Source organism: Bordetella sp. 2513F2, from assembly GCF_054642735.1.
In genome coordinates, this window is record NZ_CM137755.1 from 1,888,885 (window position 1) to 2,114,766 (window position 225,882).

Here is a 225,882-nt window from a genome sequence, read left to right on the forward strand (position 1 = left end):
CAGCAGGCCGCACATGGCCAGCAGCTTGGGGATGAACGACAGCGTCATCTCGTTGATCTGGGTGGCGGCCTGGAAGATGCTGATCACCAGGCCCACGATCAGCGTTACCACCAGCAGCGGGCCGGCCATGGCCAGCGTGATCTTCATGGCCTGGTAGGTCATGGTCATGACGGTGTCTGCGGTCATGGCGTGTTCCCGGCTATTGGTAGAAGCTCTGGGCCAGCGAGCCGATGAGCAGGTTCCAGCCATCGGCCAGCACGAACAGCATCAGCTTGAACGGCAGCGCCACCGTGACCGGCGGGACCATCATCATGCCCAGCGCCATCAGCGTGCTGGCCACGACCATGTCGATGATCAGGAAGGGAATGAAGATGGTGAAGCCGATCTGGAAGGCCGTCTTGAGCTCGCTGGTGATGAAGGCCGGCACCAGGATGCGCATGGGCACCTGCGAGGGGTCTTCCATGGCCGGCTGGTTGGCCATGTCGGCGAACAGCGCCAGGTCGGTTTCGCGCGTCTGGTTCAGCATGAAGGTGTGCAGCGGCCCGGCCGCCCGCTCGATGGCCGTCTCGAAGCTGATGTCGCCGGCGCTCAGCGGCTGGTAGGCCTCGGCATAGATGCGGTCGAACACCGGCGACATGGTGTAGAAAGTGAGGAACAGCGCCAGTCCGATCAGCACATGGTTGGGCGGCGACATCGCGGTGCCGAGGGCGCTGCGCAGCAGGCCCAGCACGATGATGATGCGGGTGAAGCCCGTCATCATCAGCAGCGCAGCCGGCAGGAACGACAGCGAGGTCATCAGCAGCAGCGTCTGCATGCTGAGCGAATACGTTTCCGAACCGCCGGGACCCGGCGTTGCGGTGAGGGCAGGCAGCGTGGCCTGGGCCAGCGTGCTGCCGGGCCAGAGGCAGAACAGCGCCAGGGCGGCGAACAGGGCGCAGGGCCAGCCGCGCCGGGACAGGAAGGCCGGTGCGCGGCGCTGGGAATGATGCATGTCGCGGCGTTTCAGTGGGATCACGGGCGCCGGACGGCCTTGCCCAGGCGCTGGGCAAGCGTGGCGGCGAAGGCGGGGAGCGGGGTGCCGGCATCCGGGGCGGGCACGGTGCCGGCCGGCAGCGTATGCAGGGCCGTCATGCCGCCCGGCGTGAGGCCGACCACCAGCCAGGTATCCTGCACCTGTATCACCGCGATGCGCTGCCGGGGCCCGAGCGCGAGGCTGCCCACCATGCGCAGCACGCTGCCGTCCTGGCGCTGCATCAGGCCGGACCGCCTGGCCAGCCACGCCGCCATCAGGATGGCGGCGACCACCAGCACCAGGCCGGCCACGACGCGCAGGACGGCAGCTTCGGTCATGGTTTCAGCGGCGGTTGTTCAGGCGGTTGATCCGTTCCGACGGCGTGATGATGTCGGTGAGGCGGATGCCGTATTTGTCTTCGACGACGACCACCTCGCCCTGGGCGATGAGGTAGCCGTTGACGAAGATGTCCATCGGCTCGCCGGCCAGGCCGTCGAGTTCGACCACCGAGCCCTGGCCGAGCTGCAGCAGGTTCTTGATGGTCAGGCGCGTGCGGCCCAGTTCGACGGTGAGCTGGACCGGCACGTCCATGATCAGGTCGATGTCGGTGCCCGCAACGCCTTCCTTGTTGCTCAGCGGCTTGAACACGGATTGGCCGGCGGCCTTGGCCGCAGGCGGCGGCGTGGCGGCGGCAGGCGCGGTCGATCCACCGGCTGCGGCGGGCGCCGCGGCCTGCTCGGCCATGGCGTCGGCCCAGGGATCCTGCGCCTTCAGGCCGTCGGCCTGGGTCGGCGGCACGGTGCGGGATTGTTCGGCGAGCGCATCGGCCCAGTCGTCGGCCGCCGAAGCGGGTGCGCTGGCGCCGGTCTGGTCAGGCCGCTCGTTCGTGTCAGTCATGGTCGGGGGCCTCGTTGGAATCGGAATCGGGTTGGATCATGTTTTGCACGCGCAGCGCGTACTGGCCGTTGAATACGCCGTAGCCGCACTCCATGAGCGGCACGCCGTTGACTTGGGCGACGACGGTGTCGGGGACCTCGAGCGGGAGAATGTCGCCGACCCGCATGCGCAGCAGCTGCCCCACGGTGGAGCGCACCTGGGCGAATTCCGCCACCAGCTCCACGTCTGCGCTGCGCACCTGGCGCGACAGCTGCTGGGTCCAGCGCTGGTCGACCTCCTCGAGGGCGGTATCCTGCAGCGGGCGGGTGAGCAGGTCGCGCACCGGCTCGATCATGGAATAGGGCAGGCAGATGTTGAGCTCGCCGCCCGTGGCGCCGAACTCGATGTGGAAGGGCGTGACCACCACGATCTCGTTGCTGCCGGTGACGCTGGCGAACTTGGTGTGCATCTCGGAACGCACGTACTCGAACTCGATCGGATAGACCGGGTCCCAGGAGCGGCCGTAGCTCTCCAGCGTGAGATTGAGCAGGCGCCGGATGATGCGCTGCTCGGTGGTGGTGAAGTCGCGGCCTTCGACCCGGGTGTGGTAGCGGCCATCTCCGCCGAACAGGCTGTCGATGACCAGGAAGACCAGGTTCGGGTCGTAGCTGAACAGGGCAGTGCCGCGCAGCGGCTTCATCTGCACCATGTTGAGGTTGCTCGGGACCGGCAGGTTGCGCTCGAATTCCGAGTACTTCTGGATGCGGATGGAGCCTACGGTGATGTCGGCGCTGCGCCGCATGAAATTGAACAGCACGCTGCGCATGTTGCGGGCGAAGCGCTCGTTGATGAGCTCCAGCGTCTGCATGCGCCGGCGCACGACGCGGTCGGGGGAGCTCAGGTCGTAGGTTCGCGGCCCGGCGGTGTCCTCGCTGGCCTTGCCCGCCTCGTCGCTCTCGCCGTTGACCCCGGCGAGCAGCGCATCGACCTCGTCCTGTGAAAGAAACGCCTCATAGGCCATGCTTATTGCACCACGAATTCCGTGAAGAGCACGTCAGTGACGTACTGGCCGTCGGGCAGGGGCGAGAACGGCTTGTTGACCTCCCGCGCGACGGCTTCGGCGATGGCGTTGCGGCCTTCGGCGGTACGCAGCGACTCGGGCGTCTGGGCAGACAGCAGCATGAGGATGCGGCTGCGCACTTCGGGCATGTATTTCTCGATGCGAATGCGCGATTGCTCCTCGCCCACGCGCAGCGTGATGCCGGCGTGCAGCACGCGCTCGGATTGCGCGCCCTCGACGGTGACGGTGAAGGGTTCCAGTGCGATGAAGATGGGCGAGGGCACGGCTGCCGGCGCGGCGGGCGCCTCGGTGAACGATGCCGTGACCGGCTGCCTCGATGGCTGGCCCACGCCGAGCTGCACGGGATTGGTGTCGCGGCTCTGCTTCCAGTTCATGAAGAACCAGGTGCCTGCGACGCTGGCGGCGGCGACGATCGTGAGCAGCAGCAGGCCGAGCAGGGGACGGAACGTCCGCTGGACCGCGATGCCGCGGGACGAGGGAAGCTTGCCCGGGAGGGGGGAGTTCTTGATTGTCGCCATCTGGTCTGAGTTGCTGGTTGTACGGCTGAATCCGCAAGCGATATCCAGGGGGTGCGGGCATTCTGCCAAAAAGAGGCCTGGGCCACGTACGCGAAAAACAGGACGAAAGGCGGGTAGCTCAGGCTATTGCGTGCGCGGTGCCCGCCGTGCGTCCTAGGCGTAGGTGTCGACCAGGGCGTTGAGGTCGCGCGGCACCGGCGCAGAGGTGCCGGCCACGATCGTGTGCGCGGCGCCTTGCTGCCCGTTGCCGGATTGCCCGCCGCCCTGGCCGGCATTGCCCTGCGCGGATTGCTGCCCGGATTGCGCGCCGGCGCTCTGGTCGTGCACGCTGCTCTGCCCCAGCGACAGGCCGGCCTGGGCCAGCGCCTGGTGCAGCTGCGGCAGCGCCGATTCCAGCGCCTGGCGTACGGCCGCGTGCGCCGAGACGAACGAGGCCGTGGCCACGCCGTCGGTCACGCTCAGCGTCACGCGCAGCGGGCCGAGGTCGGGCGGATCCAGGCGCAGCTCGGCGGTATGCTGGCCGCGCTGCGCGTCGTGGCTCAGCAAGACGACCTGCCGGCCCAGCTCGCTGCCCCAGTGCGTGGATCCCACGGGGCTGGCAATGTCGGCCGACTGTGCCGCAGCGGCGATGGTGAGGCCGCCCGTGGCGGACGCGCCGTGAGTGGCCGTGCCGGCGGCCGGCGTCCATGCGCGCTGCGCCGCGGCAGCCCACAGGTTGAGTTCGGGCCGTGCGGCAGGCTCGGCCTGGGCCGGGGCGGGCGACGCCGCGGCCGGTTCCGCCGATGCCGCCGGCGTCGACGGCGGCGTTGCGTCGGTCGCTGCCATGGCGGGGCGCGCGGCGCGCGCGGCCATGGGCTCGGGCATGCGCGCCGAGGATCCGGTGTCCGGTGTGCGAGGCGCCTGTGCAACGGCTGCGGCAGGCGCGGGCACCGCCGGCAGCGGCTGCGCCGCAGTGGCGTTTGCCGGGTCCCGCGATGCTGCGGCCTGCGCAGCGACGACGGCGCCTTCCAGCGCGGCGCCGGCTGGCGTCGGGGCGGCGGCCTGGCCTGCGCCGGCAGGCAGCGGTGACGCTGCGACGGCCGCCGCCGCTGCCGTATCGCCATCCGCGGTACGCAGGGATTGCGCCTGTACCGCAGCAGCCTGCGTGGCGATCTCCAGCGCCTGCTGCGGCAAGCCGGCCGCGGCCTGAGGCTGCGCCGCCGTGCCGGCGGCAGCCGCATGGATGGCAGCGTCCACGCCGGCGGCCTGTGCGGCGGCGGCGGCATCCTGCGGCGCGGCCTCGTCCTGCGGGCCGGGGCGGCGCGACGGCTTGCCACCGGCCTGCGCCGGCGCGGACTCGGCAGGCGGGGACTGGCTGGCCAGCACCTCGGAAAAACTCGATCCTTGCCGCGCATCGGCCTGCGCCGGTTCGCGCGGCGCGGAAGCCGGGGCAGCCGACGGCGCGGCAGGCAGCGGGGCGAGGAGGGTGGCGGGAGTGGTCATGGCGGGGTCCTGTGATCGCTCAATAGGGGTGCTGCGTGCGGCGGGCCAGCCGCGCGCCGTGCTCGTCGGCCAGGCGCTGCTCGCGGCGGCCCGCAGCCACCTGCTGAGCGCGCACCTGGCGCTGTGCCAGGGCGTCGAATGAATTCAGCCTGCGCTTTTCCTGCTGCCATTGCTGCCGGCCGCGCGCCAGGTGGTCGTCGGCCTGGTGCAGGGCCGTGGTCTGCTGCCCTATGGCCTCGTCCAGCGTGGCGATGAAGCGCTGGAAATTGTGGCAGTCGGCAGCCGACATGCCGGCCCGCATGGCCTGCTGCATGCGCGCCAGGTAGTCCTGGCGATAGCTTTCGAGCATGGCGAGCTGTTGCTGGGCATGGTGGCGTTCGGCCTGCAGGCGCCCGAGCACGCGGGCCGTCTGGTCGGTTCTTTCCTGGGCCAGGCCGATCAGGGTGTCGAGCGGAAGTTGGCTAGGCATGGAATTCCCTCACGTCGATCGCGCCGCGCAGTTGCGCGACGGCTTCCTCATAGGAGACATTGATGCCGATGTCCTGCTGCAGGTAGGCTTCCAGGCGCGGATACCGGGCGATGGCCTCGTCGAGCTGGGGGTCGTGGCCGGCGGCGTAGGCGCCTACCGCGATCAGGTCGCGGTTGCGCTGGTAGCGCGAGAATGCCTGCTTGAAGCGCCGCACCAGCCCGAATTGTTCCGGGGAGATGAGGGACGTCATGGCGCGGGAGATCGATGCCTCGATATCGATGGCGGGATAGTGCCCGGCCTCGGCCAGGTGGCGCGAGAGCACCACGTGGCCGTCGAGGATGGCGCGCGCCGCGTCCGCGATGGGATCCTGCTGGTCGTCGCCTTCGGCCAGCACGGTATAGAAGGCGGTGATGGAGCCCGCCTTGCCATCCGGGCCGGGCGCGCCCATGCCGGTGCGCTCCACCAGCGCCGGCAGGCGGGCGAACACGGAGGGCGGATAGCCCTTGGTGGCCGGGGGTTCGCCGATGGCCAGGGCGATCTCGCGCTGCGCCATGGCATAGCGCGTCAGCGAGTCCATGATGAGCAGCACGTCGCGGCCCTGGTCGCGGAAGTATTCGGCAAGCCGCGTGGCATAGCTGGCGCCCTGCAGCCGCAGCAATGGCGAGACATCGGCCGGCGCCGCCACCACCACCGAGCGGGCAAGCCCCTCGGCGCCGAGGTTGTGCTCGATGAATTCCTTCACTTCGCGGCCGCGCTCGCCGATGAGCCCCACCACGATGACGTCGGCGCGGGTATAGCGCGCCATCATGCCGAGCAGCACGCTCTTGCCCACCCCTGAGCCGGCGAACAGGCCCATGCGCTGGCCGCGGCCCACCGTGAGCATGCCGTTGATGGCGCGCACGCCCACGTCCAGCACGGTGTCGATGGGCGCGCGCGACAGCGGATTGATCGGCAGGGCGCTCAGCGGCGCCTGTTCGGCGCCGGCCAGCGGCCCCAGTCCGTCCAGCGGGCGGCCGGCGCCGTCGACGACGCGGCCCAGCAGCGCATCGCCTACCGGCAGGTGCCGGCCCAGCTGCGGCTTGGCATTGCCATTGAGCTCGGCCTTGCGGGGCAGCGGCACGGGCCGCTGGACAGCCGGCTCGCCCGGCACCACGCGGGCGCCGGGCGGCAGGCCCGAAATATCGGATTGCGGCATGAGGTACAGCATGTTGCCGTCGAACCCCACCACCTCGGCATCGGCCCAGTGATCGTGGCCGCGCGCGAGTTCGATGCGGCAGGCCGCGCCCACCGGCAGGCGCAGGCCGGTTGCATGCAGCACCAGCCCGGTGGCGCGCACGATGCGTCCGCCCACGCCGAACGGGTCGGTGGCGCTGCTGCGGATCCCGCCGATCTGCAACTGGGTCTTCCAGCGTTCGGTCAGCGGCACCGGCTCGGCGTCCGGCGCCGGCGCCGGCGACAGCGGCATGGCCGTGCGTGCGTTCACGGCTGGGCGTCCCAGTCGAGGTCGCGGCCCAGCGAGGCGGCGACGCGCCGCCAGCGGGTCTGCAACGTGGCGTCGACGTCGCCGTAGGGCGTCTCGACGCGGCAGCCGCCGCGGGTGATGGACTCGTCGGCCAGGACGCGCCAGTCGCCCTGCCGCAGTTCGTCGGCGAGGTGCAGCCTGACGAGCTCCTGGTCTTCGGGATGGACCCACAGCCGCATCACGCCCTGGGGCGACGGATTGACGCGCAAGGCCTCGCGCACCGCGTCCAGCATGGCCGGCGGATGCGCGGCCAGCCGCGTGCGCAGCACCTGGCCGGCCACGTCGAGCGCCAGCGTGATCAGGCCCTGGCCGATCTCTTCCTCGATGCTGCGCAGCGTAGCCGCGCATTGCTGCATCAGCGCGTGCAGGCGTTCGGCTTCTTCCCTGCCTTGCGCCCGCGCCTGCGCCAGGCCTTCGGCATAGCCGGCTTCGCGTCCGGCAGCCAGGCCCTCCGCATGGCCGGCTTCGCGGCCTGCCGCCAGGCCTTGCGCATGGCCTGCCGCGTAGCCTTCGTCCCTGCCGCGCGCACGGGCTTCTTCCAGGGCCTGCTGCAGCAGCACCTGCGGGTCGGGACCCGGATCGGGCTCCGGCTCCGGCAGCTCGGCCGGCGCCTCCGCCTGCGGCTCGTCGAACGACGCCATCTGCCAGCGGCGCCAGGCGGCGTGGCGCGACAGGGGCAGCGGCTCGACGGGATGCCGCTCAGACATAGGCGTCGTCCCCCTGGGTGCCCAGGACGATCTGTCCGCTCTCGGCCAGGCGGCGCGCGATCTGCAGGATCTTCTTCTGCTCCGCCTCGACCTTGGACATGCGCACCGGGCCCTGGGCCTCCAGGTCCTCGCGCAGCATTTCCGCCGCACGGCTGGACATGTTGCGCAGGAACTTGTTGCGCAGGTCCTCGGGCGCGCCCTTGAGCGCAATCATGAGCATGTCGTTGTCGATTTCCTTGAGGATGAGCTGGATGCCGCGGTCCTCGACGTCGAGCAGGTTCTCGAACACGAACATCTCGTCCACGATCTTCTGGGCCAGGTCGGCGTCGCGCTCGCGCAGGCTGTTGACCACCGCCTCTTCCTGGGCCGAGTTCATCATGTTGAGGATCTCGGCCGCCGTGCGCACGCCGCCCATCTTGCTGCGCTTGGCGCCCTGGCCGGACAGCAGCGAGTTCAGCACGTCGGTGAGTTCCGACAGAGCCGCCGGCTGCACGCCGCCGAACGTGGCGATGCGCAGCATCACGTCGTTGCGCAGGCGCTCGGTGAGCAGCGTGAGCACGCTCGCGGCGCGGTCGCGCTCCAGGTGGACCAGGATGGTGGCGATGATCTGCGGATGCTCGTTGCCGATGAGCTCGGCCACCGTGGTGGGGTCGAGCCAGTTGAGGGCGTCGATGCCGCTGCCGCCTTCGCTGGCCTCGAGGATGTCCTCGATCAGGCTGGCCGCGCGGTCGCTGCCCAGGGCCTTGGTGAGCACCGAACGGATGTAGTCGTCGGAGCCCAGGGTCACGGCCATGAACTGGTCGGCTTCCTGGCGGAACTCTTCCAGCACGCCGGCGACGTCGCCGCGGGTGACCTGCTTGAGGGTGGCCATGGCGGCGCCCACCTGCTGGACTTCGCGCGGGGTGAGGTAGCGGAACACTTCCGCGGCGGCGTCCTCGCCCAGCGACATGAGCAGGACGGCGCTACGGGTGATGCCGTCTATGGCTTTGCCTTCACTTTTCATCTTTGTTCATCCAGGCGCGCAGCACCATCGCGACGGCGCGCGGATCCTTGCTGGCCATCTCGCGCGCGCGGTCCAGGTTGTCTTGGTAGCGGTCGACTTCGCGGGCGCGGGCGGCCTCCTGCGCCTCGCGCTCGGCCTGCTGGCGCTGCAGGGCCTCGACCTCGGGATCGGCCTGCGGGAAGAAGTAGTTCGACACCACCGGGCGGATCTTGCGGTACAGCCACAGCAGCACCACCGCGAGCAGCAGCCAGCCCAGCACGGTCTTGGCCAGCTCGACCATTCCGGGGTCGCGCCACACCGGCAGTTCGGGTTCCGCATCGTTGAACTGGCTGTTGACCACGTTCACCGAATCGCCCCGCGCCTCGGAGTAGCCCATGGCCTCGCGCACCAGGTCGGTCAGCTTGTTGAGTTCCTCGGGCGGCAGGGGCTGCGGCTCGCCATCCTTGTTGGGCAGGTAGTTCACCACCACGGCGACCGACAGCCGCTTGACCGAGCCCACCGGCTGCTTGGTATGGCTGATGGTGCGGTCGACCTCGTAGTTGATCGTGGCGTCCTGGCGAGACTGGGTGGGCACCGGCGGCACCTGCTGCGTCGTTGCGCCATTGGCCTGGCCGGGCTGGCCGCCTTGCGCCCCTTGCGCGGCGGCATTCCCCTGTGCGGTCTGGGGCGGATTGACCAGCGGCGCCTGGGCCGCCGCGGGCGGCTGGTTGCTCAATGCGCCGGGCACGCCCTGTGCAGGGTTGATGCCGGTCTGCGTGGAGTCGCTGGTCTGCTTGCTGCGTACGGCAGCCTGGCTGGGGTCCTGGTTGGGTCGGTAGATCTCGGCGGTTTCCTCGCGCTGCGCGAAGTCCAGTTCGGCGCTGGCCTGGGCATGCACGTTGCCGGGGCCGACCAGCGGGTTCAGGATGGTGAGGATGCGTTCCACCGTGCGCTGCTCGACCTCGCGGACATAGCGCAGCTGGTCGGCGTCCATGCCGCGGCCTTCGCCCAGCGGCGCCGACAGCAGGCGGCCGTTCTGGTCGACGATGGAGACGTTGTCGGCATTGAGCTCCGGGACGCTGGAGGCCACCAGCCACGAGATCGCGGCGACCTGCGCGCTGCTCAGGCTGCGTCCGGGATACAGATTGAGCAGCACCGAGGCGGTGGGCGCCTGGCGCTCGCGCACGAAGAGCGACTGGCGCGGGATGGCCAGGTGCACGCGCGCGCGCTGCACGGTGTTCATGGCCTCGATGGAGCGCGCCAGCTCGCCTTCCAGGCCGCGCTGGTAGTTGATCTGCTCGGAGAACTGGCTGGCACCGAAGCGGGTGTTGTCCAGCAGCTCGAAACCTACCGAGCCGCCGCGCGGCAGGCCCTGGCTGGCCAGCTGCATGCGGGTGTCGTAGACCTTGTCGGAAGGCACCAGCAGCGCCGCGCCGTTGTCGCTGAAGCGATAGGGCACGTTCATCTGGCCCAGCGCCGCCACGATGGCGCCCCCGTCGCGGTCGTCCAGATTGGAGAACAGCACCTTGTAGTCCGGCTCGCGGCTCCACATCGCCACCGCGGCGATGATCGCCACCAGTGCGGCGGCGGCGCCGATCAGCAGGGGTTTGGGCAGCGCCCGCAGTTTCTCGAGCGCGGGATACTTGGCCAGTATCGACGTACCGAGGGCAGCCTGTTGATTCATCGGCGGCTCCCGCAGGCTTCGCGGTGCAGAGTATCGGACGGCATGGGAGAGGAAGGCAGGTTACGCATGCAACGTGCTTTAGGTCGGGGAGCGTGGATTATGGCGGCGGGGTCCGCAATCCCAATCGCGGAAAACGACGGACTTTTCCGCGTTATTTGTCCCCTATACGAACGCCATCTGCGCGGGGCGCGTCGCGCACCCGGCGTCGGCCGGAAATGGCGGGAGTTTTGGCGGCTTTTGGGCCTTATGCGGATCCGTTGCGGGCGCTACCATGGCGGCCATTTCATCGATTCGACGTTCGAGGAATCCCATGGCGGTATCCGGTCTTTCCGGCATCGAAAGCATGCTCCAGCAGATGCGCGCAGTCGTGAGCGCGGCACAGAACGGCGCGGTCGACCCGGCCGAGCTCTCGCCGCGTCCGGACGGTTTCGCCGCCGAACTGCAGCGCTCGATCCGCCGGGTCTCGGCAGCCCAGACCGCGGCCTCCGACCAGGCCAAGGCCTACGAGCTCGGCACGCCCGGCATCTCCCTCAACGACGTGATGATCGACCTGCAGAAGGCCAGCCTGGGCTTCCAGACCGCGGTGCAGGTGCGCAACCGCCTGGTGGCGGCCTACAAGGAAATCTCCTCCATGTCGGTCTGATCCGACGGGCATGGAGTTGGCGCGGGGCGGGCTTCAATAGCCGGTGTCGCCCAGGATCTCCGTGGGGAAGGGCGAGATCATCAGGACGCTGCCGTCCGGGAAACTCACGCTGTGCTGCAGGATGGCGTCGAACCGCACCCAGGCCCCGCCGTGCGTGATGCCGTTCCAGGCCAGCGGCTCCGCGCCTGCCGTGGCCGCCATGGCCTCGCGGGCTCGCGCGTACAGCGGCCCGTCCGGGCGCCAGAAAAGCATCCGGCTCTGGTATTCCAGCCCGAGTACGCGCACCTGCCACTGGCGGGATGCCCGGTCGCGCACCCAGACCATGCTCCCCCGGTGCGCCAGTTGCGCGAGCACGTCCCGCAGCAGCGCGCGGTCGCGCGGCGCGCGGGGGTGCGACCCGTCGTTGCCCGTCACCGTGTGCCTGCTCCTTCATCGTCTCGCGCGGGGCCGCGCAGCACGCTGCTGCGGGGATCGGCCGGATCCTGCGCCTCCAGGCGATAGAGCCAGGCCAGCAGCTCGGCGACCGCCGCGTACAGCTGCGGGGGGATGTGCGCGTCCAGGTCCACCTGCATCAGCAGGCCGACCAGTTCGGAGGATTCGTGCACGTACAGGCCATGTTCCCGGGCCGTGCGCACGATGGTGTCGGCCAGCTTGCCGTATCCCTTGGCAACCACCCTGGGCGCGCTGTCGTGCTCGTCGTACGCGAGGGCGACGGCGGCGCTGCGGCCGGCGGATTCGCCAGCGCCGGCAGGATCGGCGGGGTTGGCCGTTCCGCTCATGCGGGCTCCCATTCCTGCGGCGGGCTTGGCGGCACCGCCGCCACGTCGAGCTGGCTGAGCGTGAGGCCGGCCGTGAGCATGCCCTGGCGCAGCGCGTCGGCGTGCCGGCCCAGTTCGGCGGCGCTGAGCGGCGCGAGCACCTGCATGACCAATTGGTTGCCGGCCAGCGTGAGGCGCGCCTCGACCAGCCCCAGGCGTGGCAGCTCCAGCCGGATGCGCGTGGCCCAGTGCTCCGGGGCGTCGGGCGTGTCGAGCGCAGGATCGCGCCGCACCTCCCATTCCATTTCGGCGCCCGGCCAGGGCTGGCCTTGCCAGGCCAGTGCCTGGTTGGCGAGTGCGTCGAGCTGCTGGCGCACCAGCAAGGTTGCGTCGGGGTGGATGCCCGAGAGCGGGCTGCCGCCGCTGCTCGTCCCGCCCGGGGCAGGCCCGGCAGGGCCGGAGGGGGCGCCGGCGTCCTCGCCGGCCGGGAGGGGGCGCGGGCTCGCTCCGCCCGGGGCGGAGGCATTCTGGGCCTGTGCGTCCGGAAGGGCCCCCAGCCGGGCCTGCGGTTCGGCGGCGAGCTGGTCGGGCGTCAGGCGGCCGAAGGCAAGCTGGCTCAGGTGCGATTCGTAGAAGAGTCCGCTGTGCTGGAGTGCCAGGCGCAATGCCTGGGCAAGCAGGGCGGGCGGCGGCGCGTTGCCGGAAGCCCGCGCGGCTGCGGCCGGCGCCGCATCGTCGGCGGGGGAAGCCACGGCTGGGGCCGGCCTGCCGGATGCGCCGGCGCGGGCGCTGTCCGGCGCGGCGGGCGCGGCAGCCGGGGGTGCAGCCGGCTGTGTGCCGGGTTGTCGTGCGCCCGGTTGTGCGCCGGCGGCCGGTGGGGCGGGCGGCTGCCAGAGCGGTTGCCGGCCGGTCACGGGCGGCGCAGGGTCGGGATACCGGGCGAGCAGGGCGAGGATGGTGCGGGCCGTCTGGCCCAGGGTGGTGGGCGCGGACGCGGTGCTGGCATCGCTGGTGACCAGGCCGCGCGCAGCCAGGGCCAGCGCAGCGGCCGTCTTTGCGTCGGCCACCGAGCGCTGTCCGCCGGCGCGCCCCTGCGCCGGGTCCACGGCCTGGCGCGGCTCGCGGGTGGCGCTTTCCGGGCGGGCCGGCGGCGCCGCTTCGCCGGGCTGGGACACCGCATCGGGGCGGGCGCCGCTGACGAGCGTAGGATGCGACGCCATGGTGGTGCCCAGCACCGCATCCAGGCGCTGGACCAGGACGTTGCCGAGCGCGGGCGGCCCGATGCTCATCCGCCGGGCCCTCTGCCATAGGCGGCCAGCAGCTGCTGCTGCCGCTTCATGCGGCCCAGCAGGTCGCCCAGGCGCATCAGCTGCGGCATCGCCAGATCGCGCACCGCTGCATCGTTTTCCAGGATGCGCACCAGCAGGGCGTGTTTGCGGGCGCGGCCGGCCTCGTCCATCGGCGCGGCGGATTCGAGTTCCCGCAGCCGCTCGACTTCGTCGCAATAGCGGCGGCCGAGCCGCGCGACCGCGTCCCAGTCTTCCTCCTGGGCGGCTGCCAGCATCGCTCCGGTGATATCGACGAGGGCCTGGTACAGACCCAGGACGGGGGCGTGCTGCATGACGGGCATCGTTGGGTTCTCGCGGAACTTGCGGGCAGGGCTGCGGGACAGCGGGGCAGCGCCTGTTCAGGCGGTGCCGGCAGTGGGCTGGGGGTCGACGGATTGTCGCCAGGCGTCCGCCAGGTCGGCGAGGAGCCGGTCGGCGAGGTCCAGTTGTTCTGGCTGGACCTTGAGGTTCGCGGTAAGCAATGCCCGGATGATGTAGTCGTACAGGCCCGCCAGGTTGGCGGCGAGTTCGCCGCCTGCCTGGGGGTCCAGCCCGGTCTTGAGGCCTTCGTCGACGATGCGTATGGCCTTGGAGATCGCCGCGCCGCGCTCGGCCACCCGGCCGGCCTCCATGTGCAGCCGGGCCTGGGCGATGGCGGCGCGCGCGCCGTTGAACAGCAGGGTGATCAAGCGCTCGGGCGTCGCACTGAGGACCTGGGTTTCCAGGCCGATGTCGGCATAGGATCGAACCGAGTAGGACCCGGTGGGACGGCGCGAGGCATAAGTCATATTACATGCGTCTTACTTGTTGTTCGACGAGGAGAGGTTCGCGAACTGCTGGGTCAGGTATTCGCTGGTCTGGGTCATCTGCGCGACCAGTACGTCCAGCTGGGTGAACTGCTGGCGGTAGATCTCCATGGTGGCCTCGATCGAGGCCTCGGTGCGCTCGTAGCGCGCCTCGAGGGAATCCACGGTGAGCTGCAGGCCGTCGGTGCGCGCCTTGATGGTGCCGTTGTCGCCCAGCGCGGCGGAGGTGGCGGCCTGCATCGATTCCGCCAGTCCGCCGGTGCCAGCCAGCAGGCGCACCACATCGGCCGGATTCTCGGCCAGGGCTTCGTCCAGCGCGGTCTGGTCCAGCTGCAGCTGGCCGTTGGTCGGATTCGTGGTGATGCCGAGCTGGCTCAGCGTGCGCAGCGAACCTTCCGAGGTGGTGATGCGCAGCGCGCCGGCGAGGGAGTTCTGGATGCTGCGCGTCGTGCTGTCGCCGGTGAGCGCGCTCTGGGTTTCTTTCTCGACGTCGAAGGCCGTGAGATTGCCGATGGTGGTCTGCAGCGCGTTGTAGGCCGTGACGAAGCTCTGGACGGCCTTGGAGGCGGCGCTCGGGTCGCGGCTGACGGTGACCGTGGACGGCGTGCCATCGGCGGGCGTGACCGCGCTCAGCGTGAGCGTGACGTTGTCGATCACCCCGGATACCACGTTGGAGGCGCTGGTGACTTCGATGCCGTTCACCGTGAGCTTGGCGTCCTGGGCAGGCTGCTGCACCGTGAAGGTGCCGCCGCTGGCGGCGTCGTACGACAGCACGGCGCCGAGTTCATCATTGCCCGTTACCGTGATGCCCTGGACGGCCGCCTGCTCGCCTTCCGACTTGCTGGTGAGCATGAGGTAGGAATTGCCGCTGCCGTCGCTGACCACGGTGGCGTGCACGCCGGCGTCGTCCGTGCCGTTGATCGCCTTGACCACGCCGTCGAGCGAGGTGTCGCCGCCCAGTTCGATGGTCTTGGTGCTGCCGTCGGCCAGCGTGATCTCGATGGTGCCGCCGCTGCCGATCTGCGCGGCGCGGTCGGTGAAGGCTGCGGACTGCAGGCGCTGCGCGGTGGCCAGCTGCTCGACCGAGATCTGGTAGGAGCCCGGGATGGCGCCGGCCTCGGTGGTGACCGTGACGGCCTCGCCGGTTACGGTTCCCTTGACCGCCGAGATGGTTTCCGCCTTGCCCAGCGCCGCGGCAGCCGTCTGCACGGCCTCGAGTGCGCTCTGGATCTGGCTGTAGGCGGAAATGCGGGCTTTGTAGCTCGCCTGCTGAGTGCTGATCTGCGTGAGCTTGGTTTGCTCGGCCGCCTGGAGGTCGTCCAGCAGGGAGGCGAGGTCCAGATTCGATCCGACACCGATAGCGCTAACGCCGGCCATAGGGATACTCCTTCCTAGTAGTGTGATTCTGACAGCGACTGGAACGCCTGATACGCCGGGCAAGGGCACAAGGGCGGGCTAGTTCGTGCGTTTCCATTCGCATGCACTGAAATGGTGCGTGAGTTGGGCGGATTGGGACGTAACGGATATGTGCGCCGGGGCGGTCAGACGGCCGTGTGCACGGCGTTGCCCTGCAGCTTCACGATCATCTTGGCCAGCCGTATGACGGTGTCCGAAGGGATGGTGCGCAGCACCTCGCCGGTCTGCGAGTCGAGTACGGAGATGATGACGCGGTTGACGTCCGGGTCGACCTCGAACTGCAGCTGGGTCGACCATGCCTTCATCTGGCTGTTGATGTCGTCGAGCGCCTTCTCCAGCGGCAGGCGGGCGTAGGCGTTCGGATCGGCCAGGGCGTCGCCGGCGCTGCCGCTGTCCGTGCCCGCTGCGGCGGGGGTCACGGCGACGGCGGGCTCTGCCGGAGACGCCGGCACCTGGGGCGCAACCGGCAGGCCGGCGGCAGCAGCGGAGGATAGGGGAGTCACAGCCATGTTCGCTCCAACGTGGCGTCCTTGACGACGCGGCGGGTTTTACCAATGCTCGGCTACCATAACGGCACCGCGGGTTGGAACTTTAGGCATCATCCGGCGGCCCGATCCTCCACTTTCCCAGGCCATGAGCGTCAAGACGGCACTCCGAGTCATCGACATCATCGAAACCTTTGCCCGCGAGCGGCGGGCTCTGGCCCTGTCGGAGCTGGCCCGGCTGCTGGGCGTGCCGGTCTCGAGCTGCCTGGCGCTGATCCGTACGCTGTCCGACCAGGGCTATCTGTACGAAACCGGCCGGCGCCAGGGCTACTACCCCACCGGCCGGCTGCTGGCCATGGCGCAGCGCATCGCCCGTGCCGATCCGGTGCTGGACCGGGTCTACCCCAGCCTCCTGGAATTGCGCGACGCCACCCGGGAAACCGTGGTGTTCGCGAAGCTCGATGCGGAAGGGCGGGTGGTCTACCTGGATGTGCTGGATTCGCCGCATACCATCCGCTATGCCCCGGTGGCGGGCGAATTCCGCGACGTGCACGCCAATTCGCTGGGCAAGGCGCTGATCTCCGCAATGGACGCCGGGGCCCGCGCCGCGCTGCTGGCCAGCCGGCCTCTCGCGCGCTACAACGAACGCACGCTGGCCACGCCCGAGGCCGTGGAGGCCGACCTGGAGGCGGCGCGCCAGCGCGGCTGGTTCCGCAACCTGGGCGAATCGATTCCGGACGTCTGCGCCATCGCCTGGCCGGTGAGCCTGTCCGGCGAGACCTACGCCATCTCGGTCGGGGGGCCGCTGTACCGCATCGAGCCCCGGCAACAGGAATACGCCCGCATCCTGCGTGCGGCGTGCACGGCGCTGGAGCAGCGCGGCTGAGCCGGGCCGGGGCGCAATACGAGACTCAGTACGACTTCGGCAGGCCCAGCACCTTCTCGGCGATGAAGCACATGATGAGCTGGGGGCTCACCGGCGCGATGCGCGGGATGTAGCTTTCGCGCAGCAGCCGCTCCACGTGGTACTCCTTGGCGTAGCCCATGCCGCCCAGTGTGAGCACGGCCGTCTGGCAGGCATTGTGGCCGGCTTCGGCGGCCAGGTACTTGGCCGTGTTGGCGTAGGGGCCGCAAGGCAGGCCGGCATCGTACAGGCTGGCGGCCTTGAACACCATCAGATTGGCGGCCTCGAGCTGCATCCAGGCCTGCGCCAGCGGATGCTGGATGCCCTGGTTCTGCCCGATGGGGCGGCCGAAGACCACGCGCTCGCCGGCGTACTGCACGGCGCGGTCCAGCGCCGCGCGGCCCATGCCCACGGCTTCCGCGGCGATCAGGATGCGTTCCGGGTTGAGGCCATGGAGGATGTATTCGAAGCCGCGGCCCTCCTCGCCGATGCGGTCCGCCGCGGGGATGCGCAGCCCGTCGATGAACAGCATGTTGGAGTCGACCGCCTTGCGGCCCATCTTCTCGATCTCCCGCACTTCGACGCGCCCGCGGTCGAGCTCGGTGTAGAACAGCGACAGCCCCTGGGTGGGCTTGGCCACCTCGGCCAGGGGCGTGGTGCGGGCCAGCAGCAGCATCTTGTCGGCCACCTGGGCGGTGGAGATCCAGATCTTGCGGCCATGGACCACGTATTCGTCGCCATGCCGCTCGGCACGGGTGGAGAGCTTGGTCGTGTCCAGCCCCGCGTCGGGTTCGGTGACGGCGAAGCAGGCCTTCTCGCGGCCCGCGATGAGCGGCTCCAGCCAGCGGCGGCGCTGCTCGTCGGTGCCGAACACCACCACGGGATTGAGCCCGAAGATGTTCATGTGCACCGCGGAGGCGCCGGCGAAACCGGCTCCCGAGGCGGCGATGGTCTGCATCATCAGGGCTGCCTCGGTCATGCCCAGGCCGGCGCCGCCGAATGCCTGCGGCATGGCGATGCCCAGCCAGCCGTCGCGCGCCAGGTCGGCGTGGAAGTCGTGCGGGAAGCCGCCGTCGCGATCGCGCTCCAGCCAGTAGTCGTCGGGATAGCGTGCGCACACGCGGGCGACGGCGTCGCGCAGGGCCAGCTGGTCGGACGAGAATTCAAAATCCATCAGGGTGCTCCTTCCTGGGTGGCGCGCGCAGCGATCAGGGCATCGATCTCGGCGTCGGTGCAGCCCGCTTCGCGCAGGATTTCCCGGCTGTGCTCGCCCAGGCGCGGGGCCGGCCGGCGGATTGCCGTGGGCGTGCCGGCATAGCGGCCCAGCGGGGCCGGCGTGCGCAGGCGTCCTTCCGTCGGATGATCCACGGTACGGACGAAGCCGGAGGCCTGCAGGTGCTCGTCCTCGAGCAGGTCGTCCACGGAATACAGGCGGGCCGCCGGGATGTCGGCCTGCGCCAGGTCGGCCAGCCAGGCGGCGCTGGTGCGGGTGCGCATGACCTCGGCCACGAAGGCATAGGCCTCGTCGATGTGCCGGGCGCGCGCGCCATGGCTGCAGAAGCGCGGGTCCTGCTCCAGGTCGGCCCGGCCTATCAGGGCAAAGAAATTGCGCCAGTGCTTGTCGTTGTAGATCAGCAGGCACAGGAAACCGTCAGACGTGGCGTAGGGCCGCCGGTGGGCCGCGAGCAGGCGGGCATAGCCCGTGGGGCCCAGCGGCGGATCGAAGCTGGCTCCGCCGAGGTGGTCTCCCAGCACCATGTGCGCCATGCCCTCGAACATGGGGATCTCCACCTGTTGTCCGCGGCCATGGGCGCGCGCGTGCAGCACCGCCGACACCAGCGCCACGGCCACGTGCAGGCCCACTGCGCGGTCGGCCAGCGTCAGCGGCGCATAGCGCGGCACGTCGCCGCTCTGCCGGCCGTACAGCGCGGCAATGCCGGTCTGCCCCTGGATCAGGTCGTCGTATGCAGGCCGGCCGGCGTAGGGACCGGCTTCGCCGAATCCATAGGCCCCCACATACACCAGGCGCGGGTTGCGCGCCGCCACCGCCTCGTACGACAGGCCCAGGCGCGCCATGGCCTGCGGGCGGATGTTGTAGAGCAGCGCGTCGCAGCCTTCGGCGAGCCGCAGGCAGGCCTCGCGCCCGCCCGGCGTCTTCAGGTCGAGCACGATGGACCGCTTGTTGCGGTTCAGGTGCAGGTAGAGATGGCCCATGCCGGCATTGCGCATCGGGCCCACCGCGCGCATGTTGTCGCCGGCGAACGGCTCGACCTTGATGACGTCCGCGCCCAGGTCGCCCAGCACCTGCGTGGCGTACGGGCCCATGACGACCGAGCTGAGGTCGAGGATGCGCACGCCGGCGAGCGGCCCGGCGTTCTCGTCGGAAGGATTCATTGTGGCTGGATTCCCGCGTCCTTGATCAGTTTTCCCCATAGTTCGCGCTGCTCGCCGACGAAGCGGGCGAAGCTTTCCGGCGTGCCGCTGAATGCGTCAAAGCCCAGCGCGGCGAGGCGCTTGCGCACCTCCGGGTCCGCAACGATCTGGTTGATGGCGGCATTGAGCCGGGCCACGATCTCGGGCGGCAGTCCCGCGGGGCCGAAATAGCCGTTCCAGGAGTTCAGGTCGAAGTCGGCCACGCCCGCCTCGCGCATCGAGGGCAGGTCGGGCACGATGCTGCTGCGTTCTGCGGTGGATACCGCAAGCGCGCGCAGCTGCCCCGATTGCACGAAGGGCAGGCCGGATGCGAGGTCGGTGAACATGAAGTCCACCTGGCCCCCGACCAAGTCGGTGAGGGCCTGGGGCGTGCCCTTGTAGGGCACGTGCAGCAGCTCCACGCCGGCCCGGTGCGCGAGCGTGGCGCCCGCCACGATGCCGGTGCTGTTGCCGCTGGCGTAGGTCACGCGGCCCGGGTTCCGGCGCGCGTGGTCGATCAGCTCCTGCACGGTCCGGTAGGGCCGCGCGGGATTGACCACCAGGATGAACGGCAGGTTGCCGCCGCGCGCGATGGGCGTGAAGTCCTGCACCGGGTCGTACGGCACGTTCTTCATCAGCCAGGGGGCGGCCGAGTGCGAGGTGTTGGTGGTGACGAACAAGGTATAGCCGTCCGGCTTGGCCCGCGCCACGTAGGCGGCCGCGATGGTGGCGTTGGCGCCGGGCTTGTTCTCCACGACCACTTGCTGGCCCAGGATCTTGCCCAGCTCGGCCGCGAAGATGCGGCCGACTGCGTCGGTGCCCGAGCCCGCCGGGAACGGCACGACCAGGCTGACGGGCTTGTCGGGATAGCCGGCCGCGCACGCGGCGGCCGTGGCCAGTGCGGCGCCGGCCATGGCGAGGGCGCGCAGGATGTGCAGGAACATGGTGGTGTCTCCGTCTATGTGGGATGCGGCGGCGTCTGGCGTCCGCCTGTTCGGATGGCAGGCGGAAGGCTCAGGCGCCTGCCGGGAAATCGTGGATGACGCGGTCGGGCGACTCTTCGTACGGGGGCGAGTAGATGACCAGCAGCCGTGCGGGCTCTGCGCTGGTGACCGTGAAGACATGGGGCACGTCGGGCGGGAAATAGCAGCAGTCGCCGGGCTGCATGTCGGCGACTTCGTCCGCCACCTGGGCGCGGGCGGTGCCCGCCAGCAGATAGCAGACCTGCTCGATGCCGGGATGCGCATGGGGCAGGGCGCCCTGGCCCTTTTCGATCACCCCCAGCAGCACTTCGACGTGGCGGGCGCCCACGGTATCGGCGCCGATCAGGCGACGGTTGAGCGTGCCCGTGTGGTTGGCGGGGTGGTAGCCGGGCACTGCCGCCTCACGAACCAGCCAGCGGGGCGCGTCGGTCATGTGGGTCTCCTTATTTTCTATATGTGAAATTATTTTCACAGGCAGGAAAAATTTTGGCAACGGGAATTTCCCGCGAGCCCTGTGGTGGCTTCGCCGGCCGGCGCCGGCCTGGCTGCTACACTGCGCCCTCCTGTCTTCTTTCCGTATCTGCATGCCTGCCCCCCGTCTCGATGCCGCCACCCCGTTGCCGCAGTGGCTGGAATATCTCGAGTCCATCCACGCCAAGCCCATAGACCTCGGCCTGGATCGGGTCAGGCAGGTGGCGGATCGCCTGGCCCTGCGCCTCGACGCCATCAAGTTCGTGGTGGGCGGCACCAACGGCAAGGGTTCCACCTGCGCAATGCTGGAGGCCATCCTGCTGGCCGCGGGCTACAAGGTGGGGCTGTACACCTCGCCGCACCTCATCGACTTCAACGAGCGCGCGCGCGTCAATGGCGAGATCGCCTCCGATGCCGCGCTGGCGGCGCAGTTCGCCGCGGTGGAAGCGGCGCGCGGCGACGTCTCCCTGACGTATTTCGAGTTCACCACGCTGGCCATCCTCAGGCTGTTCTCCGAGTCGGCGCTGGATGCCGTGGTGCTGGAAGTCGGGCTGGGCGGCCGGCTCGATGCGGTCAACATCGTCGACGCCGATTGCGCCATCGTCACCAGCGTGGACCTGGACCACATGGATTACCTCGGGGACACGCGCGAACAGATCGGCTACGAGAAGGCGCACATCTTCCGCCCCGGCACGCCGGCCATCTGCAGCGATCCGGTCCCGCCGCAATCGCTGCTCGACCACGCGCAGTCCATCGGCGCCGACCTCTGGCTGTTCGGCCGCGACTTCAATTATTCCGGCGATCGCCAGCAATGGGCCTATGGCGGGCGCAGCCAGCGCCGGCCGGCGCTGGCCTATCCGGCATTGCGCGGCGCCAACCAGCTGCTCAACGCCTCCGCGGCGCTGGCTGCGCTGGAATCCGTCCGGAACCGCCTGCCGGTGCCGCAGCAGGCGGTGCGCGTGGGCCTGCTGCAGGCTTCGCTGCCGGGCCGTTTCCAGATCCTGCCGGGGCAGCCGCTGGTGATCCTCGACGTGGCGCACAATCCGCATGCCGCGGCCGTGCTTGCCCAGAATCTCGACAACATGGGATTCCATCCCTACACGTATGCCGTGTTCGGCATGTTGTCCGACAAGGATGTGGCGGCGGTGGTGGGCAAGCTCGCCGGCCGTATCGACCACTGGTTCTGCGCCGGCCTGCCGGGCCCGCGGGGGCGCTCGCCGCACGAGATGGCGCAGGCCGTGCAGGGCGCGCTGCCGGCCGCGCCGGCAGGCGGCGAGGCGCCTGGCGTGCAGGCCTGCGCAGACCCGGCCGCCGCCTTTGCCGCGGCCCGGGAGCGGGCAGGCGAGGGTGATAGAATCGTGGTGTTCGGGTCTTTTCTCACCGTAGCGGCCGTGTTGCAGGCTCTCGGCCGCAAGGGCTGAGGCCGAGCGGGTCGCAGACTGAGGCGGGGCAGCCCACCCGGCCGCTAGGAATCGAGTTCCATGGGATTGTTCACACGCAAGGATCCTGCCGCTTCGGGCGGCTCGTCTCGTCCGCGTCCTTCCGTATCCAGCGAGGCCCAGGCGGCGGAATTGCGGGCCAAGGCCCGACGGCGCCTGGCCGGCGCCGTGGCCTTGGTTTTGGCGGCCGTCATCGTGCTGCCCATGATCCTGGATTCCGAGCCCGTGCCCGTGGCCGACGACATCCCCATCCGCATCCCGGGCCGCGACACGCCCTACCAGCCGCAGGTGTCGCCGCCGCAGGTGGCCAGCGTCACGCCCGAACCCGCTCCGGCGCCGCAGGCGCCGGCCGGCACGCCCGAACCACCCGCGGGTGCTCCCGACGCCCCGCCTCCGGACGCGCCCACGATCGAGCCCGAGCCGGCGCCCCCGGTGCCGCCCGTGCCGCCCAAGCCTGAACCGGCGCCGCAGCCCAAGCCCGAACCCAAGCCGGCCGCGCCCCAGCAGCGCAGCGACGACGGTTCGCGCGCGCTGGCGCTGCTGGAAGGGCGTACCCCGCCCGCGCCGGCGCCCGCCAAGCCGCAGACCGCCGGCAACTACGTGCTGCAGGTCGCGTCGTATTCGTCCCAATCCGATGCCCAGGGCCGGCGCAGCAAGCTGCACCAGGCCGGCATCACCAATGCGTTCGTCGAGCAGGCCAGCGTCAACGGCAAGCAGCAGTACCGCCTGCGCGTGGGCCCGTTCCCTTCGCGCGAGGCGGCGCAGGCGGCCCAGGCTCGGCTGCGCACGCTGGGTTATGACAACGGCTTCATCGCGGCACAGTGACCGGCTTCGATTTCGTCGCGCTGGCGATCCTCGCCGTCTCCGGCGTGCTGGGGCTGGTGCGCGGGCTGCTCAAGGAGCTGCTGTCGCTGGTTGCCTACCTGCTGGCCTTCGTGGCGGCGATCTGGTGGGGGCCCACGGTGCATGGCTGGCTGCAGCCCTACATCGAGACCGCCCTGCTCCGCATGGGCGTGTCGTACGCGGCGGTATTCATCGTGGTGCTGCTGGGCGTGGGGCTGGTCAACATGACGCTGTCCGCGCTGATACGCACCACCGGGCTGGGGCCGGCCGACCACGGCCTGGGCGGCCTGTTCGGGCTGGCACGCGGCCTGCTGATCATCCTCATCCTGGTGGCGCTCGCGGGATACACGCCGCTGCCCCAGGAGCCCTGGTGGCGCGACGCGATGTTCTCGCCTTCGGCCGTCGGGGCGGTAAAACACATCAAGACGTGGCTGCCGCCGTCGCTGGCGGAATGGCTGCCGTATTGATTCGACTCATTTCTACAGGGAATCACCATGTGCGGAATCGTTGGCGTCATCGGACGCGGGCCGGTAAACCAGCTCCTCTATGACAGCCTGCTGCTGCTGCAGCACCGCGGTCAGGATGCGGCGGGCATCGCCACGTCGCAGGGCAACCAGTTCAACATGTTCAAGGCGCATGGCCTCGTGCGCGACGTGTTCCGCACCCGCAACATGCGCGCGCTGCCGGGCAGCAGCGGCATCGGCCAGGTGCGTTATCCCACCGCCGGTTCCAGCGCCAGCGAGGAGGAAGCCCAGCCGTTCTACGTGAATGCGCCGTTCGGCATCATGTTCGCGCACAACGGCAACCTCACCAACTGGCGCGAGCTGCGCGAATCGCTCTACCGCGTCGACCGGCGCCACATCAATACCAATTCCGATTCCGAAGTGCTGCTCAACGTGCTGGCCCACGAGCTGCAGTCGGCCGCCAACGGCGTGTCGCTGGATGACGACGCGATCTTCCGTGCGGTGGCCGCGGTGCACAAGCGCGTGCGCGGGGCCTACGCCGTGGTGGCGCAGATCTCGGGCTACGGCCTGCTGGCCTTCCGCGATCCCTACGGCATCCGGCCGCTGTGCATCGGCCGCCAGGAAACCGACGAAGGCGTCGAGTGGATGGTGGCCTCCGAGTCGGTGGCCCTGGAGGGCAGCGGCTTTGCCTTCGTGCGCGACGTCGCGCCGGGGGAGGCGGTATTCGTGGACCTGGACGGCAGGCTGGTCAGCCGCCAGTGCGCCGAGAATGCCCAGCTGGTGCCCTGCATCTTCGAATACGTGTACTTCGCAAGGCCGGATTCGCTGATCGACGGCGTGTCGGTGTACGGCGCCCGCCTGCGCATGGGCGAATACCTGGCCGACAAGGTTGCCCGCAGCATGCGCCTGGGCGACATCGACGTGGTGATGCCGATTCCCGATTCCTCGCGCCCGGCGGCCATGCAGCTGGCCTCGCGACTGAACCTCGATTATCGCGAGGGCCTGATCAAGAACCGCTATGTGGGCCGCACCTTCATCATGCCCGGCCAGGCCGTGCGCAAGAAATCGGTGCGCCAGAAGCTCAATGCCATCGGCGTGGAGTTCAAGGGCAAGAACGTGCTGCTGGTCGACGATTCGATCGTGCGCGGCACCACCAGCCGCGAGATCGTCGAGATGGCGCGGGCAGCCGGCGCCAACAAGGTGTATTTCGCCTCCGCCGCGCCCCCGGTGCGCTATCCCAATGTGTACGGCATCGACATGCCCACGCAGAAGGAGCTCATCGCCACCGGCCGCAGCGACGAAGAGATCGCCCGCACCATAGGCGCCGATGCCCTGATCTACCAGGACCTGAACGACATGCAGCAGTCGGTGCGCGACATCAATCCCGCGCTCACCCGTTTCGAGGCCTCCTGCTTCGATGGCGACTACATCACGGGCGACATCACCCCGGAGTACCTGGCGCGCCTGGGCCAGTCGCGCGGCGACGACAGCCAGGAAGCAGGCGCCGGCGGCCTGCAGTTCAACATGGGCTACGCCGCCAACGACGTCTGACGGCCCCGCTGGCGGCGGGACGCAACGAGCCGGACACCCGTGTCCGGCTTTTTTTCGCGTGCGTCTTCAGGCCGGCCGGGTCGGGCGCAGCGCCGCCCAGGCGGCCAGCAGCGCCAGCACGGCGAAGAGCAGCAGGCTCCATAGCGCATACTCGAGCCCGAACACCTCGACCGCGGCGTCCATGCAGGTGGCATAGATGCCGAACAGCCAGGGCAGGGCGGCGTCCAGCCCGCTTGCGCTCATGAAGCGGTCGGCGAAGGTCAGGTCGCAGGAGAGCATCTGCGAGGCCACGGTGTACTGGTACCAGGCGGCCATCGCGCCGCCCAGGCCGAGCAGCGCCGCGCCGCCGGCGGCGACGCGCGACGCCGGCGGAGGAGCCAGGGCGCCCAGCAGGGCCGCCACGCCGAGCGCCAGATAGATCAGGCGCTGGAACACGCACCACGCGCAGGGCGGCATGTCGTAGAGATGCTGGGAGATCATCGCCACCGTCACTGCGCCGAAGCACAGGACGGCGATGAGCAGGAGCAGGCGCTTGCGGCAGGTTCGGGACATGATTGGTACGGTCTGGCGTGATGTCAGGCGGCCTGCAGGCCCGCCGCGTCGCCGGCCAGCGCCTCCAGCACGCCGCGCTCGAACTGCATCTGCGAGCGCGGGCGCTCCAGCGCCGATCCGGAAATGATGAATACGTCTTCGACGCGGTCGCCCAGCGTCATGATCTTGGCCATGATGAGGCTGACGCCATGCTCGGCGAACACCCGGGCGATGGCGTGCAGCAGGCCGGGCCGGTCGGTGGCCGTGACCGACAGGCGCCAGGACTGGCTGCGCTCGTCGGGCTGCAGCTCGGCCTGGGGCATCACCGGGAACACGCGCGAGATGCGCGACTGCCGGCTGCGCCCATGGCGGGTTGCGCGGGCGGCTTCGCGCGCCTCCGAGGCGGGCAGCCGCAGCCGCTCCGCGAGCTCGTGCTCGACCAGCGTGGCCAGGGCGCGCAGGTCGTGCTGGCCCTCGGGCGGCAGCACGATGTAGCTGTCCAGCGCCCAGCCGTGCCGCGTGGTGTGCACGCGGGCGTCCTGCACGCTCAGCGACTGGGCGTCGAAATAGGCGCAGGTGCTCATGAAGAGGTCGGGCACGTCGCGCGTGTAGACCATGATCTGCAGGCCGCCGCCCTCTTCGGTGGGGCGGGCGCGCACCACCGGGCGGTCTGGCGCCACCTGGTGGTACAGGTGGCGGGTGTGCCAGGCGATCTCGGAGGCGTCGTGGCGCAGGAAATAGGCGATGTCGAGCTCTTTCCAGAACGCTTCGCGGGCGTCGTCGCGCAGGCCCGCCAGCCGCGTCAGGCGCGCGGCCTCCTCCCTGCGCTGGGTGAGCACGGTGTGCGCATCCGGATGCGAGCCGCCCAGGGCGGCCAGCGTGAGCCGGTAGAGGTCTTCCAGCAGCTTGCCTTTCCAGGCGTTCCACACCTTCGGGCTGGTGCCGCGGATGTCGGCCACCGTGAGCAGGTAAAGGGCGGTGAGGTGGCGTTCGTCGCGGACGCGCGCGGCGAAGTCCCGGATGACGCCCGGGTCGGAGAGGTCGCGCTTCTGGGCGACCGTGGACATCAGCAGGTGATGGCGCACCAGGAACTCGACGAGCTCGGCGTCGTCAGGGTCCAGGCCGTGATCGTGGGCGAAGCGCCGCACCTCGCGGGCGCCCAGCTCGGAATGGTCGCCGCCGCGGCCCTTGGCGATGTCGTGGTAGAGCGCGGCCACGTACAGCAGCCAGTGGCGGTCCAGGCCGGCGATCAGCTGGCTGGCCAGCGGATACTCCTGGGCGTGCTCGGGCATGGTGAAGCGGCGCAGGTTGCGCACCACCGCCAGCGTGTGCTGGTCCACCGTATAGACGTGGAACAGGTCGTGCTGCATCTGCCCGACGATGCGGCGGAAAACCGGCAGGTAGCGGGGCAGCACGTTCAGCATGGTCATGCGCCGCAGCTCATGGACGATGCCGCGCGGCTGCTGCAGGATCTGCAGGAACAGCTTGCGATTGACGGGGTTGCTGCGGAACTGCGCGTCGATGCGATGGCGCGAATGCCAGATCGCGCGCAGCGTGCGCGCCGACATGCCGTGGAGTTCGGGATGCTGCTGCATGGCCAGGAAGGCGCGCAGCAGCAGCGTGGGATTGCGCTCGAAACAGTCGTCGCGGAGGATGTCCAGGCGGTCGTGCAGGTTGCGGAAGTCGTCGTCGATCTGGCGCGCGTCGTCGTCGGGCCGGGGAAAGAGGCGCTCCTCGATGTTCTGCACCAGGATCGCATTGAGCTGGGAAACCAGCCGGGCCGCCCAGTAGTAGCGCTGCATCAGCAGTTCGCTGGCGCGCCGCGTGGCCGTGGCGGCGATCCCGTATACCTCCGCCAGGCCGGGCTGCAGGTCGAACAGCACGCGGTCTTCGCGCCGGCCTGTGAGCAGGTGCAGCTCGATGCGCAGGCGCTTGAAGGCTTGCTCGGCGCGGCGCAGGTCGCGCGCCTCGGACGAGGTGAGCAGGCCGGCCTGGGCCACCTCCTTCCAGGTGTGCCCGAAGCCCGCGGCGCGCGCCATCCAGAGGATCACCTGCAGGTCGCGCAGCCCCCCCGGCGATTCCTTGCAGTTGGGTTCCAGCGCATAGGGCGTGTCCTGGTGGCGGGCATGGCGCTGCTGCATCTCGACGCGCTTGGCCAGGAAGAAGGCGGGGGCGTCGAGCCGGGCATGCATGGCCGCCTCGAAGCGCTTCATCAGCGTGCGGCTGCCGGCCAGCCAGCGCGATTCCAGCAGGGCGGTTTCCACGGTGATGTCGGCCTCGGCCTCTTCCTCGCACTGTGCGATGGTGCGCACGCTGTGGCCCGGCTCCAGGCCGAGGTCCCAGAGTGCCGCCACCAGCCGCTGGATGGCCGATTCCTCGTCCGGGCCGGGCGGCTCGGGCAGCAGGATCAGCAGGTCCACGTCGGAGTGCGGATAGAGCTCGCCTCGGCCGTAACCGCCCACGGCAGCCAGCGCGGCGCCCGCGGGCAGGGGGGACAGCTTGATCAGGTCGCGCAATGCCTGGTCGACGATGCGGCGCAGCTCGCCCAGCAGGGTGTCGGGCCGCTGGTGTTCGCGGAACTGCGCGATCGCGGCTGCCCGGGCGGCCTGCATGCGCGTCTTGAGGGAGGACAGGTCGACGGGGGTCATGCGGGCGGGAATGGCCGGTTCGCAGGCAGCAGGTCAGGCTGCGGGAATGGACAGCGGCTCGGTGATGAAGGCGGGCGGAGCCTGGACGCCCGGCGAGACGCTGAGCACTTCATAGCCGGTGTCGGTGACGCGGACCGTGTGTTCCCATTGCGCCGACAGGCTGTGATCGCGCGTGACGACGGTCCAGCCGTCGGCCAGCTGGCGGATCTCGCGGCGGCCGGCGTTGATCATGGGCTCGATGGTGAACACCATGCCGGGCACGAGCTTGATGCCGGTGCCGGGCCGGCCGTAGTGCAGGACCTGCGGGTCTTCGTGGAAGCTGCGGCCGATGCCGTGGCCGCAGTATTCGCGCACCACCGAGAAGCCCTGCGCCTCGGCGTGTTTCTGGATGACGCTGCCGATGTCGCCCAGCGTGGCGCCGGGGCGCACCTGCTGGATGCCTTTCCACATGCATTCGAAGGTGATGTCGGTGAGGCGGCGCGAGAGGATGGAGGGCTCGCCCACGTGGTACATCCGGCTGGTGTCGCCGAACCAGCCGTCCTTGATGATGGTGACGTCGATATTGAGCGCGTCGCCGTTCTTCAGGACCTTGTCGCCGGGAATGCCGTGGCACACCTGGTGGTTCACCGAGGTGCAGATGGCGCCGGGGAAGGGCGGGTAGCCGGGCGGCGCATAGCCCACCGTGGCGGACTTCACCTTGAGCTCGTCGGTGAGGTACTCGAGGCAGAGGCGGTCGAGTTCGCCGGTGGTGACGCCGGGTTTGATGTACGGCGTGACGAAGTCGAGGATCTTGGCGGCCGCCTGGCAGGCTGCGCGCATGCCGGCGATATCGGCCGGATCGGTGATGATGCCCATGGAGGTAGACTTAGGTTCTGGACGGCCCGGCTTGAGCAGGCCCGTCGAAAAATAGTAGAATTATAGGCTTTCTCGCGAAATCCCTTGCGACAAACCGCTAGGTTATCACCAGTGGCGTATCGGCGAGGCGCCGGGATATATCGGATTTCCGAGCGGCAGTGCAGGCTGGGTCGTGGGGGATCGGCATTAAGTTCGCGTGGGGGATGGCCCCGGCGCCGAACTGCCGCCGGTCCTGATGCGGGCCGGGCCGGATGCCGCCGCCAACGAGATCCGTCATTGAAGCTTCACCGTCTGGTGTTTTCGTCTGGGTCCGTCGCGCAGCGAACGGGGCGCCGGATCGGTGGAAACGACACCTTCGAAAGAAGGAAACTACCCCTTCGAAAGAAGGAAATCGCGTGTCATGCCACCCAGGGTGTCGGACGAGGTCCGATGCAGGCATGGCGCAAGAACCAACCCTTGGAGCAAGTTATGTCACTCATGCGTGAAATGCTGGAAGCCGGCGTCCACTTCGGCCACCAGACCCGTTACTGGAACCCGAAGATGGCCCCCTACATCTTCGGCCATCGCAACAAGATCCACATCGTCAACCTCGAAAAGACGGTCGAGAAGTACGAAGAGGCCGTCAAGTTCGTCAAGCAGCTGGCCGCCCGTGGCGGCAACATCCTGTTCGTGGGCACCAAGCGCGCTGCCCGTGAGCTGGTTGCGGCCGAAGCCGCCCGCTGCGGCATGCCCTACGTCGACGCCCGCTGGCTCGGCGGCATGCTGACCAACTTCAAGACGGTCAAGACCTCGATCAAGCGCCTCAAGGACATGGAAGCCGTCGTCGCCGAGGGCGGCGCCGAGCGCATGATCAAGAAGGAAGGCCTGCTGTTCCAGCGCGAGCTGGACAAGCTGAACAAGTCGATCGGCGGCATCAAGGACATGAACGGCCTGCCCGACGCCCTGTTCGTCATCGACGTCGGCTATCACAAGATCGCCGTTGCCGAAGCCAAGACGCTCGGCATCCCGGTCGTGGCCGTGGTGGATACCAACCACTCGCCCGAAGGCATCGACTACGTGATCCCCGGCAACGACGACTCGGCCAAGGCCATCGCGCTGTATGCCAAGGGCATCGCCGACGCCGTCCTGGCCGGTCGCGAGCAGAACCTGAATGGCCTGGTCGAGGAACTCGGCGAAGGCCAGGAAGAGTTCGTCGAGGTGCAGGACAGCCAGGCCTGAGTCCGGCTGCGCCCGCGGCATGGCGCAGCGGCACGCGACGTGCTGCGTTGCGCCGCCGCGCCGGCCGCGCCGGTGTGCCGCGGGCTGACACATGCCCCGTGTATCCTCCCGCCCGCGGGAGGGTGTCCGCGTCCCGAAACGTCCATACACCATGTGCCCCGGCCTGCCGGGGCATGTCTTAGCGAAATCTGGAGCAATCATGGCTGAAATTACCGCCGCCCTGGTCAAGGAACTGCGCGAGAAGACCGACGCCCCGATGATGGAGTGCAAGAAGGCGCTCACCGAGGCTGAAGGCGATCTGGCCCGCGCCGAGGAAATCCTGCGCGTGAAACTGGGCAACAAGGCCAGCAAGGCTGCCGCCCGCGTCACCGCCGAAGGCCTGATCGGTCTGTACATCGCCGAAGGCGCCAAGCTGGGCGCCGTCATCGAAGTCAACTGCGAAACCGACTTCGTGGCCAAGAACGACGACTTCGTCGCCTTCGTCAACGGCCTGGCCAAGCTGGTCGCCGAGCAGAATCCGGCCACCGTCGAAGCCCTGTCGGCGCTGCCCTACGGCGAAGGCACGGTCGAGACGACCCGTGCCGCCCTGGTCGGCAAGATCGGCGAGAACATGAGCATCCGCCGTTTCCGCCGCATCGAGACTCCGAACGCGCTGGCCAGCTACGTGCACGGCGGCCGCATCGGCGTGCTGGTCGAGTACGCCGGCGCCGAGGAAGTGGGCAAGGACCTGGCCATGCACATCGCGGCCACCAAGCCCAAGGCCCTGAATGCCGATGGCGTGCCGGCCGAGGACATCGCCACCGAGCGCTCGGTGGCCGAGCAGAAGGCTGCCGAATCGGGCAAGCCGGCCGAGATCGTCGCCAAGATGGTCGAGGGCTCGGTGCAGAAGTTCCTGAAGGAAGTCACGCTGCTGTCGCAGCCCTTCGTCAAGAACGACAAGCAGACCGTCGAGCAGATGCTCAAGGAAAAGGGCGCCTCGATCAGCCAGTTCGTGCTGTTCGTGGTGGGCGAGGGCATCGAGAAGAAGGTGACCGACTTCGCCGCCGAAGTCGCCGCCGCTGCCGCCGGCCAGGCCTGATTCCAGCAGTACCCTGGGCCGGAGCCGAGCCAGGTGATGGCGCGGCTCCGGCCCGATTCTTGTCATACACTCTTTCGTCGGACTGGTCCTCGGGATATCGCCTATGAGCAGCAGATCATATAAACGGGTTCTACTCAAACTTTCCGGCGAGGCGCTGATGGGCGATGATGCATTCGGCATCAACCGCAGCACCATCGTGCGGATGACGGATGAGATCGCCGAGGTGGCCGCCCTCGGCGTGGAACTCGCCATCGTCATCGGCGGCGGCAACATCTTCCGCGGCGTCGCCCCGGGGGCGCAGGGCATGGATCGCGCCACGGCCGACTACATGGGCATGATGGCCACCATCATGAACGCCCTGGCGCTGCAGGACGCCCTCAAGCACCGCGGCGTCGACACCCGGGTGCAGTCCGCGCTCACGATCGAGCAGGTGGTGGAGCCCTACATCCGCCCCAAGGCATTGCGCTACCTCGAGGAAGGCAAGGTGGTGATCTTCGCCGCCGGCACGGGCAACCCGTTCTTCACCACCGATACGGCGGCCGCCCTGCGCGGCGCCGAGATCGGCGCGGAAGTCGTGCTCAAGGCCACCAAGGTCGACGGCATCTACAGCGCCGATCCCAACAAGGACCCGACGGCCACGCGCTACACGCGCATCAGCTTCGACGAGGCCATCGTGCGGCGGCTGGAGGTCATGGATGCCACGGCCTTCGCCCTGTGCCGCGACCAGAAGCTGCCCATCAAGGTGTTTTCGATCAACAAGTCCGGGGCGCTCAAGCGCGTCATCGGGGGCGAGGACGAAGGCACGCTGGTACACGTTTAAGTAAAAGGAAGACCCCATGAGCGTCGCAGATATCCGTAAATCCGCTGAAACCAGGATGGCCAAGTCGCTTGAAACGCTCAAGGCCGACCTGGCGAAGATCCGCACGGGCCGGGCCCACACCGGCATTCTCGACCACGTCCAGGTCGAGTACTACGGCTCTCCCGTGCCCATCAGCCAGGTGGCCAACGTCAGCCTGGTCGATGCGCGCACCATCAGCGTGCAGCCCTACGAGAAATCCATGGCCGGCCCCATCGAGAAGGCCATCCGCGAATCCGACCTGGGGCTCAATCCGGTGTCGCTGGGCGAGACCATCCGCGTGCCGATGCCGCCGCTCACCGAAGAGCGCCGCCGCGACCTCACCAAGGTGGTCAAGTCCGAGGGCGAGGATGCCAAGGTGGCGGTGCGCAACCTGCGCCGCGAGGCCAACGAAGGGCTCAAGAAGCTGGTCAAGGACAAGACGATCTCCGAAGACGACGAGCGCCGGGCCCAGGACGACATCCAGAAGCTCACCGACCGCTACGTGGCCGACATCGACAAGCTGGTCGTCCAGAAAGAAGCCGAGATCATGAAGGTCTGAGCCCTGCCTCATGGTCATCAGCTCCACCCTGGCAGTGCCGCAGACGCACGCCGTTCCGCAGCATGTCGCCATCATCATGGATGGCAACGGCCGCTGGGCCACGCAGCGGCACCTGCCGCGCACGGCCGGGCACGCCAAGGGCGTGCAGGCCGTGCGCCGCGTGGTCGAGGCCTGCGGCCGCCGCGGGGTGCGCTACCTGACCCTGTTCGCCTTCAGCTCCGAGAACTGGCGCCGCCCCACGGAAGAGGTCTCGCTGCTGATGCGGCTGTTCGTGCAGGCGCTGGAGCGCGAGGTGGACAAGCTCGACGAGCAGGGCGTGTCGCTGCGCGTGGTGGGCGACCTCGCGGCTTTCGAGCCCCGCCTGCGCGAGCTCATCGAGGCTGCGCAGGCGCGCACGGCCGGCAACGAACGCATGTTCCTCACCATCGCGGCCAACTACGGCGGCCGCTGGGACGTGCTGCAGGCCACGCGCGCCATGCTGCGCGCCCATCCGGAGCTGGCCGCCGATCCCGACCGCATCGACGAAGCCCTGCTGTCGTCGCACCTGTCGATGGCCTGGGCGCCCGAGCCCGACCTCTTCATCCGCACGGGCGGCGAGCAGCGCGTCTCCAATTTCCTGATATGGCAGCTGGCCTACACTGAGCTGTATTTCACCGAGCAATACTGGCCGGACTTCGACGCGCAGGCGCTGGAAGCCGCCTTCGAGTGGTATCGCACCCGAGAGCGTCGCTTCGGACGCACCAGCGCCCAGCTGCGCGAGAACGCGCCGCGCTAGCAACAGGAGACTCCCATGCTGGGCCAGCGCATCATCACCGCCGTCATACTCCTGGCCATCGTGGCCGCCACGCTGGCCACCGGGCAGCCCCTGTGGTTCCTGGCGCTGCTGGCGCTGGCCGCGGCCTGCGCGGCCTGGGAATGGCTGCGCCTCACCCTCCCGCCCTGCCTGCCGCCGGCCACGCCGGCCGCCGTGGCGGTGGGCGCCTTCGGGGCGATGATCGCGCTGGCGGCCGCCTGGGCAGTCGGGGCGGGCGGGATGCTGCACGCGGCGGTCGGGCAGGTGCTTGCGCCGCTGGTGGCCCTGGTGTGGCTGCTCGCGGCCACGACTGCGGTGGTGCGCGGCCGGGCCGACGCGCCGGCGGGCAGCCCCGCCTGGACGCTGTTCGCGGTGCCCGCCATCTTCACGGCGTGGGCCGTGCTGGCACGCATGTTCCTGGAGCACGGCGGCCTTTACGTGGTGTCGCTGCTGGCGCTGGTGTGGGTGGCCGACATCGCCGCGTATTTCGTCGGCCGGGCGATCGGCCGCCACAAGCTCGCGCCGCGCGTGAGCCCCGGCAAGACCATCGAAGGCGCCGCTGCCGGCGTGCTGGGCGCGGCGCTGTGGATCGCCCTGAGCGCGCAATGGGAGGGCACCTACGGCCACATGCTGGCCCAGCGCTGGTCGCTCTGGGGCGCAGTGCCGCTGGCCATGCTGCTGGGCGTGCTGTCCATCGTGGGCGACCTGTTCGAATCCCTGCTGAAGCGGCGCGCGGGTCGCAAGGACTCCAGCGCGCTGCTGCCCGGCCACGGCGGCGTCTATGACCGCATCGACGCCATCGTGCCGGTGGCGCCGGTGGCGTTCCTCATGTCCGGAGTCCTGTTTTGACTGCAATGCAACGCGTGGTCGTGCTCGGCTCGACCGGTTCCATCGGCGAGAGCACGCTGGACGTGATCTCGCGCCACCCCGACCGTCTTTCCGTGCATGCCCTGTCGGCGCACAGCCGCATCGAGCGGCTGGCGGAACAGGCCGCCGCCTCCGGCGCCGCGGTGGTGGTGGTGCCCGACGACGCCGCGCGCCAGCGCTTCCTCGCCTGCTGGACCGGCCGCGGGCCCATGCCCGAAGTGCGGGTGGGGCCCGACGCCCTGGCGGCCACCGCGGCCGATCCTGCCTGCGACACCGTCATGGCCGCCATCGTGGGCGCCGCGGGCCTGCCGGCCGCGCTGGCCGCCGCCCAGGCCGGCAAGCGCATCCTGCTGGCCAACAAGGAAGCCCTCGTGGCCGCCGGCCAGGTCTTCATGCAGGCGGTGCGTGCAAGCGGCGCCGAGCTGCTGCCCATCGACAGCGAGCACAACGCGATTTTCCAGTGCCTGCCGCATGACGGCCGGGCCGGGGCATGCGCCCGGCCCGCAGCCGGCGTGCGCCGGCTGCTGCTCACCGCCTCGGGCGGCCCGTTCCGGCAGGCCGACCCGCGCGACCTCGACGACGTCACGCCCGAGCAGGCCTGTGCCCACCCGAACTGGAGCATGGGCCGCAAGATCTCCGTGGATTCGGCCACCATGCTGAACAAGGGGCTGGAGGTCATCGAGGCCCACTGGCTGTTCGCCATGCCGGCCGACCGCATCGAGGTGCTGGTGCATCCGCAGAGCGTGGTGCATTCCATGGTCGAGTACGACGACGGCTCGGTGCTCGCCCAGCTCGGCCAGCCCGACATGCGCACGCCCATCGCCTATGGCCTCGGTTTTCCCGAGAGGCTGGCCAGCGGGGTAGGGCTGCTGGACCTGGCGCGCATGGGCCGGCTCGATTTCGAAGCCCCCGACTTCGAGCGCTTTCCCTGTCTGCGCCTGGCCTTCGAGGCCTTGCGCGCCGGCCAGCCCGCCTGCGTGACCCTGAACGCGGCCAACGAGGTGGCGGTGCAGGCCTTCCTGGAGGGGCGGCTGCCCTACACCTGGATCGCCCGCGTGCTGGAAGCCTCGCTTGAGTGGCAGGCGGGGCGATCATCTGTTACGCTCGACTCGCTCGGCGAGGTGCTCGCGCTCGACGCCGACGTCCGGGCCTACGCAGGCAACCTCGGTCTGGCCTGACCCCGGCGCGGGACGCTCCCGGGGCGCCTCCGGCGTTCCAGGTACTCCCGGGATCCCGGCGCCCCCGGTACGCACCCGGGGCCCGTCGGGGCAGCCCGGGGCCGCATCCCGGGCCCCTGGCACCCGGCCGTTTCACCGCAGTTCCGGAATTTCCCCGATATGTTCTTCACGCTGTTGGCCTTCGTCGTCGCGCTGGGCATCCTGATCACCATCCATGAGCTGGGCCATTATGGCGTGGCGCGCCTGTGCGGGGTACGCGTGCTGCGCTTCTCCGTGGGCTTCGGCAAGGTGGTGCTGCGCCGCCAGGACCGCCACGGCACCGAATGGGCCGTCTCGGCGCTGCCGCTGGGCGGCTACGTCAAGATGCAGGACGATCCGCCCGCCGGGGCGTCGGCGGCCGAGGCCGCGCGCGCCTTCAACCGCCAGTCCGTGGGCCGGCGGTTCGCCATCGTGGCGGCCGGGCCGGTGGCCAACCTGCTGCTCGCCATCCTGCTGTATGCCGGCCTGAACCTGGCCGGCACCGACGTGCCCGCGCCCATCCTGGGGCAGCCCGCCGCCGGCACGCCGGCCGCCCAGGCCGGCTTCCAGGCGGGCGACCGCATCCTGGCGGTGCAGGGCAAGGAAGTCGAATCCTGGAACGATGCGCGCTGGCACCTGCTGGACGTGCTGGCTTCGGGCGGACAGGCCGCCATCGAGGTGCAGCCCGCCGACGGCGGCCCGCGCATCCGCACCCTGGCCGTGGGCGATGCCCGCCGCATGGATCCCTCGCGCGGCGATCCCCTGGCCGAGACCGGCCTGGCCCTGGCCCGGCCCAAGCCCGTGGTGCGCGAAGTGATGCCCGGCACCCCGGGCGAGGCCGCCGGCCTGCTGGCGGGCGACCACATCGTCTCGGTGGACGGGGCCGATCCGCTCGACGCGGGCGCCTTCGTCGAGCGGGTGCAGCAGCACGCCGGCCAGCCGCTGGCGCTCACCGTGCAGCGCAACGGCGTGCCCGTCGAACTCACCGTGGTGCCGCGGGCCGAGACCGTCGACGGCCGCACGATAGGGCGCATCGGCGTGCAGCTGGGCGGCGACGTGCCGATGGTCACGGTGCGTTACGGATTATTGGAAAGCCTGCAGCGCGGCGCCGCCCGCACCTGGGACACCGCCTGGCTGTCGCTGCGCATGATGGCGCGCATGGTCGTGGGCGACGTTTCCCTGCGGAACATCAGCGGCCCGGTCACGATCGCCGACTACGCCGGCCAGACTGCCCGCATCGGGCTGGAGGCGTACGTGGGCTTCCTGGCGCTCATCAGCATCAGCCTGGGCGTACTCAACCTGTTGCCCATTCCGATGCTGGACGGCGGCCATCTGCTGTACTATCTGCTCGAAATCGTGCGCGGCCGCCCGGTCCCCGAACGCTGGATGGAGGTCGGGCAGCGCGCCGGAATCGGTCTGCTGGCCTGCCTCATGGGCCTGGCCCTTTTCAACGATTTTGCGCGCCTGTTCACCTAGGCACGGATCGAATAAAATCCCCCGCCATTTGCACCACCGAGGATACGCAAGGATGTCTTTTCGCCGGATGTTTCAGCTAAAGAGGGGCGTACTGCCGGGTCTGATTGCGGCGCTCCTTGTGCCGGCGCTGGCCCATGCGTTCGAGCCCTTCGTGGTTCGCGACATCCGCGTCGAGGGCATCCAGCGCATCGATCCGGGCACCGTGTTCGGCTACCTGCCCGTCAAGGTGGGCGAGCAGTTCACCGAAGAAGCCGCCACCGAGGCGGTGCGCCGCCTGTACGGCACCGGCTTCTTCAGCGACGTCCAGATCCAGACCGACAACAACGTCGTGGTCGTGGCCGTGCAGGAGCGTCCCACCATCGCATCCATCAATTTCAGCGGGATGCGCGAGTTCGACTCCAAGGCCATCATCACCTCGCTCAACCAGGTGGGCTTCGGCGAGGGCCGCATCTTCGACCAGTCCATGCTCGAGCGCGCCGAATACGAGCTCAAGGAACAATACCTGGGCAAGGGCAAGTACGGCGTCGAGGTCACGTCCACCATCACGCCGCTGCCGCGCAACCGCGTGGGCGTGAACTTCGACGTGTTCGAGGGCGACGTCGCCAAGATCCGCGAGATCCGCATCGTGGGCAACAAGGCGTTCTCCGAGGGCGAACTGCTCGACCAGCTCGACCTCACCACGCCGGGCTGGCTCACCTGGTACACCAACACCGACAAATACTCGCGCGAGAAGCTCGAGGGCGACATCGAGCGCCTGCGCTCGTTCTACCTCGACCAGGGCTATCTCGAGTTCTCCATCGAGCCGCCGCAGGTCACGATCTCGCCCGACCGGAAAGACATCCACATCACGCTCACGCTGCACGAGGGCGAGCCCTACAAGGTGCGCGACGTGAAGCTGGCCGGCAACCTGATGGGCCTGGACACCGAGATCAACAACCTGGTGCAGGTGAAGCCCGGCGAAGTGTTCTCGGCCGCCAAGGCCAACGATTCGGCCAAGGCCATCACCGACTACCTCGGCGAACTGGGCTACGCCTTCGCCAACGTCAACCCGAACCCGCAGCTGGATCGCGAGAAGCACGAGGCCGACGTCACGTTCTACGTCGACCCGAGCCGCCGCGTGTACGTGCGCCGCATCCAGATGGGCGGCAACACCCGCACCCGCGACGAGGTCATCCGCCGCGAGATGCGCCAGCAGGAGGCCGCCTGGTACGACGCCGGCGACATCCGCGTCTCGCGCGACCGCATCGACCGCCTGGGCTACTTCAACGAGGTCAACGTCAGCACCGAGCCGGTGCCGGGTTCGCCCGACCAGGTCGACGTGAACGTCGACGTGAAGGAAAAGCCCACCGGCATGATCAATCTGGGCGTGGGCTACGGCTCGTCCGAGAAGGCCATCCTGTCGGCCGGCATCAGCGAAGACAACGTCTTCGGCAGCGGCACCAACCTCACGTTCCAGGTCAACACCAGCAGCACCAACCGTGCCGCGGTGCTCTCGCACACCGATCCGTACTTCACCAAGGACGGCATCAGCCGCACCACCTCGGTGTACTACCGGGTCACCGAGCCCTGGAACAACAACGACGGCGACTACCGCGTGAAGGCCATGGGCCTGGGCCTGAACTTCGGGGTGCCCATCTCCGAGTACGACCGCATCTTCCTGGGCGCCAACATCGAGCGCAACCAGATCGATCTGTACGACGACTCGCCGCAGGCCTATCGCGACTTCGTCGACCAGTACGGCGACGCCACCAACGCGGTGATCTTCACGGCCGGCTGGTCCAAGGACACCCGCGACAGCGCCCTGGCGCCCACCAAGGGGTCGTATACCCGACTCAAGGGCGACTTCTCCACGATGGACCTCAAGTACTACATGCTGACGGCGCAGCAGCAGTACTACGTGCCGCTGGGCCGCGCCTACACGCTGGCCTTCAACGGCATGGTCGACTACGGCCGCAGCTACGGCGGCAACGACTACCCCGTCATCAAGAACGTGTACGCCGGCGGCATCGGCACGGTGCGCGGCTACGACGGCGCCTCGCTCGGCCCGCGCGACACGCTCACCGGCGACTACCTCGGCGGTTCGCGCCGCATCATCGGCAACGTGCAGCTGTATCTGCCGTTCCCCGGCGCCTCGCGCGACCGCACGCTGCGCTGGTTCCTGTTCGCCGATGCCGGCCAGGTGTCGGCGGGCAGCGGCATGTCGTGCTCGGCCGGCGAAGCCGGCAGCGAGATCGAGGATCCGTGCGGCTGGCGCTACTCGGCGGGCGTGGGCCTGTCGTGGCAATCGCCCCTGGGCCCGCTGCAGCTCTCGTATGCCCGGCCGCTCAACGCCAAGCCCGGCGACGACAAGCAGTCGTTCCAGTTCCAGATCGGTACCGGTTTCTAACGTTACGCATGAAAACAAGGGTAAGCGGGTGCAGGTCGGCTCGCTTTCCGTTTAGTGGCACAATAACGTCTTTGCTTTACCTCCTCGGAAGGTGAGATTTTCATGATGGCTGATTTTGCACTCAACACCTCGGGCTGCGCGCAGCTCAAACGTCGGGCCGGCAAGCTGGGTACCGCGCTGGCTTTGGTGGGAGCGCTGGCATTCGGGCCCGCGGCCGTCGGTTTGGCCCAGGCGCAGGCCCAGGGCACCAAGATCGGCTTCGTGAACACGGAGCGCATCCTGCGTGAGTCGGCGCCCGCCAAGGCGGCGCAGAGCAAGATCGAATCCGAGTTCAAGCGCCGCGACGACGAACTCCAGCGCCTGAGCTCCAACCTGCGCGCCCAGGCCGAGAAGTTCGACAAGGACGCGCCCGTGCTGTCGGATTCCGAGCGCGTCAAGCGTCAGCGCGAGCTCTCCAACCTCGACATGGACCTGCAGCGCAAGCGCCGCGAATTCCAGGAAGACTTCAACCGCCGCCGCAACGAAGAGTTCTCTTCCATCGTCACCAAGGCCAACGACGCCATCAAGCGCATCGCCGAGCAGGAGAACTACGACCTGATCGTCCAGGACGCCGTCACGGTCAATCCGCGCGTCGACATCACCGACAAGGTGATCCAGAGCCTGGGTCGCTGATTTCCGCGTCATGCCGGTTCTGCTGGACCTCGACCATGCGCCGACGCTCGATGTCCTGTTGGCCAGCGTCAATACCCAAGGGCTGGACTGCCGCATCGAGGCCGACGCGGCCGCTCTGCCCCGGATCTGCGGCATCGGCACGCTGACCTCCGCCGGCGGGCAGGAAATCAGTTTCCTTTCCAACCGGCGCTACCAGGCGCAGCTCTCCGCCACCCAGGCCGGCGCCGTCATCGTGCCGCCCGAGGCGGCCGAGGCCCTGCAGGCCATGCCCGAGCCGCCACGGTTCGTGCGGGTGGTCTGCGCCCATCCCTACCTGCTGTATGCCCGCCTGGCACAGTGGTTCGAGGCTGCGGCCCGGCCTGCGCTGCCGCCCGGCGTGCATCCCAGCGCCGTGGTGGCCGATGACGCCGAGCTCGAGCCCGACGTCCATGTAGGGCCGCATTGCGTGGTGGAGTCCGGCGTGCGCATCGGGCGCGGCACGGTGCTGGGCCCCGGCTGCATCATCGGCCGCGGCAGCAGCCTGGGGCCCCATTGCCGGCTCCATGCGCGCGTCACGCTCTACCACGGCGTGCACGTGGGCGCGCGCGCCATCATCCACAGCGGTGCCGTGCTGGGCGCCGACGGCTTCGGTTTCGCGCCGGACCCCACGCTGGGCAAGGGCGCCTGGGGCAAGATCTCGCAACTGGGCGGCGTGCGGGTCGGCGACGACGTGGAAATCGGGGCCAATACCACCATAGACCGCGGCGCGCTCGACGACACCACGCTGGGCGACGGCGTCAAGCTCGACAACCAGATCATGGTGGCGCACAACGTACGCATCGGCGCGCATACGGCCATGGCCGCCTGCGTGGGCGTGGCCGGCTCCACCGTGATCGGCGAGCGCTGCACCATAGGCGGGGCCTCCATGCTGTCGGGCCACCTCACGCTGGCCGACGACGTCCATATCTCCGGGGGGACGGCCGTCACTTCCAACATCGGCAAGCCGGGTCAATATACTGGCGTGTATCCTTATGCCGAGCACGGCGAATGGCAGCGCAATGCAGCCGTGATACAGCAGCTGGCCCAGCTGCGCCGCCGCGTGCGGGCGCTGGAAAAAGACCAGGCATAAACACTACGGTTGCCCGTTTTAAGCAGGCGGGCGCTTTTGCGCCCGCTTCCATTATCGACATTGCAGGAACGCGAAACTCATGGAACTCGACATCAAGGGGATTATGGACCGGCTGCCGCATCGCTATCCGATGCTGCTCATCGACCGGGTGCTGGAGATGGTGCCGGGCAAGTCCATCGTCGCGATCAAGAACGTGTCGATCAATGAACCGTTCTTCGAAGGCCATTTCCCGCATCATCCGGTCATGCCGGGCGTGCTGATCGTCGAGGCCATGGCCCAGGCCTCGGCCCTGTTCTCGTTCACCGACGAGAACGGCGGGCTGAAGTGCGACGGCGCCAAGACGGCCTATTACCTGGTGGGCATCGATGCCGCGCGTTTCCGCCGGCCCGTGGTGCCGGGCGACCAGCTGCGCCTGGAAGTGGAGGCCGAGCGCCTGAGCCGCACCATCTGCAAGTACCAGGGGCGCGCGCTGGTCGACGGCCAGCTCGTGGCCGAAGCCAAGCTCATGTGTGCCATCCGCAGCCTGGAAGAATAAATGTCAGCCAACATCCATCCTACCGCCCTGGTCGATCCCGCGGCCAGGATCGATCCCACGGCGCGCATCGGGCCGTACTGCGTGATCGGGCCCGGCGTCACCATCGGCGCGGGCACGGAGATCGGCCCGCACTGCGTGATCGACGGCGTGACCCGCATCGGCCGCGACAACCGCTTCTACCGCTTCTGCTCCATCGGCGGCATGCCGCAGGACAAGAAGTACGCGGGCGAGCCCACCCAGCTCGTGATCGGCGACCGCAACACGGTGCGCGAGTTCACCACCTTCAATACGGGCACCGTGCAGGACGGCGGGGTCACCACGCTGGGCAACGACAACTGGATCATGGCGTACGTGCACATCGCGCACGATTGCCACGTGGGCAACAACACCATCCTGGCCAACTCGGTGCAGCTCGGCGGCCACGTGCATGTCGGCGACTGGGCGATCATCGGCGGCCTCACCGGCGTGCACCAGTTCTGCAAGATCGGCGCGCACAGCATGACGGGCGGCAACAGCTCGCTCATGCAGGACACCCCGCCGTTCGTGCTGGGCGCGGGAAACCCGTGCCGCCCGGTGGGGATCAACGTCGAGGGCCTGAAGCGGCGCGGCTTCAAGCCGGGCGTGATCTCGGCGCTGCGCGACGCCTACAAATCCATCTATCGCCGCGGCCTCTCGCTGGACGAGGCCCGGGCGGAGCTGCGGGCCCGCCAGCAGGCCGACGCCGATTCCGCGCCGCACCTGCAGCTGCTGCTCGATTTCCTGGACGCTTCCACGCGCGGCATCATCCGGCCATGAACACGCGCATCGGCATGGTCGCCGGCGAGCCCTCCGGGGATCTGCTGGCCGGTCGCATCATTGCCGGGCTGCGGCAGCGCGAGCCGGCAGTCGCCTGCGAAGGGATCGGCGGGCCGCAGATGGCCGCCCAGGGCCTGGATGCCTGGCATCCCATGCACGCGCTGTCGGTCTTCGGCTATGTGGACGCCCTCAAGCGCCTGCCCGGCCTGCTGGCCACCTATCGCGACGTGCAGCGCCGCTGGCTGGCCGAGCCGCCGGCAGTATTCGTGGGCATCGACGCGCCGGACTTCAACCTGAGGCTGGAGCAGCGCCTGCGCGCCGCCGGCACGCCCACGGTGCACTTCGTCGGGCCCTCGATCTGGGCCTGGCGCTACGACCGCATCCACAAGATCCGCGAGGCGGTGTCGCACATGCTGGTGCTGTTCCCGTTCGAGGAAGAGATCTACCGCAAGGAAGGCGTGCCCGTCACCTATGTGGGCCACCCGCTGGCCGGGGCGATTCCCATGGTGCCCGACCGCGCGGCTGCCCGCGCCACGCTGGGCCTCGATGCCACGGCGCGCGTGCTGGCCATCCTGCCCGGCAGCCGGGCCTCCGAGATCCGGCTGATGGCGCCGCGCTTCCTGCAGGCGGCCCAGGGCCTGGTGCGGCGCGATCCGGCGCTGCAATGCATCGTTCCCATGGTCAATGCGCAGCGGCGCGCCGAGTTCGAGGCGGTGCTGGCGCAGTACCCCGTGCCCGGCCTGCGCTGCATCATGGCCGGGGAGGGCGACGACGGCACGCCCGTGGCCTGGCGCGCCATGGAGGCGGCCAACGCCGTCCTGGTGGCCAGCGGCACAGCCACGCTGGAGACGGCGCTGTACAAGCGGCCCATGGTCATCTCCTACGTGCTGTCGCCCTGGATGCGGCGCATCATGGCCTGGAAATCGGGCCAGCAGCGGCCCTACCTGCCCTGGGTGGGGCTGCCCAACGTGCTGCTGCGCGATTTCGCCGTCCCCGAACTGCTGCAGGACGACGCCACCCCCGCCGGGCTCGAGCAGGCCACCTGGGCCGCGCTCACCGACGACGCGCAGGCGGCGCGCATCGAGGCGCGCTTCACGGCCCTGCACCAGGAACTGCTGCGCGACACGCCCGCGCTTGCCGCCAATGCCATTCTCGAGGTTGCGCATGGGGCAGCCTGACCTCTTCGGCGGGCTGGCTCCGCTGCCGTCCATCATTGCCGGCGTCGACGAGGCCGGCCGCGGCCCGCTGGCCGGTTCGGTGTATGCGGCGGCGGTCATCCTGGATCCGGCGCGGCCCATAGCCGGGCTGGCGGACTCCAAGATCCTGCCGGAGGCCCGGCGCGACGAGCTCGCCGCGCTCGTCAAGGAGCGGGCGCTGGCCTGGGCGGTGGCCTACGCCACCGTGCAGGAGATCGACACGCTCAACATCCTGCGCGCCACGCTGCTGGCCATGCAGCGGGCGGTGCAGGGCCTGGCCATGCGGCCCGAGCTGGCGCTGATTGACGGCAACCAGGCGCCGCGGCTGGGCGGCTGCGCGGTGCGCACCGTGATCAAGGGCGACGCCACCGAGCCGGCCATCTCCGCCGCCTCCATCCTGGCCAAGACGGCGCGCGACGCCGACCTGCTGCAACTGCATGCGGCCTATCCCCAGTACGGCTTCGACCGCCACAAGGGCTACGGCACGCCGCAGCACCTCGAGTCGCTGCGCCTGCACGGGCCGTGTCCGGCGCATCGCCGCAGCTTCGCGCCCATCCGGGACTTCGGTCAGTGAAGCACATCACGTCGCGCGACAATCCCGCGGTCAAGGCGCTGCACCGCCTGGCCGCGGGCGGCGGGCACCGCGGCGGGCAGGTGCTGCTCGACGGCGTCCATCTGTGCGAGGCCTGGCTGGCCCATCACGGCGAGCCCGAGCAGGCCATCTTCGATGCCGAGCGGCTCGACCGCCCGGCGCTGCGCAGCCTGGCCGAAAGGCTGCCCGAGCGCCTGTGCCTGGCCCTGGAGCCGCGGCTGGTGCGCGACCTGGCCGGCGTGGAGCATGGCCAAGGCGTGCTGTTCGTGGTGCGTGCCCCGCAACCCGAGGCGCCCGGCCGCATCGCCGAGAACTGCGCGCTCTTCGACCGCATCCAGGATCCGGGCAACGTGGGCACGCTGCTGCGCACCTGCGCAGCCGCCGGCATCCGCCGCGTGTTCCTCTCGGCCGGCACGGCGGCGGCCTGGTCTCCCAAGGTGGTGCGCAGCGGGCAGGGCGCGCATTTCGCGCTGGACATCCACGAACACCAGGACCTCGCGGCCCTGCTGCCGCGCCTGGACGTGCCGCTGGTGGCCACTGCGCTGGAAGGGGCCAGCCTGTTCCGGCAGGCGCTGCCGGCGCGCTGCGCCTGGATATTCGGGCATGAGGGCCAGGGCGTGCATCCGGCGCTGCTGGCGGCCGCGGACCTGCGCGTGCACATACCGCACGACGCCGCCGCGGTGGAGTCGCTGAACGTCGGGGCGGCTGCGGCCATCTGCCTGTTCGAGCAGCGGCGCCAGCACCCGCCGGAAGACCGGCCCTAGTGCCCGGCCCGTAAGTTTGCCCGCGTGCCCCGCGCGTCTTCGGGCCCGGCCGGGCGGGCCGCAGTTGCTTCAGCCGCAGTCGCTTCAGCTGCAGTGCTTCAGCCACAGTTGCTTCAACTGTAGTCGCTCACTGCGCCGATCTGCCGGGCGAACTGCGACCAGCGCTCGATCTCGGCTCGGTTCACCGCCGCGAACGCCTCGGGCCCGAGTATGCTGGGATCCAGTCCGGCCGAGACGAGCTTGGCGCGATTCGCGTCGGTGGCGAGCGCGGCGGGCAGGTCGCGGCCCAGCTGGTCGAGTATGGCCTGCGGCGTGCCGTGGGTGCCGTACAACCCCAGCCAGCTGCTCACGTTGTAGTCGGGTACGCCCGATTCTTCCATCGTGGGCACCTCGGGCAGCAGGGCGGAGCGCTGCCTGCTGGTCACGGCCAGGGCGCGCACGCGGCCGCTGCGCAGCATGGCCAGGCTGGCCGGCACGCTGCTGATGCCCACGTCCAGCTGCCCGCCCACCAGGTGGACCACGATCTCGTTCTGCCCGCGGTAGGGCACGCTGGTGACCTGCGAGCGGGTGCGGTCGGCGAACAGCATGGCCGCCATGTGCGCCGAGCTGCCCACGTCGCCGGCGCCGACGGTGAGATGGCCGGGCGGGTTCCTGCCCATGTAGGCCACGACGTCGGCGATCGACGCGAAGGCGGAGTCGGCGCGCACGATGAATACGTTGGCGAATTCCGCCACCTGGGCGATGGGCACGAGGACCTGGGCGATGTCGATGGGCAGGTTGCGCAGGGTGGCGATGGGCAGCACGTTGCCCAGGCCGCCTCCGACCAGGGTGTAGCCGTCGGCGGGCTGCTCGCTGGCATGGCGGATGCCGATGATGCCCTTGGCGCCGGGCCGGTTGTCGACCACGAAGCTCTGCTTGTAGCGTTCGCTCAGCGCTTCGCCGGCCAGCCGGGCCACCAGGTCCACGGCATTGCCGGCGGGGAAGGGCACGACGATCTTCACCGGCCGGGCCGGATAGGCTTGCGGCTGCGCGCGCAGCAGCGGCGCGGCGCCGAGCACGGGCAGGGCGGCCAGGGTCTTGAGTACACAGCGACGATGCATTTGCAACTCCTGAGGGATACGGCAGTTTCACTGCAACGCAGCCTGCGATACGGCCCGGCCGCCGGGATGGTCAGAAGAACGTGGTGAGCGCCTTGGCCCCGAGCACGTTCTGGTTGAGGTAGATCGTCCTGCGCCGGATCTTCCACTGGCCCTCCACGCGCCAGAGCTCGTCCTCGCGGCGGCCCACGAACAGCGCGGTCTCGGTCTGCAGGCGGTTCTGGTACACGATGAACCGGCTGGTGGCGCGGACGCGGTCTGGCGATTGCGCACCGGCTGGCTGCGCGTCGGCCGGCACGAAGACGCGCACGTTGGTGACCAGGTGCGAGATGCGCGATGCCGGCTCCTCGGCCCAGTGGATGCCGGTATTGATCTGCGCCACCCGCTGGCTCAGCGTCTGCAGGCCTTCGTCGAACCAGGCGGTTTCGCCGGGGCGGGTGAATTCGCGGTCCATCTGGTCGCGGCGCACGTTGCGCGCCAGCGGCATGCGGTATTCGACCTCGGGATGCAGCAGGGCCAGCCAGTCGTTGAACTTGCGCGTGTCGAGCAGGTCGGCCTCGGCGTAGAGGAAGTCCTGGATCTCCCACCACAGCTCGCGCGTGGCGGGCGCGTAGGGCGTATCGGTCGGGGCGGTGGCGGTGTCGCTCATGCTGTGGGCTCCAAGGTTCGGGGCATCGGGGTCAGGGCCTCCCAGTCGGGGGCCGTCATGAATTGCGCCCAGCGCCGGTAGAAGCCGCGGGCGTTCTCTTCGGTGTAGTCGCTGGTATGGCCGCCGCGCAGGTTCTCCACCGGCGTGGCGTGGCCCATACCCATCTGGTAGTTGAAATACATCTGCTGCGAGATCGCGCCCTTGCAGGCGTCGGTGGCCTCCGACCAGTTCTCCATGTCGTCGGATTCCGTCAGGCCGCCCGGGCCGGAGTAGCGCAGGTAATAGTGGCGCGCGGCTTCCTTGACCTCCTCGGGCGCGTCGGCGTCGATGAGGTACATGCGCCACATCTCCATCTCGGTGGCGCTGATGGGCTGGAACACAGCCAGCGAGCGCGGCTGGTGGGCGTGGAACGACATGTTGGGAAAGATCGTGCCCACGGCATGCGGCGTGACGCGCTGGCTGTCGCCGAGATTGCGCACGCGCTTGTCGTAGACCTCGCGGAAGTACTGCTCCGCGGCGGGGTGTTCGGAGAACTGGCTGCGGTAGGGCGGCTCGTCGTAGGCGGGCAGGCGGCCGATCGTGCCGTGCCCGTAGTCGGGGAAGGCCACGCAGACGCGGTTCTCGGTGAAGTCGCGGCGTCCCTTGCCGCCGCTGGGCCCGATGCCCACGAGGTCCACCGAACGGTGGCTGATGTCGTGGTGGCGATCGCCGATGAAATTCTCGGGCGCGAACTTCCAGTTGCAGGGCACGCGCCATTTCTGCACCCCGCCGATGACGACGGAGCCGCCGGGGCTGCCGTCGCGATGGTCGAGGGCGCAGTCCAGGTAGTACTTCATGTCGCCCAGGTAATCGAGGAACGGGATCGCGTTCTCGTCCCAGGTGGCCCAGATGGCGCCTTTGTAGTTGCAGACCTGGGCCACCGATTTCAGGCCCCACTGCTTCTTGTCGAGCTCCGATTTGTAGTGCGTGGCGTACCCCGGCACGCCGACCAGTTCGCCGGGGCGCTCGACCAGGTTGCCGTCGGTGGAGAAGCTCCAGCCGTGGTACGGACAGGTGAAGGTGCGGTTGTTGCCGTGGTCGTAGCGGCACAGCTTCATGCCGCGGTGCGTGCAGCTGTTGAGCAGCACCTGGATCTGGCCTTGCCTGTCGCGCGTGAGGATCACCGAGTCGGTGCCCATGCGCGACAGGAAGTAGTCGTCCGGGTTGGGCACCAGGCTCTCGTGCCCCACGAACAGCCATGCACGCGAAAAGATCCGCTTGATCTCCGCCTGGAAGATTTCCTCGTCGGCAAACAGCGCGCGGTTCACCAGGCTGCCTTCCGCCTTCACCAGTTCGTCTATGGGTCTCATGGGGGTCACCCGGGGTAAGGGTTGAATGGATGGCGCCCGGGTTCAGGCCTGCCGGCTGCCCCAGACATCGGGGTTCACCATGGCCACGGGCTGCCTGCCCGAAAGGGCGTCCATCATGTTGCGGGCCGCCAGGTCTATCATGGCCCGGCGGGTCTCGACCGTGGCGCTGCCGATGTGGGCCTGCAGCACCACGTTGGGCAGGGCGCACAGCGGGCTGGACGGCGGCAGGGGTTCGGTTTCCATCACGTCCAGGCCCGCGCCGGCAATCTGGCCCGACTTCAGCGCCTCGACCAGGGCGGCCTCGTCGATCACCGCGCCGCGCGCCGTGTTGATGAGATAGGCCGTGGGCTTCATCAGGCCGAACTCGCGCGCGCCGATGCCGTGGCGGGTTTCCGCGCTGAGCGGGATGTGCACGCTGAGGAAGTCGGATTCGGCGAACAGCTGGTCGCGCTCGCGGTATTGCGCCAGCCCTTCGGACTCCGCCGCCTGGTCACGGTTGCGGTTGTGGTAGATGACGTTCATGTCGAAGGCCTGCGCCGTGCGCGCCACCACCTGGCCGATGCGGCCCATGCCCAGCAGGCCGAGCGTCTTGCCGCGGATGTCGCGGGCCAGCGGGAAGGCGCCCTTGGTCCAGGCGCCGCTGCGCACGAACGCGTCGCCGGCCACCAGGTTGCGCGCCACGCACAGGATCAGGCCGATGGTGAGGTCGGCCACGGCGCCGTCGAGCACCTTGGGCGTGTTGCACACCAGGACGCGGTGCGCGGTGGCGGCGGGCACGTCGACGTTGTCGAAGCCCACGGCGAAGTTCGACACGACCCGCACCGCCGGCATGGCCGACAGCAGGGCTTCGTCGATCCGGGTGCGCACGGTGCACAGGATGCCTTGCACCTGGCTTGCCCGCTCGGCGCCGATGGCGTCCACGATGGGCTGGCCTGTCGGCACGTCGACGATCTCGCAATCGGCCGCGACCAGCGCGCGCAGATCCTCGGGCAGCGGTGCGGAGACGACGACTAGGGGCTTGGACATGAATGAAACTCCTTTGAAGAAAAATCCGGAACGGGAATCGCGGTATGCGTCAGACGACGCTTTCGATGTCGGTGGCGAAGATCGGTTGTTCCTTGCCATCGACGAGTTCGGGCGAGGCGGGGTGTTCGATATAGCGGCAGATCAGCCAGGTGCCGTCCTGGGGGTTTTCGACGATCTCGGCAATGGCGCCGTCGGCGGTGCGGATGCGCATGCCCGGCGTCAGGGAGGTCAGGTTCACGGTCTTGAAGTCGGACATGGGGTGGCTCCTTGGTATGTGGCGCGGACTACATGCTCAGCTGCTCGTCGGGGATGCGCACGCGCATGCCGGCCAGCTCTTCGGTGACGATGACCTGGCAGGACAGCCGGCTCGTCTCGCACGATTGCGGGACGATCTCCAGCAGCGCGGCCTCGGTGAAGTCGGGGGCGGGCAGGCGGGCGTAGCATTCCGGCTCTACCTGCACGTGGCAGGTGCCGCAGATGGCGCCGCCGCCGCATTCGGCGACGATGCCTTCTATGCCGTCGCGGCGCGCCGCTTCCATGAGCGACCAGCCGACCGGAACGTCGAGGCTCTGTTCGGTGCCGTCGGGAAGCTCGAAAATCACTTGGGGCATGTCGGTACCGCTCCTTCAGGTTGCAAGACTTTCACTGGGTACATCGCGCGGCGCGCCGATACGCTTGGTGGCGCGCATGAATTCCACGGGGCTGTCCACGGACTCGACCACGGCCAGCCGGCCGGCCTGGTAGCGCTCCACCAGCCAGCCCTTGGCGGTGTCGGTGGCGACGTCGTCCACGGGCAGGGCGGGATCGAGCAGGCCAGCCATCTGCAGCCTGCGCCCCTGCTGTTCCGACCAGAAGGTGGGCACGCGCGGCGCAGGCAGCTGTGCGCCGGCGATGTCGGCGGCGGCGATGCGCGCCTGTTCCAGCGCGTTCTGCACGCTTTCGATCCGGCACCATTGCCCGGATTCGGGCCGGGCGCGGCTGGCGCAGTCGCCGATGGCATAGATGCCCGGGGCGGAGCTGCGACAGGCGGCGTCGACCTGGATGCCGTTGGCGCAGCGCAGGCCGGCCTGCTCGGCCAGTTCCACGTTGGGCACGGCGCCCACGCTCACGAGCAGCGCATCGGCCGTCATGCTGCCGCCGTCGGCCAGCCGGACATGCCACTGGCCGCCGGCGTGCTCCCAGCCGGCCACGGCCGTGCTGCGCAGGATCCGGATCCCGGCCTGGGCATGCAGCGCCTCCAGGCGGGCCGACGATTCCGGCGAGACCTTGCCCGCCATCAGGCTGGCGGACTGCTCGATCACCGTTACGTGCGCGCCCAGCTTGGCGGCGGTGGAGGCCGCCTCCAGGCCCAGGTAGCCGCCGCCCACCACCAGCAGCCTGGGGGCCTGCGCAAGGCGTTCGCGCAGGGCCAGCGCATCCGCGAGGTTGCGGATGAGGAACACGTCGGGTCCCTGCAGCCCGGGCAGCGTCCTGGCCCGAGCGCCGGTGGCGATGACGCAGCGCTCGAACCGTATCTGCGTGCCCGCCTGCGTGCGAACGATGCGCGCGGCCGCGTCGAGATGCTGCACCTCGTGTCCGCCGGCGTATTCGATCTGCTGCCGGGCACAGGCGTCGGCGGAGAGCAGCGCCAGGCGCTCGGCGTCGGTGGCGCCGGCCAGCATGGCCTTCGAGAGCGGCGGACGCTGGTAGGGCGTGTGCGCTTCGCCGTCGAGCAGCAGCACGCGGCCGGCATGGCCGGCGGCGCGCAGCGCCGTGGCGCATTCCACGCCGGCGTGGCTGGCGCCGATGATGAGCACGTCGGTCTGCTCCGTGTCGCGCAGCAGCGTATGCATAGGATTCCCCCTGGACTTGTTCTAGGCGTCTTGGCGTGGCCGTCGGGCGGCGCGCTAGGAAATGGTGTCGGGTTCGGTCGACTCCGCCTGGGAAAGCAGCTGGTTGTGGATGCGCAGGCGCGCCTCGGTGTTCTCGATGTGCGCGCGCGCATGGCTGCGCGCGAGTTCGGCGTTGCCGTCGGCGATGGCCTGGTACAGCGTTTCGTGCTCGCGCTGGGCGCTGGTGCCGCGCCGGGCGCGCGCCGAGCGGGTGCGCGATACGCGCAGGTTGCGGTCGAGCAGGCCGCTGAGGAAATTGAAGAAATCGGTGTAGTAGCTGTTGTGCGTGGCTTCGGCGATGGCGCGGTGGAAGTACAGGTCGGCCTCCACGCCGGCCACGATGTCGTCGGATTCGATGGCCTGGGCCATGCCATGGAGCGCCGCCCGCATGGCGGCGAGGTCGTTCGGCGTGCGCCGCATGGCGGCCAGCGATGCGGCCTCGATCTCGAAGCCGCGGCGCAGTTCCACGATGCGCAGGATCTGCTCGATGTCGTCGTGGGAGGCGCCCTGCATGCGCAGCACGAAGGGCCGTTCGGTGGCGGTGATGGTGAGCCCGCGGCCCTGCTTGCTGGCCACCAGGCCGTCTGCCTTGAGGCGCGAGACCGCCTCGCGCAATACGGTGCGCGAGACGCCGAGCCGCTCGGCGATGACCTGCTCGGGCGGCAGGATCTCCCCGGGCTTGTACTGGCCGCTGGTGATCTCGCGCACCAGCATCTCGGCAACGCGATCGGTGAGGTTGGGCTCCGGGCGCGCGGCGAGGTCGCGTTGTCTCTTGAGCAGGGCCATGGCTGGGTTTCCATTCGGTTTATGTGTTTATACGATAAATAGGAAACGGCGCCAACATGCATTAAATCAGGGTATCTACCTACGATATGGTCTCTTGTTTCAAGATTGATCAGGTCGTAGGATTAATAAATATGATTATCCAGGATGGCGCGCGTGGCCTGCCCATCGCCGCAACGTAGGGGGAATGCATGAAGCCGATAGACGAACTGGTGCGTGCCGACGAAGGGCTGGTGAGCCGCGCGCTGTTTGCCGACGAGGAGATCTTCCAGGCGGAGATCAAGCGGATCTTCTCGCGTGCATGGCTGTTCGTGGGGCACGAGAGCCTGGTGCCCAACCCGGACGACTACTTCCTGTCGCGCATGGGCACCGACTCGGTGATCCTCACGCGCGACAGGCAAGGCCAGATCCAGGTGCTGCTCAACAGCTGCACGCACCGCGGCATGAAGCTGTGCCGCTACGACCACGGCAACAACCGCACCTTCACCTGTCCGTACCACGGCTGGAGCTTCTCCACCGACGGCAACCTGGTCGAGCGCCCCGGCGAACTGGTCGGCGTGCCGGGGTACGCCACGCACTACAAATCGGAGCTCGACAAGAAGCAGTGGGGCCTGAAGTCGGTGGCCCAGGTCTGCAACTACAAGGGCACCATCTGGGCTACCTGGGACGAAAACGCCGTGCCGTTCCTCGATTACCTGGGCGACATGAAGTACTACCTCGACTCCGCGCTCGACCATCGCGATGGCCGCCCGGGCGGCTCGGAGGTCATCGGCGGGGTGCAGAAATGGCGCGTGCCCTGCAATTGGAAAATGCCGGCCGAGAACTTCATCGGCGATCTCTACCACGACATCAGCCACCGTTCGGTGGACATCGTGGGCATCGGGCCCAGCGGCGGCAAGGGCCGGCGCGATGCCATGAAGGGGCGCGTGGCCATCGCGTTCAAGGACCTCGGCCATGGCCTGCTGGGCAACCTGCCGCACTTCGCCGAGCCGGAATACTCGCCCATGTACCAGCAGTACCCCGAGATCGAGCGGTACTACCGGGAAGTCCATGAAAAGCGCGTGCAGAACCTGGGCGACAGCATGCGCGTCAAGCACCGCGTGGGCACGATATTCCCGAACATGTCGTTCCACGGCTGGCAGCCGCGCACGATCACGGTGTATCACCCCGTCAGCGCCACCGAGATGGAGATGTGGCGCATGTACCTGGTCGACGCCGACGCCCCGGAAGAGGTCAAGGAGGCATCGCGCCATTATTTCCTGCGCTACTCCGGCCCGGGCGGCATGACCGAATCCGACGACATGGAGAACTGGACCTGCGCCACCGAGGCCAGCACGGGCGCCGTGGCGCAGGGCATGTTCTACAACTACCAGATGGGGCTGGGGCATGCGCAGCCGGTGCCCGAGCTGCGCGGGGCCGTCGTGAGCAACGAATTCACCGAAGAGAACGCCCGGGCCTACTACCGGCGCTGGGCGCAGTTCATGGCCGGCCTGGATTGGCAGGCGCTCACGCCCACGTACTGAGCGCCGCGGCCGTCACAAGAAACGGCGCCGGCCCGCATCGGCATGCGGGCCGGCGCTCACGATAAGCACATCGAGCCGGGGAAAACATGGAACGACGTACCGTATTGAAATCGCTGGGGGCGGTCGCCGCGCTGTCCTGGAGCCTGCCGGGCGTGTCGCATGCGCAGCGTGCGGCGTATGGGCTGCGGCCCATCAAGATGGTGGTGCCGTATCCGCCGGGCGGCGTCACCGACATCGCCGGGCGCATGATGGGCGAAGTGCTGGCAGCCCGATACGGCCAGAGCGTGGTGGTGGAGAACCGGCCCGGCGCCAACGGGATGATCGGGCTGCAGGCGGTTGCCGCCACGCCGCCCGACGGCTACACCCTGGTCACGGGCGGCCTGGGCAGCAATGTGATCCCGCCCGCGGTCACCAAGGGCATGCCGCTCGACGTGGTGCGGGCCTTCGCGCCCATCGCGCAGGCAGCCGAGTTCGTCAACGTGCTGGTGGTGCGCCAGGATGCCCCCCATGATTCCGTGCAGGCCCTGGTGAAGGCGGCCAAGGCGGCGCCCGCGGAGGCGTATTCCTATGGCTCCAACGGCATCGGCACGTCGGTGCACCTCACCAGCGAATTCTTCGCCCAGACCCAGGGCCTGAAGTTCATGCACGTGCCCTACAAGGGCAGCAACGAGATCATGGTGGACCTCGTCAACGGCAACCTGGACTTCTGTTTCAACAACCTGCCCAGCGTCCTGCCCATGATGCAGGCCGGCAAGGTGCGCGCCCTGGCCGTGACCAGCCCTTATCGCACCAGGCGCCTGCCCGACGTGCCCACCATGCAGGAGCAGGGCGTGCAGGACTTCAGCGTGACGAGCTGGCTGGGCGCGTATGGCCCGGCGGGCATGGACCCGGCCCTGGTCCGGGAACTGGGCGACGTCATTGCCCAGGGCCTGGCCACGCCGGAGAACCGGGCGCGGCTCGAGGCGGCGGGCTTCGAGCCCCGGCCCGGCAACGCCGCCCAGTTTGCCGAATTGAACCGCAAGGAATTCGCGCTGTGGAGCGAGATCGCCCGCCGCGCGGGCATTTCGCTGGATTTCGGGCGGGGCTGACCAGCCGGCGGGCCGATATCGCCGGTTTCCGCCGAAAGGCGGTCTCACTTCAGGGGAAAACAATGAAACGCCGTACCGTATTGAAGCTGCTGGGCGCCGGGGCCGGCGCCATCGCCATGCCCGCATTGCAGCCGGCCCGCGCCGCCGGCGCCTATCCCTCGCGGCAGATCACCATGATGGTGGGCTCCACGCCGGGCAGCGCCACCGACCTGGCGGCCCGGATGGCGGCGCAGGTCCTGCAGGATACCCTCAAGCAGAGCGTGGTGGTGGAGAACCGCGCCGGGGCGGGCGGCGTCATCTGCATGCAGGCCGTGGCGGCGGCAGCCCCCGACGGCCATGTGCTGCAGCTCGGCGGCCTGGGCCACAACGTGATCCCGGCGGTAACCCGCACCGGCATGCCGCTCGACATACCCAAGCGCATCATGCCCATCATGCAGGCCGCCGAATTCCTCAATGTGCTGGTGGTGAGCGGCTCGCATCCGGCCGACTCGCTGCAGGCCTTCATCGAGCACCAGAAAAAGAGCGGCAAGCCGCTGCTCTATGGCAGCAACGGAGTGGGCAGCTCGTCGCATCTCACCAGCGAGCTCTTCGGCCTGCGCACCGGGTTGAAAGTGCAGCACGTGCCCTACAAGGCGGCCAGCGACGCACTGGCCGGCGCCGCCATGGGCGACCTGGACCTGCTCTTCATGAACCTGCCGCCCAGCCTTCCCATCATCCAGTCCGGCCGGCTCAAGGCGCTGGCCGTGACCAGCGCCTACCGCGCCCGGCAGCTGCCCGATGTGCCCACCATGCAGGAGCAGGGCATGCAGGACTTCGACGTCACCAGCTGGCTGGGCCTGTACGGCCCCACGGGCCTGCCGCCGGAAGTCGTGCAGCTGCTGTCCGACACGCTGATCAAGGGCTTCGACACGCCGGAATACCGGGCCAAGTTCGTGGCCGCCGGCTTCGAGCCCAAGCTGCGCAATGCCGCCGAATTCACGGCCTTCAACCAGGCGGAACTGGCGCGCTGGGGCGAGGTGGCCCGCCACGCCGGGGTCGTCATGCCGTACGGCTCGGCCTGACGGGCCGCCCGGGGGGCGCCGTCTCAGCGCTCCAGCCCCACTTCCTGCAGCACCGTGGTGGCGATTTCCTCGATGGACTTGGTGGTGGTCGACAGCCACGGTATGCCTTCGCGGCGCATCATGCGCTCGGCCTCCGCCACCTCGTAGCGGCACTGTTCCAGCCTGGCATAGACGCTGTTGGGGCGGCGTTCGTTGCGCACCTCGGCCAGGCGCTCGGGCTGGATCGTCAGGCCGAACAGCTTGTGGCGGTGCTGCACGATGGTCTTGGGCAGGGTGCCGCGCTCGAAATCGTCGGGCGTGAGCGGGAAGTTGGCGGCCTTCACCGCGTACTGCATGGCCAGGTACAGGCTGGTCGGGGTCTTGCCGCAGCGCGACACGCCCACCAGGATCACGTCGGCCTGGTCCAGCTGGTTGATGAACTGGCCGTCGTCGTGGGCCAGGCTGAAATTGATGGCGTCGATGCGGTTGCGGTACTGTTCCGAATCGGCCGCCATGTGCGAGCGCCCGATGGAATGGCTGGACTTCAGGCCCAGCGTCTGTTCGATGTGGCTGACGAAGGTGCCGAAGAGGTCCAGGAAGATGCCGTTGGCCTGGCGTACGCGGGCCTGGATTTCCGGGTCGACCAGCGTGCTGAATATGATGGGCTGCATGCCGGTTTCCTCGGCATTACGGTTGATCCGGGCCGCCACTTCCTCGGCCTTGGCCACGGTGTCGATGAACGGCACCCGCACGGGGCGGAACTGCACCTGCTCGAACTGCGCGAGCACCGAGTGGCTGAAGGTCTCGGCCGTGATGCCGGTACTGTCTGAAACAATATATACAGTGCGTAGGGGCGAAGTGTCGGGCATGTGTAAAAATTCCAGGCGGGCTGAGAGGCGGAGGGACCCTACCGGGTACAATCAGCCCCCAATAAGTCACCCCAAGGGCGATCCAAGGCCAGTTTGGTCAGCGCAGGCTGCGTGCCCTGACCAAACTCGCTTTCTTTCCATTGTAAAAGGTGACTTCCATGTCGTATGTCATTTCGTTCGAGCAGCTCCGCATGGCGGACGTGGACTCGGTAGGAGGCAAGAACGCATCACTCGGTGAAATGATCAGCCAGCTGTCCGGCGCGGGCGTGCGCGTGCCGGGCGGCTTTGCCACCACCGCCCAGGCGTTCCGCGATTTCCTCAAGGCTTCCGGCCTGGATGCGCGCATCGCCGAGCGGCTGTCGTCGCTGAATCCCGAAGACGTGCGCGAACTGGCCGCGGCCGGCGCCGAGATCCGCCAGTGGATCGTCGAGGCCCCGTTCTCGCCCGAGTTCGAACAGGCCATCCGCGAGGCCTTCGCCAAGCTCGACGCCGACGGCAAGGGTTCGTTCGCCGTGCGCTCCTCCGCCACCGCCGAAGACCTGCCCGACGCCTCCTTCGCCGGCCAGCAGGAAACCTTCCTCAACGTCGTCGGCATCGACGACGTGCTCGACAAGATCCGCCACGTCTTCGCCTCGCTGTACAACGACCGCGCCATCTCGTATCGCGTGCACAAGGGCTACGCCCACGCCGAGGTCGCCCTGTCGGCCGGCGTGCAGCGCATGGTGCGCTCCGACAAGGGCAGCGCCGGCGTGATGTTCACCATCGACACCGAATCGGGCTTCAAGGACGTGGTCTTCATCACGTCTTCGTACGGCCTGGGCGAGACCGTGGTGCAGGGCGCCGTGAACCCGGACGAGTTCTACGTGTTCAAGCCCGCGCTCGAGAAGGGCAACTATCCCATCGTCACGCGCCGCATCGGCTCCAAGCTGATCAAGATGGAGTTCAACCCCGAGCGCAAGCCGGGCGAGTCGGCCGTGCGCACGGTGGACGTGCCGGTGTCCGAGCGCAACCGCTATTCGCTCACCGACGACGAGGTGATCGAGCTGGCCCGCTATGCCGTCATCATCGAGAAGCACTACGGCCGCCCCATGGACATCGAATGGGGCCGCGACGGCGTGGACGGCAAGATCTACATCCTGCAGGCCCGCCCGGAAACCGTGAAGTCGCAGCAGACCGGCGCCGACGTGCAGCAGCGCTACCGCCTCAAGGCCACCGGCCAGGTGCTGATCACCGGCCGCGCGATCGGCCAGAAGATCGGCTCGGGCCCCGTGCGCATCGTGGCCGACGTGTCCGAAATGGACAAGGTGCAGGCCGGCGACGTGCTGGTCACCGACATGACCGATCCCAACTGGGAACCGGTGATGAAGCGCGCCTCGGCCATCGTCACCAACCGTGGCGGCCGTACCTGCCATGCGGCCATCATCGCCCGCGAGCTGGGCATCCCGGCCGTGGTGGGCTGCGGCGAGGCCACCAGCGTGCTCAAGGAGGGCCAGTCGGTCACCGTGTCGTGCGCCGAGGGCGACGAGGGCCGCATCTACGACGGCCTGATCGAGACCGAGGTCGAGGAAGTGCGCCGCGGCGAGATGCCGCCCATCGACGTCAAGATCATGATGAACGTGGGCAACCCCCAGCTGGCGTTCGACTTCGCCCAGATCCCGAACGAGGGCGTGGGCCTGGCCCGCCTGGAATTCATCATCAACAACAACATCGGCATCCACCCCAAGGCCGTGCTCGACTATCCCAACGTGGACGGCGAGCTCAAGAAGGCGGTGGAATCGGCCGCCCGCGGCCATGCCAGCCCGCGCGCCTTCTTCGTCGAGAAGCTGGCCGAAGGCATCGCCACCATCGGCGCCGCATTCTGGCCCAAGTCGGTCATCGTGCGCCTGTCCGACTTCAAGTCCAACGAATACCGCAAGCTGGTGGGCGGCTCGCGCTACGAGCCCGAGGAAGAGAACCCCATGCTGGGCTTCCGCGGCGCGTCGCGCTACGTGGCCGACGATTTCGCCGAGTGCTTCCGCATGGAATGCGAGGCGCTCAGGAAAGTGCGCGACGAAATGGGCCTCACCAACGTTGAGATCATGGTGCCGTTCGTGCGCACCCTGGGCCAGGCCGAACGCGTGGTCGATCTCCTGGCCACCCACGGCCTGAAGCGCGGCGAGAACGGCCTGCGCCTCATCATGATGTGCGAAGTTCCGTCCAACGCCATCCTGGCCGAGCAGTTCCTGGAGTACTTCGACGGCTTCTCGATCGGCTCGAACGACATGACCCAGCTCACCCTGGGCCTGGACCGCGATTCCGGCATGGAACTGCTCGCCGCCGACTTCGACGAACGCGACGAGGCCGTCAAGTTCATGCTGCAGCGGGCCATCCAGGCGTGCCTGAAGGCAGGCAAGTACGTCGGCATCTGCGGCCAGGGCCCCAGCGACCACCCCGACTTCGCCCAGTGGCTGAAAGACGAAGGCATCCTCTCGATGTCCCTCAACCCCGACACCGTCGTCGACACCTGGCAGAAGCTGGCGGGCAAGTAAGGCGCGGTGCGTGCGCCGGGGCCTGCACGGCCCCGGCGCACGCACGGTTTACTTCGTCGTGTACCCGCCGTTGATCAGGATGGTCTGCCCGGTGATCCACCAGCCATCGCTGACCAGGTGGCGAATGAAAGGCACCACGTCCTCGATGTGGGTCAGGCCGGTCCTGGAGAACGGCGACAGCGCGGCGGCCGTCTTGTGGTATGCCACGGCGTCGGCGCCTTCGGCCGGATAGAAAAAAGGCGTATCCATCGGGCCGGGGCCTACGGCAGTCACCGAGATGCCGCGCGCGCCGAATTCCTTGGCTGCCGCGCGGGTGTAGTGCTCCACCGGCGCCTTGGCGCCCGCGTAGGCCGCGTAGAAGGGCGTGAAGGCGCCCAACAGCGAGGTCACCAGGGTGCAGATCTTGCCGTTGTCGTTGACGTGCCTGCCGGCTTCTTTCAGAAAGAAAAAGGCCGACTTGCTGTTGACCGCGGCCATCTCGTCGTACTCGGCCTCACTGATTTCCACGATCGGCTTCTTCAGCACCTTGCCCACGGTATTGATGGCGATATCGGGCCGGCCGACGGCGGCCACGGCATCGGCGAAGAACTGCTCCATGGCTGCGGCCGTCGTCAGGTCGGCCTGCAGCGCGACGGCCTGGACGCCGGCCTGCCGGATGGCCGCCAGGGTTTCTTCCGCATCGGATTGACTGGCGGCGCTGTTGTAGTGGATGGCGATGGCCTTGGCGCCATGCGCGGCCAGGTCGCGTGCGATCAGGCCGCCGAGATTCTTCGCGCCGCCGGCGATCAGCGCGACCTTGCCTTGGATGCTATGCGGTGACATGAGTAACACTCCAATGTGAGGGGAGGGGTTTATGACTCTATTAGAAGTAATTCAGCGCATAAATCCGTAATCCTTGTCTAAACTGTCCAGGATCCATTACCAATCAGGCGCCATGGACCGGATAGAGCAGTTCCGCATTTTCATCCGCGTCGCACACAGCGGCGGCTTCACCCTGGCCGCGCACCAGCTGGGACTGCCGCGGCCCACGGTCTCGCTGGCGATCCAGCAACTGGAAACCCGGCTGGGCACCCGGCTGTTCAATCGCACCACCCGGCGTGTGCGCCTGACCCAGGATGGCGAAGCCCTGCTGGAGCGCGCCATCGCGCTGGTCGCCGATGCCGAGGACCTGGAGCAGCAATTCCGTCCGCCCGCCCAGGCCTTGCAGGGCCGCCTGCGCGTGGACTTGCCCAGCCGCATCGCCCGGCGCCTGGTGGCGCCGGCCTTGCCGTCCTTTTTCGAGCGCCATCCGGACATCGAACTGGACCTGGGCTCCAGCGACCGTGCCGTCGACCTCGTGCACGAAGGCATCGACTGCGCCCTGCGCGTGGGCGAGATGTCGTCCAGCAGCCTGGTGGTCCGGCCGCTGGGCATGTTGCGGCTGATCAACTGCGCCAGCCCGAGCTACCTGGCGCGGAACGGCGTACCGCGCAGCCCCGCCGATCTGCCGCGGCACCTGGCGGTGAATTACGCGTCGTCGGGCAGCGGCCGGGTCGCGCCCTGGCAATGGGACGATAACGGCCAGGCGCGGATCCTGGCCATGCGGGCACGGGTGTCGGCCAACAACGCCGAGGTCTATATCGCCTGCTGCCTGGCGGGGGCGGGACTGATCCAGATTCCCGCGTTCGACGTGCGCAACCACCTGCAGGCGGGCGAACTGGTCGAGGTGTTGCACGACTGGCCGGCCCCCGCGATGCCGGTGCAGATCGTGTATCCGCACCGGCGGCACCTCGCGCGCCGCGTGCAGGCCTTCAGCGGCTGGCTGGCGGACCTCATGGCGCCGTGCCTGGACGGCTGCACGCCGGGCTAGGGCCCGCCGCCGCGTTCAGGCCGCCGCGCAGTCCTGCAGGAAGCGGCGCACCAGCGTGGCGGCCTGCGGCGTGGCGCGGGCCGTCTGCTGCAACGCGGCGGCGTCGATGGCTTCGCGCGCCAAGGGTTCGGCATACAGCCCCAGCAAGTCGCGGATGAAGGCGGGGGTGAACTCGGGGTGAAACTGGGTGCTGTAACAGGTGGGCGTCCAGGCGACCATCTGGTGGGGGTCTTTGCTGGATCGGGCCAGCACGCGCGCACCCGGGGGCAGGGCCAGCACGGTCTGCAAGTGGATCGTCTGCGCGGGGAAGACAGCCGGCATGTGCTGCAGGAGGGCGTCGGCGCGTCCGGCCGGCGTCAGCGAGATTTCCTGCGTGCCCACTTCGCGCCCCGCGGGGTTGTTGCCGACTTCGCCGCCCAGCGCATGGGCGAGCAACTGGTGGCCGTAGCAGATGCCGAACACGGGCAGCCCGCCGGCGACGGCCGCGCGCAGCCATTGCGCCGTGTCTTCGCTCCAGGGGGCGCGATCGGTGACCATGGCCGGCGAGCCGGTGATCAGGGCGGCCCGATAGGCACCGGGCGCCTGCGGCCGCTCGCCGCGCCAGACGGCGACGATGGCGGTATCGGCGTCGGGCAGGCCCGCCGCATGCTGCAGCATCTGCGCATATGAGCCATGGTTGGCCGCGAGGGCGTCGTCGGGATCGCCGGTATGCAGGATGAGCACCGGGCGGGTATCAGCGGGATCGGAGGGCATCTGGGCGTGAACAGAAAGGCACGCTGCCACGCGGCAGGGTGCGAAGACCGTACAATCCGGGAAGTATATCGAGAACGGCGGGGGCAAAAGCATGTGGATCTGGTTCGGCCTGGCGGCCTTGGCGCTGATCGGCGAGGTGCTCACCGGCACGTTCTATCTGCTGCTGGTGGCGCTGGGGCTGGCCGCCGGCGGCATCGGGGCGGCGCTGCATGCGGGGCTGCCCTGGCAACTGGTGATCTGCGCGGTGGTGGCGCTGGCCGGCCTGCTGGTGCTGCGCCGCACGGGCGTGCTGAAGAAGCGCGAGATCGACGCGCGCCGCAACGCCGATGTGAACCTCGACATCGGCCAGCAGGTGGAGGTCGAGGCCTGGTCCGAGGCCGGCACGGCGCGCGTCTGGTATCGCGGCGCCCACTGGCAGGCCGAGCTCTCGCCAGGCCAGCCGCGCGTCGCGGGGCCGCATCGCATCGCGGAGATCCGCGGTTCGCGCCTCGTGGTGGTGCCGCTGGCCTCCATGAACGCCCCGGCGCCGGATACCCATCACGCCCACTGAGGCCGGCCAACCCCGGTCCCGCTCCCCGTTTCCTGAGAAGAGGTTCCCCATGATGTTCGACACTTCCAACGTGGTCCTGATCGTGCTGGTGGTACTGGCGCTGCTGATCATCATCAAGGCCATCGCCATCGTGCCCCAGCAGCATGCCTGGGTGGTGGAGCGCCTGGGCAAGTTCGACCGCGTGCTGTCGCCGGGCGCGGGTTTCGTCATCCCGTTCATCGAGCGCGTGTCGTACAAGCATTCCCTGAAGGAAATCCCGCTGGACGTGCCCAGCCAGATCTGCATCACGCGCGACAACACCCAGCTGCAGGTCGACGGCGTGCTGTATTTCCAGGTCACCGATCCGATGCGCGCGTCGTACGGCTCGTCGAACTACATCTCGGCCATCACGCAGCTGTCGCAGACCACGCTGCGCTCGGTGATCGGCAAGATGGAGCTGGACCGCACCTTCGAAGAACGCGAGTTCATCAACAGCACGATCGTGGCCTCGCTCGACGAGGCGGCGCTGAACTGGGGCGTGAAGGTGCTGCGCTACGAGATCAAGGACCTCACCCCGCCCAACGAGATCCTGCGCGCCATGCAGGCGCAGATCACCGCCGAGCGCGAGAAGCGCGCGCTGATCGCCGCGTCCGAAGGCCGGCGCCAGGAGCAGATCAACATCGCCACCGGTGAGCGCGAGGCGTTCATTGCGCGCTCCGAGGGCGAGAAGCAGGCGCAGATCAACCAGGCCCAGGGCGAGGCCGCGGCGGTGCTGGCGATTGCGGAAGCCACCGCGCGCGCCATCACCCAGGTGGGCGAGGCCGTGCGCCAGCCGGGCGGCATGGAGGCGGTGAACCTGCGGGTGGCCGAGCAGTATGTGGAGGCGTTCGCCAAGGTGGCCAAGGAAGGCAATACGCTGATCCTGCCCTCCAACCTGGCCGACGTGGGCGGGCTGATCGCCTCGGCCATGAGCGTGGTCAAGGCCAACCGCGGCGCCTGACGCCGCCGCCCCGCGCCCGCCGCGTCGCGAGCCCGCCGCAGTCAGTCGCGGCGGTTCTGGCGGGTGTCGTGCTTCATCACGCGCTCTTTCTCGCGCTGCCAGTCTTTCTCGCGGGCCGTGTCGCGCTTGTCGAAGAGCTTCTTGCCGCGGCCCAGTGCGAAATCCAGCTTGATCCGGCCGTTCTTGTAGTGCAGGTTCAGGGGCACCAGCGTGTAGCCGCGCTGCTCCACCTTGCCGATGAGCTTGCTGATTTCCTCGGCCTTGAGCAGCAGCTTGCGCGTGCGCATGGCGTCGGGGTGGATGTGGGTGGACGCCGTGGGCAGGGGGCTGACGTGCATGCCGAGCAGGTAGAGTTCGCCCTCGCGTACGATGACGTAGCTTTCCTTCAGCTGCACCCGGCCGGCGCGTATGGCCTTGACCTCCCAGCCCTGCAGGGAAATGCCGGCCTCGTAGCGGTCTTCGATGAAATACTCATGCGAGGCCTTGCGATTGTCGATGATGCTCATATCTGGGGGATTAGGGGTGTACCGATGGCGTGCCGGTAAAATCTTTCCATTCTACTAGCGACTAGCGATAGGCGATGCATACAGTCCAACGATCCGTCCTCGTGCCGTACTCGGCAGGCCAGATGTTCGACCTGGTGGCCGACGTGGAGAAATACCCGGAGTTCATGCCCTGGTGCGGGGGGGCGGAGGTGCAGTCGCGCGACGAGCGCGGCATGCAGGCGTCCATCCAGATCAGTTTCGCCGGCATCAAGCAGCGTTTTACCACGCGCAACACCCACGACTATCCCAACCGCATCGAGCTCGAACTGGTCGACGGCCCCTTCTCCAAGCTGGTGGGGCACTGGGAATTCCAGCCCCTGGCCGAAGACGCATGCAAGGTGCTGTTCACGATGGACTACGCGTTCTCGAACCGTGCCCTCGAAATGGTGGTGGGCCCGGTGTTCAACCGCATCGCCACCAGCTTCATCGACTCTTTCACCAAGCGGGCGCAGGCCAAGTATGGAGAATGACGTGCCCGGCATGCTGCGGGTGGAAGTGGCGTATGCCGCGCCCGAAGGCCCCTGGCTGCGTTCCCTGAGCCTGCCCGCAGGCGCCACGCTGGCGCAGGCCCTGGAGGCAAGCGGCCTGGCCCAGGCCTTTCCGGGCCTGGATCCCTACGCGCATGGCGTGGGCATATATGGGCGGCTGTGCCCGGCCGGCCAGGCGCTGGCCGACGGCGACCGTGTCGAAGTGTATCGCCCGCTGCGATTCGATCCCAAGGAATCGCGGCGCCGGCGCGCCGAACACCGGCGCGCCCGGGCCGCGGCACAGGGGCGCAATCGCCCGCCCGGCCTGCTCTGACGCCCGGCCCCGCCGGCTTTATTCGCTACGCCGCAGCACCGCAGCGGCGGCCAGCCTGAGGCGGTCGCGTTCCGTGGCGTCTTGCGCCAGCCGGCACAGGGTGTCGGCCCACAGCTGCGGATCGTTCGACAGCAGCAGGCCGTTCTCCGCATGGGAGATCACCGCATCGTAGGGCCCGCCGGCCGAATACACGCCGGCCGCGCCGCAGCGGGCGATGTCGTAGGCCTTGGTATGGGAGCGTCCGGCATTGAAGGGCGAGGGCAGCAGCGGCGCCAGGCCGATGTCGGCGTCGAAGGCCCGGCAATGGCTCTGGTAATTGCCCCAGGACATCGGATGCAGGATGCGCGTGCGGGGCAGGTCGCGATAGCGCTGGTTGACGTCGTGGTTGCCCATGATCTCGAAGTGCACGCGCTCGCAGCGCTGCAGCACCTGGGCGACCACGGGGCGCAGCCATTCGATTTCCGTGTGGTGGGCAGCCGTGCCATGGTAGAAGAGCCACACCGGGCCTGTGCGGCCCGTGGCCGGCCGAGGGCGCTGCCAGTCGGCAGCCATCGGCTGCGGCGCAACCACCTGCACATCGCCGAGCTGGCGGTAGCGGTTTTGCAGCGTGGCGGTTGACACCCAGTAGGACGACGCCAGCTGGCGGATATCGGCCAGGTAGGGGCGGCAATACGCATTGAGCTTCTTGATGTAGGCCCTGGGCAGCCCCACCCAGCGCTCGGGCTGCAGCAGGTCGTCGTCCATGAAGTACACCACTTCGCTGAGCCGGGCGCGGTGCGCCCGCAGCGCCTTGGCCCAGGCGGCGTTCAGGTAGCGCACGATCACCACCCCCGTGCCGGATTCCAGGTCCTGGATCCGGGGCGCGTCGCGTTCGATATCCCGATATTGCACCTGCACGCCGTCGCGCTCGAGATAAGGGCGCACGTAATAATCAGTAGAGGGATTATTGTTTTGTTGCAAAATAATCCAGCGCCGTACTTCGGGCCGCGGCCATTCCTTTTGCGCCGCGCGGGCGCTCCAGAAGCGGGTCAGTTTCATAAATAACGGGGGCATGATGTCGAAGGCGGCGGGCTGCGTGCAAATTCAATATTGATAATGTAGAGTATGCCGCAGTGCGGAAAGGCCCCGGGCCATTCCCGTAATAATCGGCAACCACTGAATCAATATAAAGCGAATGACACTAATCGTTACTGGCGGTGCGGGATTCATCGGGGGCAATTTCGTTCTCGACTGGTTTACCCAGTCGGACGAGAAAATCGTCAATCTCGATAAACTCACGTATGCGGGAAATCCCGATACGCTGTCGTCCCTGAAAAACGATCCCCGGCACGTATTCGTGCAGGGCGACATCGGCGACAGAGACCTGGTAGGGCGGTTGCTGGCCGAGCACAAGCCGCGCGCCATCGTGAATTTCGCGGCCGAATCCCACGTAGACCGCTCCATCCATGGCCCCGCGGATTTCATCCACACCAACGTGCTGGGGGTTTTCAACCTGCTGGAATCGGCGCGCGAGTATTATGGCTCGCTGCCTGCCGCACAGCAGCAGGATTTCCGCTTCCTGCACGTTTCCACCGACGAAGTCTACGGCACGCTCTCCAAGGACGACCCGCCGTTTTCCGAGTCGAACCGCTACGAGCCCAACAGCCCGTATTCGGCTTCCAAGGCCGCGTCCGATCACCTGGTGAGAGCCTGGCATCATACCTACGGTCTGCCGGTGCTCACCACCAATTGCTCCAACAACTACGGCCCCTACCATTTCCCCGAGAAGCTGATCCCGCTGGTGATCCTCAATGCGCTGGATGGCAAGCCGCTGCCGATCTACGGCGACGGCCAGCAGGTGCGCGACTGGCTCTACGTGAAAGACCACTGCAGCGCCATCCGCCGCGTGCTCGAGGCCGGCAAGCTGGGCGAAACGTACAACGTCGGCGGCTGGAACGAGAAGGCCAACCTGGAAGTGGTGCAGACGCTGTGCGCGCTGCTCGACGAGCTGCGGCCGCGCGCCGACGGACGCTCGTATGCCGAGCAGATCACCTACGTCACCGACCGCCCGGGCCACGACAGGCGCTACGCCATCGATGCCCGCAAGCTCGAGCGCGAGCTGGGCTGGAAGCCGGCCGAGACCTTCGAATCGGGCATACGCAAGACGGTGGAGTGGTACCTGGCCAATCCCGAATGGGTGCGCGGCGTGACCAGCGGCAGCTATCGCGACTGGGTCAGCAAGCAGTACGGCACCTGAGGCGACGCGGCATGAAGATACTCATCACCGGCAAGAACGGCCAGCTGGGCTTCGAACTGCAGCGCAGCATGGCCGTGGTGGGCGAGGTGGTGGCCGCAGACCGCAGCCGCTGCGACCTGGCCGACCCCGGCAGCATCCGCGCCTGCGTGCGCGCCGAGCGCCCCGACGTCATCCTGAACGCCGCCGCCTACACGGCGGTGGACAAGGCCGAGACGGAAACCGACCTGGCCATGCGCGTCAACGGCGAAGGGCCGGGGGTGCTGGCCCAGGAAGCGGCGGAACTCGGCGCGCTGCTGGTGCACTATTCCACGGATTATGTGTACGACGGCGCCAAGCCCGCCCCCTACGTCGAAGACGACCCCACCGGCCCGCAAAGCGCCTACGGCCGCACCAAGCTGGCCGGCGAAGAGGCCATACGCGCGGCCTACGCCCGGCACCTGATCCTGCGCACCAGCTGGGTGTTCGGCGCGCACGGCGCGAATTTCCTCAAGACCATCCTGCGGCTGGTGCGCCAGCGCGACAGCCTGGGCATCGTGGCCGACCAGTCCGGCGCGCCCACCGGCGCCGCGCTGATTGCCGATGTCACGGCCCATCTGGTGGCGCGCCATGCGCAGGCCACGGCCGGCGGCCAGGCCGATTTCCCGTACGGCACCTACCACTTGGCGGCGGGCGGCGAGGCCACGTGGCATCAATACGCCTGCCTGGTGGCCAGCCTCGCTGCGCAGGCCGGCATCGCCATCAAGGCCACCCCGGAAAACATCCGGCCCATCGCGACCTCGGAGTATCCGCTGCCGGCGCCCCGGCCGGCCAACTCGCGGCTGGACACCGGCAAGCTGCGGGCCACGTTCGGCCTGGCCCTGCCCGACTGGCAGGCCGGAGTGCGACAGGCCATGCAGTTGATCACGGAACCCATCCAGAACTGAGGAAGCACGCATGAAAAAGCGCAAGGGCATCATATTGGCCGGAGGGTCGGGCACGCGCCTGTATCCCGCCACGCTGGCCGTGTCGAAGCAGCTGCTGCCCGTCTACGACAAGCCCATGATCTACTACCCGCTCAGCGCCCTCATGCTGGCGGGCATCCAGGACGTCCTGATCATCTCCACCCCCCAGGACACGCCGCGCTTCGAGCAGCTGCTGGGCGACGGCAGCCGCTGGGGCATCAACCTGCAGTATGCCGTGCAGCCCAGCCCCGACGGCCTGGCCCAGGCCTTCCTGATCGGCGAGCAGTTCCTCGACGGCGCGCCGGCCGCCCTGGTGCTGGGCGACAACATCTTCCACGGCCATGATTTCGCCAAGCTGCTGGAAGACGCGGCTGCGCGCCAGAGCGGCGCCACCGTGTTCGCCTACCACGTGAAGGATCCGGAACGCTATGGCGTGGTGGAGTTCGACGAGAAGGGCAACGCGTTGAGCCTGCAGGAAAAGCCCAAGTGTCCGCGGTCGAGCTATGCGGTCACAGGCCTGTACTTCTACGACGACCAGGTGGTGGACATCGCCAAGTCCATCAAGCCCTCGCCGCGCGGCGAGCTCGAGATCACCGACGTGAATCTCACCTACCTCGAGCGCCGGCAGCTGGACGTGGTGACGATGGGCCGGGGCTACGCCTGGCTGGATACGGGCACCCACGATTCCATGCTGGAAGCCGGGCAGTTCATCGCCACCATCGAGGCCCGCCAGGGCCTGAAGGTGGCCTGCCCCGAGGAGATCGCGTATCGCCTGGGCTACATCGATGCCGCCCAACTGGCCAAGCTGGCCGACCCCCTCAAGAAAAACGGATATGGCCAGTACCTGTTGAGCGTGCTGGCGGAGGTATAGAGCATGCAGGTACTGGATACGGCCATTCCCGACGTGAAGATCTTCGAGCCCAGCGTCTTCGGCGACGCGCGCGGCTTCTTCTTCGAGAGCTTCAACCAGCGCAAGTTCGAAGACGCCATCGGACGCAAGGTGGACTTCGTGCAGGACAACCATTCGCGCTCCGCGCGCGGCGTGCTGCGCGGGCTGCACTACCAGATGCCGCCGCATGCGCAGGGCAAGCTGGTGCGCGTGGTGGTGGGCGAGGTCTACGACGTGGCGGTCGACATCCGCCGCAGCTCGCCCACCTTCGGCAAATGGGTGGGCGTGCACCTCAGCGCCGAGAACAAGCGGCAGTTCTGGATTCCCGAGGGCTTCGCGCACGCGTTCATGGTGCTCTCGGAAACCGCCGACTTCCTCTACAAGACCACCGACTACTGGGCCAAGGACGCCGAGCGCAGCATCATCTGGTCCGATCCCCAGCTGGCCATAGACTGGCCCTCGGACGTGACTCCCATCCTGTCGGACAAGGACCAGCAGGCCGGCACCCTGGCCGAAGCCGACCTGTTCGATTGAGCGCGGCACCCGGCGCGCGCCCGCGGCCTGCTGCGGGCAGCGCTTATACTGCGCCAGCATGACGCGCCCACGCCTGATCGTCTCTTCCGCCGGTATGCGTCGCATCGCGGCGCTGCCGGCGCTGCTCGACGACTACGAACTCGTCTTCAAGCCGCCGGCGCGGCCGGCGCCCGGCGACTGCGTGCTGGCCTGGGGCCAGCGCCCCAGCGCCGTGCGCGCGGCGCGCTACGCGGCCCAGCACGGGCTGCGCGTGATGCATATCGAAGACGGCTTCCTGCGCTCGGTGGGCCTGGGCCAGCAGGATCCGCCGCTGGCGGTGATCCTGGACGACAGCGGGCTGTATCTCGACGCAGACCGGCCGTCGCGGCTGGAGTCGCTGATCCGCGAGCCGCTGCAGGATGCCGAGCGGGATCGCGCCAGGGCGCTGATGGCGGCATGGCGGGCAGGGCGCGTCTCCAAATACAACCATGCGCGCGACGACGCCGGCGGGCTCCCCGCCACGTATGTGCTGGTGGTGGACCAGACGCTGGGCGACGCCTCGATCACCTGCGGGCGGGCCGATCCGGCCAGTTTCGAGCGCATGCTGGCCGCCGCGCTGCACGAGCATCCCGACCACACCCTATTGCTCAAGGTGCATCCGGACGTGGTCTCGGGCCGCAAGAAGGGCCATTTCGACCTGCGCCGCGTGCGCGCGATGCCGCGGGTGCAGGTGCTGGACTACGACGTGCATCCGGCCGGCCTGCTGGAGCGCGCCGCAGCGGTGTATGCCGTGACGTCGCAAGTGGGCTTCGAGGCCCTGCTGTGGGGGCGGCCCGTGAGGCTGTTCGGCATGCCGTTCTACGGCGGCTGGGGCCTCACGCACGACGAGCAGGCGGCGCCCGAGCGCCGCGCGCCCGTCACGCTGGAGCAGCTGGTGCATGCCGCGCTGGTACGCTACAGCCGCTACGTGGATCCCGAAACCGGGGCGCGCTGCGAAGTGGAAACCGTGCTGGCCTGGCTGGCCCTGCAGCGCCGCATGCGCCAGCGCTTTGCGCCGGGCCTCACGGCCATCGGCTTCTCGAACTGGAAGAAGCCCTTCGTGCGCGAGTTCTTCGACGGCAGCCGCGTGCATTTCGCGCGCCGGCCTCCGGCCAAGGAGCCGGCGGCCACGCTGGCGGTGTGGGGCCGCAAGCACGACCACCTGCTGGCGGCCGCCAGCCCGGGCAAGGCCCGCGTGGTGCGCCTGGAAGACGGCTTCCTGCGTTCGGTGGGGCTGGGCGCGGACCTGATCCGGCCGCTGTCCTGGGTGCAGGACGACGTGGGCATCTACTACGACGCCACGGCGCCCTCGAAGCTGGAGCGGCTGCTGGCCGAGGCCGCGTTCAATGCGGAGCTGGTGCAGCGGGCCGCGGCGCTGCGCCGGGCCATCCTCGAGGCCGGCATCACCAAATACAACCTGGCGGGCGAGGCCTGGCAGCGGCCCGCCGACGGCCGGCGCGTGGTGCTGGTGCCCGGCCAGGTCGAGACCGACGCCTCGATCCGCTACGGCGCCTCGGGCGTGGCGCGCAACATCGACCTGCTGAAAGCCGTGCGGCTGGCCGAGCCCGACGCCTACGTGCTCTACAAGCCCCATCCCGACGTGATGGCCGGACTGCGCCTGTCGGGCGAAGGCGAGGGCGAGGCCGCCAACTGGTGCGACGAGATCATCGAAGAGGCGGCGTTCGACCAGCTGCTCGGGCAGGTGGACGCCGTGCACGTGCTGACCTCGCTGGCGGGGTTCGAGGCCCTGATGCGCGGCGTGCCCGTGGTGACCTACGGCCAGCCGTTCTATGCCGGCTGGGGCCTCACGCGCGACATGGCGCTCACGCCCGCCGTGCAGGCCCGGCGCCATCGCACGCTTGCGCTGGACGAGCTGGTGGCCGGCACGCTGATCCTGTATCCCACCTACGTGAGCCGCGTCACCCGCCGCTACACCACGCCGGAAAACGCCTTGCGCGAGCTGGTGGCGTGGCGCGCGGCCGGCATGGGCCGGCGCACGCCGCGCTGGCGCCGGTGGCTGGCGCGCCTTACGCGCAAGCCTTGAGCCGGGCCGCCTGCGCGGCGGCGCGTTTCATCAGGCCTTGCCGGCAAACTCCCGGATCCAGTGCGCGGTGGAGGGGTCGCGCCGCGCGCCGGCCGCGGCATCGCCGGCACGGATGCCGTGGGCCAGCTTCTTGCCGAACTCCACGCCCCATTGATCGAAGGGGTTGATGCCCCACACCAGCGCCTGCACGAACACCTTGTGCTCGTACAGCGCGATCAGCGCGCCCAGCGCGGCAGGCGTGAGGCGCGGCAGCACGATCAGGCTGGACGGCCGCCCGCCCGGGTGCACCTTGTGGCGGGCCAGCCACTGGCGGCGCCCGGCGTCGTCGTCGCGCGTTTCGGCCAGGGCGTCTTCGTAGGGCTTGCCGCGTAGCAGCGCCTCGCGCTGCGCCAGGCAGTGCGCCAGCAGTTGCTGGTGGTGGTCGTCCCAGGGGTGGTCGGCCTGCTTGCAGACGATGAAGTCCACCGGGGCGCCGTCGGTGCCCTGGTGCAGCCATTGGAAGAACGTGTGCTGGGCATCGGTGCCCGGCATGCCCCAGACCACCGGCCCCGTGGCCACGCCCACCGGCCGGCCGGCCACGTCGGTGGACTTGCCCAGCGATTCCATTTCCAGCTGCTGGATATACGGCACGAGGCAGGGCAGGCGGGAGTCGTACACCGCCACATTGTGGGTGGCATACCCCAGCGCATTGCGGTTGACGATGCCGGCCAGGGCCATCTGCACCGGCGCATTCTCGGCGATGGGGGCCTGCAGGAAGTGCTCGTCCATCGCGGCGGCGCCGGCCAGCATGTCTTCGACCACCTGCGTGCCCACCGCCAGGGCGGTGCCCATGCACACGGACGACCACAGCGAGAAGCGCCCGCCCACCCAGTCCCAGATCGGGAAGATCTGCGAATCGGGAATGCCGAACTCGCGCGCGGCATCGGGACGGCTGGTGATGGCCACCATGCGTTCGGTGGGCCGCTCGATGCCCGCCGAAGCCAGCCATTCCAGCGCGCGGCGCGCGTTCTCCTGGGTTTCCGTGGTGGTGAACGACTTGGACGTCACCGTGACCAGCGTGTCGGCCGGGTCCAGCCCGGCGATGCCCTGGGCGAAAGCATGGCCGTCGATATTGGAAACGAAGCGCACCTCGCGGGCCGTGCTGCCGTAGCCGAAGGCGGCCGACATGAGGCGGTTGCCCCAGTCGCTGCCGCCGATGCCGATGTGCAATACGTTGCGCCAGCGTCCGGCGGCGTCGGCATCGCGCACGAAGGCCAGCATCCGGGCCCGTTCGTGTGCCACCTGGGGGATGGGCGAGCGGGCGCGCAGCATGGTGTGCCAGGCCGCCCGGCCTTCGGTGGGGTTCACGCAACCGCCCTCGAACAGGGCAGCGCGGGCCGCGGCCAGGTTGCGGGCTTGCAGCAGCGCCTGGCCAGCCTCCAGCAGTTGCGGGCTGTTGGCCTGGGCGCTGAGGTCGAGGTGCAGGCCTGCGGCCGGGAGGATGCGAAGCGCCGTGCCGGCGATGGGCGCACGCCTGGCCGCCTCGATAAATCCGGCCCATTCAGGCATGTCACCCAGCGGGGCCGGGGAGGAATAGCCGGTTTCCAATATTTCTGCTCCTTGTGTGACCACAAAATCAAATGCCGTGCCGCAATTTACGGCCCGGCTGCATGAGTATGCTGTGCTGCAGCAACATCCCCGGTGAATCCCGATGAGTATTTGTTACGAGCCGCTACGGGTATGCCGCCGTGCGCATATATGCAAATACTGCGAACTCCACAGAGCAGCGGCAACTGCGGGTGAGGATATTCTTACATTTAAAATCGTATCGTAATAAAAAGCAGGTCAAGCCGATACAGTCCGCACCCTAAACTGACGTTGCAGCGCAGCGTGGCTCATATTCTTATCAGACGGGGTGATATATTATCCAGCGCTTCTCGGAGCTGTGGCCGTACTCGCGGATGCCAGCGGAAAAATCCTCGTATCGACAACACCATAATATGTTGCGCAGCGTGCCTAGCGTAGTCAGCCGCCCACTGCCCCTGAAGAAGTCGGTGGCCAAGGTGCCAGTACACGCCAGGTCGTTTGCGTTCCTGCAGGGTGTCTGTTCGCCGTTTTTCGATCGCCTCGGGGCGCACCTGCGCGAGGCGGGGGCCAGCCTTTGCAAAGTCAATTTCAATGCGGGTGACGAGGCGTTCTGGTCGCGCAAGTCCGAGTACGTGGCCTACCAGGGCGACTGCACCCGCCTGCGGCCCTTCTACGAAGAGCTCTACGGCGAGCACGGCGTCACCGACGTGGTGCTGTTCGGCGACAGCCGCCCCGTGCACCGCGTGGCCATCGAGGTGGCGCGGGAGCAGGGCCGGCGCGTGCACGTGTTCGAGGAAGGCTACTTCCGCCCCTACTGGCTTACCCTGGAGCGCGATGGCGTCAACGCCAACTCGCTGCTGCCGCGCGATCCCGACTGGTACCGGGAAGCCGGCAAGCTGGTGCCGCGCTATGGCAACGGCCAGGCCTTCAGGTCTTCATTCGCGGCACGCGCGTGGCACGACGTGCTCTACCACGCCCACGGCCTGCGCAACCGCTGGGCCTATCCCACCTACCAGCATCATGCCCCACACTCGGCATGGGCCGAGTACGCCGGGTATGTGAAGCGCGCCGTCAAGCTGCGCAACCGCAAGCGCCGCGAAGCCCAGCAGATCAACCGGCTGGTGCGGCAAGACAGCCGCTTCTACCTGCTTGCGCTGCAGCTCAACAGTGACGTACAGATCCGCCAGCATTCCGAGTTCGGCGACATGGCGGGCGTGATACGACGCGTGATGCCGTCGTTCGCCCAACACGCGCCCGATGACGCCTTGCTCGTCATCAAGAACCACCCCCTGGACCCCGGGCTCGACGACCACGAAGGCCTGGTGCTGGCGCTGGCCCGCGAGCTGGGCATCCAGGATCGCGTGATCTTCTTCGAAAGCGGCCACCTGCCCACGCTGCTCAGCCATGCATCCGGGGTGGTCATCGTGAACAGCACCGTGGGCGGATCCGCGCTGGTGCACGCGCGGCCCACGATTGCGCTGGGCAACGCCTTCTACGGCTTGCCCGGGCTCACCTTCCAGGGTTCGCTGGACGCCTTCTGGCGCGACGCCGAGCCGCCCGACATGCGGCTGTTCGGCCGGTTTCGCAACACAGTGATTCACACCACGCAGGTCAATGGCGGCTTCTACACGGGCGCCGGCATACGCATGGGCGCGGAGCAGGCCGTGAGCCGGCTGGTGGCGGAATACTCCCCGCTGGAGGCGCTGATGCGGCAGGTCGGCGAGCCTGATTCCGCCCGCCTCCAGGCGGCGCGGCATCGCAACGTTCAGCAATAAAAGAGTCCAACCTTGTGACGTTGTCGTCAGGATCAGGTTGGTACCCTTTCCGGATCGAACTTCGAGCGTGAGTACCTATGACAATGCTGCGACGTTTTTACCTATCGCTCCCTGCTTGGCTATTGGCAGGGTTTCTTGCCACCAGCACGGCCGCCACGGTAAGCGACGAGGCGTGGCTGGGCCGCGTTGCGTACAGCGCAACGCCGGAAGCGTTACAGGAGGTAAAGCAACAGGGCCGCGAAGCCTACCTCGAGAAGCAGTTGAATCCGCCTGAGTCGGACGATTTGCCTGCGCCAGTTGCGGCTTATGTGGAGAAGCTTGAGCGAACTACTGAACCCCCGCTTGATAGCTTGGTTCGCGCGAGGGAGCTCGTTCAAAAAATGAAAGATGTATCCCCTCCAGAAGCTGCCAAATTACGGACAACTCGAGCAAAAGAGCTCCAGCAATATCGCAAGGAAGCTAGTGAGCGTTCGGTTTTGCGGGCAACATTTTCTCCGTGGCAACTGCGGGAGCAGTTGACTTGGTTCTGGTTCAATCATTTCAATGTGTTCATGTCTAAAGGAAGCGTCGGTTATGCGCTAGCCGATTACGAAGACACATTGCGTAAGAACGCGCTCGGCAATTTTCGCGACATACTGGAGGCATCGTTAAAGCACCCAGCTATGCTTATATACTTGGACAACAACGTTAGTACCAAGGAAAAGCCGAACGAAAACTACGCACGTGAACTAATGGAATTGCACACTCTCGGTGTAGATGGTGGCTATAGCCAGGAAGACGTTCAGGCGTTAGCTCGGATTCTGACGGGCGTTCGGGTTATGTCGAACAAGACGGCTCCTAAAATGCCAAAAAAGCTGCAGGGCCAGTTGATTCAAGAAGGTGCGTTTGTATTTGATCCCAGGCATCATGATTTTTCGGATAAGAAATTCCTGGGGAAAACCATTAAAGGCCAGGGTTGGGCGGAAGTGGACCAAGTGTTGGATATCCTTGCTACCCATCCTTCCACTGCTAAGCATGTTGCGCGCCGATTGGCGATTTACCTGGTGTCTGATAATCCGCCCGACGCTGTGGTAGAGCAGGCGGCCAAAACGTTCGCGGAAACAAAAGGGGATATTAAGGCGACTGTAAAGTCCATTGTCGAGTCGGATACGTTCGCGGAAGCTGCCGGCAAACAGTTCAAATCTCCCATGCAATACGCGATTTCATCTGTACAAGCGGCTGGTATTAAAAATCCAGACCGGGTGGTGAAAGTAGTGCGGCAGGCGCTTTCGCAGATGGGCCAGCCGTTGTATGGGCGGCTCACGCCTGATGGCTATCCGCTCGAGGGAGAAAGCTGGATAAGTACAGGGCAACTGGCTAATCGTATGGCCATTGCGGAAAACGTCGCCGGCATAAGGGGCGGTGGCGGCACAGCACCGGGTCAAGCAAAGGCTGCTGGCCAAAAAGTCAGCATGCAGACTGAGGGCAATATGCGTACTTCCGAGGAGTCGAAGGCACAGTCTACGAAAGACAGTGCTTCGCCGCGTCAGAAGCAGTTGTTCATGCAACTGGCAGGACCAAGTTTCATGTATCGATGAGAAGGGACATGATGGATCGACGTACTTTTCTCCATGCCAGTGCAGCGTTGCTAGGGAGCACGTTGACGACTCGGCTATATGCTGCTCCCGGCACCGACTCCAAACTGCTATTCGTATTTCTCAGAGGCGCATACGATTCGGCTAATACGCTGGTCCCCATCTCGAGTGATTTGTATTACGAGAGCCGTCCCACCATTGCGATCCCACGTCCCGGGGAGAGTAAGGGTAAAGATCAGGGAGCCTATGAGCTTAACGCCGATTGGGGACTGCACCCTGAGGTGGCCAAGGGCTTGGAACCTCTGTTGAAGCAGAAACAGGTCGCTTTTGTCCCATTCGTTGGTATTCCGGGTGTATCGCGCAGCCATTTTGAGGCTCAAGAGTGGCTAGAGATGGGGGCTGCCGAGCTTGAGGCGGGTGAGCGTCTTCCAAAAGAAGGCATGCTGTATCGCTTGGCGCATGCCGTAGGTGGTGTCGAAGCGGTGGCTTTCACTGACACTCTGCCCAGTACATTTAAAGGCAAGGATGATATCGCTAATGTGGGTTTGGATAGGCGACCGAGTCTTGGCAACAATAAAGCTCTGCGCGAAGAGTTGCTTAAGACCTATAGCGGGCATCCTCTAGAAGCCGCCCTGCGTGAGGGGCTAGACCTTCAGCGGGAAGTGACAGAGGTGTTCGATGAGGAGAAGCTTGAGGCCGATCGCGGTGCTAATAGTGCCAAGGGTTTTGAGCAGGAAATCGGTAGAGTTGCCTCGTTGATGCGTGAGAAGTTCAACCTCGCCTTTATTGACGTGGGGGGATGGGATACTCATGTATCGCAGGGTGGAGCGACAGGTACCCTTGCATCCCGTTTGCAGAGCTTGAGTACAGGTTTGGCTACCTACGCCAAAAATATGGGACCTGATTGGCAGCGAACGGTTGTCGTTGTTGTGTCTGAGTTCGGGCGAACGATGAAGGAAAATGGCGGCAAGGGGACTGATCACGGTTACGGAACTGCTTATTGGTTGCTCGGTGGAAACGTGCCTGGAAATAGATTCCTGTTAGGTGAGCAGGCTGGTTTGAGTAAAGTTTCGGATTTGAATCAAGAGCGCGACATTCCGGTCCTTAATGATTACCGGGCGGTATTGGGAGGGGTGTTTCGCGATGTATATGGACTGAGTGAGGACAAGATTCGAGGGGTGTTTGGCGATGGCAGTCCCAAGCCGGTCAGTTTGATTAAGCCGCTCGCCTGATGGATGCTCTGATACCGAAACGTGTCTTTTCTCTTACCTGCTCAGTCGTCTTTCGGCTGACAATTCCTACATAAATGGTTGCTGGCGTTATCGGGCAGCTTTTCAAGCTGCGCAGGGAGATATCCCGCCTGCGCAGCTCAACTTTTGTTGATTCGGGACCATGACATCGCTCAATCTATTTAAAAAGAAAATCCTTTTCACTTGGGTGGTTGTGATCCCCATGGTGTTGGCGATTATTTATTACGCCATTTTTGCTATGGATCGCTATGTAAGCACAGCCCAGATAGTGGTGCGCCAGCCTGGGCAGGACTCGCAGATGCTCGATATCCCGAGCCTCGCGCTTCTTATGGGAAGCCTTAATCCTACCTCGCGCGAGGAAACGCTTTACTTGCGCGAGTACATCATATCGATGGATATGCTCAATGTGCTGGAGAAGGAGCTCAACTGGCATGAGCACTATGCCAGCCAATGGCGCGACCCGCTGTACTGGCTCGAGAGCGGCGTTAATCGGGAGGACATGCTCAAGTACTACAACCGAGTGGTGCAGGTGTACTTCGATGAAACGACGGGCTTGCTGAATGTAGAGGTGCAGGCTTTCGATCCTGAATTCGCACAGCGGGTGTTACAAGTCATCCTCACGAAGAGCGAAGCTTTCGTCAATGAGATTTCTCATAGGATGGCGCGTGATCAACTCAAGTTCGCGGAAAACGAGCTTCAATTGGCCCGCAAGAAGTACGAAGACGAAAAGCAGGTCATGCTCGAGTTCCAGAACAAAAGCGAGCATCTGGACGCCCAGGCAGCAGCACAGTCACGTGCAGAGATCATAGCCACGCTCGAAGCCGAGCTGACGACTCAGCGGGCCAACCTCAAAGGCTTGCTGGCGGCGCTCAGCCCCAACACGCCTCAGGTACGTCAACAACGCGCGCGCATCGGCGCGTTGGAGCAGCAGCTAGCTGCAGAGAAGCAGACTCTGCTGTCCAACGGGCAAGGAGACAAGCTGAATGTAGTGGCAGCGCGCTATCGCGATCTCATCATCGATGTAGGCATTGCCGAAGAGGCTTACAAGGCCAGCATCGTTGCTGTCGAGAACGCACGCATCGAGATCAGTAAGAAGATTCGCAGTCTGGTAACGGTTGTGAGCCCCAATCTGGCACAGTCGGCCATTTATCCGGAACGGCTCTACAACCTGTTTACTCTTTTCATTGGGCTTCTGTTGCTGTACGGCGTGGCGCGTTTCGTCATTGCCACCATCGAAGACCATCGCGATTGACCTTTCCGAATTAGAAAAATCATGCCTGCTATCTCTGTTGACCCGCGTGGCCGTTTCATGTTCAGTCCACAACTTGAGTTGGGCGCGCGCACGCGCCGTTTGAGCCGAGCCGGTGCTGTGTTGGCCATAGCAGCTGCGCTGGCGGGGTGTGGCAGCACTTTCTCGGGTGCCGGCCCGTACAAGGGCTCCATTACCTCGATGGCCGAAGGTGATACGCCGCCCTATACGCTGATCCAGTTGGGGCCCCAGACCATTGCACCTTACATGCGGCCACCGGCGCCTGTGCTGAAGAGTTCGGTATCCGACATGCCGGTCCCGAGTGTTCGCCTGGTGCCGGGCGATGTCATGCGTATCGTGATATCGGATAGTGCGGTCGAGGGTGCGCTGTTTGCCCCGTTGTCGGCCGGGGGAACGGTTTTCGATTCAGTCAGGGTGAGCGGCTCAGGAAAGATATCGCTTCCCTACGTAAACGAGATCAAGGTTTCAGGGCTTACGTTGTCCCAGGTCGAGGCCAACATCCGCAAGCGGCTGGCTGGGGTTGCAGCGGATCCTCAGGTACATGTGGCGCTTGTCGGTGATATGTCAGGTTCGGTGCTGGTGGCCGGTGCCGTTAAGGCACCGGGACGATTTTCTGCGCTGCAAGGGCCTTTGACGCTTCTTGATGCTATCAATCAGGCCGGTGGCCCCACGTTGGAGCCGCATCTGGTTACCGTAGTAATGCGCACCGGGAAAGCGGTGCAGCAGTTCAGCTACGAAGATCTGTTGGCGGGACGCAATATGCCGGTGCCGCCGCATTCGGAAATCGTGCTGGAACGTGCACGTAAGCGCTTTGTGGCTATGGGTGCGGTCAATGCCCCCGGACTGCATGACTTGCCGTCGCAATCACCCAGTTTGCTCGAGGTACTGGGCACTGTGGGCGGATTGAATGAGCGGAGTGCTGACCCACGCGGGGTGTTCGTCTTCCGCTTGAACGAGGCGGCGAAACCCGGGGAGCCGGCAGCACAGGTGTTCCAGTTGGACATGCGCGATCCTACGGCGATGTTCCTTGCGCGGCAGTTCCTGGTGCAACCCGAGGATGCTGTATACGTGACCAATGCCGCGATCTACGAGGCTCAGAAGATCATTTCGCCTATCGTGCAAGTGCTTGTGCTGGGGCGCACGCTGGACCGCGGCTTGTAGGAGCGTACGGATGCGTTCCTTTGACAGAGCATGGCTGAGGCTGCAAGAGGCCTGGGCCGGCTGGCGGCGTGTCTGGACGGGGGGGATGTTGCGCCCCGCGGCACAGGTGGCCGCCAATCTAGCAGAGCCGGGTTTCGTGTCACTGGGCGAAGACCCCCAGTTTCGTTTACCCGGAAGAATACCGCCGGGTTGGTATTGGCTTGCCGTCCGGTTGAGGCTTCCTGCTGCCCGGGCTGTGGCAACGATCTACCTGGACACTGGCCATGGCGAGAATGAGCGGGAAGCGTTTTCGTTGCCCTTGAAGTCGGGTCGACCGGGCTATCGCTTGCTGTTTTTGCCAAAGCCGGCGCGCGTGCGCTTCGATCCGCTTACCAGCAGCGGACCGTTCGATATCGAGCACTTCAAGCTCAAGCGCGTTTTCAGGAGTACGGCGCGCAAGCGGATGCAGCGGAAGCTGCTGAATGTACATCCACGATATAAATCGAGGGAAGGGGACGGCATAGAGAATGGGGCCGAACTGCCAGCTACGCTGGAGGCCCTGTGGGAAGACTACCGCCGGTTGTTCGAAATAAGCCAGTCGGTACTCGTTCCATACCATGACTGGATCTCCAGTGTTGAGCAGCCGCGGGTACAGGAGTACATCAGGTCTGCTCCCTATGGGCTTGAGTCGAAACGTGAAGAAGACACCAGCTGGCCGCTAATCTCGGTGTTGGTGCCCGTCTACAACACACCGCTAGAGTATCTGCAGGCCTGCGTCGAATCGGTGCTACGCCAGACATACCCGAAATGGGAGTTGTGCATAGCCGACGATGCGTCCTCTGATGCGGCCACCGTTGATTTCCTACGGACGTGCCTGGAGCGTGATACACGCATCAAGGTCGCATTCCGCAGTCAGAACGGTGGTATCGCCAAGGCAAGCAATACTGCGTTGGCGTTGGCGCATGGCGACTTCATTGCTTTGCTGGATCATGACGACGAGCTGGCCGTGCATGCTCTGCAAGCCGTTGCCGAAGCGATAAGAAATCGTCCTACCGTACAACTCATTTACTCAGACGAAGACAAGCTGAATCAGGAGGGCGAACGCTGCGATCCCTATTTCAAGCCCGGATTCTCGCCCGATCTGCTTCTATCGCAGAATTATTTTTCGCATCTGGGCGTTTATAGGCGGGAACTGGTGCAGGCTGTGGGAGGGTTCCGAGCTGGATACGACGGCAGCCAGGACTACGATCTGGTCTTGCGGTGCATGGCCAACGTCCGCAATACAGCCGATATCGTGCATGTTCCGGAAGTTCTCTATCACTGGCGCATTGTGGAGGGATCAACAGCGTTGAACCATGGGCAGAAAAGCTATGCCCACACGGCGGCGCAGAAGGCATTGCAAGACTACCTGGATCACAATTGCCCGGGAGCGGTCGTGAGCAGTGTGGCGCCGGGCTTGTACCGGCAACACTGGCCATTGCCGCAGCCCCTGCCGCTCGTGAGCTTGATAGTTCCAACGCGGGATGGGTACGAAGTATTGCGTACGTGTATCGATTCCATCCTGGCACGCACGACCTATCCAGAATACGAAATCCTGATCGTCGACAATCAGTCGCAGTGCCCGCAAACATTGCGCTATTTGCAGGAAATCGAATACCAGCGCAAGGCAACCGTCCGTGTGCTGCGCTACAACCATGCGTTCAACTATTCCGCAATCAATAATTTTGCGGAGAAGAGGGCGCGCGGGGCCGTGATCGGCCTGATCAACAACGACATCGAAGTGATCAGTCCCGATTGGCTTACCGAAATGGTGGCCCAGGTTATGCGGCCCGAAATAGGTTGCGTCGGGGCAAAGCTGTATTACCCGGATGGCACGCTGCAACATGGAGGCGTGATTCTTGGCATAGGTGGTGTGGCGGGCCATGCCCACAAGTACTTTCCGAAAGAAGCGCCGGGATACTTCAGCCGCCTGCAGATTGCACACAACGTGAGCGCCGTTACTGGTGCGGTACTGCTTGTTCGGCGTGAAGTTTACGACGAAGTCGGCGGTCTGGACGAGGAAGGCCTCAAAGTGGCATTTAACGACGTTGATTTTTGTCTGCGCGTCATGAAGGCAGGGTATCGCAATGTATGGACGCCATACGCGGAGCTGTACCACCATGAGTCGAAGACCCGCGGCACGAACGACACGCCGGAGAAGCAGGCTCGGTTCCAGGCAGAGTGCCGTGCCATGCAGGAACGCTGGGGAAAGCTGCTGCTGAACGATCCTCATTACAACCCGAATTTGAGTTTGCAACGGGAAGATTATTCCCTTTGCATGCGCTGATCAAAGAGAAGTGACGATGGAAGAGCGAAGCCCTTTGAAGATTACCCGGGCGGTGGTTTTTGCACTGGTGCTACGGGAAATGTTGACCCGTTTCGGGGCGCGCCGCATGGGGGCATTCTGGATGCTTTTCGAGCCCATTGCCCACGTTCTCCTGATCATGGTGATTTTTGGCGTAATTCGCGACCGGGAAGTTCCTGGCATGGATTTCCCGGTTTATCTGGCGACCGGGTTGATTCCATTCTTTTTGATGAGGAATATCGCGCTGCGCCTAATGGACGGCATAAGTGCAAATCAGGCGTTGTTTGCCTATCAGCAAATAAAGCCGATGGATACTTTGGTGGCTCGCACCATCGTGGAATTCTCCCTGTCTGCTTGCGTTTATACAGTCGTGATCTTGGGCATGGGTTTCTGGTTCGGGTATGACATTTCAATGGCGGATCCGCTGCGATGGTTCGTGGCGCTTGCAACGGGCGTAGCCTTGTCGTTTGCGCTGGGAATAATTTTCTGCATTTATACCCAGTTTTTTCCTGGGGCAAAAACTTTCATACGTTTGTCGTTCTTTTTCCTTTATCTTATGTCTTGCGTGATCTTCCCCATATGGGCGATTCCCACCCAGTATTTGGAATGGGTAATGTGGAATCCTTACCTGCATATCATCGATGTGTTGCGGTCGTCGGTATTCGAGCATTATCCGATTGTTCATGGGATCGATTTGTTCTACGCAATGAAGGTTGCGCTGGTATTGCTATTTCTTGCGATGGCTCTGTATCGGATGCGACGACAGGAGATGCTGGCACTATGATCGAACTACGCAATATCACCAAGTCGTATCTCACCATCAAGGGCCGCAAGTATGTTTTTCGCGACCTTTCATTCACCGTGCCGCCGGGGCGCAATATTGCGTTGATCGGACGTAACGGTGCGGGCAAGTCCACCTTGATGCGCCTGCTTTGCGGGCTGGATATGCCCGACAGCGGGAAGATCATCACCGACAAGAAGATCTCCTGGCCGGTAGGGCTGTCAGGCGGTTTTCAGGGGTCGCTGACCGGCCGGCAGAACGTCAAGTTCGTGTGTCGGGTCCAAGGGGTCAGTGGCGAAGCCATGCGCGAGTGCGTTCGCAGCGTGCAGGAATTTGCCGAGATCGGTTCCGCTTTTGACGAACCAGTAAAAACATACTCGTCCGGCATGCGTGCCCGCGTGGCATTCGGCCTTAGCCTGGCATTTGATTTCGATTACTACCTGATCGACGAGGCCATTTCAGTGGGGGATGCCCACTTCCGCGACAAGGCAACTGCAGCATTCCAGGACAAGGTAGGAAAGGCCAACGTAATTCTGGTTACGCACGGCATGGGACAGGTGCGCAAGATGTGCGACATGGTGCTCTTGCTGGAGAACGGGCAAGTCACGAGCTTCGAGGATATCGACGAGGGTATCAAGGCCTACCAGCAGGTGCCGGGCAGCGGGGCCGGGCATGGCCTCGTCGCGGCGGCTTGAAGAATCTTCATCAACTTAGGGATATGGACGCAATGAGGGATCGAACAAACACCGGAGGTCAGCCCATTCTTGTATTGGGCGGTGCAGGCTACATCGGCTCGCACATGGTAAAGATGCTGCGCGAGGCCGGCCATACGCCGGTCGTCGTGGACGACCTCAGCAGCGGCCACGCCGATGCCGTGCAGGATGCCGAGCTTCGCATCGGCAGTTTTGGCGATGCCGCCTTCATCGACCAGGTCATCAAGGATGTGCGCCCCGCGGCTGCCATGCATTTCGCCAGCTTCATCCAGGTTGGCGAATCCACCAGCGATCCCGGCAAGTACTACCAGAACAATTTCAACGCCACGCATACCTTGTTGGACGCGATGCGCAACAACGGCGTGATGCGCTTCATTTTCTCTTCCACCGCGGCCATCTTCGGCAATCCGGTCAAGCCCTTTATTGACGAGTCTCATCCCAAGGCGCCGATCAATCCGTATGGCCGCACCAAGCTGTTCGTGGAAGAGATGCTGCAGGACTACGACGCGGCCTACGGCCTGAAGTCCATCTGCCTGCGCTATTTCAATGCCGCTGGCGCCGATCCAGAGGGCATGCTGGGCGAACGCCACGAACCCGAAACGCACCTGATCCCGCTGGTGCTGCGGGCGGCTTCGGGCAAGCTGCCGCACATCACGGTGTTCGGCAACGACTATCCCACGCCCGACGGCACCTGCATCCGCGACTACATACACGTGCATGACCTGTGCCAGGCACACCTGCTGGCGCTGGACAAGCTGCTGGGCGGCGAGGGCAGCGCACGTTACAACCTGGGCAACGGCAACGGCTTTTCCGTGAACCAGGTCATCGAGGTGGCCGGCAAGGTTACGGGGCTGCAGATTCCCGTGCAGTACGGCGAGCGCCGCGCCGGCGATCCGGCAACGCTGGTGGCCGATGCCACCGCGGCGCGTACGCAGCTGGGCTGGGAGCCCAGGTATTCCAGCCTCGAGGAAATCGTGTGGCACGCCTGGGCCTGGGAATGCAAGCATCAAGCAGTGACACAAGCTTGAGCCGGCGAGGAGACAGCGCCCGGTGTCATGGGGCAGCAGCAGGCTTAGCGGCAATTCCGAATATTGAATCCATTGACCAGTCTATCGAGGCATGTGATGTTAATTTCACCTAGCAAGAGCAAAGGTGCCGAGCCCGAAGCCAAGGGCGTGGCCACCCAGGGGCCCCCAGGCGAGGTCGAGTCTACCGTCCAGATCCAGCCCATCAGCATCTTCGACGAGGAAGTCGGCAACGCCATCCAGCTGAAAGTGGACGCGGCGGTACGCAGCCAGGGCCTGATCATCGTTGCGGGCTGGACCACGGGGCGGCACGATTTCGCGCTGCGCGTAGACCGCCGCGTGATCCCGTTCTACAAGATGGCAACGCGCCGCGTCGACGTGGCCGAGCATCTCAGCCTGCCGGATGGCGAGGGCCTGGGCTTCGTGCTGGCCGCCCGGCACGAAGGCAAGGAAACCATCGAGCTGTGTTGGAAGTCGGCCAACGGCGAGATCGTGTCGGTGCATCCGTTGAAGTTCACCGATGAAGCCGATACGGAAGCGCACGCCTCCGACCTGTTCAAGGCCGCAAGCGGCATGGTGGCCGTGGCGAGCCGCCCCTTCACCAAGAGCTGGCGAGAGCTGATCCGCAAGGTGCCCCTGGCCGGTGCCCCCAGCAAGAGCGCCAAGGGTTACCTCGAAGCCGGGGCCGCATCCGACATCAGCGGCGACAGCGTGGTCGTGGGCTGGGAGGTGCATACGCCGGGTACTCCCGTATGGCTGGAAGACCAGTCCGGCAGTATTTTCTCCCTGAAGAACGCCTATCGGCGTTTCCGGCAAGACGTACACGACGTGGTCGACAAGGAATTCGGCCAGGCCAATCGCGATTCCGGGTTCATCGTGCGGATCAAGGGCGGCAAGACCGGGCAGCGCGTCTACCTGAAAACCGTTTCCGAGCTCGGTGTGCACATCCTGGCAGAAACCGTACTCAGCGCCTTGCCGGCCTCGCCGGTGGCCGCGGCGCACTGGCTGTTCGGCATCGCCACGCCCATCAGCGAAGCCGCGCGGCGGGCGTCGCTGGTGGACAAGGGCGTGCTCGAGCGCCTGATCGCCTACCGCCAGGAGGCCTGGGCCGACCTGCCCGTGCGGCACAAGTTCCTCGGGCGGTCCCTGGCGATGCCCAAGGTCAGCGTCATCGTTCCGCTGTATGGCCGCACCGATTTCGTGGAGCACCAGCTCATCGAATTTGCCGCGGACCCCTGGTTCCTGGAGAACGCCGAACTGATCTATGTGGTGGACGATCCGCAGATCGCCGAGCGGTTCCTGCAGGAGGCCGAGGCGCTGCACCGCATCTACCAGGTGCCCATGAGCTGGATCTGGGGCAGCGTGAACCGGGGCTTCTCCGGCGCCAACAACCTGGGCGCCAGCGTGGCTTCGGGCAAGTACCTGCTGTTCCTGAACAGCGATGCGTTCCCGCGGGGCCCGGGCTGGATCCAGCCGCTGCTGCATGTGCTGGAAACCCGGCCGGACATCGGCGCGGTGGGCCCGCGCCTGCTTTTTGCGGATGGCTCGCTGCAGCATGCCGGCATGGAGTTCCGGCGCCGCGACGAACTCGGCATCTGGGTGAACCACCATCCCTACATGGGCCTCGATCCGTCGCTGGATCCCCATCCCGAATTGTCGATACTGCCTGCCATCACCGGGGCATGCATGGCCCTCCGGCGTGAAGACTTCGACAGCCTGGGCGGCTGGGACACCGGCTACCTCATCGGCGACTTCGAAGACTCCGACCTGTGCCTGAAGCTGCGCAATGCCGGCTTCAAGATTGCCTATCTGCCTTCGGTGGAACTGACTCACCTGGAGCGCCAGTCGTTCAAGCTGCTCGGCGAGAGCGATTTCCGCACCAAGGTGGTGATCTACAACGCGGTACGTCATCAGGAACGATGGAAAAAGCTTATCGAAACCCCGTTCGAGCCCTCTTCGAAAGACCTCCAAAGGAGCGTCGCATGAACCTGTTTGCTGCGCGCAAAGAGCGCATGGAGCGAACGCTGGTCGATCCGCGCCGCGAGCGTATCCTGGTTACGGCGCACGGCCACCCGGACTTCAGCCTGGGAGGAGGGGAGATCGCGGCCTACAACCTGTACAAGGCCTATCGAGAGCTGCCACAGGTGGAAGAGGCCTGGTACCTGGGCCGCGCCGATCGCGGGCGCGGGCCCTCGGGCGCCATCAGCATGCGGCGTGCCAACGAATACCTGTGGGAACAGGCCATCCATGACTGGGACAGGATGAAGGCCGTGAACCAGGAGTCGTTGACGACCTGGTTTGCCGACCTCATCCGCGCGCTGAAGCCCACCATCGTCCACAGCCACCACTATGCGCACATGGGGCTGGAACATCTGCGCATCATCAAGCAGGTGGACCCCAACATCCGCATCTTCATGACCCTGCACGAGTACATGGCGATCTGCCAGAACAATGGCCAGATGGTGAAGGCGGGGTCGCTGAAGCTCTGCAGCCGTGAATCCTTCGACGAGTGCAGGATGTGCTTCCCGCACAAGACGGCCGAGGATTTCTGGCTGCGCAAGCACTACTTCCAGAGCTACTTCAAGCTGATCGACGGCTTCGTCGCGCCCAGCGAGTTCCTGCGCCAGCGCTACATCGATTGGGGCCTGCGCCCCGACCAGATCGTCGTGATCGAGAACGGCCAGGCCGACGAACCGCCGCTGCCCCCGCGCGCCGCGGCCGAAGGCGAGCCGCGCAATCGTTTCGCGTATTTCGGGCAGGTGAACCCCTACAAGGGCATCGACGTGGTGCTGGAAGCCTTGACGCAGCTGCCCAAGGCCGACCGCAAGAAGATCGTACTGGAGATCCACGGCGCCAACCTCGACCACCAGCCGGCCGAGTACAAGGAAAAGATCATGCGCATACGCGAGCCGCTGGAACAGCAAGGCGTGCTGCGCTGGGTGGGGCCGTACCAGCCGCATGAAATGCGCTCGCGCATGGCCAATGTGGACTGGGTGCTGGTGCCTTCCATCTGGTGGGAGAACTCGCCCATGGTGATCCAGGAAGCCTATGTATGCGGACGCCCGCTGCTGTGCTCGGATATCGGCGGCATGGCCGAAAAGATCCAGGATGGCGTAACCGGCCTGCACGTGAGCACCGGCAACGTGATGGACTGGGGCGCCAAGCTGCTCAAGGCCACGGACCCCATCCTCTGGGAAACCTGCAAAAGCAACATCAAGCGCCCGTTGAACTATAGAGAATGCGCAGAAGCGCACCTGAGCCTTTTCTGAAATGCGGCAGCTGAAATTCAAACAAATCGCATATCTCAACACATACTTTTATCGAGCATGCAATGGAAGCTAGGAAAAAGGTAAAACTGTTTTTGCACGTCGGGGCCGGCAAGACTGGAACTACTTCCATTCAGGAGATGCTGAAATCCGGGCAGGAAGTGCTCAAGAAGAATGGCGTTTGGTATCTGGGGATGATGCTGGAGAACGCCAACCACTATTATTCGTGGCAGCGGCCAACTACTGTCAACCAAGATTTCCATGCGCTGGATCATCAGATGGCCGTGGACCAGGTTGTGTCCGTGATGCGCTCCGTCATTGCCGAGGCCCGGTCACGCAAGATCGATACGCTGATATGGAGCAACGAATCTTTCTTCGACCGCAGCACGCAGGTACTCGAGGCCTTGTCTCAACTAAAGGACTCGCTCGAGGTGGTTGTAGTGGTCTATGTGCGCCGCCATGATGGCTGGGCCCAATCTGCCTATATGCAGTGGGGGCTGAAGCACAAAACGTACGCAGGGCCTGTTCGGTCTTTCCGGGAATGGGTGGCCACCGGCATCCCGAAGTTTGCGGACCGGCTGAAGACTTTCACGCGGCTCGACGAGGCAAAACTGGTCGTGCGGAATCTGGACGTGGTCAAGGACTCCGTGGAGGACTTCAAGAAAATCTGCGGAATCGAAAAGCTGGATCTTTCTGCGCAACGCCTTAATGAAAGAATGGAAGGCGTCGAGATATTTCTCCGGGCTCTACTGAATAACAACTACCGTCCTCCTGTTCTCCCGGCGGTATTTGATCGCGTACTCGGTAGAGGGGCACTGCAAGATGGCAATCCCGATGGCTTCCTAAAAGGGCTCATGCCTACAGAGGACGACTTAGATTATGTGCGCACGGCATGCGCGGATGACCGGGATGCATTGAATAAAATTTTGAAGGAACATGGTCAACCACCTCTGAGTGAAAACCCCCTTCCGGTAAATACCTCCAAAGTAGATCAAGAAAAACTGCTGTACATCCTTTCGCGTCTTATCATTTCTCAAGCAATACGTCTGGAGAAACTTGAGCATGCCGTCGATGCTATGGCTAAACAAAACGTCGAGGCACCACATCAGCCTCTCAAGAAGAATGCGTAATCAATCTTATCAGTTGGCATGTCATTCGAAACGCTGGAGAGGCTGAGATGGCTCAAGAAGTAACTTGGATTTATACCGGGCCCGGTGGCGGTCAAAAAATAGTTCCTCGTAATATTCAGGAGTTTCACCGTCTTTACACCGGGAACACCGGAAATCTACTTTACTATTTCGCGACTCAGTGCGCGATTCAGTTCAAAGCGGGCCCTCACGGGGCGGAAACTATAGCAAAGAGGTTTAATCGTCCAGGGTTTGGTGTTGTGCTTTCTATGGCTAATCATTTGGGGAAGCACACCGATCTTTCGGTTAACGGTTGGCCTCTTAGTGGGTTGGATATACCAGTAATTGCACTAGGGCTCGGAGCTCAAGTTAAAAATATGACCAATGACCTCAGCTTCATCCCTGAGGGAACAATTTCCTGGCTTCGCGAATTGGCAGCTCGGGCGCCGTCAAACGGGCCTAATATCACCGTTCGTGGCGAGTATACGCTAGAAATAATGCGAGAGCTAGGTTTTGGTGATCGTGTTGTTTCCATAGGCTGCCAGACAAATTTTATTAATCCTCAAAGAGATCTTGGTCGGTTGATAGGGCGAGTCATTAGAGAAAAGCCGTTGGAGAAAATAACGGTAGCTGCCGGAAATCCGTTTGAACAAGATCATCGGAAGTTAGAAGCCTCCTTGCTGGCTTTGGCTATGGAAACTAGTGGGGACTATGTTGTTCAACACCCACTGTCCATGGTCCAACTGGTAGCAAACTATTCGGATGAAGAATTCGACGACGCATGGACGAAAGTCTATCCGGCGTATCGAGATTATGGTTTCAACGAGCCTGACTTTCGCCGGGCTGTCCGTAATACGTTCAAAGTCTATAGTGACATATCCCAATGGATGCGTAGCCATCGACAAAGCGATCTGGTCGTAGGGACACGCATTCATGGCGTTCAGTCGGCCCTACAGGCTGGCGTGCCAGCCATCTGCCTATTTATTGATTCGCGGACTGAAGAGCTTTGCCGGCGGATGAAAATTCCCCACGCATCTGCTCGAGAATATAAGAATGGCATAAAGAAGGAACAACTCAATCGTATTTTGATGGATTGGGACTATGAAGAATATGATCGTAATCGTCTGGAATTGGCTAAAAAATTCGGCGATTTTTTGACGCGCAATGGCGTAGGTATGTCTCCAGCTATGAAGCAGCTGGCCGGATTGTAATAGCCGGGCTGGCTGATTCTTAATAGGACTGACGAATCCATGTCTAGAAAGGTAAATGCATCCACGCGCACAGATCAGGGAGCGGTAGTCGTATGTACTGGTTTTCATCGGAGTGCGACTTCGCTTACTGCGCAGTTGATGCATGCTGGCGGCATGAACATGGGGCGTCGACTGGTTTCTCCTCATTTGTCAAACCCAGATGGACACTTTGAAGACATCGATGTCGTAGCCATTAATGACAATTTACTCGCCAAAGTGGGTAGCGATTGGCGGTTCCATGATGAAACTACGCTGCCCCGTCCTGAGACGTCTTTACGTGCGATACAAGGTTATGTAGATAGGCGAGATGGTACCCACGGTCAGACAGGATGGGGGGTTAAAGATCCACGTATTTCGCTTTTCCTTGCGGCATGGAATTGCGTGCTCGGCCCTCGAGGCCGCTTTCTCCTGGTAGTACGTCATTGGGCTGGCTCGATTCAGTCGTTGTTGAATCGACACAGTAGGGTTCTCGTTGAACAGGGTATTTCTGCCGGCCAAGATTCACGTGATGAGCATTTGTCATTTTGGCTTAGACCTGGATTGGCTGCTCGGATGTGGGTCGCCTATAGTCGCCGCATTTTGGAGTTTGCAAAGCAGAACGAAGATCGCGTTCTGATATTGCCTCAGCCTGTGCTGGTTAACGGCTTTGACCTTATTGAATGGATGAATCTCAATTGGAGAGTGGGGTTAAAGCAGTCCACTGGAGTGGTGAAGCCGAATCTGCTAACAGACAAGCTCGAAACAGTAATTTCAGATCTAGTGACTCCCACTCTACGGAGTCAAATGGGTGATATTTGGGCGCAGTTACTGGAGATGGGATGTCAGAAGCTCAATCTAAAATCAGACTCGACATTCTTGTTGCCAAATTGGATAGACAGCAAGCCTGACCCCTTGCTTCAGTCCACCATAGAAAAAATTTCGCGTTTGGCTGTGGGGTCTTCTGCTTCCTCGAGTGCGGAGCCCGAAGAGGACTATACGCACATAGGTGAGACTCGGAAAGTCGAGAGCGTCCGGATTCTATTGCGGAGAAACGCTACTTTAACGCCGAATCTCTTGGGTGAATTGTTTTCCTGGCTGGAGACCCATGCACCTGAAGACCCTATGTTATGGCAGGAGTACGGAGTAAGGGCCCTGAAGGAGGGCTCACTAGAACAGGCGGAACAGGCTTTTATGCGGTCTGCATCCACCGGACGTGCTCCAGCATCCCTTTGGTTATATTTCGGTCAGCTATACGAGCGAACGCAAAATTTCTCGAAAGCTGAATATCATTATCGTGAGTCAATACGCCGAAACAAGAAGAATACTTTTTTTGTAATTACTTTGGCTAAGCTATTGGTTGAGTTAGCTCGCATCGATGAGGCACTCTCCCTGTTGGACGAACATATTGTGGTTTCTGGTCATCCCGCCCTAGTAATTCTATGGATGCAGTTGATGACAGAGCTGAACCACTATGACCAAGCACGCCACCGTATTGCAACGCTGCGGACCCGATTTCCGGAGCACGACGATGAGTGGCGTAGACTTTTGGCACTATTGGAATTACCTCTTGATGCCTTGACTGCAAGAAAGTCGCTTAATGAAGTCATTCGTAGACGGACGAAAGCAGAAGACTTGCCAAGAATTTTGATGCAAGTATTAACGCATGTTGATTCCAATATTGCATTCCAGGACTTGGCTGCACGATTTCTGAGTCACTGGCGCGGAATCTTCTCATCTGAAGACTTGGTGACCGCACTTTCACGTTAGTTAAGGGGTGGTCAAGGATGAGGTGAGAACTGGGATCGATAAAAGTTTTTTTGAATCCACTCTAGCGTTTGATGTCTTTTGTTTGTCTAACTAATGTGTGATTTTTTACTGGCAGGGGTTCCCCTGGCGGCTCCAGTTTTGGATTCCAAGTTATAAATTTCTCTGGATTACTAGAAATATATATCAAGCAACAGATTTGCCTATTTGGTATGTCTGGTTTATACGGGAAAAATATGCGGCTGATTCTCCATATCGGTACTGAAAAAACTGGTACTACTACCTTTCAGAAATTTTGCCACGCCAATCGTGCTCTGCTACGTCGCCAAGGTGTTCTTTATCCGCAGTTCGACGGAGGGGGAGTAAATCATCGTTTTTTAGCGATGTGCGCACTTCCCATTAAGGGTGCGGACAAAGGGATACGACGCCTGGGATTTAAATCGCAGAAAGAAATGAACTGCTTTTATGATGCGGTTGAATCACAGCTTATAGAGCAGGTGGCAGAGGCTTCTGATTGCCATACGTGCATTATATCGAGTGAGCACTTTCATTCTCGACTGAAAACCGTAGAGCAGGTGTACAAAATCAAGGAGATATTGAGCCCCTTGTATGAAACCATAGATGTATATGTACATCTCCGTCCACAAGTGGATGTCGTAGTATCGCTCGCCTCCACCCAAGCCCGCGTCGGGGATCCCGTACGGCAAGCCTTTTTTGATGGTGTGATGGCCGATAAACCCTACTATAACTACGATATGTTGGTCTCGTTGTGGGAAACGGTATTTGGGAAAGCTAGCGTAAGGTGCATTCCGTTTAAATCCTCTCCTGACTTCATTGGTGCTCTGGGCAAGTACGTCCAATGGGACCTTGAAGGCATGCCCGTGCCAAAACGCGCAAATGAAGCAATGGACGTGCGGGTTATGGCTATGGTGAATGCCCTTGTAGATAGCGGCTCCAGTCAACGAATCGACATCGGCGTGTTAAACCGATTGCCCACGCAGCAAAAGCTGACATTGGATATTGCGACGGCGCGTGCTATCCAGAAAAGGTTCGAAGAGAGCAACGCATCCTTGATCTCAAGGAGAAGCGATCTTCTAGACGGCGAATTGGAGCCGGACTGGTCCCGTTATCCGGAGAAGGGTAATTTGCATATATTGGAACAAGAATGTTGTTTCGCTGAGCCATTTGCTAGGCTGGTTGGATACTACAATTCGGAAATAAACCGGCTGAGGCAGATGGCTTTAACCGGTGCTGCAGAATCTCCTCGATAAAAGTTACTTATATTAGCTTCCTTTCTTGCTGACCGTTCATTCTATCGCTGGATCGGAGAGGGATAGAACTAGCAAGTCGATTACGTCGATGAGATGTGCGTACTGCAGATGGTGATGCAACTTCAAGGAATGATCGCTTGCCGTTCAATAAGGTAATTCTTATGACCCCAGTGAATGCGGAACGCCCTGTTCGCCCAGCGTGGTTGGAAGAAGTCCATCAGTGCCTGCAGGCAGGCCAGCCACTCCACGCTAAGAAGCTACTAGAAAGTAGCTTGAGTGTATTCGGTTCCACGGATGCTCGGGTCCACATCTGGTATGTCCGAGTACTGCGTCGTCTGAAGAATTGGGAGTTGGCCGATAAGCACATCCAGGAAGCTATTCGCCTATTTTCCAGCGATGTCTCACTCCAAATTGAAGCTGCGCTGATAGCCGCTGACCAGCAGAAGGGAGAGCTCGCAGTAGAGCGTCTACTTCAGATAAAGGAGAGGTTCCCACAGTCGAAAGCCGTATACGAGCGCCTAATAAGAGTCCTTGTAAAAGAGCGTAGATTCTCTGACGCCGAAGATCTGTTACGCCAAATGCAAATACAGTTTGGTGATGGCGACCTATATTCCGAGCTGGCCGAATTAATAAAAATAGAAGAGGCGGTTTTAGTTCAAGTTTATATAAAGATTATCGGTGAGCCTGACAGTCGATTCTTTCTGCATGACAAGAAGGTACAGAAGCGAGTTGTAGAACTGGAAAAGCTATCCTTCCAGATTTATTCTTCCGAGCTTTTCCCTGCCGAATCCTTTGTTGTGCGACGTAGGGGTGGCAAAATTTCGAGCGTTGACTGTTCCATTGAAAGGGACAGGGAGAATGGCTACGTCTACAAATTTATATTAAATAATGTGCAGGACTCGGATTCGATAGGCGTGCGTCAAGGGGATGCCATCAAGTGGCTGTGCATGCTGGCAATTAGCCGCGTGCAGCAAATTATTGAGGGAAGAGACGGGTGGCTTTTTTTGGCAAATGATAGCAACAGTAGTGTTGATCAATTTCTAGGTAGACTACTGCTTGATAAGGAAAAGCTGGCCTGTTGGGATGATTATTTTGCCACGCTCTCATCTCTCTCCTCGGATATTCCCTACATATTTCTCCTCGCTCCGTCAAAAGAAAGTGTTAAGCCCGAGTTCTATCCCCACCAACGCGGGTCAATGACCATCCGGGAGCAGATATTTTCATTAAAATCATTTGGCCAGATTAGAAGCTGCTTCCCATTGGATGCCCTTCGTGAAGATGGGGCATACTATAAGACCGATACTCACTGGAGTGACTTTGGCGCATATATTGCGGCTCAAAAATGCTTAAAAGAACTGGGGCTGGGCGAGTTTAGCAAGGTGGAACTTTGCTTCGAAAAAGTCAAAGCGACGGGAGACCTTGGCGAGAAGGCGCGTCCAAAAAGGCAGAGTGAAATGCTCGCGTTGAGCAAGGATTTAAAGGAACCCGTAGAGCGAGTATTCTATAATTTTGTCTCTAATTCCGGAAGCCTATCGGTATTTGAGAACAATAATTCTAGTACCGATAAAAAGCTTGTCCTGTTTGGTGATTCCTTTTCGGGAAATTTGAATTATATTTTTGGACAGATTTTTAGGCGTATGGTAAGGGTTTACAGCCCGGCGTCGCCAATTCTGGAGATTGTTGAGTGGGAGCGGCCGGATGTCGTCATTGTCCAAACGAACGAACGATTCCTCACAATGCCGCCCCTGGTAATAAACACGATGGAGGAGTCTTCCATTGCTCGGAAGCTTGTTAGTCTCAGTCCGAGTGAGCGGGAATATGTTCGTCTAGCTTTAGGTAACAAGACAGGAGAGAGTGAATTCCGTTATCGTGACGCTATGATGAAGTATTTGGAATGATTTCTAATTTTATGTTGCGGTTGATTCCAAGTGGTCATGCGCCGAAGTAATACAGCTAACATATTTACTGTGTCACACTATGAACCTGACCTGCTCGATGCGTTGTAAGGGCGTAGCGGTATCAGGAGTAAATAGGTAAGGTCATGTCAGGGCTATGCGTGACTTTGACTGGTAGCCGCATGGTGGGATTGATGAGGTATATCGGCGTACAAGAATTTTAGCTGTCAGGTTCGTCCGTACGGATAGAGGGTGGTATTAGCTAGTACGTATGACGTGTAGTTGTGATTAACGCATATTTTTAGGATGGTAATTATGGAATCTACGAATACGACCAGGGCTCCCGCGGCTCAAGTTATCAGCCCTTCGATCATGATTGAGCGGCTTCGACAGGAAAACCCAGCACTGCTTGGGAAAATGAACGATAGGCGAATTATCAGTATAGTCCGTCAAGCTTTGGAACAGCTTGCTGGAGAGATCGAGGGCGTCTCGGAAGGTGCGGTTAGGGTCCCCGGGCTGGGAAGCTTTACTGCGCGGCAAGTGAAGTCTAAGGCTAATGACGCGCCGATAAGGCGTGTCGTTTTTCAACCCGCTAAGCAGAAGGCTGTGTAGCTCACGGGTACTATTAGCCGGGTTTTGCTCATGCTACCTTTTAGTGATACGGCTGTCTTATAAGCTACCAACTACAAACACCGGCGCAAGCCGGTGTTTGGCTATTATGTATGGCTATTGGCGCGTACTATCAAATGGGCTGAAGGCATATGGTAATCCCCCCGCAAAAGCGTTGAGGTCAGAAGTAGAATTTTCTCGTTGAGGAGTTCTACAGCATGAAGAAGTCACGATTCACGGACAGCCAGATCATCGAAGCCATCAAACGGGTGGAAGCCGGCCTTGCGGTACCCGAACTGTGCCGGGAGCTGGGCATCAGCTCGGCGACGTTCTACAAGTGGCGATCGAAGTACGGTGGCATGGACGTGTCGCTGATGGCACGGATGAAGGAGCTGGAAGCCGAGAACGCGCGCCTGCGCAAGATGTACGTCGAGGAGAAGCTCAAGGCCGAGATCGTGACGGAGGCGCTCGAAAAAAAGTGGTGAGGCCATCTCGCCGCCGCGAGATGGCCCGACGTGCCGTGCAAGATCACGGCGTATCAATCCGGATGGCTTGCGAGGCGTTCAGCATTAGCCAGACCTGCTATCGGTACATCGCCAAGACCGACGCCGAGAACGAGGAGATCGCAAACTGGCTGCTTCGCCTGACGGACAACCACCGCAATTGGGGCTTTGGGTTGTGCTTTCTGTACCTGCGTAATGTCCGCGGCTTGCGGTGGAACCACAAGCGCGTGTACCGGATCTACCGCGAGCTCGAGTTGAACTTGCGGATCAAACCGCGCAAACGGCTGGTTCGGCAGGCGCCCGAGCCGTTGACGGTACCTACCCAGGTCAACCAGGTGTGGTCGATGGACTTCATGCACGACCAACTTGCCGACGGACGTAGCATCCGAGTGCTGAACGTGATCGACGACTTTAACCGCGAGGCGCTGGGCATCGAGGTCGACTTCTCGTTGCCTTCAGAGCGTGTGATTCGCACGCTCAAGCAGATCATTGGCTGGCGAGGAAAACCCTCGGCGATTCGTTGCGACAACGGTCCGGAGTACCTGAGTGCGGCCATTGTGCAGTGGGCAGGCACATGGGGCATCAAGCTCGAATATATTCAACCGGGCCGACCCCAGCAGAACGCCTACGTCGAGCGATTCAACCGGACCGTTCGCTACGAATGGCTGTCCCAATATCATTGGGACGATCTGGATCACGTTCAGCGTGTCGCCACGCAGTGGATGTGGTCCTACAATCACGAGCGCCCGAACATGGCACTGGGCGGATTTACCCCGAAACAGCGGCTCGCCATGGCCGCATAGCGTTCCTACTTCTGGCAAACGCTAAAAATGGGGGGATTACCATATGAATAGAGTTAGTTGTTGGAATAGAGAGAGTCGTCAGCGTTGCGAGATAGGAGTGGCTACAGAAATCTGGCAATCGCACTAAGTGATAGAGCGCTTAGCTTTGTGCGGATGTAAAAATGCGCATCGTAGATAGCATTGCCGCCTTACGTTCTGAACCAGTACCTGCCGATCCATCTAGCGACGATAGCATAGCGGAGGTCCTCGGATATTATGGCCCAGGAGACGGTGGGGGAGGGCGTTTTTTTTGGGAGAGCAACTACAGTGCCACCGATAACGGGGGCACTGTCATAGCTCCCCCGGGAATAACGACCGGGCGTTGGCTTCGTATAGTTGCGGATAGTTCGATTAATATCCGCTGGTGTATTGGTAATCCCCCCGCAAAAGCGTTGAGGTCAGAAGTAGAATTTTCTCGTTGAGGAGTTCTACAGCATGAAGAAGTCACGATTCACGGACAGCCAGATCATCGAAGCCATCAAACGGGTGGAAGCCGGCCTTGCGGTACCCGAACTGTGCCGGGAGCTGGGCATCAGCTCGGCGACGTTCTACAAGTGGCGATCGAAGTACGGTGGCATGGACGTGTCGCTGATGGCACGGATGAAGGAGCTGGAAGCCGAGAACGCGCGCCTGCGCAAGATGTACGTCGAGGAGAAGCTCAAGGCCGAGATCGTGACGGAGGCGCTCGAAAAAAAGTGGTGAGGCCATCTCGCCGCCGCGAGATGGCCCGACGTGCCGTGCAAGATCACGGCGTATCAATCCGGATGGCTTGCGAGGCGTTCAGCATTAGCCAGACCTGCTATCGGTACATCGCCAAGACCGACGCCGAGAACGAGGAGATCGCAAACTGGCTGCTTCGCCTGACGGACAACCACCGCAATTGGGGCTTTGGGTTGTGCTTTCTGTACCTGCGTAATGTCCGCGGCTTGCGGTGGAACCACAAGCGCGTGTACCGGATCTACCGCGAGCTCGAGTTGAACTTGCGGATCAAACCGCGCAAACGGCTGGTTCGGCAGGCGCCCGAGCCGTTGACGGTACCTACCCAGGTCAACCAGGTGTGGTCGATGGACTTCATGCACGACCAACTTGCCGACGGACGTAGCATCCGAGTGCTGAACGTGATCGACGACTTTAACCGCGAGGCGCTGGGCATCGAGGTCGACTTCTCGTTGCCTTCAGAGCGTGTGATTCGCACGCTCAAGCAGATCATTGGCTGGCGAGGAAAACCCTCGGCGATTCGTTGCGACAACGGTCCGGAGTACCTGAGTGCGGCCATTGTGCAGTGGGCAGGCACATGGGGCATCAAGCTCGAATATATTCAACCGGGCCGACCCCAGCAGAACGCCTACGTCGAGCGATTCAACCGGACCGTTCGCTACGAATGGCTGTCCCAATATCATTGGGACGATCTGGATCACGTTCAGCGTGTCGCCACGCAGTGGATGTGGTCCTACAATCACGAGCGCCCGAACATGGCACTGGGCGGATTTACCCCGAAACAGCGGCTCGCCATGGCCGCATAGCGTTCCTACTTCTGGCAAACGCTAAAAATGGGGGGATTACCCACCGAACCAGCGGCACAACTTGGCGATCGAGACGGTGATACCGTCGGCTTGCAGTCCCTGGCGGATCGTCTCGATCACTTCTCGTCCTCGCCCAGCAGGGACTGCAATTTTTTTCTGGCGCGCAGCTCCAGCATCGCCTCGCCATAGGCCTCTTGCAGGTCCTTGAGCTGGCGTTCGTACTGTTCGCGCACGTCCTGCGGATTCGCGCGCAGGGCGTTCTCCATGCCCCGCTTGCCGTCATCGATCCACTGTTCGACCTCCGACGGTGATAGGTCGTACTGACGGCTTGCCTCAGCCACGGTGGTCTTGCCCTGAATGATGTCCAGCACCAGCGCACTCTTGCGCTTGGCCGTCCAGCGTTTGATGTCTTCTTCCATCTTCGTGCTCAACGTCGTTTCCTCGATTATGACGTGAGCAGGATTTCACTGGGTCAATACAGGCCCGGTTGAATATATTCGAGCTTGATGCCCCATGTGCCTGCCCACTGCACAATGGCCGCACTCAGGTACTCCGGACCGTTGTCGCAACGAATCGCCGAGGGTTTTCCTCGCCAGCCAATGATCTGCTTGAGCGTGCGAATCACACGCTCTGAAGGCAACGAGAAGTCGACCTCGATGCCCAGCGCCTCGCGGTTAAAGTCGTCGATCACGTTCAGCACTCGGATGCTACGTCCGTCGGCAAGTTGGTCGTGCATGAAGTCCATCGACCACACCTGGTTGACCTGGGACGGTACCGTCAACGACTCGGGCGCCTGCCGAACCAGCCGTTTGCGCGGTTTGATCCGCAAGTTCAATTCGAGCTCGCGGTAGATCCGGTACACACGCTTGTGGTTCCACCGGAAGCCGCGGACATTACGCAGGTACAGAAAGCACAACCCAAAGCCCCAGTTGCGGTGGTTGTCCGTCAGGCGAAGCAGCCAGTTTGCGATCTCCTCGTTCTCGGCGTCGATCTTGGCGACGTACCGATAGCAGGTCTGGCTAATGCTGAACGCCTCGCAAGCCATCCGGATCGATACGCCGTGATCTTCCACGGCACGTCGGGCCATCTCGCGGCGGCGAGATGGCCTCACCACTTTTTTTCGAGCGCCTCCGTCACGATCTCGGCCTTGAGCTTCTCCTCGACGTACATCTTGCGCAGGCGCGCGTTCTCGGCTTCCAGCTCCTTCATCCGCGCCATCAGCGACACGTCCATGCCGCCGTACTTCGATCGCCACTTGTAGAACGTCGCCGAGCTGATGCCCAGCTCCCGGCACAGTTCGGGTACCGCAAGGCCAGCTTCCACCCGTTTGATGGCTTCGATGATCTGGCTGTCCGTGAATCGTGACTTCTTCATGCTGTAGAACTCCTCAACGAGAAAATTCTACTTCTGACCTCAACGCTTTTGCGGGAGGATTACCGCGGAATCTCCGGACAGAAATGTGGTTTGGGCCAGTTTCCTCCAATAAAGCCGAACAAGCCGATTTATTATGATTCTGATATTTCTAGTTCGTCTTTTGGTGAGGTCCAAGAAACCTTGTATTACAGTAGTACCATGCCTTCGTCTGGTTTTTACATTCGAGGCCATGTTGTATATCAAGTCAATGAATCAGCGTCTACCCCGATGTTGTGGCAGCGTGCCACATTGGGATGGAATCATGTGCTCGGAGTAGATTGGGTGGCGATTCCATAGCCTGGATGCGAATACATGAGAATCTTGCGGTCTGACTAAGGTGAATGGTCTAGCGCGCCGCCATAGGCGATAATCGACATTCGCCTTATGGGTGGTCATGCAGAGTCCGTTGCCTAGGTCCGGTTAACTGGCTGGCGACGCTTCGCAGTTCGACCGTTGAATATGCGGGAGGAGATTTCAGTTCTAATTTTGCAAGCCATTCATGAAGACGGGATATAAAGAGTTCCCTGGCGCGATCATAGAGGAGCCAGTCATAGTGAATTAGTGGATCCAACGCGGACCGCGTTGCCGGATTTGATATGTCAAGTCCAAAGTTCTGGGAATGGGTGTTTTCCATGGGCGCTCTATTAGTACGTAAGGGCTTGCCAAGCTGATCGGCAAGCATGCACATGGCTTCGTCTAATCGTTCTGTTATTCCGACGTACGATATTCTCGCCATGTTGTTAAGCGCTGTTCGTAGCGCCGCAGGATTTGGTGATGCTGAGCCAGATATGTATTGGGTCTGGGTATTGTGAAATAGGAATGCTTTCTGTGCATTCAACCATGTAACCAAGCTCATCAGATGGTCTGGATCGGCTAAATTTCGAAGCGCCAGTTGCTCTACGATTCGTCGTATTTGGGGAGGTTGACGATTTAACCGCGTTTCTTCGTCAGGCTCTGCTAGCCGACGAACCCAGGCGATGTGCGAGGCTAACTGGGCGTCGGGTCTCCGAAAAAAAGCAACGGTTTTCCACCCGGCACTGAGCCGATTCTTTTGCGCAGGCCAGAGTATATGGCCGCTAAGAAAGTCGTATTCTTCGATTGCTAAGGTACGCGCGCGCCACCCGGGATGGCTTTCTAGATGTACCAAGCTTTTCTTTTTTCCGAACCATTCCGTCATTAAGGTATTGACGGAACTTCCGGCTGTTTTTGGTATATGTATGAAGAATAGCTTGCTCAATTAGAAACCTATATGGCGCGTGGATCTGTGGCTTTGCTGTGTGAGGCGGGCGATAACACGCATCTTTCATCTAGCACTTGCCCTGTCTCGATTGCCGAGCACCTGACTATATCTCCGGACTTGAGCGGACGAGGAAGCCGTATATCGAACCCTACGCATGCATTACGTGGGACATGCAGATTGCCTAATGACGGGCGGTGAGCGGTTGCAAACACCGTCCGACTCAGGGATTGACCATTTACTTCAACACTAACTCGAACCGGGATGCTTGATCCTGGAGAGAAAGCGAAGCCAGAGATACTATGAGCTGTCATGCTATGAATGGCGCCATGAGTATATCGATACCCCTCTTCTATCGCCTTTCCGCGGGCTTTTAGGAGAGCCTGGGCCCGGTGCCATAGTTCGTATTCCGGCTTCAATATCTCTTCGATTTCGACTTGAAGCGACTCGGGCACTGCATATGTTGCAGTATCGGCCAAGGCAGGATTCCGGTTGTCATAGCGCACAGGTATTTCGAGCTCGTACTGGCGCGCCAATAGCGCGATGCTGGCCTCGTATTGCTCGGTAACGCCGACGAATCCCAGGGCTTCCAGAGGGACGCCTTTCAGCATGTGTGAGGCAAACCGATGCCGCGCTATGGGCTTTCTGATGAAGACTTCTAGAGGCTCCTGGTAGCCGTAGTGCCGGACGTGGTGTTCGTAGTGCGAAAGCAGCTGATTGACCGGGTTGCGTATGAAGGTGAACGTTTGCGTGACGTACATCATGGGCATGTACTGCAACGCGTTCACATGCCCTGCCAGCAGCTTGCATTGCTTGCGAGCCAGCAGCCGTTCGAGCCGGAACAGGTCGGCGGTGGGATACCCGACTTTCTTGACGTCCGGATCGGTGACCGGGCTTTCGGGCCCATAGTCGTAGCAGATGTGTTCTTTCCCCAGCGCATCTTCCAGCGCCAGCCGCAGGCTGGTGCCGGCGGTCTTGGGGATGTGCACGAAGAACAGGGAATTCGCTAGAGGCATGTTGATATTGTTCTGGCCGCGTGAATGCAGTGGCGTGAACAGAAGCCAGGTTCGCTGTGTGCGCTGCGGCCTATTGTGACGAAAATGGGATTATCACGGGTATCAGGCACATAAAGTGTCTGATACCCGCAACTGACTAGCAAGAGAGTGCAACGCCGCGTCAGCAGATCCCGCGGGACTTGAGCATGGCAACGATCTCGTCCGCGGCTTCTTCCGGCGAGAGCTTGGCGGTATCCACCACGAACTCCGGGTTCTCCGGCACTTCATAAGGCGAATCGATGCCCGTGAAGTTCTTCAGCTTGCCGGCGCGCGCCTTCTTGTACAGGCCCTTGGTGTCGCGGCTTTCGGCCACGGCCAGCGGGGTGTTGACGTAGATCTCCAGGAACTCGCCTTCTTCCACCAGGCCGCGGGCCAGCTCGCGCTCGGAGCGGAACGGCGAGATGAAGGAGGTGATCACGATCAGGCCGGCATCCACCATCAGCTTGCTCACCTCGGCCACGCGGCGGATGTTCTCCACGCGGTCCACGTCGGTGAAGCCCAGGTCTTTGTTCAGGCCGTGCCGCACGTTGTCGCCGTCCAGCAGGTAGGTGTGGCGGCCCTCGGCGTGCAGCTTGCGCTCGACCAGGTTGGCGATGGTGGATTTGCCGGCGCCCGAGAGGCCGGTGAACCACAGCAGGCAGGCTTTCTGCTGCTTGAGTTCGCTGCGTGCGGCCTTGTTCACGTCCACGTGCTGCATGTGGATGTTCTGGCTGCGGCGCAGGGCGAAGTGCAGCAGGCCGGCGCCCACGGTGTTGTTGGTGTGCCGGTCGATCAGGATGAAGCCGCCGGTGTCCGGGTTTTCTTCATACGGGTCGAAGGCAATGGGGCGATCCAGGCTGAGGTTGCACACGCCGATCTCGTTGAGCTCCAGCGTGCGGGTGGCCACGTGCTCGAGCGTGTTGACGTTGACCTTGTGCTTGATGCTGGTAACGCTGGCCGATACCGTGCGGCTGCCGATCTTCATCCAGTAGGGGCGACCGGGCAGCAGGGGCTCGTCGTGCATCCAGATCAGCGTGGTTTCGAACTGGTCTGCCACCGCGGCCGGGGTGTCCTTGCCGGAGATCACGTCGCCGCGCGAGATGTCGATCTCGTCCTTGAGCGTGAGGGTGATGGATTGCCCCGCCACGGCCATGGGCAGGTCGCCGCCGTAGGCCACGATGCGCGCCACGGTGCTTTCCTTGCCGGAGGGCTGCACGCGGATGGGGTCGCCCGGCTTGATGGTGCCGCTGGCGATGACGCCGGCGAAGCCGCGGAAGTCCAGGTTGGGGCGGTTCACCCATTGCACCGGCATGCGGAACGGCTGGCTCTGCATGCGGCTTTCGTTGATTTCGGTGGTTTCCAGGTAGCCCATCAGCGTGGTGCCGTGGTACCAGGGCATGTTGTTGCTGGGCGCGATGATGTTGTCGCCCTTGAAGGCGGACATCGGGATGAACGTGACGTTCTTCAGCCCGATGCGCTCGGCGAAGGCGGAGTAGTCGGCCACGATCTTGTCGTAGGTGGCCTGGGAGTAATCCACCAGGTCCATCTTGTTGATGGCCACCACGATGTGCTGGATGCCGATCAGCGACACCAGGTAGGAGTGGCGGCGCGTCTGCGTCAGCACGCCCTTGCGCGCGTCCACCATCAGCACGGCCGCGTCGGCGGTGGAGGCGCCGGTGATCATGTTGCGGGTGTACTGTTCGTGGCCCGGGGTGTCGGCCACGATGAACTTGCGCTTGTCGGTGGAGAAGAAGCGATAGGCCACGTCGATGGTGATGCCTTGCTCGCGCTCGGCGGCCAGGCCGTCGACCAGCAGGGCGAAGTCGATGGAATCGCCCTGGGTGCCCCATTTCTTGGAGTCGGCTTCCACGGCGGCGAGCTGGTCTTCGAACAGCATCTTCGATTCGAACAGCAGCCGGCCGATCAGGGTGCTCTTGCCGTCGTCCACGCTGCCGCAGGTGATGAAGCGCAGGAGGCTCTTCTTCTCGTGCGACTGCAGGTATTGGGCGATGTCGGTGGCGATGAGGTCGGAAACGTGTGCCATCAGAAGTACCCCTCTTGCTTTTTCTTTTCCATGGAAGCGGCGGAGTCATGGTCGATGACCCGGCCTTGGCGTTCGGACGTGCGGGTGAGCAGCATTTCCTGGATGATGGCCGGCAGGGTGTCGGCCTCGGACTCCACCGCGCCGGTAAGCGGATAGCAGCCCAGGGTGCGGAAGCGCACTTTCTTCATCATGGGCACTTCGCCCGGCTTGAGCGGCATGCGGTCGTCGTCCACCATGATCAGCGTGCCGTCGCGCTCCACCACGGGGCGCAGCGCCGAGTAGTACAGCGGCACGATGGGAATGTTCTCCAGGTAGATGTATTGCCAGATGTCCAGCTCGGTCCAGTTCGACAGCGGGAAGACGCGGATCGACTCGCCTTTCTGCTTGCGGGCGTTGTAGAGCCGCCAGAGTTCGGGCCGCTGGTTCTTCGGATCCCACTGGTGCTGGGCGGTGCGGAACGAGAACACGCGCTCCTTGGCGCGCGATTTTTCTTCGTCGCGCCGGGCGCCGCCGAAGGCGGCATCGAAGCCGTACTTGTTCAGCGCCTGCTTCAGGCCTTCGGTTTTCATCACGTCGGTGTGGATGGCCGAACCGTGCGTGAAGGGGTTGATGTCTTTCGCCACGCCTTCGGGGTTGATGTGCACCAGCAGCTTCATCCCCAGTTCCTTGGCCATCCTGTCGCGGAACGCGTACATGTCGCGGAACTTCCAGCGCGTATCCACGTGCAGCAGGGGGAAGGGCGGCACGGCGGGATAGAACGCCTTCATCGCCAGGTGCAGCATGACCGCGCTGTCTTTGCCGATGGAGTACAGCATGACGGGATTTTCGGCTTCGGCGACGACCTCCCGCATGATGTGGATGCTTTCGGCTTCCAGCCGCTGTAGATGGGTAAGGAGCATGTCAGGCCTCTTGTTGGAGTCCGGGTGGGCAATCTCGGTTGACGGGGCGTCTCGCCGGAAGGGCAAGGCGGCGGGAGGCGTTTCGGCGGGCAGGCATGCCGGCTCGATCCGGTCGGATCGCTCGGCCAGCCACGCGCCGAGCACGCCCGGGCGGAACAGGAAAGGGTTGGCGAACACCAGGTGCAGCTTGCCTGGCAGGGTGAGGCACAGCCCGTGGACGAATGCCTGCCAGTCGTCGGCGGTGGGTTGCCGCGGCATGGCCAGCCAATACATGTGGCCGCGCGGGGTGTGGGCATACAGCAGGTGGTGGCCGCTGTTGGCCACCGGGCTTTCGCCCAGCCACAGGATCTGCCCGCCGCTGCGCCGGGTGCGCGCCTGCAGCTTGCGGTAGTCGTCGGCCAGCCATTGCGCCAGCGCCGCGCTGCCCGACTCGCGGGCCAGGTCCAGCAGGGAACGCGCGTGGATGCCCCAGCGATGGAGCAGCCGGGAGATGTTGCGCGCCGCGATGTCGGCGCCATGGCGGGCCTGCAGCCAGGCCGCCACGGCGCCCAGGTGCCAGACGTGGTCGTTGGGCACGCCTTCGGCATCCGGCGTGCGCGACAGTAGCGTGGTGCGCAGGGCGGCTTCGGCATCGGGCTGCAGGTTCTCCTGTCCGCGGGCCGGGCGGCCGCGCCGGCCGGTGTCCACGGCGTCCCAGCCGCCCTGCATGTAGGCCTTGTAGGCCGCGATGATGGTCGGCACGCTCAGGCCCGTGGCGCGGCTGGTGTCCGCCAGGGTGGCGCCGTCCAGCCGCATGCGCACCGCTTCGCGGCGATGCTGGTTGAGGACGGGGATGGAGCGTGCGGGAGTAGCCAAGGCAGAAGGATCAGGGAAGTTGCGGCTTAGTGTAGGGGAAAGCCGTCAGCTTTTCTTCTATTAAACATTTTTCAATTTGCACAAATCGTAAAAGTATTGGCTATAAGCTCAACGCCGATTTATATGTAGCGCAGCCTGGCGTACGGTTCGCGCCGCTTTTTTATGTCCGTTTTTATGTCCTTATAGGGAGCTGCCCTCGATGTCTTCGTCCAACCTCATGGAATTGCTCGACCACCTGGTCCCCGTCGTGCGGGCTGCCGGCGACGTGGTGATGCAGGTATACGACACGGACTTCGAGGCCCGGAACAAGGCGGACGATTCCCCGGTTACCGAGGCGGACCAGCGCGCCGAGGCGCTGATCGTGCCGGCGCTGCGCGAACTGCTGCCCGAGGTGCCGGTGGTGGCGGAAGAGGCGGTGGCCGCCGGCGACATGCCCGAAGTGGCCGACAGGTTCTGGCTGGTGGACCCGCTGGACGGCACCAAGGAATTCATCAGCCGCAATGGCGAATTCACGGTGAACGTGGCGCTGGTGGAGGAGGGCGTGCCCGTGCTGGGCCTGGTGCTGGCGCCCGCCCTGGGTCGGCTCTACCTGGGCGCGGCGGGCGCGGGCGCCTACGTGGAGGATGCCCAGGGCCGCCGGCCCCTGGCCTGCCGCCAGCCTCCGGCGGAAGGCATCACGGTGGTGGCCAGCCGCTCCCATGGCGATGCGGATGCCCTGGCGGCCTTCCTGGACGGCCGCAAGGTGGCCGGCGTGTGCAATGCCGGTTCGTCGCTGAAGTTCTGCCTGGTGGCCGGCGGCGAGGCGGACCTCTATCCGCGCCTGGGCCGCACCATGGAATGGGACATCGCCGCGGGGCACGCCGTGCTGGCGGCGGCCGGCGGCACCGTGCGCACCGTGGACGGCGCGCCGATGCGTTACGGCAAGCCCGGTTTCGAGAATCCGCATTTCGTGGCGGCGGGCCCCGGCCTGTAAATCCCGCTCACAAAAGAGGGGCTGCGGCCCCATCCGGTTCGATCTGTATTGCCGAGGAAAACATGACGGCTTGGCTGGTGCTGGCTTCCGTGGGCGTGTTGCTGGGTTTGCTGGTGCATGGGCGTATTCCGCCCGCGATTCTGTTCACGGTGTGGGGCGCGGCCTATTTCATGGCGGGCCTGCTCGACGAAAAGGCCTATCTGGCCGGCTTCACCAATTCCGCCCTGGCAACGCTGGTGGTGCTGTTGCTGGTGTCGCTGGCGCTGGAGCGCTCGCCCATCCTGCCCAGGCTATCGCGCATGCTGGTGAACAAGGGCTCGACATCGGGCGCCGTGCTGCGGCTGGCGGCGGTGTCTTCCGTGGCGTCGGCGTTCGTGAACAACACTGCCGTGGTCGGCGCGTTCCTGGGCATGATCACCAAGCAGCGCCACGTGCCCGCGTCGAAGCTGCTGATTCCCCTGTCGTATGCCTCCATCGTGGGCGGCGTGACCACGCTGGTGGGCACCAGCACCAACCTGGTGGTGAATTCGTTTGCGGTGAACGCCGGATTGCCGGCCCTCACCATGTTCCAGTTCAGCTACGTGGGCATCCCGCTGGCGCTGGTCTGCCTGGCGGTGATCCTGTTCTCGGCGCGCCTGCTGCCGGCGCACGAGGCCGACAGCCGCGACAGTGTGCAGGCCTACTTCCTGGAGGCGCAGGTGCTGCCCGATTCGCCGCTGGCCGGCCGCAGCATCGAGCAGAACGGGCTGCGCAACCTCGATGGCCTGTTCCTGGTGGAGATCGTGCGGGCGGGGCGGCTGATCTCGCCCGTGACGCCCGACATGGCGGTGGAGGCGGGCGACCTGCTGATCTTTTCGGGCGAGGTGGAGAAACTGCAGGTCATCCAGCAGTTCGAAGGGCTGCATGTGTTCGGCGCGCAGGCCTCGTCGCTGCTGGCGTCCAACCTGGTGGAGGTGGTGATCTCGAACGAGTCGGAGCTGGCCAACCGCACGCTGCGCGAGGTGGACTTCCGCACCATGTTCGATGCCGGCGTGGTGGCCATCCGGCGCGGCGAGCGCCGCCTGACGGGCCAGCTGGGGCGCATTCCGCTGCGCGTGGGCGACAGCCTGCTGCTGGCCGTGGGGCAGGACTTCCGCCAGCACCGCAACCTGGACCGCAACTTCCACATCCTCAATGGCGACGGCTGGCAGCCGCGGCTGGGGCGCAAGCAGAACTGGCTGGCCGTGGGTGGCTTCGCGCTGGTCGTGCTGCTGGCTACGCTGGAGGTGCTGCCGCTGCTGCCGGGCATGATGCTGCTGCTGGCCGCATTGCTGCTGGCGCGCGCCCTGACGCTGGGCGAGCTGCGGCGGCGCTTCCCGTTCGGCCTGGTCATGATCATCGGTTCGGCGCTGGCCATGGCCACCGTGCTGGAAAGCTCGGGCGCCGCGGAACTGATCGCCAGCGGCATGCGCTTCCTGTTCCAGGATCATGGCGTGCTCGGGGCCTTCGTGGGGATCTACCTGATGACGCTGGTGCTGACCGAACTGGTGACCAACAACGCGGCCGCCGCGCTGGCGTTTCCCATCGGGTTGTCCACGGCGCAGGCTTTCGGGGTGGACCCGACGCCTTTCGTGATGGCCGTGGCCTACGGCGCCAGCGCGGGCTTCCTGATGCCGTTCGGCTACCAGACCCACTTGATGGTCTATTCGCCGGGCCGCTACGGGATAGGCGACTTCCTCAAGGCGGGCCTGCCAGTGAGCCTGGCCTACTCGGCATGCGTGTTGATGCTGGTGCCGGTGTTCTTTCCGTTTTGATGTGTGAGGGGTGGGGTGGTGTCAGATACCGCCTCGCTGCCCGAAACTCTGGGGCGCCAGGCCGGCAGTACCGGCGACAAACGTCTCCAGGCTCTCTAGGCTGGTGAGCCGGTCATCTTGCAGGGTCAACATCATCCCTTGATGATCGATGTCCCGCCCAACTCCGCTTTAGACTCATCTCATGTTGGAATCAGACCGCCCGCTCCAGACTCATGTCATATTGGGCAAGGCTCTCTACAAGAAGCGGGTAGCTCGCCCCGCCGGCGGCAAGAGCGGCGGCTACCGCACGCTGCTGTCAGCCAGGATAGGCAGCCGCTATGTGTTCCTGCATGGGTTCTCCAAGAGCGATAAGGCGAACGTCACGCAGGACGAGAAGAAGGCACTGCAATTCGCCGGCAAGGTGTTCATGGAGCTGTCCGCAGAAGCCCTGTCGATGGCGTTGCAGTCCGGTGTGTTATTGGAGGTGCATTGTGAGCAAGATCATTGAATCCCTGCGGGGCGACCTGGCTGCGCTTCATGAAGCGGGAGCGATCAGCAAGGTGACGATGCGCGAGTTCGACGCGATTTGCCCGCCTCCAGTGCGGGAATTCAGCGCCGCCGACATCAAACGACTGCGCGAAGGGCTGAAATTCAGTCAGCCGGTGTTCGCGCTTCACCTGCACACCACCGCTTCGACCGTGCGAAAGTGGGAGCAAGGCGAGACCCATCCCACGGGACCTGCACTCAAGTTGCTCAATGTCATTGCCGACAAGGGATTGCAGGCCATCATCTGATGCCTGACAGTGGGAACAGGCGGTGGCGACGCGGATTCCCCTCTTCAGCTCACAGCATCTTGAAGCCGCTTGCCGCGTACTCACCGATACCGAGGGCAGGCCGAGTGCGCCCGAGCGGGACTGCTCAAGGCTCCGCTTCGCGGATGGCGCTGCTCCAGATTCGCAATCCGCTCATTCCGTACGCCCCGGCTTTCTACCGCGATGCCCCTATGTGGCTCCTGGCTCCTGGTTCCTGGTCCACAAAACCGGTACCCCCGCAAAGCGGCCAGAAGTAGAGCTCACCCGGTGTCCTGTATCAGTTTTTTAGCCCTCAGCAATTTTCAAGAGGGCCTGACACAGGTTTTTTGTGCACATGTCGTGCCTTTTTATTGTTTGCGGGCATAACGATAAGGTGTTGTTCTAGCCATTAACTATTAAATAATATTTATTTGCACCAGCTTGTAAAAGTATTGGACCTGATCTCCCTGGAAACTTAACTTATGCCGCACGGTTTGCTGCAACGCGCAGACCGTACCGGACAACTTGGGAGAGATCACATGACGGCGCGTATCGTTATCGTTGGTGCGGGGTATTGCGGCACCACCACCGCCATCCGGCTGGCGAGTTCGGACCTGGCGGGGCTGGATCTGTCTATTACCCTGATCGACGAGCCTCGCCGGTTCGCGCGGGGCGTGGCCTATCAGGCCAATGACGAAGGGTGGCTGCTCAATGCCCGGGCCCCGCAGCTCAGTGCGGTGGACGGCAGGCCCGACGAGTTCGCGGCATTCTGCCAGGCACTGGGCTGCCACCAGGCCGAAAGCGGTTTCGCGCCGCGCAGCCTGTATGGCGCCTATCTGGAAAGCCTGTTCGAGCGCACCGTGGCGGCCTCGCGGCATCGCCTGCGCCGCCGCGAGGGCAAGGTGGTGGCGCTGGAGCGCCTGCCGGAGGGCGGCGTGCAGGTGCGCCTGGCCAGCGGCACGACGATTGCGGCCGATCACGTGGTGCTTGCCACGGGGCCGGTGTCGGCCGAGCCCCTGGGCAATCCGGACCTCCAGGCACTGGGCACGCATTATCTGCACGACCCCTGGGCGGTGCAGAGCCTGCACGATGCCCGGCCCGGCAGCACGTTCTTCGTGCTGGGCACGGGCCTCACGGCGCTGGACGTGGTGGTGTCGCTGCAGCGGCACGTGCCCGGGGCGCGCTTCCGCATGGTGTCCCGGCGCGGCCTGCTGCCTCGGCCGCACGCGCCCGCCGTGCCTGCCGACGACGCATTGCGCGAGGCGCTGCGGGCCTGCGTCTGCGACAGCGTCGGCGCCAGCCTGCGCTCCATACGGCGGCTGGCCCGGGAGCACATGGGGCAGGGCGGCGACTGGCGTTCCATGATGGATGTGCTGCGCGCCCTGGCGCCCGAGGTCTGGACTTCCTGGTCTGCGCGCGAGCAGGCGCGTTTCGTGGAGCATGTGGCGCCCTACTGGGATGCGCACCGCCATCGCTGTCCGCCCCAGACCGCGGAATTGCTGGAGAACCTGCAGATGGCCTGGCGCCTGGAGGTGCACGCTGCCCGCCTGGAGCAGGTGCGGCGCGAAGCCGGTCGCCTGCGCATCGACATCCGCCATCGCCACAGCGGCCAGCGCGAATCGGTGCAGGCGGATTATCTGGTCAACTGCACCGGCGCCACCGGCGCCGTGTACCGCGACCGCCTGTACGCCCAGATGATGGAGGCCGGACTGGCATCGTGCGACGCCATGGGCCTGCGGGTGGACGCGGCCTACCGCCTGGTGGGGCCGGACGGCGCCAGCGTGCCCTGCGTGTCGTACGTGGGCCCGCTGCTCAAGGCCAGGTACTGGGAGGCCACCGCCATCCCCGAACTGCGCCAGCACATCGGCAAGCTGGTGGCGGGCGTGCTGGCCAGCCTGGAAGTGCCGCAGGCGAGCGTGGCGTAAGGCGCAGTCGCTATAAGGGGACGGAGACGGTGTCAGACACCTTTGTGCCCGACCCCCGGCGCGCCAGGCCGCTGCTTCACACCGACTTGCTGGCCTTGACCAGGCACTCGATGGTGCGGGCGATCTGTTCCTCGGTGTGCTGGCACGAGACGAAGAATCGCAGGCGGGCGGATTTCTCGGGCACGGCGGGATACAGGATGGGCTGCACGTTGATGCCCTGGCTGAACAGCGCCTCCGACAGCCGGGCGGCGCGCAGCGAGCTGCCGGTGATGGCAGGCACCACGGCCAGGCCGGCGCTGGTGCCGGTGTCGATGCCGGCCGCCTGGGCCTGTTCCAGGAAATAGCGGCCGCGGGCCTGCAGCACGGCCACGCGCTCGGGCAGCTGGTCCATGCGGCGCAGCGAGGCCAGGGCGGCGGCGGCCACGGGCGGGGGCATGCCCACGCTGTAGAGGAAGCCGGGCGCCAGGAATTTCAGGTGCTCCACCAGGGCCGTTTCGCCGGCGATGTAGCCGCCGCAGCCGGCCAGCGTCTTGCTCAGCGTGCCCATCCAGATGTCGACGTCATTGCCGGAGAGGCCGAAGTGCTCGCGGATGCCGTGGCCGCGCGCGCCCATGACGCCCAGCGAGTGCGCTTCGTCGATCATCAGGAAGGCGCGGTGGCGCCGCTTGATCTCCACGAAGCGGGGCAGGTCGGGGTAGTCGCCGTCCATGCTGTAGATGCCTTCCAGCACCACCAGCACGCGCTCGAACTGGTGGCGCTGGGTGGCCAGCAACTGGTCCAGCGCGTCGGCATCGTTGTGCGGGAAGTGCAGGCGCCTGGCGCCCGAGAGCTGGATGCCCTGCAGCACGCTGTTGTGGATGAGTTCGTCGTGCACCACGAGGTCGCGCGGGCCGAACAGGTAGCCGATGGTGGTGACGTTGGCGGCATGGCCGCTGACGAAGGTGACGGCGTCGTCCACGCCGCACAGGTCCGCCAGGGCGCGTTCCAGTTCGCGGTGTATGGGCCGCTCGCCCGAGACCAGGCGGCTGGCCGACACCGAGGTGCCGTAGCGGTCTATGGCGTCCTTGGCGGCCTGGGCCACGTACGGATCGCCCGACATGCCCAGGTAGTTGTAGCTGGCGTAGTTGACGTAGGTCTTGCCGCCGATGCGGGTTTCGGCGCCGGCGGTGCCGTCGTGGAGCTTGAAGAACGGGCTCTTCACGCCCAGGCGGGCCGCGCCGTCGTTCATGATGCGCAGCTGGCGATAGCCGGGATGCTGGTCGAACCGCGTGAATTCATCCGGCACGGCGCCGCGCGGGGCGGTGGCGTCGGGCGGTGCGGTGCGGGACGGCTCCTGGCCGGCCTGGCGCAGCTTGCGCTCCAGCGCCTGCTGGATGAGCTTGTCCTTCAGGCCTGCCGTGAGGCCGGGCAGGCCCTTCTTGGGTTGCGTCACAAAGTGCTCACTGAATCATGCGTTGTCTGGACGCGGCGTCGCCGGACTTGATCTCGTCGGTGAAGCGCGCCACGGCGTCGCTGGACACCTCATCGGCGTGCTGCGCCACCACCTGGGCCACCTGGGCAGCCACCGGGTCGGCGTGGCTGCCTTCGTCGCCCCGCAACAGCTCGAGCAGTTTCGCGGAGAGCCTGGCGATGGTGGGGCTTTCGTTCAGCGCCATCACCGGCAGCTTGATGCCGAAGCGGTTCTCCAGCGCCACGATCAGCTCCACGCCCATGAGCGAGTCCAGGCCCATATCGTAAATCGAACGCTCGGGATCGATCTTCTCGGCCGGCACGCGCAGGATCTCGCCCACTTCGTGCTTGAGCATGTCTGCGATCATCGGCAGCAGCGCCGCGTCGTCCAGCGTGGCCAGCAGGTGGGCGATGTCGGCCCCGCCGGCGTCGTCATGCTCGCTGCTGCCGGCGCGGCGCGCCACCCACGAGAACTTGGGCGTGTCGGCGGTGGGCAGGAAGCGGGCCAGCGCGCGCCAGTCGAGCTCCAGCACGCCGAGGTCGGAGGCGTCGGACAGCAGCATCTGCTCGAGCACGTCCAGGGCCGCGCCGGCGGGCAGGGCCGCGCCGCCCATGCGGCTTTGCAGGGCGTCCTTGATCTTCTTGTTGCGCGCCAGGTAGCCGACGTCGTCGATGGCGCCCCAGCGCACGCAGGTGGCCGGCAGGCCCTGCGCGCGGCGCTGGCGCGCCCAGGCCTCGAGCCAGCCGTTGGCGGCCACGTAATTGGCCTGGCCGGGATTGCCGAACAGCGTGGTGCCGGAGGAGTACGCCACGAAGAAGTCCAGCGGCATGCCCTGAGTGAGCACGTCAAGGTGCATCGCGCCCAGCACCTTGGGCGCCAGCACGCGCTCGATCTGCGCCGCATCGGCGCCGCGGATCAGGCCGTCGTCGATCACCATGGCGGCGTGCACGATGCCGCGCAGCGGCGGCATGTAGGCGGCCACGTGCTCCAGCACCTGGCCCAGCGCCGCGCGGTCGGTGACGTCGCAGGCCGCCGCGTGCACGGCCACGCCGCGCGCCTGCAGCCGGGCGAGGGCCTCCTGCGCGGCGTCGGTGGCCGGGCCGCTGCGGCTGAGCAGCACCAGGTGGCGCGCGCCCTTGTCGGCCAGCCATTCGGCGGTGCGCAGGCCGAAGCCCGACAGCCCGCCGGTGACCAGGTAGCTGGCCGCTTCGGGCAGCTGCAGCGCGCCGGCGGGGCGGGCCGCAGGGTGCGCGGTGCGCACGCCATTGCGGTAGGTGACCACGATCTTGCCGATCTGGCGCGCCTGCTGCATGTAGCGGAAGGCGTCGACCACTTCATTGGCATCGAAGGCCTGGTAGGGCAGCGGACGCAGCGCGCCTTCGCGGAAGAGGTCCATCACTTCGGCGAACAGGCGCCGGGTGAGGTCGGGACGCTCGCTCATCAGCTGGTCGGCGTCGATGCCGAAGTAGCTGATGTTGTTGCGGAAGGGGCGCAGGCCGATGCGCGTGTTCTCGTAGAAGTCGCGCTTGCCCAGTTCGAGGAAGCGGCCGAAGGGCTTGAGCACGCGCAGGTTGCGGTTGATGGCCTCGCCGGCCAGCGAATTCAGCACCACGTCGACGCCGCGCCCGCCCGTGGAGGCCAGGATCTCGTCGGCGTACGACAGCGAGCGCGAGTCGTAGATGCGGGTGACGCCCATGAGGCGCAGGAAATCGCGCTTCTCGTCGGAGCCCGCGGTGGCGTGGATTTCCGCGCCGCGCCATTGGGCGTACTGGATGGCCGCGATGCCCACGCCGCCGGCGGCGCCATGGATCAGCACGTGTTCGCCCGGCTCCAGCCGCGCCAGATGGTGCAGCGCGTAGTACACGGTGAAGAAGGTGCTGGGAATGGTGGCGGCGGCCTCGAAGGACATGCCCGGCGGAATGGCCGAGACGGCGCCGGACTGGGTGAGCACCCGGTCAGCGAAGCTGGCCGGCCCGAAGCCCACCACCGCGTCGCCCGGCTGCAGGCCTTCCACGTCGGCGCCCACGCGCTCTATCGTGCCGGCGAATTCCATGCCCAGCGTGGGGCCGGCGAAGCCGTTCTCGATGGCTTCGTCCGACAGCAGGCCCAGCGCATACATCACGTCGCGGAAATTCAGGCCCGTGGCGTGCACGCGCACCTGGACCTGGCCGGGGGCCAGCGCGGGACATGGCCGGCTCTGCCAGCGCAGGTTGCGCAGCTGGCCGGGGAAGTCGAAGCCCAGCTGCGCCACGCGCGGCGTGTCGTCCGCGCTGGCCGAGGCGGCGGCCGTGCCCGGGTGGGGCTGCGTGCGCAGGCGGGGCGCGTAGCGTTCGCCGCCGGCCCCGAGCACGATTTCCTGTTCGGCATCGGGCGCCTGCAGCTCGCGCACCAGGGCGTCCAGCGGGGCCGGCGCCTGCAGCGGCAGGTCGAGCAGGCGCACGCCGAAGCCCGCGGCTTCGTTCATCAAGGTGCGGCCATAGTTCCACAGCGCCGCGTCGTTGAGCGCGCAGGCGCCGGCGGGCACGGCAGCGGGGGTGTCGGGCAGGTGCTGGGCGGCGCCTGCGGTGCACAGCCACAGCATGGGCTTCAGGCCGGCACGTTCGCAGGCCTGGGCCAGGCCCGCAGCCAGGGCGCAGCGCGCCACCTGGATGGCAAGCAGGTCCTGCGGCTCGGCGCTTTCGGCGCTTCCGGCGCTTTCGGCGCCCTGCGCCAGGCCTTGCAGGTGCACGATGCCGTGCAGCGTGCCCAGGGTTTGCGAGGCGTGCGCCAGGAGGGCGTCCAGGGTGTCGGGCGTGGCGTCGTCGCGCACCAGGGCGCGGTCTGCGCCCAGCGCCTGGGCGAGGGCGTCGGCCAGCGCACGCCCCGGTCCTGCGGCATCGGCCAGCAGCAGCCAGCCGCCCGGGGCGGAAGCCGGCGTGGCGGGGGCCTTGGCGGCTTCCGCGGTTTCCGTGGCTTCGGGTGCGGTTGCCGCCAGCAGGTAAGGTCCGGAGGCTTGCCCGCCGGCCGCGAGATTCAACGGTTCGCCGCAATCCAGGCCTTGCTGCGCGAGCAGCGCCTGCCAGGCTGCGGCCGGATATTGGCACGACAGGCGGCCCTGGGCGGCGTCGTCCTGCCACCAGGCGCTTTGCCCGCCGAAGACGAAGTCCATCCAGGCCGCGGGGTGCGTGCCGCGCAGCAGCAGCGTGCCGCCGGGCTTGAGCGCCGCGCGGGCATGGTGCAGCGCCAGCTGGGCCGCCTGCGGCGTGGGGAAGTCTGCATGCAGCACCACTAGGTCGGCGCGCGCGGGTGCGGCGGCCGGTTCGGCGCCGATTTCCGCGACCTGCATGTCGGGATACTGCTCCACCAGGCGCTGCGCTGCCTCGAGCGCGTCGGCCTGCGTGCTGGCATAGGCGTAGTCGCAGACGTCGAAATCTAGCGCGGCGCAGAACTCGGGGGCGAACAGCGGCGCGTCGGCGCCGATCTCGAGCACGGCCAGGCGCTGGCCGGGAGCCCGCATGCGCAGGGCCTGCTGCAGCTGGTCGCGCAGCGCGTCGGCCAGCCGCTGCGCCGCTTCCTCGCCCATGGCCTGGCGCGCCAGCGCAGCCGGCGTGGCGTCGCGCGGGCACACTTCGGCAAAGGTCTTGCCGCCGAGGAGCATGTCGTGCAGGTGCAGGCCGGTGCGGCCTACGGCATGGACGATGGCGAAGTCGTCCGGATACTCGCGCAGCAGGCTGTTCCAGATGTCGGCCACGTCGGGCTCGTCTTCGGCGGGGGCGGCCAGACGCCAGCCTTCGGCTTCGGGGGCGAGGTCGCCGGCACGCTCGGCGCGGGCGATCAGCAGGTCCAGCAGGGCGGCGGTTTCAGGCAGGGTCTCGCGGCAGGTCTGCACTGCGCTGTGCGCGAGGTGGCCGTCCTGCGCCAGGGCGCTCAGCGCGCGCAGGGCATAGCGGTCGCACAGGCTTTCGAGCAGCGGGTCGACTTCATCGGTGTAGCGGCTCAGCAGCCCTACGCGCGCGGCTTCGGCGGCCACGCGTTCCAGGGCCGCGCGCACGGCCGGGGCCTTGAGCTCGACCGGCACGCTGGCCGCGGCATGTGGATGCGGCGCCGGCACGCCGACGTAGTCGAGGAAATCGAGGTGATCGGTTGCCGCCTTGGACAGACGCACCCCGCGGAAGCGCGCTTCGCGCACGGCCACGACCTGCCGGCCTTCGGCGTCGAACAGGGCGAACTCGGCGGTGAGCGAATGCGGCGCCCGGCGCAGCAGGCGCGCGCGCACGGTGTGGGGCAGGCCCAGGCCGCTGCGCCAGGCCAGCCGGCCGATGCGCGTGGGCACGAAGGCGATGCCCAGGCCCATGGCCGGATCGTCCTTCAGCATGTGCACCACCAGCTGGAAGGCGGCGTCGAGTAGCGTGGGGTGCAGCAGCATGGCGCCGGCCGGATCGGTGGCGCAGTCCTGCGGCTGCAGCACGGCAAGCACCGAGGTGGGCGATTCCATCCAGCCGTGCGCCACCGTCTGGAAGGCGGGGCCGTAGGCCAGGCCCACCGAATTGGTCAGCGCCAGGTGCGCTTCGCCGTTGAAGTCGGGCTCGCGCTGCGGCAGCTCGGGGGCGGGCTCGCCGAGCAGGCGCGGGCCCGGTTCGGACAGCAGGCGGCCGACGGCATGCGGGGTCCAGGGATCGGTGCTGCCGACTTCCTTGCTCTTGATGGCGCAGCGGCCGTCGGCCGGATCCACCGAGATGCGGATCAGCTTGCTGGGCGCGGGGCCGGCCAGCAGCGGCGTGCGCACCTCGAGCTCTTCGAACTCGGCGCACTCGCCGGGCTGCAGCTGCTGCGAGGCCGCCAGGGCGATCTCGACGAAGCCCGCGCCGGGGAACACGATGGCGTCGCCCACGACGTGGTCGGCAACCCAGGGCTGCAGGTGCGTGTCGACCTGGTTTTCCCAGGTGGCCTCGTGCTGGCGCAGCGGATACCCCAGCAGCGGATGCACGCGACGCCGCTCGAGCAGGCCCTGCGATTCGGCCGTGACCGGATGCCAGTGGCGCTCGCGCTGCCACGGATAGGCCGGCAGCGCGACGTGGCGCCCGGCCCAGGGAAACAGGAACTTCCAGTCGACCTCGGCGCCGCTCAGTAGCAGCTGTCCGGCGGCATCGCGCACCCTGGCGGGTTCGTCGTTGCCCCGGGTGGCGGTGGTGGCCACCATGCCCGGCTTGTCGGCCTGCTTGAGGGCGTCGTTCACGTAGCCGCGCAGGATGGGATGCGGGCCGACTTCGGCATACACGTTGTGGCCGTCGGCCACCAGGGCCTCGAGCGCCTGCTCGAAGCGCACGGGCAGCCGGATGTTGCGCCACCAGTACGAGGCGTCGAGCGCCGTGCCGTCGAGCGCGGCGCCGGTGACGGCGGAATAGAACGGGATGTCGGCGCTGCGCGGCTGCAGGCCTGCCAGCGACTGCAGCAGCGGCGCCTCGATGGGATCCATGGCCGGGCTGTGGAAGGCGTAGTCCAGATCCAGCTCGCGGAAGAACACCTTGCGCTCGGCCAGCACCTTGCCGGCCTCTGCCAGCGCGGCGGGATCGCCTGCCAGGGTGGAGCCGCGCACGCTGTTGTAGCCCGCCACGCACAGGCGCGATTCCAGGCCCAGTTCGGCCAGCAGCGCGGCGGCGCTGGCGCCGTCCACGCCGAGCGCGGCCATGCGGCCCTGGCCGCGGGTGGTGCCCTGCAGGCGGCTGCGATGGAAGATCACGGCCACGGCGTCGGCCAGGCGCAGCGCGCCGCAGGCCCAGGCCGCGGCCACTTCGCCCACGCTGTGCCCCACCACGGCGGCGGGGCGGATTCCGCGCTGGGCCAGCATGCGCGTGATGCCCACCTGCACCGCGAACAGCGCGGGCTGGGCGATCTCGGTGCGCGCGTAGATGCCGGCCTCGTCGCCCAGCAGGGTGTCGGCCAGCTTGAAGCCGGCCAGCGGCATGAAAGCGCTGTCGATCTCGTGCACGGCTTCGGCGAAGACCGCGTCGCCCATGAGCTGCCGGCCCATGCCCGGCCATTGCGAGCCGTTGCCCGAATACACCAGCACCGGCCCCTGCGCATCCGGCACCCGGGTGGCGGTGGCAACGCGGTACTTGGGCACGGATTGGTCGGCCCACTCCTGCAGCGCCTCGGCGATGGACGCGGCGTCGGCGCCGTAGACCACGGCGCGTTCGGGGTGCCATTCGCGCCGCATCGCGGCCTGGTAGGCCACGTCGTAGAGCGCGCGCGGCGGCTGCTCGCGCAGGAAGCGGGCGAGGTCGCGCGCGGCGTCGCGCAGCGCGGCGGCGGTGCGGCCGGTGACGACCACCGGCAGCGGCGTGGTGCTGGCCAGGTTGTCGGGCACGCCGGCACTGGGGGCGGGCGGGGTGCGCAGGATGACGTGCGCGTTGGCGCCGCCGAAGCCGAACGAATTCACCCCCACGGTGAGCGTGCCCGTGGGGCGCAGCGGCCGCGGCTGGCGCACGACCTCGATGTTCCAGTCCTCGAAGTCGATGTTGGGATTGAGCTTGCGGATGCCGATGGTGGCCGGCACGGTGCGGTGGCGCAGCGCCATGATGGCCTTGACCAGCCCGGCCACGCCCGACGCGGTTTCCAGGTGACCCATGTTGCTCTTGACCGAGCCGATGGGCAGCGGCGCGCCGGGGCCGCGCGGCTGGCCCAGCGCCAGGCCGATGGCGCGCGCCTCGATCGGGTCGCCCACCGACGTGCCGGTGCCGTGCGCTTCGAGGTAGTCGATCTCGGCGGGCGAGATGCCGGCCTCGGCATAGGCCTGGCGCATCAGCGCCACCTGGGCGTCCACGTTGGGCACCGTGAGGCCCGATTTGCGGCCGTCGGTGTTCACCGCGGAGCCGGCCACCACGGCCAGGATGGGGTCGCCGTCGGCCAGGGCCTGGTCGTAGTCCTTCAGCAGGAACAGGCCGCCGCCCTCGGAGCGCACGTAGCCGTCGCCGGCGGCGTCGAACACCTGGCAGCGGCCGTGCGGCGACAGCATCGTGGCCTTGGAGAAGGTGATGAAGCCGTAGGGGTGGGCGTGCAGGCTGATGCCGCCGGCCAGCGCCTGGGGGATCTCGCCGCTGATGATGGCGCGGCAGGCCTGGTGGAAGGCCACCAGCGCGGAGGAGCAGGCGGTGTCCAGCGCCATGCTGGGGCCGTGCAGGTCGAAGACGTACGACAGCCGGTTGGCGGCCACGCTGGAGGTGTTGCCGGTGGCGAACGAGGCCTCCACCGCGTTGAAGTCGTCGGAGAGGCGGTAGGCGTAGTCGGCGCTCGCGATGCCGACGTAGACGCCGCAGTTGCTGCCGCGCAGCGAGGAAGGCTTGATGCCTGCGCTTTCTATGGCCTCCCAGGCCAGTTCCAGCAGCATGCGCTGCTGCGGATCCATGAGGGCGGCCTCGCGCGGCGAGATGCCGAAGAAGTCGGCGTCGAAGCCGGAGATGTCGCCCACGGACCCCGCCGCGAAGGTGTAGGCGGTGCCGGGGTGGTCCTTGCTGGGATGCAGGTAGGCATCCGTGGACCAGCGATCGGGGGCGACTTCGGTGACGAGATCCTTGCCCGTGAGCAAGTCGTTCCAGTACGAGCGGGCGTCGGTACTGGGAAAACGAAACGACATTCCGACGATCGCGACGCGTTTTGCCATCTCGATGATTCCTTGGGCCTGGAGGGTATCGGCCGGTTGCGGCTTCGGGTGGATAACGAGGCTTTCTGCCGTCGATGGACCACGGTCGCTGCCGGGCCCAACGGGGCGCAGGTCAGTCGAGACGGTCTGGGGGCCGGCGTGCGGGCCGGCAGGCTGCGAGCGGGTTTTGGGTCAAAGTTGGCCTTCTTGGTCTTGATGATACGAGGGGCCATTGCTATGCATGGAGGAATGGCCCGCGAGGCATTTTAGGAGAATTGGCGCACCGCAAGACCAGGGCCGGCCGGCCGGTTTGACAGTATTTGCTACTTTCCTTGCGTCCGGAAAACCGTATATCTACATAGCCGGCAGGGCTTTTGGGCAAAAACCCTGTTAGGTTCTCTTACACATGAATCGGGGACACGCCGTCAGGAAACCACATTCGGGCAGGGTACCGGGGGTACCCGGGGCTGGGGCGGCGTGATGCGCCAGGCCGCGCGGCGACGCAGCGCAGCCAGCAATTTCAAGCCCTGCGGCCACGAATCGCCCTCGCAGTCGTCGAAATGCGCGGCCTGCGGCGCCAGCACCAGGCGGCTGCCCCAGTCTGCGGCCAGCTGGCGGGCGCGTTCGGCGGAGCAGCGGGGGTCGGCATCGCCGGCCACCAGCACGCTCTGGAAAGACAGCGGACGGCGCGCGATGGGGGCGAAGCCGCGCAGCAACGGCGGCGTGGCGGGATGCTCCACGTCGGTGGGCGCCACCAGCAGCGCGCCCGCCACCCGGCCGCACAACGGCACCGGCAGGCCGGCCACCACCAGGCAGCCCACGTCGTGGGCGATGAGCAGCACCGGCCAGCGGGCGCTGTCCACGCAGGTGGCCAGGTCGGCCTGCCAGCGTGCGGGGTCGGGAGCGGGGCCGGCCGGCGGGGGAAGGCGGCGGGCGTGGGGCAGGCTGTGCAGCCAGTGCGCTTGCCAGTGCCCGGGGCCGAGGTCTTGCCACCCGGGAACGAGGATGGGCTGGAATCTCATGGACGTGCATCTTGCCGCGCCGGCCTAACAACACAAACGAATAAATCGTCCATTGCATATGCGGCGGCGCATATAAGCCGGCCCATGGCCGGGCGGCTATCCCGATGTATGCTTGCCCCGTGCGGGGCAGGGCGGCGGGGAGGCCGTGGCTGCCCGGATCAACCACAAGCCACAAGGAGTACGTCCATGAACAAGCCATTTTTCCGCCTGACGCCCATGATCGCGGCACTGGGGCTGGCCGCCGGGCTGGCCTGCGCGGCCGGGGCGCAGGCCCAGACCATCAAGATCGCCGTCGTCGGCCCCACCACCGGTCCGCTCACGCAATATGGCGACATGGTGCGGGAAGGCGTGGAAACCGCCATCGAGCGCATCAACGCCGCGGGCGGCGTCGACGGCCAGGAGCTCGAGGCCGTGCTGGTGGACGACGGCTGCGAGCCCAAGCAGGGGCCGGTGGCGGCCAACCGGGTCGTGAACGACGAGATCGGCTTCGTGGTCGGGCCCGTGTGCTCCGGCGCCACCATCGCTGCCACCGACATCTACAACAACGAGGGCGTGGTCATGGTCACGCCGTCGGCGACCTCGCCGGCCGTCACCGACGGCAAGAACTACGAGTTCATCTTCCGCACCATCGGCCGCGACGACCAGCAGGGCCCGGCCGCGGCCGAGTTCATCCTCGACCGGATCAAGCCGAAGAAGGTGGCCGTGCTGCACGACAAGCAGTCGTACGGCCAGGGCATTGCCACGGCGGTGCGCGACACGCTTGCCAAGGGCGGCGTCGAGGTGGCCGTGTTCGAAGGCATCAACGCGGGCGACAGCGATTACTCGGCCATGATCACCAAGCTCAAGAGCTCGGGCGTGGACTTCGTGTACTACGGCGGCTACCACCCCGAGATGGGCCTGCTGCTGCGCCAGGCGGCCGAGCAGGGCCTGAAGGCGCGCTTCATGGGGCCGGAGGGCGTGGGCAACCCCGACATCAATGCGATTGCCGGCGACGCCGTCGAAGGCATGCTCGTGACGCTGCCCGCCGACTTCACCCAGAACCCCGCCAACGCCGACATCGTCAAGGCCTTCAAGGACAAGAAGCGCAACCCCGGCGGCGCCTTCCAGCTCACCGCCTATTCCGCCACCCAGGTCATCGCCGACGCCATCAAGGGCGCCGGCAGCAGCGACCCCACCAAGGTCGCGGAATACCTGCACGCCAACACCTTCGACACCCCCATCGGCAAGGCCTCCTGGAACAAGCAGGGCGACCTCAACGAATTCCGCTTCGAGGTCTTCAACTGGCACAAGGACGGCAGCAAGAGCGCCTTCAAATAGCAGTGCAGGAGGGTAGGTGTCTGACACCAGGTGTCAGGAAATACTGAAAGCTGGTGTCTGACACCAGGTGCCGGGAAATACTGAAAGCTGGTGTCTGACACCAGGTGCCGGGAAATACTGAAAGCTGGTGTCTGACACCAACTGTACGTACCAGCTGACGCGCCGGTACGTACAGAAGGTGTCTGACACCTACAGGCCTTCGATGCGGCGGGTGGTGGTGGCGTCGAACCAGTGGAGGGGATGGCGGCCGTCGGGGCCGATGTCGATGCGTTCGCCGACGCGGGCGGGGGTTTCGTGCAGCTGGCGGGTGGAGCAGCGCACGACGAGCATGGCGTCGCCGCAGCGGCAGTGCACGAGCTGTTCGGAGCCCAGCGTCTCGATCATCTCGACTTCGGCCGAGACGCCGCGGGTGTTGAGCAGCATGTGCTCGGGGCGCATGCCCATGACGATCTTGCGGCCGCGCACCGGGGGCGGCACCTGCGTGGGGGAGATGTCCAGCGGGATGCCGTGCTCGGTCTGTACGATGCCGTCGCCCGCCACGTTCACGGTGAGCAGGTTCATCGGCGGCGAGCCGATGAAGCCGGCCACGAACGTGGAGGCGGGCTTCTCGAAGACTTCGGTGGGCGTGCCGATCTGCTCGGGCACGCCCTGGTACATCACGACCATGCGGTGCGCCAGCGTCATGGCCTCGACCTGGTCGTGCGTGACGTACAGGCTGGTGGTGCCCAGGCGCCGATGCAGCTTGAGGATCTCCAGCCGCATGGCCACGCGCAGCTTGGCGTCGAGGTTGGACAGCGGCTCGTCGAACAGGAACACCTTGGGTTCGCGCACGATGGCCCGGCCCATGGCCACGCGCTGGCGCTGGCCGCCGGAAAGCTGGCGGGGACGGCGGTCGAGCAGCTTGCCCAGTTCGAGGATCTGCGCCGCCGCCTCGACGCGCTTGCGGATCTCGTCCTTGGAAAACTTGCGGATCTTCAGGCCGTAGGCCATGTTGTCGAACACGCTCATGTGGGGATAGAGCGCGTAGTTCTGGAACACCATGGCGATGTCGCGCTCGGCGGGCTCGAGGTGGTTGACGACCTTGCCGTCGATCTCGATCTCGCCGGCCGTGACCGTTTCCAGCCCGGCCACCATGCGCATCAGCGTGGACTTGCCGCAGCCCGAGGGGCCCACGATGACGATGAATTCGCCGTCGGCCACTTCCATGTCGATGCCATGGATCACCGGGACGTTGCCGGCGTAGGTCTTCTTGACGTTCTTGAAGCTGAGGGTAGCCATGATTATTTCTCGGTGTCGACCAGGCCCTTGACGAACCATTTCTGCATCAGGATGACCACCAGGGCGGGCGGCAGCATGGCCAGGATGGCGGTGGCCATGGTGATGTTCCACTCGGTGACGCTGTCGCCGCCGCTGATCATGCGCTTGATGCCGATCACCACGGGGTACATGTCTTCCTGGGTGGTGATCAGCAGCGGCCAGAGGTACTGGTTCCAGCCGTAGATGAACTGGATCACGAACAGGGCCGCGATGCTGGTGCGCGACAGCGGCAGCAGCACGTCGCGGAAGAAGCGCAGCGGGCCCGCGCCGTCGATGCGGGCGGCTTCCACCAGCTCGTCGGGCACCGTGAGGAAGAACTGGCGGAACAGGAAAGTGGCGGTGGCCGAGGCGATCAGGGGCAGGGTGAGGCCGGCGTAGCTGTTGAGCATGCCCAGGTCCGACACGACCTTGTAGGTGGGCGCGATGCGCACCTCGACGGGCAGCATCAGCGTGACGAAGATCATCCAGAAGAAGAACATGCGCCCCGGGAAGCGGAAGTACACCACGGCGAAGGCCGACAGCAGGGAGATGGCGATCTTGCCCAGCGAGATCGCCAGGGCCATGACGAGGCTCACGTACATCATGCGGCCCACCGGCGTGCCGGACGAGCCGCCGCCGGAGCCCAGGAACAGGGCGCGCATGTAGTTCTCGACGAAGTGGCCGCCGGGCACCAGCGACATGGGGGCGGACGCCACCTCCTGCGCGGTCTGGGTGGAGGCCACGAACGTGACGTAGATGGGGAAGGCGACCACCGCCACCCCGCACAGCAGGATGACGTGGGCCAGGATGTCCAGCCAGGGGCGGCGTTCTACCATGTGGATGCCTTGGTGATCAGTACTGGACCTTGCGGTCGATGTAGCGGAACTGGATCACCGTCAGGGCGACGACGATGACCATCAGCACCACGGATTGGGCTGCCGAGGAGCCGAGGTCCAGGCCGCGGAAGCCATCGCTGTAGACCTTGTAGACCAGGATGGACGTGGCGGTGCCCGGGCCCCCCTGCGTGGTGGTGTCCACCACCGCGAAGGTGTCGAAGAAGGCGTAGATCACGTTGACCACCAGCAGGAAGAAGGTGGTGGGCGACAGCAGCGGGAACACGATGGTCCAGAAGCGGCGCGCGGGCGAGGCGCCGTCGATGGCGGCGGCCTCGATCAGCGAGCGCGGGATGGATTGCAGCCCGGCCAGGAAGAACAGGAAGTTGTACGAGATCTGCTTCCACACGGCCGCGACCAGCACCAGCACGAGCGCCTGGTTGCCGTTGAGGCGCGGGTTCCAGGGCACTCCCATGCCGTTGAGCGCGACGGCCAGGATGCCCACCGAGGGCGAGAACAGGAACAGCCACAGCACGCCCACCACGGCGGGCGCCACGGCGTAGGGCCAGATGAGCAAGGTCTTGTAGAGGCCGGCGCCGCGGATCACGCGGTCGGCCATCACGGCCAGCAGCAGCGACACGGCCAGGCCCACGAACGCCACCAGGGCCGAGAACACGGCGGTGACGCGGAACGATTCGAGATAGCTGTCCTGGGAGAACAGGTCGGCGAAGTTGGCCAGCCCCACGAACTGCGAGGACAGCCCGAAGGGATCCTCCAGCCGCATCGATTGCCACATGGCCTGGCCGGCGGGCAGGAAGAAGAAGACCACCGTGATCACCAGCTGCGGCGCCAGCAGCAGGTAGGGCAGCGTCTTGTGGCCGAATACGACACGTTTTTCCATGGGCGGCGGGCCTTGGAAGAATGAGCAAGGCGGCGGCCCCGGGGGACCGCCGCCACGATGGATGACCGCAGCGCACCGCTGCGGCCGACGACGTCAGCTTACTTTACGCTGCTTTCGAACTTGCCGAGCAGCTCGTTGCCGCGCTTGACGATGGCATCCAGGCCGTCCTTGGCGCTGGTCTTGCCCGACACGATGCGCTCGATCTCGGCATCCTCGATCTCGCGGATCTGCGGCAGGTAGCCCAGGCGCACGCCGCGCGACTGCGCGGTGGTCTCGACGTTGAGCTGCTTCACGCCCACGTCGGTGCCGGGGTTCTTCTCGTAGAAGCCTTCCTTCTGGGTGAGCTCGTAGGCGGCCTTGGTGACGGGCACGTAGCCGGTCTGCTGGTGCCAGCGGGCGGCGATCTCGGGGCTGGCCAGGAACTTGAAGAACTTGGTCACGCCCTTGTAGACCTCGGGCTTCTTGTTGGCGAAGACCCACAGCGACGCGCCACCGATGATGGTGTTCTGCGGGGCGCCCTGCACATCGTCGTAGTAGGGCACGGTGGAGGTGCCGAACTCGAACTTGGCGTTCTTGGCGATGTTGGCGCGCAGGCCGCTGGAGCCGGTGATCATCGCGCACTTGCCACTGATGAAGAGCGAGTTGGGCTCGTCGCCGCGGCCGCCGTACATGAAGATGCCTTCCTTGCCCAGCTTGGCCAGGTTGTCGAGGTGGCGCACGTGCAGGTCGGTGTTGACGGCCAGGCGGGCGTCGAGGCCGCCGAAGCCGTTGTCCTTGGTGGCGTACGGCACGTTGTGCCAGGCCGAGAAGGTTTCAAGCTGCACCCACGACGGCCACGAGGTGGTGTAGCCGCATTCCTGGCCGGCGGCCTTCAGCTTCTGGCCGGCGGCGGCCAGCTCGGCCCAGGTCTTGGGGGGCTGCTCGGGGTCCAGGCCGGCCTTCTTGAAGGCGTCCTTGTTGTAGTAGAACACCACCGTGGAGCTGTTGAAGGGCATGGAAACCAGCTTGCCCTCGGGCGAGGAGTAGTAGCCCGCCACGGCGCCGATGAATTCCTTGGGATCGATCGGATCGCCGGCTTCTTCGGACATCTGCTGCACGGGCTTCACCGCGCCCTTGGCGTACATCATGGTGGCCGTGCCGACCTCGAACACCTGCAGGATGTCGGGGGCGTTGCCGGCGCGGAACGCGGCGATGCCGGCGTTCATGGATTCGCCGTAGTTGCCCTTGTAGACCGCCTTGACCTGGTAGTCGGCGTTCGTCTTGTTGAACTCCTCGACGAGGCCGTTCACGCGGTCGCCCAGGGCGCCTTCCATGGAGTGCCAGAACTGGATTTCGGTGGCGGCGTGCGCCGGGATGGCGACCAGGCCGGCCAGGACGGCGGCGGTGGTCAGCGCCAGACGTGGGGTGCGCATAGGGGTGTTCCTCCGTTGGGTGCGACCGCGCTCCGGGTACGGGGCGCGAAAGCGTGAACCTTATGAATTGTTTGTGACAAAGTCGTGACTTTTGCACCGGCTGGAGCGCGTGTCAAATAAGACCGGCCCTGATTTCCGCGCACGGGCTGCCCGGGTGGGGCGGTTTACAATGCCCGGCTATGGAAAATTCGCTCTCTATCGCCTTCATCGGCGGCGGCAACATGGCCGCGGCGCTGGCTTCCGGGCTGGCCGGCAAAGTGTGCCCGGCCGACCGCATCCACGTCATCGACGTCAACCCGGCCGCGCACGAGGCCTGGCGCGCCCGCGGCATGTCGGTGGCCGGGGCGGGCGATGCCACGCTGGCAGGCTGCCGGGTCTGGATCTACGCGGTCAAGCCGCAGCAGATGCGCGACGCGGTGGCCGCCACGCGGCAATGGCTGCAGTCCGGCACGCTGGTGATCAGCGTGGCCGCCGGCCTGCGCGCCGATACGCTGGCCGGCTGGCTGGGCGAGCCGGGCGCGCCGTGGCAGCGCCTGGTGCGCTGCATGCCGAACACCCCGGCCCTGGTGGGCGCCGGCGTGACGGGCCTGGCGGCGCTGCCGGCCGTCACGGCCGACGACCGCGCCCTGGCGGAACAGCTGCTGCGCTCGGTGGGCGAGGTGGTCTGGGTGGCCGACGACGCCGCCCTGGACGCGGTGACCGCGCTGTCGGGCAGCGGCCCGGCCTATGTGTTCCTGTTCCTCGAGGCCATGATCGCCGGCGGCCTGGCGGTGGGGCTGGACGAAGCCCAGGCGCGCCAGCTGGCGCTGGGCACGTTCGCCGGCGCCACGCGGCTGGCGGCCCAGTCCGACGATCCGCCCGCGGTGCTGCGCGAGCGCGTCACCTCCAAGGGCGGCACCACGGCCGCCGCGCTGGACGTGTTCGGCCAGGCCGGCTTCCAGGACATCGTGCGCCGCGCCATGGAGGCCGCTGCGCGCCGTTCGCGCGAACTGGCGCAGGAGTTCGGCGCATGACTTCCGCCGTGCATCGCTACCCGCCCATGACGCTGCGCCAGTACGCGCTGGCCGTGCTGTGCATGGGCGCGGTGGTGGTGGGTTCCAACATCCTGGTCCAGGTGCCGCTGAACGACTGGCTCACCTGGGGCGGGCTCTCGTACCCGCTGGCTTTCCTCGTCACCGACGTGCTGAACCGGCGGTTCGGCCCGCAGGCGGCCCGCCGCGTGGCCTGGTGCGGCTTCGCCCTGGCGCTGGCCGTATCGGTATGGGTGGCCTCGCCGCGCATCGCGCTGGCCTCGGGCCTGGCCTACCTGGGCGCGCAGCTGCTCGACATCCGCGTCTTCGACCGCCTGCGCGACGGGCCGTGGTGGCGCGCGCCGCTGCTGTCGGGCACGGCCGGCGCCACGCTGGATACCTGGCTGTTCTTCGGCGTGGCCTTCGTCGGCACGGGCCTGCCGTGGTTCACCTGGCTGCTGGGCGACCTGGCCGTCAAGCTGGCCGTCAACGTGACGATGCTGGTGCCGTTCCGGGCGCTGATGTGGAATCTGGCCCGTCCCCAGGAGGTGGCGCAGCCGCGCTGAACGCCCCGGCTGCGTCGCAGGTTTCAAAAAGCTTTCAAAATATTGGGGATTCCACCCAGTGACAGGGTGGGGCCTTGCCCCGAGAATACCGCGCACTTCGCTCTATTAGCTGTTTGGCCCAAGAAGCCGGCAATGCCCGCCCCGGGCGCTGTCGCAACCCGCGGCGGCTACGGAACGCGCAAAGCCGTCGAACCTATCGCTGGAGAAGTCCGCATGAAGATCGCGCAACGCTTTACCCCGCTGGCCCTGGCGCTCGGCGCACTGGCCCTGGCGGGCGCCGCCCACGCCGCCGACACCATCAAGATCGGCATCCCCCAACCCATGACGGGCCCCAACACCCAGTACGGCGACCAGATCCAGGCCGGCGCGCTCACCGCCATCGAAACCATCAACGCCAAGGGCGGGGTCAAGGGCAAGAAGCTCGAGCCCATCCTCATCGACGACGGCTGCGAGCCCAAGCAGGCGGTTCCGGCCGCCAACCGCGTGGTCAATGCGGGCGCCAAGTTCGCCGTGGCGCACGCCTGCTCCGGCGTCACCGTGCCGGCCGTCAACGTGTACGAGCAGGAAGGCATCGTGGCCATCACCCCGGGCGCCACCTCGCCGCTGGTCACCGACACCACCAAGCCGCACTTCTTCTTCCGCACCATCGGCCGCGACGACCAGCAGGGTCCGTTCGCCGCCCGCTACATCGCCAACACCCTCAAGCCCAGCAAGGTGGCCGTGCTGCACGACAAGCAGACCTACGGCTCGGGCGTGGCCACGCAGGTCAAGGACACGCTGGAGAAGAACAAGGTCAACGTCGTGCTGTTCGAGGGCATCAACGTCGGCGACAGCGACTACTCCGCGGTGATCACCAAGCTCAAGAGCGCCGGCGTGGACCTGGTCTATTTCGGCGGCTACCACCCCGAGCTGGGCCTGCTGCTGCGCCAGTCGCGCGAGCAGGGCCTGAACGTGCAGTACATGGGCCCCGAGGGCGTGGCCAACCAGGATCTGGTCGCCATCGCCGGCCCGGCCATCGACGGCCTGCTCGTCACGCTGCCGGCCGACTTCACCAAGCTGCCCGGCAACGAGGGCGTGGTCAAGGCCTTCGCCGACGCCAAGCGCAATCCCGACGGTGCGTTCCAGATGCCGGCCTATGCCGCCGTGCAGCTGATCGCCGAAGGCATCAACGCCGTGGGCGAGGATCCGGCCAAGGTGGCCGACTACCTGCACTCCAAGAGCTTCAACACCGCCATCGGCAAAGTCGAGTACGATGCCAAGGGCGACCTCAAGGACTTCGAGTTCGCGGTCTACAAGTGGGACAAGAACGGTAACAAGACCCAGCTGTAAACGTCTTGGTGGTGGCCGGCCGGGCACGGCTGGCCGCCCGGCTTACGCCCAGGTCTCCGGCTCCGGGTCTTCGCGACCGGGGCCGGATCCGTTTGGAGCATTTCCCTTATGTCAGACCTCATACCCCAACTCACCCAGCAGCTCTTCAACGGGCTGTCGCTGGGTGCGATCTATGCCCTGATCGCCATCGGCTACACGATGGTCTACGGCATCATCGGCATGATCAACTTCGCCCACGGCGAAATCTACATGATCGGCGCCTACGTCGGCCTGGTCACTCTCACGGCCTTCGGCACCGACAGCGGCCTGCCCCTGCCTTTCCTGGTGGCGGCGATGCTGGTGGTGGCCATCGTGGTCACCGGCATATACGGCTTCAGCGTGGAGCGCGTGGCCTACCGGCCGGTGCGCAGCAGCCCCCGCCTGGTGGCGCTGATCTCCGCCATCGGCATGTCGATCTTCCTGCAGAACTGGATGGCCCTGGGCCAGGGCGCCCGCGACATGGCGGTGCCGGCCATCCTCCCGGGCACGGTGCAGTTCCACATGGGCGGCGACTTCGACGTGGTGGTGCCGTATTCGCGCATCGTCATCATCGCCGTCACGGTGGCCCTGATGATCGCGCTCACGCTGTTCATCAAGTATTCGCGCATGGGCCGCGCCTCGCGCGCCTGCTCGCAGGACATGCACATGGCCAACCTGCTGGGCATCGACACGAACCGGGTGATCTCCTTCACCTTCGTGCTGGGCGCCATGCTGGCCGCGGTGGGCGGGGTGCTCATCGCCATCACCATCGGCAAGCTCAATCCGTTCATCGGCTTCATCGCCGGCATCAAGGCCTTCACCGCGGCCGTGCTGGGCGGCATCGGCAGCATCCCCGGCGCCATGCTGGGCGGCGTGCTGCTGGGCCTGGCCGAGACGTTCGCCGCAGCCTACATCTCCTCGCAGTACAAGGACATCGTGGCGTTCGGCCTGCTGGTGCTGATCCTGCTGTTTCGGCCCACCGGGCTGCTCGGCAAACCTGAAGTGGAAAAAGTCTGATGGCCAACAACTCGCTACGCAATGCAGCGGTGGCGGCCGTGCTCACCGCCATCATCGTCGCGCCCGTGTTCGGCCTGCATCTCGAACGCCAAGGCGCGCAAACCCTGCTCGAGCCCCGCTGGGACCTCGTCGCCATCGCCTGCGCGGCGGTGTTCGTGTTCCAGCTGCTGCGCCCCTGGATCGCCAAGCCGTTCCTGGCGCTGAAAACCGGCCTGCCCACGCTGCCGGCGGCCCCCACGCGCGGCCGCAAGTGGCTGGTGGCGCTGGTGGTGCTGGCGGCCGTGGCCTGGCCGTTCTTCGCCGGGCGCAGCTCGGTCGACATCGCCACGCTGGTGCTGATCTACGTGATGCTGGGCCTGGGCCTGAACATCGTGGTGGGCTTCGCGGGCCTGCTCGACCTGGGCTTCGTGGGCTTCTACGCCGTGGGCGCCTATACCTATGCGCTGCTCTACCACTGGGGCGGCTGGAGCTTCTGGGAGGCGCTGCCGTTCTCCGGCGCCATGGCCGCGCTGTTCGGTTTCGTGCTGGGCTTTCCGGTGCTGCGCCTGCGCGGCGACTACCTCGCCATCGTCACGCTGGGGTTCGGCGAGATCATCCGCCTGCTGCTGATCAACCTGAACACGCTCACCGGCGGCCCCGACGGCATCTCGGGCATCCCCAAGCCCACGGTGCTGGGCATGGAAATGGCGCGCCGCGCCAGCGAGGAGGGCGGACGCACCTTCCACGACATCATGGGGCTCACGTTCAACAACCAGCACATGGTGGTGTACCTGTATCTCATGGCGCTGGTGCTGGCGCTGGTGACGCTGCTGGTTTCCACCCGGCTGATCCGCATGCCGGTGGGCCGCGCCTGGGAAGCGCTGCGCGAAGACGAGATCGCCTGCCGTTCGCTGGGGCTCAACCCCACGCGCATCAAGCTGTCGGCCTTCACGCTGGGCGCCATGTTCGCCGGCTTCGGCGGCGCCTTCTTCGCCGCGCGCCAGGGCATGGTCAACCCCGAGTCCTTCACCTTCATCGAGTCGGCCCTGATCCTCGCCATCGTGGTGCTGGGCGGCATGGGCTCGCAGGTGGGGGTGATCCTCGCGGCCATCCTGCTCACCGTGCTGCCCGAGGTGGCGCGCGAGTTCGCCGAATACCGCATGCTGATCTTCGGCCTGGTCATGGTGTTGATGATGATGTGGCGGCCCCAGGGCCTGCTGCCCATGAAGCGCCCGCACGTGGAGTTGGGCCAATGAGCGAGACCCTGCTGAAAGTATCCGGCCTCACCATGCGCTTCGGCGGCCTGCTGGCCGTCGACAGCGTGGCCTTCGAGGTCAGGCGCGACGAGGTCTTCGCCATCATCGGCCCCAACGGCGCCGGCAAGACCACGGTATTCAACTGCGTGGGCGGCTTCTACAAGCCCACGGCCGGCGAGATCGTGATGGACGGCAAGCCCATCACCGGGCTGCCCAGCCACAAGGTGGCGCGGCACGGGCTGGTGCGCACCTTCCAGAACGTGCGCCTCTTCAAGCAGCTCACCGTGCTCGAGAACCTGCTGGTGGCGCAGCACACGCAGGTCGAGTCGCGCCTGCTGCCCGGGCTGCTCAAGCTGAAGTCGTACCGGCAGGCCGAGGCCGAGGCGCTTACGCGCGCCGCGCAGTGGCTGGACTTCATGGGCCTGCGCCAGTATGCCAACCGCGAGGCCGGCAACCTGGCCTACGGCCACCAGCGCCGGCTCGAGATCGCGCGCTGCATGATCACCAAGCCGCGCCTGCTGATGCTGGACGAGCCCGCCGCGGGCCTCAACCCCCAGGAGAAGCGCGATCTGCAATCGCTGATCGACCAGCTGCGCCGCGAGTTCGGCGTGGCGGTGCTGCTCATCGAGCACGACATGAGCCTGATCATGGGTATCTCCGACCGTATCCTCGTGATGGAGCACGGCAAGCCCATCACCACCGGCACCCCCGAGCAGGTACGCAACGACGAACGCGTCATCAAGGCGTACCTGGGAGAGGAATGATGCTGAAGCTGGAAAACATCCATACCTACTACGGCGCCATCCAGGCGCTCAACGGCGTGTCGGTGGAGGTCAACCAGGGCGAGATCGTCACCCTGATCGGCGCCAACGGCGCCGGCAAGACCACGCTGCTCATGACGGTGTGCGGCAACCCCCGCGCCCGCGAGGGCCGCATCACCTTCGAGGGCGAGGACATCACCCGCAAGGACACCCACCACATCATACGCAGCGGCATCGCCATCTCCCCGGAGGGGCGCCGCGTGTTCAAGGACCTCACCGTGGCCGAGAACCTTATGATGGGCGGGTTCTTCCTGGCCCGGCAGGAGGTCGAGGCGGGCCTGGAGCACGTGTATGGCCTGTTCCCGCGCCTGCGCGAGCGCGCCGGCCAGCGTGCCGGCACCATGTCGGGCGGCGAGCAGCAGATGCTGGCCATCGGGCGCGCCCTCATGACGCGGCCGCGCCTGCTGCTGCTCGACGAGCCCACGCTGGGCCTGGCGCCGCTGATCATCGCGCAGATCTTCGACATCATCCGCACCATCCGCGAGCAGGGCGTCACGGTGTTCCTGGTGGAGCAGAACGCCAACAAGGCGCTGCAGGTGGCCGACCGCGGCTACGTGCTCGAGAACGGCAGGGTGGTGCTGCAGGACACCGGCGCCAACCTGCTCGTCAACGACCAGGTCCGCAAGGCCTACCTGGGCGGCTGAGCCCGCACGGGCGTCAGGCGCCCCCGGTGCCTGACGCCCGTGCCTGTGGCGCCAGGACCCTGCCCGGGCGCTGCGTGCCCGCCGCGGCGCCGTCCCACACGCGCTGGCCATTGACCCATACCGCGTCGATGCCCCGGCTTGCCTGGATCGGCTCGGCGAACGTGGCGGTGTCGGTGAGGTGCTCGAAATCCATGAGGACGAGGTCGGCGTAGTGGCCGGCGCGTACCAGGCCGCGCTCGGGCAGGCCGTACTGGCGGGCGGCCAGGCCGGTCATCTTGTGGATGGCCTGCTCGAGCGTGAGCTGCCGCTGCTCCCGCACCATCTCGCGCAGCACGCGCGTGAAGGTGCCCCATTGGCGCGGATGGGGATGAGGGTCGAAGGGCAGCCCGTCGGACCCCACCATGGCGAGCGGGTGGCGCATGATGCGGTCGACGTCGTCCTGCGACATCAGGAAGTAGATGGCGCCCGCGGGCGAGAGCCGCTCGAGGGTCTGGACGTCGTCCAGGCCGAACTCCTGCATCAGGTCGGAGAAGTCGCGGCCCTGGGCCGCCGGATGGCTCTTCGACCACGTCACCATGGTGCGGCGGGCCAGGCGCACGCGATCCAGCCGCAGCATGGTGGAGGTGGCCGGGTAGGGATGGCAGTCCAGGCAGACGGGCTGGCTGAGGGCGGCGCGCGAGATCATGTCGAGCGTTTCGCGCGAGCGCCCGTGGTTGCGCTCGCCGGCCAGCTTGTGGTGCGAGAACACCACGCGGCAGTCCAGCGCGCGGCCGATCTCCAGCGCCTCTTCCATGGCCGGGACGATGTGGTCGCCTTCGTCGCGCAGATGCGTGGCATAGATGCCGCCACGGCCTGCCAGGGGCTGGCAGACGTCGATGATCTCGTCGGTGGGGGCCGCCGCGGCCGGCGGATAGAAGGTGCCGGTGGAGACGCCGAATGCCCCGGCGTCCAGGGCCTGCTGCAGGTGCGCGCGCATCGCCGCGCGCTCGTCCGGCGTGGCGGGCCGGGAGGTGTCCGCCATGGTGGCCACGCGCAGCGTGGTATGGCCCACGAGCGGAACCACGTTGACCGCCGCGGGCTGCCGGCGCAGTGCGTCCAGCCAGGCCGCGAAGGAGTCGTAGCGGAAGAGCTCGGCCGGCCCGAGCAGGTCCAGCGGCTGCGGCGGGGCCTTGCCCACCAGCGGCGCGAGGCTGATGCCGCAGTTGCCGGTGACGACGGTGGTGACGCCCTGCGAGACCTTGGGCGTCATGTCGCCATGGGCCAGCAGGTAGCCGTCGTCGTGCGTGTGCGAATCGATGAAGCCCGGGGCCACCACGCGCCCTGCGGCGGGTATCGCCGGCACGCCCGCAGGGGCGGCCTCGGGGCCGACCGCGGCGATGCGGTCTCCCGATATTGCGACGTTGGCGCGGAACGGCGGGGCCCCGGAGCCGTCGATGACCAGGGCGTCGGTGATGACGAAGTCTGCCTGCATGGATGCCTCGGGACGCGGGTTCAGTCCAGTTTCTCGATGCGCGCCGTCTCGATGATGTTGCGCCATTTGAGGGTTTCGCTGTCGATCAGGGCCTTGAAGTCGGCGGCGGAGCCCACCGAGGGCTCGGCGCCCAGCGCAGCCAGGCCCTCGCGCACCTTGGGATCCTGCAACGCCTTCTGCACGGCGGCATTGAGCTGCTCCACCGTGGCGGGCGGCACGCCCTTGGGCGCCACCACGCCGCCCCACGCTATGGTTTCGTAGCCTTTCAGGCCCAGCTCGTCGAGCGTGGGCACGTCGGGCAGGATGTCGAGCCGCTTCAGGCTGCTGACGCCGAGCGGGCGCACCTTGCCGGCCTTGATGAGCGGCACCGCCTCCGACGAATTGGAGAAGACGAAGTCCAGCCGGCCGCCGAGGAGGTCCTGGATGGCGGCGGGGCCGCCGTTGTAGGGGATGAACGGGATGTCGACCTTGGCCATCGTCTTGAACAGCTCGCCGCCCATGTGGCCGGTGGTGCCGATGCCGGAAGCGCCGTACGACAGCTTGCCGGGGTTCCTGCGGGCGCGCTCGATCAGGTCCTGCATGCTGCGGTCGGGCGAGCCGGCCGGCACGATCAGCACGTTGTACAGGTTGAACAGCGGCGCCACCGGTTCCAGGTCGCGGTCCATGTCGTAGGGCAGGGACTTGAACAGCGAACGGTTCACCGCCAGGGTGTTGATGTTGCCGTAGCCCACGGTATGGCCGTCGGGCTGGGCGCGCTGGATGGCGGTGATGCCGATGTTGCCCGCGGCCCCGGGCCGGTTCTCGACCACGACCGAAACGCCCAGTTCCTTCGCGAGCTGCGCGGTGACGAGCCGCGACAGCACGTCGGGCGAACCGCCGGCGGCGGAAGGAACGACGAACGTGATGGGCCTGGCCGGCCAGCCGGACTGGGCCAGGGCCGGCATGGCCAGCGCCGTGCCCAGCATGGCGGCTGCGAGGCCGAGTACGTGTCTGCGATGCATGGTGTTCCCCTTGATGTCTTGTGGTGCAGGGGAGGTTAGCATCGAGGCCTGCGCATGCCTTATCGAAAAATGTGGCCTTCCTATAATCCGCGGTTAAGCGCCGTGCGGGCCGCCGCTGCCGGGCATCCGCGGCGCCCGGCAGCGGCGGCGCCGGTTCAGGGGGCCAGCCCTTCGGCCTCGAGCGCGCGCAGCACGGCGGGGTCCGCGCGCATGCGGTCGTAGAAGCGCGCCAGGTTGTCCAGGCCCTGGAGGTCGATCTCCTTGGCATGGGCCCAGCGCAGGGTGACGTACAGGTAGGCGTCGGCCACGGAGGGCAGGGCGCCCGCGATGTAGTCGCGGCCCGCGAAATGGGCGTCGGCCAGGGCGTAGTAGCCGCGCAGCATCTTCGCGGCGGAGGCGCGCAGCGCCTGCTGGGCTGCTTCGTCTTCCACGTAGCGCGGCGCGCCGAACAGAAGCGAGAAGGTCTTGTGCACCTCGGCATTGACGAAGCCCAGCCAGCGGCGGACTTCCGCGCGCGAGCGGGCGGTGCCGTCGCCCAGGAGCTGCTTGCCCGGGGCCTGCTCGGCCAGGTATTCGAGGATGGCGGCGTTCTGCGTGATGGTCCAGCCGCCGTCGTCGAGGGCCGGCACGGCGCCCAGCGGGTTGATCGCCAGGAAGGCCGGCTGCTTGAGCTCTTCGCGCGAGAGCTTCTGGGTTTCGTAGGGCTGCCCGATCCATTCGAGCACGATGTGGGCGGCGAGCGAGCATGCGCCAGGCATGTAGTACAGTTTCATCGAGGATGGCCTCCAGCGGTTGCGGGACGGCACGGGCGTCCCGGCCGATATGGTACGCCGGCCTGCGCCGGGCTGGGGCTTTCACGCCATGCATCAACGTGTCGCGGGGAGTTCATCGATGTCGGGTTCCGGTTCGCTCATGCGCGGCGTTGCGCCGCGGCTGCTTGCCTTTGTCCTGGCCCTGGCCGCGCCGCTGGCGCATGGGCAGCTCACGCCTTCCACCGGGCAGGCGCGCGCCACCGAGGTGGTGGGCGGGCTGGAGCACCCCTGGGGCCTGGCCTTCCTGCCCGACGGCTCCATGCTGATCACCGAAAGGCCGGGCCGCCTGCGGCGCCTGGATGCGCAGGGCCGCCTGTCCGAGCCGTTGGGCGGCGTGCCGGAAGTGGCGGCCGAGGGGCAGGGCGGGCTGCTCGACGTGGCCCTCTCGCCGGACTTCGCCAGGGATCGCCTGGTGTATCTCTCGTATGCCGAGCGCGAGCGCTCGTCCAGCGGCACGGCCATCGGGCGCGGGCGGCTGTCGGACGATGCGTCGCGGCTCGAAGATTTCCAGGTGCTGTTCCGCCAGGAACCCAAGCTCTCCAGCGGGCAGCACTACGGTTCGCGCCTGGTGTTCCACGAGGGCTACCTGTATGCCACGCTGGGCGAGAACAACCGCCGCCCCACGGCGCAGGATCTCGACAAGCTGCAGGGCAAGATCGTGCGCCTGAATCCCGACGGTTCGGTGCCGCGCGACAATCCTTTCGTGGGCAAGGCGGGCGCGCGGCCCGAGATCTGGTCGTACGGTCACCGCAATGCCCAGGGCATGGCGGTGAACCCGGCCGACGGCCAGCTGTGGGAGCACGAGCACGGCGCGCGCGGCGGCGATGAAGTGAACATCGTGCGGCGCGGCGGCAACTACGGCTGGCCGCTGGCCACGCATGGCGTGAACTATTCCGGCCTGCCCATACCCGAGGCGCGCGGCGAGACCCTGGAAGGCGGGGAGGAGCCGGTGTATTGGTGGAAGCGGTCGCCCGCCGTGAGCGGCATGGCGTTCTACCAGGCCGACCGCCATCCGCAATGGCGCGGGTCGCTGTTCATCGGGGCCCTGGCGAGCCAGCAACTGATCCGGCTGCAGCTCGACGGCGCGAAAGTGGTGGCCGAGGAACGCCTGTTGGGCGACCTGGGCGCGCGCATCCGCGACGTGCGGCAATCGCCCGACGGCCAGCTCTACATCCTCACGGATTCCGGCGAGGGCGCGCTGCTGCGCGTGACGCCCGGCAGCTGAGCGCCGCCTCGCCGGCACATGAACGCGGCCTCGTGTCGCAACAGCCGGCCAGGAGCCGGAGGAGACTGCCATGCAGCAAGCCGCTTATGAATTGATCGGATCGCGGGGCTGCGGATCGGCCATCGTCGAGATGGCCCTGATGCTCACCGGCCGGCCCTACACGCTCACGGACCTCCCGTACCGCCAGCCGGGCGAGGGGCGCGATCGCCTGCTGGCGCTGAACGTCACCGGGCAGGTGCCGACGCTGGTGCTGCCCGACGGCACGGTGCTCACCGAGAGCGCGGCCATGCTGCTGCACCTGCACGACGTGGCGCCGCAGAGCGGGCTGGCGCCGATGCGCGACGATCCGGAGCGCCCGCGCTTCCTGAACCTGCTGGTGCGCCTGGTGGCTGCCATCTACCCCACCTTCACCTATGCCGACCAGCCGTCCGACTGGACGCTGGAGGGCGAAGCGGCGCAATGCCTGGGCGATCGCGTGCTGGCCCGGCGCGCGGCGCTGTGGCGCGAGTTCGAGGCGCAGGTCGGCGCGCCCTACGTGCTGGGCAGCCGCTTCAGCGCGCTGGACCTGTATGCGGCCGTGATGACGCGCTGGCGGCCCGGCGCCGCCTGGTTTGCCGAATCCTGCCCGCGGCTGGTGGCCGCGGCCGCGGCGGCGGCGCGGGATCCCCGCGTGGCGGCCGTGCTGGCGCGGCACTTCGATGCGCCGCCGGCGTAGGCCGCGGGTTCAGCGCCGGGGGCGGCGTTTCGTCGCGGGCCGCGATTCGCGCCACGCGATATACAGGCCGCTGCCGGCGATGAACACCGCGCCGAGGCAGTCGTGCAGGTCCGGCGCCTCGCGCCACACCAGCCAGCCCAGCAGCGAGGCCCACAGCAGCCCGGTGTAGTCGAACGGGGCCACCACCGAGGCCGGCCCGATGCGAAAGCCCTGGGTGATCAGCGTGAGCCCCAGCGTGCTGAAGAGCGCGATGCCCGCGAAATAAGGCAGGTCCGACCACTGCGGCGGCGTCCAGAACGCGGGCACGGCCACCGCGCTGCAGACCAGCTGGCCGGCCACGATGTAGAACATGGTGGTGAGCATGCTCTCGGCCCGGCCGATGGCGCGCGCGGTGAGCATCATCACGGCATACAGCACCGCCGTGGCCAGCGGGTAGAGGGCGGCCGCCTGGAAGCTGGCCGCGCCGGGGCGCACGATCACCAGCACGCCGGCGAAGCCCGCGCCCACGGCGAGCCAGCGCGCGCCGTCCACGCGCTCCTTCAGCACCAGCACCGACAGCGCGGTGACGAACAGCGGCGCGGCGAAGGCGATGGCGGTGGCTTCGGCCAGCGGCAGCGCCTGCAGGCCCAGGTAGAAGCAGGAAGCCGAGACGATGTTGATGGCGCCGCGCAGCAGGTGCAGCCCGGGGTGGCGCGTGCGCAGCGCGCGGCGGCCGCCCAGCAGGGTGACCACCACGAACACCACGGGCAGGGCGATGGCGGCGCGCAGGAACAGCACCTGTATCGCGCTGTAGTGCTGGCCGACCCACTTGGCCAATGCATCGCTGAGGGTGAGGAACAGGATGCCGGCCGACACGCAGGCGATGCCCGCCAGCGGCGTGGAGCCGGAAGAGGTGCTGCCGGAGGGCGTCATGCTGCGCGGTAGGCGGCCCAGGCGATCATGGCCCAGGCGGCCAGGAAGGCGACGCCGCCCAGCGGCGTGACCGCGCCGAGGATGCGCGTGCCGGTGAGCGCGAGCAGATACAGGCTGCCGCAGAACAGCACGATGCCGGCGAACATGACGGCGCCCGCGGCCGACAGCAGCGGCGAGCCCCAGCGCGCGCCCAGCAGCGCCACCACGAAGAGGCCCAGCCCATGCACCAGGTGGTAGAGCACGCCGGTCTGCCAGACGGACAGCATCTCCGCCGTGATCATGCGCTTCAGGCCGTGGGCCCCGAAGGCGCCGGCGCCGACGGCGACGAGCATGTTGAGGGCGGCGAGCACGGTGAGCTGGCGGTCGGTCATGGCGGGGTCCTCGGTGTGCGGCGGAAAGACGCCAATGATAGGCCAAGCCGCGCGCCCCGGCTGGCGGCGCGGTCTTTGCCGGCACGCGGGCCGCCCTGGGGCACAATGGCGCCTGTGCCGGCGACGCAGCGCGTCGCCCGGAGCCCTGCGTTTTCCACCGGAATCGTCTCCATGCCGCGTTTCATCGTTCTCCTGCAGTGCCTCGGCCTGGCCGCCTCGTTGCTGGCCGGCACCGCCACCCATGCCAGCCAGCCGCCCCTGCGCATCGCCGTGATCGCCAGCGTGGCCAACGAGGCCACGGAACTGGCCATCGAGCAGGCCCGCAGGCAGGGCCTGGACGTGGAGCTGGTGGAGTTCAGCGACTGGGTCATGCCCAACATCGCCGTGGCCGACGGCTCGGTGGACGCCAACTTCTTCCAGCATGAACCCTTCCTGCAGCGCTTCAACCAGAGCCGCGGCACGCAGCTCATGCCGATCGCCTACGGCTATTCGACCACGATCGGCCTGTTCTCGAAGAAACTCAAGCGCGGCGACCCGGTGCCCGAGGGCGCCACCATCGCCATACCCAACGATCCGGTGAACACCGGGCGGGCCCTGCAGCTGCTGGCCTCCATCGGCCTGCTGGGCCTGCGCGAGGGCGTGGGGCACGAGGCCACGCTGCAGGACGTGACGGCGAACCCGCGCAAGTTGAAGCTGGTGCAGCTGGAAGGCTCGCAGTCGGCGCGCACGTTCGACGACGTGACGGCCTCCGTCACCTACACCACCTTTGCCAAGCACGCCGGTATCGATGAGCGCGACGGGCTGGCGTTCGACAACACGGATCCGGCCGTGGTGCGCCGCTACGCCATACGCTGGGTGGCGCGGCCGGACCGCGCCGACGATCCGCGCCTGCGCGAATTCATCCGCATCTACCAGGAGTCCGGCGAGGTGAAGGCCACGCTGCGCCGCCTGTACGGCGAGCTGATCGATTTCCCGTGGTAGCCGCGGGACTCAGGGCTGCGGCACGGCAGGCGCGGCAGCCTGGGCGGGCAGCCCCAGCAGCTCGCCCATGCGCACCGGGAACGGCCCCGGCGAGCTGCTGGTCCAGCGCACGCGGCCGGGACCGAACAGCACGATCACGGTGGAGCCCAGCAGGAAGCGGCCCATCTCGGCGCCCTTGTCCAGGCTGATGGGCCCCACGGTGGAGGGGCCGTAGCGCGTGACGCGCACCTGCGGCCGGGTGGGGGCCACCAGCCCGGCCCAGACCGTCTCGATCGAGGCCACGATCATCGCGCCCACCAGCACCAGCGCCATCGGGCCATATTCGGTGTCGAACATGCACACCACGCGCTCGTTGCGCGCGAACAGGCCCGGCACGTGATTGGCCGTGAGCAGGTTCACCGAGAACAGCCGCCCGGGCACGTGCACCATCTCCGTGAGCGTGCCGGCCACCGGCATGTGCACGCGGTGGTAATCGCGCGGCGACAGGTATACGGTGGCGAAGGAGCCCCCCATGAAGGGCGCGGCGCGCTGCGCATCGCCGCCGAGCAGGTCGGCAAGGCTGTAGCTGTGGCCCTTGGCCTGGAAGATGCGGCCGTGCTCGATGGCGCCGATCTGGCTGACGCACCCGTCGGCCGGACACAGCACCGCACCGGGCTCAGCCGCCAGCGGGCGCGCGTCGGCCTTGAGCGCGCGGGTGAAGAAGGCATTGAAGCTTTCGTAGGCCAGCGGATCCTCGACCAGGGCCTGGCTCATGTCGACCTGGTAGCGCTGCACGAAGGCCTGTATCAGGCGGTTCTTGAGCGCGGGGGAACGGCTGTCGGCCAGGCGGCCCGCCAGGCGCGACACGAGGTGGTGCGGGGCGGCATACTGGCTGGCCAGGAAAAGCGTGTCTTTGATGGACATGGACATGGTTGGCTGCGGCGCACGCGTGCGGCGCCCGACCTGGAAGTGTAGCCTGAGCGGTCCTAGGCCGGGGTGGTGGTGTCAGGGGCGGATTCGGCTTGCGCAGCGGTGCGGTCGGCCAGGTATTCCACCGGCACGCCCGGCGGCACGCGCGTCAGCCGTTCCCGGGCGATGCTGCGGCTGACCAGCGTGCTGCGCCGCGCCGCCGCGTTCTGCAGCAGCACCGACAGCACGCAGCCCTTGTCCTGCACCCAGTGGGTTTTGCCGCGCAGCAGCCTGAGGGCGCTGTCGGGCGTGCCGAGCCGGTAGTTCATGCCGTTGATCTGCGTGGTGCGGCGCCCGTCGAACTCGGCGGGGTCCAGTTCGGTGATGGCGGCGGCATCCAGATTGCTGATCTCATGCAGCACGCGGTAGACGAACTGGATGCCGCTGTGCGGATCCTTCACCACCACCAGCTTCTCGGCCCCCGCGATGTCCGAGATCATGCCGACGAGCACGGATTCGACGAGCTGGTTGCCGCGCTGCTCCTCGGTGTAGACGAACAGCGTGCGCGGGGGATCGGACGAAGATGCCATGATGGAAATAAGTGCCGGATCAAACCGCTCGATTCTAGCCTGCCGGACTGCCCGCCAAACGCCGGAGTTGCGGGCGCCTGGCCGCCATATCGGGCGATTGCCGAGGCGATCCTGTGCTGGCGTCCGGATTGCGATTCAGCAACATTCAGCTTGTTGTCAGAATCAGGTTAAACTGCCGGCGCGGAGGCGGAGCGCGCCCGGCGAAGGCGCCACGCCCGGGGGGTAAACCTATGAAGGAGTCCACGTCATGAACCAACAGGATCGCGACGCCATCGAAGGCGTCTTCACCCGGTTGCAGTCGCTCGAGAGCCAGGGTGCCCCGCGCGACGGCGAAGCCGAATCCTATATCCGCGAACGCATGCAGGCCCAGCCCGGGGCGGCCTACTACCTGGCCCAGACCGTGGTGGTGCAGGAGCAGGCGCTGCAGGCCGCGCAGCGCCGCATCGCCGAGCTGGAATCGCGCGCCGGCGCGGCGCCGGGCGGCCAACCGGCTCAGGCAGGCAAGCCGGGCACGCTGGCCGAGGGCTTCGGCCGCCCAGCAGGGCTGGGCGGGTCCGGCGGCCGGCAGGGCGCGCCGGCCGCGGCCAGCAGCCTGTCGGCCGACGCCGGTTTCGGGCGCAGCGCACGCGGCGGCGCGGGCGGCTTCCTGGCCGGCGCCATGCAGACCGCCATGGGCGTGGCCGGCGGGCTGATGCTGGGCAACCTGCTGGGCGGCCTGTTCGCGAGCGACGCGCAGGCTGCCGAACCGGCCCAGCCCGAGGCGCAGCCCGAGCCGACTCCCGAGGATCCCGGCGCCACGGACGCCGGCGCGGCCGATTCCGGCTTCGAGGACCTCGGCGGCTTCGACGAAATCTGATCCTGATGCGCCGGCCTGCCGCAGGGGCGGCCGGCGGCATTTTCCCGACCATCGAACCTTAACCGGAGGTAATACGTGTTCGAGTTTCTCCAGACGTTGAGCTGGGCCGCGGTGTTCCAGATCATCCTGATCGACATCCTGCTCGGCGGGGACAACGCCGTGGTGATCGCGCTGGCATGCCGCAATCTGCCGCCCAAGCAGCGAATGCAGGGCATCCTGTGGGGCACCGCCGGGGCCATCGGCCTGCGCGTGGTGCTGATCGCCTTCGCGCTGACGCTGCTCACCATTCCCTACCTGAAAGTGGTCGGCGCCTTGCTGCTGCTGTGGGTGGGCGTGAAACTGCTCATTCCCGAAGAGGGCGGCCATGACAAGATCGACGGTGGCGGCTCGGTGTGGTCGGCGGTCAAGACCATCATCGTGGCCGATTTCGTGATGAGCCTCGACAACGTCATCGCCATCGCGGGCGCGGCGCAGGGCGCGCATCCCGACCACCAGATCGGCCTGGTGATCTTCGGCCTGGTGATCAGCGTGCCCATCATCATCTGGGGCAGCACGCTGGTGCTCAAGCTGATCGACCGCTACCCGGTGGTCGTGACCTTCGGCGCGGCCCTGCTGGGCTGGATCGCCGGCGGCATGCTGGTTACCGACGTGGTCGTCGTCGAGAAGTTCGGCGAGGTCTCCGGCACGGCGAAGCTGGCCGCCGAGGTCGCGGGCGCGCTGCTGGTGGTGGTGCTGGGCCGCCTGCTGGCCGCCCGCCGCAAGCCTGCCGCCGACGCGCAGGCCGAACGCAAGACCGCCTGATGCCAGCCGGCGCAGTCGCGAAGAACGCCTCCTTCGGGAGGCGTTTTTTTCATCGTGTGAGGCAGGCGCCAGTGCCGCGGCGTCAGGCCGATGCGGGCGGCGCCGTCATGCCGCCCTCGACGAACGCCGTGATCTGTTCCATGACCTCGCTGGCGTTCTCCGGGTGGCAGATTCCCGGCGCCAGCTCTTCGAGCCGGTGCGTGTCGGAGAACGCATAGAGATAGGCTCCCACCATCAGCGTGACGCGCCAGTACACGTCCTTGCGCGGGAGATCCGGGCGGACGGTGCAGATGGCGTCGACGTAGGCGCGCGTGGACTTGTCGTAGGCTTCGTTGCGCAGCTTGTAGGAAATCTCGGCGGGTTCGGTGTGCAGCCGGGCCTGCAGGCGGATGAAGGCCCGGCCCCTGGCCGTGGCGCGCAGCGCCAGCGTGGGGGCGAAGAAGGCCTGGACGATGTCGCGCACGCGCGGGCGGGTGGGAGACTGCATGAGCGCCTCGAGCCGCGCCATGCGCTCGTCGGATATCTTGCGGCCGCGGCGCAGGAACACGGCCTCGAACATGCCGTACTTGGAACCGAAGTAATAGCTGATGAGGGCCTGGGTGACCTTGACCTTGCTCGCCACTTCGCGCAGCGTGGTGCCGGCATACCCGAGGTCGGCGAACGTGGCCTCGGCGGCATCCAGGATCTTTTCCCGCAGGTTCTTGTTGGCCACGCCTTCGGGGCGGCCCGGACGGCCGTGCGCCGAGGCTTTCGCCGCACGGGGGCGCCCCGGCTGGGACGTGGGGGACGCGACGCGCTTCGTCATGCTTCTCCCGGGTTGCTCGACCTTGAGACGCGGCATTGTCCCATAACTCAGGCGGCCCGTTGGACGGGAGCAGGCTGCCGCGGATCGAATGCCTCGGCATCGTATTCGTAGACCCAGTTGGCCCGTATGCCGCCGGCATGGGGATTGAACAGGCCGCGCCACCAGAAGCCGACGTCGCGCTTGAACTGGTCCCAGCGCGAGGGCAGGTGATAGGTGCGGCCGCGCTCGCGCGACTCGAGCTGCACGCGGCGGGTGCGCGGCAGGCGTTCGGCCTCGTACGCGCGCAGGGCCTGCGGCACGTCGCTGCCGTGCGCGGCCAGGGCGCTGGCCAGCACATAGCCGTCCTCGATGGCCATGGCGGCGCCCTGCGAGAGAAACGGCAGCATGGGATGGCAGGCATCGCCCAGCAGCGTGACATGGCCCTGGTGCCAGGTCTGCATGGGATCGCGGTCGAACAAGCCCCACTTGAATACGGTGTCGGCACGCTCGAAGAGCTGCACCAGGTTGCGGTGCCAGCCGGGAAAGGCCGCCAGCAGTTCCTCGCGGCTGCTCGGCGCGTTCCAGGATTCCTCGACCCATTCGGCGGTCTCGTTCACTGCCACGATGTTGACGGCCGCGCCGCGGCGCACGTAGTAGGTGACCACGTGGCCGTGCGGGCCGAGCCAGAACGACGAGTCCGGGCTGACGAAGTCGGGCATGCGGTCGAACGGCACCACGGCCCGATAGCACATGTTGCCGGTGAAGCGCGGCGCCTCGTCGCCGAACAGCGTCTGGCGCACCACCGAACGCACGCCGTCCGCGCCGACGATGACGTCGGCTTCGAATTCGGTACCGTCGGCGAAGCGCGCCACGGCGCCATGGCCGGTATGGCTCACGCCGGTGCAGGCGGTGGCCAGCCGCACGTTGGACGGATCGATGCGATTGGCCAGAATGTTGTGCAGGTCCGCCCGGTGCACGTGGTAGAACGGCGCGCCGTACAGCCGCGGGCATTCATCGATGAGCGGCGTGCGGAACTGTTCGCGCGCCGTCTTCCAGTTGCGGCCCACCAGGGCCTGCGGCAGGAAGCCGATGCGGTCCAGGTCTTCGGCCAGGCCCAGCGCGGTCAATACCTTGACGGCGTTCGGGGTCATCTGGATGCCCGCGCCGACTTCGCCGAACGCGGCTGCCCGCTCGAACAGGCGCACTTCCAGCCCCTGGCGCTGCAGTGCATTGGCCAGCGCCACGCCGCCAATGCCGCCGCCGATCACGCCGACTCGCAGTTTTCTTGCCATGATGTTTCTCTCCTGGAGGGGACGCGCCCGGCGGGCGCCCCGTGTTTCATTATTTGGTCGAACAATTAATTTCTGGGTGGCATGCCAGCGGGTCGGGCCGCCGCGGTTTGCCGGTTTCCTGTGCTCAGCCGGTGCAGGCCGCGATGGCGGCGTCGCGGGGCATGACGGCGGCGTACTTCTGCTGCATGTCGAAGAGGTTGGCCTGGTGGGGCCCGAGGGCGCGGTCGCCCACGCAGTCCGACAGCACCAGCGGCCGGAAACCGGCCGACATGGCGTCGACCACGCTGGCGCGCACGCAGCCGCTGGTGGTGCAGCCGGCCACCAGCAGCGTGCACACGCCGCGCTGGGCCAGCCAGGGCGCGAGCATGGTGCCGTAGAAGGCCGAGGGCGTGCTCTTGCGCACCACGTACTCGCCCGGCGCCGGCGCGAGCTCGGCCACGATGGCGCTGGCCGGGCTGTGCTCCTTGAGCGTGAGCATGCCCGGCACCTTCAGGCTGAAGATGTTGCCGTCGGCGTCGTCATCGGCATAGACGATGCGGCTGTGCGCCACCGCCCAGCCCTGGGCGCGCGCATGCGCGAGCAGCCCCACCGTCTGCGCGATGGCCTGGGCGATGTTGCCCCCGCCGAACTGCGCGGGATCGGCAAAGCCGTTGACGAAGTCCACGATCAGCAGCCCGTAGGGGGCCTGTGGCGCCAGGTCCGCGCCAAAGCCCTGGCGCTGGTAGGTGGCGAGTTCCGCGTCCATGAGTGTGTGTTCCTGTTGCTGCGTTGAAAGTCGGTTTGCGCAGGTGGGTGTCTCAGGTGCCTGGCACCTGCCGGGCTGCGCCGGCCTGTCCGTGCGCATCGAGCACCTTGCCCGCGCGCACCACCTCCACCCCGTCGAGGGCCACCGTGCAGCCGCGCAGCGGGATGTCGATGTGGCAGGCCGTGGTGCGGCTGCCCCCGGCCTCGTTGTTCGGCCCCAGCGAGAACAGGAAATTGCCCTCGTAGGCGCGCGCATCCATGCCGATGGTGGCCTCGCGGTCGTACAGCCCCAGCGTGGACCAGTGCGCCCGCGGCTGCAGCCCCCAGCCGATGTGCGAGATCGCGTAGGCCTCCGGATCGTTGAACGAGGCCATGTACTGGCTGAGCAGCTCGGCGTCCACCCCGCCCTCGATGCGCGTGGCGTAGCCCGCCTGCACCGTGAGCACGATCCGCCCCGTGGTGTACGACTTCTGCGGCAGCAGGATGTCGCCCGCATCGATCACGATGGTGCCGTGGCTGCCGCCCTCGTTGGGCCAGGTCAGCGCAAAGCCGCTGGGCCAGTGGTCCCAGCGCCCGGGCTCGTCGACGAAGCCGTACTCGCTGATCGCCGCAAACTCCCCCAGCGCGCAGCGCAGGTCCGTGCCCGCGGCCGAGCGCACCGTCATCTCGCGCGCGCCGGCCAGACGCGCGGCCGCGGCCTTGACCCGCTCGCGGTCGCCCTCGGTGGGCACCAGCCGCGCCAGCACCTCCGGCGGCTCCACCGCCAGCAGGATCTTCGTGCCGCCCTGCAGGATCTCGTGCTGCTCGGGCGAGAACAGCAGCGTCATCAGGTCCAGCACCAGGTCGCTGGCCTTGAGCATGGCGATGGCCGCGGCGTTGCCCGTCAGCGGCGTGGTCCCCAGGTAGGCCAGCGCGTCGCGGCTGAGCGCCTTCTCGCCGTTGACCGGCGGCAGGTCCAGCCGGTTGACGATGGCCCCCTTGGACTGCGCCGCAATCAGCGCCGTGGCCAGCGTCTGCGGATGCGTCGCCGCGCTGGTGAGTATGGTGACGGTCTGCCCCGGCTCCAGCCGGGACAGCGTGAGCACCTGGTTCCAGGCGCGGATCATCTCGAAGTCGCTCACGGGCATGACAGGTCTCCCACAACTGGTGTCTGACACCAGCGTTCAGTCTTTACAGAAATTTCTGTACACCGGTGTCTGACACCAGCAGGGGGGCGCCCAGGAAGTCGCCCAGGGCGGCGTAGAAGCCGGGCTCGTTGTCCCAGGGGATCATGTGGCCGGCGTCGGGCACGCGCACGTGGGCGGTGCCGGGGGCCAGGCGCTGGATCTCGGCGACGTCCTCGTCGCGCACGACGTCGCCGCGCTCGGCGGTGAGCAGCAGCCGCGGGGCCTGCACGTGCGGCAGGTCGGCGTGGATGTCGTCGGTGGCGAAGCCGTCGAAGCTCGCGAGGATGGCGCGCTCGTCGCAGGTGTGCAGCCATTGGGCGCGCAGCTGGCGCTGGGCCTCGGTCCAGGTCGGGCAGTAGGCCAGCATGTCCTCGGCGCTCATGCCCGCGCGGGCCTGGGCCATCGAGCCCACGTACCAGCCGAGCTTGGCCGGATACGGGCGGCGCCCGGGGCCGGAGACCGGCGGATCGACCATGACCAGCCGCGCCAGGCCCGCGGGCCGGGTGCGCGCGGCGCGGATGCCGATGCGCCCGCCCATGGAGTGGCCCACCACGCTGTAGCGCGCCAGGCCCAGGGCCTGGGCGAAGGCCAGCAGGTCGGCGGCCTGCGCGTCCAGGCTGTAGTCCAGCGAGGCGTCGGCCTGCGACAGGCCGCGTCCGCGCACGTCCAGGATGTAGGTGTCGAAGGTGCGGCCGAAGACCTCGCCCACGAAGCCCCAGGTGGCCGCCGGGCTGGTGATGCCCGGCACGATGATCACCGGGTCGCGCCCGGGGCGCTCGCCGCCGTAGCGCAGGTAGTGCTGGCGGATGCCGTTGGCGTGCACGTGGCCGCCGTAGAGATAGGTGCTGGCGGCCTGCGTGGCCGGGCTGTTCATGGTGCTCATGTGGCGGCCCTCCCGTCAGTACGCGCCCGAGAGCAGCGCGCCCGCGCCCGGCACCACCGGCTCGAGCTCCAGCGCCTTGAGCATGGCATAGGTGGTGGCCACCGCCGCGGTGACCACCGGCTTGCCCGTGAGCGCCTCGACCTTGGCGATGGCCCCCAGCGAAGGCATCTGCACGCAGGCCGACAGCACGATGACGTCGGCATCGCGGTAGTTCAGCCCCGCCACGATCTCCGGCAGCCGCGCCGGGTCGTGCCGGCCGACCTCCAGGTTGTCCGGGATCTCCAGCGCGCGGTAGTCCAGCACCTCGTAGCCCTCGCTGCCGATGTAGTCGACCACCAGTTCGGTCAGCGGCTTCATGTAGGGCGCGACCACGGCGATCTTGCGCGCGCCCATGATCTTCAGCGCATCGACCAGCGCCCCGGCGCTGGTGATCACCGGCGCGCTCGCGCCGTTGGCCGCCGTGTGGCCGGTGAGCCGCTGCTGCGAGACGCGGTGATAGCCCCGGCCCATGGCCATGATGGCCACCAGGCAGGCGTAGCCCAGCACGTCCACGCGCGCGTCGCTCAGCTCCAGCGCGCAGCGGTCGGACTCCGCGTCCATCGCCGCCAGCTCCTCCTTGACCACCTTCTTCATGCGCATGCGGCTGGAGTGAAACGTGAAGCGCTCCGGACGGATCTGCTGGCGCGCCAGCAGCATCGCCGGAATCTCCGTCTCCATCGTGGTGTTCGAACTCGGCACAATCTGGCCGATGCGGTAGGTTTTCATGGTCGTGTCCTCCTGTGTGCCGCGCGGGCGTTCATGCGCCCAGGTAGGCGTTGAGCAGTTCGGGGTCGTCCAGCAGCGCGCCGGACTCGCGTTCGGCCGCCACGCGCCCGGTCTCGATGACGTAGGCGCGCGTGGCCACCGAGAGCGCGTTGTGCACGTTCTGTTCCACCACCAGCACGGTGACGCCGTGCGCGTTGATGTCGCGCACGACCTGGAATACGTCCTGCGCCATCTTGGGGCTCAGGCCCAGGCTGGGCTCGTCGAGCATCAGCATGCGCGGCTCGGACATGAGGGCGCGCGCGATGGCCAGCATCTGCTGTTCGCCGCCGCTGAGCGTGCCGGCCAGCTGGTCGGCGCGTTCGCGCAGGCGGCCGAAGCGCTCGAACGCCAGCTCCAGCCGCCTCTCGATCTCGCTGCGCGAGCGCACCAGGTAGGCGCCGAGCTCGAGGTTTTCGCGCACCGTCATTTCGGGCCACACGTGGCGCTCTTCCGGGCAATGGGCCAGGCCCAGGCGCAGGATGTCGGGGGCCTGCAGCCCGCCGATGGCGCGGCCCTCCCAGTGCACGGTGCCCGCCGACGGCGCGATCAGGCCGGACAGGGTGCGCAGGATGGTGGACTTGCCCGCGCCGTTGGCGCCGATGAGCGCGACGACTTCGCCGGGCATGACCTGCAGGGAGACGCCGTGCAGCGCCTTGAGATTGCCGTATCCGGCATGCACGCCGGATACCTGGAGCAGGGGAGTGGGGGTGTCCATGTCAGGCTGCCTTGCCGATGTAGGCTTCGAGCACGGCCGGATCGCGCTGGATTTCCGCAGGCGTGCCGGCCGCGAGCTTCTTGCCGAAGTTCATCACGACGATGTGGTCCGAGACGTGCATGACCAGGTTCATGTTGTGCTCCACCAGCAGGATGGCCTCCGTCCAGCGGCCAGGCAGGGTGCGGATGAGCTCGGCCAGTACGCGGGCTTCGTGGCTGTTGAGCCCGGCGGCGGGTTCGTCCAGCATGAGCAGGCGCGGGCCCGCGCCCAGCGCCACGCCCACTTCCAGCAGGCGCAGTTCGCCGCAGGAGAGGGCATTGGCGGGCGTGTCGGCGCGCGCGCCCAGGCCCACCAGTTCGACGATTTCCGCAGCGCGGCTGGCGATGTCGCGCTCGGCGCGGCGATCGGCCTCGCCAGGCCAGAAGCTGCGCCACAGCGGGGTGCGCGCCCGCAGGTACTGCGCCGCAACGATGTTGTCGCGCACGCTGAGATTCTTGAGCACGTTGGTCTTCTGGAACGTGCGGACCACGCCCATGCCCGCCATGCGATGCGGCCGGGTGCCGGTGACTTCGCGGCCGTCCAGGCGCACGCTGCCTGCCGAGGGCGCGTAGAAGCCGGTGACCAGGTTGAAGCAGGTGGTCTTGCCGGCGCCGTTGGGGCCGATGAGGCTGACGACCTGCCCGCGTGGGACGTCGAAGCTGATGTCGCGCACGGCGTGTATGCCGCCGAACGATTTGCTGAGGCCGCGTACTTCAAGCATGGCGATTCTCCAGGCGGGCCCCGCGCGGCAGGCGGGCGCGCACATAGCCCATGACGCCGTCCGGCGAGAACAGCACCACGGCCATCACGATCAGGCCGAACAGCGACAGCCGCAGCTCCTTGAACTCGCGCAGGTACTCCTCGAGCAGCGTGACAATGACTGCGCCGATGATCGGCCCCGGCAGGGTGCCCTTGCCGCCGAGCAGCACCATGATGATCATGGATACGGTGAACGGGAAACCGAAGACTTCCGGACCCACATAGGAGATGTAGCTGGCGTAGTACGCGCCGGCCATGCCGGCGAGGAAGGCCGCGACCACGAAGACGAACAGCGCGTAGCGCAGCGGATCGATGCCCACCGACAGCGCCACGTAGCGGTTCTCGCGCAGGGTGACCGCAGCGCGGCCGGCGTTGCTGTGCACCAGGCGGTACGCCACGAACAGCGCCACGCCCGCCACGGCCAGCCCCAGGAAGGCCATGCCGCGCTTGCCGTCGAGCCAGGGCAGGGCGTCGAGGAAGGCGGGATGCGGCACGCCGGAAATGCCCATGGGGCCGTTGGTGAAGCCCACCCAGTTGTTGGCCAGCAGGCGCAGCACTTCCGCGAAGGCCAGCGTGACGATCACGAAGAACGGGCCGTTGAGCCTGAGTGTGATGGCGCCGATGAGCAGCCCGAACAGCGCGGCCACCACGCCGGCCAGCGGGATCAGCAGGCCGGCCGGCAGCCCCAGCCGGGTGGAGGCCAGCGCCATGGCATAGGCGCCGATGCCGAAGAAGGCCACGTGGCCCAGTGGAAACTCGCCCACATAGCCCACCAGCAGGTTCAGGCTGGTGGCGAGCACCGTGTAGAGCAGCACCAGCACCAGGATGTGCAGCAGGTAGTCGTTGCGCAGCAGGCCGGCCAGCGCGAGGGCCACCAGCAGGAAGGCGCAGAGGAACAGGCGTTCGGATTTCATCAGGCACGCTCCGCCCGGGTGGAGAACAGGCCGTAAGGCCGGAAGAACAGGATCAGGATGACCAGGGCGAAGCCCACCATGTCGACCGTGCCGGTGGAGACGTAGCCGCCCCACAGCGCCTCGGCCACGCCGAGGATCAGGCCGCCGAGGATGGCGCCCGCGAAATTGCCCATGCCCCCGAGGATGACCACCACGAAAGCCTTCAGGCTCACCAGGCCGCCGATGCCGGCCTGCGCCACGTAGATGGAGCCCAGCAGCATGCCGGCGGTGCCGGCCAGCACCGTGCCCAGCGCGAAGGTGGCGGCGTAGATGCGGCCGGTATTGATGCCGGCCAGCCGGGCCGCCATGGGGTCCTGGAAGGTGGCGCGCATGGCCTTGCCCAGCCGGGTGTGGCGGATCAGCATGTGGGCGGCCACGATGGCCACCGCGCACACCGCCACCGCGAAGAGCCGCACCTGGGTGATGACCACGGGGCCGAGCAGCAGGGGTGCGCTGGCGACGGGCGCCGGCACCTTCTGCGGCGCGCTGCCCACCACCAGCAGGGCGGTGTTGGTGAGGAAGATGGACAGCCCGATGGTGAGCAGGATGCCGGGCTCTTCGCCCTTGCCCCGCACGCGTTCGATGAACAGGCGGTCGACCATCCAGCCGAAGGCCGCCATGATGACGATGACCGCCAGCAGGCCGGTGTAGAAGTCCAGGCCCAGGCCGCTGGTGACGGCCCAGCCCAGCAGCCCGCCCATCATGTAGAACTCGCCATGCGCGAAGTTGACCAGGCGCATCAGCCCGAACACCAGGGTGAGCCCCAGGGCGGACAAGGCATAGAACGTACCGTTGACCAGCCCGTTGACCAGGAACTGTATCAATAGATCGAACACGAGGTTCTCCTGTCGGCAGGGGCCGGCGCGCCCCTGCCGGGTGGGGTCAGTCGGCGCTGACGGAGGTCTGCGACACGATGGTCGGGACGCCGTTCTTCAGTTGCACCAGCACTGCCGAGAAGCCGTATGCCTGGTGCTTCGCATCGAAGGTGAAGCGGCCGTTGGGACCCTGGTAGTCGGTGTGCTCCAGCGCATCGCGTATCTTGGCCGGCGTGGCTTCGCCCGCGCGCTCGATGCCGTCCATGATGATGTTCAGCGCGTTGTAGCCGGCGGCGGAATACTTGCCCGGCGCTTCCTTGTAGGCAGCCTGGTATGCCTGCACGAAGGCCTTGTTGGCCGGCGTGTCGAGCGTGGCGGCATACGGCACCGCGGCATGTATGCCTTCGGCGGCCTCGCCCGTGAGCTTGACGAAGTCGGCCGTGGCCCAGCTGCCCACGCCGAAGATCTGGCTGGTGAGGCCCAGCTCCTTCATCTGCTTGACGATGATGGAGCCATCCTGCGTTTCGGCGGCCACGAAGATGCCGTCGGGCCTGGCCGCCCGCACGCGGGTGAGCAGGGTGTAGAAATCGGTGGTGCCGTGGTCGAAGTATTCCTTCAGCACGGTCTTGCCGCCCAGCTGCTCGATCTGCTTGGAGAATTCGTCGACGCCGCCGCGGCCCCAGTCATCGTTCACGCCGATGTAGGCGATGGTCTTGAGCTTGAGGTTGTCGACCAGGATCTTGGCGAACGCGTGCGCCATCAGGGCGTCCGTTTCGGCGGAGCGGAAGAACCAGGTATTGCCGCGCTCGGTGAGGTCGGCCATGGACGACACGCCGGAGAGCAGGGGGACCTTGTATTTCTGCGCCACAGGCATGATGGCCGCGGTGGCCGAGCTGCAGAAGGCGCCGGAGATCACCGGCACCTGATCTTTCTGGATGAGCTTTTCGGCCGCGTTCACCGATTTGGCGGGCTGGCATTGGCCGTCTTCGATGATGAGCTCGACCTGCTTGCCCAGCACGCCGCCCTTGCGGTTGCGTTCCTGCACGGCCAGCTTGGCGCCATTGACATCCGCGACGCCGTTGTAGGCGACGGAGCCCGTGAGGGGCTGGATGACGCCGATCTTGATGGTGTCGGCCCAGGCGCCCGACGTGCACAGCAGTGCCGCCAGCGCCACCTTTTCAATACCTCGGATACGCATGAGACCTCCGTTCTGTTGCCGTATTTCACCCTTGCCGGCAGACCCCGGCCGCCGTGCCGATGCAGGCGGACAGGCCGTTCAAGAATCTTGTTGAGCGCTGCGCAGGGACGAGCCCGCGCGAAAAAATATTAAATGATCGTTTAACAAATATCAAAGCAAAAATAACGGCCTCAGGGTAGACCCTGAGGAGGTCTTCCAGCGTGGTCGGATGGATGATCCTCAGTACGTCCTGGCGTAGCGCCGAGCCCGGCGCCGCGGGCTACAGGATTGCATTCCACAGAGCGAGGAGAGTGGCTGCGGCCTCAGATGCGTTCGCTGAACGCTTCGTCCCCAGGTGATGCCGGCGCACCGGTCCTGTTGAAGGGCAGGGCCGCAATCGTCTGGCGGCGGATCAGGCGTACGGACTGCTCAGGCGGTAGAAGGTGGTAAGCCTCATGCCCCATCATGTGCACGGCGGTGTGCACGGGCCAATTTGGATTCCAGATCAGTTCGCGTGCCAGTGCAATCAAGTCTGCCTGCCCGGCCTGCAGGATGGCCTCGGCCTGCCCGCCTTCCGTGATCAGGCCTACCGCCATGGTGGCGCATCCGGTCTGGCGGCGCACTGCCTCGGCGAAGGGAACCTGGTATCCCGGCACGCGGCGCACCACGGGCATGGAGGTATTGCCGGACAGGCCTCCCGACGAGCAGTCGATTACGTCCACGCCGCGTTCCTTCAGGGCGGCAGCCAGAGCAACGGTGTCCTCGATGCTCCAGATGCCGCCGGGGCCGTCGACCGCCGATACACGGAAGAACAGGGGCAGGTGACCGGGCCACGCGGCGCGCACTGTTTCCGTTATTTCCAACGCGAAGCGCATGCGGTTTTCGCGCGATCCGCCGTAGCTGTCCTGCCTGCGATTGGTGAGCGGTGACAGAAACTGGTGAATGAGGTAGCCATGCGCGCCGTGGATCTCGAGTATCTGGTAGCCCGCCTGCACTGCGCGATCCGTGGCTTCTTTCCAGCGTTGGATGTGTTGCCGTATATCCGCCACGCTCATTTCGCGTATTTTGGGCCAGGACGGCGGTGGTGTGCGCAGACTGGGCACCATGCAGGTCCAAGGCGGCATGCCGGCATCGGTGCCGGTCAATGGCGCCCAATCCTGTTGTGCGCCGTGGCAAGACCCCTTGCCGCCCGAGTGGCCCAGCTGTATTGCCGGAACCGCACCTTGTTCCAGGATGAATTCGTTGATCCGGCGATAGGCGGCGACGTGATCATCGTTCCACAAGCCCGCACACTGGTAGGTTTTTCTGCCTTCGGGCTCGATCGCGGTTTCCTCCCCGAACACCACCGCCGCCCCGCCAATGGCGAATTTGCCGAAGTTGACGGCTTGCCAGAGGCCCGGCGCGCCGTCCACGGAGTGATACTGGCACATGGGCGACGCGACGATGCGGTTCCTCAGCCTCACCGAACGCAGGGCCAGGGGCGTGAAGAGGAGGGGGGTGTTTGCCGGTGCGGGTTCCATGTGCCCTTCCAGGCGGTTGGTACAGGCTACCAGTCCAGTATCGTTGCGCCTTCCAGCGCGTGCAAGCGCTGCAGCAGGGCCTGCGCGGATTCCGCGCCGATGACGGGCGACGAAAGCTCCAGGAACTTTCCATCCAGCTCGGCATCGGTCAATGGCTCTTCGGGATCGCCTTTGCGGTTAGCCTGGTGATGTTCGAGGCGCCGGCCGTCTTTCAGGGTGACTTCAATGCGGGAAGCGCGCTGGCCGGGGAAAGCCGCATCGATTTCCGGATCGACCACGACGGTGATGCGGTCCATCAATGCGCGGACGCGGGGATCGTGCACGCGACACGCATCATAGGCTGCCAGCCTGACGCTGCCATGGACCATCGCCGTGGCGACCACATACGGAAAGCTGAAGCGGGCTTCGTTGGAAGTGCGGGGATTCGGATAGCATGCGATGTCCAGCGCCGGCTTGTATGTGGCGACGCGTATTGCAGCGATATCTTCCGGAGATATCCCGTGGCCTTCACGTAGCGCGAGTGCGCCATCGATGGCAGCAAAGGTATGTCCGCAGCCGATATGGTTCTTGAAGGTAAGCCGCTTGATGTGGAAATCCTTGCCCAGCGTAGCGCCTATGTCCGTCCAGTCGGCGTCCTCGCTCATGGCGCGGCCCAGGCCGGCTTCCCCGTCCAGCACATCCAGGGATCCCGTTACGCCCTGGCTGGCGAGCAACGCAGAAAGCACGCCCGCTTCTGCGGCCCTGCCGGCGTGCAGCGGCTTAGACATGGAATCCAGGCGGAAGGCCTGCTGCAATCCCGCCGTGAACGTCGCCGCCGTGGCCAGGGCATGGGCGTAGGCGTCGCGATCCAGGCCAAGGATGGCACCTGCGGCAGCTGCTGCACCGAAAGTACCCACTGTGCCGGTATTGTGCCAATAGCGATAGTGCGCCCGCCCCAACACGACGCCGATACGCGTGGACACTTCGTATCCCAATACCACACCCCGCAGGAACGCCAGACCGTCGCTGCGTACGCAATGGCTGGCCGCCAATGCGGCGGCAATGGTGGCCGCGCCGGGGTGATACATGGCATCGCGGAAGCTGTCGTCCACTTCTGCCGCGTGGGCTGCCGTTCCGTTGATCAGGGCCGCGGTGCGCAAGGTGGCGCGGCGTCCGCCGACCAGCCTTGCGTCGCCGCGGTCGAGGTCTGCGGCCATCGCCGCTTCCAACTTGCCGACGACCGGACATGCCAGGCCGGGGAATACCGAGGCATACCAGTCTATGACAGCGCGTTTGGCGTGATGCAGCACATCGGCTGGAATCGCGGCAGTGCGAAATGCCGCAGCATGATCGGCGAATATCTCCGTGGCGAACAATTTTCCCTCCAGTGTCGTTGGCCGCGGATCACTTGCCGGCGAAGAGTTGAGGCATTTTCAGGTCGGATGAAATCCAGACGCTCTTCGGCTCCATGAATTCCTTAACCGAATCAATGCCGCCCTCCCGGCCGATGCCGCTGTCCTTCACGCCGCCGAACGGCGTCGTGAAGCTGCTGGAGCGGTAGTTGTTGATCCACACCGTGCCGGCCTTGAGCCGCTCGGACATCAGCATCGCCCGATGCAGGCTCGTCGTCCACACGCCGGCTGCCAGGCCGAATCTGATGTCGTTGCCAATGCGGATGGCGTCTTCTTCATCCTTGAACTTCAGCACGGAGAGCACGGGCCCGAAGACCTCTTCCTGGGCGATGCGCATATCGTTGGTCACGTCTACGAAGATGGTCGGCTCGATAAAGTAGCCCGCGCCATAACCGGGACCGGACAACGACTGCCCGCCTGCAACGCAGCGTGCGCCTTCCTTCCGGGCTATGTCTATGTATCCCAGGATCTTCTCAAACTGCGGCCTGGTCGTAATCGGCCCGATTTCGCTGCCTGGGTCGGCCGGGTCGCCGATTTTGGCGGACCGGGTGATCTGCGTCAGTCGTTCGACGAAAGCATCATGGATGGATTCCTGCAGCAGCAGGCGTGAACCGGCTACGCAAGTCTGGCCTGTGGCAGCGAATATGCCAGCGATGGCGCCCTTTACCGCTTCGTCCAGATTGGCGTCGTCGAAGACTATGTTGGGTGATTTTCCGCCCAGTTCCAATGAAACGCGCTTCAAGTTCTGTGCCGCCGTGGCATAGATCCTGCGGCCGGCCTCATCGCCGCCGGTAAAGGCAATGCGTTGCACGTCCGGGTGACGAACGAGGGGATCGCCCACCTCAGCGCCAAAACCGGTGACGATGTTGAAAACGCCAGGGGGAAAGCCGGCTTCCTCAAACAGCCTGGCCAGTTCGAACAAGGACGCGGAGGTGTATTCGGACGGCTTGCAGACGACGGTATTGCCGGCACACAGCGCCGGCGCCATTTTCCAGGTCGTCAATGGCAGGGACGAATTCCAGGGTGTGATGCAGGCCACCACACCCATAGGTTCGTAGCGAATGAAGTTATAGACCCCTGGGCGATCGATCGGCACGACAGCTCCCTGTATCTTGTCTGCCAGGCCGCCGTAGTAGTAATAGTACTTGGCCATGTACTTCATCTGGCCCAGGACGTCCCGCCTGAGCTTGCCGTTGTCGCGGCATTCGATTGCTGCCAGGTGCTCGGCGTCGCGCTCGATCAGCGAGCCCAGCTTGTGGAGCAGCATGCCGCGTTCGCTGGCCGTCATTCTCGACCAGGGGCCTTCGAAGGCGTGTGCTGCAGCGGCTACAGCCATATCGACGTCAGCTCCGTTGCAACGTGGAATCTTCGCCCAGGCTTCTCCAGAGAAGGGGTCGTGGGTTTCGAACCAGGATTTCGATTGAGGATCCCGCCATTCGTTGTTGATGAAGAGCTGGTAGCGTTTCATTGCTGTCTCCGGGTGCGTATCCTTGCATTCTGTGAGCCGGAGAGGATTAGCTCAAACGACTTCTTGTGCTACGCTGCATGACTCTGACTCATGGGAGACCCGTCTTCATGGAACATCCCTCCATGTCGCGCCTTCCTCCGCTGACCGCCCTGAGGGCCTTCGAATCGGCGGCGCGCAATCGCAGTTTCACCAAGGCTGCGCAGGAACTTTTCCTGACGCAGTCTGCGATCAGCAGGCACGTGCGGAACCTGGAAGAGCTGTTTGGCATTCCGCTGTTCTACCGCAATCATCGGTCTGTCACTCTGACGCCTGATGGCGAAGCCTATATGCGGGATGTGGTCGATGCCTTTGCGCGCATCGATCTGGCAACGCGCCGCCTGAAGTTCTCCGGCCGCCAGAATGTGCTCAATCTGCAGGCCTTTTCGACCTTCGCCATGTATTGGCTGATTCCCCGGCTGGGGCGCTTCCAGGAGATCAATCCGGAGGTCGAAGTCCGGTTGACTGCCTCGGTGGCGCCGCTGGACTTCGAGCACAGCGATATCCACGCATCGATACGCGCCGTGGCCGGGCGCGTGGAAGACAACATACGCAGCGACCGGCTTTTCGACTATCGCCTGATAGCGGTCGGCGCGCCATCGATGGCGACGGCATGGCCGCTGCGCGTCCCCGCCGATCTGAAGAATGCCACGCTCCTGCATTCCCTGGCCCGTCCGGAGGACTGGGGCGTATGGTTGCGGGCAGTCGGTGCGGATGACGTAAGGCTGGAAGGCGGCATGAAGTTCGAGTCCTCCGCCATGGCTTACCGTGCGGCAGAGCAGGGGCTGGGCGTAGCCCTTGCCCAGAGCTTCCTGGTGCAGGAAGAGCTGGCCAACGGATCTCTCCGGCGGATATTCCCGCATGAGGTGCCTTCTGAGCGGACATACTACCTGCTGAGCTCACCGAGGCATTGCGGTGACCCGGCGCTGGAACTGTTCCGCAAGTGGCTGCTGGAGGAGATCGATGCGGCTGCCAGGCAGGCTGTGACGGCGTAGGCGGCAGGCCGGTGCTGTTGTCGCATCATGAGGCTGGATAGGGCATCTGCGCGGCATGCGCGGATGCCCGTCAGGCGTCAGGGCGCAACGCTGTCCAGGCGGCGCCGCACGTGCCCGAAGCCGGAGATGTAGGATCCTTCGTAAAGCGCCGCCACGCCACCATGAGGGTCTTCAGGCCCCATCAGCCTGCGCGCGTGCTCGATGCCCCAGCCGCGCAGGTCTTGCATCGATCTCGTGGATTCCAGGATCAGCGAGCCATGGCGCCATACGCGCGCGGCAACGACAGCATTTTTGAGTCCGGTCGGTGCGTCCTGGTCCATCTTCAATTCGATATGGGGCAGCAGGCGGCCCACGGCGGGAGCGGGTATCCAAGGCCCGGGTGGTCCGGAGAACGCGGCATAGGAAATGTCGCCGGATCCCGCGATGGCAGCGACTGCTTGTGCGCTGTTGCGCGCCTGTCGCAGATCTCCGGGGGCAGGGCAGTCGAGATGCGGCACCCAGGGCATCGAGACTTCGATGCGATCGACCGGCCCGCCATCGATGACGTCTTCCAGGATTGCCACGAGCAGGTTGAGGTAGATGTTGCACGGATAGCGCTTGAATACCAAGGCTTCGGCAGCCCTGGGGCCGTCGATCGTCAGACGGCTGGCATCCACGTGGTCCTGCCCGAACAGTGTGCCGAGCCCACGCTGGAAGTCCCGGGAAGCCTTCCACCCCTGAGACGCCAACAGCGCTGCTTCCAGTCCATGCAGCGCGCCCCACCCGAAATGCGTCATGCCTATCATCGACGCAGCACTGTTCATGGCCAGGCCCGATGCGCGGGTCAATGCGATGGCCAGTGCATTCGTGCAGGCATGCGGAGGGAGGCGCAACATACGTGCTGCGCTGGCGGCAGCTGCCAGCGTGCCGAATACCCCGGGGCTGTGAAAGCCCACGCCAGGTCGCGCGCCGGTAATGGCGGCGCGGCATCGCCACGCCGCTTCGACCCCCGCGAATACGGCCGAACCTATCTGTTGATCGTCGGTCGCGCGGGCGCCTCCGTCCGCAGAAAGCAGGTTGTGGGCCACGCAGGCGGCCAGGGTGGCAGGCAGCACGGTGTGCGAAGGGCCTGGGTCCATCGGGTCCAGGTCCGATGCGCCGGCCAAGGTGCCAAGATGGCCGATGCGATCCAGCGGTTCCAGCAGCCGGGCCAGCATCTCTGCGATCCGGCCAGCAGTCATGGACGGCACGAGTGCCTCGCCTGGGTTCGCCGTGGTGCCGGTCGTAGCGCTGTGCACCCGGAATGGCCAGACCCAGTTTTCCCGTTCGATCCCGAATAGCGTACACAGCAGGGAAGCCCGGATGCCTTGGTCGATTGCGGTTCGTGCAGCGGATTCTTCCTGGCTGATATCCGCTTGGGAAACCGAGGCGCCCAGCTCGAGAAACTCATGATGCATCGATGTCTCCTGTTCTGCTATGTGCGTTCCATGCGCTGACTATACACAGCGAACCGGCGAACTCCCGCACGATATCTATGCACGTCTCGCATAACTCCAACTCATGCAAGCCGGCGAAAATGTCGATTGAGGCATGTGTCGAAATCCCCAACACTAAGCGCTCATCCTTGTTCTTATGCGAAGGGAAACGCTTATGGTTGCGCAAGAAGAATCCCGCTTCGATGTGGTGGTGGTGGGCTGCGGTGTGGCGGGGTTGAGCGCGGCGGTTGCGGCCGCGGAGGCCGGCGCCAAGGTTGCACTGCTGGAAAGAGCCAGCTATGAAGAGCGGGGCGGAAATACCCGGTATACCGAAGCCTATCTGCGCATGAAGAGCGAGACGGAGCTTGCACATGACTTCGAATCGCTGCTGATCGACAACAGCGGCTACTACATCCAGCCCGATTTCACTGAATCGACCGTACGGGACTATGAAAACTGGTCGCCCGTGGTGCGAGCGCTTCCGTTCACGGACCCGGAGCTGATTTCCACCTTCACCGAGTCAGTGCCGGACGTCATCGCGTGGCTGAAAAAGCACGGCATCACTTTCGGCGAAGCCGGCTTCTACGGCCTTACGCCGCGGCCGTCGCCGCGCATCGCGGTGAACGGGGGAGGGTTGCAGTTGGTGGAAACCATGACCCAGTGCGCAGAGGATGTCGGCGTGCGCTTCTTCTATGAAATGACGGCTCATGAGCTGATCCAGTCGGACAGCGGAAAGGTATGCGGCGTCAAGGCCACGGACCCATCGAATACGCCGCATCGCTTCGAGTGCAGTGCCGTCATTCTGGCCTGTGGCGGTTTTCAGGGTAATCCCGAGATGGTGGTCCGATACATCGGAGCCAAGGGACGGTATCTGCGCCCCGTCGCGCCCGGGGGCTACTACAACAAGGGCGAAGGCATCAAGATGGCCTTGCGGCTCGGTGCCGCGCCTTCAGGCGACTACGCCGAATACCATGGCCAGCCGATAGACCCGCGTTCCAGCGCACCGGAGGCGCTTGTCATGGCGTACCCCTACGGCGTCCTGATCAATCGCGATGGAAAGCGTTTCATCGATGAAGCCCCAGGGACCATCGATGCCCACTATGAGGAAACAATCCGCCTGATTGCGGAACAGAAAAAGGGTATTGCCTATTGCATATTGGACGACAAGATAAATCGCATCCCCAACTGGAAGCGTTGCATCCGCAGCGACCAGCCGCCTGAAACCATGCAGGATATCCGGATGTTGGGGAAGAAACTGGGTTTCGACGGCGACGCCGCGCAGCGCACCATCGACGAATACAACCGTGCCTGCGGGGAAGGCAGCTTCAATCCTCATACCCTCGACGGGCTCGCTACCACGGGGTTGACGCCGCGCAAGTCGAATTACGCGGTGCCGCTCGACACACCGCCTTTCCATGTCTATCCCATCATCTCGGCGAACACGTTCACGCTCGGCGGGCTGAAGGTGAATTCCCACGCCCAGGTGATCAAGAACGAAGGGTGCATATTGCCCGGCCTGTACGCCGCCGGGGAAACGATGGGCCTGTATTACGGCCGCTACCCAGGCGCGACTTCCGTGCTCCGCGGTGCGGTGTTCGGGCGGCGTGCAGGAGAGCACGCCGCTGCCAGCGCGAGATAACCGCGCATTACACAATTCAATTAAAAAATGGAGACAAAGAATGGTGAATCAGAAACTCACCCGCCGGGCCGTATCATGCCTCGGCACTGCATTGGCGTGCATTGCCATTTCCTTATCCTCGCAGGCGCGCGCGGAGTATCCGGACCGACCCATACAACTCATCGTTCCCTATTCAGTGGGTGGCCCGACTGATGTTGCGGCGCGGGTCATGGCGCAGGAGCTGTCGCAGCGCATCGGGCAGAATATCGTCGTCATGTCGATGCCGGGGGCAGGGGGAGTGATAGGCACGGAGTATGTCAACCGGGCCAAGCCCGACGGCTACACCTTGCTGTTTGCCGTCAATTCGATGGCCATTTTTCCCCACACGCGTTCGTCCAAGAATCCCCTGCCTTTCGACCCCAACGGCTTCGCGGCGGTGGGAAGCGTCGCTGAGTCGGCCCATGTGATCGTTGCCAACAAGAACCTGGGTATCAAGAGCATTGCCGAGTTGGTCGAAGCTGCGAAGAACAAGCCCGACAGCCTGAGTTTCGGCTCGGCCGGCGTGGGCGGCACCACGCACTTGCCTATTGCCTTGTTCGCCCACCGTGCCGGAATCAAGCTGCTGCATGTGCCGTACAAGGGCGCGGCGCCGGCGATGGCAGACACGATGGCTGGCGTGGTTTCGATATCCGGGCCCGGATATACGGACGCGGTGAAGGGCGCCATCGACAACGGCACGCTGGTTGCATTGAGCTCCACGTCTGCCAAGCGGCTTCCGTTCCTGCCCAATGTGCCGACCTTGGCCGAACAGGGCTATCCCGACATGGTGTTCCCGATCTGGTATGCACTGTTCGCCCCCGGCGGAACGCCGGGCAATGTCGTCGAAAAATTGAATGGCGCGCTGAAGGCGATGGCGAGCGATACCGCCTATCAGGCGCAACAGGCTGCCCAAGGCAACGTGGTCACGTATATGACGCCTACCGAAGTGGCGGACATGTTGAAGACCGATATCGCGAAGCTTGGGGTGAGACTGAAGGATGCCGGCATCAACCTGCAGGAATGACGCCAAATGGACAATGTGCGGAACGGTAGCGGGACCGCAGCGGTGTCCCTGACCCGCCTGCTGGTGACGAGGGCATTGGACATCCGCCATGACACCCTGCCCCAGGATGTGCGCATCGTCGCGCGGGATTGCCTGGTGGACTGGTTGGGGTGCGCCTTTGCCGCGACAGGAGAACCTGCCGCCGATATTGTTGCGAAAACGGCGCGCGCCGAAGGCGGCAACGCCCAGGCCACCCTGCTGGGGCAGGCGTGGCGGGGCACGATGGTGCAGGCCGCATTGGTCAACGGTACCGTGTCCCATGCGCTGGACTACGACGACGTCAATCTTTCGGTGCCGGGGCACATGTCTGTTGCCATCCTGCCAGGGCTGGTCGCCCTGGCCGAGCATCGCGGCACCAAGTTGGCTGACCTCGTTGCTGCCTTCGTAGCCGGCTATGAGTTTGCCTGCAGCGTCGGTGTATTGGTGGAACCGGCACATTACGCGGGCGGCTTTCATGCCACCGCGACCATCGGTTGCCTGGGTGCCGCTGTGGCTTGCGCGCACCTGTTGAAACTGGAGCCGCTGCAGGCTTGCCATGCCGTGGGCATTGCGGCCACGCAGGCTGCGGGGCTCAAGGCAATGTTCGGCAGCATGGCCAAGCCTTTGCATGCCGGCCTGGCGTCTCAAGCAGGATTGAGGGCTGCGTTGCTGGCCGAGAACGGATTCCTGAGCCGCCCCGATATCCTGGAGTGCAATCAGGGATATGCTGCCGTGCATGGCGCGGATTTTCATGTGGAGAGCGCCCTGTCTGCTCCGAAGGACGGATTTCATATCCTGAACAACCTGTTCAAGTTCCACGCGGCATGCTACAGCACGCATTCCACCATCGAGGCGGTCGCCGCATTGCGGGATAGGCATGGCATCGATCCGACACGGGTGTCGCGGATCGACGTGGTGGCGGGGGAAGGGTGTTCCATCTGCAACATCCAGGAGCCAGCAACGGCATTGGAAGCCAAGTTCAGCCTGAGGGCGGCAGCAGCGTTCGCCATGCTCGGTGCCGACACCGGCAGCCTGGAGGTCTGGGAGCAAGTGACCGACCCGAGCATTGCAGCCATGCTCGCCAAGGTGAATGTCAGGCTGGTTCCAAGCGGGAGTTTGAGCGAGTCTACGGTGACGGTTACATACGGCGAAGGCAGTAGTGTGAGCTTGACCCACGATTGCGGCTCGCCCATTGAAGACAAGACCACGCAATCGCAGAAAGTATTCGGAAAATTCCGCGTCATCGCGCAGCCCGTATTGGGTGAGGAAAGGGTGCGAGAGGTGCTGTCGATGTTGACGTCTTTTGGGGCAAATGGCGACGTCGGCGAATTGATGCGCCTTTGTGCGAATGCACAAACGTCTCCCAGGTGAGCGGCGATTCACCGTGACGCTGGAGCGGCACCAGGCGCTGCGGTAAAGAGGAAGTTGTCCGCGCGGCGCCCGTCAAAGCCGCAGATACGCCGCGCAGCCGGCCGGCGCCAGGGTGCCGCTGACGTACAGGGCGCCGTGGCGGTAGTAGCGCAGCGCGCCGCCGTCGTCGGCTTGCGCGGGGCGCAGCACCCAGACGGCGCCGGTGGGATCGCTCCAGAGCACGCGCGCGTCGAGCTGGTCGAGCGCGGCGAACCAATCGGCGGCAGAGACGCCGGGACGCAGCACGACGGTGACGGTGGGGCCGGGCTGGGCACGCAATGGCACGGCGTGCAGCGCGCCCGCTGCGGTGACCGCGACCACGGCAAGCAGGGCCGTTCCGACACTGCCGTGGCCGCCGCCGCTGCCGTTGCCGGCATCGCTCGGCCCCTGCGTCGTGCGCCGCATGCGGCGTCCGATCCAGTATGGCACCACGCCGAAGAGGAGCAGCCAGCCCAGGTCCCAGGCCAGCGGCATGGTGGTGTCCATCCGGATGCGATGGATGCCCAGCAGCCAGTGGGAGAGCAGCGCATCGGCTACGTGCCAGGCGCCGAATCCCATCCAGAAACTGCCCATCAGCCGGCGTCGCGCCGTGGGCCGTGCGAATTCGGCGCGCGCGCCGAACAGCTGCCACAAGCCCACGACGGCCAGCACGTACATCAGGGCGTGGAACAGGCCGTCGGCCACCACCTGCACGCGCAGGTCGGCCCAGTCGGGCCCGGACAGGCCCGACAGCAGGTGGTGCCATTGCAGCACCTGGTGCAGCAGGATGCCGTCGAAGAAGCCGCCGAACGCGAAGCCCAGCAGAATGCCGGACCGGTCGAAGCGCGGCGGATAGGGCGCCGCGAAGACCGGCCTGGCGGGAGTACAGAGATTCATGCGCCTGTCCTCTCGGCACGCGTGCCGGCGGTCAGCGCGAGCCTGCGTCGCGGGCGCGGCGCAGTGTGGGGCGTTCGTTCTCCCGGCCCGTGTCGGGCGGCGTGGGGTTCACGGTGTCGGGCGGGGCCGCGGAACGCGCGGCGCGATCCGCCGCCTGGGTGGCCTGGTCGAACGACGGCTTGTCGTGGGCCCGTGCGCGCGGCGGGTGGTCCATGTCGGGGCCTGCGGCCTCGTGGTCGGCGCGCCGGCCGGGCCGTGGCGCGGCCCGGTTGGGATCGGGTTGGTCCTTGAGCATGGCTGCCTCCATCGGATGCGATATGGATTGCTGTGCGGAAGCGGTCGCAACTGCCATGCCCGCGGGCCGTGGCGGCACGGCGCTTGCGGCGACCCGCGGGTTCCGTCCTACACCACAGGAGGCGCTTGAGATGGGAAATTTCGCGGCGCGCACGGGCGCGCAGGTGCAGGGTGACGATGTGGTATTCGAACTCGAGACGAACGGCGTCCGGCGCCAGTTCGAAATTTCGGGGGATGCGCTGCGGCGCTTCTTCGGCGCGGCCGACGGCACCGGCGCCGAGTTGCTGCATGCGTTCGAGCGTGCGCAGCCCCAGCTGGAGGCGCTGGCCAAGCGCACGCAATGGGTGCCGTCCGACGGACCCATCAAGATCGGGGCGGGCGATTTTGCCGACGACGGCGCGTAGCGCCACAGATGTGCCCGCCTGCCACGTGAGTTTTCTGCAAAGGACAGTAAATCGGGCCGCTGTTCCGACGGCCGGCCCGGCCTGGCGGAAGCAAGCGGCCGCGGGCATGCGGTTTGCAGAGCAAGGAGTCCCTACAGCAGAGGAGTACTCGACATGACGATACGCAATATCCTCAACGGCATAGCCGTCACGGCCGTGGCGGCGGGTTCGGCCTGGGGCGGACTGGCCTACGCGCAGAGTTCGACCACCCAGCCGATGCAGTCGCCGTCCACGCCGACCTCGCCGTCGACCACGCCCAACGACAGCACGGCCACGCCGCCGAACCAGCCGCTGGCCCCGGGCCAGGCTCCGCCTGCGCCCACCAGCACCCCCAGCACCCCGACCACGCCGCCGCAGCTCGACGGCACGCCGGGCGAGCGCGGCAGCACCATGGACGGCCGGCCGCAGCGGGGTATCAATGACAATATGGGCCAGACTCCGGCCAGCGGCAGCTCGCCGCCTCCGGGCTATCCCAATACCGGCGGTTCGAAGTAACACCGGCGCCGGCACGTAACGGCCGAGGCCCGGCGCTGCTGCAGCGCCGGGCCTCGCTTTTGGCATCCGTGCCGCCGGGCGCCCGGGCTCAGTACTGGCGGCGCACTTCCGCCGACGGCAGGCGCATCTGGATGCGGTACTTGGACACCGTGCGGCGGGCCACCATCACGCCGTTGCTGGCCAGGCGCTGTGCAAGCACGACGTCGGAAAGCGGCATGCGCGGGTCTTCGTCTTCGATGTATTCCTTGATCAGCGCGCGCACCGCGGCGGCCGAGCAGGAGCCGCCGGCGTCGGTGCCCAGTTCGCGCGAGAAGAAATGCCGGAATTCGAAGACGCCGCGCGGGGTGCTCATGTATTTGTTGGCGGTGGCGCGGGATACCGTGGATTCGTGCATCTCGAGTTCGTCGGCCACGTCGCGCAGCATCAGCGGCCGCAGGGCGACCTCGCCGAATTCGAAGAACGTCTGCTGGCGTCTCACGATGGATTCCGCCACGCGCCGTATGGTGACGTACCGCTGCTCGACGTTGCGCACCAGCCAGCGCGCTTCCTGCAGCTCCTGGGCCATGGGACAGCGATGGTCCATGCGCGCGCGCTGGAACAGTTCCGCATAGGTGCGATGCAGCCGCGCCTGGGGCATGGCCTGGCGGTTCGCCGTCACCACCCACCGGCCATTGACCTTGTTCACGATGACGTCCGGCACCACGTAGTTGGGTGCCTCGGACGCATAGCGCCGGCCCGGCTTGGGATCGAGGCTGCGGATCGCTTCGCAGGCATGGTGAAGCCGCTCCATGTCGCAATCCAGGGCGCGCTGCAGGCCGGGCAGATCATTGCGGGCCAGCCGTTCGAGGTGATGCCGCACGATTTCGATCGCCAGTTCGCGCACCGGGGGATCGAGGTCGTCGCGCGCGGCGAGCTGCAGGCACAGGCATTCGGACAGGCTGCGCGCGGCCAATCCGGGCACGTCGAGTTGCTGCACTAGTTTCAGCGCCGCTTCCCATTCTTCCGGCTCGGGCGGGGGATCGAAGGCCGAGCTCTCGGCCAGGCCGGCCAGGTCTGCCGAAAGATAGCCGTCGTCGTCGAGCGCGTCGACGATGTATTCCACCATCATGCGGTCGCGCAGGCTGAGCGGATAGCTGCCCAGTTCGGCAGACAGGCGCTGGCGCAGCGAGGTGGGAGCCGCCACCCAGACGCCGGGATCGGCGGGCGTGCCTTCCACGCGGTTGCTGGTGGGGTAGTCGCCGGAATAGCCGGGGCCGTCGGACATGGGGGTGTCGGCAGGCGCCTGCGGCTCTGCCGCGGCGGCGGGCGACTCGGCGGCTTCGGCCGGCTGGGACGCGGCGACGGGCTCGGCGGAGGAAGCGACGTCGCCGCCATCGGCAGCCGGGCGCTCGGCTTCGTCGCCATCCTCGAGGAATGGGTTGTTCGCAAGGGCGTGCTGGACGGCGGTGGTGAATTCCAGGGCCGACATCTGCAGCAGCCGGATCGATTGCTGCAGCCGCGGCGCCAGCAGGGTTTGCTGGCGCATGCGGAGTTCTTGTGCTGCGTGTGCCAAGGCGGACCTCCGTTCATCGTGTGGGGTCGGGGCCGACACGGCCCCACGTTCCGACACAAATGCAAGATCCATGCCATGGCGCTTTCCCGGGGGAGGGTGCGCAAGTTGCGTGCCTGGGGCGGCGCAGATTTACCTGCGCCGGTATTTTTTTCTCAGGTGCTCGGTTTGCTCAGGTGCCCAGGGGCGCGTCCATGCCGTAGGCATTGAGCCGGTTGTACAGCGTCTTCAGGCTGATGCCCAGCGTTTCGGCGGCGCGGCGCTTGTCGCCGCCGTGGTACTCCAGGGTGGCCGAGATCAGTTCGCGCTGAGCCTCGGAGAGCGGCGTGCCGATGGCAAAGGCCAGGGCGTCGGCGCGCCGGTCGGCCGGACGGCTCTTGCGCGGGCCGATGGGGTCGTACTGCAGCACCTCGTCACACATGAGGTAGGCGCGCTGTATCACGTTGCGCAGCTCACGCACGTTGCCCGGCCAGTCGTAGGCGGCCAGCGTGTCGAGCATGCGCCTGCCGAACTGCTTGCGCGTGCCGTACTGCTGGTTGAGCGCCTCGAGGAAGCGCTGGGCGAGGAAGGGGATGTCTTCCGGCCGCTCGCGCAGGGGCGGCACGCGCAGCGGGATGACGAGCAGGCGGTGCAGCAGGTCTTCGCGCAGCCGGCCTTCGGCCACCGCGCGCAAGGGGTCGTGGTTGGTGGCCGAGATGATGCGCACGTTGGTGCGCAGCAGGTCGGTGCCGCCCACGCGGCGATAGGTGCCGGTTTCCAGCACGCGCAGGAAATGCGCCTGCATGTCCAGCGGCATCTCGGTGACTTCGTCGAGGAACAGCGTGCCGCCGCTGGCGTGCTCGAAGTAGCCGGGCGTGCGCGCCAGTGCGCCGGTGAAGCTGCCCTTTTCGTGGCCGAACAGTTCGGCGTGCGCCAGGCTGGAACTCACCGCACCGCAGTTCAGCGCGATGTACGGGCCGTCGCGGCGCGTGCTCAGGCGGTGCACGGCCTGGGCGATCATGTCCTTGCCGGTTCCGCTTTCGCCGACCACGAAGATGCTGGCGTCGGTGGTCGCGACGCGTTCGATCATGGACTGCAGCTGCCGCATCGCGGCACTGCAGCCCAACTGGGGAGACTGGGCGCGGTCGGGCGAGGCCGGAGCCTGGTCCTGCGCCTGCACGGGGTTAGGCATGAAGGTTTCCCTCTGGTATCCGCACGGAGCCCATGTTAGGCATAGGCCTCAATGATTTTGCGACGAGATGCAATGATTCGAAAACATTATTTCCTCGTATCGAATGTTTACCCCATGGCCGAATCGGCCGATGTACGCTTTCCGCATGGCAGTTTCTACACGGGCCGGCATCGCCATCGCGCCGTGCCGCGGCCCCGGGGCAGCCCGGCGCCGCCGAGTTTTCCCGCTATTGTTCCGCTCAAATCCAACACCAGCATCACGGAGTAGACATGCCTCATCTGCTGATCGTTGACGACGACGACGCGGTACGCGAGATCCTCTCCGAGGTGGCGCGCGACAGCGGCTACTCGGTCGCCGCAGCGGCGTCCCTCAAGGATGCGTACATCCAGTTCGAACGCCGCCTGCCCGACCTCGTCCTCACCGACGTGCGCCTGCCCGGGGCCAGCGGCATGGAGATCTTCGAACGCGTCTCGGGCGCCAGCGTGCCCATCGTGGTCATCACGGGCTACGGCAGCATGGACAGCGCCGTGGAAGCCTTGCGCTGCGGGGCCACCGATTACCTCGTCAAGCCCGTCTGCATGGAACGACTCCAGCAAATTCTGGACCGCGTGGCCCGCCAGGCCGCCGATTCGGACCTCGGCGGGGCGCCGGTGCAGGAAGATGGCCGGCTTTGCAAGCTGCTTGGCCACTCCGAGCCCATGCAGCAGCTCTATCAGCAGATCCGCCGCGTGGCCCCCACCGAAATCACCACGCTGCTGGTGGGCGAGAGCGGAACCGGCAAGGAACTGGCCGCCCAGGCCCTGCATGCGCTGAGCCGGCGGCGCCGCGAGGCCTTCGTGGCGGTGAACTGCGGCGCGATTTCTCCCAACCTGATCGAAAGCGAGCTGTTCGGCCATGAGCGCGGCAGCTTCACGGGCGCGGAGCGCCAGCACAAGGGCTATTTCGAGCGGGCCGACAAGGGCACGCTGTTCCTCGACGAAATCACCGAGATGCCGCTGGACCTGCAGGTCAAGCTGCTGCGCGTGCTCGAAACCGGGCAATTCATGCGGGTGGGCACCAACCGCGACATCGCCTGCGACGTGCGGGTGATCGCGGCCACCAACCGCGACCCCGACCAGGCCGTGGCCGAGGGGCGCCTGCGGCAGGACCTCTATTACCGTCTCAGCGTGTTCCCCATCGAGCTGCCGCCGCTGCGCGAGCGCGGCGAGGACGTGATGTTCCTGGCAAACCGGTTCCTGGACGAGCAGAACGCCGACGCGGGCACGAGCAAGCGGTTTTCGCAGGCCGCGTGCGAGGCCATCCAGCGCTATCGCTGGCCGGGCAACGTGCGCGAGCTCAAGAACTTCGTGCGCCGGGCCTACATCATGGCAGACGGCGACGAGCTCCAGGCCGATACCCTGGTGCCCCAGGTGGCGCCGGGCCCCGACGAAGACGAGGCCGGCAAGATCGTGGTGCCGGTGGGCGTGACGCTGGCCGAGGCCGACCGCCGGCTGATCCTGGCCACGCTGGAGCGCTGCGGCGGCATCAAGAAGACTGCCGCCGAGGTGCTGGGCATCAGCGCCAAGACGCTCTACAACAGGCTGGAGGAGTACGACCTCGCGGGGCACGCCGACTCCCTCGCGCGCAAGTCCTCGGGAGGCGAGACGGTAGGCGGCTGAGGGCCGCAGGCCGGGGACCGCCCCGCTGCATCCGGGTACGGCGGTTGCTGCCTCCTTGCGAACGTCCCGACGGGACGCGCCGACAGGAGGACGCATGCAAGCCACCGTATCCGATTTCATCGTGCAGCGCCTGCGCCAGTGGGGTATCGGGCGCATCTATGGGTATCCCGGCGACGGCATCAATGGCCTGATGGTGGCGCTGGACCGCGCCGAGGGCGCGGTGGAGTTCGTGCAGGTGCGCCATGAGGAAATGGCGGCCTTCATGGCCTGCGGGCACGCCAAGTTCACCGGCCAGGTGGGCGTGTGCGTGGCCACGTCGGGCCCGGGCGCGATCCACCTGCTCAACGGCCTCTATGATGCGCGCCTGGACCACCAGCCGGTGGTCGCCATCGTGGGCCAGCAATCGCGCGGCGCCCTGGGCGGCGACTACCAGCAGGAAGTCGACCTGGTGTCGCTGTTCAAGGACGTGGCGCACGACTACGTGCAGCAGGCCAGCACGCCCAGCCAGGTACGCCACCTCATCGACCGCGCCGTGCGCATCGCCCTGGAGCGGCGGGCCGTGACCTGCGTGATCCTGCCCAACGACCTGCAGGAGATGCCCGCGGTGGAGACGCCGCCGCGCGAGCACGGTACGGTGCACACGGGCATCGGGGTGACGTCCCATGCCTCGGTGCCGTCGCGCCAGGCGCTGGAGAACGCGGCCGCCATCCTCAACGGCGGCGAACGCGTGGCCATGCTGGTGGGCGCGGGTGCGCTGGCGGCGGGCGACATGGTGCAGCAGGTGGCCGAGCGGCTGGGCGCAGGCGTGGCCAAGGCGCTGCTCGGCAAGGCCGTGCTGCCCGACGAACTGCCCTACGTGACGGGCGCCATCGGCCTGCTGGGCACGCGCGCGAGCTGGAACCTGATGAACGGCTGCGACACGCTGCTGATGGTGGGCACCGCGTTCCCGTACGGCGAATTCCTGCCGCCCGAAGGCCAGGCCAGGGCGGTGCAGATAGACCTGGACGGCCGCAACCTGAACCTGCGCTATCCGGTGGAAGTGGGGCTGGTGGGCGACAGCCGCGACACGCTGGCGGCGCTGCTGCCGCTGCTGCACGAGAAGCCCCGCGCCGCATGGCAGAACAAGGTGGAAGGCTGGGTGGCCGACTGGTGGAAGACCGTGGAGGAGCGCGCCCGGGTGCCGGCCAGCCCGGTGAATCCGCAGTTGCCGTTCTGGGAGCTGTCGTCGCGCCTGCCGGAGCGCTGCATCGTGACCTGCGATTCGGGTTCCGCGGCGAACTGGTATGCGCGCGACCTGAAGCTGCGGCGCGGCATGATGGCGTCGCTGTCGGGCGGGCTGGCCTCCATGGGCAGCGGGGTCCCGTATGCGCTGGCAGCCAAGCTGGCCCATCCCGACCGTCCGGTGATCGCCCTGGTGGGCGACGGCGCCATGCAGATGAACGGCCTGAACGAGCTCATCACCATTGCCGACCGCTGGCGGCAGTGGCGCGATCCCCGGCTGGTGGTCATGGTGCTGAACAACGGCGACCTGAACCAGGTCACCTGGGAACAGCGCGCCATGGCGGCGAGCCCGCGCTACGAGGCGTCCCAGCGCGTGCCGGCGTTTCCGTATGCCGCCTATGGCGAACTGCTGGGCCTGCAGGGGCTGCGCGTGGACGATCCGAAACAAGTCGCGGCAGCCTGGGACGCGGCCCTGCAGGCCGACCGCCCCGTGGTGCTGGAAGTCATGAGCGATCCCGAGGTGCCGCCCGTGCCGCCGCACCTGCCCCTCAAGCAGGTCAAGGCCTATCTGCAGGCGCTGCGCAAGGAAGGCGCGGCCGGCGGCCCGGCGCTGCGCGGCACGCTGCGGCAGTGGTGGGCCGGCTGAGGCATTGCGCCGGGCACGGCGCTTGCGGCAAACAGGCCGGGGCCGCCGGCCCGCATTCATTCCTGGCATCAAACGAAAGGAGGCGTCATGTTTTTTTCTTCCGAATCCGGTCGCATGGATGGGGCGCGCAAGCGCGCCACCCACGGCGTACATGATCTGGTCGCGGGCGCCGAGGATCTGCTGCGCGCCACGGCCTCCTATGGCGGAGCCGAGATGGAGCGCGCGCGCGACCGGCTGAAGCACCATGTGGACCAGGCCCGCCAATTGCCCGGGCGCTGGGAGCACGTGGCCCGCTCGGCCGACGGCTATGTGCACGAGCATGGCTGGAAGATGCTGGGCGCGGGACTGCTGCTGGGCGTGGTGGTGGGAGCGTGCCTGATTTCCGGACGGCATCGCTGAGCCGCGCCGCAGTACCCCGCAGTGCCCCCGCAGTACCCCAAACGGAGGCTGCCATGCCACGTCAAGACGACAAACCCGATACCGGTCCCGACGAGTATCCGCGCAAGAGCGGGCGCTGGGGCGCCGAGGAGCCGCCCATGGGGCGGCCGTATGGCGAACGCCCCAACCCCGGCAAGGGCGGCAAGCCCAATCCGCACGGACCCGAGTACGAGCAGGGCGGCCGGTATCCCGGCGCCCAGACGCCGGGCGAAAGCAATGGCAAGCAGACCGGCCGCTCGGCGCCGGCCGAGGGCCAGGAGGAACCCCATGACAGGAAGAAGCAAAAGCCCGGACCCGGGGCCGAATAGCGCCCCCACGCGCCAGCCCCATGAGGAGCGAGGCCCCGACTCCCGCCAGCCCGGCACCGAGACCGAGGCGAACCGGGAGAAGGAAACCGAACGTTCCCTGATCAACCGCCCGGTGGATCCCAACAGCCTGCCGGCCAAGGCGCCCAATGTACCGCCGGGCGTGCCGGCCGAGGACGTGCAGGATCCGGGCAACCAGACCCCCGACGCGCCGCCGGTGGACAACCGCTCCTGAACGCATGGACCGGACCGCGGACGGGCCGGCCTTGCGCCGGCCCGTCCGTTCGTGTGCGCGGGGTCAGAAACCGGGCGTGCCGGTCACCGGCAGGACCAGGCCGGTGATGTAGCTGGCGCAGGCCGGGCTGGCCAGGAAGACGTAGGCCGGGGAAAGCTCCTCGGGCTGGGCCGGCCGGCCGAACACCGTGTTCTTGCCGAAGTTCGCGACCTGCTCGGCGGGCTTGTCCGCGGGATTCAGCGGGGTCCAGACCGGACCGGGCGCCACGGCGTTCACGCGTATGCCTTGCGGCGCCAGGTTGCCGGCCAGCGACCAGGTGAATGCGTGGATCGCTCCCTTGGTGCTGGAGTAGTCGATGAGCTTGCTGCTGCCCTCGAGGCCCGTGACCGAGCCCGTGTTGATGATGCACGCGCCTTCGGCCAGGTGCGGCAGGGCCGCGCGCGCCATCTGGAAGTAACCGTAGATGTTGGTCCGGAAGGTCTGGTCCAGGCGTTCGTCGGTGATGTCCAGCAGCGAGTCGGCATGTTCCTGGAATGCCGCGTTGTTCACCAGTATGTCGAGCTTGCCGTATTCCTCGATCGTGCGCGCGACGGCGTCGCGGCAGAACGCAGGGTCCTGCACATTGCCGGGAATGAGCAGGCAGCGCCGCCCTTCGGCCTGCACCCGGCTGCGGGTCTCCTGCGCGTCCTCATGCTCGGAGAGATAGACCACGGCCACGTCCGCGCCCTCGCGCGCGTAGAGGATGGCCACGGCGCGTCCGATCCCCGAGTCGCCGCCGGTGATGAGGGCCACCTTGTCCTGCAGCTTGCCGCTGCCGCGGTATTGCGACGCCAGGTACTGCGGCGGCAGCGTCATGTCGGCTTCCTGGCCGGGCTTCTCCAGATGCTGCTTCGGCAGGGGCGGAACGGGGTGGTCGCCCCCGCCGGTGTCGGGCGCCCCGCCTTGTTTGGGGGGCGCCTGCTTGCCGGCGTCCTTGGCGTCCTGTTCGTGCTGGATTTCACGCTGTTGCTCGGCGGTGCGCTGGGCGTCCTTACCGTGGCTGGATGTCATGGCTTGCCTCCATTGCAATTCCGGAATCCCTGTTTTCCGGTCGACCCGGAGGCAGCAAGGTGCATGCCCGCCGCTCAGTGGCGATTGAGCGCCAGGCCGAGCAGCACGCCGATCCCGGCCGCCACGCCCAGGGCCTGCCAGGGACGCTGCTGGACATAGGTCTCGGCGCACGCCACGGCCTCGTGCGCCAGGTCGCCGGAGCTGCCGGCCAGGGCATCGAAGGCGGCGCGCGTCTTGCCGATCTGCGCCTGCAGGCGCGCACGCAAGGTCTCAAGATCGGCCGTGGTGGTGTCGTTGATGATGGCGTCCAGTTCGTCCAGCCATTCCTGGCGCGAGCGGCCGGAGGGGTTGGGAGTGTTGGAGGTGGTGTCGGTCTCTTGCATGGCATGTCCCCGAGGTGTGGATGCGATGGTGTGGCACTGCGCACATCTTGCACGCCGCGGTAGAAACTCCCGGGCGCCGGCCCGGGCCCATGGCAGGTGCGCGATGCGCGGCTCCTGCAGCAAGCCGCGGACCCGGCCCGCCGCCATGGGAACGGCGATTGCTTGCAGCCTGCACCCATCCCGCGGACGGTGCCGTCCGGGGGAAGTCCGAGAGAGGTCGTTCCATGCCCCGACAAGCGAATTTCCACGTTCCGCCCAAGCCCGATCCCGTGCCGCCGGAGTCCCCGCCCGGCGACCTGCCCGTGGATCCCGACACCGACGAACCGGACATTGACCTCCCGCCGCCCGAGGATCCCCCCGTGCGCCGCAATGGCGGCGGCCAGGGTCGCAAAGGGTCGGGCCTGTATCGCATGCGCCTGCTCAGAGGCAGGGTGCAAGCCATATGACGGCGGGGCCCAGGGCCAGCAGGGCGCCCAGGGCCATCAGGTCCAGATGGACCGCCACCTGGTCGAGGAAGCGGCGGCCGTGGGCAGACGGCGGCGCCGACGCGCGCCGCCTGCGCTCGCGCCGCCAGGAGGCGCGGGCCAGGGCGGCCAGGGCCACGGCATGCGCCAGCCAGAGCACCGCCAGGGCCCAGGAGAGGCCGCGGCCGCCGGACGTCGCGGCGCAGCCGAGCGACTGCCCCATGTAGAGCAGCGCGAACGCCGCGATCCATATGCCCACGCCGGCGAGCAGCGCCGTTGCCAGGCGGGCAACGGCGCGCCTCATTGCCAGGCTCCCGCGAGCGCCGGGCCGTACAGGGCGGCGAGCGTCGCTGCGCCGGTCACGGCGGTATAGCGCCACCACAGCCGCATCACGCGTGCCGCCACGTCGCCCGGCGGCAGCGGGGCGCTGCCGCGCTTGGCCGTCCAGGCTACGAAGCCCGACAACAGCCCTGCCACGGCGGCATGGAGCAGCACGTAGGCAAGCAGGGCCCGCGCGACCGCGGCGTAGGCATGCTGCCGGCCATCGGGCAGGGCGTCGTGCTGCAGCCAGGCCAGCGCCGCCACGGCGACGATCGCCGCGCCGGCTGCCGGCAGGGCGCCGCGCAGGCCGGCCCGCGAGGAGGATGCCAGTGTGCCCGCGGCCAGGGCCGCAAGCACCAGCCATGGCGCCACGCCGCCGGTCGCCAGGCCCGCCGGCGGCGGCCATGCGGGGGCGGCCCGCCACAGGAAGGCGTAGCCGAACAGCAATGCGCCATAGCAGGTGGCGTCGGCCACCAGCGCCAGCCCGGTGCCCCACAGGCCCGGTGCGGGCGCGCCGCCGCCGGTGTGCAGCCCCGCCACTGGCGGGGGGGCCTGCAGGCGGCGCCCGCGCCAGGCCCAGGCCAGGAATACGGCCGTCATGGCCGCAAGGGCGCAGCCTGCCAGCAGGTACTGTTTGGCCAGGACGGACAGGAAGACCGCGGCGGTGGCCAGCGCCGCCGCCAGCGGCAGCGGGCTGGGGCCGGGGATGCGCAGCACGGCGCGCGGCGCGCCGCTGATGGGGTCGACCGCGAGCAGCTCGCGCACGCCCGGGATGTGGCGATCCAGCCAGCCGTCGCCGCCGGCCGCGCGGGCGCCCAGTCCGGGCCGGTGCCACAGGGGGTAGGCCTCTTCCACCTCGGGCAGGCTGGCGAAGTTGTAGGACGCAACCGGGGTGGCGGTCGCCCATTCCAGCGTCCCGGCGCCCCAGGGGTTGCGCGGCGCGCGCACGCCCAGCCGTGCGTTGACCAGGACGTCGAGCAGGAACAGCGCCAGGCCTATGGCCAGCACGAAGGCGGCAATGGAGGTGAGCAGGTTCAGGCCGTCCCAGCCCAGCCCGGTCGGATAGGTATAGATGCGCCGCGGCATGCCGAGCAGGCCGGTGAGATGCATGGGCAGGAAGGCCGCGTTGAAGCCGCCGAAGATCAGCCAGAAGGCCCAGCGGCCGGCGCGATCGGACGGCATGCGGCCGGTGACGTGCGGCATCCAGTAGTAGGTGGCGGCCATCAGCGGGAAGACCAGCCCGCCCACCAGCACGTAGTGCAGGTGCGCCACCACGAAATGCGTATCGTGCGCCTGCCAGTTGAACGGCACCAGCGCCAGCATGACGCCGGTGAGGCCGCCGCACACGAACACGAACAGGAAGCCGGCCAGGTACAGCATGGGCAGATGCAGCCGCGGCCTGCCGCACCACAGCGTGGCCAGCCAGGCGAACACCTGTATGCCCGTGGGCACGGCAACCAGCATGCTGGCGATGGAGAAAAAGGATTGCGCCAGGTGGGGAATGCCCACGGTGAACATGTGGTGCACCCACAGCCCGAAGCTCAGCGCCGCCAGCAGCACCACGCTGGCCGCCACGGCCGCATGGCCGACCAGGCGGTGTCCGGCCAGGGCCGGCAGCATGGTCGACACCATGCCGGCGGCCGGCAGGAAGATGACATACACCTCGGGGTGGCCGAACATCCAGAACAGGTGTTGCCAGAGCAGGGGATCGCCGCCGCGCGACGGGTCGAAGAAGGGCCAGTCCAGCGCGCGTTCGAGCTCCAGCAGTATCGATCCCAGGATGAGCGGCGGGAAGCCCACCAGGATCATGCCGGCGGTGGCCAGCATGTACCAGGCGAACAGGGGCATGCGGTCCAGGCTCATGCCCGGCGCGCGCAGCAGCAGGATGCTGGTGATGAGCTCCACGCCTGCGCAGATGGCAGAGATTTCGGCGAAGGTCACGCCGATCAGCCAGAGATCGGCGTCCAGCCCCGGGCTGTAGCGCGTGCCGGAGAGCGGGGTATACATGAACCAGCCGGCCTGGGGCGCCACGCCGAGGGCCAGGCCGCCGAGCAGCAGCAGCCCGCCGAACAGGTAGCACCAGTAGGCATAGGCGCCGAGCCGCGGGTAGGCCAGGTCGCGCGTGCCCAGCATCTTGGGCAGCAGGTAGAGCGCGAAGCCTTCCAGCATGGGGATGGCGAAGAGGAACATCATCACCGTGCCATGCATGGTGAAGAGCTGGTTGTAGCGGGTGCTGTCCAGGAAAGGGTTGCCCGGCACGGCAAGCTGGGCGCGCACCAGCATGGCCAGGATGCCGCCGACCACGAAGAACGCCAGCGCCGTCAGCATGAAGCGCTTGCCGATGAGGGTATGGTTCACGGCGCTCAGGCTGCCGCGCCAGCCGGGCGGGTCGGCCCACTCGCGCTGCAGGCGGCCATGGCGGGCGATGGGGGTCATGGCCTGGCCTCCAGCGCCTCGGCCAGCGCCTCCAGCTCGGCGGGCGCGAGCGCGACGGGCGGCATGCGGCTGCCGGGCTTGAGTTGGCGATGGTCGCGCAGCCAGCGGCGCAGGCCTTCGGGCGTATTGTCCAGCGTGCCGGCGCCCAGGGTCAGGCGCAACGGCAGGTCGGCCAGGTTCGGGCCGTCGCGGCCGCGCACCCGCGGGTCCAGGCTGTGGCAGCCCAGGCAGTGGCGCGCATAGGGGCCGGCCTGCAGCCGGGCCGCGGCCGCATGCGGGCTCGCCGCGGCGGCCAGCCGCGCCTGCAGCGCCTGCGGCGGATGCGCCTCGATGCGCAGTCCCATGCGGGCGTGCTGGGCGCCGCAGAATTCGGCGCAGGTGCCGGCGTAGACGCCGGGCCGGTCGGCCTGCAGCCGCACGGTGTTGACGCGGCCGGGTATGGCGTCGAGCTTGCCGCCCAGCCGCGGCGCCCAGAAGCTGTGGATCACGTCGTCCGAGCGCAGCGTCACCGCGACGGGCCGGCCTGCCGGGATGTGCAGCTCATTGGCGCTGTACACCGGCCCGCCCGGCGCATCGGGGTAGCGCACCTCCCACCACCACTGGTGCGCCCACACTTCGACGCGGTAGGCGTCGGCGACGTGCGCGCGCATGGCCTGGCCGGCAGGCAGACCCCAGGCCAGCAGCGCCGCGGCGGCCGCCAGCGGCAGCGCGATGCCGGCCGCCAATGCCAGCCGTGCGGCCCGCCGGGCATCCGGCTTGCTCCGGCGGCGCAGGAAGGCGGCCGCAGCCAGCAGACAGACACCCAGCAGCACCATGCCGCCCGCGCCCGTCATCCACCACCACACGCGCGCGATCGCCGCGGCCGCCGGGCCGGCGGCGTCCAGGGCAGACAGGGGGGCCGGGGCGGACCACAGCGTGTTCATGCGTACTTTCTTCTCCGTCGATGAAACAATTCACCAAACCGTTGCCCGTGGGCACGCACACCGAAGTCGCCGTGGCGCGGCATCCGCTGCATCCCATGCTGGTGACCTTCCCGATCGCGTTCTACATGGGCGCGCTCGCCGCGGACCTGGCCTTTGTGCTCACCGCCGATCATTTCTGGGCGCGGGCCGCGTTGTGGCTGCTGGGCAGCGGCACCGTGATGGGGGCGCTGGCGGCGCTGTCGGGCACGGTGGAGCTGCTGCTGGTGCGCAACATCCGCAGGCGGCCCGCGGGGTGGACCCATTTCGCGGCGGCGACGATGCTGCTGTCGGTGGAGGCGATCAACTGGTTCGGACGCATGGACGACCCTATAGCAGCGATCGTGCCCGGCGGGCTGTATCTCTCCGCGCTGGGCGCGGGGCTGGTGGCGCTGGCGGGGTGGCTGGGCGGCAAGCTGGTGTTCGAGCACCACGTCGGCATCCACGACAAGCCGGAGGACGCCCCGGATCCTGCCGACTGAGCGGCGCGGCTCAGAACGGCTTGGCCAGCACCAGCCAGAGCACCGCGCCCGCCAGCGCCGCCGGCAGCAGCGCCAGGGCCGGCGGAGCCACCACGCGCCGCAGGCGGGGCTGGTCGTCCAGGGCCGTGACGACCCGGCCGCAGTACAGGTGGAACAGCACCAGCGCCGCCACGACAGTCAGCTTTGCGTGCAGCCAGAAACCGGCAGGCGCGGCGGCATACGCCAGCGCCGTGCCGCTCACGATGGCCAGCACGGCAGCAGGCGAGGCCACATAGACGAAAGCCAGCCGTGCCATGACATGCAGGCGCGGCAGTTGATGGGCGGGCTGCGCACGGCCCACGTCGTGGAAGACCGCCGGCAGATAGACGAGGGCGGCGCACCAGAGGGCCAGCGCGCACAGGTGCACGGCTTTGATCCATACCATCGAGATTCCCGGTTCCTGATTGTGGAGGGTCCGGGGCCTGTCGAGGCCCGCCGGGGCATGCGCCCGCCAGCCCATTCTATCGACGTGGACGCTGCCGAGTTGATGCGGAATGCAGACCCTTGTAACGTTGTGCGGGCAGCATGCGGTCCTGCCGGCTTCCGGCATCCGGCCGCGACGTCCCTGCGGCGGCCCGGGCACGGCGCTTGCGCACCTGGGGAAAAATCCAGCCGGACACCGGATAAAGGAGGGGCATGGCGGCGACCGTGATGATCATGCGCCACGCCGAGAAGCCGCGTTCGCGACATGGCGTGCCGGGGCGTACCGAGATCGGGCTTCCCACCCGGCACGGCCTGAGCGAAGCGGGATGGCTGCGCGCCCATGCGCTGGCGCGCTGGTTCCAGGACGGCTGGCCGCGCGCCGGAGCGCGGCCGCAGGCCATCTTCGCTGCCGCGCCCACCGCGCGCCGTCCCAGCACGCGCTCGGTGGACACCGTGACGCCGCTGGCCCGCGCCCTGGGATTGCCGGTGCGCCGCGAGCCTGCCGGCAGCCGGGCCGCGCGCGACCTGGCGAACGTGCTGCGCCGCCTGCCGGGATCGGTGCTGGTGTGCTGGCGGCATCGCGACATTCCGCGCCTGGCGCGGGCATTGGGCATTGCGCAGGCGCCCAAGCGGTGGCCCGGGTCGCGCTACGACGAAATCTGGGTCGCGCGGCGGCGGCGCGGCAAGTGGGAACTGGAAATCGTGCGTCATCCGCCGCTGCACACCGGCCCGCCACTGGTGGCCGGGCCACCACGCTGAGGACATCGATGACCGACGACGACGGCGCCTGCACCCCCTGGAACGACGACTACGCGCGCCTGGAAGACGAGCGCGTCATCCTGCAGCGCATCGCCGCCGGCGAACCGCTGGCCGAGGTGCTGCACGAGGCGCTGCACACCATCGAGGCGCATTCGGGCCATGGCCTGCGCGCGGCCATCCTGCTGGTCGACGAGAGCGGCGCTGCGCTGCGCCTGGCTGCCGCGCCCAGCCTGCCGCCGGCCTATGCCGCCGTCATGGCCTGCGTACCCATGGGGCGGGCCTCGGATTGGCCGGACGCCGCCGGCAACAGGCAGGCCGTCTACGCCGCAGACATCGCCACGCATCCGGCCTGGATCCCATGGCGCCAGGCGGCGCTGGCGCATGGCCTGCGCGCATGCTGGTCGGTGCCCATCGTCGGGGCGGACGGCCGGCTCCTGGGCGTGTTCTGCAAATACTATCCGCAGCCGCGCATGCCCACCTCGCGCGACCTCGATGCCATTGCCATGATGACCCGCACCGCTGCGCTGGCCATCGAGCGGCACATGGCCGAACAGGCGCTGCGGCGCAGCAGCGACCGCTGGCACGGCCTGTTCGATCGCATGCATGAGGGCTTCTTCCTTGCGGGCGCCGTGCGCGGCGAGAACGGCCGCATCCTCGATTTCCGCCTGCTGGAGGCGAACCGGGCTTTCCAGCGCCAGAGCGCCGCAGCGCCGGGCGACGGGCTGCTGGACACGCTGGCGGCCATGGCGCCCCATCAGGCCCAGGCCTGGGTGGAGGCATTCGCGCGGGTGGCGGAAACCGGCGAAGCCGCGCAGTTCGAGATCCAGACGCAGCGCGGCGACGCGGCGGCCTGGTACGAGGTGCATGCCAGCAAGGAAGGCGCGGACCAGGTGGTGGGCCTGCTGCTGGACGTCACGCCGCGCAAGATGGCGGAAGCGGAGGTCTGGGAGGGGCAGCAGCGCAAGGCGTTCCTGCTGGCGCTCTCCGACCGCCTGCGTCGCTGCGGCAGGCAGCGCGAGGTCGAGGACGCCACCTGCGAATCGCTGGGCCGCTACCTGGGGCTGGAAGCCTGCGCCGTGCTGCAGGTGGACGGCAAATCCCGCCAGATCGAAGTCTGCGCCAGCTGGCCCGAAGGGGCCTGGCACGACGGCCTGCCGGATGACGCCTTCTTCACCGCCGCGGCGCAGGCGGGCACCGTCAACCTGGCGCCGTTTCTCGCCGACGGCGAGGGGGCGGCCCGGCCCTCGGCCATCCTGTCGTCGCTGCGCCAGTGGGGCCGCCGGGACGGCGTGCTGTACGCGCGCCCCTCGCCGCAGAGCCGCCTGCGCGGCGCCGACATCGCCTTCCTCGAGGAGGTCGGCGAGCGCATGTGCGACGCGGTCGAGCGCTGCCAGTATGCGCGCGTGCTGGAGCAGCGCGTGGAGCATGCCATTGCCGAGCGCGACCGCATCTGGCGCCTCTCGCCGGAGCTGCTGGCGGTGGTGGACGCGCAGGGCCGGTTCGCGAGCGTGAATCCGGCCGTGCATGCCATCCTGGGCTGGACCGCCGAGCAGTTCCTGGCCATGTCTTTGTCGTCGCTGGTGCATCCCGACGACTACGAAGGCACCTTGCAGGCGTTCTCGGCCGGCGCGGGCGCGACGCCGGCGGTGCGCCACCTGGAAAGCCGGCTGCGGCACCGCAGCGGCAGCTATCGCTGGATCACGTGGAAGCTGTCGTGGGCGCAGGGCAGTCTTTACCTCGCGGGCCGCGACGACACGGAATTCAAGGCCCAGGCCGAGGCGCTGCGGCACAGCGAGGATGCGCTGCGCCAGGCCCACAAGATGGAGGCCGTGGGCCGCCTGACGGGGGGCATTGCGCACGACTTCAACAACATGCTGCAGGCCCTGACGGGCGCGCTGTACCTGCTCAGGCGCCGCCTGCAGGGAGGGCGCACCGAAGAGGCGCTGCATTTCCTGCAGACCGCGGTGGACGCGTCGAACCGCGCCGCGCGGCTGACGCAGCGGCTGCTGGCCTTCTCGCGGCGCCAGCCCATCCACCCCAAGCCGCTGCAGCTGCGCCAGGTGGTGCATTCGATGGAGGAGCTGCTGCAGCGCTACGTGGGCGAGCGCGTCGCGCTGGCGTTGCGCATACCCGAAGACGCCTGGCTGGTGCACTGCGACGTCAACCAGTTCGAGAATGCGCTGCTGAACCTGGTGATCAACGCGCGCGATGCATTGTCGGACGGCGGGCGGGTGGTGATCGAGAGCATCAATCGCAGCCTGGACGCCACGTTCCTGCAGGCCTATCCGGACCTCTCTCCGGGCGACTACGTGGAGATCTGCGTGTCGGACAACGGCTGCGGCATGCCGCCGGACGTGCTGGCGCAGGCCTTCGAGCCTTTCTTCACCACCAAGCCGCTGGGCGAGGGCACCGGGCTGGGCCTGTCGATGATCTACGGTTTCGCCAAGCAGGCCGGCGGCTTCGCCGCCATCGAGAGCGGCGTGGGCGCCGGCACGGCGGTGCGCATCTACCTGCCGCGCTACGTGGGCAAGGAGGCGCCGGCCGAAGGCGCGCAGGGCGCGCCGGAATCGCCTGCTGCGCGTGCTGCGGTGGACGCCACCATCCTGCTGGTGGAAGACGACCCCAACGTGCGCAGCATGGTGCACCAGAGCCTGGACGAACTCGGGCTGTCGGTGCTCATCGCGGGCGACGGCGAAGCGGCCTATGCGCTGGCGGCCAAGCTGCCGCGCCTGGACCTGCTGCTCACCGACATGGGCCTGCCGGGCATGAACGGCAGGCAGCTGGCCGAGGCGCTGCGGGCGGTGCACCCCGCCATGCGCGTGCTCTTCATGACGGGCTATGCGGTCGAGGCCGTGCAGGGCGAAGGCTTCCAGGCGCCCGGCATGGACCTGATCGTCAAGCCGTTCTCGCCCGACGTGGTGGCCGCGCGGGTGCGGGCCATGCTGGAGTCCGACGACGGGGCCGCGCGCTCAACCTGAGGCCAGCACCGCCACGGGCCAGCGCTGCAGCAGGCCGGCCAGCGGCAGGGCGCCGGCGGCGTCCGGCTGCCATGCCTGGCCGGTGAGGATGTCCCGCAAGGCGCCGTGCGCCGGCGGCGCGTCGTCCGGCCCGGCCAGGATCACGTGCGTATCCTGCCACCACGCTGCGGCGTCGGCGGCCGGGTCGCCGTGCAAGCGCGGCGCCACCTGCATGCTGCAGGCGCGCGGCACCACCACCGCCACCAGCCCGTCCGCGTGGCGCCGCGCATAGGCCAGCACATGGGCCGCACGCGCGCCGTACGCCGGCAGGGGGTGGTAGCTGCCGTGCTGCATCAGCCCCGGCCGCTGCGCGCGCAGCGTCAGCAGGGTGCGCAGCAGGGCCTGTTTCACGGTGCCGTCGTACCACGCCTGCGGGAGATCCGGCTGCAGCGCGGGGAATTCCGGCGTCTCGGCCAGCGCCCGGCGGCGCAGCGCGTAATCCACCGCACGCCGGTTGTCCGGGTCCACCAGGCTGAAATCCCAGCGCTCGGTTCCCTGGTACAGGTCCGGCACGCCGGGGGCGCTCAGGCGCAGCACGACCTGCGCCAGCCCGTTGACCATGCCCGGCAGGCACAGGCGCTGCGCCCAGCGCGCCACGGCTGCGCGGAGTTCCGGCGTGTCGCACAGGCGCTGCAGCGCCTGCAGGCAGGCCTGCTCGTACGCCTCGTCGGGCGCGAACCAGCTGCTGCGCAGCTTGGCTTCGCGCAGCGCCTTGACCTGCCACTCGGCCACCCGCTCGCGATAGGCCTGCACACCGGCCGTGTTCCCGGGTTCGAGATCCGGCGGCCATGCGCCGACCACGGTCTGGAGCATCAGGTAGAGGTCGCCGGGATGCACATCGGGCGCATGTCCCGCCTGTCCCAGTGCGGCGATGATGGCGTCGGCCTCCCGCACCCAGGCGTCGGGCTGCTCGCTCAGCACGGCCAGGCGCGCACGCACGTCTTCGCCGCGCTTGTGGTCGTGGGTGGCGGTGGCCAGCATGGCGCCGGGATGGTGCTGCGCGCGGCGCGCCACGCGTTCGTGGAAGCGCGGGGCCGACAGCGCGAAGACCTCGGGCGAGGCCCCGACTTCGTTGCGCGACAGCAGCACGCCGTAGCGGTAGAACAGCGTGTCTTCCAGTGCCTTGGCCGCCAGCGGCGGCGTGAGGTGGCGCAGCCGGCGCTGGGCCTGGCGCCGCAGGCGCACGGCCTCGGGCGACGCGCCCAGGCCGGGGTCTTCGGTGAGCCATTGCAGCAGTTGCCCGAGCAGCCTGCCGCCGTCGTCGGCGGAGTCCGGGCATTGCAGCGCGATGCGGCGGGCGCGCTGCGCCGCTTCGCGGCACACCGCCAGGTCGGCCTGCCGGTCTTCGCCGTAGGTGCGATACACCGGGAACGCCATCAGCCACGGCAGCAGTGCGCGCTCCACCGCCACCGGCCCGCGATCGCGCGAACCGGGCTCCAGCCGCGCCAGCCGGCCCAGCACGCGCACCAGCGCACGCGTCTCGGCCATGAAGTGGCGCGTCAGCATCAGGTGGCGGGCGGCCTCGAGCTGCTCGGCCACGGGGCGCGCATCGCCGCCGAGGCGCTGCCAGGCGCGGACGAGCGCGGCTTCGCCTTCGGCGGCGTGCAGCACCGCGGATGCGTCATCCATGAAGTCGTAGCCGGTGCTGCCGTCGACCTGCCAGCTGGCCGGCAGGGTCTCGTCTTCGTGCAGGATCTTTTCCACCACGATGTACGGCTCGGCGGCCTTCCTGCCGGCGCCGGCCGCGGCGCGGCGCAGGGCCGCGCGCAGCCGGCGGCAGTAGGGGCCGGGCTCGGCCAGGCCGTCGACGTGGTCGACGCGCACGCCGTCGATCACGCCCTCTGCATACAGGCGCAGCACCAGGGCGTGGACCGCCTCGAAGACGTCGGGCAGGTCCACGCGCACGCCCACCAGCTCGCCGATCTCGAAGAAGCGGCGCCAGTTGATCTGTTCCGCGGCGCTGGGCCACCATGCCAGCCGGTAGTGCTGCAGCGCCAGCAGCGCTTCCAGGCAGGCCAGGCCTTCCGGGGTGGCCGGATCGTGCGCGCGCAGCGTGGCCTGCGGCTCGCCAGACACCGCGCGCAGCGTGCCGGGCGCCAGGGGATAGCGGCCGCCGGCTTCGATATGGAAGGCCTGCTGTTCGTCATCGTAGGCCAGGCGGATGTCGCCGCCGGCAAGCGCCTCGTCATAGGGGCGGCCCAGCGTGGGCGCCAGCACCCGGCCGCGCAGCCAGGGGTCGGGATCCTGCCAGTCTATGTCGAACCATCGGGCATGCGCGCTGCGCGGGCCGTGGGTGAGCACGTCGCGCCACCACGCGTTGTCCCAGTGCACGGCCATGTGGTTGGGGACGATGTCCACGATCAGGCCCATGCCGCGCGCATGCAGCGCCTCGGCGAGCGTGTGCAGCGCCGGTTCGCCGCCCAGCTCGGGGTTCACGCGGGCATGATCGACGACGTCGTAGCCGTGGGTGGAGCCGGGCCGCGCGCAGGTGACGGGCGAGAGGTAGTAGTGGCTCACGCCCAGCTCGGCGTAGTAGTCGACCTGCTCGAGCGCGTCGGCGAGCGTGAAGCCCGCGTGCAGCTGCAGGCGGACGGTGGCGCGCGGCAGCGTCATGGGCGCCTCCTCGCGCGCCGTATCGCGTCGACCGCGGAGGCGGCTGCATCGTGCTGCGGCAGGGCCCGCGCCGCGGCGGGCAGGCGGCGGCGCCAGTTGGGATGAATGTCCAGGGTGCCGGGGATGTTGGGCTGTTCTTCCATGTCGTAGATGTCCTCCAGCGGCGCCAGCATGAGGGGAGCGGGAGTGCTCGCCACATAGCCGAGCAGGGCGGCAGTGGGCGATTCGGCAGGGGCCGGCCCGGGTTCGGCCAGCCCGGCCCGGACCAGCGCCTGCCACAGCGCCGTGCGGTCGGCATCGCGGGCACGTTGCGCGGCGGGCGCCTCGGTGTCGGCAAGCGTGCCCAGCCGCAAGCCCCAGGTCAGGTCGCGGCCCCTCCACCAGCCGCGCAGCGTGGGCAGGTCGTGCGTGCTGGGCATGGCCAGCGCCTGCGGCGACCAGGCGGAAGGCGGCAGGAAGGGCGCGCCCGTGGCGTCGGCGTCGCGCTGGAACCAGAGCACTTCGGTGCCCAGCACGCCGCGCCGGGCCAGTTCCTGGTTCAGTCCGGGCGGCACGGTGCCCAGGTTCTCGCCCACGATGATCGCGTGATGGCGCCGCGCCTCGAGCGCGGTCAGGCGCAGCAGGTCATCGAGCGGGCAGCGCAGGTAGGCGCCTTCGGTGGCGGCGGCGCCGCGCGGGATGGCCCACAGCCGCGACAGCCCGAGGATGTGGTCGATGCGCACGCCGCCGGCATGGCGCAGGGCGGCCCGCAAGGTCTGGAGGAAGCCGCGGTAGCCGGTGGCGCGCAGGCGGTGCGGGGCGAAGGCGGTGATGCCCCAGGATTGGCCGGCCGCGTTGTAGAGGTCCGGCGGGGCGCCCAGCGTCATGCCGGAGAGATAGGCCGCGGGATCGGCCTGCACCTGGCTGCCCTCCGGATCGGAGCCCACCGCGAGGTCGGCCACCAGGCCTATGCCCATGCCGGCGCGCCGCGCGGCCTGCTGCACGTGGTCCAGGCTTTCGGCCGCCAGCCACTGGGCATAGCAGTGGAAGTCGATCTCGCGGGGGTCGCCGGGCTTGCCGGCGGCACGGGCCTCGAACCCGGCGTGCGCCTGCAGCGCCACGCCGCCTTCGGCCACGAACGCCGTGTAGCGCTGCTGCAGCGCGCCGGGCGCATTCGGCCAGTCCGCGTGCAGCCTGCGCAGCAGGTCCAGGCGCAGCGCCGCCACACACGGCCAGTCGACCAGCGGCGCGGCTTCCAGCGCCGTCACGTCGGCGCCCTGTGCGTGCAGCGCCGCGCGCACGGCGTCCAGCCCCAGCACGTGCTGGGGCGCCGCATACAGCACATTGAGGAACAGCCGGCTCGACGGCGAGTAGGGGCTGTAGCGCTGCAGGTCGGCGCTGAACATGGCATGCACCGGGCTCATGGCCAGCGCGTCCGCGCCCAGCCCCGCGAGGGTTTCGGCCAATGCCTGCAGCGCCGCGAAGTCGCCGTAGCCGCCGCGCAGCGGCTCGTCCGGGGCGTGGCGCAGGCTGCCCACCTGGGCCGCCACGCCCCAGGCGCGCGCGGCGCTGCCTGGGATCAGTTCCTCCACGCCGGGGCAGGCGGCGGGACACACGGCAAGCGGCAGCTCGCGGCCCGCCGCTTCCAGCACGTGGTAGCCGGGCGCCTGCGGCGCGCGCGCGACCCAGTGTCCGCCCTCGCGCTGCAGCGAGCCGGCCTGCACGCTGCCGTCCTCGCAGCGGATCTCGTAGGCAAGCGGCGCGTCGGCCGGCAGGGCGACGGCCGCGCCCGGGTCCGTCACGCACAGGCCTTCGGCACGGGCCCGGGCCTGTTCGGCCTGCAGCCGCGCGAGGCTGTCGTTCAGCTGTGCCGGCGTGCCGGCGGGGAGATCCAGGGCCTCCAGTACGGCACGCAGCGTGTCCGCGGCCACGCGCTGTGCACGCCCGGCGGCGTCGGTCCAGTGCACCTGGATGCCGGCGAGCCCGGCCAGCCGCTCCAGCGGATCGGATGCCGCGGCTTCAGCCATCGCCGTCCTCGATGGTGCAGATGGCGGTGGCCGCAGGCAGCTCGCCCTGCGCCAGGCGCAGGGCCGCGCCCGGCACGCTTTCGAAGACCAGGGTGGCATGCGCGGCCGGCCGCTGCTCGGCAGGCACGGGCTGGGCCGCCTGGGGGTCGAGGTTGAGATGCAGCGACAGCCGCGCGCCATCGCCCATGCGCCAGCAGGCGCGCAGCGCGCAGCGGCCCAGCGCGGCGGCGCCGGCCGACTGGGCGCCGCGCAGGCGCGGCACCACGAGGTGCTCCCGGACCTGCAGCAGTTCCTGGTAGTAGGGCCACCATTGCGCATCCGGCGGCGCGCTCCAGGGGTCGCTGGCGGCGTAGGTGGCCGGATCGTTCGGATCCGGGATGGGCGGTTCGCCGGGCGACTCGGTGATTTCCGGGAACTCCGAGCGGCGTCCTTCGCGCACGGCACGGGCCAGCTCGGGATCCGGATGGCTGGTGAAGTACAGGAAGGGCGCGCGGGCGCCCAGTTCCTCGCCCATGAAAAGCAGCGGGACCTGGGGCGCGAGCAGCAGCGCCGCCACCGCGGCGCGCAGCGCCTGGGGGTCGACGCTGTCCAGGCCCAGCAGGCGCTCGCCGCGGCCGCGGTTGCCGGTCTGGTCGTGGTTCTGCAGGAAGTTCACGAAGGCCGTGGGCGGCAGGCCGGTGCTGTCCTGCCCGCGCGGCCGGTCGCGGTGCGCGGAGTGTTCGCCCTGGTAGATGAAGCCGCCGGAGAGGGCCCGCGCCAGGCTGGCGGCGGGCGCGTCGACGTAGTCGCGGTAATAGCCCTGCCGTTCGCCGGTGAGCAGGTGGTGGTAGACGTGGTGCACGTCGTCGTTCCACTGGGCGTCGTAGCCCGCCTGCAGCAGCCCGGCATCATTGTTGTCGTTCTCCAGCACCAGGTGGATGTGGCGCGGCGGCGGAATGCTCTTGCGGATGTTGTGCGCCAGCTCGCGCAGCCAGCCGTGGTCCTCGATGGCGTGCACCGCGTCCAGCCGCAGGCCGTCGAAGCGGTACTCGGTGAGCCAGTACAGGGCGTTGTCCTGGAAGTAGCGCCGCACCGCCGGCTGGCGGAAGTCGATGGCCGCGCCCCAGGGCGTGCACACGTCGGAGCGGAAGAACGGCGCCGCATAGCGGGGCAGGTAGTTGCCGTCAGGGCCGAAATGGTTGTAGACCACGTCCAGCATCACGTTCATGCGCAGGCCGTGCGCCGTGTCGATGAGATGCTTGAGCTCGTCCGGCGTGCCGTAGGCGCGGTCGGGCGCATAGGGCAGCACGCCGTCGTAGCCCCAGTTGCGCGGGCCCGGGAAGTCGGCGATGGGCATGAGCTCCAGGGTGGTGACGCCGAGCTCGGCGAGCGCGGGCAGGCGCTGCGCCAGCCCCGCAAAGCCGCCGGCCAGGCCCGGATGGGCCTCGTAGATCACCGATTCCTCCCACGGCCGCCCGAGCCAGTCGGGGTTGCGCCAGGGATAGCCGCCGGAGGCCACCACGATGCTGTCGTCGTGCACGTCGCCGTCCTGCAGGCGCGAGGCGGGGTCGGGCACGGTCAGGTTCTCGTCCAGCCGGTAGTGGTAGCGCGTGCCGGGCGGGCAGGGCACGGTGGCTTCGGCGTAGCCGTCGTCCCGCGGCTGCAGCGGGATGGGCTCGTGTCCCTGCACTTCGAGGGCGAAGCCGGGCGGGGCCGAGGGCGCCCAGATGCGAAAGCGCGTGCGGCCATCGGGCAGCGCCCAGGCGCCGACGCGTTGGCCATGAGCGGCAGAAGTCATGGGGAGTCTCCGGAGGCGACGTCGGCCAGCAAGAGGGCCAGGGTATGCGGGGTCAGCACGTACTGTGCCTCGGTCCAGTCGCGCGGTTCGGTGCGGGGCTCGCGCGTGTCGATTTCCAGCCGCCAGGGCAGCGCGGGCCCGGGCAGGATGAACGCGACCTCGGCCTCGCTGCCGTTGAGCAGCAGCAGCGAGGCTTCGCCGCGCCTGGCGTCGCCCGCGGCGCGGCGCAGGACCAGGGCGCGGGTGTGCGGCACGCTCCATTCGTGCTGGGCCATGGGCTGGCCGTCGGCATCGAACCACGATGCCGGCGGAATGCGGCCTGCCACCGGTGCGGTCAGGCCGTAGCGGGGCGCGCGCAGGCTGGGATGGGCGCGGCGCAGCGCCGACAGCCGGGCGGTGAATTCGATGAGCGCGCGGCCTTCGGGGCTGCGCGCCTGGTTCCAGTCTAGCCACGACGTGGGATTGTCCTGGCAATAGGCGTTGTTGTTGCCGTCCTGGCTGTTGCCGAATTCATCGCCGGCCAGCAGCATGGGCGTGCCGTCCGCCACCAGCAGGCAGGCCAGCATGGCGCGCTGGATGGCCGCGCGCCGGGCCCGTATCGCGGGATCGTCGGTGGGGCCTTCGATGCCCCAGTTGCGGCTGAAGTTCTCGGAATGTCCGTCGTTGCCGTCTTCGCCATTGGCCTCGTTGTGCCGGGACTCGTACGACACCAGGTCGGCCAGGGTGAAGCCGTCGTGCGAGGCCAGGAAGTTGATGCTGGCCCAGGGCCGGCGGTGGCGGCGGTCGAACAGGTCGGCCGACGCGGTCAGGCGCGAGGCCAGCTCGCCGCGCATGGCCTCGTCGCCCCGCCAGTAGCGCCGCACGCCGTCGCGGAAGCGGTCGTTCCACTCGGCGAAGCCCGGCGGGTGGCAGCCGAGCTGGTAGCCGTCGGGGCCGATGTCCCAGGGTTCGGAAATCAGCTTGAGCCGCGAGAGCACGGGATCCTGCAGGATGGCGTCGAAGAAGCCCGAGCCGGGATCGAATCCCGTGCCCTCGCGCCCCAGCGTGGTTCCCAGGTCGAAGCGGAAGCCGTCCACCTGATACCACTGCGCCCAGTGCCGCAGCGAGTCCATCACCATCTGCAGCACGCGCGGATGCGAGAGGTTCACGGTGTTGCCGCAGCCAGTGTCGTTGATGTAGTAGCGTTCCTCGCCCGGCATCAGGCGGTAGTAGCTGGCGTTGTCCAGCCCGCGCCACGACAGGGTGGGGCCGAGCTCGTTGCCTTCGCAGGTGTGGTTGTAGACCACGTCCAGGATCACCTCGATGCCGGCGGCATGCAGCAGCCGGACGGCCCGGCGCAGGTCGTCGCCGCCGCCCGGCGCGTAGGCCGGCTCGGGCGCGAAATAGGCCAGCGTGCTGTAGCCCCAGTAGTTGCGCAGCCCGCGCTCGAGCAGGAAGCGGTCCTGCAGGAAGGCATGCACGGGCAGCAGCTCCACCGCGGTCACGCCCAGGCGCTGCAGGTGCTCCACGAACCAGGGATCCGACAATGCCTCGACCGTGCCGCGCGCCGGCGGATCGAGGTCGTCGCGCTGCATGGAGGCGCCGCGCACGTGCACCTCGTAGATGAACGTGCGGTCCCAGGGCGTGGACGGCGCCTGGGCGGATCCCCAGTTGAAACCCTCGTCGGTCACCACGGCCTTGGGCATGCCCGCGGCGCTGTCGCGCCGGTCCATCGAGAGATCGGTCCTGGCGTGGCCCATGCGGTAGCCGAAGAGCGCGTCGTTCCACCTCAGCTGGCCGCGCAGCTGGCGCGCATAGGGGTCGAGCAGGAGCTTGTGCGGATTGAAGCGATGGCCGTTGACGGGGTCGTAGGGGCCATGGGCGCGCAGCCCATACACCTGTCCGGGCCGGCCGCCCGGCAGGTAGCCGTGCCAGACCTCGTCGGTGCATTCGGGAAAGTCGAGCCGTGCGAGTTCCTTGCGGCCATTGGCGTCGAACAGGCAGAGCTGCATGCGCGTGGCATGCGCCGAGAACACCGCGAAGTTCACGCCCAGGCCGTCGCTGGTGGCGCCCAGGGGGTAAGGCCGGCCGGCCGTCAGTCGGGGGGAGCGGGCCATGGATTCAGGCTCCGTGCCGCAGCAGCAGGGTGGACAGAGGGGGCAGGGTCAGGACCAGCGATTGCGCCTGGCCATGGGCGGGGACCGCTTCGGTGTGCGCTGCGCCGCCGTTGCCCTGGCCCGAGCCGTCGTAGCAATCCGCATCGCTGTTGAAGCGCTCGACCCAGGTGCCCGGGCGCGGCACGCCGACGCGGTAGCCGTGCCGGGCCACGGGCGTGAAATTGCACACGGCCAGCACCTGGCCCGCGCCGTCGGTGCGGACGAAGGCCAGCACGCTGTTGCTGCTGTCGTCGCCCACCAGCCAGGCAAAGCCGGCCGGATCCGCGTCGCGGCGGTGCAGTTCGGGCAGCTCGGCGTACAGCCGGTTGAGATCGGCCACCACGCGCTGCACGCCGCGATGTCCGCGGTCGTCCAGCAGGTTCCAGTCCAGGTGGCCGTCGTGGTGCCACTCATGGGGCTGGGCCAGTTCGCCGCCCATGAACAGCAGTTTCTTGCCGGGATGCGCCCACATGTAGCCGTAGTAGGCGCGCAGGTTGGCCAGGCGCGTGGCGGTGTCGCCCGGCATCTTGCCCAGCAGCGAACCCTTGCCGTGCACCACCTCGTCGTGCGAGAGCGGCAGGATGAAGCGCTCGGAATAGGCGTAGACCATGCCGAAGGTCAGGTCGTGGTGGTGATGCCTGCGATGGATGGGGTCGCGCTCCATGTACTGCAGCGTGTCGTGCATCCAGCCCATGTTCCATTTGTAGTGGAAGCCCAGGCCGCCGTCCGCCACCGGCGCGGTCACGCCGGGCCAGGCAGTGGACTCTTCCGCGATGGTGACCGCGCCCGGGCATTCGCGGGCCACGGTCTGGTTGAGTTCGCGCAGGAAGGCCACCGCCTCGAGGTTCTCGCGGCCGCCGTACTGGTTGGGCACCCATTCGCCGTGGGCCCGGCTGTAGTCGCGATACAGCATGGACGCCACCGCGTCCACGCGCAGGCCGTCCACGTGGTAGTGGCGCAGCCAGTGCAGCGCGCTGGCGATGAGGAAGGCGCGCACTTCGTTGCGGCCGTAGTTGTAGACCAGGGTGTGCCAGTCGGGATGGAAGCCCTCGCGCGGATCGGCATGCTCGTACAGCGCGGTGCCGTCGAAGCGCGCCAGGCCATGGGGATCGTCGGGGAAGTGGCCCGGCACCCAGTCCAGGATCACGCCCAGGCCCGCGGCGTGGCAGCGGTCGACGAAGCGGGCGAAGTCGGCCGGGCTGCCGTAGCGCGCCGACGGCGCGTAGAGCCCCAGCGGCTGGTATCCCCAGGAGCCGCCGAAAGGATGCTCCATCACGGGCAGCAGCTCCACGTGGGTGAAGCCCATGGACCGCGCGTAGCCCGGGAGCTTGGCCGCCAGCCGGTTCCACAGGCTTTCGCCGCCCGGCTCGTCCAGCCAGGAGCCGATGTGCACTTCGTAGATGGAGAGCGGCGCATCGGGCGCCTGGCGGGCGGCGCGCTCCTGCATCCATGCCGCGTCGTGCCACGCAAAAGGCGTGGCGTCGGGCACCACGGACGCGGTGGCCGGCGGCAGCTCGGTGGCCCGGGCCAGCGGATCGGCCTTGAAGACCAGCCCGCCGTCGGCGGCCGTGATGGCGTACTTGTAGCGCGCGCCGGGCGGCACCTCCGGCATGAAGATCTCCCACACGCCGGCCTGGTGGCGCAGCCGCATGCCATGCCGGCGCGCATCCCAGTCGTTGAAGTCGCCCACCACGGCCACGCGCCGCGCATTGGGCGCCCAGACGCTGAAGCGCACCCCGGCGACGCCGCAGCGCTCCATGGGATGCGCGCCCAGGTCATCGGCCAGCCGGGCCGGGGACCCCTCGGCCAGGCTCCACAGGCTGGCATCGTCCAGCAGCGGTCCGAAGGCATAGGGATCCGCCGACAGTGTCTCGCTTCCGTCGCGCCGTACCCGCAGCAGGTACGCCTGCGGGTCGCCGGGCGCAAGCCCCGGGGCCTGCGCGATGTACAGGCCGTCCCCGCACGGCTCGAGCGCCAGTTCGCTGCCGTCGGGCAGCAAGGCCGATACCGACAGGGCGTCGGGAGCATAGACCCGCAGCACGGTTTCGCCATCCACCCGGTGCACCCCCAGCACCCCGAAGGGGTCGGCGTGCGTGCCGGCGCGCAAAGCCTCGCGCTCGGCGGCGGACAGGTCGCCGATGCGGGCATCGGATTCGGCAAGCACTTCGGATCCGGCGTTCATGTTCTTCATTGGCCGTCCTCCTCGATCGCGGCTTCGAGCACGGCGCAGCGGGCGATTTCGGCCAGGGCGCACAAGGGAATGGAAATCCAGGTGGGGCGGTGGCCGGCTTCGTAGCGGACCTCGTAGGCAGCCTTGCGCAGCTCCGCCAGGCGCAGCAGGTCGCGCTCGCGCTGCGGGTCCGTTTCCGGCAGTCCGGCGGCGTCGCGGTAGCCCGCCAGGAAGGCCTGGGCCGCCACGCGCCGGAAAGTCTGCAGCAGCGCTTCGCGATGTTCGTGGCTGGTGTTGCCGGCGCGGCCCTCGGGATCCGATGCGCCCGCCGCGAAATCCGTGGGCGCGCCGCCCAGCGGGTCGGCGCGCGCCAGCGTGGCGGCAAGGTAATCGAACGAGCGCAGCATGCCCGCCACGTCCTGGTAGGCGCAGGCGCGGGGCTGCAGCACGTCCGACCCGGAAGCCGGCTCGCCTTCGAAGTCGATGAGGTAGGCGTCGGCATGCGCCACGAGCACCTGTCCCAGGTGGAAGTCGCCGTGCACGCGCATCAGCGGCAGGCCGGCCAGTCCGCGCGCCAGCTTCTGCAGCGTGGCGGCGACCCGGTCACGGTGCTCGTGCAGCCACTGCACGCAGGCGCGCGATGGGGTCTCCAGATCCGCCACGTGGTCCCGCAGCGCTTCCAGCGCGCGGTCGTACTCTTCCAGCGCTTCGTCGGCGGCCTGCATGGCGTCGTCTTCGGTGGCCGTCACGGGCTGGAACGCTTCCGGCGCATCCGGGCGTGCCAGCACTGCATGCAGCTCGCCCAGGCGCTTGCCGATGGTGCCCGCCATGGCCGCATAGCCCGCGAGGGTCTGCTCGAACTCCTCCGGCGCCGTGCCTGCCAGCGTGGCGTTGTCCAGCGCGCGCTTGAGGAAGTCCAGGCTCCAGCGCCAGGCGTCGCCTTCGTTGATCAGGTAGCGATGCATCAGCGCCACCGTGCGCGGCGGCTGCCCGGGTTCGACGCGCCGCACTTCGCCCAGCAGGGCGGGGGTGTTGGCGTAGCCGCAGCGGGTGAGGTGGCGGCACATGGCTGCCTCGGGGCTGCCCGCCGGCGGCACGGTGCGCAGCAGCTTGAGGACGCCTTGTCCGCCTACGACCACCGAGCTGTTGGACTGCTCCGCGGTGACCCATGAGAGCTCAGGCTCATCGTCCAGTTCCAGCTCCGCCAGGCCCGGCTCGGGCAGGAATTCGAGCGTCGCGCCGTCGGCGCCCTCGGCGGGCAGTTCGGCGCCGGCGCGCAGCAGCGCCACCAGGCGCCGCACGAACGCCGGTTCGTACATGGCGTCGCACAGCGTGCCCATCTGTGCCACGCGCCGCACCTTGGCCAGCGGATGGCGCGGCGCCTCCAGCCACGCCACGGCCAGCGGCAGGGTATAGCGGCGCGGCGCGCCTTCGAGCTCGACCTCGGCCAGCCACATGTCCCCGGCTTCGGCTCCCAGGGACTGGACCCGGGCCAGCCGGGCCGCGCCGGCAGCCTGCTGCCCGGCCCAGCGCTGGCGCGCCAGATAGGCCGGCAGCACTTCCTGCTCCAGGGTGCGCCGCGAGGGATCGGTGAAGCCCAGGCCCTTGCCGCGCAACACCAGGGTAGGAAACTCCGCCGGGGCATGCTCGGGCGGCAGGGTCTGCCAGGCAGGCGGCGAGACGTCCTCGCGCAGGTCCATCCAGTAGAAGCCGTAGGGCGGCAGGGACAGCGGGTAGGGCCCCTCGGTGATCACCGGGAAGGGCGTGCCGCCCAGCATCTCCAGCGGCGTGCGGCCCACGAATTCCTGCAGGCGCAGCTCCAGCGGCTGCGCCGCGCTGGACAGGTTGGCCACGCAGAGGATGGCGCAGCCCTCCCATTCGCGCAGGTAGGCCAGGATCTTGCGGTTGCCGGGATAGAGGAAGCGCAGCGTGCCGCGCCCGAATGCCTGCGTCTGGCGCCGCGTGGCCAGCATGCGGCGCGTCCAGTTGAGCAGCGAGTGCGGATCGCGCTGCTGCGCCTCGACGTTGACGCTCTCGTAGCCGTACAGCGGCCCCATCAGCAGCGGCAGGGTCAGCCGCTCCGGGTCGGCGCGCGAGAAGCCGCCGTTGCGGTCGGAAGACCACTGCATGGGCGTGCGCACGCCGTCGCGGTCGCCCAGGTAGAGGTTGTCTCCCATGCCGATCTCGTCGCCGTAGTAGAGCACCGGCGTGCCGGGCATGGACAGCAGCAGGCTGTTCATGAGCTCGACCCGCCGCCTGTCGCGCTCCAGCAGCGGGGCCAGGCGGCGGCGTATGCCGAGGTTGATGCGGGCGCGCGGGTCGGCGGCATAGATGTTCCAGAGATAGTCGCGCTCTTCGCTGGTCACCATCTCCAGCGTGAGTTCGTCGTGGTTGCGCAGGAAGATGGCCCACTGGCAGTTGGACGGGATGTCCGGCGTCTGGCGGATGATGTCGGTGATGGGAAAGCGGTCTTCCTGGGCGATGGCCATGTACATGCGCGGCATCAGCGGGAAGTGGAAGGCCATGTGGCATTCGTCGCCGTCGCCGAAGTACTCCTTGGCGTCCTCCGGCCACTGGTTGGCCTCGGCCAGCAGCATGCGCCCGGGGTATTCCGAGTCGATGACGGCGCGGATGCGCTTGAGCACGTCGTGCGTCTCGGGCAGGTTCTCGTTGTTGGTGCCTTCGCGCTCCACCAGGTAGGGCACGGCATCCAGGCGCAGGCCGTCCACGCCCATGTCCAGCCAGTAGCGCATCGCGCCCAGGACCTCCCTGAGCACCTGCGGGTTGTCGTAGTTCAGGTCGGGCTGGTGCGCGTAGAACCGGTGCCAGTAATAGGCCTGCGCCACGGGATCCCAGGTCCAGTTGGATTTCTCGGTGTCGCAGAAGATGATGCGCGTGCCGGCGTAGGCCTTGTCGTCGTCCGACCACACGTAGTAGCGCCGCGCCGCCGAGCCGGGGCGCGCGTTGCGGGCGCGCTGGAACCAGGGATGCTGATCGGACGTGTGGTTCACCACCAGTTCGGTGATCACCTTGAGGCCGCGGGCGTGGGCCGCGCGGATGAAGCGGCGCGCGTCCGACAGGTTGCCGTAGTCGGGATGCACGCCGCGGTATTCGGCGATGTCGTAGCCGTCGTCGCGGCGCGGCGAGGGATAGAACGGCAGCAGCCACACCACCGTCACGCCGAGTTCGGCGATGTAGTCCAGCTTCTCGATGAGGCCCTGGAAATCGCCCACGCCGTTGCCGTCGGCGTCATAGAACGACTTGATGTGGAGCTGGTAGATGACCGCGTCCTTGTACCAGAGGTCCTGGGCGGAGTCGGCCGCGGTGCGGGTGGCTGCAGTCATGCGTTCGTCTCCTGCGGTCTGTCCGGCTGCTGCAGGCGCCATACCCGGTAGGGCTGGTCCAGCGACAGGTGGACGGGCAGCCGGTGGCCCGGCCAGTCGTGGCGGCCGCCGTCGACCAGGTCCAGCGTGGCGGCAGGCACGTCGCCCGGCAGCTCCAGCACGGCATGCTGCGCGTGGTGCGGGTCCAGGTTGATGGCCACCAGCACGCTGCTGCCGCCTCCCGGCGCGCTCTTGAGGAAGCTCAGCACGTGGGGATTGGCGTTGTGCACGCTGCGGTAGCCCCGCACCGACCACAGCGCAGGCTGGGCCCGCCGCATGGCGTTCAGGCGCGCGATGTGGTCCTTGATGTGGCCCGGGGCGTTCCAGTCGCGCGTGCGCAGCTGGTATTTCTCCGAATCCAGGTATTCCTCCTTGCCCGGCACCGGCGCGCCCTCGCACAGCTCGAACCCGCTGTACATGCCCCACAATCCCGAGCCCAGCGCGGCCAGGGCGGCGCGCGCCAGGAAGGCGGCGCGTCCGCCGGTCTGCAGGTAGTAGGGGTTGATGTCGGGCGTATTGACGAAGAAATTCGGCCGGAAGAAGCTCGCCACGGGTTCGCCCGACAGCTCCTCCAGGTAGGCGGCGATCTCGTGTTTCTCGTTGCGCCAGGTGAAGTAGGTGTAGGACTGCGTGAAGCCGATCTTGGCCAGCCTGTACATCATCGCGGGGCGGGTGAAGGCCTCCGACAGGAAGATCGCGTCGGGGTGGCGGGCGCGCACGTCGGCGATCAGCCACTGCCAGAAAGGCAGCGGCTTGGTGTGGGGGTTGTCCACCCGGAAGATGCGCACGCCCTGTTCGATCCAGAACAGCACGATGTCGCGCAATGCGCGCCACAGGGGCAGGTTGCGGTGGCGCCGCGCATTGGCCGCGTAGAAGCTCACGTTGACGATGTCCTCGTACTTCTTGGGCGGGTTCTCGGCGTAGCGGATGCTGCCGTCGGCGCGGCGCGTGAACCATTCCGGCCGCTCGCGCAGCCAGGGGTGGTCGGGAGAGCACTGGATGGCGAAGTCCAGCGCGATCTCCAGCCCCTGCGCAGCGGCCTCCCGCACCAGGCGCAGGAAGTCTTCCAGCGTGCCCAGCTCGGGATGGATCGCGTCGTGGCCGCCTTCCGGGCTGCCGATGGCATACGGGCTGCCCGGGTCGTCGGGCCCCGCGTGCAGGCTGTTGTTGGGGCCCTTGCGGTGCGTGCGGCCTATCGGGTGGATGGGCGGAAAGTAAAGCACGTCGAAGCCCATCGCCCGCACGTCCGCCAGCCGGGCCTCGACGTCGCGGAAGGTGCCATGGCGTCCGGGCTCAGGCGACTGCGAACGCGGGAACAGCTCGTACCAGCTGGCGAAGGCGGCGGCGCGGCGGTCGACCCACAACGGGTAGGGGTCCGGCGTGGTGTAGAGATGCGGCCGGTCGGCCAGCAGCGCCACGGCCTCGGCGAGCCGGTCGTCCAGCAGTTCTCGCACGGCCTCGCCGGCCGGGGGGGACGTGTCTTCGAAGCGCCGCAACAGCGCCTCGACCCTGTGCCGCGCCGGCTCATCGTCTTCGCGCCTGGCGGCCAGGGCGGCCCGGAGCCGTTGCAGCCCCTCCTGCACGTCCAGCTCCACCGGCTGCCCGGCAGCATGCTTCTTGCGCAGCGCCTCGCGGTAGCTTTCCCAGTCGTCCAGCCAGGCCTGCAGTCGGAACAGGTGGGGGCCCACGCGAGCCGGCACGAAACCGGCTTCCCAGCGGTCGTTGCCCAGGAAGCGCATGGGCACGCTTTCCCAGGCCGACGCGTCGGCAGCGCGCCATTGCAGCTGCGCGGCCAGCAAGTCGTGGCCGTCCATGAAGATGTCGGCGCGCACGGTGACGTGCTCGCCCACGGCGGCCTTGGGCGCCAGCCGGCCGCACTCGAGCACGGGCGTCACGCGCTCGACGGCGATGCGCGAGGATTGCCGCACGTCGGCCCGTGGCGCCGGGGCCGAAACCCAGGCGCGCGATCCGGGCGGGCCGGATGAAAACAGGCGAAAGCCCGCCGGGGGCAGGGGATGGCGCAACTGCACCGCGCCCTTGCCGGGGTCGGGCGGCATGAGCGCATGCGTGGCGGCCCAGTCGGTGCGCGCGACAGCCGTGTCCGCCGGGTTCACCAGCAGCACATGGAAGGTCGACCCGGCCTCGGAAGCGGCGGCCGCGGCGCGCGCAAGCACGGTGCAGAAGCCGGCATCGCCGGCGATGACCTGCGGCGCGCCGAAGCAGGGATTGGCAGCCTGCCAGCGCACGGCTGCCCCCGCCAGCTCCCATTGCGTCTCGTCGCGCGGGGCGGCCAGCAGGCCATCGCCGCACAACGCGGCGGTCCAGACCGCGCGGCCGTAGCGGCCTTGCGGCCCGGGGCGGACGGGGGTGTCGGGCATGGCGAGCACGGCAGGGGCCACGGCGCGCAGGCGCCCGTACTCTTCGGCCAGCCATTCGGCGCGGAAGTCCCACCAGGGCACCGATGAAAAAACGGCGTCGAACCCGGCGGGCTGCAGCGCCTGCAGCTGCGCGGGGCCGAGTCCCGGCGTGTCGGCCAGGAAGCATGCGTCGGGGAATTCGGCGCGCAGTGGCTCCAGCAGCCGCTGCCAGTCCGCGGAGGCCAGCGCCTGGGGCGCCATGCAGCGCACCACCCGCAGGCCGCTGCGCAGCCAGTTCCCCAGGCGTTCCTGCCACGCCTGGAAGAACGCGGGCGGCAGGGAGTCGCCGCGCAAGCGCAGCGTGTACCAGTCGGCCACGGCACGCCGCGGGTCGCGGGCCGGCGGATCGGGCTCGTCGCGATAGGCGCCGGGAATGCGGGTGCCTTCCACCGCATCGGCGGCAATGCGCTCGAGCTGCAGGTCCATGCCGAGCAGCAGTCCATGGCGCGCGGCCTCGTCCGCCATGTCGCGCAGCGCGTCGGTCACGGGGCGCCCCGCGGCCGCATAAGCCGGGTCGCACATGTCCGCATCGGCGGGCGCGTCGACGGGCGCGCCGGCCGACAGGCGCCACAATGGCGGGGTCATCAACGTGCCGAAGCCGGCTGCCCCGGCGCGCCGGCACAGTTCGCGCCACGCGCCGGCCCCCAGGTCCGAGGGGCGGGCGTGGCAGATCTGCAGGGACGTGGCGCCCTTGCGGGCGTCGCCATGGTCGGGGCGGCTCACCGCGGCCCCCGTCATGCCGTGGCGTGCAGGGCCGCAGGCTGCAGGTCCGCTGCCGGACGCGAAGCCGGGCGCACGCGGGTGGCCGGCACGCGCTCGGCCGACGGCCACGAGGCCAGGCTCTCGTACAGTTCCTGGTAGTGCCGCACGGACGTACGCCAGCTGAAATCGCCCGTCATGCCGTTGCGCTGCAGCGTCCGCCAGCGCTGCGGCGTGCGGAACAGCGCCACCGCGCGCGCAATGGCGTCGATCATGGCCTGCGGGCTGTCGCCGTCGAACAGGATGCCGTTGGCGGTATCGATGCCGGCCACGTCGCCGGGGTCGCGGATCGTGTCGGCCATGCCGCCGACCCGCGAGCCGACCGGGACGGAGCCGTAGCGCATGGCATACAGCGGCGTAAGCCCGAAAGGCTCGAAGCGGCTGCCGTGCAGCAGCATGTCCGAGCCGGCATGCAGGCGGTGCGCCGTGGCTTCGTCGTAGCCGATGCGCACCGCGCAGCGTCCGGGAAAATTGCGCGCCACCTCGCGCAGCGCGCGTTCCAGCCTCGGATCCCCGCGGCCCAGCACCACCACCTGCAGGTCCGGATGCGCCTGCAGGACTTCCGGCAGCGCGGCCACGGCCACGTCGGCCATCTTCTGTTCCGTGAGGCGGCTGCCCATGGCGAGCACCGGGCCGTCGAGCGCATCCGCCAGGCCGAAGTCGCGGCGCAGGGCCGTCTTGCAGCGGCGCTTGTTGCGCAGGTTGGCGGCGCTGTAGCGATGCCGGCCCAGGGCGGGGTCGTGCTCCGGGTTCCACAGCGTGTCGTCGATGCCGTTGGGAACCGCGTGCAGGTCGGCTTCCCGGCTGCGCAGCAGGGCGTCCAGGCCGCAGCCGAAGCGCGGCGTGAGGATCTCGCGCGCGTAGGTTTCGCTGACGGTGGTGATGCGGTCCGCGTGGAGTATGCCCGCCTTCATGAAGCTGAGACGGTCGCCGCTGGCAACGCCGTCCGGCCCGCAATAATCGGCCGGCACGCCCAGCTCGCGGGCCAGTCCGAGGGGGAATTGCCCCTGGAAGGCCAGGTTGTGGATGGTGTAGACCGTCTTCACATAGCGCAGGCCCACCGCACGCACCAGCAGCGGCACCAGCCCTGCATGCCAGTCGTGCGCGTGCACCACGTCGGGCCTGCGTTCGCCAGGCAGCCCCAGGCAGATGCGCACGGCGGCATGGGCCAGCGCGGCATAGCGCCAGGCGTTGTCGGGATAGTCCTGCCCCTCGTCGTCCACATACAGGCCCGGCCGGTCGTAGAGCGTGTCGTTGCTCAGCGCCAGGATGTCCAGTCCGGTCTCGGGGCAGGTGCCGCGATACAGCAGCGATTCGCCGCCGGGCAGGCCGGAGAGCCGCGCCACCAGCCTGGGCTCGACCAGGCGTTCGAGCAGGCCGCGATAGGCGGGCAGCAGCACGTCCACCCCGGTCCCGCTGCGGCGCAGCGCCGTGGCCATGCCGGTCACGGCGTCGCCCAGGCCCCCGGATTTGGCCAGCGGGTAGGCTTCGGATACCACCATCAGCGTATGTACGGTCACCATGAGTTCTGTCCTCTCGTGTGGGGGCCTTGATCTGGCGAGAAAGGCGGGAAGGTCGTCCCCCTCCCGCAAGCGCCGTGCCCGGGCAGCACGGCCGCGCCGACGCGGCCGGCCAGGCCGGCATACCGTATCCGCCTGCGTAATGAATGCACTGCCTGGTGCGGGATGGGGCGGCATCTGTTTCTCGCCGATGCGAAAGGCGATATGGACGTTTCAATGCTGTATGGACGGCCAGCCTTGCCACCACGCGCCGATGCGTGCGGCGCGGGGGAGAAGGCAGCCGGAAAGCGGCCGCACAAGGCGCTGCGCTGCACCGGTCCGGCGCACCGATGGCGCGATGCAGCATCGGGCATGCGAAAACCCGGTTTGTTGCCATTTGTGACGCGACATCACCAGACCGCTGCACGCTGCGCCGTTGCTGCATGCGTTTGTAATTTTGGATGCGATCCGCTGCAGAATTGGGCAGGGCCCGTCCCGTCTTCGTGGGCACGCCGGTTGCGGCGCTGCGACCCGTTCCAGCACGACGGAGGAAGCGGATGACGATGCGCGACGAGACGGCGATGCGCGACGCCGGGGAAGCCCGGGCCTACTACCGGGGCGCGGCGGCACGGGCCGTGGAGCTGGTCATGCCCATGCTCGAGGCGGCCATGCGGGATACCCGGATCGGCGAAAGCGGGTTCCTGCACGTGGTGGTGATGGATCCCCTGGCCAGGCCGGGCGGCTGCCGATTCGAGGAGGCGGTGCTGTACGAAGCCAGCGTGGGCGACCGCGCGGCCTGGGACGCCGACTATGCCGCCTACGCGCGCGACAAGGCAGAACTCAGCTGGCGCACGGGCCTGGACGGCCATGCCGTCTGCAGCACGCATGCCCATCTGCTGCAGCCCGGCGATGCTGGGCTGTGGGGCAGCGTGTGCCGGGACGGTCTGGTGGTGGGCGTGAGCGGAGTGCAGCCCTGGTACGACGAGGCCTTTGCCGGCATGGTGGCGTGCGCCTTCAAGGCGGTGCTGAAGGATTACCGCTTGCGCCCCGGCGGGGCGGGGTGACGCAAGGCCATGCCTGGCACAGCTGCCCGTGGGGGCGCGCGCCGCGAGGTCATGCGCACGCTGGGGGCGGCGCTCTGGCGCAACCGCGGCAGGGCGGCGGCGGCCATGCTGCTGCTCGTGGTGGCCAAGCTGCTCATGGTGGCAGTGCCGGCGGCGCTCAAGCGCATCGTCGATGTGCTGGGCACGCCCGCCGGCGCGGCTGCCGTGCCGGTGTTCCTGCTGCTGGGCTATGCGGCGCTGCGCTTTGCCGGCGGCCTGTTCACCGAGCTGCGCGACCTGGTCTTCGTGCGGGTCGCGCAGACCACCGTGGCGGACTTCACGCTGCGCGTGTTCGACCACATCCAGCGGCTGGGCGCACGCTTCCATGGTTCACGGCAGACCGGCGCGCTCGCGCGCGACATCGAGCGCGGCACTGTCGGCGTGGGCTACCTCATCGGCCCCGCGCTCTTCACGCTGCTGCCGACCCTGGTCGAGATCGTGTCGGTGGTCGTCATCCTGGTGCTGGGCTACAGCCAGGGATACGCGCTCATCGTCGGCGTGACCTTCGCCGCGTATTTCACCTATACCTACGTCCTCACGGAGCGCCGCGCCATCCTGCAGCGCGAGCTGAACGACCTCGATTCGCGTGCAGGCGGACGCATCGTCGACAGCCTGCTCAACTACGAAGCCGTCAAGGTGCATGCCAACGAGTCGATGGAGGCCCGGCGCGTGGGCAGCGTACTGGAGGAATGGATAGACGTGGGCGTGCTCAACCAGCGCTCGCTGTCGCGGCTGCACATCGGCCAGAGCGCCATCATCGCGGGCGGGGTGGCGCTGGTGATGCTGCTGGCGGGCCAGCAGGTGGCCCAGCGCGAACTCACCGTGGGCGACCTGGTGCTGATCAACGCCTACATGATCCAGATATGCCTGCCGCTGAACACGCTGGGGCTGATCTTCCGCCAGGCCAAGGATGCGCTGATCAATGCGGAGCGGGTGTGTGAACTGCTGCTGCAGCCGCCCGAGGCAGGCAGCGAGCCGGGGCTGCCGGACCTGCAGGTGCGGGGCGGGGAGATACGCTTCGAGAACGTCAGCTTCGGCTATGACCCTGCGCGCAACGTGCTCTGGGACGTGAGCTTCACCGTGCCCGCGGGCGCCACCGTGGCCATCGTCGGCGGCAGCGGCTCGGGAAAATCCACGGTGGGACGCCTGCTGTTCCGCTTCTACGATCCCACCGCCGGCCGGGTGCTGATCGACGGGCAGGACCTGCGCAGCGTGAACCGGGCCAGCCTGCGGCGCGCGCTGGGCATCGTGCCGCAGGACACGCAGCTCTTCAACGACAGCATTGCCTACAACATTGCCTACGGCCAGCCCGACGCCGACCTCGACGCCGTGCGCGAGGCCGCGCAGGGCGCGCGGGTGCACGATTTCATCGCGGCCCTGCCGGCCGGTTACGACACGCCGGTGGGCGAGCGCGGCGTGAAGCTCTCAGGCGGAGAGCGCCAGCGCATCGCCATCGCGCGGGCGCTGCTGAAGAACCCGCCCATCATGGTGTTCGACGAGGCCACGTCGGCGCTGGACACGCGCACCGAGCGCGCCATCCAGGGAGAGCTCGACCGCATCGCGCAGAACCGCAGCACGCTGATCATCGCCCACCGCCTTTCCACCATCATCGACGCCGACCAGATCCTGGTGCTGGACCATGGCCGCATCGTGGAGTCCGGCACCCACGCCTCGCTGCTGGAGGCCGGCGGCATGTACGCGCAGATGTGGGCCCTGCAGCGCCAGCAGAATGCGCTGGAGGACGCCGTCGGCGCGCCCAGCCGCCAGCCCGTGAACCTGGCCACGCTGCTGGCGGGCGTGCTGGACGCGCTGCGCGGACCCAGCGAGGCCAAGGGCGTGAGCGTGTATGCCGCCATCGATCCGGAGGCCGCGCGCATCACCGGCGATCCGAGCCTGCTGCAGCAGCTGCTCTGGGACCTGTGCGCGCATGCCGTTGCGGTCACGCCGGGCCCGGGCCGCATCGCGCTCAGGCTGCAGCGCCACGATGCGATGGCGCGGCTGGTGGTCACCGACGGGCGCGCCGAGGGGGCAGCCGCCGTGGCGCATGCCTATCTCGACGAGATCCCCGAGAGCCTGCGAGAGGCGGCGGCGCTCTCGCCGGACGAGGTTGCGGTGCGCGCGCAGCGCGTGGGCGGCACCGCCACGGAACTGCGCGAGCCCGGCGGCGAATGCAGCTACCAGCTGGATTTCCCGCTGCGCGCGCTCGACGACGTGCGCCGGCCCGAGGACAACCGCGGCGAGCTGGACCTGCGCGGCGCCGCGGTGCTGGTGGTGGACGACCAGGAAGAGGCAAGGGAAATGATCGCCGCCGTGCTGGCCGAGCATGGCGCTTCGCCGATGTCGTATGCCGACGCGGCAGGCGCGCTGCAGGCACTGCATGCGCGGGAGCCGGGCCAGTGGCCGCGGGCCATGGTGTGCGACCTGTCCCTGGGAGGCGACACCGACGGCTTCGAACTGATGCGCCAGATCCGGGCCCTCGAAGCCGAGCGCGGCGTGCCCCTGGCGCGGCGCATGCCGGCGATCGCGCTGTCGGGACATGCCTCGGGCTCGGAACGGCTGCGCGCGCTGCTGGCGGGCTTCCAGGTGCACCTGGCCAAGCCTGCCGACACGCGCGAACTCGTCGGCACGGTGCACGCCCTGGCGTTGCCGGAGCGCCCCCCGGGCGACGATGCGCCGGCGCAACGCGACGCTTGACAAGCCGAGAGCCGCTTCTGCGTCGTTCTTACGCCGCCGTGTAAGAAGTGCTTCGATATACCGCTGCAGGCCGGACGCGGTCCGGTGGGCACGGCTCTTGCGCCATAGGGCGTGATCCGGCCCTGGCGGCGCGGGCTGCCCGCCGTGAGGGTCTTCGTCTTCTTACCGATGGAGCCAATCATGAAACGCATCGCGATCGTGAGCGAGCATGCTTCCCCGCTGGCGCAGCCAGGCAGTATCGACAGCGGAGGGCAGAACGTCTATGTGGCCAACGTGGCCCGCCAGCTGGCAGCGGCCGGCTGCGAGGTCGACGTCTATACCCGCCGGGACGACCCGGCCCAGCCTTCCACGGTGCCGTGGGCGCCGGGCGTGAACGTGATCCACGTGCCGGCGGGACCGGCGCGTTACCTGCCCAAGGAACAGCTGCTGTCGCACATGGAGGCCTTCGGCTGGTACCTGTCGCGCCGCATGGCCGGCATGGCCCGGCCCTACGACGTGATCCACGCCAATTTCTTCATGTCGGCGCTCGCTGCGCTGCCGGCATCGCGGCGGCACGGCGTGCCGCTGGTGGTGACGTTCCATGCGCTGGGGCGGGTGCGCCGCCTGCACCAGCGCGAGGACGACGGATTTCCCGACGAACGCTTCGCCATCGAGGACGAGGTGGTCAGGCACGCCGACCTGATCGTGGCCGAATGCCCGCAGGACAGGCAGGACCTGCTGGAGCTGTACGGCGCCGACCCGGGCCGCATCGCCATCGTGCCGTGCGGCTTCGATCCCGCCGAACTGGCGCCGGTCGATCGCGGCCGGGCGCGCGAAGCGCTGGGCTGGCCCGACGACGTGTTCCATATCCTCCAGCTTGGCCGGCTCGTGCCGCGCAAGGGCGTGGACAACGTGATCCGCGCGCTGGCCCGGCTGCGCCAGCACCACGGCATCGCGGCCAGGCTGTGCGTGGTGGGCGGCAACGCCACCGAACCCTGCGAGCGGCGCACGCCGGAGCTGGCGCGCCTGCGCGCCATCGCGCGCGAAGAAGGCGTGTTCGAGCACGTGACCTTCACCGGGCGCCGCGACCGCAACGAACTGAGCCCGTACTACGCCGCGAGCGACGTGTTCGTGACCACGCCGTGGTACGAGCCGTTCGGCATCACGCCGGTGGAGGCCATGGCCTGCGGACGGCCCGTGGTGGGCGCGGATACCGGCGGCATACGCAGCACGGTGGTGCATGGCCAGACGGGTTTCCTGGTGCCGCCGCGCGATCCCAATGCCCTGGCCGGCCGCCTGGCGGCCCTGGCGCGCGATCCGGAACTGGGCCGGCGCATGGGCGAAGCGGGCAGGCGCCGCGTGCACCGCCTCTATACCTGGGAGAAGGTGGGGCAGGCCCTGCTCGATGCCTATGGCCGCGTGGCGCGCGGCGGCGCCGTGGCCCACCCCGTCTACGCCATTGCCAACTGACATTGCCAACCGAGGGAGTTCCGATATGCAGCAGAACATGATGGAAACGCTGTCAGGCCGCGTGGTGCTGGTCACCGGAGGCGCCAGCGGCCTGGGCACGGCCATCTGCGAGATGCTGGCCGGCGAGGGCGCCGGCGTGGTGGTCGCGGACCTGAAGGCCGACCGGGCCCGGGACGTGGCGCAGTCGCTCAAGTCCCAGGGTGCCGACGCCATGGCGGTGCCCATGGACGTCGGTTCCGCCGACGACATCCGCGCAGCGCTGGAGGCCACGCGCCAGCATTTCGGCAAGCTCGACGCGGTGGTCAACAACGCCGGCGTGGACGTGACTGCCTCGATCGACGAGCTGTCGGTGGAGGATTGGGAGCGCGTGCTGCGCACCAACCTGACCGGGCCGTTCCTGATGGCGAAGCTGGCCAAGCAGGAACTCTCGCCCGGCGGCTACATCGTGAACATCGCATCCACCGCGGCGCGGCGGGCCTGGCCCAACGCCAGCGCCTACCATGCAAGCAAGTGGGGCCTGCTCGGGCTGTCGAATGCGCTGCATGCCGAGCTGCGCGCGGCCGGGCTGAAGGTCTGCGCCGTGCTGGCAGGGGGCATGCGCACGCCGTTCCTGCTGGACCGCTTCCCCGACATCGACACCGGCTGCCTGCAGGATCCGGCCAACGTGGCGCGCGCGGTGCGTTTCGTGCTCACGCAGCCGGCGGAGACCGTGGTGCCCGAAGTGATGGTGCTGCCGATGCGGGAGACGTCATGGCCCTGAGGCCCGCGGTATTCCTGGACAAGGACGGCACCCTGCTGGTCGACGAACCCTACAACGTGGACCCGGCACGCATGCATTTCGCGCCCGGCGCCTATGCCGGCCTGTGCCGGCTCGGCGCCGCCGGCGTGCCGCTGATCGTCGTCAGCAACCAGCCGGGCGTGGCGCTGGGCCGGTTTCGCGAGACGGCGCTGCAGGCGGTGAAGCTGCGCCTGGCCGCGATGTTCCGCGCCGCCGGCGCCCGGCTCGCCGACTTCTACTACTGCCCCCATGCGCCCGGCGGAGACGGCTGCGCCTGCCGCAAGCCCGCGCCCGGCCTGCTGCAGCGGGCCGCGGCGGACCACGGCGTGGACCTGGCGCGGTCCTGGATGGTGGGCGACATCCTCGACGACGTCGAGGCCGGCAACCGCGCCGGCTGCCGCAGCGTGCTGCTCGACGTGGGCAACGAAACCGTATGGCGGCCCGGCCCCATGCGCCATCCCACCCTGCGCGTCCCCGACCTCGCCGCCGCCGCCCGCCTCATCGTCCCCGCCCTCCGGGGCTCATTGCCGGAGGCAGCATGAGCCCGCAGAACCGCTTCAAGGGCGAATTCCCCCTCGGGGGGACGGCGCGCAGCGCCAAGGGGGCGCCATGAGCCCGCAGAACCGCTTCAAGGGCGAATTCCCCCTCGGGGGGACGGCGCGCAGCGCCAAGGGGGCGCCATGAGCCCGCAGAACCGCTTCAAGGGCGAATTCCCCCTCGGGGGGACGGCGCGTAGCGCCAAGGGGGCGCCATGAGCTTTTTCAAGAGCGAACACGCCGCCTGGCGGGATGCGCGGCGCATACTCTGCGTCCGGCTCGACGGGATGGGCGACCTGCTGATGTCCACGCCGGCGATCCGCGCGTTGAAGCAGAGCGGGCCGCAGCGCACCATAGCCCTGCTGACGTCGTCCGCCGGCGCGGCGGTGGCGCCTTACATCCCGGAAATCGACACCGTGCTGCGCTACGACTGCGCCTGGGTGCGCAATGGCGCCACGGGCAATCATGCCGACCTGGAGGCGCTGGACCGCATACGCGAGTTCCGCCCGGACGCGGCGGTGATCTTCACGGTGTATAGCCAGAGCCCGCTGCCGGCGGCGCTGCTCTGCCACCTGGCGGGCGTGCCGCGGGTGCTCGCGCATTGCCGCGAGAACCCCTATCGGCTGATCAGCGACTGGCAGCGCGAAACGGACAGCACCGAAGGCTCGCGCCACGAGGTGCAGCGCCAGCTGGATCTGGTGGCTGCCGTGGGCGCGCAGGCCGAGGACACACGGTTGTCGTTCCGCGTGCCGGAAGCCGGCCGGCGTGCCTTGCGCGCCCGCCTGCGCACCTATGGCGTGGCAGAGAACGAAGCATGGATCGCGGTGCACGGCGGCGCCACGGCGGCGTCGCGGCGCTACCCGGGGCCGCTGCTGGCCCAGGCCATCGAAGCCTTGCACGGGGAGGGCCTGCGCGTGCTGCTGCTGGGCCGGCCCGAGGACGACGACCTGGGCCCGGAGCTGGCCGCGCGCCGCGCGCGCATGCCCGGGCTGGTCGACCTCTCCGGGCAGCTGGGGCTGGGCGAACTGGGCGCGGCGATCGAAGGCGCGGCGGTGCTGGTATGCAACAACAGCGGGCCGGCGCACATCGGCGCCGCGCTGGGCGTGCCGGTGGCGGACCTGTACGCGCTCACCAATCCCCAGCATGCGCCCTGGCAGACGCCGCATCGCCTGCTCTACCACGATGTGCCGTGCCGCAACTGCTATCGCAGCAGCTGTCCGGAAGGGCATCACGCCTGCCTGGCCGAGGTGCCGCCGGAGGCGGTGGTGCAGGCCGCCCGCGAACTGCTGGCGCAGGCGCGCGGGCGTCACGGACTGCGCGCCGCCGCATAGGCGGCGCATCGCGGCAGCCCGCATGGGCCATTTCACATAGCGAGGGAGACAGACATGTATACCTTGGGCATCAACGCGGCGTTCCACGATTGTTCGGCAGCGCTGGTCCGCGACGGCGTCGTGCTGGCTGCCGCAGAAGAGGAGCGCTTCACGCGCATCAAGCACGGCAAGCGGCCCGTGCCGTTCACGGCCTGGCAGCTGCCCCACCACGCCATCGACTACTGCCTGCGCGAGGCCGGCATCGGCCTGGGCGACGTGGACCACATCGCCTACGCCTTCGATCCTTCGCGTCTGCAGGTGCCGGGCGTGCAAGGGGACAGCATCTCGCTGCCGCTGGAGCCGTCGCGCGCCGGGCAGGCCGAGGGCCAGGGCACGCCCTGGGATGCGCTGTTCCTGTCGTACATCATCAATGCGCCGAGGCAGCTGCGCGACGGCGCGCCGCACCACCTGTCGGCGCGTTTCGCCGCCGTGGACCTGGCGCAGATCCAGGAGCGCTGGACCTACGTGGAGCATCACCTGGCGCACGAGGCCAGCGCCTACCTCGCGAGCCCCTACGATGATTGCGCCGTGCTCACGCTGGACGGCCGCGGGGAAGCGGCCACCACCAGCTACGGCCATTATCGCGACGGCCGCTACACGCGCATCAAGCAGGTCTGCCTGCCGCACTCCCTCGGGCTGCTCTACGAAGACGTGACGGCGTACCTGGGCTTTCTGCGCTCGTCCGACGAATACAAGGTGATGGCGTTGGCTTCGTATGGCGAGCCGCGGCATCGCGATGCCTTCCGCGAGATCGTGCGGCTGGACGAGGAGGGCGGCTATGCGCTGGCGCCGGCACGCCTGGTGGAGCGCTTCGGGCCGGCGCGCTCGCGCGGCGCGCCGTTCGAGCCGCGCCACCAGGACATCGCCCGTTCGCTGCAGTACGTGCTGGAGGAAACCGTGCTGCACATGGCCGACTGGCTGCACCGGCAGACGGGTGCGCGGCACCTCTGCATGGCGGGCGGGGTGGCGCTGAACTGCGTGATGAATGCCCGGCTGGCCAAGGACGGCCCCTACGACGACGTATGGGTGCAGCCGGCCGCCGGCGATGCCGGCACCGCGCTGGGCGCCGCGCTCTATGTGGACGATGCCAGACGGCAGGGCGGCCGCGCCTGGCGCATGGAGCACGCCTACCTGGGCCCGTCCTACGACGATGACGAGATCGAGACTTTCCTCAAGATGTCGCGGGTGCCGTACCGGCGCCTCGACGACGTGGCCGCCGCGGCCGCCAGCCTGCTGGCACAGGACAAGATCCTGGGCTGGTTCCAGGGGCGCATGGAATTCGGGCCGCGCGCGCTGGGCGCGCGCTCCATCCTCGCTTCGCCGCTGGATGCCGCCATGCAGCAGCGCCTCAACGGCCTGAAAGACCGCGAGGACTTCCGGCCGGTGGCGCCGGTCGTGATGGAAGAGCGGGCCCATGAGTGGTTCGACGCGCGCGGCAAGCCCGGCATCAGGGCGCCTTACATGCTGTTCGTGTACGACGTGCTGCCGGAGCGCGCCGCGCGCATACCGGCCGTGCGCCACGTCGACGGCACGGCGCGCGTGCAGACGGTCAGGCGGGAGCAGAATCCGCGCTACTACGACACGCTCGCTGCCTTCGAGCTGCTGACCGGCGTGCCGGTGCTGGTGAACACCTCGTTCAACACCCGCGGCGAACCGGTGGTATGCACGCCGCGCGACGCGCTGGAATGCTTCTGGACGTCGCCCCTGGATGCGCTGGTGATCGGCAGCTACCTGGTGGAGAAGCCGCAATGAGCATGGGCGGGCAGGCCATCCTGATGTCGGTGGTGGTGCCGACCTACCGCCGTCCCGCGCTGCTGGCGCGCTGCCTGGAGGCGCTCATGGCGCAGGATTTCCCGGCGTCGGCCTACGAAGTGCTGGTCTGCGACGACGAGCCCGGCGCGGCCACCCGGAACACGGTTGCCTCGTTCGCGGAGGCGGCGGGCCCGGAGGGGCCGGCGGTGCGCTACCTGCCCATTGCCGACACGCAGGGCCCGGCGGCGGCGCGCAACGCCGGCTGGCGCGCCGCGCGCGGCAGCATCATCGCATTCACCGATGACGACACGCTGCCGGCGCCGGACTGGCTGGCCCAGGGCCTGCTTGCCATGGGGCCCGACGTGGACGCGGTGGCCGGCGGCATCGACATGCCGCTGCCCGAGCGGCCCACCGATTACGAACGCGACGCGAGCGGCCTTGCGCGCGCGGAATTCGCGACGGCGAACTGCTTCGTGCGGCGGGCGGCGCTGCAGGCGGTGGGCGGTTTCGACGAGCGCTTCGAGATCGCCTGGCGCGAGGATTCCGACCTGCACTTCACGCTGCTGGAGCGCGGCATGCGGGTGGAATCCGCGCCGGCCGCGCGCGTCTGCCATCCGATCCGGCCCGCGCCTTTCGGCGTGAGCCTGCGCATGCAGCGCAAAGTCATGTACGACACGCTGCTCTATGCCAAGCATCCGCAGCTCTATCGCGCCCGCGTGCGCCGGCATCCGCCCTGGTTCTATCTTTCCGCCAGCGCTTTGCTGCTTGCCGCGCTGGCCGCGGCGCTGGCGGGCGCGTGGCGGGTGGCCGCAGTGTGCGCCCTGGGCTGGCTGGGGCTCACGGCCTGGTTCTTCGGCAAGCGGCTGCGCGGACTGTCCCGCGCGCCGGCCCACGTGCTCGAGCTGGCGCTCACCTCGGCGGCGATCCCGGTGCTCTCGGTGGGCTGGCGCATGGTGGGCCTGTTCCGCTATGGCTGGAGGTTCCCATGATGCCGTGGCCTGCCGATGCACCGCGCCGCGTGGCGGTGTTCCGCGCGCTGCAGCTGGGCGACATGCTGTGCGCCGTCCCGGCGCTGCGGGCCCTGCGCCGTGCATGGCCGCATGCCCATGTCACCCTGATCGGGCTGGGCGACGGCGGGGAATTCAGGCGGCGCTACGCGCGCTATATCGATGACTGGATGTCTTTTCCGGGGCTTTCCGCATTTCCGGAACAGCCGCCCGACGAGGCCGCGCTGCCCGCGTTCTACGCGCAGGCCCGTGCCCGCCGCTTCGACCTGGCCTTGCAGATGCACGGCAGCGGCGCCCAGTCCAACGCGGTGGTGCGGGAGCTGGGCGCGCGCCGCTGGGCCGGATTCGTGCCGGACCCCGCCATGGCGCAGGCGGGACGATTCCTGCCCTGGCCGGACGATCTGCCCGAGCCGTTGCGCTATCTGGCGCTGCTGCGCCATCTCGGCATCGGCGATGCCGGCACGCAGCTGGAGCTGCCGCTGCAGGCCGCCGACCACGAGGCCGCCAGCCAGCTGTTCCTGGCTGCCGGGCTGGAGCCCGCTCGTACGATCGTGGTGCACCCCGGGGCGCGGCTGGCGTCGCGACGCTGGCCCGCCGAGCGGTTCGGGGCGGTGGCCGCCAGCCTGCTGCGCGACGGCTGGCAGGTGGCGCTGACGGGCACGTCCGACGAGGCGCCCATCCGGCGCCAGGTGCTGGAGGGCGGCGCGGCCGGCGCCACCGACCTGGGCGGGCGCACGACGCTGGGCAGCCTGGCTGCGCTGCTGTCGCGTTGCCGGCTGGCGGTCTGCAACGATACCGGCATCTCGCACGTCTGTGCGGCCGTGGGCGCGCCCAGCGTGGTGGTGGCCTCGGGCAGCGACGTGCGGCGCTGGGCCCCCCTGGATGCCCGGCGCCACACCGTGCTGTGGGCCGACGCGCCGTGCCGGCCGTGCAGCCATGACGTCTGTCCGGTGGGCCACCGCTGCGCGCTGGACGTGCCGGCGCAGCGGGTGCTGGCGACGATACGCGAACGACTGGAGGAGGTGGCATGAGCGCCGAGACGCACCGATTGAGGATCCTCACGTGGCACGTGCACGGCAATTACCTGTATTCGCTGTCGCACGTCCGGCACGAATTCCTGGTGCCGGTAACGGATCCGCCGCGGCCGGGCTATGCGCCGCTGGGCACGCGCATACCCTGGCCGGCCAACATACGCGAGATCCCGGCGGAGCGCGTGCGCGACACACAGTTCGACTGCGTGCTGTACCAGTCGGCGCAGAACCTCGAGGACGCCGACGCGCTGCTCACGGACGCGCAGCGCGCGCTGCCCTGCGCCTTCCTGGAGCACAATCCGCCGCTGCCGCATCCCACCGACACGGTGCATCCGTTCCACCATCCGCGCGGCGTGCTGGTCCACGTGACGGGCTACAACGCCGAGATGTGGGACCGCTCCGGCGTGCCGGCGCGCCTCATCGAGCATGGCGTGCCGGTGCCTCAGGGCGTGGCGTACAGCGGCGAGCTGGCCCGCGGCATCGTCGTGATCAACCACCTGGAGCGGCGCGGCCGGCGCATGGGAGCAGACCTTTATGCCGAGATGGCGCGCAGCGTGCCGCTGGACCTGATCGGCATGGATTCGGAGCGCAGCGGGGGGCTGGGCGAAGTGCCCAACATGGAGGTTGCGGCCTTCATGGCGCGCTACCGCTTCTACTTCAGCCCGATACGCTACACCAGCCTGGGGCTGTCGCTGATCGAGGCCATGCTCTGCGGCGTGCCCGTCGTGGGCTATGCCGCGGGAGAGCTGCCCTGCGTCATCACCGACGGGCTCGACGGCTACGTCGACACGCGGGTCGACAGGCTGCGCGAAGCGGCCCTGCACCTGTGCGAGCAACCGGACGAGGCGGCGCGGGTGGGCGCCGCCGGGCGGGAAATGGCGCGCCGGCGCTTCGCCATGGACCGCTTCGTGTCCGACTGGCTGGACCTGTTCCGCACTCTGGGAGTCCAACGATGAATGCGAACACCGAAACCCAAGGCCGGCGCGTGCTGGTGACCGGCGGCGCCGGCTTCCTCGGCTCGCACCTGTGCGCCAGGCTGCTGGCGCAGGGCGACACCGTGCTGTGCCTGGACAACCTGCAGACGGGCGACCTGCGCAACGTGGCCCCGCTGCAGGGCCATCCCCGGTTCACGCTGCTGCGCCAGGACGTCACCGAGCCGCTGGATACGCGCGTCGACCGCATCTACAACCTGGCCTGCCCGGCCTCGCCGGTGCATTACCAGGCCGACGCCATCGGCACCACACGCACCTGTGTGCTGGGCGCGCTGCGGGTGCTGGAGCTGGCCCAGCGCTGCCGCGCCCGCGTGCTGCAGGCCTCCACCAGCGAGGTCTACGGCGATCCGCTGGAACATCCGCAGCGCGAGCAGTACCGCGGCAACGTCAATCCGGTGGGGCCGCGCGCCTGCTATGACGAAGGCAAGCGCTGCGCCGAGACGCTGTTCTCGCTGTACGACCGGGCCGGCGTGTCGGTGCGGATCGCGCGCATCTTCAACACCTACGGCCCCCACATGGCGCCCAACGACGGGCGGGTGGTGTCGAACTTCATCGTCCAGGCATTGCGCGGCGAGCCGCTCACGGTCTACGGCGATGGCCGGCAGACGCGGTCGTTCTGTTATGTGGATGATCTCATCGAGGGGCTGGTGCGGCTGATGGAGAGCCCGCACGAGCACGCGGGCCCGGTGAACCTGGGCAATCCGCAGGAGATGACCATGCTGGAGATCGCCGAACGCGTGGCCGAGGCCGTGGGGCAGCCGCCGCGCATCGTGTTCCGGCCCCTGCCCGGAGAGGATCCCACGCGCAGGCGCCCCGACATCGCGCTGGCGCGGCGCCTGCTGGGCTGGGAGCCGCGCGTGGACGCCGCGGAAGGCCTACCGCGCACCGTAGCCTATTTCGCGGAACGCTTCGGGCGGAAGGGCGGCGCTCAGGACTTGCGCAGGACGCTGATCTCGCCCGTGGATTCCATATAGGCCATGCGCACGGTAGACAGGTCGGACACGCCCTTCAGGCGCAGTTCGGCCAGCAGCTCGTCGGTGGTGATGTACTCGCGCCGCAGGTTGCGCAGCTGGATCCTGCCATCCTTCACCAGGCATACGCGCTGCGGCGTGAGCATGTTGCCCAGCCTGGGGAACATGTAGCTGAGGCGGTCGATCAGGAACGTCCAGCCCACGATGGTCGCGACCAGCACCAGGCCATCCGAGATGGAGCTGGACTCTCCCGCCATGGCGTTCTGTGCCGCATCGGCAATCAGCACCAGCACCAGCATGTCGGCCACCCCCATGGAGCCGATGTCGCGCCGGCCCGCCACCCGCAGCAGCACGAAGATGAACCAGTAGACCGCGGTGCCCCGCAGGACGATCTCGATGGGGGAGAGGGTCAGGGCGAACATGCCCGACCAGTCAGGTAGCAGTGTCATGCCGTACTCCTTCTCGCAAGCGGCCGGGTCCTGCGGCCGTGCCGATCCCGGCAACCATTGTCATTCTTACCTGCTTGCTGCAAGGGGCTTCAGCCCGCGTCGCCGCCGTTGCGCGCGGGGTCGGGCGGCGTGCGGGCCAGGCCGGCCTCGTCTGCATCCACGGCCTCATCGGGAGCCACGTCCTGGCCCGACGCGCGGTCGCGCGGATTGACGGCGGGGCGCTCGCCCGTGCTTTGCGCATCGCTGTCGGTGTCCGCATCGCGCTGCGGCCGGTCGCTCGGGCCGTCGGAGCTGTCGCTGGGCCCCACGCGCGGGCGGCCCTGGTCGGCCCCCGCGGCATTCAGTTCGGATTCGAGAAATGGATTCATGGCAATACTCCATAGCCACACCGGCACCGCCGGCAACATCCCGCGGTCCGCAAATCGTGTGCCCGGCATGGCGCTTGCTGTACGCCCGTATCGCCACATTCGAAGTCGTAGATTCATGACGCAGGCTGAACCGTGGGTGATCATCTCGCCCCACTTCGACGATGCAGTGCTCAGCTGTGGCGCTCTGCTGTCTTCCCATCCCGGTTCCACCGTGCTTACCGTGTTCTCCGGCGTGCCGCATCCCGGCACGCCGTTGCCCGACTGGGACCGGCGCTGCGGGTTCGAGCGGGCCGACCAGGCCATGCTGGCGCGCGAGCGCGAAGACACGCTGGCGCTCGCGCTGCTGGGCGCCAAGGCGCTGCGCCTGGGATTGCTGGACCAGCAATACGCGGATCCGGACGGGCCCGACCGCCTGCCCGGAATGCTGGCGGGGGCCCTGGACCTGCTGCAGCCGCAGCGGGTCCTGACGCCGCTGGGGCTGTTCCACCAGGACCACGCGCGCGTTTCCGACGCCGTGGCCACCATCGGTCCGCTGCTGGAGTGCGAGTGGTACGCGTACGAAGAGGCGCTCTACCGCTGCAAGCCCGGGCTGGTGCAGCGGCGCCTGGCCGAACTGCGGCGGCGCGGCGTGCGCGCCACGCCCGCCGACCTGGGCCAGCCCGAGACGCCGCCGCCGATCAAGGCGCGGGCGGTGGCTGCTTATGCCAGCCAGCTGCGGGCGCTGGGGCTGGCGCCGGGCGAGGGCGACCCGGCCCGCGCCGAGCGCTATTGGCGGCTGGAATGGGTGTCGTGCCTGCAGGAGGTGGCATGAGCCCGCAGAACCGCTTCAAGGGCGAATTCCCCCTCGGGGGGACGGCGCGCAGCGCCAAGGGGGCGCCATGAGCCCGCAGAACCGCTTCAAGGGCGAATTCCCCCTCGGGGGGACGGCGCGCAGCGCCAAGGGGGTGGCATGAGCATGCCGATACCTTGCGACGCACGGGTCAGCGTCGTCGTGCTCACCTACAGCCGGCGCAGGGAAGTCCTGCGTACCGTGCAGCGCCTGTCGGCACAGTGTCCCGGTGCGCCGGTCATCGTGGTCGACAACGCCAGCCGCGACGGCACCGCCGAGGCGCTGGAGGCAGCTTTTCCCGGCATCACGGTGTTGCGCGCGCCGCGCAACCAGGGCGCGGCCGGCCGCAACCTGGGCTGCCAGGCCGCGCGCACCCCGTATGTGGCATTCTGCGACGACGACACCTGCTGGGAGCCCGGGGCGCTGGACCGCGCGGCCGATATCCTGGATGCCCATCCGCGCCTCGCCTTGCTGAGCGCGCGGATCCGCGTGGGCGACGAAGGGCGTCCCGACCCTGCCTGCGCCGTGATGGCGGCCAGCCCCTTGCCCGGCATCGCGGGCGTGGGCCCCGGCCTGGTTGGCTACATGGCGGGCGCCTGCGTCGTGCGCCGCGCCGCTTTCCTGGAGGTGGGCGGCTACTGGCGCCCCTTCTTCATCGGCGGCGAGGAAAGCCTGGTGGCGCTGGACCTGCTGCAGGCAGGGTGGCAGCTCGCTTATGCGCCCGACGTCGAGACCCGGCACTGGCCTTCGCGGGTGCGCGACGCGTCCGGGCGGCGCAGGCTGCTGGCGCGCAATGCCGTGTGGCTGGCCTGGCTGCGGCTGCCCCTGGGCCTGGCGTGGCGCGAGACGTGGACGGCGCTGCGGCAGCTGCCGAAGGGCACGGCGCGATGGCGGGTCGCAGGCGCGGTGCTGTCCGGCCTGCCCAGGGTCATGGCGCGGCGCCGGGTCCTCGCGCCGGAGGTGCTGGCCCGTTGGCGCGCGGTACGCAGCCAGCACCCTGCGGGGCAGGGCGCCGGACGGGAATCCGCTGCCGCGCACGGGACCGCCGCCCAGGGATGAGCGCCGGTCGGGACGCCGGGCCCCGGCGGCTCAGCCGCCCACGCGCGCACCGATGACCATCTCCGATATCCAGTTGCCCAGGATGTCGGTGTAGGCCTGCTGCGCCGTCTTGTCGCTCAGCGCATGGTCGGCGCCGTCGATGATGCGATGGCTCATCGAATGGGCAGCCATGAAGGCGTTCCGGTAGCTCATGATGGTGGCGTGCGGGATGTAGTCGTCGTGCTCCGCCTCCACCAGCAGCACGTCGCCGCGGAACGCCTCGCAGGCGCTCAGGGCCCGGTTGTCCGAGGGCAGCACCGGCCCCTGCCGGTAGGCCGTGAGCCGCGTGCGGTCGAAGCCGGCCTTGGGCAGGCCCCAGGTATCGTCCTGGTACAGCGCCGGCACGTGCAGTGCCAGCCATTTGACGGGGCGCATGGAAGTCAGGATGCTGGCCAGGTAGCCCCCGTAGCTGCTGCCGACGACGGCCACTGCCGACCTGTCCACGTCGGGGTGGGCCACCAGCCGCTCGTAGGCCTGCAGCACGTCCTGCAGGTTGTCCTCCGGCGTGACGCGGTCCTGCTGGGCCTGCGTGGCGGCGTGGCCGCGCAGGTCGAACGTGAGGCATACACAGCCCAGGCCCGCGATGCGGCGGGCGCGCTTCAGGTCGAAACGCTGGCTCCCGCCCCAGCCATGCACGAACAGCACGCCCGGCATCTTGGCGCTGGGCGCCAGCAACGTGGCTTCGAGCCGCTGTCCGCCCACGGTGAGATGGATGCTTTCACTCTGCGCCGCCATAGGCGATCACCCTTGCGGATTTGGAGATGAAGCCCACGGCACTGTCGTGTCCGTGGAATACCAGCGCATTCGCGGGCGGACGCGGCTGGCCGACCCCATAGCGCTCGGCCGACTCCACCGTGACGGTCTGCAGGCGCGGATCCGCCTGGAAGGCCTCCAGCGCGGCGATCTCGGCCACGCTGGCGCCGCCGGCCCGCCACGACTGTTCCAGCACGCCCATGCGCATCGCGTCGCCCGCATCACGGCCCTGGGCCACGTCGTAGTTGCGGCGCGAGGCCAGCAGGTCAGGATAGTGTTGTTGGATCAGGTCGTCGTAGCGTCGCGCCAGTGCGATGGCCTGGCGCTCCGCAGGCGCAAGCTCGCCACGCAGCAGCGCGTCGAAGCCGCCGCGCGCCACGCGCAGCACCGAGCCGCCGTACACCGTGCCGCCCTGGTTGTCGTGCGTCGTGCCCTGCGTGCCCACGTAGGCGGCCCGCAGGCTGCCCACCCGCAGCGTGCCCACGCTGTAGGTCGACACGTCGGCCAGGTCGGCTTCCACCACCAGCCCGTCGCGCTGCACGGTGTCTGCGGCATGGGCGGCCAGGGCCGCGTCCAGCTCTTCCGCCGTGCGCACGACGCGCTGGCCGCGGCCGGCGTTGGCTTGCGGCGCCTTCAGGCGTACCGGTCCGCCGCGCAGCAGCCGGCGGGCCGCCTCGGCGGCGTCCGGGAGCGAGAAGGCGGTGTATCCGGGCAGCACGCATTCCGCTTCCTCCAGCGCGGCGCCGAGCGCGCGCGCCCATCCCTCGGGCGCTGCGGCATCGGGGCGGGGCAGGGGATGCGACACGCATTTGGTGGCCACGAACGCGTACGGCACCACGCCGCCGTAGAGGTCGTCCTCGCCGCCGATGCCCAGCGCAGCCGCGGTGTCGCGTCCCACCAGGGTACGCGTCGGCACGTAATAGACCCGCAGTCCGGAAAACGCCGCGGCATCGTAGTCCGCATGCGCCACGCCCAGCAGGCGGGCAATGCGTGCGGCCAGCACTTCCTGGCTGGCACATTCATGTTCGCTGGCGCCGGCGTGGCGCGGATAGGCCGCCACCGCGGCCGGTCGGGGGGCGGGGGTCGTCGTCATGCCTGCCTCCGTTCTGCGGCCTTGTGCGCGCGGCGCCGCGCTTCCAGGCCCAGGTAAATGATGCCGCAGATGCACATCGGGATCAGCGCGTACATCAGGCGGTAGACCAGTGCCGCGCCGAGCACGCGGGCTGCGGGCACGTCGCCCGACAGGGCGCCCACGAAGATGGCCTCCGTGGTGCCCAGGCCGCCGGGGATGCGCACGATGAGCGCGGCGATGCTGGTGCACAGCAGCACGCCGAGGACGGCCGGGTAGGGCACGGCGCCCTGCAGCAGCACATACATGACCGCGCCCATGGTCGACCAGGACGCAGCCGACAGCAGCGTCTGGGCCACCGCCATGCGGCCGGTGGGGAGCGCGATGCGATGGCCGCGCACCACCCAGGCGCGCTTGCGCGAGAGCGCACACAGCGCCACATAGGCCGCGCCCAGCAGCAGCATGCCGGCGCCCACGAGCCGCAGCGCGTAATGGCCCACCTCCCAGCTCGCCGGCACGGGCGTGACGCCGGCCACCAGGATCGCGCCGGCCAGCCAGCAATAGCCGATCCAGTTCGCGGCCACGCTGAAGCCGGTCAGGCGCAGTATGGTGGAGCGGCGCAGGCCGAGCGCGCCATACAGCCGCAGCCGTATGGCCAGCCCGCCGATCAGCGTGCCCAGGCTGAGATTCAGCGCATAGCTGATCACTGCCACGCCCAGCACGCGGCCCACGGCCAGCCGCTGGCCCACGTAGCGGCAGGCCAGCACGTCGAAGCCGGCATACAGCAGGTATCCCACCGGCACCAGCGCCACGGCCAGGAGCAGGACAGGCACCGGGATGTCGCGCACCGCCTGCGCCACCGCGCTCCAGTCCACCGAGCTGCCCAGCTTCACGAGCAAGGCGATGGTGGCGAGGACCGTCACCCACGCCAGTATCCTGCCCGCGCGCGCCCAGCGGCGCCGTCCGCCGGCGCGCGCGGGATGGCCTGCCTGGTCCAGGCGTGTGCCGGCGTGGCTCATCATGAGGCCGTCCCGTCCGGGCCTATGCTGGCGCAGGCGTGTCCGTCGAGCGAGCGCAGCCGCGGCTTGTGGGCCGGCAGGCTGCCCGCCCAGGCGGGGAAGCGGCGCAGGAAGTGGAACACCACCACGCCCACCCACAGGCGCCGCAGGCTGCGCGCCGGCGGCCTGGAGGGCTGGGCCATCCTGCAATGCTCGCGGATCAGCCGGTCGAGGCTGGCGCGCAGCGTGGTGTTGAATTCGGGATCGTGGATGACCACGTTGGCCTCCAGGTTCAGGGCTAGGCTGAACGGGTCCAGGTTGCTCGAGCCCACCGTGGCCCAGTGCCCGTCCACGCAGGCTACCTTGCCGTGCAGCGGCCGCGCGCAGTACTCGTGGATCTCGACCCCGGCGTCCATCAGGTAGTCGTACAGCATGCCGGCCGCCAGCTTGGCCACCGGCATGTCGGGTTCGCCCTGCAGGATCAGCCGCACCCGCACGCCGCGCCGGGCGGCGTCGCGCAGTTCGCGCAGCAGCGTGTAGCCGGGAAAGAAATAGGCATTGGCGATCAGCACGTCATGGCGCGCGGCGCGCACGGCCGCACGGTATTCCTGCTCGATGTCGTTGCGGTGCCGGTCGTTGTCGCGCACCACCAGCCTGGCGGTGCCGTGTCCTGCCGGCGCCGCCGCCGGGCGCGGCCGCCGGCGCGGTTCGCGGCTGCGCCGCGGCGAGGGCAGGGCGTCGCGGGCGTACCGGGCGATATCGGCCGCCAGGGCGCCGCGCACTTCCACCGCATAGTCCTGCTTGGCCGTGGGGCCATGGCTCAGCAGGTGGTCCACCGAGAAATTGATGCCGCCGACGAAGGCCGTGCTGCCGTCCACCGCCACGATCTTGCGGTGCATGCGGCGAAAGAGGTTCGTCCGCACGCCCATCAGACGGGGCTTGGGATCGAAGATGTGCACCCGCGCCCCGCTCTGCACCAGCCCGGCCAGGAAGTCCTCCGACAGCGTGTCGCTGCCGTAGCCGTCCACGGTGAGGTCCACCGACACGCCGCGCCGTGCCGCCGCCATCAGCGCCTCGCGCAGCGCAAAGCCGATCTCGTCCTCGAACAGGATGAAAGTCTCGACCAGGATCTCGCTGCGCGCCTGCCCGATCACCTCCAGCACGCGGGGGAAGTAGGCTTCCCCGTTCTCCAGCAGCGTGAACGAGAGGCCCGTGCGCCAATTCGAGATCATGGTGGTGCCCCCTTGGCGCTGCGCGCCGTCCCGATGGGGAATCCGAGGTTCATGGCTGCACCTCCGCGGCGATGGGGACGTGGTCGGACAGGCGCGACCATGGGCGGGGGGCGAGGGGGACGGGCAGCCAGTGGGCCAGGTTCTTCACGTAGATGCGGTCGAGCCGCAGTATGGGCCAGTGCGCCGGAAAGGTGCGGGCCGGGCGGCCGGCGCTGGCGCTGTGCACTTCCTCCGCGCCGCAGCCCCGCAGGATGCGGTCGGCGCGCAGGCGCCAGTCGTTGAAGTCGCCCGCCAGGACCACCGGGTCTCCTTCGGGGATCCGCTGGTCCAGGAACGCGCACAGGCGCCGCAGCTGCTCCTGGCGATGGCGTTCGCGCAGGCCCAGGTGCACGCACAGGAGGTGCAGGTCGCGCTGCATGCCGTCGGGGCGTATCACGCAGTGCAGCAGCCCCCGCGCCTCGTGGCGGCCGACGCTGATGTCGTGGTTCTCGTAGGATGCTATGGGGAACTTGGACAGCACCGCATTGCCATGGTGGCCGTGCGGATAGACGGCGTTGCGGCCGTATGCATAGGCCGACCAGATGGTGTCGGCCAGGAATTCGTAGTGCGAGGTGCCGGGCCATTCGGCGAACCGCCGCGCATGGCGCTGGTGCTCCCCCGTGACTTCCTGCAGGAATACGATGTCGGCTTCCACCTGCCGGATGGCGTCGCGCAGCTCGTGCAGGATGAAGCGGCGGTTGAATGACGTAAACCCCTTGTGCGTGTTCACGGTCAGGATCTTCAGCCGCAGGGGGTTCGGGTATTGTTCTGGCATGCAGTGCTCCGCGGTGTGGCTGTGCGGCGGTGAGCAAGCCGCGTGCCTGGCCCGGCGCGGCGCCGGCGCCGCCGGGCAAAGGTAAAAAGGCGCGCGGCCGGGCACTTCTTACCTGGCCTTGCGGCCCCGCCCTGCGTGCTGCACGGGCGTTGCGCCTACGGTAACATCGCCACGTCGATATGCGCGGCGTCCCGCCGCAGCCCATGCCCGTGCCTGCGTGCCCGTATCGCATGCGCACGCGCGCTCCGGAACAGCCACTGCCCATGCCGATATTGTCGAAGAACGATACATTCGTCACTGCAGCCTGGGGCCTGACGATCGGCATCTTCGTCCTCGACCTGGCGACCGATGCCGGACTGGCCACCTGGGTGCTCTACCTGGTGCCGCTGCTGCTGTGCCTGCGCCAGCGCAACGCCAACCTGCCGGTGGCCGTCGCCACGGTGCAGGGAATCCTGCTGCTGTCGGGCCTGTTCGCCCGGCCGGGCACGCCCACCCAGATACTGGTGCTGAACAGCCTCATCGGCGTGGCGTCGCAGGTGGCGGCGGCCTGGCTGGTGCGCCTGGTCATCCAAGAGCGCGCGCGCACGGAACGTCTGCTGTGGCTGCAGCGCGGCGAGGCCGAGGTGGCGGCCAAC

At 67.4% G+C, this 225,882-nt stretch carries 201 protein-coding genes and 2 pseudogenes (2 of these 203 cut by a window edge); 102 read left to right on the forward strand and 101 right to left on the reverse strand.

The features are described from left to right. The 12 genes from fliQ to fliF all read right to left on the reverse strand — a co-directional run. Positions 1-186 carry the 5' portion of a flagellar biosynthesis protein FliQ gene (gene fliQ, locus ACYBYQ_RS08955; RefSeq protein ID WP_459618396.1) on the reverse strand. 84 nt of this gene lie to the left of the window's left edge, so 186 of the gene's 270 nt are visible here — the first part of the coding sequence; it begins with the start codon at positions 184-186; the stop codon falls past the left edge of the window. 13 nt (positions 187-199) lie between these two features. Then, complete coding sequence (gene fliP, locus ACYBYQ_RS08960) at positions 200-991, reverse strand: flagellar type III secretion system pore protein FliP (RefSeq protein ID WP_459618397.1); 792 nt, start codon at positions 989-991, stop codon at positions 200-202. Between the two features lie 20 nt (positions 992-1,011). Next, entirely contained in the window at positions 1,012-1,350 is a 339-nt protein-coding gene (gene fliO, locus ACYBYQ_RS08965) for a flagellar biosynthetic protein FliO (RefSeq protein ID WP_459618398.1), read from the reverse strand. A gap of 4 nt (positions 1,351-1,354) precedes the next feature. Further along, on the reverse strand, positions 1,355-1,909 hold the full coding sequence (gene fliN / locus ACYBYQ_RS08970; protein WP_459618399.1) for a flagellar motor switch protein FliN: 555 nt from the start codon (positions 1,907-1,909) through the stop codon (positions 1,355-1,357). Continuing rightward, complete coding sequence (gene fliM, locus ACYBYQ_RS08975) at positions 1,902-2,909, reverse strand: flagellar motor switch protein FliM (RefSeq protein WP_459618400.1); 1,008 nt, start codon at positions 2,907-2,909, stop codon at positions 1,902-1,904. Before fliM ends, fliN begins: the two co-directional genes overlap by 8 nt. A 2-nt stretch (positions 2,910-2,911) precedes the next feature. Next, a complete protein-coding gene (locus tag ACYBYQ_RS08980; RefSeq protein ID WP_459618401.1) occupies positions 2,912-3,487 on the reverse strand; it encodes a flagellar basal body-associated FliL family protein in 576 nt (191 codons plus the stop codon). A gap of 153 nt (positions 3,488-3,640) precedes the next feature. Continuing rightward, positions 3,641-4,969 carry a flagellar hook-length control protein FliK gene (locus ACYBYQ_RS08985; protein ID WP_459618402.1) on the reverse strand — a complete coding sequence of 443 codons (1,329 nt, stop codon included), beginning with the start codon at positions 4,967-4,969 and terminating at the stop codon, positions 3,641-3,643. Between the two features lie 19 nt (positions 4,970-4,988). After that, a complete protein-coding gene (gene fliJ / locus ACYBYQ_RS08990) occupies positions 4,989-5,438 on the reverse strand; it encodes a flagellar export protein FliJ (RefSeq protein ID WP_459618403.1) in 450 nt (149 codons plus the stop codon). Further along, positions 5,431-6,903 carry a flagellar protein export ATPase FliI gene (fliI, locus tag ACYBYQ_RS08995; protein WP_459618739.1) on the reverse strand — a complete coding sequence of 491 codons (1,473 nt, stop codon included), beginning with the start codon at positions 6,901-6,903 and terminating at the stop codon, positions 5,431-5,433. Before fliI ends, fliJ begins: the two co-directional genes overlap by 8 nt. A gap of 14 nt (positions 6,904-6,917) precedes the next feature. Continuing rightward, on the reverse strand, positions 6,918-7,667 hold the full coding sequence (gene fliH, locus ACYBYQ_RS09000) for a flagellar assembly protein FliH (RefSeq protein WP_459618404.1): 750 nt from the start codon (positions 7,665-7,667) through the stop codon (positions 6,918-6,920). After that, positions 7,660-8,670 (reverse strand): flagellar motor switch protein FliG, encoded by a 1,011-nt coding sequence (fliG, locus tag ACYBYQ_RS09005; RefSeq protein ID WP_459618405.1) that lies wholly within the window; start codon positions 8,668-8,670, stop codon positions 7,660-7,662. Before fliG ends, fliH begins: the two co-directional genes overlap by 8 nt. Next, positions 8,660-10,333, reverse strand: coding sequence for a flagellar basal-body MS-ring/collar protein FliF (gene fliF / locus ACYBYQ_RS09010; protein ID WP_459618406.1), 1,674 nt, complete (start codon positions 10,331-10,333; stop codon positions 8,660-8,662). Before fliF ends, fliG begins: the two co-directional genes overlap by 11 nt. A 310-nt stretch (positions 10,334-10,643) precedes the next feature. Here fliF and fliE point away from each other — a divergent pair, with 310 nt between their 5' ends. Further along, positions 10,644-10,976 carry a flagellar hook-basal body complex protein FliE gene (fliE, locus tag ACYBYQ_RS09015; protein ID WP_459618407.1) on the forward strand — a complete coding sequence of 111 codons (333 nt, stop codon included), beginning with the start codon at positions 10,644-10,646 and terminating at the stop codon, positions 10,974-10,976. 33 nt (positions 10,977-11,009) lie between these two features. Here fliE and ACYBYQ_RS09020 read toward each other — a convergent pair whose 3' ends face one another. The 7 genes from ACYBYQ_RS09020 to ACYBYQ_RS09050 form a co-directional block, all read right to left on the reverse strand. Further along, entirely contained in the window at positions 11,010-11,390 is a 381-nt protein-coding gene (locus ACYBYQ_RS09020; protein WP_459618408.1) for a hypothetical protein, read from the reverse strand. Then, the gene (locus tag ACYBYQ_RS09025) at positions 11,387-11,755 is read right to left on the reverse strand and encodes an EscU/YscU/HrcU family type III secretion system export apparatus switch protein (protein WP_459618409.1); all 369 of its coding nucleotides are present in this window, start codon (positions 11,753-11,755) and stop codon (positions 11,387-11,389) included. Before ACYBYQ_RS09025 ends, ACYBYQ_RS09020 begins: the two co-directional genes overlap by 4 nt. Then, entirely contained in the window at positions 11,752-13,023 is a 1,272-nt protein-coding gene (gene fliK / locus ACYBYQ_RS09030; protein WP_459618410.1) for a flagellar hook-length control protein FliK, read from the reverse strand. The genes ACYBYQ_RS09025 and fliK overlap by 4 nt, the downstream gene beginning before the upstream one ends. After that, complete coding sequence (locus ACYBYQ_RS09035; protein ID WP_459618411.1) at positions 13,020-13,355, reverse strand: flagellar protein FliT; 336 nt, start codon at positions 13,353-13,355, stop codon at positions 13,020-13,022. The genes fliK and ACYBYQ_RS09035 overlap by 4 nt, the downstream gene beginning before the upstream one ends. 66 nt (positions 13,356-13,421) lie before the next feature. Continuing rightward, positions 13,422-13,850, reverse strand: coding sequence for a flagellar export chaperone FliS (fliS, locus tag ACYBYQ_RS09040; protein ID WP_459618412.1), 429 nt, complete (start codon positions 13,848-13,850; stop codon positions 13,422-13,424). 12 nt (positions 13,851-13,862) lie between these two features. Further along, complete coding sequence (gene fliD / locus ACYBYQ_RS09045) at positions 13,863-15,245, reverse strand: flagellar filament capping protein FliD (RefSeq protein WP_459618413.1); 1,383 nt, start codon at positions 15,243-15,245, stop codon at positions 13,863-13,865. Positions 15,246-15,409: 164 nt separating this feature from the next. Further along, positions 15,410-15,793: a flagellar protein FlaG gene (locus ACYBYQ_RS09050; protein WP_459618414.1), complete on the reverse strand. Its 384-nt coding sequence runs from the start codon at positions 15,791-15,793 to the stop codon at positions 15,410-15,412. Positions 15,794-15,917: 124 nt separating this feature from the next. On the opposite strand from ACYBYQ_RS09050, the gene ACYBYQ_RS09055 reads away from it, so the two are divergent. Next, positions 15,918-16,655, forward strand: a complete 738-nt coding sequence (locus tag ACYBYQ_RS09055) for an IclR family transcriptional regulator (RefSeq protein ID WP_459618415.1) — start codon at positions 15,918-15,920, stop codon at positions 16,653-16,655. A gap of 25 nt (positions 16,656-16,680) precedes the next feature. On the opposite strand, the gene ACYBYQ_RS09060 is transcribed toward ACYBYQ_RS09055, so the two are convergent. The 4 genes from ACYBYQ_RS09060 to ACYBYQ_RS09075 all read right to left on the reverse strand — a co-directional run bounded on the left by ACYBYQ_RS09060 (position 16,681) and on the right by ACYBYQ_RS09075 (position 20,501). Then, positions 16,681-17,847, reverse strand: a complete 1,167-nt coding sequence (locus ACYBYQ_RS09060; protein WP_459618416.1) for an acyl-CoA dehydrogenase family protein — start codon at positions 17,845-17,847, stop codon at positions 16,681-16,683. Next, positions 17,847-19,067: a CaiB/BaiF CoA transferase family protein gene (locus ACYBYQ_RS09065; protein ID WP_459618417.1), complete on the reverse strand. Its 1,221-nt coding sequence runs from the start codon at positions 19,065-19,067 to the stop codon at positions 17,847-17,849. The genes ACYBYQ_RS09060 and ACYBYQ_RS09065 overlap by 1 nt, the downstream gene beginning before the upstream one ends. Beyond that, on the reverse strand, positions 19,064-20,029 hold the full coding sequence (locus tag ACYBYQ_RS09070) for a Bug family tripartite tricarboxylate transporter substrate binding protein (RefSeq protein WP_459618418.1): 966 nt from the start codon (positions 20,027-20,029) through the stop codon (positions 19,064-19,066). Before ACYBYQ_RS09070 ends, ACYBYQ_RS09065 begins: the two co-directional genes overlap by 4 nt. 70 nt (positions 20,030-20,099) lie before the next feature. Beyond that, positions 20,100-20,501, reverse strand: coding sequence for a cupin domain-containing protein (locus ACYBYQ_RS09075; RefSeq protein WP_459618419.1), 402 nt, complete (start codon positions 20,499-20,501; stop codon positions 20,100-20,102). Between the two features lie 151 nt (positions 20,502-20,652). On the opposite strand from ACYBYQ_RS09075, the gene folC reads away from it, so the two are divergent. Genes folC through purF form a run of 4 tightly spaced genes read left to right on the forward strand, consistent with a single transcriptional unit; the run spans position 20,653 to position 24,836 of the window. Further along, the gene (gene folC, locus ACYBYQ_RS09080) at positions 20,653-21,960 is read left to right on the forward strand and encodes a bifunctional tetrahydrofolate synthase/dihydrofolate synthase (protein WP_459618420.1); all 1,308 of its coding nucleotides are present in this window, start codon (positions 20,653-20,655) and stop codon (positions 21,958-21,960) included. A gap of 60 nt (positions 21,961-22,020) precedes the next feature. After that, positions 22,021-22,803: an SPOR domain-containing protein gene (locus ACYBYQ_RS09085; RefSeq protein WP_459618421.1), complete on the forward strand. Its 783-nt coding sequence runs from the start codon at positions 22,021-22,023 to the stop codon at positions 22,801-22,803. Beyond that, positions 22,800-23,288: a CvpA family protein gene (locus ACYBYQ_RS09090; protein WP_459618422.1), complete on the forward strand. Its 489-nt coding sequence runs from the start codon at positions 22,800-22,802 to the stop codon at positions 23,286-23,288. The genes ACYBYQ_RS09085 and ACYBYQ_RS09090 overlap by 4 nt, the downstream gene beginning before the upstream one ends. Before the next feature lie 27 nt (positions 23,289-23,315). Further along, positions 23,316-24,836: an amidophosphoribosyltransferase gene (gene purF, locus ACYBYQ_RS09095; protein ID WP_459618423.1), complete on the forward strand. Its 1,521-nt coding sequence runs from the start codon at positions 23,316-23,318 to the stop codon at positions 24,834-24,836. Positions 24,837-24,902: 66 nt separating this feature from the next. Here purF and ACYBYQ_RS09100 read toward each other — a convergent pair whose 3' ends face one another. The 3 genes from ACYBYQ_RS09100 to map are packed head-to-tail and all read right to left on the reverse strand — an operon-like array spanning position 24,903 to position 28,870. Beyond that, a complete protein-coding gene (locus ACYBYQ_RS09100) occupies positions 24,903-25,388 on the reverse strand; it encodes a disulfide bond formation protein B (RefSeq protein WP_459618424.1) in 486 nt (161 codons plus the stop codon). A 23-nt stretch (positions 25,389-25,411) separates the two neighbouring features. Continuing rightward, on the reverse strand, positions 25,412-28,015 hold the full coding sequence (locus ACYBYQ_RS09105; RefSeq protein ID WP_459618425.1) for a [protein-PII] uridylyltransferase: 2,604 nt from the start codon (positions 28,013-28,015) through the stop codon (positions 25,412-25,414). A 33-nt stretch (positions 28,016-28,048) separates the two neighbouring features. Next, on the reverse strand, positions 28,049-28,870 hold the full coding sequence (gene map / locus ACYBYQ_RS09110; RefSeq protein ID WP_459618426.1) for a type I methionyl aminopeptidase: 822 nt from the start codon (positions 28,868-28,870) through the stop codon (positions 28,049-28,051). 468 nt (positions 28,871-29,338) lie between these two features. Between map and rpsB the strand changes: the two genes are divergently transcribed. The 16 genes from rpsB (at position 29,339) to ACYBYQ_RS09190 (ending at position 44,943) form a co-directional block, all read left to right on the forward strand. Further along, complete coding sequence (gene rpsB, locus ACYBYQ_RS09115; protein ID WP_459618427.1) at positions 29,339-30,088, forward strand: 30S ribosomal protein S2; 750 nt, start codon at positions 29,339-29,341, stop codon at positions 30,086-30,088. Positions 30,089-30,287: 199 nt separating this feature from the next. Then, complete coding sequence (tsf, locus tag ACYBYQ_RS09120; RefSeq protein WP_459618428.1) at positions 30,288-31,166, forward strand: translation elongation factor Ts; 879 nt, start codon at positions 30,288-30,290, stop codon at positions 31,164-31,166. Between the two features lie 103 nt (positions 31,167-31,269). Further along, positions 31,270-31,986, forward strand: a complete 717-nt coding sequence (gene pyrH, locus ACYBYQ_RS09125; RefSeq protein ID WP_459618429.1) for a UMP kinase — start codon at positions 31,270-31,272, stop codon at positions 31,984-31,986. A gap of 16 nt (positions 31,987-32,002) precedes the next feature. Further along, the gene (frr, locus tag ACYBYQ_RS09130) at positions 32,003-32,563 is read left to right on the forward strand and encodes a ribosome recycling factor (RefSeq protein ID WP_459618430.1); all 561 of its coding nucleotides are present in this window, start codon (positions 32,003-32,005) and stop codon (positions 32,561-32,563) included. A 10-nt stretch (positions 32,564-32,573) separates the two neighbouring features. After that, entirely contained in the window at positions 32,574-33,338 is a 765-nt protein-coding gene (uppS, locus tag ACYBYQ_RS09135; protein WP_459618431.1) for a polyprenyl diphosphate synthase, read from the forward strand. 15 nt (positions 33,339-33,353) lie between these two features. Then, positions 33,354-34,205 (forward strand): phosphatidate cytidylyltransferase, encoded by an 852-nt coding sequence (locus tag ACYBYQ_RS09140; protein ID WP_459618432.1) that lies wholly within the window; start codon positions 33,354-33,356, stop codon positions 34,203-34,205. Then, on the forward strand, positions 34,202-35,401 hold the full coding sequence (locus tag ACYBYQ_RS09145; RefSeq protein WP_459618433.1) for a 1-deoxy-D-xylulose-5-phosphate reductoisomerase: 1,200 nt from the start codon (positions 34,202-34,204) through the stop codon (positions 35,399-35,401). Before ACYBYQ_RS09140 ends, ACYBYQ_RS09145 begins: the two co-directional genes overlap by 4 nt. Positions 35,402-35,560: 159 nt before the next feature. Then, positions 35,561-36,895, forward strand: coding sequence for an RIP metalloprotease RseP (rseP, locus tag ACYBYQ_RS09150; RefSeq protein WP_459618434.1), 1,335 nt, complete (start codon positions 35,561-35,563; stop codon positions 36,893-36,895). Positions 36,896-36,947: 52 nt separating this feature from the next. Beyond that, positions 36,948-39,281, forward strand: coding sequence for an outer membrane protein assembly factor BamA (bamA, locus tag ACYBYQ_RS09155; RefSeq protein ID WP_459618435.1), 2,334 nt, complete (start codon positions 36,948-36,950; stop codon positions 39,279-39,281). Between the two features lie 102 nt (positions 39,282-39,383). Next, positions 39,384-39,953: an OmpH/Skp family outer membrane protein gene (locus ACYBYQ_RS09160; protein ID WP_459618436.1), complete on the forward strand. Its 570-nt coding sequence runs from the start codon at positions 39,384-39,386 to the stop codon at positions 39,951-39,953. 10 nt (positions 39,954-39,963) lie between these two features. After that, entirely contained in the window at positions 39,964-41,061 is a 1,098-nt protein-coding gene (gene lpxD, locus ACYBYQ_RS09165) for a UDP-3-O-(3-hydroxymyristoyl)glucosamine N-acyltransferase (protein ID WP_459618437.1), read from the forward strand. Positions 41,062-41,140: 79 nt separating this feature from the next. Further along, positions 41,141-41,596 carry a 3-hydroxyacyl-ACP dehydratase FabZ gene (fabZ, locus tag ACYBYQ_RS09170; protein WP_459618438.1) on the forward strand — a complete coding sequence of 152 codons (456 nt, stop codon included), beginning with the start codon at positions 41,141-41,143 and terminating at the stop codon, positions 41,594-41,596. Next, positions 41,597-42,391, forward strand: coding sequence for an acyl-ACP--UDP-N-acetylglucosamine O-acyltransferase (lpxA, locus tag ACYBYQ_RS09175; protein WP_459618439.1), 795 nt, complete (start codon positions 41,597-41,599; stop codon positions 42,389-42,391). Beyond that, the gene (lpxB, locus tag ACYBYQ_RS09180; protein ID WP_459618440.1) at positions 42,388-43,569 is read left to right on the forward strand and encodes a lipid-A-disaccharide synthase; all 1,182 of its coding nucleotides are present in this window, start codon (positions 42,388-42,390) and stop codon (positions 43,567-43,569) included. Before lpxA ends, lpxB begins: the two co-directional genes overlap by 4 nt. Beyond that, on the forward strand, positions 43,556-44,161 hold the full coding sequence (gene rnhB, locus ACYBYQ_RS09185; protein WP_459618441.1) for a ribonuclease HII: 606 nt from the start codon (positions 43,556-43,558) through the stop codon (positions 44,159-44,161). Before lpxB ends, rnhB begins: the two co-directional genes overlap by 14 nt. Next, on the forward strand, positions 44,158-44,943 hold the full coding sequence (locus ACYBYQ_RS09190) for a TrmH family RNA methyltransferase (protein ID WP_459618442.1): 786 nt from the start codon (positions 44,158-44,160) through the stop codon (positions 44,941-44,943). The genes rnhB and ACYBYQ_RS09190 overlap by 4 nt, the downstream gene beginning before the upstream one ends. Before the next feature lie 113 nt (positions 44,944-45,056). On the opposite strand, the gene ACYBYQ_RS09195 is transcribed toward ACYBYQ_RS09190, so the two are convergent. From ACYBYQ_RS09195 to ACYBYQ_RS09230, 8 genes are all read right to left on the reverse strand, one after another. Next, on the reverse strand, positions 45,057-46,043 hold the full coding sequence (locus tag ACYBYQ_RS09195) for a Bug family tripartite tricarboxylate transporter substrate binding protein (RefSeq protein ID WP_459618443.1): 987 nt from the start codon (positions 46,041-46,043) through the stop codon (positions 45,057-45,059). Positions 46,044-46,113: 70 nt separating this feature from the next. Then, positions 46,114-46,689: a 3-phenylpropionate/cinnamic acid dioxygenase subunit beta gene (locus tag ACYBYQ_RS09200; protein WP_459618444.1), complete on the reverse strand. Its 576-nt coding sequence runs from the start codon at positions 46,687-46,689 to the stop codon at positions 46,114-46,116. Next, complete coding sequence (locus ACYBYQ_RS09205) at positions 46,686-48,038, reverse strand: aromatic ring-hydroxylating oxygenase subunit alpha (RefSeq protein ID WP_459618445.1); 1,353 nt, start codon at positions 48,036-48,038, stop codon at positions 46,686-46,688. Before ACYBYQ_RS09205 ends, ACYBYQ_RS09200 begins: the two co-directional genes overlap by 4 nt. A 42-nt stretch (positions 48,039-48,080) precedes the next feature. Beyond that, positions 48,081-49,064: a 2-hydroxyacid dehydrogenase gene (locus tag ACYBYQ_RS09210; RefSeq protein ID WP_459618446.1), complete on the reverse strand. Its 984-nt coding sequence runs from the start codon at positions 49,062-49,064 to the stop codon at positions 48,081-48,083. A 49-nt stretch (positions 49,065-49,113) separates the two neighbouring features. After that, positions 49,114-49,320: a hypothetical protein gene (locus ACYBYQ_RS09215; RefSeq protein WP_459618447.1), complete on the reverse strand. Its 207-nt coding sequence runs from the start codon at positions 49,318-49,320 to the stop codon at positions 49,114-49,116. A 28-nt stretch (positions 49,321-49,348) separates the two neighbouring features. Next, entirely contained in the window at positions 49,349-49,675 is a 327-nt protein-coding gene (locus ACYBYQ_RS09220; protein WP_459618448.1) for a 2Fe-2S iron-sulfur cluster-binding protein, read from the reverse strand. A 15-nt stretch (positions 49,676-49,690) separates the two neighbouring features. Further along, positions 49,691-50,896 carry an NAD(P)/FAD-dependent oxidoreductase gene (locus ACYBYQ_RS09225; RefSeq protein WP_459618449.1) on the reverse strand — a complete coding sequence of 402 codons (1,206 nt, stop codon included), beginning with the start codon at positions 50,894-50,896 and terminating at the stop codon, positions 49,691-49,693. Positions 50,897-50,950: 54 nt separating this feature from the next. Then, the gene (locus ACYBYQ_RS09230; RefSeq protein ID WP_459618450.1) at positions 50,951-51,721 is read right to left on the reverse strand and encodes a FadR/GntR family transcriptional regulator; all 771 of its coding nucleotides are present in this window, start codon (positions 51,719-51,721) and stop codon (positions 50,951-50,953) included. A 188-nt stretch (positions 51,722-51,909) separates the two neighbouring features. Between ACYBYQ_RS09230 and ACYBYQ_RS09235 the strand changes: the two genes are divergently transcribed. The 3 genes from ACYBYQ_RS09235 (at position 51,910) to ACYBYQ_RS09245 (ending at position 55,390) form a co-directional block, all read left to right on the forward strand. Continuing rightward, the gene (locus ACYBYQ_RS09235) at positions 51,910-53,241 is read left to right on the forward strand and encodes an aromatic ring-hydroxylating dioxygenase subunit alpha (protein ID WP_459618451.1); all 1,332 of its coding nucleotides are present in this window, start codon (positions 51,910-51,912) and stop codon (positions 53,239-53,241) included. An 86-nt stretch (positions 53,242-53,327) separates the two neighbouring features. After that, entirely contained in the window at positions 53,328-54,329 is a 1,002-nt protein-coding gene (locus tag ACYBYQ_RS09240) for a Bug family tripartite tricarboxylate transporter substrate binding protein (RefSeq protein WP_459618452.1), read from the forward strand. 62 nt (positions 54,330-54,391) lie between these two features. Beyond that, positions 54,392-55,390 carry a Bug family tripartite tricarboxylate transporter substrate binding protein gene (locus tag ACYBYQ_RS09245; RefSeq protein ID WP_459618453.1) on the forward strand — a complete coding sequence of 333 codons (999 nt, stop codon included), beginning with the start codon at positions 54,392-54,394 and terminating at the stop codon, positions 55,388-55,390. 23 nt (positions 55,391-55,413) lie between these two features. On the opposite strand, the gene ppsR is transcribed toward ACYBYQ_RS09245, so the two are convergent. After that, positions 55,414-56,238 (reverse strand): posphoenolpyruvate synthetase regulatory kinase/phosphorylase PpsR, encoded by an 825-nt coding sequence (ppsR, locus tag ACYBYQ_RS09250; protein ID WP_459618454.1) that lies wholly within the window; start codon positions 56,236-56,238, stop codon positions 55,414-55,416. A 158-nt stretch (positions 56,239-56,396) separates the two neighbouring features. On the opposite strand from ppsR, the gene ppsA reads away from it, so the two are divergent. Continuing rightward, entirely contained in the window at positions 56,397-58,766 is a 2,370-nt protein-coding gene (gene ppsA, locus ACYBYQ_RS09255; RefSeq protein WP_459618455.1) for a phosphoenolpyruvate synthase, read from the forward strand. Positions 58,767-58,814: 48 nt separating this feature from the next. Here ppsA and ACYBYQ_RS09260 read toward each other — a convergent pair whose 3' ends face one another. Beyond that, positions 58,815-59,588, reverse strand: a complete 774-nt coding sequence (locus tag ACYBYQ_RS09260; protein ID WP_459618456.1) for an SDR family oxidoreductase — start codon at positions 59,586-59,588, stop codon at positions 58,815-58,817. A 112-nt stretch (positions 59,589-59,700) separates the two neighbouring features. Between ACYBYQ_RS09260 and ACYBYQ_RS09265 the strand changes: the two genes are divergently transcribed. Further along, positions 59,701-60,615 (forward strand): LysR family transcriptional regulator, encoded by a 915-nt coding sequence (locus ACYBYQ_RS09265; protein ID WP_459618457.1) that lies wholly within the window; start codon positions 59,701-59,703, stop codon positions 60,613-60,615. Positions 60,616-60,630: 15 nt separating this feature from the next. Here ACYBYQ_RS09265 and ACYBYQ_RS09270 read toward each other — a convergent pair whose 3' ends face one another. Next, positions 60,631-61,368 (reverse strand): glutamine amidotransferase, encoded by a 738-nt coding sequence (locus ACYBYQ_RS09270; RefSeq protein ID WP_459618458.1) that lies wholly within the window; start codon positions 61,366-61,368, stop codon positions 60,631-60,633. A 91-nt stretch (positions 61,369-61,459) separates the two neighbouring features. Here ACYBYQ_RS09270 and ACYBYQ_RS09275 point away from each other — a divergent pair, with 91 nt between their 5' ends. Both ACYBYQ_RS09275 and ACYBYQ_RS09280 read left to right on the forward strand, forming a co-directional pair. Continuing rightward, complete coding sequence (locus tag ACYBYQ_RS09275; protein ID WP_459618459.1) at positions 61,460-61,918, forward strand: NfeD family protein; 459 nt, start codon at positions 61,460-61,462, stop codon at positions 61,916-61,918. Between the two features lie 52 nt (positions 61,919-61,970). Next, positions 61,971-62,897 carry an SPFH domain-containing protein gene (locus tag ACYBYQ_RS09280; protein WP_459618740.1) on the forward strand — a complete coding sequence of 309 codons (927 nt, stop codon included), beginning with the start codon at positions 61,971-61,973 and terminating at the stop codon, positions 62,895-62,897. 41 nt (positions 62,898-62,938) lie between these two features. On the opposite strand, the gene smpB is transcribed toward ACYBYQ_RS09280, so the two are convergent. Further along, positions 62,939-63,403 (reverse strand): SsrA-binding protein SmpB, encoded by a 465-nt coding sequence (smpB, locus tag ACYBYQ_RS09285; RefSeq protein WP_459618460.1) that lies wholly within the window; start codon positions 63,401-63,403, stop codon positions 62,939-62,941. Positions 63,404-63,477: 74 nt separating this feature from the next. Between smpB and ACYBYQ_RS09290 the strand changes: the two genes are divergently transcribed. Both ACYBYQ_RS09290 and ACYBYQ_RS09295 read left to right on the forward strand, forming a co-directional pair. Beyond that, on the forward strand, positions 63,478-63,912 hold the full coding sequence (locus ACYBYQ_RS09290; protein WP_459618461.1) for a type II toxin-antitoxin system RatA family toxin: 435 nt from the start codon (positions 63,478-63,480) through the stop codon (positions 63,910-63,912). After that, positions 63,902-64,243, forward strand: a complete 342-nt coding sequence (locus ACYBYQ_RS09295; protein WP_459618462.1) for an RnfH family protein — start codon at positions 63,902-63,904, stop codon at positions 64,241-64,243. Before ACYBYQ_RS09290 ends, ACYBYQ_RS09295 begins: the two co-directional genes overlap by 11 nt. An 18-nt stretch (positions 64,244-64,261) precedes the next feature. Here ACYBYQ_RS09295 and ACYBYQ_RS09300 read toward each other — a convergent pair whose 3' ends face one another. Next, positions 64,262-65,167, reverse strand: a complete 906-nt coding sequence (locus ACYBYQ_RS09300) for a glycosyltransferase family protein (protein ID WP_459618463.1) — start codon at positions 65,165-65,167, stop codon at positions 64,262-64,264. A gap of 250 nt (positions 65,168-65,417) precedes the next feature. Here ACYBYQ_RS09300 and rfbB point away from each other — a divergent pair, with 250 nt between their 5' ends. The 5 genes from rfbB to ACYBYQ_RS09325 are packed head-to-tail and all read left to right on the forward strand — an operon-like array spanning position 65,418 to position 70,905. Further along, complete coding sequence (gene rfbB, locus ACYBYQ_RS09305) at positions 65,418-66,479, forward strand: dTDP-glucose 4,6-dehydratase (protein ID WP_459618464.1); 1,062 nt, start codon at positions 65,418-65,420, stop codon at positions 66,477-66,479. Positions 66,480-66,490: 11 nt separating this feature from the next. Further along, positions 66,491-67,402 (forward strand): dTDP-4-dehydrorhamnose reductase, encoded by a 912-nt coding sequence (gene rfbD / locus ACYBYQ_RS09310; RefSeq protein ID WP_459618465.1) that lies wholly within the window; start codon positions 66,491-66,493, stop codon positions 67,400-67,402. Positions 67,403-67,412: 10 nt separating this feature from the next. Beyond that, positions 67,413-68,291: a glucose-1-phosphate thymidylyltransferase RfbA gene (gene rfbA, locus ACYBYQ_RS09315; RefSeq protein WP_459618466.1), complete on the forward strand. Its 879-nt coding sequence runs from the start codon at positions 67,413-67,415 to the stop codon at positions 68,289-68,291. 3 nt (positions 68,292-68,294) lie between these two features. Continuing rightward, on the forward strand, positions 68,295-68,843 hold the full coding sequence (gene rfbC / locus ACYBYQ_RS09320) for a dTDP-4-dehydrorhamnose 3,5-epimerase (RefSeq protein ID WP_459618467.1): 549 nt from the start codon (positions 68,295-68,297) through the stop codon (positions 68,841-68,843). 58 nt (positions 68,844-68,901) lie between these two features. Beyond that, entirely contained in the window at positions 68,902-70,905 is a 2,004-nt protein-coding gene (locus ACYBYQ_RS09325) for a capsule polysaccharide biogenesis protein (RefSeq protein WP_459618468.1), read from the forward strand. A 30-nt stretch (positions 70,906-70,935) separates the two neighbouring features. Here ACYBYQ_RS09325 and pgi read toward each other — a convergent pair whose 3' ends face one another. Continuing rightward, positions 70,936-72,453 (reverse strand): glucose-6-phosphate isomerase, encoded by a 1,518-nt coding sequence (gene pgi, locus ACYBYQ_RS09330; RefSeq protein WP_459618469.1) that lies wholly within the window; start codon positions 72,451-72,453, stop codon positions 70,936-70,938. Between the two features lie 443 nt (positions 72,454-72,896). Here pgi and ACYBYQ_RS09335 point away from each other — a divergent pair, with 443 nt between their 5' ends. The 19 genes from ACYBYQ_RS09335 (at position 72,897) to ACYBYQ_RS09420 (ending at position 98,372) form a co-directional block, all read left to right on the forward strand. Continuing rightward, positions 72,897-74,246 (forward strand): capsule polysaccharide biogenesis protein, encoded by a 1,350-nt coding sequence (locus ACYBYQ_RS09335; protein WP_459618470.1) that lies wholly within the window; start codon positions 72,897-72,899, stop codon positions 74,244-74,246. A 77-nt stretch (positions 74,247-74,323) separates the two neighbouring features. After that, positions 74,324-75,823, forward strand: coding sequence for a DUF1800 domain-containing protein (locus ACYBYQ_RS09340; RefSeq protein ID WP_459618471.1), 1,500 nt, complete (start codon positions 74,324-74,326; stop codon positions 75,821-75,823). A gap of 8 nt (positions 75,824-75,831) precedes the next feature. After that, positions 75,832-77,052 carry a DUF1501 domain-containing protein gene (locus ACYBYQ_RS09345; RefSeq protein WP_459618472.1) on the forward strand — a complete coding sequence of 407 codons (1,221 nt, stop codon included), beginning with the start codon at positions 75,832-75,834 and terminating at the stop codon, positions 77,050-77,052. Between the two features lie 160 nt (positions 77,053-77,212). Continuing rightward, a complete protein-coding gene (locus ACYBYQ_RS09350) occupies positions 77,213-78,322 on the forward strand; it encodes a KpsE/RkpR family capsule polysaccharide export protein (RefSeq protein WP_459618473.1) in 1,110 nt (369 codons plus the stop codon). A 21-nt stretch (positions 78,323-78,343) separates the two neighbouring features. Continuing rightward, positions 78,344-79,501 carry a polysaccharide biosynthesis/export family protein gene (locus tag ACYBYQ_RS09355; RefSeq protein WP_459618474.1) on the forward strand — a complete coding sequence of 386 codons (1,158 nt, stop codon included), beginning with the start codon at positions 78,344-78,346 and terminating at the stop codon, positions 79,499-79,501. Positions 79,502-79,511: 10 nt separating this feature from the next. Then, a complete protein-coding gene (locus tag ACYBYQ_RS09360) occupies positions 79,512-81,806 on the forward strand; it encodes a glycosyltransferase family 2 protein (RefSeq protein ID WP_459618475.1) in 2,295 nt (764 codons plus the stop codon). 16 nt (positions 81,807-81,822) lie between these two features. After that, positions 81,823-82,608 (forward strand): ABC transporter permease, encoded by a 786-nt coding sequence (locus tag ACYBYQ_RS09365; RefSeq protein WP_459618476.1) that lies wholly within the window; start codon positions 81,823-81,825, stop codon positions 82,606-82,608. Further along, on the forward strand, positions 82,605-83,300 hold the full coding sequence (locus ACYBYQ_RS09370; RefSeq protein WP_459618477.1) for an ABC transporter ATP-binding protein: 696 nt from the start codon (positions 82,605-82,607) through the stop codon (positions 83,298-83,300). Before ACYBYQ_RS09365 ends, ACYBYQ_RS09370 begins: the two co-directional genes overlap by 4 nt. Before the next feature lie 104 nt (positions 83,301-83,404). Further along, positions 83,405-84,346, forward strand: coding sequence for a UDP-glucose 4-epimerase GalE (gene galE, locus ACYBYQ_RS09375; RefSeq protein WP_459618478.1), 942 nt, complete (start codon positions 83,405-83,407; stop codon positions 84,344-84,346). Positions 84,347-84,442: 96 nt separating this feature from the next. Beyond that, positions 84,443-86,329, forward strand: a complete 1,887-nt coding sequence (locus tag ACYBYQ_RS09380; RefSeq protein ID WP_459618479.1) for a glycosyltransferase family 2 protein — start codon at positions 84,443-84,445, stop codon at positions 86,327-86,329. Continuing rightward, positions 86,326-87,612 (forward strand): glycosyltransferase family 4 protein, encoded by a 1,287-nt coding sequence (locus ACYBYQ_RS09385; RefSeq protein ID WP_459618480.1) that lies wholly within the window; start codon positions 86,326-86,328, stop codon positions 87,610-87,612. The genes ACYBYQ_RS09380 and ACYBYQ_RS09385 overlap by 4 nt, the downstream gene beginning before the upstream one ends. 62 nt (positions 87,613-87,674) lie before the next feature. Continuing rightward, on the forward strand, positions 87,675-88,739 hold the full coding sequence (locus tag ACYBYQ_RS09390) for a hypothetical protein (protein ID WP_459618481.1): 1,065 nt from the start codon (positions 87,675-87,677) through the stop codon (positions 88,737-88,739). A 47-nt stretch (positions 88,740-88,786) separates the two neighbouring features. After that, positions 88,787-89,947 (forward strand): polysaccharide pyruvyl transferase family protein, encoded by a 1,161-nt coding sequence (locus tag ACYBYQ_RS09395; RefSeq protein WP_459618482.1) that lies wholly within the window; start codon positions 88,787-88,789, stop codon positions 89,945-89,947. A 39-nt stretch (positions 89,948-89,986) separates the two neighbouring features. After that, positions 89,987-91,732 carry a hypothetical protein gene (locus tag ACYBYQ_RS09400; RefSeq protein ID WP_459618483.1) on the forward strand — a complete coding sequence of 582 codons (1,746 nt, stop codon included), beginning with the start codon at positions 89,987-89,989 and terminating at the stop codon, positions 91,730-91,732. A 233-nt stretch (positions 91,733-91,965) separates the two neighbouring features. After that, positions 91,966-93,000, forward strand: a complete 1,035-nt coding sequence (locus ACYBYQ_RS09405; RefSeq protein ID WP_459618484.1) for a hypothetical protein — start codon at positions 91,966-91,968, stop codon at positions 92,998-93,000. A gap of 161 nt (positions 93,001-93,161) precedes the next feature. Then, positions 93,162-94,898: an alginate O-acetyltransferase AlgX-related protein gene (locus ACYBYQ_RS09410; RefSeq protein ID WP_459618485.1), complete on the forward strand. Its 1,737-nt coding sequence runs from the start codon at positions 93,162-93,164 to the stop codon at positions 94,896-94,898. 824 nt (positions 94,899-95,722) lie between these two features. Next, positions 95,723-96,810 (forward strand): IS3 family transposase gene (locus ACYBYQ_RS09415; RefSeq protein WP_459615945.1). Its coding sequence is split into 2 segments (ribosomal slippage): positions 95,723-95,975 and positions 95,975-96,810, totalling 1,089 coding nucleotides; the frame shifts between segments, so codons are not numbered across the junction. A gap of 161 nt (positions 96,811-96,971) precedes the next feature. Further along, positions 96,972-97,271: a putative phage tail protein gene (locus tag ACYBYQ_RS20885; protein ID WP_510677850.1), complete on the forward strand. Its 300-nt coding sequence runs from the start codon at positions 96,972-96,974 to the stop codon at positions 97,269-97,271. 13 nt (positions 97,272-97,284) lie between these two features. Next, a protein-coding gene (locus tag ACYBYQ_RS09420) for an IS3 family transposase (protein ID WP_459615945.1) occupies positions 97,285-98,372 on the forward strand; the annotation gives its coding sequence in 2 pieces (ribosomal slippage) (positions 97,285-97,537 and positions 97,537-98,372; 1,089 coding nt in all). Between the two features lie 116 nt (positions 98,373-98,488). On the opposite strand, the gene ACYBYQ_RS09425 is transcribed toward ACYBYQ_RS09420, so the two are convergent. From ACYBYQ_RS09425 to ACYBYQ_RS09455, 7 genes and pseudogenes are all read right to left on the reverse strand, one after another. Further along, complete coding sequence (locus tag ACYBYQ_RS09425) at positions 98,489-98,803, reverse strand: DUF1153 domain-containing protein (protein WP_126624673.1); 315 nt, start codon at positions 98,801-98,803, stop codon at positions 98,489-98,491. Between the two features lie 50 nt (positions 98,804-98,853). Beyond that, positions 98,854-99,746: pseudogene (locus ACYBYQ_RS09430) on the reverse strand (IS3 family transposase); the annotation flags it as partial. A 421-nt stretch (positions 99,747-100,167) separates the two neighbouring features. Further along, positions 100,168-101,022: a hypothetical protein gene (locus ACYBYQ_RS09435; RefSeq protein WP_459618486.1), complete on the reverse strand. Its 855-nt coding sequence runs from the start codon at positions 101,020-101,022 to the stop codon at positions 100,168-100,170. A gap of 8 nt (positions 101,023-101,030) precedes the next feature. Beyond that, positions 101,031-102,038, reverse strand: coding sequence for a hypothetical protein (locus ACYBYQ_RS09440; protein WP_459618487.1), 1,008 nt, complete (start codon positions 102,036-102,038; stop codon positions 101,031-101,033). Between the two features lie 160 nt (positions 102,039-102,198). Continuing rightward, positions 102,199-104,100: a sulfate adenylyltransferase subunit CysN gene (cysN, locus tag ACYBYQ_RS09445; RefSeq protein WP_459618488.1), complete on the reverse strand. Its 1,902-nt coding sequence runs from the start codon at positions 104,098-104,100 to the stop codon at positions 102,199-102,201. Then, complete coding sequence (gene cysD / locus ACYBYQ_RS09450) at positions 104,100-104,999, reverse strand: sulfate adenylyltransferase subunit CysD (RefSeq protein ID WP_459618741.1); 900 nt, start codon at positions 104,997-104,999, stop codon at positions 104,100-104,102. Before cysD ends, cysN begins: the two co-directional genes overlap by 1 nt. A gap of 462 nt (positions 105,000-105,461) precedes the next feature. Then, positions 105,462-105,794: pseudogene (locus tag ACYBYQ_RS09455) on the reverse strand (winged helix-turn-helix domain-containing protein); the annotation flags it as partial. Between the two features lie 259 nt (positions 105,795-106,053). Here ACYBYQ_RS09455 and cysQ point away from each other — a divergent pair. The 5 genes from cysQ to ACYBYQ_RS09480 all read left to right on the forward strand — a co-directional run bounded on the left by cysQ (position 106,054) and on the right by ACYBYQ_RS09480 (position 111,315). Then, complete coding sequence (gene cysQ / locus ACYBYQ_RS09460) at positions 106,054-106,827, forward strand: 3'(2'),5'-bisphosphate nucleotidase CysQ (RefSeq protein ID WP_459618489.1); 774 nt, start codon at positions 106,054-106,056, stop codon at positions 106,825-106,827. Between the two features lie 62 nt (positions 106,828-106,889). Further along, positions 106,890-108,620 carry an SLC13 family permease gene (locus ACYBYQ_RS09465; protein WP_459618490.1) on the forward strand — a complete coding sequence of 577 codons (1,731 nt, stop codon included), beginning with the start codon at positions 106,890-106,892 and terminating at the stop codon, positions 108,618-108,620. Between the two features lie 181 nt (positions 108,621-108,801). Further along, positions 108,802-109,107 carry a type II toxin-antitoxin system RelE/ParE family toxin gene (locus ACYBYQ_RS09470; protein ID WP_459618491.1) on the forward strand — a complete coding sequence of 102 codons (306 nt, stop codon included), beginning with the start codon at positions 108,802-108,804 and terminating at the stop codon, positions 109,105-109,107. Next, a complete protein-coding gene (locus ACYBYQ_RS09475; protein ID WP_459618492.1) occupies positions 109,091-109,393 on the forward strand; it encodes a helix-turn-helix domain-containing protein in 303 nt (100 codons plus the stop codon). The genes ACYBYQ_RS09470 and ACYBYQ_RS09475 overlap by 17 nt, the downstream gene beginning before the upstream one ends. Before the next feature lie 536 nt (positions 109,394-109,929). After that, the gene (locus ACYBYQ_RS09480; protein ID WP_459618493.1) at positions 109,930-111,315 is read left to right on the forward strand and encodes an FAD/NAD(P)-binding protein; all 1,386 of its coding nucleotides are present in this window, start codon (positions 109,930-109,932) and stop codon (positions 111,313-111,315) included. A 76-nt stretch (positions 111,316-111,391) separates the two neighbouring features. Here ACYBYQ_RS09480 and ACYBYQ_RS09485 read toward each other — a convergent pair whose 3' ends face one another. From ACYBYQ_RS09485 to ACYBYQ_RS09495, 3 genes are all read right to left on the reverse strand, one after another. Then, a complete protein-coding gene (locus ACYBYQ_RS09485) occupies positions 111,392-112,747 on the reverse strand; it encodes an aminotransferase class I/II-fold pyridoxal phosphate-dependent enzyme (RefSeq protein WP_459618494.1) in 1,356 nt (451 codons plus the stop codon). 7 nt (positions 112,748-112,754) lie between these two features. Then, entirely contained in the window at positions 112,755-120,404 is a 7,650-nt protein-coding gene (locus ACYBYQ_RS09490; RefSeq protein WP_459618495.1) for an SDR family NAD(P)-dependent oxidoreductase, read from the reverse strand. 404 nt (positions 120,405-120,808) lie between these two features. Further along, complete coding sequence (locus ACYBYQ_RS09495) at positions 120,809-121,405, reverse strand: RBBP9/YdeN family alpha/beta hydrolase (RefSeq protein WP_459618496.1); 597 nt, start codon at positions 121,403-121,405, stop codon at positions 120,809-120,811. A gap of 186 nt (positions 121,406-121,591) precedes the next feature. Here ACYBYQ_RS09495 and ACYBYQ_RS09500 point away from each other — a divergent pair, with 186 nt between their 5' ends. After that, entirely contained in the window at positions 121,592-122,722 is a 1,131-nt protein-coding gene (locus ACYBYQ_RS09500; protein ID WP_459618497.1) for a branched-chain amino acid ABC transporter substrate-binding protein, read from the forward strand. Positions 122,723-122,911: 189 nt separating this feature from the next. On the opposite strand, the gene ACYBYQ_RS09505 is transcribed toward ACYBYQ_RS09500, so the two are convergent. From ACYBYQ_RS09505 to ugpB, 4 genes are all read right to left on the reverse strand, one after another. Next, positions 122,912-124,000, reverse strand: a complete 1,089-nt coding sequence (locus ACYBYQ_RS09505; RefSeq protein WP_459618498.1) for a sn-glycerol-3-phosphate import ATP-binding protein UgpC — start codon at positions 123,998-124,000, stop codon at positions 122,912-122,914. 2 nt (positions 124,001-124,002) lie between these two features. Next, positions 124,003-124,854, reverse strand: a complete 852-nt coding sequence (ugpE, locus tag ACYBYQ_RS09510) for a sn-glycerol-3-phosphate ABC transporter permease UgpE (RefSeq protein WP_459618499.1) — start codon at positions 124,852-124,854, stop codon at positions 124,003-124,005. A gap of 16 nt (positions 124,855-124,870) precedes the next feature. Then, positions 124,871-125,752, reverse strand: coding sequence for a sn-glycerol-3-phosphate ABC transporter permease UgpA (gene ugpA / locus ACYBYQ_RS09515; RefSeq protein WP_459618500.1), 882 nt, complete (start codon positions 125,750-125,752; stop codon positions 124,871-124,873). A 98-nt stretch (positions 125,753-125,850) separates the two neighbouring features. After that, positions 125,851-127,164: a sn-glycerol-3-phosphate ABC transporter substrate-binding protein UgpB gene (gene ugpB, locus ACYBYQ_RS09520; protein ID WP_459618501.1), complete on the reverse strand. Its 1,314-nt coding sequence runs from the start codon at positions 127,162-127,164 to the stop codon at positions 125,851-125,853. A gap of 179 nt (positions 127,165-127,343) precedes the next feature. On the opposite strand from ugpB, the gene proC reads away from it, so the two are divergent. The 7 genes from proC to ACYBYQ_RS09555 all read left to right on the forward strand — a co-directional run bounded on the left by proC (position 127,344) and on the right by ACYBYQ_RS09555 (position 133,804). Beyond that, positions 127,344-128,177 (forward strand): pyrroline-5-carboxylate reductase, encoded by an 834-nt coding sequence (gene proC / locus ACYBYQ_RS09525; protein ID WP_459618502.1) that lies wholly within the window; start codon positions 127,344-127,346, stop codon positions 128,175-128,177. Beyond that, positions 128,174-128,740 carry a VUT family protein gene (locus tag ACYBYQ_RS09530; protein ID WP_459618503.1) on the forward strand — a complete coding sequence of 189 codons (567 nt, stop codon included), beginning with the start codon at positions 128,174-128,176 and terminating at the stop codon, positions 128,738-128,740. The genes proC and ACYBYQ_RS09530 overlap by 4 nt, the downstream gene beginning before the upstream one ends. A 213-nt stretch (positions 128,741-128,953) precedes the next feature. Beyond that, the gene (locus ACYBYQ_RS09535; RefSeq protein WP_459618504.1) at positions 128,954-130,069 is read left to right on the forward strand and encodes a high-affinity branched-chain amino acid ABC transporter substrate-binding protein; all 1,116 of its coding nucleotides are present in this window, start codon (positions 128,954-128,956) and stop codon (positions 130,067-130,069) included. 108 nt (positions 130,070-130,177) lie between these two features. Beyond that, positions 130,178-131,104 (forward strand): high-affinity branched-chain amino acid ABC transporter permease LivH, encoded by a 927-nt coding sequence (livH, locus tag ACYBYQ_RS09540; RefSeq protein ID WP_459618505.1) that lies wholly within the window; start codon positions 130,178-130,180, stop codon positions 131,102-131,104. Next, positions 131,104-132,339 carry a high-affinity branched-chain amino acid ABC transporter permease LivM gene (locus ACYBYQ_RS09545; protein ID WP_459618506.1) on the forward strand — a complete coding sequence of 412 codons (1,236 nt, stop codon included), beginning with the start codon at positions 131,104-131,106 and terminating at the stop codon, positions 132,337-132,339. The genes livH and ACYBYQ_RS09545 overlap by 1 nt, the downstream gene beginning before the upstream one ends. Then, on the forward strand, positions 132,336-133,103 hold the full coding sequence (gene livG, locus ACYBYQ_RS09550) for a high-affinity branched-chain amino acid ABC transporter ATP-binding protein LivG (RefSeq protein ID WP_459618507.1): 768 nt from the start codon (positions 132,336-132,338) through the stop codon (positions 133,101-133,103). The genes ACYBYQ_RS09545 and livG overlap by 4 nt, the downstream gene beginning before the upstream one ends. Further along, positions 133,103-133,804 (forward strand): ABC transporter ATP-binding protein, encoded by a 702-nt coding sequence (locus ACYBYQ_RS09555; RefSeq protein WP_459618742.1) that lies wholly within the window; start codon positions 133,103-133,105, stop codon positions 133,802-133,804. The genes livG and ACYBYQ_RS09555 overlap by 1 nt, the downstream gene beginning before the upstream one ends. A gap of 13 nt (positions 133,805-133,817) precedes the next feature. Here ACYBYQ_RS09555 and ACYBYQ_RS09560 read toward each other — a convergent pair whose 3' ends face one another. From ACYBYQ_RS09560 to ACYBYQ_RS09570, 3 genes are all read right to left on the reverse strand, one after another. Further along, complete coding sequence (locus ACYBYQ_RS09560; protein ID WP_459618508.1) at positions 133,818-135,275, reverse strand: N-acyl-D-amino-acid deacylase family protein; 1,458 nt, start codon at positions 135,273-135,275, stop codon at positions 133,818-133,820. 20 nt (positions 135,276-135,295) lie between these two features. After that, on the reverse strand, positions 135,296-136,276 hold the full coding sequence (locus ACYBYQ_RS09565; RefSeq protein ID WP_459618509.1) for a Bug family tripartite tricarboxylate transporter substrate binding protein: 981 nt from the start codon (positions 136,274-136,276) through the stop codon (positions 135,296-135,298). A 155-nt stretch (positions 136,277-136,431) separates the two neighbouring features. Further along, complete coding sequence (locus ACYBYQ_RS09570; protein WP_459618510.1) at positions 136,432-137,049, reverse strand: glutathione S-transferase family protein; 618 nt, start codon at positions 137,047-137,049, stop codon at positions 136,432-136,434. Positions 137,050-137,167: 118 nt separating this feature from the next. On the opposite strand from ACYBYQ_RS09570, the gene ACYBYQ_RS09575 reads away from it, so the two are divergent. Together ACYBYQ_RS09575 and ACYBYQ_RS09580 are read left to right on the forward strand one after the other, a co-directional pair. Further along, the gene (locus ACYBYQ_RS09575) at positions 137,168-138,313 is read left to right on the forward strand and encodes a PQQ-dependent sugar dehydrogenase (RefSeq protein WP_459618511.1); all 1,146 of its coding nucleotides are present in this window, start codon (positions 137,168-137,170) and stop codon (positions 138,311-138,313) included. Between the two features lie 70 nt (positions 138,314-138,383). Then, positions 138,384-139,028 (forward strand): glutathione S-transferase family protein, encoded by a 645-nt coding sequence (locus ACYBYQ_RS09580; RefSeq protein WP_459618512.1) that lies wholly within the window; start codon positions 138,384-138,386, stop codon positions 139,026-139,028. A gap of 9 nt (positions 139,029-139,037) precedes the next feature. On the opposite strand, the gene ACYBYQ_RS09585 is transcribed toward ACYBYQ_RS09580, so the two are convergent. Further along, on the reverse strand, positions 139,038-139,940 hold the full coding sequence (locus tag ACYBYQ_RS09585; RefSeq protein WP_459618513.1) for a DMT family transporter: 903 nt from the start codon (positions 139,938-139,940) through the stop codon (positions 139,038-139,040). After that, positions 139,937-140,311: a DUF423 domain-containing protein gene (locus ACYBYQ_RS09590; RefSeq protein ID WP_459618514.1), complete on the reverse strand. Its 375-nt coding sequence runs from the start codon at positions 140,309-140,311 to the stop codon at positions 139,937-139,939. Before ACYBYQ_RS09590 ends, ACYBYQ_RS09585 begins: the two co-directional genes overlap by 4 nt. Before the next feature lie 171 nt (positions 140,312-140,482). Here ACYBYQ_RS09590 and ACYBYQ_RS09595 point away from each other — a divergent pair, with 171 nt between their 5' ends. Then, positions 140,483-141,292: a MetQ/NlpA family ABC transporter substrate-binding protein gene (locus tag ACYBYQ_RS09595; protein WP_459618515.1), complete on the forward strand. Its 810-nt coding sequence runs from the start codon at positions 140,483-140,485 to the stop codon at positions 141,290-141,292. A 9-nt stretch (positions 141,293-141,301) separates the two neighbouring features. Here ACYBYQ_RS09595 and asd read toward each other — a convergent pair whose 3' ends face one another. Both asd and ACYBYQ_RS09605 read right to left on the reverse strand, forming a co-directional pair. Then, positions 141,302-142,195, reverse strand: a complete 894-nt coding sequence (gene asd, locus ACYBYQ_RS09600) for an archaetidylserine decarboxylase (RefSeq protein WP_459618743.1) — start codon at positions 142,193-142,195, stop codon at positions 141,302-141,304. A 62-nt stretch (positions 142,196-142,257) separates the two neighbouring features. Beyond that, the gene (locus ACYBYQ_RS09605) at positions 142,258-142,770 is read right to left on the reverse strand and encodes a hypothetical protein (protein WP_459618516.1); all 513 of its coding nucleotides are present in this window, start codon (positions 142,768-142,770) and stop codon (positions 142,258-142,260) included. 247 nt (positions 142,771-143,017) lie between these two features. On the opposite strand from ACYBYQ_RS09605, the gene ACYBYQ_RS09610 reads away from it, so the two are divergent. Together ACYBYQ_RS09610 and ACYBYQ_RS09615 are read left to right on the forward strand one after the other, a co-directional pair. Further along, positions 143,018-143,626 carry a DUF2076 domain-containing protein gene (locus tag ACYBYQ_RS09610; protein ID WP_459618517.1) on the forward strand — a complete coding sequence of 203 codons (609 nt, stop codon included), beginning with the start codon at positions 143,018-143,020 and terminating at the stop codon, positions 143,624-143,626. A 75-nt stretch (positions 143,627-143,701) separates the two neighbouring features. Next, complete coding sequence (locus ACYBYQ_RS09615) at positions 143,702-144,427, forward strand: TerC family protein (RefSeq protein ID WP_459618518.1); 726 nt, start codon at positions 143,702-143,704, stop codon at positions 144,425-144,427. Positions 144,428-144,509: 82 nt separating this feature from the next. Here the strand turns inward: ACYBYQ_RS09615 and ACYBYQ_RS09620 are convergent, their stop codons facing one another. The 14 genes from ACYBYQ_RS09620 to ACYBYQ_RS09685 form a co-directional block, all read right to left on the reverse strand. Beyond that, entirely contained in the window at positions 144,510-145,232 is a 723-nt protein-coding gene (locus ACYBYQ_RS09620) for a TetR family transcriptional regulator (protein ID WP_459618519.1), read from the reverse strand. A 47-nt stretch (positions 145,233-145,279) separates the two neighbouring features. Continuing rightward, positions 145,280-146,503 carry an FAD-dependent monooxygenase gene (locus tag ACYBYQ_RS09625; protein ID WP_459618520.1) on the reverse strand — a complete coding sequence of 408 codons (1,224 nt, stop codon included), beginning with the start codon at positions 146,501-146,503 and terminating at the stop codon, positions 145,280-145,282. A 124-nt stretch (positions 146,504-146,627) separates the two neighbouring features. Then, complete coding sequence (locus tag ACYBYQ_RS09630) at positions 146,628-147,248, reverse strand: isochorismatase family protein (RefSeq protein ID WP_459618521.1); 621 nt, start codon at positions 147,246-147,248, stop codon at positions 146,628-146,630. Between the two features lie 52 nt (positions 147,249-147,300). Continuing rightward, positions 147,301-148,374, reverse strand: coding sequence for a 2,5-dihydroxypyridine 5,6-dioxygenase NicX family protein (locus tag ACYBYQ_RS09635; protein ID WP_459618522.1), 1,074 nt, complete (start codon positions 148,372-148,374; stop codon positions 147,301-147,303). A 43-nt stretch (positions 148,375-148,417) separates the two neighbouring features. Beyond that, entirely contained in the window at positions 148,418-149,287 is an 870-nt protein-coding gene (locus ACYBYQ_RS09640) for an alpha/beta fold hydrolase (RefSeq protein WP_459618744.1), read from the reverse strand. A gap of 24 nt (positions 149,288-149,311) precedes the next feature. Next, positions 149,312-150,061, reverse strand: a complete 750-nt coding sequence (locus ACYBYQ_RS09645; RefSeq protein ID WP_459618523.1) for a maleate cis-trans isomerase family protein — start codon at positions 150,059-150,061, stop codon at positions 149,312-149,314. A 31-nt stretch (positions 150,062-150,092) separates the two neighbouring features. Then, positions 150,093-150,815, reverse strand: a complete 723-nt coding sequence (locus ACYBYQ_RS09650; protein WP_459618524.1) for an ABC transporter ATP-binding protein — start codon at positions 150,813-150,815, stop codon at positions 150,093-150,095. 1 nt (position 150,816) lies between these two features. After that, entirely contained in the window at positions 150,817-151,575 is a 759-nt protein-coding gene (locus ACYBYQ_RS09655; protein WP_459618525.1) for an ABC transporter ATP-binding protein, read from the reverse strand. Beyond that, positions 151,568-152,527: a branched-chain amino acid ABC transporter permease gene (locus ACYBYQ_RS09660; RefSeq protein ID WP_459618526.1), complete on the reverse strand. Its 960-nt coding sequence runs from the start codon at positions 152,525-152,527 to the stop codon at positions 151,568-151,570. The genes ACYBYQ_RS09655 and ACYBYQ_RS09660 overlap by 8 nt, the downstream gene beginning before the upstream one ends. After that, positions 152,527-153,402 (reverse strand): branched-chain amino acid ABC transporter permease, encoded by an 876-nt coding sequence (locus ACYBYQ_RS09665; protein WP_459618527.1) that lies wholly within the window; start codon positions 153,400-153,402, stop codon positions 152,527-152,529. Before ACYBYQ_RS09665 ends, ACYBYQ_RS09660 begins: the two co-directional genes overlap by 1 nt. A 46-nt stretch (positions 153,403-153,448) precedes the next feature. Continuing rightward, positions 153,449-154,579, reverse strand: a complete 1,131-nt coding sequence (locus tag ACYBYQ_RS09670) for an ABC transporter substrate-binding protein (RefSeq protein WP_459618528.1) — start codon at positions 154,577-154,579, stop codon at positions 153,449-153,451. A gap of 302 nt (positions 154,580-154,881) precedes the next feature. Next, positions 154,882-156,078 carry an NADH:flavin oxidoreductase/NADH oxidase gene (locus ACYBYQ_RS09675; RefSeq protein WP_459618529.1) on the reverse strand — a complete coding sequence of 399 codons (1,197 nt, stop codon included), beginning with the start codon at positions 156,076-156,078 and terminating at the stop codon, positions 154,882-154,884. 26 nt (positions 156,079-156,104) lie between these two features. Next, entirely contained in the window at positions 156,105-157,433 is a 1,329-nt protein-coding gene (locus tag ACYBYQ_RS09680) for an MmgE/PrpD family protein (protein ID WP_459618530.1), read from the reverse strand. Between the two features lie 28 nt (positions 157,434-157,461). Further along, a complete protein-coding gene (locus ACYBYQ_RS09685; RefSeq protein WP_459618531.1) occupies positions 157,462-158,937 on the reverse strand; it encodes an aldehyde dehydrogenase in 1,476 nt (491 codons plus the stop codon). A 107-nt stretch (positions 158,938-159,044) separates the two neighbouring features. Between ACYBYQ_RS09685 and gcvA the strand changes: the two genes are divergently transcribed. After that, on the forward strand, positions 159,045-159,968 hold the full coding sequence (gcvA, locus tag ACYBYQ_RS09690; protein WP_459618532.1) for a transcriptional regulator GcvA: 924 nt from the start codon (positions 159,045-159,047) through the stop codon (positions 159,966-159,968). Positions 159,969-160,045: 77 nt separating this feature from the next. Here the strand turns inward: gcvA and ACYBYQ_RS09695 are convergent, their stop codons facing one another. Beyond that, positions 160,046-161,404 (reverse strand): MmgE/PrpD family protein, encoded by a 1,359-nt coding sequence (locus ACYBYQ_RS09695; protein ID WP_459618533.1) that lies wholly within the window; start codon positions 161,402-161,404, stop codon positions 160,046-160,048. 193 nt (positions 161,405-161,597) lie between these two features. Here ACYBYQ_RS09695 and ACYBYQ_RS09700 point away from each other — a divergent pair, with 193 nt between their 5' ends. Genes ACYBYQ_RS09700 through ACYBYQ_RS09710 form a run of 3 tightly spaced genes read left to right on the forward strand, consistent with a single transcriptional unit; the run spans position 161,598 to position 165,492 of the window. Then, positions 161,598-163,061, forward strand: coding sequence for an FAD-dependent oxidoreductase (locus ACYBYQ_RS09700; protein WP_459618534.1), 1,464 nt, complete (start codon positions 161,598-161,600; stop codon positions 163,059-163,061). A gap of 40 nt (positions 163,062-163,101) precedes the next feature. Further along, positions 163,102-164,103, forward strand: coding sequence for a Bug family tripartite tricarboxylate transporter substrate binding protein (locus tag ACYBYQ_RS09705; RefSeq protein WP_459618535.1), 1,002 nt, complete (start codon positions 163,102-163,104; stop codon positions 164,101-164,103). Positions 164,104-164,109: 6 nt separating this feature from the next. Further along, positions 164,110-165,492 (forward strand): MmgE/PrpD family protein, encoded by a 1,383-nt coding sequence (locus tag ACYBYQ_RS09710; RefSeq protein ID WP_459618536.1) that lies wholly within the window; start codon positions 164,110-164,112, stop codon positions 165,490-165,492. Between the two features lie 72 nt (positions 165,493-165,564). Here the strand turns inward: ACYBYQ_RS09710 and ACYBYQ_RS09715 are convergent, their stop codons facing one another. Together ACYBYQ_RS09715 and ACYBYQ_RS09720 are read right to left on the reverse strand one after the other, a co-directional pair. After that, complete coding sequence (locus ACYBYQ_RS09715) at positions 165,565-166,407, reverse strand: DUF2243 domain-containing protein (protein ID WP_459618537.1); 843 nt, start codon at positions 166,405-166,407, stop codon at positions 165,565-165,567. A gap of 31 nt (positions 166,408-166,438) precedes the next feature. Then, positions 166,439-166,702, reverse strand: coding sequence for a hypothetical protein (locus tag ACYBYQ_RS09720; protein ID WP_459618538.1), 264 nt, complete (start codon positions 166,700-166,702; stop codon positions 166,439-166,441). On the opposite strand from ACYBYQ_RS09720, the gene ACYBYQ_RS09725 reads away from it, so the two are divergent. Both ACYBYQ_RS09725 and ACYBYQ_RS09730 read left to right on the forward strand, forming a co-directional pair. Next, positions 166,701-167,105, forward strand: a complete 405-nt coding sequence (locus ACYBYQ_RS09725) for a DUF1488 family protein (protein WP_459618539.1) — start codon at positions 166,701-166,703, stop codon at positions 167,103-167,105. The two genes, ACYBYQ_RS09720 and ACYBYQ_RS09725, sit on opposite strands and share 2 nt — an antisense overlap. A 153-nt stretch (positions 167,106-167,258) precedes the next feature. Continuing rightward, entirely contained in the window at positions 167,259-167,639 is a 381-nt protein-coding gene (locus tag ACYBYQ_RS09730; protein WP_459618540.1) for a hypothetical protein, read from the forward strand. 88 nt (positions 167,640-167,727) lie between these two features. Here ACYBYQ_RS09730 and ACYBYQ_RS09735 read toward each other — a convergent pair whose 3' ends face one another. Next, complete coding sequence (locus ACYBYQ_RS09735) at positions 167,728-169,164, reverse strand: RNA polymerase factor sigma-54 (RefSeq protein WP_459618541.1); 1,437 nt, start codon at positions 169,162-169,164, stop codon at positions 167,728-167,730. Between the two features lie 196 nt (positions 169,165-169,360). Then, the gene (locus ACYBYQ_RS09740; RefSeq protein WP_459618745.1) at positions 169,361-170,275 is read right to left on the reverse strand and encodes a sigma-54 interaction domain-containing protein; all 915 of its coding nucleotides are present in this window, start codon (positions 170,273-170,275) and stop codon (positions 169,361-169,363) included. Positions 170,276-170,628: 353 nt separating this feature from the next. Between ACYBYQ_RS09740 and ACYBYQ_RS09745 the strand changes: the two genes are divergently transcribed. The 5 genes from ACYBYQ_RS09745 (at position 170,629) to ACYBYQ_RS09765 (ending at position 174,862) form a co-directional block, all read left to right on the forward strand. Beyond that, positions 170,629-172,017, forward strand: a complete 1,389-nt coding sequence (locus tag ACYBYQ_RS09745; RefSeq protein ID WP_459618542.1) for a sigma-54-dependent transcriptional regulator — start codon at positions 170,629-170,631, stop codon at positions 172,015-172,017. Positions 172,018-172,111: 94 nt separating this feature from the next. Next, positions 172,112-173,884 (forward strand): thiamine pyrophosphate-requiring protein, encoded by a 1,773-nt coding sequence (locus ACYBYQ_RS09750; RefSeq protein WP_459618543.1) that lies wholly within the window; start codon positions 172,112-172,114, stop codon positions 173,882-173,884. An 87-nt stretch (positions 173,885-173,971) separates the two neighbouring features. After that, a complete protein-coding gene (locus ACYBYQ_RS09755) occupies positions 173,972-174,283 on the forward strand; it encodes an ElaB/YgaM/YqjD family protein (RefSeq protein ID WP_459618544.1) in 312 nt (103 codons plus the stop codon). Positions 174,284-174,336: 53 nt separating this feature from the next. Beyond that, entirely contained in the window at positions 174,337-174,630 is a 294-nt protein-coding gene (locus ACYBYQ_RS09760; protein ID WP_459618545.1) for a hypothetical protein, read from the forward strand. Beyond that, entirely contained in the window at positions 174,590-174,862 is a 273-nt protein-coding gene (locus ACYBYQ_RS09765) for a hypothetical protein (RefSeq protein WP_459618546.1), read from the forward strand. Before ACYBYQ_RS09760 ends, ACYBYQ_RS09765 begins: the two co-directional genes overlap by 41 nt. Before the next feature lie 63 nt (positions 174,863-174,925). Here the strand turns inward: ACYBYQ_RS09765 and ACYBYQ_RS09770 are convergent, their stop codons facing one another. Further along, positions 174,926-175,912 (reverse strand): SDR family oxidoreductase, encoded by a 987-nt coding sequence (locus ACYBYQ_RS09770; RefSeq protein WP_459618547.1) that lies wholly within the window; start codon positions 175,910-175,912, stop codon positions 174,926-174,928. A 74-nt stretch (positions 175,913-175,986) separates the two neighbouring features. Further along, on the reverse strand, positions 175,987-176,295 hold the full coding sequence (locus ACYBYQ_RS09775; RefSeq protein WP_459618548.1) for an ElaB/YgaM/YqjD family protein: 309 nt from the start codon (positions 176,293-176,295) through the stop codon (positions 175,987-175,989). A 224-nt stretch (positions 176,296-176,519) separates the two neighbouring features. Here ACYBYQ_RS09775 and ACYBYQ_RS09780 point away from each other — a divergent pair, with 224 nt between their 5' ends. Further along, complete coding sequence (locus tag ACYBYQ_RS09780; RefSeq protein ID WP_459618549.1) at positions 176,520-176,741, forward strand: hypothetical protein; 222 nt, start codon at positions 176,520-176,522, stop codon at positions 176,739-176,741. Here the strand turns inward: ACYBYQ_RS09780 and ACYBYQ_RS09785 are convergent. The 3 genes from ACYBYQ_RS09785 to coxB are packed head-to-tail and all read right to left on the reverse strand — an operon-like array spanning position 176,716 to position 180,439. Beyond that, entirely contained in the window at positions 176,716-177,063 is a 348-nt protein-coding gene (locus tag ACYBYQ_RS09785) for a hypothetical protein (RefSeq protein WP_459618550.1), read from the reverse strand. The two genes, ACYBYQ_RS09780 and ACYBYQ_RS09785, sit on opposite strands and share 26 nt — an antisense overlap. Beyond that, complete coding sequence (ctaD, locus tag ACYBYQ_RS09790) at positions 177,060-179,516, reverse strand: cytochrome c oxidase subunit I (protein ID WP_459618551.1); 2,457 nt, start codon at positions 179,514-179,516, stop codon at positions 177,060-177,062. Before ctaD ends, ACYBYQ_RS09785 begins: the two co-directional genes overlap by 4 nt. Continuing rightward, positions 179,513-180,439 carry a cytochrome c oxidase subunit II gene (gene coxB / locus ACYBYQ_RS09795; RefSeq protein ID WP_459618552.1) on the reverse strand — a complete coding sequence of 309 codons (927 nt, stop codon included), beginning with the start codon at positions 180,437-180,439 and terminating at the stop codon, positions 179,513-179,515. Before coxB ends, ctaD begins: the two co-directional genes overlap by 4 nt. Before the next feature lie 20 nt (positions 180,440-180,459). On the opposite strand from coxB, the gene ACYBYQ_RS09800 reads away from it, so the two are divergent. Continuing rightward, positions 180,460-180,957: a DUF2231 domain-containing protein gene (locus ACYBYQ_RS09800; protein ID WP_459618553.1), complete on the forward strand. Its 498-nt coding sequence runs from the start codon at positions 180,460-180,462 to the stop codon at positions 180,955-180,957. A gap of 10 nt (positions 180,958-180,967) precedes the next feature. Here the strand turns inward: ACYBYQ_RS09800 and ACYBYQ_RS09805 are convergent, their stop codons facing one another. Then, entirely contained in the window at positions 180,968-181,381 is a 414-nt protein-coding gene (locus ACYBYQ_RS09805) for a CopD family protein (protein ID WP_459618554.1), read from the reverse strand. A 251-nt stretch (positions 181,382-181,632) separates the two neighbouring features. Here ACYBYQ_RS09805 and ACYBYQ_RS09810 point away from each other — a divergent pair, with 251 nt between their 5' ends. Beyond that, positions 181,633-182,178 (forward strand): hypothetical protein, encoded by a 546-nt coding sequence (locus tag ACYBYQ_RS09810; RefSeq protein WP_459618555.1) that lies wholly within the window; start codon positions 181,633-181,635, stop codon positions 182,176-182,178. A gap of 8 nt (positions 182,179-182,186) precedes the next feature. Further along, positions 182,187-185,156 (forward strand): response regulator, encoded by a 2,970-nt coding sequence (locus ACYBYQ_RS09815; RefSeq protein ID WP_459618556.1) that lies wholly within the window; start codon positions 182,187-182,189, stop codon positions 185,154-185,156. Here the strand turns inward: ACYBYQ_RS09815 and treY are convergent. The 8 genes from treY to glgA are packed head-to-tail and all read right to left on the reverse strand — an operon-like array spanning position 185,148 to position 203,978. Then, complete coding sequence (treY, locus tag ACYBYQ_RS09820) at positions 185,148-187,808, reverse strand: malto-oligosyltrehalose synthase (protein WP_459618557.1); 2,661 nt, start codon at positions 187,806-187,808, stop codon at positions 185,148-185,150. The two genes, ACYBYQ_RS09815 and treY, sit on opposite strands and share 9 nt — an antisense overlap. Continuing rightward, complete coding sequence (gene malQ / locus ACYBYQ_RS09825) at positions 187,805-189,814, reverse strand: 4-alpha-glucanotransferase (RefSeq protein WP_459618558.1); 2,010 nt, start codon at positions 189,812-189,814, stop codon at positions 187,805-187,807. The genes treY and malQ overlap by 4 nt, the downstream gene beginning before the upstream one ends. After that, positions 189,807-191,591: a malto-oligosyltrehalose trehalohydrolase gene (gene treZ, locus ACYBYQ_RS09830; RefSeq protein WP_459618559.1), complete on the reverse strand. Its 1,785-nt coding sequence runs from the start codon at positions 191,589-191,591 to the stop codon at positions 189,807-189,809. Before treZ ends, malQ begins: the two co-directional genes overlap by 8 nt. Next, positions 191,588-193,687: a glycogen debranching protein GlgX gene (gene glgX, locus ACYBYQ_RS09835; RefSeq protein WP_459618560.1), complete on the reverse strand. Its 2,100-nt coding sequence runs from the start codon at positions 193,685-193,687 to the stop codon at positions 191,588-191,590. Before glgX ends, treZ begins: the two co-directional genes overlap by 4 nt. A gap of 4 nt (positions 193,688-193,691) precedes the next feature. Further along, the gene (gene glgB / locus ACYBYQ_RS09840) at positions 193,692-195,890 is read right to left on the reverse strand and encodes a 1,4-alpha-glucan branching protein GlgB (protein WP_459618746.1); all 2,199 of its coding nucleotides are present in this window, start codon (positions 195,888-195,890) and stop codon (positions 193,692-193,694) included. Between the two features lie 23 nt (positions 195,891-195,913). Continuing rightward, positions 195,914-199,240 carry a maltose alpha-D-glucosyltransferase gene (gene treS, locus ACYBYQ_RS09845; protein WP_459618561.1) on the reverse strand — a complete coding sequence of 1,109 codons (3,327 nt, stop codon included), beginning with the start codon at positions 199,238-199,240 and terminating at the stop codon, positions 195,914-195,916. Then, positions 199,237-202,419 (reverse strand): alpha-1,4-glucan--maltose-1-phosphate maltosyltransferase, encoded by a 3,183-nt coding sequence (locus tag ACYBYQ_RS09850; RefSeq protein ID WP_459618562.1) that lies wholly within the window; start codon positions 202,417-202,419, stop codon positions 199,237-199,239. Before ACYBYQ_RS09850 ends, treS begins: the two co-directional genes overlap by 4 nt. Positions 202,420-202,430: 11 nt before the next feature. Next, a complete protein-coding gene (gene glgA / locus ACYBYQ_RS09855; RefSeq protein WP_459618563.1) occupies positions 202,431-203,978 on the reverse strand; it encodes a glycogen synthase GlgA in 1,548 nt (515 codons plus the stop codon). A gap of 533 nt (positions 203,979-204,511) precedes the next feature. On the opposite strand from glgA, the gene ACYBYQ_RS09860 reads away from it, so the two are divergent. From ACYBYQ_RS09860 to ACYBYQ_RS09910, 11 genes are all read left to right on the forward strand, one after another. Then, positions 204,512-205,018: a hypothetical protein gene (locus tag ACYBYQ_RS09860; RefSeq protein WP_459618564.1), complete on the forward strand. Its 507-nt coding sequence runs from the start codon at positions 204,512-204,514 to the stop codon at positions 205,016-205,018. Between the two features lie 9 nt (positions 205,019-205,027). After that, the gene (locus tag ACYBYQ_RS09865; RefSeq protein ID WP_459618565.1) at positions 205,028-207,751 is read left to right on the forward strand and encodes an ATP-binding cassette domain-containing protein; all 2,724 of its coding nucleotides are present in this window, start codon (positions 205,028-205,030) and stop codon (positions 207,749-207,751) included. 180 nt (positions 207,752-207,931) lie between these two features. Then, positions 207,932-209,200, forward strand: a complete 1,269-nt coding sequence (locus ACYBYQ_RS09870) for a glycosyltransferase family 4 protein (protein ID WP_459618566.1) — start codon at positions 207,932-207,934, stop codon at positions 209,198-209,200. 25 nt (positions 209,201-209,225) lie between these two features. After that, the gene (locus ACYBYQ_RS09875) at positions 209,226-209,960 is read left to right on the forward strand and encodes an SDR family oxidoreductase (protein ID WP_459618567.1); all 735 of its coding nucleotides are present in this window, start codon (positions 209,226-209,228) and stop codon (positions 209,958-209,960) included. Beyond that, complete coding sequence (locus tag ACYBYQ_RS09880; protein WP_459618568.1) at positions 209,951-210,520, forward strand: D-glycero-alpha-D-manno-heptose-1,7-bisphosphate 7-phosphatase; 570 nt, start codon at positions 209,951-209,953, stop codon at positions 210,518-210,520. Before ACYBYQ_RS09875 ends, ACYBYQ_RS09880 begins: the two co-directional genes overlap by 10 nt. 209 nt (positions 210,521-210,729) lie before the next feature. After that, positions 210,730-211,845, forward strand: coding sequence for a glycosyltransferase family 9 protein (locus ACYBYQ_RS09885; protein WP_459618569.1), 1,116 nt, complete (start codon positions 210,730-210,732; stop codon positions 211,843-211,845). A 54-nt stretch (positions 211,846-211,899) separates the two neighbouring features. Next, positions 211,900-213,636, forward strand: coding sequence for a carbamoyltransferase family protein (locus ACYBYQ_RS09890; RefSeq protein ID WP_459618570.1), 1,737 nt, complete (start codon positions 211,900-211,902; stop codon positions 213,634-213,636). Further along, positions 213,633-214,625, forward strand: a complete 993-nt coding sequence (locus tag ACYBYQ_RS09895; RefSeq protein ID WP_459618571.1) for a glycosyltransferase family 2 protein — start codon at positions 213,633-213,635, stop codon at positions 214,623-214,625. Before ACYBYQ_RS09890 ends, ACYBYQ_RS09895 begins: the two co-directional genes overlap by 4 nt. Then, positions 214,622-215,674, forward strand: a complete 1,053-nt coding sequence (locus ACYBYQ_RS09900; protein WP_459618572.1) for a glycosyltransferase family 9 protein — start codon at positions 214,622-214,624, stop codon at positions 215,672-215,674. Before ACYBYQ_RS09895 ends, ACYBYQ_RS09900 begins: the two co-directional genes overlap by 4 nt. Next, positions 215,671-216,630 carry a glycosyltransferase gene (locus ACYBYQ_RS09905; protein WP_459618573.1) on the forward strand — a complete coding sequence of 320 codons (960 nt, stop codon included), beginning with the start codon at positions 215,671-215,673 and terminating at the stop codon, positions 216,628-216,630. Before ACYBYQ_RS09900 ends, ACYBYQ_RS09905 begins: the two co-directional genes overlap by 4 nt. Beyond that, positions 216,627-217,640, forward strand: a complete 1,014-nt coding sequence (locus ACYBYQ_RS09910) for a UDP-glucuronic acid decarboxylase family protein (protein ID WP_459618574.1) — start codon at positions 216,627-216,629, stop codon at positions 217,638-217,640. The genes ACYBYQ_RS09905 and ACYBYQ_RS09910 overlap by 4 nt, the downstream gene beginning before the upstream one ends. Here ACYBYQ_RS09910 and ACYBYQ_RS09915 read toward each other — a convergent pair. Continuing rightward, positions 217,595-218,086 carry a DUF421 domain-containing protein gene (locus ACYBYQ_RS09915; protein ID WP_459618575.1) on the reverse strand — a complete coding sequence of 164 codons (492 nt, stop codon included), beginning with the start codon at positions 218,084-218,086 and terminating at the stop codon, positions 217,595-217,597. The genes ACYBYQ_RS09910 and ACYBYQ_RS09915 overlap by 46 nt on opposite strands. 89 nt (positions 218,087-218,175) lie before the next feature. After that, positions 218,176-218,454, reverse strand: coding sequence for a hypothetical protein (locus tag ACYBYQ_RS09920; protein ID WP_459618576.1), 279 nt, complete (start codon positions 218,452-218,454; stop codon positions 218,176-218,178). Between the two features lie 115 nt (positions 218,455-218,569). On the opposite strand from ACYBYQ_RS09920, the gene ACYBYQ_RS09925 reads away from it, so the two are divergent. Then, positions 218,570-219,265, forward strand: a complete 696-nt coding sequence (locus tag ACYBYQ_RS09925) for a PIG-L family deacetylase (RefSeq protein ID WP_459618577.1) — start codon at positions 218,570-218,572, stop codon at positions 219,263-219,265. Between the two features lie 138 nt (positions 219,266-219,403). Beyond that, complete coding sequence (locus tag ACYBYQ_RS09930) at positions 219,404-220,342, forward strand: glycosyltransferase family 2 protein (protein ID WP_459618578.1); 939 nt, start codon at positions 219,404-219,406, stop codon at positions 220,340-220,342. Between the two features lie 30 nt (positions 220,343-220,372). On the opposite strand, the gene ACYBYQ_RS09935 is transcribed toward ACYBYQ_RS09930, so the two are convergent. Genes ACYBYQ_RS09935 through ACYBYQ_RS09955 form a run of 5 tightly spaced genes read right to left on the reverse strand, consistent with a single transcriptional unit; the run spans position 220,373 to position 225,247 of the window. After that, positions 220,373-221,116: an alpha/beta hydrolase family protein gene (locus tag ACYBYQ_RS09935; RefSeq protein WP_459618579.1), complete on the reverse strand. Its 744-nt coding sequence runs from the start codon at positions 221,114-221,116 to the stop codon at positions 220,373-220,375. Next, positions 221,100-222,227, reverse strand: a complete 1,128-nt coding sequence (locus ACYBYQ_RS09940) for a DUF3182 family protein (RefSeq protein ID WP_459618580.1) — start codon at positions 222,225-222,227, stop codon at positions 221,100-221,102. Before ACYBYQ_RS09940 ends, ACYBYQ_RS09935 begins: the two co-directional genes overlap by 17 nt. Beyond that, complete coding sequence (locus ACYBYQ_RS09945; protein WP_459618581.1) at positions 222,224-223,225, reverse strand: lysylphosphatidylglycerol synthase domain-containing protein; 1,002 nt, start codon at positions 223,223-223,225, stop codon at positions 222,224-222,226. Before ACYBYQ_RS09945 ends, ACYBYQ_RS09940 begins: the two co-directional genes overlap by 4 nt. Further along, positions 223,222-224,433 (reverse strand): cardiolipin synthase ClsB, encoded by a 1,212-nt coding sequence (gene clsB / locus ACYBYQ_RS09950; protein WP_459618582.1) that lies wholly within the window; start codon positions 224,431-224,433, stop codon positions 223,222-223,224. The genes ACYBYQ_RS09945 and clsB overlap by 4 nt, the downstream gene beginning before the upstream one ends. A gap of 49 nt (positions 224,434-224,482) precedes the next feature. Continuing rightward, positions 224,483-225,247, reverse strand: coding sequence for an endonuclease/exonuclease/phosphatase family protein (locus tag ACYBYQ_RS09955; RefSeq protein WP_459618583.1), 765 nt, complete (start codon positions 225,245-225,247; stop codon positions 224,483-224,485). Positions 225,248-225,510: 263 nt separating this feature from the next. Here ACYBYQ_RS09955 and ACYBYQ_RS09960 point away from each other — a divergent pair, with 263 nt between their 5' ends. Continuing rightward, positions 225,511-225,882: the beginning of a hybrid sensor histidine kinase/response regulator gene (locus ACYBYQ_RS09960; protein ID WP_459618584.1), read on the forward strand. Its footprint extends 2,739 nt past the window's final position; only the first 372 of its 3,111 coding nucleotides appear in the window; its start codon is at positions 225,511-225,513; the stop codon falls past the right edge of the window.

Excerpts from the sequence above, each read along its gene's own strand:
- ACYBYQ_RS09465 (WP_459618490.1), top strand. The coding sequence starts at position 106,890 with ATGACGGCTTGGCTGGTGCTGGCTTCCGTGGGCGTGTTGCTGGGTTTG.
- frr (WP_459618430.1), top strand. The coding sequence starts at position 32,003 with ATGAGCGTCGCAGATATCCGTAAATCCGCTGAAACCAGGATGGCCAAG.
- ACYBYQ_RS09100 (WP_459618424.1), bottom strand. The coding sequence starts at position 25,388 with ATGTCCCGAACCTGCCGCAAGCGCCTGCTCCTGCTCATCGCCGTCCTG.
- uppS (WP_459618431.1), top strand. The coding sequence starts at position 32,574 with ATGGTCATCAGCTCCACCCTGGCAGTGCCGCAGACGCACGCCGTTCCG.
- ACYBYQ_RS09640 (WP_459618744.1), bottom strand. The coding sequence starts at position 149,287 with ATGAACAGCCCGGCCACGCAGGCCGCCAGCACCTATCTCTACGGCGGC.
- ACYBYQ_RS09905 (WP_459618573.1), top strand. The coding sequence starts at position 215,671 with ATGAGCGCCGAGACGCACCGATTGAGGATCCTCACGTGGCACGTGCAC.
- ACYBYQ_RS09625 (WP_459618520.1), bottom strand. The coding sequence starts at position 146,503 with ATGGCAAGAAAACTGCGAGTCGGCGTGATCGGCGGCGGCATTGGCGGC.
- ACYBYQ_RS09325 (WP_459618468.1), top strand. The coding sequence starts at position 68,902 with ATGACGCGCCCACGCCTGATCGTCTCTTCCGCCGGTATGCGTCGCATC.
- ACYBYQ_RS09240 (WP_459618452.1), top strand. The coding sequence starts at position 53,328 with ATGGAACGACGTACCGTATTGAAATCGCTGGGGGCGGTCGCCGCGCTG.
- fliJ (WP_459618403.1), bottom strand. The coding sequence starts at position 5,438 with ATGCCTAGCCAACTTCCGCTCGACACCCTGATCGGCCTGGCCCAGGAA.
- ACYBYQ_RS09350 (WP_459618473.1), top strand. The coding sequence starts at position 77,213 with ATGACATCGCTCAATCTATTTAAAAAGAAAATCCTTTTCACTTGGGTG.
- rseP (WP_459618434.1), top strand. The coding sequence starts at position 35,561 with ATGTTCTTCACGCTGTTGGCCTTCGTCGTCGCGCTGGGCATCCTGATC.
- ACYBYQ_RS09635 (WP_459618522.1), bottom strand. The coding sequence starts at position 148,374 with ATGCCCGTGAGCGACTTCGAGATGATCCGCGCCTGGAACCAGGTGCTC.
- ACYBYQ_RS09555 (WP_459618742.1), top strand. The coding sequence starts at position 133,103 with ATGCTGAAGCTGGAAAACATCCATACCTACTACGGCGCCATCCAGGCG.
- ACYBYQ_RS09925 (WP_459618577.1), top strand. The coding sequence starts at position 218,570 with ATGACGCAGGCTGAACCGTGGGTGATCATCTCGCCCCACTTCGACGAT.
- ACYBYQ_RS09910 (WP_459618574.1), top strand. The coding sequence starts at position 216,627 with ATGAATGCGAACACCGAAACCCAAGGCCGGCGCGTGCTGGTGACCGGC.
- ACYBYQ_RS09610 (WP_459618517.1), top strand. The coding sequence starts at position 143,018 with ATGAACCAACAGGATCGCGACGCCATCGAAGGCGTCTTCACCCGGTTG.
- ACYBYQ_RS09160 (WP_459618436.1), top strand. The coding sequence starts at position 39,384 with ATGATGGCTGATTTTGCACTCAACACCTCGGGCTGCGCGCAGCTCAAA.
- smpB (WP_459618460.1), bottom strand. The coding sequence starts at position 63,403 with ATGAGCATCATCGACAATCGCAAGGCCTCGCATGAGTATTTCATCGAA.
- lpxD (WP_459618437.1), top strand. The coding sequence starts at position 39,964 with ATGCCGGTTCTGCTGGACCTCGACCATGCGCCGACGCTCGATGTCCTG.
- fliI (WP_459618739.1), bottom strand. The coding sequence starts at position 6,903 with ATGCCGCTGTCGCCGGCGCCGGCGCCGGACGCCGAGCCGGTGCCGCTG.
- fabZ (WP_459618438.1), top strand. The coding sequence starts at position 41,141 with ATGGAACTCGACATCAAGGGGATTATGGACCGGCTGCCGCATCGCTAT.
- map (WP_459618426.1), bottom strand. The coding sequence starts at position 28,870 with ATGGGCATCATCACCGATCCGGCCGATATCGCCGGCATGCGCGCAGCC.
- ACYBYQ_RS09710 (WP_459618536.1), top strand. The coding sequence starts at position 164,110 with ATGGACAATGTGCGGAACGGTAGCGGGACCGCAGCGGTGTCCCTGACC.
- ACYBYQ_RS08980 (WP_459618401.1), bottom strand. The coding sequence starts at position 3,487 with ATGGCGACAATCAAGAACTCCCCCCTCCCGGGCAAGCTTCCCTCGTCC.
- ACYBYQ_RS09770 (WP_459618547.1), bottom strand. The coding sequence starts at position 175,912 with ATGACATCCAGCCACGGTAAGGACGCCCAGCGCACCGCCGAGCAACAG.
- ACYBYQ_RS09785 (WP_459618550.1), bottom strand. The coding sequence starts at position 177,063 with ATGAGGCGCGCCGTTGCCCGCCTGGCAACGGCGCTGCTCGCCGGCGTG.
- ACYBYQ_RS09245 (WP_459618453.1), top strand. The coding sequence starts at position 54,392 with ATGAAACGCCGTACCGTATTGAAGCTGCTGGGCGCCGGGGCCGGCGCC.
- ACYBYQ_RS09955 (WP_459618583.1), bottom strand. The coding sequence starts at position 225,247 with ATGCCAGAACAATACCCGAACCCCCTGCGGCTGAAGATCCTGACCGTG.
- ACYBYQ_RS09085 (WP_459618421.1), top strand. The coding sequence starts at position 22,021 with ATGGGATTGTTCACACGCAAGGATCCTGCCGCTTCGGGCGGCTCGTCT.
- ACYBYQ_RS09630 (WP_459618521.1), bottom strand. The coding sequence starts at position 147,248 with ATGGACGCGGAACTCGCCACCTACCAGCGCCAGGGCTTTGGCGCGGAC.
- ACYBYQ_RS09345 (WP_459618472.1), top strand. The coding sequence starts at position 75,832 with ATGATGGATCGACGTACTTTTCTCCATGCCAGTGCAGCGTTGCTAGGG.
- glgX (WP_459618560.1), bottom strand. The coding sequence starts at position 193,687 with ATGGCCCGCTCCCCCCGACTGACGGCCGGCCGGCCTTACCCCCTGGGC.
- ACYBYQ_RS09900 (WP_459618572.1), top strand. The coding sequence starts at position 214,622 with ATGATGCCGTGGCCTGCCGATGCACCGCGCCGCGTGGCGGTGTTCCGC.
- rnhB (WP_459618441.1), top strand. The coding sequence starts at position 43,556 with ATGGGGCAGCCTGACCTCTTCGGCGGGCTGGCTCCGCTGCCGTCCATC.
- ACYBYQ_RS09740 (WP_459618745.1), bottom strand. The coding sequence starts at position 170,275 with ATGCGGCAGCTGCAGTCCATGATCGAACGCGTCGCGACCACCGACGCC.
- ACYBYQ_RS09560 (WP_459618508.1), bottom strand. The coding sequence starts at position 135,275 with ATGCAGGCAGACTTCGTCATCACCGACGCCCTGGTCATCGACGGCTCC.
- ACYBYQ_RS09695 (WP_459618533.1), bottom strand. The coding sequence starts at position 161,404 with ATGCATCATGAGTTTCTCGAGCTGGGCGCCTCGGTTTCCCAAGCGGAT.
- ACYBYQ_RS09860 (WP_459618564.1), top strand. The coding sequence starts at position 204,512 with ATGACGATGCGCGACGAGACGGCGATGCGCGACGCCGGGGAAGCCCGG.
- gcvA (WP_459618532.1), top strand. The coding sequence starts at position 159,045 with ATGGAACATCCCTCCATGTCGCGCCTTCCTCCGCTGACCGCCCTGAGG.
- ACYBYQ_RS09070 (WP_459618418.1), bottom strand. The coding sequence starts at position 20,029 with ATGTTCCTGCACATCCTGCGCGCCCTCGCCATGGCCGGCGCCGCACTG.
- ACYBYQ_RS09940 (WP_459618580.1), bottom strand. The coding sequence starts at position 222,227 with ATGACGACGACCCCCGCCCCCCGACCGGCCGCGGTGGCGGCCTATCCG.
- ugpE (WP_459618499.1), bottom strand. The coding sequence starts at position 124,854 with ATGGTAGAACGCCGCCCCTGGCTGGACATCCTGGCCCACGTCATCCTG.
- ACYBYQ_RS09670 (WP_459618528.1), bottom strand. The coding sequence starts at position 154,579 with ATGCGTATCCGAGGTATTGAAAAGGTGGCGCTGGCGGCACTGCTGTGC.
- ACYBYQ_RS09700 (WP_459618534.1), top strand. The coding sequence starts at position 161,598 with ATGGTTGCGCAAGAAGAATCCCGCTTCGATGTGGTGGTGGTGGGCTGC.
- ACYBYQ_RS09260 (WP_459618456.1), bottom strand. The coding sequence starts at position 59,588 with ATGTCACCGCATAGCATCCAAGGCAAGGTCGCGCTGATCGCCGGCGGC.
- ugpA (WP_459618500.1), bottom strand. The coding sequence starts at position 125,752 with ATGGAAAAACGTGTCGTATTCGGCCACAAGACGCTGCCCTACCTGCTG.
- rfbC (WP_459618467.1), top strand. The coding sequence starts at position 68,295 with ATGCAGGTACTGGATACGGCCATTCCCGACGTGAAGATCTTCGAGCCC.
- ACYBYQ_RS09440 (WP_459618487.1), bottom strand. The coding sequence starts at position 102,038 with ATGCCTCTAGCGAATTCCCTGTTCTTCGTGCACATCCCCAAGACCGCC.
- ACYBYQ_RS09370 (WP_459618477.1), top strand. The coding sequence starts at position 82,605 with ATGATCGAACTACGCAATATCACCAAGTCGTATCTCACCATCAAGGGC.
- ACYBYQ_RS09400 (WP_459618483.1), top strand. The coding sequence starts at position 89,987 with ATGTCTAGAAAGGTAAATGCATCCACGCGCACAGATCAGGGAGCGGTA.
- ACYBYQ_RS09570 (WP_459618510.1), bottom strand. The coding sequence starts at position 137,049 with ATGAAACTGTACTACATGCCTGGCGCATGCTCGCTCGCCGCCCACATC.
- ACYBYQ_RS09535 (WP_459618504.1), top strand. The coding sequence starts at position 128,954 with ATGAAGATCGCGCAACGCTTTACCCCGCTGGCCCTGGCGCTCGGCGCA.
- ACYBYQ_RS09235 (WP_459618451.1), top strand. The coding sequence starts at position 51,910 with ATGAAGCCGATAGACGAACTGGTGCGTGCCGACGAAGGGCTGGTGAGC.
- ACYBYQ_RS09705 (WP_459618535.1), top strand. The coding sequence starts at position 163,102 with ATGGTGAATCAGAAACTCACCCGCCGGGCCGTATCATGCCTCGGCACT.
- ACYBYQ_RS09050 (WP_459618414.1), bottom strand. The coding sequence starts at position 15,793 with ATGGCTGTGACTCCCCTATCCTCCGCTGCTGCCGCCGGCCTGCCGGTT.
- fliN (WP_459618399.1), bottom strand. The coding sequence starts at position 1,909 with ATGACTGACACGAACGAGCGGCCTGACCAGACCGGCGCCAGCGCACCC.
- ACYBYQ_RS09500 (WP_459618497.1), top strand. The coding sequence starts at position 121,592 with ATGAACAAGCCATTTTTCCGCCTGACGCCCATGATCGCGGCACTGGGG.
- ppsR (WP_459618454.1), bottom strand. The coding sequence starts at position 56,238 with ATGCCCGACACTTCGCCCCTACGCACTGTATATATTGTTTCAGACAGT.
- ACYBYQ_RS09295 (WP_459618462.1), top strand. The coding sequence starts at position 63,902 with ATGGAGAATGACGTGCCCGGCATGCTGCGGGTGGAAGTGGCGTATGCC.
- ctaD (WP_459618551.1), bottom strand. The coding sequence starts at position 179,516 with ATGACCCCCATCGCCCGCCATGGCCGCCTGCAGCGCGAGTGGGCCGAC.
- ACYBYQ_RS09360 (WP_459618475.1), top strand. The coding sequence starts at position 79,512 with ATGCGTTCCTTTGACAGAGCATGGCTGAGGCTGCAAGAGGCCTGGGCC.
- ACYBYQ_RS09410 (WP_459618485.1), top strand. The coding sequence starts at position 93,162 with ATGACCCCAGTGAATGCGGAACGCCCTGTTCGCCCAGCGTGGTTGGAA.
- fliS (WP_459618412.1), bottom strand. The coding sequence starts at position 13,850 with ATGACTTATGCCTCGCGCCGTCCCACCGGGTCCTACTCGGTTCGATCC.
- ACYBYQ_RS09685 (WP_459618531.1), bottom strand. The coding sequence starts at position 158,937 with ATGAAACGCTACCAGCTCTTCATCAACAACGAATGGCGGGATCCTCAA.
- ACYBYQ_RS09725 (WP_459618539.1), top strand. The coding sequence starts at position 166,701 with ATGGCTGCCTCCATCGGATGCGATATGGATTGCTGTGCGGAAGCGGTC.
- fliE (WP_459618407.1), top strand. The coding sequence starts at position 10,644 with ATGGCGGTATCCGGTCTTTCCGGCATCGAAAGCATGCTCCAGCAGATG.
- ACYBYQ_RS09730 (WP_459618540.1), top strand. The coding sequence starts at position 167,259 with ATGACGATACGCAATATCCTCAACGGCATAGCCGTCACGGCCGTGGCG.
- livG (WP_459618507.1), top strand. The coding sequence starts at position 132,336 with ATGAGCGAGACCCTGCTGAAAGTATCCGGCCTCACCATGCGCTTCGGC.
- fliD (WP_459618413.1), bottom strand. The coding sequence starts at position 15,245 with ATGGCCGGCGTTAGCGCTATCGGTGTCGGATCGAATCTGGACCTCGCC.
- ACYBYQ_RS09395 (WP_459618482.1), top strand. The coding sequence starts at position 88,787 with ATGGCTCAAGAAGTAACTTGGATTTATACCGGGCCCGGTGGCGGTCAA.
- ACYBYQ_RS09865 (WP_459618565.1), top strand. The coding sequence starts at position 205,028 with ATGCCTGGCACAGCTGCCCGTGGGGGCGCGCGCCGCGAGGTCATGCGC.
- ACYBYQ_RS09890 (WP_459618570.1), top strand. The coding sequence starts at position 211,900 with ATGTATACCTTGGGCATCAACGCGGCGTTCCACGATTGTTCGGCAGCG.
- cysD (WP_459618741.1), bottom strand. The coding sequence starts at position 104,999 with ATGCTCCTTACCCATCTACAGCGGCTGGAAGCCGAAAGCATCCACATC.
- ACYBYQ_RS09225 (WP_459618449.1), bottom strand. The coding sequence starts at position 50,896 with ATGCATACGCTGCTGCGCGACACGGAGCAGACCGACGTGCTCATCATC.
- ACYBYQ_RS09275 (WP_459618459.1), top strand. The coding sequence starts at position 61,460 with ATGTGGATCTGGTTCGGCCTGGCGGCCTTGGCGCTGATCGGCGAGGTG.
- fliH (WP_459618404.1), bottom strand. The coding sequence starts at position 7,667 with ATGTCTGAGCGGCATCCCGTCGAGCCGCTGCCCCTGTCGCGCCACGCC.
- ACYBYQ_RS09200 (WP_459618444.1), bottom strand. The coding sequence starts at position 46,689 with ATGAGCGACACCGCCACCGCCCCGACCGATACGCCCTACGCGCCCGCC.
- ACYBYQ_RS09930 (WP_459618578.1), top strand. The coding sequence starts at position 219,404 with ATGAGCATGCCGATACCTTGCGACGCACGGGTCAGCGTCGTCGTGCTC.
- ugpB (WP_459618501.1), bottom strand. The coding sequence starts at position 127,164 with ATGCGCACCCCACGTCTGGCGCTGACCACCGCCGCCGTCCTGGCCGGC.
- rfbD (WP_459618465.1), top strand. The coding sequence starts at position 66,491 with ATGAAGATACTCATCACCGGCAAGAACGGCCAGCTGGGCTTCGAACTG.
- ACYBYQ_RS09585 (WP_459618513.1), bottom strand. The coding sequence starts at position 139,940 with ATGACGCCCTCCGGCAGCACCTCTTCCGGCTCCACGCCGCTGGCGGGC.
- ACYBYQ_RS09875 (WP_459618567.1), top strand. The coding sequence starts at position 209,226 with ATGCAGCAGAACATGATGGAAACGCTGTCAGGCCGCGTGGTGCTGGTC.
- asd (WP_459618743.1), bottom strand. The coding sequence starts at position 142,195 with ATGTCCATCAAAGACACGCTTTTCCTGGCCAGCCAGTATGCCGCCCCG.
- ACYBYQ_RS09195 (WP_459618443.1), bottom strand. The coding sequence starts at position 46,043 with ATGCATCGTCGCTGTGTACTCAAGACCCTGGCCGCCCTGCCCGTGCTC.
- ACYBYQ_RS09620 (WP_459618519.1), bottom strand. The coding sequence starts at position 145,232 with ATGACGAAGCGCGTCGCGTCCCCCACGTCCCAGCCGGGGCGCCCCCGT.
- ACYBYQ_RS20885 (WP_510677850.1), top strand. The coding sequence starts at position 96,972 with ATGCGCATCGTAGATAGCATTGCCGCCTTACGTTCTGAACCAGTACCT.
- treZ (WP_459618559.1), bottom strand. The coding sequence starts at position 191,591 with ATGACTTCTGCCGCTCATGGCCAACGCGTCGGCGCCTGGGCGCTGCCC.
- ACYBYQ_RS09365 (WP_459618476.1), top strand. The coding sequence starts at position 81,823 with ATGGAAGAGCGAAGCCCTTTGAAGATTACCCGGGCGGTGGTTTTTGCA.
- glgA (WP_459618563.1), bottom strand. The coding sequence starts at position 203,978 with ATGGTGACCGTACATACGCTGATGGTGGTATCCGAAGCCTACCCGCTG.
- clsB (WP_459618582.1), bottom strand. The coding sequence starts at position 224,433 with ATGATCTCGAATTGGCGCACGGGCCTCTCGTTCACGCTGCTGGAGAAC.
- ACYBYQ_RS09495 (WP_459618496.1), bottom strand. The coding sequence starts at position 121,405 with ATGAGATTCCAGCCCATCCTCGTTCCCGGGTGGCAAGACCTCGGCCCC.
- ACYBYQ_RS08985 (WP_459618402.1), bottom strand. The coding sequence starts at position 4,969 with ATGACCACTCCCGCCACCCTCCTCGCCCCGCTGCCTGCCGCGCCGTCG.
- ACYBYQ_RS09280 (WP_459618740.1), top strand. The coding sequence starts at position 61,971 with ATGTTCGACACTTCCAACGTGGTCCTGATCGTGCTGGTGGTACTGGCG.
- ACYBYQ_RS09215 (WP_459618447.1), bottom strand. The coding sequence starts at position 49,320 with ATGTCCGACTTCAAGACCGTGAACCTGACCTCCCTGACGCCGGGCATG.
- ACYBYQ_RS09645 (WP_459618523.1), bottom strand. The coding sequence starts at position 150,061 with ATGAAAACCTACCGCATCGGCCAGATTGTGCCGAGTTCGAACACCACG.
- ACYBYQ_RS09800 (WP_459618553.1), top strand. The coding sequence starts at position 180,460 with ATGAAACAATTCACCAAACCGTTGCCCGTGGGCACGCACACCGAAGTC.
- livH (WP_459618505.1), top strand. The coding sequence starts at position 130,178 with ATGTCAGACCTCATACCCCAACTCACCCAGCAGCTCTTCAACGGGCTG.
- cysN (WP_459618488.1), bottom strand. The coding sequence starts at position 104,100 with ATGGCACACGTTTCCGACCTCATCGCCACCGACATCGCCCAATACCTG.
- ACYBYQ_RS09385 (WP_459618480.1), top strand. The coding sequence starts at position 86,326 with ATGAACCTGTTTGCTGCGCGCAAAGAGCGCATGGAGCGAACGCTGGTC.
- ACYBYQ_RS09490 (WP_459618495.1), bottom strand. The coding sequence starts at position 120,404 with ATGGCAAAACGCGTCGCGATCGTCGGAATGTCGTTTCGTTTTCCCAGT.
- ppsA (WP_459618455.1), top strand. The coding sequence starts at position 56,397 with ATGTCGTATGTCATTTCGTTCGAGCAGCTCCGCATGGCGGACGTGGAC.
- ACYBYQ_RS09650 (WP_459618524.1), bottom strand. The coding sequence starts at position 150,815 with ATGGACACCCCCACTCCCCTGCTCCAGGTATCCGGCGTGCATGCCGGA.
- ACYBYQ_RS09780 (WP_459618549.1), top strand. The coding sequence starts at position 176,520 with ATGCCCCGACAAGCGAATTTCCACGTTCCGCCCAAGCCCGATCCCGTG.
- pyrH (WP_459618429.1), top strand. The coding sequence starts at position 31,270 with ATGAGCAGCAGATCATATAAACGGGTTCTACTCAAACTTTCCGGCGAG.
- ACYBYQ_RS09025 (WP_459618409.1), bottom strand. The coding sequence starts at position 11,755 with ATGAGCGGAACGGCCAACCCCGCCGATCCTGCCGGCGCTGGCGAATCC.
- ACYBYQ_RS09945 (WP_459618581.1), bottom strand. The coding sequence starts at position 223,225 with ATGATGAGCCACGCCGGCACACGCCTGGACCAGGCAGGCCATCCCGCG.
- ACYBYQ_RS09230 (WP_459618450.1), bottom strand. The coding sequence starts at position 51,721 with ATGGCCCTGCTCAAGAGACAACGCGACCTCGCCGCGCGCCCGGAGCCC.
- rpsB (WP_459618427.1), top strand. The coding sequence starts at position 29,339 with ATGTCACTCATGCGTGAAATGCTGGAAGCCGGCGTCCACTTCGGCCAC.
- ACYBYQ_RS09720 (WP_459618538.1), bottom strand. The coding sequence starts at position 166,702 with ATGCTCAAGGACCAACCCGATCCCAACCGGGCCGCGCCACGGCCCGGC.
- ACYBYQ_RS09715 (WP_459618537.1), bottom strand. The coding sequence starts at position 166,407 with ATGAATCTCTGTACTCCCGCCAGGCCGGTCTTCGCGGCGCCCTATCCG.
- coxB (WP_459618552.1), bottom strand. The coding sequence starts at position 180,439 with ATGAACACGCTGTGGTCCGCCCCGGCCCCCCTGTCTGCCCTGGACGCC.
- pgi (WP_459618469.1), bottom strand. The coding sequence starts at position 72,453 with ATGCCTGAATGGGCCGGATTTATCGAGGCGGCCAGGCGTGCGCCCATC.
- lpxA (WP_459618439.1), top strand. The coding sequence starts at position 41,597 with ATGTCAGCCAACATCCATCCTACCGCCCTGGTCGATCCCGCGGCCAGG.
- fliM (WP_459618400.1), bottom strand. The coding sequence starts at position 2,909 with ATGGCCTATGAGGCGTTTCTTTCACAGGACGAGGTCGATGCGCTGCTC.
- ACYBYQ_RS09595 (WP_459618515.1), top strand. The coding sequence starts at position 140,483 with ATGCCGCGTTTCATCGTTCTCCTGCAGTGCCTCGGCCTGGCCGCCTCG.
- ACYBYQ_RS09140 (WP_459618432.1), top strand. The coding sequence starts at position 33,354 with ATGCTGGGCCAGCGCATCATCACCGCCGTCATACTCCTGGCCATCGTG.
- ACYBYQ_RS09220 (WP_459618448.1), bottom strand. The coding sequence starts at position 49,675 with ATGCCCCAAGTGATTTTCGAGCTTCCCGACGGCACCGAACAGAGCCTC.
- ACYBYQ_RS09075 (WP_459618419.1), bottom strand. The coding sequence starts at position 20,501 with ATGACCGACGCGCCCCGCTGGCTGGTTCGTGAGGCGGCAGTGCCCGGC.
- ACYBYQ_RS09065 (WP_459618417.1), bottom strand. The coding sequence starts at position 19,067 with ATGAATCCTTCCGACGAGAACGCCGGGCCGCTCGCCGGCGTGCGCATC.
- ACYBYQ_RS09060 (WP_459618416.1), bottom strand. The coding sequence starts at position 17,847 with ATGGATTTTGAATTCTCGTCCGACCAGCTGGCCCTGCGCGACGCCGTC.
- ACYBYQ_RS09270 (WP_459618458.1), bottom strand. The coding sequence starts at position 61,368 with ATGCCCTCCGATCCCGCTGATACCCGCCCGGTGCTCATCCTGCATACC.
- purF (WP_459618423.1), top strand. The coding sequence starts at position 23,316 with ATGTGCGGAATCGTTGGCGTCATCGGACGCGGGCCGGTAAACCAGCTC.
- ACYBYQ_RS09405 (WP_459618484.1), top strand. The coding sequence starts at position 91,966 with ATGCGGCTGATTCTCCATATCGGTACTGAAAAAACTGGTACTACTACC.
- ACYBYQ_RS09105 (WP_459618425.1), bottom strand. The coding sequence starts at position 28,015 with ATGACCCCCGTCGACCTGTCCTCCCTCAAGACGCGCATGCAGGCCGCC.
- ACYBYQ_RS09870 (WP_459618566.1), top strand. The coding sequence starts at position 207,932 with ATGAAACGCATCGCGATCGTGAGCGAGCATGCTTCCCCGCTGGCGCAG.
- fliG (WP_459618405.1), bottom strand. The coding sequence starts at position 8,670 with ATGAAAAGTGAAGGCAAAGCCATAGACGGCATCACCCGTAGCGCCGTC.
- ACYBYQ_RS09390 (WP_459618481.1), top strand. The coding sequence starts at position 87,675 with ATGGAAGCTAGGAAAAAGGTAAAACTGTTTTTGCACGTCGGGGCCGGC.
- ACYBYQ_RS09810 (WP_459618555.1), top strand. The coding sequence starts at position 181,633 with ATGGCGGCGACCGTGATGATCATGCGCCACGCCGAGAAGCCGCGTTCG.
- ACYBYQ_RS09035 (WP_459618411.1), bottom strand. The coding sequence starts at position 13,355 with ATGCAGCACGCCCCCGTCCTGGGTCTGTACCAGGCCCTCGTCGATATC.
- ACYBYQ_RS09760 (WP_459618545.1), top strand. The coding sequence starts at position 174,337 with ATGCCACGTCAAGACGACAAACCCGATACCGGTCCCGACGAGTATCCG.
- ACYBYQ_RS09915 (WP_459618575.1), bottom strand. The coding sequence starts at position 218,086 with ATGACACTGCTACCTGACTGGTCGGGCATGTTCGCCCTGACCCTCTCC.
- fliK (WP_459618410.1), bottom strand. The coding sequence starts at position 13,023 with ATGAGCATCGGGCCGCCCGCGCTCGGCAACGTCCTGGTCCAGCGCCTG.
- ACYBYQ_RS09605 (WP_459618516.1), bottom strand. The coding sequence starts at position 142,770 with ATGGCATCTTCGTCCGATCCCCCGCGCACGCTGTTCGTCTACACCGAG.
- ACYBYQ_RS09895 (WP_459618571.1), top strand. The coding sequence starts at position 213,633 with ATGAGCATGGGCGGGCAGGCCATCCTGATGTCGGTGGTGGTGCCGACC.
- lpxB (WP_459618440.1), top strand. The coding sequence starts at position 42,388 with ATGAACACGCGCATCGGCATGGTCGCCGGCGAGCCCTCCGGGGATCTG.
- folC (WP_459618420.1), top strand. The coding sequence starts at position 20,653 with ATGCCTGCCCCCCGTCTCGATGCCGCCACCCCGTTGCCGCAGTGGCTG.
- cysQ (WP_459618489.1), top strand. The coding sequence starts at position 106,054 with ATGTCTTCGTCCAACCTCATGGAATTGCTCGACCACCTGGTCCCCGTC.
- ACYBYQ_RS09745 (WP_459618542.1), top strand. The coding sequence starts at position 170,629 with ATGCCTCATCTGCTGATCGTTGACGACGACGACGCGGTACGCGAGATC.
- ACYBYQ_RS09655 (WP_459618525.1), bottom strand. The coding sequence starts at position 151,575 with ATGCTTGAAGTACGCGGCCTCAGCAAATCGTTCGGCGGCATACACGCC.
- ACYBYQ_RS09505 (WP_459618498.1), bottom strand. The coding sequence starts at position 124,000 with ATGGCTACCCTCAGCTTCAAGAACGTCAAGAAGACCTACGCCGGCAAC.
- ACYBYQ_RS09565 (WP_459618509.1), bottom strand. The coding sequence starts at position 136,276 with ATGCATCGCAGACACGTACTCGGCCTCGCAGCCGCCATGCTGGGCACG.
- rfbB (WP_459618464.1), top strand. The coding sequence starts at position 65,418 with ATGACACTAATCGTTACTGGCGGTGCGGGATTCATCGGGGGCAATTTC.
- fliP (WP_459618397.1), bottom strand. The coding sequence starts at position 991 with ATGCATCATTCCCAGCGCCGCGCACCGGCCTTCCTGTCCCGGCGCGGC.
- treS (WP_459618561.1), bottom strand. The coding sequence starts at position 199,240 with ATGACTGCAGCCACCCGCACCGCGGCCGACTCCGCCCAGGACCTCTGG.
- ACYBYQ_RS09575 (WP_459618511.1), top strand. The coding sequence starts at position 137,168 with ATGTCGGGTTCCGGTTCGCTCATGCGCGGCGTTGCGCCGCGGCTGCTT.
- ACYBYQ_RS09055 (WP_459618415.1), top strand. The coding sequence starts at position 15,918 with ATGAGCGTCAAGACGGCACTCCGAGTCATCGACATCATCGAAACCTTT.
- fliO (WP_459618398.1), bottom strand. The coding sequence starts at position 1,350 with ATGACCGAAGCTGCCGTCCTGCGCGTCGTGGCCGGCCTGGTGCTGGTG.
- ACYBYQ_RS09205 (WP_459618445.1), bottom strand. The coding sequence starts at position 48,038 with ATGAGACCCATAGACGAACTGGTGAAGGCGGAAGGCAGCCTGGTGAAC.
- ACYBYQ_RS09675 (WP_459618529.1), bottom strand. The coding sequence starts at position 156,078 with ATGGAACCCGCACCGGCAAACACCCCCCTCCTCTTCACGCCCCTGGCC.
- ACYBYQ_RS09580 (WP_459618512.1), top strand. The coding sequence starts at position 138,384 with ATGCAGCAAGCCGCTTATGAATTGATCGGATCGCGGGGCTGCGGATCG.
- ACYBYQ_RS09920 (WP_459618576.1), bottom strand. The coding sequence starts at position 218,454 with ATGAATCCATTTCTCGAATCCGAACTGAATGCCGCGGGGGCCGACCAG.
- ACYBYQ_RS09590 (WP_459618514.1), bottom strand. The coding sequence starts at position 140,311 with ATGACCGACCGCCAGCTCACCGTGCTCGCCGCCCTCAACATGCTCGTC.
- ACYBYQ_RS09935 (WP_459618579.1), bottom strand. The coding sequence starts at position 221,116 with ATGGCGGCGCAGAGTGAAAGCATCCATCTCACCGTGGGCGGACAGCGG.
- ACYBYQ_RS09805 (WP_459618554.1), bottom strand. The coding sequence starts at position 181,381 with ATGGTATGGATCAAAGCCGTGCACCTGTGCGCGCTGGCCCTCTGGTGC.
- ACYBYQ_RS09750 (WP_459618543.1), top strand. The coding sequence starts at position 172,112 with ATGCAAGCCACCGTATCCGATTTCATCGTGCAGCGCCTGCGCCAGTGG.
- ACYBYQ_RS09885 (WP_459618569.1), top strand. The coding sequence starts at position 210,730 with ATGAGCTTTTTCAAGAGCGAACACGCCGCCTGGCGGGATGCGCGGCGC.
- ACYBYQ_RS09815 (WP_459618556.1), top strand. The coding sequence starts at position 182,187 with ATGACCGACGACGACGGCGCCTGCACCCCCTGGAACGACGACTACGCG.
- galE (WP_459618478.1), top strand. The coding sequence starts at position 83,405 with ATGGTAAAGATGCTGCGCGAGGCCGGCCATACGCCGGTCGTCGTGGAC.
- ACYBYQ_RS09530 (WP_459618503.1), top strand. The coding sequence starts at position 128,174 with ATGACTTCCGCCGTGCATCGCTACCCGCCCATGACGCTGCGCCAGTAC.
- ACYBYQ_RS09755 (WP_459618544.1), top strand. The coding sequence starts at position 173,972 with ATGTTTTTTTCTTCCGAATCCGGTCGCATGGATGGGGCGCGCAAGCGC.
- treY (WP_459618557.1), bottom strand. The coding sequence starts at position 187,808 with ATGACGCTGCCGCGCGCCACCGTCCGCCTGCAGCTGCACGCGGGCTTC.
- ACYBYQ_RS09340 (WP_459618471.1), top strand. The coding sequence starts at position 74,324 with ATGACAATGCTGCGACGTTTTTACCTATCGCTCCCTGCTTGGCTATTG.
- ACYBYQ_RS09290 (WP_459618461.1), top strand. The coding sequence starts at position 63,478 with ATGCATACAGTCCAACGATCCGTCCTCGTGCCGTACTCGGCAGGCCAG.
- malQ (WP_459618558.1), bottom strand. The coding sequence starts at position 189,814 with ATGGCTGAAGCCGCGGCATCCGATCCGCTGGAGCGGCTGGCCGGGCTC.
- proC (WP_459618502.1), top strand. The coding sequence starts at position 127,344 with ATGGAAAATTCGCTCTCTATCGCCTTCATCGGCGGCGGCAACATGGCC.
- ACYBYQ_RS09265 (WP_459618457.1), top strand. The coding sequence starts at position 59,701 with ATGGACCGGATAGAGCAGTTCCGCATTTTCATCCGCGTCGCACACAGC.
- fliF (WP_459618406.1), bottom strand. The coding sequence starts at position 10,333 with ATGAATCAACAGGCTGCCCTCGGTACGTCGATACTGGCCAAGTATCCC.
- ACYBYQ_RS09775 (WP_459618548.1), bottom strand. The coding sequence starts at position 176,295 with ATGCAAGAGACCGACACCACCTCCAACACTCCCAACCCCTCCGGCCGC.
- rfbA (WP_459618466.1), top strand. The coding sequence starts at position 67,413 with ATGAAAAAGCGCAAGGGCATCATATTGGCCGGAGGGTCGGGCACGCGC.
- ACYBYQ_RS09660 (WP_459618526.1), bottom strand. The coding sequence starts at position 152,527 with ATGAAATCCGAACGCCTGTTCCTCTGCGCCTTCCTGCTGGTGGCCCTC.
- ACYBYQ_RS09880 (WP_459618568.1), top strand. The coding sequence starts at position 209,951 with ATGGCCCTGAGGCCCGCGGTATTCCTGGACAAGGACGGCACCCTGCTG.
- ACYBYQ_RS09545 (WP_459618506.1), top strand. The coding sequence starts at position 131,104 with ATGGCCAACAACTCGCTACGCAATGCAGCGGTGGCGGCCGTGCTCACC.
- ACYBYQ_RS09210 (WP_459618446.1), bottom strand. The coding sequence starts at position 49,064 with ATGTCCAAGCCCCTAGTCGTCGTCTCCGCACCGCTGCCCGAGGATCTG.
- ACYBYQ_RS09480 (WP_459618493.1), top strand. The coding sequence starts at position 109,930 with ATGACGGCGCGTATCGTTATCGTTGGTGCGGGGTATTGCGGCACCACC.
- bamA (WP_459618435.1), top strand. The coding sequence starts at position 36,948 with ATGTCTTTTCGCCGGATGTTTCAGCTAAAGAGGGGCGTACTGCCGGGT.
- ACYBYQ_RS09355 (WP_459618474.1), top strand. The coding sequence starts at position 78,344 with ATGCCTGCTATCTCTGTTGACCCGCGTGGCCGTTTCATGTTCAGTCCA.
- ACYBYQ_RS09765 (WP_459618546.1), top strand. The coding sequence starts at position 174,590 with ATGACAGGAAGAAGCAAAAGCCCGGACCCGGGGCCGAATAGCGCCCCC.
- tsf (WP_459618428.1), top strand. The coding sequence starts at position 30,288 with ATGGCTGAAATTACCGCCGCCCTGGTCAAGGAACTGCGCGAGAAGACC.
- ACYBYQ_RS09735 (WP_459618541.1), bottom strand. The coding sequence starts at position 169,164 with ATGCGCCAGCAAACCCTGCTGGCGCCGCGGCTGCAGCAATCGATCCGG.
- ACYBYQ_RS09380 (WP_459618479.1), top strand. The coding sequence starts at position 84,443 with ATGTTAATTTCACCTAGCAAGAGCAAAGGTGCCGAGCCCGAAGCCAAG.
- ACYBYQ_RS09470 (WP_459618491.1), top strand. The coding sequence starts at position 108,802 with ATGTTGGAATCAGACCGCCCGCTCCAGACTCATGTCATATTGGGCAAG.